The organism is Methanoculleus chikugoensis (assembly GCF_019669965.1).
Classification (GTDB): domain Archaea; phylum Halobacteriota; class Methanomicrobia; order Methanomicrobiales; family Methanoculleaceae; genus Methanoculleus; species Methanoculleus chikugoensis.
The window spans coordinates 442,019-662,113 of record NZ_AP019781.1 but is presented as its reverse complement, the minus strand read 5'-3'; the positions used below and the strand labels follow the sequence as shown (position 1 = coordinate 662,113).

Annotated in this window: 224 protein-coding genes and 7 tRNA genes (2 of these 231 only partly in view); 107 read left to right on the top strand and 124 right to left on the bottom strand. The window is 63.6% G+C overall.

The window, feature by feature from the left end:
- The 3 genes from MchiMG62_RS03470 to MchiMG62_RS03460 form a co-directional block, all read right to left on the bottom strand.
- A protein-coding gene (locus MchiMG62_RS03470; protein ID WP_221057898.1) for a VWA domain-containing protein crosses the window boundary here: on the bottom strand, window positions 1-430 show its beginning. 2,750 nt of this gene lie to the left of the window's left edge; 430 of the gene's 3,180 nt are visible here — the first part of the coding sequence; it begins with the start codon at window positions 428-430; its stop codon lies beyond the left edge, outside the window.
- A gap of 263 nt (window positions 431-693) precedes the next feature.
- Complete coding sequence (locus MchiMG62_RS03465; RefSeq protein ID WP_221057897.1) at window positions 694-2,088, bottom strand: carboxypeptidase regulatory-like domain-containing protein; 1,395 nt, start codon at window positions 2,086-2,088, stop codon at window positions 694-696.
- A 40-nt stretch (window positions 2,089-2,128) separates the two neighbouring features.
- Window positions 2,129-3,652 carry an AMP phosphorylase gene (locus MchiMG62_RS03460; RefSeq protein WP_221057896.1) on the bottom strand — a complete coding sequence of 508 codons (1,524 nt, stop codon included), beginning with the start codon at window positions 3,650-3,652 and terminating at the stop codon, window positions 2,129-2,131.
- 73 nt (window positions 3,653-3,725) lie between these two features.
- On the opposite strand from MchiMG62_RS03460, the gene MchiMG62_RS03455 reads away from it, so the two are divergent.
- Window positions 3,726-4,298 (top strand): type II toxin-antitoxin system HicB family antitoxin, encoded by a 573-nt coding sequence (locus MchiMG62_RS03455; protein WP_221057895.1) that lies wholly within the window; start codon window positions 3,726-3,728, stop codon window positions 4,296-4,298.
- Window positions 4,299-4,365: 67 nt separating this feature from the next.
- On the opposite strand, the gene MchiMG62_RS13360 is transcribed toward MchiMG62_RS03455, so the two are convergent.
- The 5 genes from MchiMG62_RS13360 to MchiMG62_RS03435 all read right to left on the bottom strand — a co-directional run bounded on the left by MchiMG62_RS13360 (window position 4,366) and on the right by MchiMG62_RS03435 (window position 8,364).
- A complete protein-coding gene (locus MchiMG62_RS13360; protein WP_342367223.1) occupies window positions 4,366-4,554 on the bottom strand; it encodes a hypothetical protein in 189 nt (62 codons plus the stop codon).
- The gene (locus MchiMG62_RS13355) at window positions 4,487-4,657 is read right to left on the bottom strand and encodes a nucleotidyltransferase family protein (protein ID WP_342367222.1); all 171 of its coding nucleotides are present in this window, start codon (window positions 4,655-4,657) and stop codon (window positions 4,487-4,489) included. Before MchiMG62_RS13355 ends, MchiMG62_RS13360 begins: the two co-directional genes overlap by 68 nt.
- A gap of 273 nt (window positions 4,658-4,930) precedes the next feature.
- The gene (locus tag MchiMG62_RS03445; protein WP_221057894.1) at window positions 4,931-5,596 is read right to left on the bottom strand and encodes an acylphosphatase; all 666 of its coding nucleotides are present in this window, start codon (window positions 5,594-5,596) and stop codon (window positions 4,931-4,933) included.
- Window positions 5,593-5,835 (bottom strand): hypothetical protein, encoded by a 243-nt coding sequence (locus MchiMG62_RS03440; protein WP_221057893.1) that lies wholly within the window; start codon window positions 5,833-5,835, stop codon window positions 5,593-5,595. The genes MchiMG62_RS03445 and MchiMG62_RS03440 overlap by 4 nt, the downstream gene beginning before the upstream one ends.
- 171 nt (window positions 5,836-6,006) lie before the next feature.
- Window positions 6,007-8,364: an MEMAR_RS02690 family S-layer glycoprotein gene (locus tag MchiMG62_RS03435; protein ID WP_221057892.1), complete on the bottom strand. Its 2,358-nt coding sequence runs from the start codon at window positions 8,362-8,364 to the stop codon at window positions 6,007-6,009.
- A 482-nt stretch (window positions 8,365-8,846) separates the two neighbouring features.
- Between MchiMG62_RS03435 and MchiMG62_RS03430 the strand changes: the two genes are divergently transcribed.
- From MchiMG62_RS03430 to MchiMG62_RS03410, 5 genes are all read left to right on the top strand, one after another.
- Entirely contained in the window at window positions 8,847-9,572 is a 726-nt protein-coding gene (locus MchiMG62_RS03430) for a thymidylate synthase (protein WP_221057891.1), read from the top strand.
- Window positions 9,573-9,624: 52 nt separating this feature from the next.
- Window positions 9,625-9,697: transfer RNA gene (locus tag MchiMG62_RS03425), tRNA-Gln, on the top strand.
- A 48-nt stretch (window positions 9,698-9,745) separates the two neighbouring features.
- The gene (locus MchiMG62_RS03420) at window positions 9,746-10,573 is read left to right on the top strand and encodes a TIM barrel protein (protein ID WP_221057890.1); all 828 of its coding nucleotides are present in this window, start codon (window positions 9,746-9,748) and stop codon (window positions 10,571-10,573) included.
- Between the two features lie 119 nt (window positions 10,574-10,692).
- Window positions 10,693-10,953 carry a type II toxin-antitoxin system HicB family antitoxin gene (locus tag MchiMG62_RS03415; RefSeq protein ID WP_221057889.1) on the top strand — a complete coding sequence of 87 codons (261 nt, stop codon included), beginning with the start codon at window positions 10,693-10,695 and terminating at the stop codon, window positions 10,951-10,953.
- Window positions 10,940-11,152 carry a type II toxin-antitoxin system HicA family toxin gene (locus MchiMG62_RS03410; protein WP_221057888.1) on the top strand — a complete coding sequence of 71 codons (213 nt, stop codon included), beginning with the start codon at window positions 10,940-10,942 and terminating at the stop codon, window positions 11,150-11,152. The genes MchiMG62_RS03415 and MchiMG62_RS03410 overlap by 14 nt, the downstream gene beginning before the upstream one ends.
- Window positions 11,153-11,350: 198 nt before the next feature.
- Here the strand turns inward: MchiMG62_RS03410 and MchiMG62_RS03405 are convergent, their stop codons facing one another.
- Genes MchiMG62_RS03405 through MchiMG62_RS03390 form a run of 4 tightly spaced genes read right to left on the bottom strand, consistent with a single transcriptional unit; the run spans window position 11,351 to window position 14,822 of the window.
- Entirely contained in the window at window positions 11,351-12,085 is a 735-nt protein-coding gene (locus MchiMG62_RS03405; RefSeq protein ID WP_221057887.1) for a DUF1614 domain-containing protein, read from the bottom strand.
- A gap of 31 nt (window positions 12,086-12,116) precedes the next feature.
- Window positions 12,117-12,719, bottom strand: a complete 603-nt coding sequence (locus tag MchiMG62_RS03400; RefSeq protein ID WP_221057886.1) for a fibrillarin-like rRNA/tRNA 2'-O-methyltransferase — start codon at window positions 12,717-12,719, stop codon at window positions 12,117-12,119.
- Window positions 12,716-13,576, bottom strand: a complete 861-nt coding sequence (locus MchiMG62_RS03395) for an NOP5/NOP56 family protein (protein ID WP_221057885.1) — start codon at window positions 13,574-13,576, stop codon at window positions 12,716-12,718. The genes MchiMG62_RS03400 and MchiMG62_RS03395 overlap by 4 nt, the downstream gene beginning before the upstream one ends.
- A 34-nt stretch (window positions 13,577-13,610) precedes the next feature.
- Window positions 13,611-14,822 carry a tripartite tricarboxylate transporter permease gene (locus MchiMG62_RS03390; RefSeq protein WP_221057884.1) on the bottom strand — a complete coding sequence of 404 codons (1,212 nt, stop codon included), beginning with the start codon at window positions 14,820-14,822 and terminating at the stop codon, window positions 13,611-13,613.
- Between the two features lie 89 nt (window positions 14,823-14,911).
- Here MchiMG62_RS03390 and MchiMG62_RS03385 point away from each other — a divergent pair, with 89 nt between their 5' ends.
- The 6 genes from MchiMG62_RS03385 to MchiMG62_RS03360 all read left to right on the top strand — a co-directional run bounded on the left by MchiMG62_RS03385 (window position 14,912) and on the right by MchiMG62_RS03360 (window position 18,062).
- Window positions 14,912-15,592 (top strand): uroporphyrinogen-III synthase, encoded by a 681-nt coding sequence (locus tag MchiMG62_RS03385; protein ID WP_221057883.1) that lies wholly within the window; start codon window positions 14,912-14,914, stop codon window positions 15,590-15,592.
- A gap of 5 nt (window positions 15,593-15,597) precedes the next feature.
- Complete coding sequence (locus MchiMG62_RS03380) at window positions 15,598-16,506, top strand: RNA-guided pseudouridylation complex pseudouridine synthase subunit Cbf5 (protein WP_221058621.1); 909 nt, start codon at window positions 15,598-15,600, stop codon at window positions 16,504-16,506.
- A 37-nt stretch (window positions 16,507-16,543) separates the two neighbouring features.
- Window positions 16,544-16,630: transfer RNA gene (locus MchiMG62_RS03375), tRNA-Ser, on the top strand.
- 171 nt (window positions 16,631-16,801) lie between these two features.
- Window positions 16,802-17,458, top strand: coding sequence for a CDGSH iron-sulfur domain-containing protein (locus MchiMG62_RS03370; protein ID WP_221057882.1), 657 nt, complete (start codon window positions 16,802-16,804; stop codon window positions 17,456-17,458).
- Between the two features lie 101 nt (window positions 17,459-17,559).
- The gene (locus MchiMG62_RS03365) at window positions 17,560-17,805 is read left to right on the top strand and encodes a DUF7557 family protein (RefSeq protein ID WP_074370701.1); all 246 of its coding nucleotides are present in this window, start codon (window positions 17,560-17,562) and stop codon (window positions 17,803-17,805) included.
- The gene (locus tag MchiMG62_RS03360; RefSeq protein ID WP_054848561.1) at window positions 17,790-18,062 is read left to right on the top strand and encodes a type II toxin-antitoxin system RelE family toxin; all 273 of its coding nucleotides are present in this window, start codon (window positions 17,790-17,792) and stop codon (window positions 18,060-18,062) included. The genes MchiMG62_RS03365 and MchiMG62_RS03360 overlap by 16 nt, the downstream gene beginning before the upstream one ends.
- 28 nt (window positions 18,063-18,090) lie before the next feature.
- On the opposite strand, the gene MchiMG62_RS03355 is transcribed toward MchiMG62_RS03360, so the two are convergent.
- The 3 genes from MchiMG62_RS03355 to MchiMG62_RS03345 all read right to left on the bottom strand — a co-directional run bounded on the left by MchiMG62_RS03355 (window position 18,091) and on the right by MchiMG62_RS03345 (window position 21,448).
- Entirely contained in the window at window positions 18,091-19,239 is a 1,149-nt protein-coding gene (locus tag MchiMG62_RS03355; RefSeq protein ID WP_221057881.1) for a CPBP family intramembrane glutamic endopeptidase, read from the bottom strand.
- Window positions 19,240-19,302: 63 nt separating this feature from the next.
- On the bottom strand, window positions 19,303-20,505 hold the full coding sequence (locus MchiMG62_RS03350) for an MFS transporter (RefSeq protein ID WP_221057880.1): 1,203 nt from the start codon (window positions 20,503-20,505) through the stop codon (window positions 19,303-19,305).
- Between the two features lie 94 nt (window positions 20,506-20,599).
- Window positions 20,600-21,448 (bottom strand): aldo/keto reductase, encoded by an 849-nt coding sequence (locus MchiMG62_RS03345; protein ID WP_221057879.1) that lies wholly within the window; start codon window positions 21,446-21,448, stop codon window positions 20,600-20,602.
- A gap of 362 nt (window positions 21,449-21,810) precedes the next feature.
- Here MchiMG62_RS03345 and MchiMG62_RS03340 point away from each other — a divergent pair, with 362 nt between their 5' ends.
- Entirely contained in the window at window positions 21,811-22,431 is a 621-nt protein-coding gene (locus MchiMG62_RS03340) for a cupredoxin domain-containing protein (protein WP_244987783.1), read from the top strand.
- A gap of 40 nt (window positions 22,432-22,471) precedes the next feature.
- Here MchiMG62_RS03340 and MchiMG62_RS03335 read toward each other — a convergent pair whose 3' ends face one another.
- Window positions 22,472-23,803 carry a cobyrinic acid a,c-diamide synthase CobB gene (locus MchiMG62_RS03335; RefSeq protein WP_221057878.1) on the bottom strand — a complete coding sequence of 444 codons (1,332 nt, stop codon included), beginning with the start codon at window positions 23,801-23,803 and terminating at the stop codon, window positions 22,472-22,474.
- 132 nt (window positions 23,804-23,935) lie between these two features.
- On the opposite strand from MchiMG62_RS03335, the gene MchiMG62_RS03330 reads away from it, so the two are divergent.
- From MchiMG62_RS03330 to MchiMG62_RS03305, 6 genes are all read left to right on the top strand, one after another.
- Window positions 23,936-24,628 (top strand): energy-coupling factor ABC transporter permease, encoded by a 693-nt coding sequence (locus MchiMG62_RS03330; protein WP_221057877.1) that lies wholly within the window; start codon window positions 23,936-23,938, stop codon window positions 24,626-24,628.
- Window positions 24,625-24,915: an energy-coupling factor ABC transporter substrate-binding protein gene (locus MchiMG62_RS03325; protein WP_221057876.1), complete on the top strand. Its 291-nt coding sequence runs from the start codon at window positions 24,625-24,627 to the stop codon at window positions 24,913-24,915. Before MchiMG62_RS03330 ends, MchiMG62_RS03325 begins: the two co-directional genes overlap by 4 nt.
- Before the next feature lie 37 nt (window positions 24,916-24,952).
- A complete protein-coding gene (cbiQ, locus tag MchiMG62_RS03320; RefSeq protein ID WP_221057875.1) occupies window positions 24,953-25,729 on the top strand; it encodes a cobalt ECF transporter T component CbiQ in 777 nt (258 codons plus the stop codon).
- On the top strand, window positions 25,726-26,934 hold the full coding sequence (locus MchiMG62_RS03315) for an energy-coupling factor ABC transporter ATP-binding protein (RefSeq protein ID WP_221057874.1): 1,209 nt from the start codon (window positions 25,726-25,728) through the stop codon (window positions 26,932-26,934). The genes cbiQ and MchiMG62_RS03315 overlap by 4 nt, the downstream gene beginning before the upstream one ends.
- 91 nt (window positions 26,935-27,025) lie before the next feature.
- Window positions 27,026-28,525, top strand: coding sequence for a pyruvate kinase (gene pyk / locus MchiMG62_RS03310; protein ID WP_221057873.1), 1,500 nt, complete (start codon window positions 27,026-27,028; stop codon window positions 28,523-28,525).
- A gap of 78 nt (window positions 28,526-28,603) precedes the next feature.
- Window positions 28,604-29,602, top strand: coding sequence for a cation diffusion facilitator family transporter (locus MchiMG62_RS03305; RefSeq protein ID WP_244987782.1), 999 nt, complete (start codon window positions 28,604-28,606; stop codon window positions 29,600-29,602).
- A gap of 12 nt (window positions 29,603-29,614) precedes the next feature.
- Here MchiMG62_RS03305 and MchiMG62_RS03300 read toward each other — a convergent pair whose 3' ends face one another.
- A complete protein-coding gene (locus MchiMG62_RS03300; protein ID WP_221057872.1) occupies window positions 29,615-30,235 on the bottom strand; it encodes a hypothetical protein in 621 nt (206 codons plus the stop codon).
- Window positions 30,236-30,309: 74 nt separating this feature from the next.
- Entirely contained in the window at window positions 30,310-30,858 is a 549-nt protein-coding gene (locus MchiMG62_RS03295) for a diacylglycerol/polyprenol kinase family protein (RefSeq protein ID WP_221057871.1), read from the bottom strand.
- A gap of 102 nt (window positions 30,859-30,960) precedes the next feature.
- On the opposite strand from MchiMG62_RS03295, the gene MchiMG62_RS03290 reads away from it, so the two are divergent.
- On the top strand, window positions 30,961-32,226 hold the full coding sequence (locus MchiMG62_RS03290; protein WP_221057870.1) for a hypothetical protein: 1,266 nt from the start codon (window positions 30,961-30,963) through the stop codon (window positions 32,224-32,226).
- Here the strand turns inward: MchiMG62_RS03290 and MchiMG62_RS03285 are convergent.
- Window positions 32,201-32,467 carry a hypothetical protein gene (locus MchiMG62_RS03285; RefSeq protein WP_074370716.1) on the bottom strand — a complete coding sequence of 89 codons (267 nt, stop codon included), beginning with the start codon at window positions 32,465-32,467 and terminating at the stop codon, window positions 32,201-32,203. The genes MchiMG62_RS03290 and MchiMG62_RS03285 overlap by 26 nt on opposite strands.
- Before the next feature lie 111 nt (window positions 32,468-32,578).
- Here MchiMG62_RS03285 and MchiMG62_RS03280 point away from each other — a divergent pair, with 111 nt between their 5' ends.
- Together MchiMG62_RS03280 and MchiMG62_RS03275 are read left to right on the top strand one after the other, a co-directional pair.
- On the top strand, window positions 32,579-33,295 hold the full coding sequence (locus MchiMG62_RS03280) for a small multi-drug export protein (RefSeq protein ID WP_221057869.1): 717 nt from the start codon (window positions 32,579-32,581) through the stop codon (window positions 33,293-33,295).
- 77 nt (window positions 33,296-33,372) lie between these two features.
- Window positions 33,373-34,215, top strand: coding sequence for a cache domain-containing protein (locus tag MchiMG62_RS03275; RefSeq protein ID WP_221057868.1), 843 nt, complete (start codon window positions 33,373-33,375; stop codon window positions 34,213-34,215).
- Window positions 34,216-34,383: 168 nt separating this feature from the next.
- Here MchiMG62_RS03275 and MchiMG62_RS03270 read toward each other — a convergent pair whose 3' ends face one another.
- The gene (locus tag MchiMG62_RS03270; protein ID WP_221057867.1) at window positions 34,384-36,669 is read right to left on the bottom strand and encodes a PAS domain-containing protein; all 2,286 of its coding nucleotides are present in this window, start codon (window positions 36,667-36,669) and stop codon (window positions 34,384-34,386) included.
- Between the two features lie 229 nt (window positions 36,670-36,898).
- Between MchiMG62_RS03270 and MchiMG62_RS03265 the strand changes: the two genes are divergently transcribed.
- From MchiMG62_RS03265 to MchiMG62_RS03255, 3 genes are all read left to right on the top strand, one after another.
- Complete coding sequence (locus MchiMG62_RS03265) at window positions 36,899-37,879, top strand: DNA-methyltransferase (protein ID WP_221057866.1); 981 nt, start codon at window positions 36,899-36,901, stop codon at window positions 37,877-37,879.
- 311 nt (window positions 37,880-38,190) lie between these two features.
- A complete protein-coding gene (locus tag MchiMG62_RS03260) occupies window positions 38,191-39,114 on the top strand; it encodes a DNA adenine methylase (protein ID WP_221057865.1) in 924 nt (307 codons plus the stop codon).
- Between the two features lie 51 nt (window positions 39,115-39,165).
- Window positions 39,166-39,480, top strand: coding sequence for a transposase (locus MchiMG62_RS03255; protein WP_221057864.1), 315 nt, complete (start codon window positions 39,166-39,168; stop codon window positions 39,478-39,480).
- A gap of 402 nt (window positions 39,481-39,882) precedes the next feature.
- Here MchiMG62_RS03255 and MchiMG62_RS03250 read toward each other — a convergent pair whose 3' ends face one another.
- From MchiMG62_RS03250 to cbiT, 8 genes are read right to left on the bottom strand one after another with little or no spacing between them, the layout of a single operon-like run.
- The gene (locus MchiMG62_RS03250; protein WP_221057863.1) at window positions 39,883-40,455 is read right to left on the bottom strand and encodes a cobalt-precorrin-7 (C(5))-methyltransferase; all 573 of its coding nucleotides are present in this window, start codon (window positions 40,453-40,455) and stop codon (window positions 39,883-39,885) included.
- The gene (locus MchiMG62_RS03245; RefSeq protein ID WP_221058614.1) at window positions 40,452-41,465 is read right to left on the bottom strand and encodes a cobalt-precorrin-5B (C(1))-methyltransferase; all 1,014 of its coding nucleotides are present in this window, start codon (window positions 41,463-41,465) and stop codon (window positions 40,452-40,454) included. The genes MchiMG62_RS03250 and MchiMG62_RS03245 overlap by 4 nt, the downstream gene beginning before the upstream one ends.
- The gene (locus tag MchiMG62_RS03240) at window positions 41,446-42,126 is read right to left on the bottom strand and encodes a precorrin-8X methylmutase (protein ID WP_425331902.1); all 681 of its coding nucleotides are present in this window, start codon (window positions 42,124-42,126) and stop codon (window positions 41,446-41,448) included. Before MchiMG62_RS03240 ends, MchiMG62_RS03245 begins: the two co-directional genes overlap by 20 nt.
- Window positions 42,074-42,868 (bottom strand): precorrin-3B C(17)-methyltransferase, encoded by a 795-nt coding sequence (gene cobJ, locus MchiMG62_RS03235; RefSeq protein ID WP_221057862.1) that lies wholly within the window; start codon window positions 42,866-42,868, stop codon window positions 42,074-42,076. The genes MchiMG62_RS03240 and cobJ overlap by 53 nt, the downstream gene beginning before the upstream one ends.
- Window positions 42,837-43,709, bottom strand: a complete 873-nt coding sequence (cbiG, locus tag MchiMG62_RS03230; protein WP_221057861.1) for a cobalt-precorrin 5A hydrolase — start codon at window positions 43,707-43,709, stop codon at window positions 42,837-42,839. The genes cobJ and cbiG overlap by 32 nt, the downstream gene beginning before the upstream one ends.
- Complete coding sequence (locus MchiMG62_RS03225; protein ID WP_221057860.1) at window positions 43,706-44,422, bottom strand: cobalt-precorrin-4/precorrin-4 C(11)-methyltransferase; 717 nt, start codon at window positions 44,420-44,422, stop codon at window positions 43,706-43,708. Before MchiMG62_RS03225 ends, cbiG begins: the two co-directional genes overlap by 4 nt.
- Window positions 44,415-45,032, bottom strand: a complete 618-nt coding sequence (locus tag MchiMG62_RS03220; RefSeq protein WP_221057859.1) for a cobalt-factor II C(20)-methyltransferase — start codon at window positions 45,030-45,032, stop codon at window positions 44,415-44,417. Before MchiMG62_RS03220 ends, MchiMG62_RS03225 begins: the two co-directional genes overlap by 8 nt.
- On the bottom strand, window positions 45,023-45,553 hold the full coding sequence (gene cbiT / locus MchiMG62_RS03215) for a precorrin-6Y C5,15-methyltransferase (decarboxylating) subunit CbiT (protein WP_244987781.1): 531 nt from the start codon (window positions 45,551-45,553) through the stop codon (window positions 45,023-45,025). Before cbiT ends, MchiMG62_RS03220 begins: the two co-directional genes overlap by 10 nt.
- A 183-nt stretch (window positions 45,554-45,736) precedes the next feature.
- Between cbiT and MchiMG62_RS03210 the strand changes: the two genes are divergently transcribed.
- On the top strand, window positions 45,737-45,913 hold the full coding sequence (locus MchiMG62_RS03210; RefSeq protein WP_048104707.1) for a 4Fe-4S binding protein: 177 nt from the start codon (window positions 45,737-45,739) through the stop codon (window positions 45,911-45,913).
- Window positions 45,903-47,099 carry an NAD(P)/FAD-dependent oxidoreductase gene (locus MchiMG62_RS03205; protein WP_221057857.1) on the top strand — a complete coding sequence of 399 codons (1,197 nt, stop codon included), beginning with the start codon at window positions 45,903-45,905 and terminating at the stop codon, window positions 47,097-47,099. Before MchiMG62_RS03210 ends, MchiMG62_RS03205 begins: the two co-directional genes overlap by 11 nt.
- On the opposite strand, the gene MchiMG62_RS03200 is transcribed toward MchiMG62_RS03205, so the two are convergent.
- Window positions 47,091-47,756: a potassium channel family protein gene (locus MchiMG62_RS03200; RefSeq protein ID WP_074369834.1), complete on the bottom strand. Its 666-nt coding sequence runs from the start codon at window positions 47,754-47,756 to the stop codon at window positions 47,091-47,093. The genes MchiMG62_RS03205 and MchiMG62_RS03200 overlap by 9 nt on opposite strands.
- 53 nt (window positions 47,757-47,809) lie before the next feature.
- On the opposite strand from MchiMG62_RS03200, the gene rnhB reads away from it, so the two are divergent.
- Together rnhB and MchiMG62_RS03190 are read left to right on the top strand one after the other, a co-directional pair.
- A complete protein-coding gene (rnhB, locus tag MchiMG62_RS03195) occupies window positions 47,810-48,439 on the top strand; it encodes a ribonuclease HII (RefSeq protein ID WP_221057856.1) in 630 nt (209 codons plus the stop codon).
- 37 nt (window positions 48,440-48,476) lie between these two features.
- Window positions 48,477-49,808 (top strand): site-2 protease family protein, encoded by a 1,332-nt coding sequence (locus tag MchiMG62_RS03190; protein ID WP_221057855.1) that lies wholly within the window; start codon window positions 48,477-48,479, stop codon window positions 49,806-49,808.
- Window positions 49,809-50,045: 237 nt separating this feature from the next.
- Here MchiMG62_RS03190 and MchiMG62_RS03185 read toward each other — a convergent pair whose 3' ends face one another.
- From MchiMG62_RS03185 to MchiMG62_RS03135, 11 genes are all read right to left on the bottom strand, one after another.
- Entirely contained in the window at window positions 50,046-51,305 is a 1,260-nt protein-coding gene (locus tag MchiMG62_RS03185; protein ID WP_221057854.1) for an ABC transporter substrate-binding protein, read from the bottom strand.
- Window positions 51,306-51,497: 192 nt separating this feature from the next.
- Window positions 51,498-52,589, bottom strand: coding sequence for an SPFH domain-containing protein (locus MchiMG62_RS03180; RefSeq protein ID WP_221057853.1), 1,092 nt, complete (start codon window positions 52,587-52,589; stop codon window positions 51,498-51,500).
- A gap of 1 nt (window position 52,590) precedes the next feature.
- Window positions 52,591-53,049: an NfeD family protein gene (locus MchiMG62_RS03175; protein WP_221057852.1), complete on the bottom strand. Its 459-nt coding sequence runs from the start codon at window positions 53,047-53,049 to the stop codon at window positions 52,591-52,593.
- A gap of 238 nt (window positions 53,050-53,287) precedes the next feature.
- Window positions 53,288-54,253 carry a phosphatase PAP2 family protein gene (locus MchiMG62_RS03170; protein WP_221057851.1) on the bottom strand — a complete coding sequence of 322 codons (966 nt, stop codon included), beginning with the start codon at window positions 54,251-54,253 and terminating at the stop codon, window positions 53,288-53,290.
- Window positions 54,250-54,906, bottom strand: coding sequence for a MarC family protein (locus MchiMG62_RS03165; RefSeq protein ID WP_054848462.1), 657 nt, complete (start codon window positions 54,904-54,906; stop codon window positions 54,250-54,252). Before MchiMG62_RS03165 ends, MchiMG62_RS03170 begins: the two co-directional genes overlap by 4 nt.
- A 58-nt stretch (window positions 54,907-54,964) precedes the next feature.
- Window positions 54,965-56,143 (bottom strand): hypothetical protein, encoded by a 1,179-nt coding sequence (locus MchiMG62_RS03160; protein WP_221057850.1) that lies wholly within the window; start codon window positions 56,141-56,143, stop codon window positions 54,965-54,967.
- A gap of 246 nt (window positions 56,144-56,389) precedes the next feature.
- Window positions 56,390-56,644, bottom strand: a complete 255-nt coding sequence (locus MchiMG62_RS03155) for a DUF3303 domain-containing protein (protein WP_221058613.1) — start codon at window positions 56,642-56,644, stop codon at window positions 56,390-56,392.
- An 81-nt stretch (window positions 56,645-56,725) separates the two neighbouring features.
- On the bottom strand, window positions 56,726-57,919 hold the full coding sequence (locus MchiMG62_RS03150) for an ABC transporter permease (protein ID WP_221057849.1): 1,194 nt from the start codon (window positions 57,917-57,919) through the stop codon (window positions 56,726-56,728).
- Window positions 57,920-57,931: 12 nt separating this feature from the next.
- Window positions 57,932-59,131 (bottom strand): ABC transporter permease, encoded by a 1,200-nt coding sequence (locus MchiMG62_RS03145; protein WP_221057848.1) that lies wholly within the window; start codon window positions 59,129-59,131, stop codon window positions 57,932-57,934.
- Window positions 59,131-59,805 carry an ABC transporter ATP-binding protein gene (locus MchiMG62_RS03140; RefSeq protein WP_221057847.1) on the bottom strand — a complete coding sequence of 225 codons (675 nt, stop codon included), beginning with the start codon at window positions 59,803-59,805 and terminating at the stop codon, window positions 59,131-59,133. Before MchiMG62_RS03140 ends, MchiMG62_RS03145 begins: the two co-directional genes overlap by 1 nt.
- A complete protein-coding gene (locus tag MchiMG62_RS03135; protein WP_221057846.1) occupies window positions 59,802-60,932 on the bottom strand; it encodes a COG1361 S-layer family protein in 1,131 nt (376 codons plus the stop codon). The genes MchiMG62_RS03140 and MchiMG62_RS03135 overlap by 4 nt, the downstream gene beginning before the upstream one ends.
- 130 nt (window positions 60,933-61,062) lie before the next feature.
- Between MchiMG62_RS03135 and MchiMG62_RS03130 the strand changes: the two genes are divergently transcribed.
- Entirely contained in the window at window positions 61,063-62,685 is a 1,623-nt protein-coding gene (locus tag MchiMG62_RS03130) for a putative manganese-dependent inorganic diphosphatase (protein WP_221057845.1), read from the top strand.
- 177 nt (window positions 62,686-62,862) lie between these two features.
- Here the strand turns inward: MchiMG62_RS03130 and MchiMG62_RS03125 are convergent, their stop codons facing one another.
- Together MchiMG62_RS03125 and MchiMG62_RS03120 are read right to left on the bottom strand one after the other, a co-directional pair.
- On the bottom strand, window positions 62,863-64,182 hold the full coding sequence (locus MchiMG62_RS03125; RefSeq protein ID WP_221057844.1) for a dihydrolipoyl dehydrogenase family protein: 1,320 nt from the start codon (window positions 64,180-64,182) through the stop codon (window positions 62,863-62,865).
- Window positions 64,183-64,191: 9 nt separating this feature from the next.
- Window positions 64,192-65,157, bottom strand: coding sequence for a hypothetical protein (locus tag MchiMG62_RS03120; RefSeq protein WP_221057843.1), 966 nt, complete (start codon window positions 65,155-65,157; stop codon window positions 64,192-64,194).
- A 201-nt stretch (window positions 65,158-65,358) separates the two neighbouring features.
- On the opposite strand from MchiMG62_RS03120, the gene MchiMG62_RS03115 reads away from it, so the two are divergent.
- Window positions 65,359-66,105, top strand: a complete 747-nt coding sequence (locus MchiMG62_RS03115; protein WP_221058611.1) for a DUF128 domain-containing protein — start codon at window positions 65,359-65,361, stop codon at window positions 66,103-66,105.
- On the opposite strand, the gene MchiMG62_RS03110 is transcribed toward MchiMG62_RS03115, so the two are convergent.
- A complete protein-coding gene (locus MchiMG62_RS03110; protein ID WP_221057842.1) occupies window positions 66,099-66,890 on the bottom strand; it encodes a TrmB family transcriptional regulator in 792 nt (263 codons plus the stop codon). The genes MchiMG62_RS03115 and MchiMG62_RS03110 overlap by 7 nt on opposite strands.
- Before the next feature lie 64 nt (window positions 66,891-66,954).
- On the opposite strand from MchiMG62_RS03110, the gene MchiMG62_RS03105 reads away from it, so the two are divergent.
- Window positions 66,955-68,238 (top strand): COG1361 S-layer family protein, encoded by a 1,284-nt coding sequence (locus MchiMG62_RS03105; RefSeq protein ID WP_221057841.1) that lies wholly within the window; start codon window positions 66,955-66,957, stop codon window positions 68,236-68,238.
- Window positions 68,235-68,957, top strand: a complete 723-nt coding sequence (locus MchiMG62_RS03100) for a glucose-6-phosphate isomerase family protein (RefSeq protein WP_221057840.1) — start codon at window positions 68,235-68,237, stop codon at window positions 68,955-68,957. The genes MchiMG62_RS03105 and MchiMG62_RS03100 overlap by 4 nt, the downstream gene beginning before the upstream one ends.
- A 444-nt stretch (window positions 68,958-69,401) precedes the next feature.
- Here the strand turns inward: MchiMG62_RS03100 and MchiMG62_RS03095 are convergent, their stop codons facing one another.
- A complete protein-coding gene (locus MchiMG62_RS03095; RefSeq protein ID WP_221057839.1) occupies window positions 69,402-70,295 on the bottom strand; it encodes a TIGR00269 family protein in 894 nt (297 codons plus the stop codon).
- A 49-nt stretch (window positions 70,296-70,344) separates the two neighbouring features.
- On the opposite strand from MchiMG62_RS03095, the gene MchiMG62_RS03090 reads away from it, so the two are divergent.
- The 3 genes from MchiMG62_RS03090 to thiL are packed head-to-tail and all read left to right on the top strand — an operon-like array spanning window position 70,345 to window position 74,010.
- Window positions 70,345-71,202 (top strand): RIO1 family regulatory kinase/ATPase domain-containing protein, encoded by an 858-nt coding sequence (locus tag MchiMG62_RS03090; RefSeq protein ID WP_221057838.1) that lies wholly within the window; start codon window positions 70,345-70,347, stop codon window positions 71,200-71,202.
- The gene (locus tag MchiMG62_RS03085; RefSeq protein WP_221057837.1) at window positions 71,199-73,151 is read left to right on the top strand and encodes a DUF460 domain-containing protein; all 1,953 of its coding nucleotides are present in this window, start codon (window positions 71,199-71,201) and stop codon (window positions 73,149-73,151) included. Before MchiMG62_RS03090 ends, MchiMG62_RS03085 begins: the two co-directional genes overlap by 4 nt.
- Window positions 73,144-74,010, top strand: coding sequence for a thiamine-phosphate kinase (gene thiL / locus MchiMG62_RS03080; RefSeq protein WP_221057836.1), 867 nt, complete (start codon window positions 73,144-73,146; stop codon window positions 74,008-74,010). The genes MchiMG62_RS03085 and thiL overlap by 8 nt, the downstream gene beginning before the upstream one ends.
- 256 nt (window positions 74,011-74,266) lie before the next feature.
- On the opposite strand, the gene MchiMG62_RS03075 is transcribed toward thiL, so the two are convergent.
- Window positions 74,267-75,052 carry a YhfC family intramembrane metalloprotease gene (locus MchiMG62_RS03075; RefSeq protein ID WP_221057835.1) on the bottom strand — a complete coding sequence of 262 codons (786 nt, stop codon included), beginning with the start codon at window positions 75,050-75,052 and terminating at the stop codon, window positions 74,267-74,269.
- Between the two features lie 68 nt (window positions 75,053-75,120).
- Here MchiMG62_RS03075 and MchiMG62_RS03070 point away from each other — a divergent pair, with 68 nt between their 5' ends.
- Entirely contained in the window at window positions 75,121-76,227 is a 1,107-nt protein-coding gene (locus MchiMG62_RS03070; protein ID WP_221057834.1) for an acyltransferase family protein, read from the top strand.
- Here MchiMG62_RS03070 and MchiMG62_RS03065 read toward each other — a convergent pair.
- The gene (locus tag MchiMG62_RS03065; protein ID WP_221057833.1) at window positions 76,199-76,669 is read right to left on the bottom strand and encodes a C-GCAxxG-C-C family protein; all 471 of its coding nucleotides are present in this window, start codon (window positions 76,667-76,669) and stop codon (window positions 76,199-76,201) included. The two genes, MchiMG62_RS03070 and MchiMG62_RS03065, sit on opposite strands and share 29 nt — an antisense overlap.
- A 127-nt stretch (window positions 76,670-76,796) precedes the next feature.
- On the opposite strand from MchiMG62_RS03065, the gene MchiMG62_RS03060 reads away from it, so the two are divergent.
- Complete coding sequence (locus MchiMG62_RS03060) at window positions 76,797-77,975, top strand: WD40 repeat domain-containing protein (RefSeq protein WP_221057832.1); 1,179 nt, start codon at window positions 76,797-76,799, stop codon at window positions 77,973-77,975.
- A gap of 676 nt (window positions 77,976-78,651) precedes the next feature.
- Here MchiMG62_RS03060 and MchiMG62_RS03055 read toward each other — a convergent pair.
- The 4 genes from MchiMG62_RS03055 to MchiMG62_RS03040 all read right to left on the bottom strand — a co-directional run bounded on the left by MchiMG62_RS03055 (window position 78,652) and on the right by MchiMG62_RS03040 (window position 81,020).
- Window positions 78,652-78,723 (bottom strand) — tRNA-Ala (locus MchiMG62_RS03055).
- Window positions 78,724-78,745: 22 nt separating this feature from the next.
- Window positions 78,746-79,759, bottom strand: coding sequence for a transcription initiation factor IIB (locus tag MchiMG62_RS03050; RefSeq protein ID WP_074369806.1), 1,014 nt, complete (start codon window positions 79,757-79,759; stop codon window positions 78,746-78,748).
- A 338-nt stretch (window positions 79,760-80,097) separates the two neighbouring features.
- Window positions 80,098-80,742 carry a histidinol phosphate phosphatase domain-containing protein gene (locus tag MchiMG62_RS03045; RefSeq protein WP_221057831.1) on the bottom strand — a complete coding sequence of 215 codons (645 nt, stop codon included), beginning with the start codon at window positions 80,740-80,742 and terminating at the stop codon, window positions 80,098-80,100.
- Between the two features lie 5 nt (window positions 80,743-80,747).
- Window positions 80,748-81,020 (bottom strand): signal recognition particle subunit SRP19/SEC65 family protein, encoded by a 273-nt coding sequence (locus MchiMG62_RS03040; protein ID WP_221057830.1) that lies wholly within the window; start codon window positions 81,018-81,020, stop codon window positions 80,748-80,750.
- Between the two features lie 55 nt (window positions 81,021-81,075).
- Here MchiMG62_RS03040 and hypB point away from each other — a divergent pair, with 55 nt between their 5' ends.
- Window positions 81,076-81,723, top strand: coding sequence for a hydrogenase nickel incorporation protein HypB (hypB, locus tag MchiMG62_RS03035; RefSeq protein WP_221057829.1), 648 nt, complete (start codon window positions 81,076-81,078; stop codon window positions 81,721-81,723).
- Window positions 81,724-81,828: 105 nt separating this feature from the next.
- Window positions 81,829-82,206, top strand: coding sequence for a 30S ribosomal protein S8e (locus tag MchiMG62_RS03030; RefSeq protein WP_221057828.1), 378 nt, complete (start codon window positions 81,829-81,831; stop codon window positions 82,204-82,206).
- Between the two features lie 10 nt (window positions 82,207-82,216).
- Here the strand turns inward: MchiMG62_RS03030 and MchiMG62_RS03025 are convergent, their stop codons facing one another.
- Window positions 82,217-82,552, bottom strand: coding sequence for a DsrE family protein (locus MchiMG62_RS03025; protein ID WP_221057827.1), 336 nt, complete (start codon window positions 82,550-82,552; stop codon window positions 82,217-82,219).
- Window positions 82,549-83,988, bottom strand: coding sequence for a bifunctional metallophosphatase/5'-nucleotidase (locus tag MchiMG62_RS03020; RefSeq protein WP_221057826.1), 1,440 nt, complete (start codon window positions 83,986-83,988; stop codon window positions 82,549-82,551). Before MchiMG62_RS03020 ends, MchiMG62_RS03025 begins: the two co-directional genes overlap by 4 nt.
- Before the next feature lie 89 nt (window positions 83,989-84,077).
- On the opposite strand from MchiMG62_RS03020, the gene MchiMG62_RS03015 reads away from it, so the two are divergent.
- From MchiMG62_RS03015 to MchiMG62_RS03005, 3 genes are all read left to right on the top strand, one after another.
- Window positions 84,078-84,500, top strand: coding sequence for a hypothetical protein (locus MchiMG62_RS03015; RefSeq protein WP_221057825.1), 423 nt, complete (start codon window positions 84,078-84,080; stop codon window positions 84,498-84,500).
- Window positions 84,497-84,964 (top strand): DUF2240 family protein, encoded by a 468-nt coding sequence (locus MchiMG62_RS03010; RefSeq protein ID WP_221057824.1) that lies wholly within the window; start codon window positions 84,497-84,499, stop codon window positions 84,962-84,964. The genes MchiMG62_RS03015 and MchiMG62_RS03010 overlap by 4 nt, the downstream gene beginning before the upstream one ends.
- A 110-nt stretch (window positions 84,965-85,074) precedes the next feature.
- Window positions 85,075-86,073 (top strand): radical SAM protein, encoded by a 999-nt coding sequence (locus MchiMG62_RS03005; RefSeq protein WP_221057823.1) that lies wholly within the window; start codon window positions 85,075-85,077, stop codon window positions 86,071-86,073.
- Window positions 86,074-86,137: 64 nt separating this feature from the next.
- On the opposite strand, the gene MchiMG62_RS03000 is transcribed toward MchiMG62_RS03005, so the two are convergent.
- Window positions 86,138-86,536 (bottom strand): 30S ribosomal protein S6e, encoded by a 399-nt coding sequence (locus MchiMG62_RS03000; RefSeq protein WP_221057822.1) that lies wholly within the window; start codon window positions 86,534-86,536, stop codon window positions 86,138-86,140.
- Window positions 86,537-86,652: 116 nt separating this feature from the next.
- Window positions 86,653-88,434, bottom strand: coding sequence for a translation initiation factor IF-2 (gene infB / locus MchiMG62_RS02995; RefSeq protein ID WP_221057821.1), 1,782 nt, complete (start codon window positions 88,432-88,434; stop codon window positions 86,653-86,655).
- A 363-nt stretch (window positions 88,435-88,797) separates the two neighbouring features.
- Between infB and MchiMG62_RS02990 the strand changes: the two genes are divergently transcribed.
- Window positions 88,798-88,870 (top strand) — tRNA-His (locus MchiMG62_RS02990).
- Window positions 88,871-89,160: 290 nt separating this feature from the next.
- Here MchiMG62_RS02990 and MchiMG62_RS02985 read toward each other — a convergent pair.
- Window positions 89,161-89,583 carry a pyridoxamine 5'-phosphate oxidase family protein gene (locus MchiMG62_RS02985; RefSeq protein ID WP_221057820.1) on the bottom strand — a complete coding sequence of 141 codons (423 nt, stop codon included), beginning with the start codon at window positions 89,581-89,583 and terminating at the stop codon, window positions 89,161-89,163.
- A 124-nt stretch (window positions 89,584-89,707) separates the two neighbouring features.
- Window positions 89,708-90,376 (bottom strand): flavodoxin family protein, encoded by a 669-nt coding sequence (locus MchiMG62_RS02980; RefSeq protein ID WP_221057819.1) that lies wholly within the window; start codon window positions 90,374-90,376, stop codon window positions 89,708-89,710.
- Between the two features lie 281 nt (window positions 90,377-90,657).
- On the opposite strand from MchiMG62_RS02980, the gene MchiMG62_RS02975 reads away from it, so the two are divergent.
- A complete protein-coding gene (locus MchiMG62_RS02975) occupies window positions 90,658-91,962 on the top strand; it encodes a serpin family protein (protein WP_221057818.1) in 1,305 nt (434 codons plus the stop codon).
- A 39-nt stretch (window positions 91,963-92,001) separates the two neighbouring features.
- On the opposite strand, the gene MchiMG62_RS02970 is transcribed toward MchiMG62_RS02975, so the two are convergent.
- Window positions 92,002-92,754 carry a TrmB family transcriptional regulator gene (locus MchiMG62_RS02970; RefSeq protein WP_221057817.1) on the bottom strand — a complete coding sequence of 251 codons (753 nt, stop codon included), beginning with the start codon at window positions 92,752-92,754 and terminating at the stop codon, window positions 92,002-92,004.
- Window positions 92,755-93,334: 580 nt separating this feature from the next.
- Here MchiMG62_RS02970 and MchiMG62_RS13185 point away from each other — a divergent pair.
- The 5 genes from MchiMG62_RS13185 (at window position 93,335) to MchiMG62_RS02950 (ending at window position 99,819) form a co-directional block, all read left to right on the top strand.
- Window positions 93,335-93,667 (top strand): hypothetical protein, encoded by a 333-nt coding sequence (locus tag MchiMG62_RS13185; RefSeq protein ID WP_244987780.1) that lies wholly within the window; start codon window positions 93,335-93,337, stop codon window positions 93,665-93,667.
- A gap of 85 nt (window positions 93,668-93,752) precedes the next feature.
- Window positions 93,753-93,980 (top strand): hypothetical protein, encoded by a 228-nt coding sequence (locus MchiMG62_RS13180; RefSeq protein WP_244987779.1) that lies wholly within the window; start codon window positions 93,753-93,755, stop codon window positions 93,978-93,980.
- Complete coding sequence (locus tag MchiMG62_RS02960) at window positions 93,977-96,241, top strand: efflux RND transporter permease subunit (protein ID WP_221057816.1); 2,265 nt, start codon at window positions 93,977-93,979, stop codon at window positions 96,239-96,241. The genes MchiMG62_RS13180 and MchiMG62_RS02960 overlap by 4 nt, the downstream gene beginning before the upstream one ends.
- A gap of 401 nt (window positions 96,242-96,642) precedes the next feature.
- Window positions 96,643-98,901 (top strand): efflux RND transporter permease subunit, encoded by a 2,259-nt coding sequence (locus MchiMG62_RS02955; RefSeq protein ID WP_221058610.1) that lies wholly within the window; start codon window positions 96,643-96,645, stop codon window positions 98,899-98,901.
- 219 nt (window positions 98,902-99,120) lie between these two features.
- Window positions 99,121-99,819 carry a mechanosensitive ion channel family protein gene (locus tag MchiMG62_RS02950; RefSeq protein WP_221057815.1) on the top strand — a complete coding sequence of 233 codons (699 nt, stop codon included), beginning with the start codon at window positions 99,121-99,123 and terminating at the stop codon, window positions 99,817-99,819.
- Window positions 99,820-99,835: 16 nt separating this feature from the next.
- On the opposite strand, the gene MchiMG62_RS02945 is transcribed toward MchiMG62_RS02950, so the two are convergent.
- Entirely contained in the window at window positions 99,836-100,627 is a 792-nt protein-coding gene (locus MchiMG62_RS02945) for a 4Fe-4S binding protein (RefSeq protein ID WP_221057814.1), read from the bottom strand.
- 157 nt (window positions 100,628-100,784) lie between these two features.
- On the bottom strand, window positions 100,785-101,354 hold the full coding sequence (locus MchiMG62_RS02940) for a hypothetical protein (protein ID WP_221057813.1): 570 nt from the start codon (window positions 101,352-101,354) through the stop codon (window positions 100,785-100,787).
- Between the two features lie 108 nt (window positions 101,355-101,462).
- Between MchiMG62_RS02940 and MchiMG62_RS02935 the strand changes: the two genes are divergently transcribed.
- Window positions 101,463-101,753: a hypothetical protein gene (locus MchiMG62_RS02935; protein WP_221057812.1), complete on the top strand. Its 291-nt coding sequence runs from the start codon at window positions 101,463-101,465 to the stop codon at window positions 101,751-101,753.
- On the opposite strand, the gene MchiMG62_RS02930 is transcribed toward MchiMG62_RS02935, so the two are convergent.
- The 3 genes from MchiMG62_RS02930 to MchiMG62_RS02920 all read right to left on the bottom strand — a co-directional run bounded on the left by MchiMG62_RS02930 (window position 101,707) and on the right by MchiMG62_RS02920 (window position 104,433).
- A complete protein-coding gene (locus MchiMG62_RS02930) occupies window positions 101,707-102,534 on the bottom strand; it encodes an esterase/lipase family protein (RefSeq protein ID WP_221057811.1) in 828 nt (275 codons plus the stop codon). The genes MchiMG62_RS02935 and MchiMG62_RS02930 overlap by 47 nt on opposite strands.
- 216 nt (window positions 102,535-102,750) lie before the next feature.
- On the bottom strand, window positions 102,751-103,092 hold the full coding sequence (locus tag MchiMG62_RS02925) for a hypothetical protein (protein ID WP_221057810.1): 342 nt from the start codon (window positions 103,090-103,092) through the stop codon (window positions 102,751-102,753).
- Window positions 103,093-103,227: 135 nt separating this feature from the next.
- Window positions 103,228-104,433, bottom strand: coding sequence for a deoxyguanosinetriphosphate triphosphohydrolase family protein (locus MchiMG62_RS02920; RefSeq protein ID WP_221057809.1), 1,206 nt, complete (start codon window positions 104,431-104,433; stop codon window positions 103,228-103,230).
- Window positions 104,434-104,555: 122 nt separating this feature from the next.
- Between MchiMG62_RS02920 and MchiMG62_RS02915 the strand changes: the two genes are divergently transcribed.
- Window positions 104,556-105,221 carry a dihydrofolate reductase family protein gene (locus MchiMG62_RS02915; protein WP_221057808.1) on the top strand — a complete coding sequence of 222 codons (666 nt, stop codon included), beginning with the start codon at window positions 104,556-104,558 and terminating at the stop codon, window positions 105,219-105,221.
- An 11-nt stretch (window positions 105,222-105,232) separates the two neighbouring features.
- On the opposite strand, the gene MchiMG62_RS13285 is transcribed toward MchiMG62_RS02915, so the two are convergent.
- The gene (locus tag MchiMG62_RS13285; protein WP_280636171.1) at window positions 105,233-105,367 is read right to left on the bottom strand and encodes a hypothetical protein; all 135 of its coding nucleotides are present in this window, start codon (window positions 105,365-105,367) and stop codon (window positions 105,233-105,235) included.
- Window positions 105,368-105,770: 403 nt separating this feature from the next.
- On the opposite strand from MchiMG62_RS13285, the gene MchiMG62_RS02910 reads away from it, so the two are divergent.
- The 3 genes from MchiMG62_RS02910 (at window position 105,771) to MchiMG62_RS02900 (ending at window position 107,613) form a co-directional block, all read left to right on the top strand.
- Window positions 105,771-106,379 carry a hypothetical protein gene (locus MchiMG62_RS02910; RefSeq protein WP_221057807.1) on the top strand — a complete coding sequence of 203 codons (609 nt, stop codon included), beginning with the start codon at window positions 105,771-105,773 and terminating at the stop codon, window positions 106,377-106,379.
- A gap of 174 nt (window positions 106,380-106,553) precedes the next feature.
- Window positions 106,554-106,754, top strand: coding sequence for a RelB antitoxin-like protein (locus MchiMG62_RS02905; protein WP_054847631.1), 201 nt, complete (start codon window positions 106,554-106,556; stop codon window positions 106,752-106,754).
- A gap of 469 nt (window positions 106,755-107,223) precedes the next feature.
- Window positions 107,224-107,613 carry a type II toxin-antitoxin system death-on-curing family toxin gene (locus tag MchiMG62_RS02900; protein WP_221057806.1) on the top strand — a complete coding sequence of 130 codons (390 nt, stop codon included), beginning with the start codon at window positions 107,224-107,226 and terminating at the stop codon, window positions 107,611-107,613.
- A gap of 1 nt (window position 107,614) precedes the next feature.
- On the opposite strand, the gene MchiMG62_RS02895 is transcribed toward MchiMG62_RS02900, so the two are convergent.
- The 5 genes from MchiMG62_RS02895 to MchiMG62_RS02875 all read right to left on the bottom strand — a co-directional run bounded on the left by MchiMG62_RS02895 (window position 107,615) and on the right by MchiMG62_RS02875 (window position 110,127).
- Window positions 107,615-107,878, bottom strand: coding sequence for a hypothetical protein (locus MchiMG62_RS02895; protein ID WP_221057805.1), 264 nt, complete (start codon window positions 107,876-107,878; stop codon window positions 107,615-107,617).
- An 18-nt stretch (window positions 107,879-107,896) separates the two neighbouring features.
- Entirely contained in the window at window positions 107,897-109,003 is a 1,107-nt protein-coding gene (locus MchiMG62_RS02890) for an SDH family Clp fold serine proteinase (protein WP_221057804.1), read from the bottom strand.
- 139 nt (window positions 109,004-109,142) lie between these two features.
- On the bottom strand, window positions 109,143-109,424 hold the full coding sequence (locus MchiMG62_RS02885) for a hypothetical protein (RefSeq protein WP_221057803.1): 282 nt from the start codon (window positions 109,422-109,424) through the stop codon (window positions 109,143-109,145).
- 261 nt (window positions 109,425-109,685) lie between these two features.
- Window positions 109,686-109,757, bottom strand: a tRNA-Thr gene (locus tag MchiMG62_RS02880).
- A gap of 73 nt (window positions 109,758-109,830) precedes the next feature.
- Complete coding sequence (locus MchiMG62_RS02875) at window positions 109,831-110,127, bottom strand: DUF3467 domain-containing protein (protein WP_074369791.1); 297 nt, start codon at window positions 110,125-110,127, stop codon at window positions 109,831-109,833.
- A 119-nt stretch (window positions 110,128-110,246) separates the two neighbouring features.
- Between MchiMG62_RS02875 and MchiMG62_RS02870 the strand changes: the two genes are divergently transcribed.
- Entirely contained in the window at window positions 110,247-110,909 is a 663-nt protein-coding gene (locus MchiMG62_RS02870) for a CRISPR-associated protein Cas4 (protein WP_221057802.1), read from the top strand.
- 263 nt (window positions 110,910-111,172) lie between these two features.
- On the opposite strand, the gene MchiMG62_RS02865 is transcribed toward MchiMG62_RS02870, so the two are convergent.
- The 4 genes from MchiMG62_RS02865 to MchiMG62_RS02850 all read right to left on the bottom strand — a co-directional run bounded on the left by MchiMG62_RS02865 (window position 111,173) and on the right by MchiMG62_RS02850 (window position 114,518).
- Window positions 111,173-112,102, bottom strand: coding sequence for a DNA polymerase subunit beta (locus MchiMG62_RS02865; RefSeq protein WP_221057801.1), 930 nt, complete (start codon window positions 112,100-112,102; stop codon window positions 111,173-111,175).
- 3 nt (window positions 112,103-112,105) lie between these two features.
- Entirely contained in the window at window positions 112,106-112,681 is a 576-nt protein-coding gene (locus tag MchiMG62_RS02860) for an L-threonylcarbamoyladenylate synthase (protein WP_221057800.1), read from the bottom strand.
- On the bottom strand, window positions 112,681-113,358 hold the full coding sequence (locus MchiMG62_RS02855) for a DUF5612 domain-containing protein (protein ID WP_221057799.1): 678 nt from the start codon (window positions 113,356-113,358) through the stop codon (window positions 112,681-112,683). The genes MchiMG62_RS02860 and MchiMG62_RS02855 overlap by 1 nt, the downstream gene beginning before the upstream one ends.
- A 101-nt stretch (window positions 113,359-113,459) precedes the next feature.
- The gene (locus MchiMG62_RS02850; RefSeq protein WP_221057798.1) at window positions 113,460-114,518 is read right to left on the bottom strand and encodes a lysylphosphatidylglycerol synthase transmembrane domain-containing protein; all 1,059 of its coding nucleotides are present in this window, start codon (window positions 114,516-114,518) and stop codon (window positions 113,460-113,462) included.
- Between the two features lie 199 nt (window positions 114,519-114,717).
- Between MchiMG62_RS02850 and MchiMG62_RS02845 the strand changes: the two genes are divergently transcribed.
- The gene (locus MchiMG62_RS02845; RefSeq protein ID WP_221057797.1) at window positions 114,718-115,887 is read left to right on the top strand and encodes an MFS transporter; all 1,170 of its coding nucleotides are present in this window, start codon (window positions 114,718-114,720) and stop codon (window positions 115,885-115,887) included.
- A 69-nt stretch (window positions 115,888-115,956) separates the two neighbouring features.
- Here the strand turns inward: MchiMG62_RS02845 and MchiMG62_RS02840 are convergent, their stop codons facing one another.
- Entirely contained in the window at window positions 115,957-117,171 is a 1,215-nt protein-coding gene (locus MchiMG62_RS02840) for an FprA family A-type flavoprotein (protein WP_221058608.1), read from the bottom strand.
- Between the two features lie 81 nt (window positions 117,172-117,252).
- On the opposite strand from MchiMG62_RS02840, the gene msvR reads away from it, so the two are divergent.
- Window positions 117,253-118,083 carry a transcriptional factor MsvR gene (gene msvR, locus MchiMG62_RS02835; protein WP_221057796.1) on the top strand — a complete coding sequence of 277 codons (831 nt, stop codon included), beginning with the start codon at window positions 117,253-117,255 and terminating at the stop codon, window positions 118,081-118,083.
- Between the two features lie 22 nt (window positions 118,084-118,105).
- Here the strand turns inward: msvR and MchiMG62_RS02830 are convergent.
- Window positions 118,106-118,176, bottom strand: a tRNA-Gly gene (locus MchiMG62_RS02830).
- A 33-nt stretch (window positions 118,177-118,209) separates the two neighbouring features.
- Window positions 118,210-120,435 (bottom strand): PAS domain S-box protein, encoded by a 2,226-nt coding sequence (locus MchiMG62_RS02825; RefSeq protein ID WP_221057795.1) that lies wholly within the window; start codon window positions 120,433-120,435, stop codon window positions 118,210-118,212.
- Between the two features lie 246 nt (window positions 120,436-120,681).
- Between MchiMG62_RS02825 and MchiMG62_RS02820 the strand changes: the two genes are divergently transcribed.
- The 10 genes from MchiMG62_RS02820 (at window position 120,682) to MchiMG62_RS02775 (ending at window position 129,499) form a co-directional block, all read left to right on the top strand.
- Window positions 120,682-121,140, top strand: a complete 459-nt coding sequence (locus MchiMG62_RS02820; protein ID WP_221057794.1) for a 30S ribosomal protein S15 — start codon at window positions 120,682-120,684, stop codon at window positions 121,138-121,140.
- A 6-nt stretch (window positions 121,141-121,146) separates the two neighbouring features.
- Complete coding sequence (locus tag MchiMG62_RS02815) at window positions 121,147-122,364, top strand: DHHA1 domain-containing protein (protein WP_221057793.1); 1,218 nt, start codon at window positions 121,147-121,149, stop codon at window positions 122,362-122,364.
- Complete coding sequence (locus tag MchiMG62_RS02810; RefSeq protein WP_221057792.1) at window positions 122,361-122,648, top strand: KEOPS complex subunit Pcc1; 288 nt, start codon at window positions 122,361-122,363, stop codon at window positions 122,646-122,648. Before MchiMG62_RS02815 ends, MchiMG62_RS02810 begins: the two co-directional genes overlap by 4 nt.
- Window positions 122,649-122,666: 18 nt before the next feature.
- A complete protein-coding gene (locus MchiMG62_RS02805; RefSeq protein WP_221057791.1) occupies window positions 122,667-123,260 on the top strand; it encodes a 30S ribosomal protein S3ae in 594 nt (197 codons plus the stop codon).
- A gap of 133 nt (window positions 123,261-123,393) precedes the next feature.
- Window positions 123,394-123,858, top strand: a complete 465-nt coding sequence (locus tag MchiMG62_RS02800) for a hypothetical protein (protein ID WP_221057790.1) — start codon at window positions 123,394-123,396, stop codon at window positions 123,856-123,858.
- 27 nt (window positions 123,859-123,885) lie between these two features.
- On the top strand, window positions 123,886-125,121 hold the full coding sequence (locus tag MchiMG62_RS02795; RefSeq protein ID WP_221057789.1) for a 2,3-bisphosphoglycerate-independent phosphoglycerate mutase: 1,236 nt from the start codon (window positions 123,886-123,888) through the stop codon (window positions 125,119-125,121).
- Window positions 125,122-125,137: 16 nt separating this feature from the next.
- Window positions 125,138-125,989: a polymer-forming cytoskeletal protein gene (locus MchiMG62_RS02790; RefSeq protein ID WP_221057788.1), complete on the top strand. Its 852-nt coding sequence runs from the start codon at window positions 125,138-125,140 to the stop codon at window positions 125,987-125,989.
- Entirely contained in the window at window positions 125,986-126,822 is an 837-nt protein-coding gene (locus MchiMG62_RS02785; RefSeq protein WP_221057787.1) for a class I SAM-dependent methyltransferase, read from the top strand. Before MchiMG62_RS02790 ends, MchiMG62_RS02785 begins: the two co-directional genes overlap by 4 nt.
- 172 nt (window positions 126,823-126,994) lie before the next feature.
- On the top strand, window positions 126,995-128,134 hold the full coding sequence (locus MchiMG62_RS02780) for an MFS transporter (RefSeq protein ID WP_244987778.1): 1,140 nt from the start codon (window positions 126,995-126,997) through the stop codon (window positions 128,132-128,134).
- Window positions 128,135-128,482: 348 nt separating this feature from the next.
- Complete coding sequence (locus MchiMG62_RS02775; RefSeq protein ID WP_244987777.1) at window positions 128,483-129,499, top strand: PAS domain S-box protein; 1,017 nt, start codon at window positions 128,483-128,485, stop codon at window positions 129,497-129,499.
- 426 nt (window positions 129,500-129,925) lie between these two features.
- Here MchiMG62_RS02775 and MchiMG62_RS02770 read toward each other — a convergent pair whose 3' ends face one another.
- From MchiMG62_RS02770 to MchiMG62_RS02760, 3 genes are read right to left on the bottom strand one after another with little or no spacing between them, the layout of a single operon-like run.
- Window positions 129,926-131,935 carry a DEAD/DEAH box helicase gene (locus MchiMG62_RS02770; RefSeq protein WP_221057784.1) on the bottom strand — a complete coding sequence of 670 codons (2,010 nt, stop codon included), beginning with the start codon at window positions 131,933-131,935 and terminating at the stop codon, window positions 129,926-129,928.
- Complete coding sequence (locus MchiMG62_RS02765) at window positions 131,932-132,741, bottom strand: DUF7839 domain-containing protein (protein ID WP_221057783.1); 810 nt, start codon at window positions 132,739-132,741, stop codon at window positions 131,932-131,934. The genes MchiMG62_RS02770 and MchiMG62_RS02765 overlap by 4 nt, the downstream gene beginning before the upstream one ends.
- The gene (locus MchiMG62_RS02760; protein WP_221057782.1) at window positions 132,725-133,237 is read right to left on the bottom strand and encodes an ArsR family transcriptional regulator; all 513 of its coding nucleotides are present in this window, start codon (window positions 133,235-133,237) and stop codon (window positions 132,725-132,727) included. Before MchiMG62_RS02760 ends, MchiMG62_RS02765 begins: the two co-directional genes overlap by 17 nt.
- A gap of 57 nt (window positions 133,238-133,294) precedes the next feature.
- Between MchiMG62_RS02760 and hypF the strand changes: the two genes are divergently transcribed.
- A complete protein-coding gene (gene hypF, locus MchiMG62_RS02755) occupies window positions 133,295-135,502 on the top strand; it encodes a carbamoyltransferase HypF (RefSeq protein WP_221057781.1) in 2,208 nt (735 codons plus the stop codon).
- Between the two features lie 258 nt (window positions 135,503-135,760).
- Here the strand turns inward: hypF and rpl12p are convergent, their stop codons facing one another.
- From rpl12p to MchiMG62_RS02715, 8 genes are all read right to left on the bottom strand, one after another.
- Window positions 135,761-136,078: a 50S ribosomal protein P1 gene (rpl12p, locus tag MchiMG62_RS02750; protein WP_221057780.1), complete on the bottom strand. Its 318-nt coding sequence runs from the start codon at window positions 136,076-136,078 to the stop codon at window positions 135,761-135,763.
- Window positions 136,079-136,106: 28 nt separating this feature from the next.
- Window positions 136,107-137,135 carry a 50S ribosomal protein L10 gene (locus MchiMG62_RS02745; RefSeq protein WP_221057779.1) on the bottom strand — a complete coding sequence of 343 codons (1,029 nt, stop codon included), beginning with the start codon at window positions 137,133-137,135 and terminating at the stop codon, window positions 136,107-136,109.
- Complete coding sequence (locus tag MchiMG62_RS02740) at window positions 137,135-137,776, bottom strand: 50S ribosomal protein L1 (protein ID WP_221057778.1); 642 nt, start codon at window positions 137,774-137,776, stop codon at window positions 137,135-137,137. The genes MchiMG62_RS02745 and MchiMG62_RS02740 overlap by 1 nt, the downstream gene beginning before the upstream one ends.
- Before the next feature lie 51 nt (window positions 137,777-137,827).
- Complete coding sequence (locus MchiMG62_RS02735) at window positions 137,828-138,304, bottom strand: 50S ribosomal protein L11 (protein WP_221057777.1); 477 nt, start codon at window positions 138,302-138,304, stop codon at window positions 137,828-137,830.
- A 191-nt stretch (window positions 138,305-138,495) separates the two neighbouring features.
- Window positions 138,496-138,969, bottom strand: a complete 474-nt coding sequence (locus tag MchiMG62_RS02730; RefSeq protein WP_221057776.1) for a transcription elongation factor Spt5 — start codon at window positions 138,967-138,969, stop codon at window positions 138,496-138,498.
- A gap of 5 nt (window positions 138,970-138,974) precedes the next feature.
- A complete protein-coding gene (locus tag MchiMG62_RS02725) occupies window positions 138,975-139,184 on the bottom strand; it encodes a protein translocase SEC61 complex subunit gamma (protein WP_054848295.1) in 210 nt (69 codons plus the stop codon).
- Between the two features lie 6 nt (window positions 139,185-139,190).
- Complete coding sequence (gene ftsZ / locus MchiMG62_RS02720; protein WP_221057775.1) at window positions 139,191-140,288, bottom strand: cell division protein FtsZ; 1,098 nt, start codon at window positions 140,286-140,288, stop codon at window positions 139,191-139,193.
- Window positions 140,285-141,598, bottom strand: coding sequence for a D-aminoacyl-tRNA deacylase (locus tag MchiMG62_RS02715; RefSeq protein ID WP_221057774.1), 1,314 nt, complete (start codon window positions 141,596-141,598; stop codon window positions 140,285-140,287). Before MchiMG62_RS02715 ends, ftsZ begins: the two co-directional genes overlap by 4 nt.
- 93 nt (window positions 141,599-141,691) lie before the next feature.
- On the opposite strand from MchiMG62_RS02715, the gene MchiMG62_RS02710 reads away from it, so the two are divergent.
- From MchiMG62_RS02710 to MchiMG62_RS02700, 3 genes are read left to right on the top strand one after another with little or no spacing between them, the layout of a single operon-like run.
- Window positions 141,692-141,874 (top strand): hypothetical protein, encoded by a 183-nt coding sequence (locus MchiMG62_RS02710; RefSeq protein WP_054848296.1) that lies wholly within the window; start codon window positions 141,692-141,694, stop codon window positions 141,872-141,874.
- Complete coding sequence (locus MchiMG62_RS02705) at window positions 141,871-143,073, top strand: molybdopterin molybdotransferase MoeA (protein ID WP_221057773.1); 1,203 nt, start codon at window positions 141,871-141,873, stop codon at window positions 143,071-143,073. Before MchiMG62_RS02710 ends, MchiMG62_RS02705 begins: the two co-directional genes overlap by 4 nt.
- Complete coding sequence (locus MchiMG62_RS02700) at window positions 143,067-144,977, top strand: molybdopterin biosynthesis protein (protein ID WP_221057772.1); 1,911 nt, start codon at window positions 143,067-143,069, stop codon at window positions 144,975-144,977. The genes MchiMG62_RS02705 and MchiMG62_RS02700 overlap by 7 nt, the downstream gene beginning before the upstream one ends.
- Here MchiMG62_RS02700 and MchiMG62_RS02695 read toward each other — a convergent pair.
- Window positions 144,904-145,386, bottom strand: coding sequence for a TIGR00725 family protein (locus MchiMG62_RS02695; RefSeq protein WP_221057771.1), 483 nt, complete (start codon window positions 145,384-145,386; stop codon window positions 144,904-144,906). The genes MchiMG62_RS02700 and MchiMG62_RS02695 overlap by 74 nt on opposite strands.
- 553 nt (window positions 145,387-145,939) lie before the next feature.
- Here MchiMG62_RS02695 and ileS point away from each other — a divergent pair.
- A complete protein-coding gene (gene ileS, locus MchiMG62_RS02690) occupies window positions 145,940-149,116 on the top strand; it encodes an isoleucine--tRNA ligase (protein ID WP_221057770.1) in 3,177 nt (1,058 codons plus the stop codon).
- Here ileS and MchiMG62_RS02685 read toward each other — a convergent pair.
- Both MchiMG62_RS02685 and MchiMG62_RS02680 read right to left on the bottom strand, forming a co-directional pair.
- On the bottom strand, window positions 149,099-149,833 hold the full coding sequence (locus MchiMG62_RS02685; protein ID WP_221057769.1) for a tRNA(His) guanylyltransferase Thg1 family protein: 735 nt from the start codon (window positions 149,831-149,833) through the stop codon (window positions 149,099-149,101). The two genes, ileS and MchiMG62_RS02685, sit on opposite strands and share 18 nt — an antisense overlap.
- A 32-nt stretch (window positions 149,834-149,865) precedes the next feature.
- Window positions 149,866-150,129, bottom strand: a complete 264-nt coding sequence (locus MchiMG62_RS02680) for a PRC-barrel domain-containing protein (protein ID WP_221057768.1) — start codon at window positions 150,127-150,129, stop codon at window positions 149,866-149,868.
- Between the two features lie 52 nt (window positions 150,130-150,181).
- On the opposite strand from MchiMG62_RS02680, the gene MchiMG62_RS02675 reads away from it, so the two are divergent.
- A complete protein-coding gene (locus MchiMG62_RS02675) occupies window positions 150,182-151,318 on the top strand; it encodes a CBS domain-containing protein (protein ID WP_221057767.1) in 1,137 nt (378 codons plus the stop codon).
- Window positions 151,319-151,487: 169 nt separating this feature from the next.
- Here MchiMG62_RS02675 and MchiMG62_RS02670 read toward each other — a convergent pair whose 3' ends face one another.
- The 3 genes from MchiMG62_RS02670 to MchiMG62_RS02660 all read right to left on the bottom strand — a co-directional run bounded on the left by MchiMG62_RS02670 (window position 151,488) and on the right by MchiMG62_RS02660 (window position 155,354).
- Window positions 151,488-153,137, bottom strand: a complete 1,650-nt coding sequence (locus MchiMG62_RS02670; protein WP_221057766.1) for a radical SAM protein — start codon at window positions 153,135-153,137, stop codon at window positions 151,488-151,490.
- A gap of 136 nt (window positions 153,138-153,273) precedes the next feature.
- Window positions 153,274-153,897, bottom strand: coding sequence for a 6-hydroxymethylpterin diphosphokinase MptE-like protein (locus MchiMG62_RS02665; protein WP_221057765.1), 624 nt, complete (start codon window positions 153,895-153,897; stop codon window positions 153,274-153,276).
- Window positions 153,894-155,354, bottom strand: coding sequence for a DHH family phosphoesterase (locus tag MchiMG62_RS02660; RefSeq protein WP_244987776.1), 1,461 nt, complete (start codon window positions 155,352-155,354; stop codon window positions 153,894-153,896). Before MchiMG62_RS02660 ends, MchiMG62_RS02665 begins: the two co-directional genes overlap by 4 nt.
- Before the next feature lie 113 nt (window positions 155,355-155,467).
- On the opposite strand from MchiMG62_RS02660, the gene MchiMG62_RS02655 reads away from it, so the two are divergent.
- Window positions 155,468-155,541, top strand: a tRNA-Lys gene (locus tag MchiMG62_RS02655).
- Window positions 155,542-155,928: 387 nt separating this feature from the next.
- On the opposite strand, the gene MchiMG62_RS02650 is transcribed toward MchiMG62_RS02655, so the two are convergent.
- Both MchiMG62_RS02650 and MchiMG62_RS02645 read right to left on the bottom strand, forming a co-directional pair.
- Window positions 155,929-156,420 carry a chemotaxis protein CheW gene (locus MchiMG62_RS02650; protein WP_221057763.1) on the bottom strand — a complete coding sequence of 164 codons (492 nt, stop codon included), beginning with the start codon at window positions 156,418-156,420 and terminating at the stop codon, window positions 155,929-155,931.
- 9 nt (window positions 156,421-156,429) lie between these two features.
- Window positions 156,430-158,283 carry a methyl-accepting chemotaxis protein gene (locus tag MchiMG62_RS02645; protein ID WP_221057762.1) on the bottom strand — a complete coding sequence of 618 codons (1,854 nt, stop codon included), beginning with the start codon at window positions 158,281-158,283 and terminating at the stop codon, window positions 156,430-156,432.
- Between the two features lie 229 nt (window positions 158,284-158,512).
- Between MchiMG62_RS02645 and MchiMG62_RS02640 the strand changes: the two genes are divergently transcribed.
- Window positions 158,513-160,396, top strand: coding sequence for a PAS domain S-box protein (locus MchiMG62_RS02640; RefSeq protein WP_221057761.1), 1,884 nt, complete (start codon window positions 158,513-158,515; stop codon window positions 160,394-160,396).
- A gap of 45 nt (window positions 160,397-160,441) precedes the next feature.
- Here the strand turns inward: MchiMG62_RS02640 and MchiMG62_RS02635 are convergent, their stop codons facing one another.
- Window positions 160,442-161,329: an ABC transporter ATP-binding protein gene (locus MchiMG62_RS02635; RefSeq protein WP_221057760.1), complete on the bottom strand. Its 888-nt coding sequence runs from the start codon at window positions 161,327-161,329 to the stop codon at window positions 160,442-160,444.
- Between the two features lie 80 nt (window positions 161,330-161,409).
- Here MchiMG62_RS02635 and MchiMG62_RS02630 point away from each other — a divergent pair, with 80 nt between their 5' ends.
- From MchiMG62_RS02630 to MchiMG62_RS02590, 6 genes are all read left to right on the top strand, one after another.
- Window positions 161,410-163,215 carry a PrsW family intramembrane metalloprotease gene (locus MchiMG62_RS02630; RefSeq protein WP_221057759.1) on the top strand — a complete coding sequence of 602 codons (1,806 nt, stop codon included), beginning with the start codon at window positions 161,410-161,412 and terminating at the stop codon, window positions 163,213-163,215.
- Window positions 163,212-164,288 carry an ABC transporter permease gene (locus tag MchiMG62_RS02625; protein ID WP_221057758.1) on the top strand — a complete coding sequence of 359 codons (1,077 nt, stop codon included), beginning with the start codon at window positions 163,212-163,214 and terminating at the stop codon, window positions 164,286-164,288. The genes MchiMG62_RS02630 and MchiMG62_RS02625 overlap by 4 nt, the downstream gene beginning before the upstream one ends.
- A gap of 66 nt (window positions 164,289-164,354) precedes the next feature.
- Window positions 164,355-165,032, top strand: a complete 678-nt coding sequence (locus MchiMG62_RS02620) for a DUF2225 domain-containing protein (protein WP_221057757.1) — start codon at window positions 164,355-164,357, stop codon at window positions 165,030-165,032.
- 46 nt (window positions 165,033-165,078) lie between these two features.
- Window positions 165,079-166,386: a methyl-coenzyme M reductase glutamine C-methyltransferase gene (locus MchiMG62_RS02615; protein WP_221057756.1), complete on the top strand. Its 1,308-nt coding sequence runs from the start codon at window positions 165,079-165,081 to the stop codon at window positions 166,384-166,386.
- Between the two features lie 150 nt (window positions 166,387-166,536).
- Window positions 166,537-168,141 carry a DUF2795 domain-containing protein gene (locus MchiMG62_RS13175; protein ID WP_244987775.1) on the top strand — a complete coding sequence of 535 codons (1,605 nt, stop codon included), beginning with the start codon at window positions 166,537-166,539 and terminating at the stop codon, window positions 168,139-168,141.
- A gap of 194 nt (window positions 168,142-168,335) precedes the next feature.
- A complete protein-coding gene (locus tag MchiMG62_RS02590) occupies window positions 168,336-169,247 on the top strand; it encodes a DUF2795 domain-containing protein (RefSeq protein ID WP_244987774.1) in 912 nt (303 codons plus the stop codon).
- Between the two features lie 26 nt (window positions 169,248-169,273).
- On the opposite strand, the gene MchiMG62_RS02585 is transcribed toward MchiMG62_RS02590, so the two are convergent.
- Window positions 169,274-170,476, bottom strand: a complete 1,203-nt coding sequence (locus tag MchiMG62_RS02585; protein ID WP_221057754.1) for a radical SAM protein — start codon at window positions 170,474-170,476, stop codon at window positions 169,274-169,276.
- Window positions 170,477-170,777: 301 nt separating this feature from the next.
- Here MchiMG62_RS02585 and ablB point away from each other — a divergent pair, with 301 nt between their 5' ends.
- The 3 genes from ablB to MchiMG62_RS02570 all read left to right on the top strand — a co-directional run bounded on the left by ablB (window position 170,778) and on the right by MchiMG62_RS02570 (window position 174,400).
- On the top strand, window positions 170,778-171,656 hold the full coding sequence (gene ablB, locus MchiMG62_RS02580) for a putative beta-lysine N-acetyltransferase (protein ID WP_221057753.1): 879 nt from the start codon (window positions 170,778-170,780) through the stop codon (window positions 171,654-171,656).
- A 32-nt stretch (window positions 171,657-171,688) separates the two neighbouring features.
- Entirely contained in the window at window positions 171,689-172,903 is a 1,215-nt protein-coding gene (locus tag MchiMG62_RS02575) for an NAD(P)/FAD-dependent oxidoreductase (RefSeq protein WP_221057752.1), read from the top strand.
- Window positions 172,904-172,969: 66 nt separating this feature from the next.
- Entirely contained in the window at window positions 172,970-174,400 is a 1,431-nt protein-coding gene (locus MchiMG62_RS02570; protein ID WP_221057751.1) for an alpha-amylase family glycosyl hydrolase, read from the top strand.
- Window positions 174,401-174,405: 5 nt separating this feature from the next.
- Here MchiMG62_RS02570 and MchiMG62_RS02565 read toward each other — a convergent pair whose 3' ends face one another.
- The 10 genes from MchiMG62_RS02565 to mcrB all read right to left on the bottom strand — a co-directional run bounded on the left by MchiMG62_RS02565 (window position 174,406) and on the right by mcrB (window position 184,318).
- Entirely contained in the window at window positions 174,406-175,260 is an 855-nt protein-coding gene (locus MchiMG62_RS02565) for a MerR family transcriptional regulator (protein WP_221057750.1), read from the bottom strand.
- Between the two features lie 131 nt (window positions 175,261-175,391).
- Complete coding sequence (locus MchiMG62_RS02560) at window positions 175,392-176,240, bottom strand: tetratricopeptide repeat protein (RefSeq protein ID WP_244987773.1); 849 nt, start codon at window positions 176,238-176,240, stop codon at window positions 175,392-175,394.
- Between the two features lie 100 nt (window positions 176,241-176,340).
- The gene (locus MchiMG62_RS02555) at window positions 176,341-176,772 is read right to left on the bottom strand and encodes an HNH endonuclease (protein ID WP_221057749.1); all 432 of its coding nucleotides are present in this window, start codon (window positions 176,770-176,772) and stop codon (window positions 176,341-176,343) included.
- Between the two features lie 61 nt (window positions 176,773-176,833).
- A complete protein-coding gene (locus tag MchiMG62_RS02550) occupies window positions 176,834-177,262 on the bottom strand; it encodes a hypothetical protein (RefSeq protein WP_221057748.1) in 429 nt (142 codons plus the stop codon).
- A 101-nt stretch (window positions 177,263-177,363) separates the two neighbouring features.
- Window positions 177,364-178,194: an SDH family Clp fold serine proteinase gene (locus MchiMG62_RS02545; RefSeq protein WP_221057747.1), complete on the bottom strand. Its 831-nt coding sequence runs from the start codon at window positions 178,192-178,194 to the stop codon at window positions 177,364-177,366.
- A gap of 159 nt (window positions 178,195-178,353) precedes the next feature.
- Window positions 178,354-179,439, bottom strand: a complete 1,086-nt coding sequence (gene dinB / locus MchiMG62_RS02540) for a DNA polymerase IV (RefSeq protein WP_221057746.1) — start codon at window positions 179,437-179,439, stop codon at window positions 178,354-178,356.
- Window positions 179,440-179,959: 520 nt separating this feature from the next.
- Window positions 179,960-181,666: a coenzyme-B sulfoethylthiotransferase subunit alpha gene (mcrA, locus tag MchiMG62_RS02535; RefSeq protein WP_221057745.1), complete on the bottom strand. Its 1,707-nt coding sequence runs from the start codon at window positions 181,664-181,666 to the stop codon at window positions 179,960-179,962.
- Between the two features lie 5 nt (window positions 181,667-181,671).
- Window positions 181,672-182,436 (bottom strand): coenzyme-B sulfoethylthiotransferase subunit gamma, encoded by a 765-nt coding sequence (gene mcrG / locus MchiMG62_RS02530; protein WP_221057744.1) that lies wholly within the window; start codon window positions 182,434-182,436, stop codon window positions 181,672-181,674.
- Between the two features lie 90 nt (window positions 182,437-182,526).
- A complete protein-coding gene (gene mcrD / locus MchiMG62_RS02525) occupies window positions 182,527-182,997 on the bottom strand; it encodes a methyl-coenzyme M reductase operon protein D (RefSeq protein ID WP_221057743.1) in 471 nt (156 codons plus the stop codon).
- A 16-nt stretch (window positions 182,998-183,013) separates the two neighbouring features.
- Window positions 183,014-184,318, bottom strand: coding sequence for a coenzyme-B sulfoethylthiotransferase subunit beta (gene mcrB, locus MchiMG62_RS02520; protein WP_221057742.1), 1,305 nt, complete (start codon window positions 184,316-184,318; stop codon window positions 183,014-183,016).
- Between the two features lie 960 nt (window positions 184,319-185,278).
- Here mcrB and MchiMG62_RS02515 point away from each other — a divergent pair.
- Genes MchiMG62_RS02515 through MchiMG62_RS02495 form a run of 5 tightly spaced genes read left to right on the top strand, consistent with a single transcriptional unit; the run spans window position 185,279 to window position 190,905 of the window.
- Window positions 185,279-185,692, top strand: coding sequence for a molybdopterin dinucleotide binding domain-containing protein (locus MchiMG62_RS02515; RefSeq protein ID WP_074369710.1), 414 nt, complete (start codon window positions 185,279-185,281; stop codon window positions 185,690-185,692).
- Complete coding sequence (locus tag MchiMG62_RS02510) at window positions 185,692-187,062, top strand: formylmethanofuran dehydrogenase subunit B (protein ID WP_221057741.1); 1,371 nt, start codon at window positions 185,692-185,694, stop codon at window positions 187,060-187,062. The genes MchiMG62_RS02515 and MchiMG62_RS02510 overlap by 1 nt, the downstream gene beginning before the upstream one ends.
- Before the next feature lie 3 nt (window positions 187,063-187,065).
- Window positions 187,066-188,778 carry a formylmethanofuran dehydrogenase subunit A gene (locus MchiMG62_RS02505; protein ID WP_221057740.1) on the top strand — a complete coding sequence of 571 codons (1,713 nt, stop codon included), beginning with the start codon at window positions 187,066-187,068 and terminating at the stop codon, window positions 188,776-188,778.
- A gap of 10 nt (window positions 188,779-188,788) precedes the next feature.
- Window positions 188,789-189,589: a formylmethanofuran dehydrogenase subunit C gene (locus MchiMG62_RS02500; protein WP_221057739.1), complete on the top strand. Its 801-nt coding sequence runs from the start codon at window positions 188,789-188,791 to the stop codon at window positions 189,587-189,589.
- Window positions 189,590-189,648: 59 nt separating this feature from the next.
- Window positions 189,649-190,905 (top strand): molybdopterin-binding protein, encoded by a 1,257-nt coding sequence (locus MchiMG62_RS02495; RefSeq protein ID WP_221057738.1) that lies wholly within the window; start codon window positions 189,649-189,651, stop codon window positions 190,903-190,905.
- Window positions 190,906-190,919: 14 nt separating this feature from the next.
- Here the strand turns inward: MchiMG62_RS02495 and MchiMG62_RS02490 are convergent, their stop codons facing one another.
- The gene (locus MchiMG62_RS02490; protein ID WP_221057737.1) at window positions 190,920-191,732 is read right to left on the bottom strand and encodes a hypothetical protein; all 813 of its coding nucleotides are present in this window, start codon (window positions 191,730-191,732) and stop codon (window positions 190,920-190,922) included.
- Between the two features lie 78 nt (window positions 191,733-191,810).
- On the opposite strand from MchiMG62_RS02490, the gene MchiMG62_RS02485 reads away from it, so the two are divergent.
- From MchiMG62_RS02485 to MchiMG62_RS02440, 10 genes are all read left to right on the top strand, one after another.
- Window positions 191,811-192,638: a ribonuclease III family protein gene (locus tag MchiMG62_RS02485; RefSeq protein WP_244987772.1), complete on the top strand. Its 828-nt coding sequence runs from the start codon at window positions 191,811-191,813 to the stop codon at window positions 192,636-192,638.
- 1 nt (window position 192,639) lies between these two features.
- Window positions 192,640-193,818 carry a DUF362 domain-containing protein gene (locus MchiMG62_RS02480; protein ID WP_221057736.1) on the top strand — a complete coding sequence of 393 codons (1,179 nt, stop codon included), beginning with the start codon at window positions 192,640-192,642 and terminating at the stop codon, window positions 193,816-193,818.
- Between the two features lie 231 nt (window positions 193,819-194,049).
- Window positions 194,050-194,415 carry an HIT family protein gene (locus tag MchiMG62_RS02475; RefSeq protein ID WP_244987771.1) on the top strand — a complete coding sequence of 122 codons (366 nt, stop codon included), beginning with the start codon at window positions 194,050-194,052 and terminating at the stop codon, window positions 194,413-194,415.
- 156 nt (window positions 194,416-194,571) lie between these two features.
- Entirely contained in the window at window positions 194,572-196,476 is a 1,905-nt protein-coding gene (locus MchiMG62_RS02470; RefSeq protein WP_221057734.1) for an NADH-quinone oxidoreductase subunit 5 family protein, read from the top strand.
- Complete coding sequence (locus MchiMG62_RS02465; RefSeq protein ID WP_221057733.1) at window positions 196,473-197,333, top strand: respiratory chain complex I subunit 1 family protein; 861 nt, start codon at window positions 196,473-196,475, stop codon at window positions 197,331-197,333. The genes MchiMG62_RS02470 and MchiMG62_RS02465 overlap by 4 nt, the downstream gene beginning before the upstream one ends.
- A gap of 5 nt (window positions 197,334-197,338) precedes the next feature.
- Entirely contained in the window at window positions 197,339-197,815 is a 477-nt protein-coding gene (locus tag MchiMG62_RS02460) for an NADH-quinone oxidoreductase subunit B family protein (protein WP_221057732.1), read from the top strand.
- Window positions 197,812-198,192 carry an NADH-quinone oxidoreductase subunit C gene (locus MchiMG62_RS02455; RefSeq protein WP_221057731.1) on the top strand — a complete coding sequence of 127 codons (381 nt, stop codon included), beginning with the start codon at window positions 197,812-197,814 and terminating at the stop codon, window positions 198,190-198,192. Before MchiMG62_RS02460 ends, MchiMG62_RS02455 begins: the two co-directional genes overlap by 4 nt.
- Complete coding sequence (locus tag MchiMG62_RS02450; protein ID WP_221057730.1) at window positions 198,177-199,256, top strand: hydrogenase large subunit; 1,080 nt, start codon at window positions 198,177-198,179, stop codon at window positions 199,254-199,256. Before MchiMG62_RS02455 ends, MchiMG62_RS02450 begins: the two co-directional genes overlap by 16 nt.
- A gap of 7 nt (window positions 199,257-199,263) precedes the next feature.
- Window positions 199,264-199,683 carry a 4Fe-4S dicluster domain-containing protein gene (locus MchiMG62_RS02445; protein WP_221057729.1) on the top strand — a complete coding sequence of 140 codons (420 nt, stop codon included), beginning with the start codon at window positions 199,264-199,266 and terminating at the stop codon, window positions 199,681-199,683.
- Between the two features lie 466 nt (window positions 199,684-200,149).
- Window positions 200,150-200,602, top strand: coding sequence for a hypothetical protein (locus MchiMG62_RS02440; RefSeq protein WP_221057728.1), 453 nt, complete (start codon window positions 200,150-200,152; stop codon window positions 200,600-200,602).
- A 131-nt stretch (window positions 200,603-200,733) separates the two neighbouring features.
- Here the strand turns inward: MchiMG62_RS02440 and MchiMG62_RS02435 are convergent, their stop codons facing one another.
- The 4 genes from MchiMG62_RS02435 to MchiMG62_RS02420 form a co-directional block, all read right to left on the bottom strand.
- Entirely contained in the window at window positions 200,734-202,104 is a 1,371-nt protein-coding gene (locus MchiMG62_RS02435; protein WP_221057727.1) for a dihydrolipoyl dehydrogenase family protein, read from the bottom strand.
- Between the two features lie 57 nt (window positions 202,105-202,161).
- Window positions 202,162-202,542: an SLC13 family permease gene (locus tag MchiMG62_RS02430; protein WP_221057726.1), complete on the bottom strand. Its 381-nt coding sequence runs from the start codon at window positions 202,540-202,542 to the stop codon at window positions 202,162-202,164.
- Between the two features lie 28 nt (window positions 202,543-202,570).
- Complete coding sequence (locus tag MchiMG62_RS02425; protein WP_221057725.1) at window positions 202,571-202,741, bottom strand: hypothetical protein; 171 nt, start codon at window positions 202,739-202,741, stop codon at window positions 202,571-202,573.
- Between the two features lie 67 nt (window positions 202,742-202,808).
- Window positions 202,809-203,492, bottom strand: a complete 684-nt coding sequence (locus MchiMG62_RS02420; protein WP_221058601.1) for a YkgJ family cysteine cluster protein — start codon at window positions 203,490-203,492, stop codon at window positions 202,809-202,811.
- Between the two features lie 360 nt (window positions 203,493-203,852).
- On the opposite strand from MchiMG62_RS02420, the gene MchiMG62_RS02415 reads away from it, so the two are divergent.
- Window positions 203,853-204,788, top strand: coding sequence for a calcium/sodium antiporter (locus MchiMG62_RS02415; protein ID WP_221057724.1), 936 nt, complete (start codon window positions 203,853-203,855; stop codon window positions 204,786-204,788).
- Window positions 204,789-205,451: 663 nt separating this feature from the next.
- The gene (locus MchiMG62_RS02410) at window positions 205,452-207,377 is read left to right on the top strand and encodes a beta-propeller domain-containing protein (protein ID WP_221057723.1); all 1,926 of its coding nucleotides are present in this window, start codon (window positions 205,452-205,454) and stop codon (window positions 207,375-207,377) included.
- On the opposite strand, the gene MchiMG62_RS13170 is transcribed toward MchiMG62_RS02410, so the two are convergent.
- Genes MchiMG62_RS13170 through MchiMG62_RS02395 form a run of 4 tightly spaced genes read right to left on the bottom strand, consistent with a single transcriptional unit; the run spans window position 207,350 to window position 211,736 of the window.
- On the bottom strand, window positions 207,350-208,609 hold the full coding sequence (locus MchiMG62_RS13170) for a cation-translocating P-type ATPase (protein ID WP_244987770.1): 1,260 nt from the start codon (window positions 208,607-208,609) through the stop codon (window positions 207,350-207,352). The genes MchiMG62_RS02410 and MchiMG62_RS13170 overlap by 28 nt on opposite strands.
- Window positions 208,513-209,397, bottom strand: coding sequence for a P-type ATPase actuator domain-containing protein (locus tag MchiMG62_RS13165; protein ID WP_244987769.1), 885 nt, complete (start codon window positions 209,395-209,397; stop codon window positions 208,513-208,515). The genes MchiMG62_RS13170 and MchiMG62_RS13165 overlap by 97 nt, the downstream gene beginning before the upstream one ends.
- A 39-nt stretch (window positions 209,398-209,436) precedes the next feature.
- Window positions 209,437-211,347 (bottom strand): glycoside hydrolase family 15 protein, encoded by a 1,911-nt coding sequence (locus MchiMG62_RS02400; RefSeq protein WP_221057722.1) that lies wholly within the window; start codon window positions 211,345-211,347, stop codon window positions 209,437-209,439.
- A gap of 56 nt (window positions 211,348-211,403) precedes the next feature.
- The gene (locus MchiMG62_RS02395) at window positions 211,404-211,736 is read right to left on the bottom strand and encodes a cupin domain-containing protein (RefSeq protein WP_221057721.1); all 333 of its coding nucleotides are present in this window, start codon (window positions 211,734-211,736) and stop codon (window positions 211,404-211,406) included.
- Window positions 211,737-211,918: 182 nt separating this feature from the next.
- On the opposite strand from MchiMG62_RS02395, the gene MchiMG62_RS02390 reads away from it, so the two are divergent.
- The 3 genes from MchiMG62_RS02390 (at window position 211,919) to MchiMG62_RS02380 (ending at window position 213,634) form a co-directional block, all read left to right on the top strand.
- Window positions 211,919-212,155 (top strand): type II toxin-antitoxin system HicB family antitoxin, encoded by a 237-nt coding sequence (locus MchiMG62_RS02390; RefSeq protein ID WP_221057720.1) that lies wholly within the window; start codon window positions 211,919-211,921, stop codon window positions 212,153-212,155.
- Window positions 212,152-212,385 carry a type II toxin-antitoxin system HicA family toxin gene (locus MchiMG62_RS02385; RefSeq protein WP_221057719.1) on the top strand — a complete coding sequence of 78 codons (234 nt, stop codon included), beginning with the start codon at window positions 212,152-212,154 and terminating at the stop codon, window positions 212,383-212,385. Before MchiMG62_RS02390 ends, MchiMG62_RS02385 begins: the two co-directional genes overlap by 4 nt.
- 130 nt (window positions 212,386-212,515) lie before the next feature.
- Entirely contained in the window at window positions 212,516-213,634 is a 1,119-nt protein-coding gene (locus MchiMG62_RS02380) for a TIGR04084 family radical SAM/SPASM domain-containing protein (protein ID WP_221057718.1), read from the top strand.
- Window positions 213,635-213,855: 221 nt separating this feature from the next.
- On the opposite strand, the gene MchiMG62_RS02375 is transcribed toward MchiMG62_RS02380, so the two are convergent.
- Window positions 213,856-214,653, bottom strand: coding sequence for a hypothetical protein (locus MchiMG62_RS02375; RefSeq protein WP_221057717.1), 798 nt, complete (start codon window positions 214,651-214,653; stop codon window positions 213,856-213,858).
- 158 nt (window positions 214,654-214,811) lie between these two features.
- Here MchiMG62_RS02375 and MchiMG62_RS02370 point away from each other — a divergent pair, with 158 nt between their 5' ends.
- Entirely contained in the window at window positions 214,812-214,976 is a 165-nt protein-coding gene (locus MchiMG62_RS02370; protein ID WP_221057716.1) for a hypothetical protein, read from the top strand.
- Window positions 214,977-214,980: 4 nt separating this feature from the next.
- Here MchiMG62_RS02370 and MchiMG62_RS02365 read toward each other — a convergent pair whose 3' ends face one another.
- From MchiMG62_RS02365 to MchiMG62_RS13280, 4 genes are all read right to left on the bottom strand, one after another.
- Window positions 214,981-216,417, bottom strand: coding sequence for an ATP-binding response regulator (locus tag MchiMG62_RS02365; protein WP_221057715.1), 1,437 nt, complete (start codon window positions 216,415-216,417; stop codon window positions 214,981-214,983).
- A 299-nt stretch (window positions 216,418-216,716) separates the two neighbouring features.
- A complete protein-coding gene (locus MchiMG62_RS02360) occupies window positions 216,717-217,292 on the bottom strand; it encodes a flavin reductase family protein (RefSeq protein WP_221057714.1) in 576 nt (191 codons plus the stop codon).
- A gap of 89 nt (window positions 217,293-217,381) precedes the next feature.
- Window positions 217,382-217,540: a hypothetical protein gene (locus MchiMG62_RS13160; RefSeq protein WP_244987768.1), complete on the bottom strand. Its 159-nt coding sequence runs from the start codon at window positions 217,538-217,540 to the stop codon at window positions 217,382-217,384.
- A 144-nt stretch (window positions 217,541-217,684) separates the two neighbouring features.
- The gene (locus MchiMG62_RS13280) at window positions 217,685-217,810 is read right to left on the bottom strand and encodes a hypothetical protein (protein ID WP_280636170.1); all 126 of its coding nucleotides are present in this window, start codon (window positions 217,808-217,810) and stop codon (window positions 217,685-217,687) included.
- Between the two features lie 121 nt (window positions 217,811-217,931).
- Between MchiMG62_RS13280 and MchiMG62_RS02350 the strand changes: the two genes are divergently transcribed.
- Complete coding sequence (locus tag MchiMG62_RS02350; RefSeq protein ID WP_221057713.1) at window positions 217,932-218,384, top strand: CBS domain-containing protein; 453 nt, start codon at window positions 217,932-217,934, stop codon at window positions 218,382-218,384.
- A 43-nt stretch (window positions 218,385-218,427) separates the two neighbouring features.
- On the opposite strand, the gene MchiMG62_RS02345 is transcribed toward MchiMG62_RS02350, so the two are convergent.
- The 4 genes from MchiMG62_RS02345 to MchiMG62_RS02330 form a co-directional block, all read right to left on the bottom strand.
- A complete protein-coding gene (locus MchiMG62_RS02345) occupies window positions 218,428-218,886 on the bottom strand; it encodes a YbhB/YbcL family Raf kinase inhibitor-like protein (protein WP_221057712.1) in 459 nt (152 codons plus the stop codon).
- 56 nt (window positions 218,887-218,942) lie between these two features.
- Complete coding sequence (locus tag MchiMG62_RS02340; protein WP_221057711.1) at window positions 218,943-219,410, bottom strand: YbhB/YbcL family Raf kinase inhibitor-like protein; 468 nt, start codon at window positions 219,408-219,410, stop codon at window positions 218,943-218,945.
- Window positions 219,411-219,462: 52 nt separating this feature from the next.
- Complete coding sequence (locus MchiMG62_RS02335; protein ID WP_221057710.1) at window positions 219,463-219,951, bottom strand: YbhB/YbcL family Raf kinase inhibitor-like protein; 489 nt, start codon at window positions 219,949-219,951, stop codon at window positions 219,463-219,465.
- A 75-nt stretch (window positions 219,952-220,026) separates the two neighbouring features.
- A protein-coding gene (locus MchiMG62_RS02330; RefSeq protein ID WP_221057709.1) for a YbhB/YbcL family Raf kinase inhibitor-like protein crosses the window boundary here: on the bottom strand, window positions 220,027-220,095 show its 3' portion. It continues 408 nt past the right edge of the window; 69 of the gene's 477 nt are visible here — the last part of the coding sequence; the start codon falls outside the window, past its right edge; it ends in the stop codon at window positions 220,027-220,029.

The following is a 220,095-nucleotide window of genomic DNA, read 5'->3' as shown; positions in this document are numbered from 1 at the left end:
CGGTCACCTCAGAATCATACCAGAGATTAACGATCCGGTGCGCCGTCGCGTGGTCTACCTTCTGCACGACGTTATTCACCAGAGGCAGGTCCAGTTCCTCATGCGATACCGTCGCTATGATGACCGTGTCCCCGCTCCGGGTTCCCGGTTTGAAGATCGCCGTCGCCTTTCCATCAATGCCCGTCACCGCCTGCGCGGGCGAGATGGTCCCATCAAGGTTATCCATCGAGAAAAGAACGGTGACCCCGGGAAGCGGGCTGCTGCCGTTTTTGACCAGTGCCGTGATGGTCGAGGTCTCCCCGCTCCCCGCCGTCACCCACTCTTGCCCTGTATCAAGCATCTCAATATCATCAGGTATCCGCGCCGCCCCGGCCGGGGCCGCCAGCAGAAGCAGCCCTACCACCAGGCATGCATACGTCCATCCGTTCATACGTCACCGTATGTCTTCCTGACACGCCATTCCATATAAACCTTGTTAGTTAAAGAGACGTCTAAGAAAGCCCCTTTTTCTAATCAGGCAATAGTATCCGCTCAAATCAAACATATTTCCCACACGCCCCCCGGGGTCTGAATGAACCAGTGTTGAGCCCCCGGAACAGAGAACGATCTTTCCTCAAGGAGCCGATCCGGTCGTCGGGCCCGGGAACAAGATACCGCCAGAAACCCGGCCCCATAAAGAAAAAGAGATAGAGGTTACAGGCTATCCGGACGGCGCGGCCCGCCCCGGTTCCGCCCCGCCCGCCTGTGCCGCACGACCATGACCGCCGCAAGGAGAAGCACGGCAACAACACCGACGCCGGCCACGAGCACCCAGACGTTGAAATCCTTCTCCATGACCAGCGGGATGGTGAGTTCGGTTATGCCGAGCGGGATATCGGCATCGACCGAGATGTTCCGGTAACCCTCACAGGCCGCGGTGACGGCATGCACCTTGTTCGTGACGAGCGGCATCTTGAGGTGTCCCAGGCTGTCGGTCACCCCGGCGACCTGGCCGTCGATGACGACGACCGCGCCTACAACCGGGTTCCTGTCGGGGTCTTCTGCGCGGACGGTCACGCTCGCCCGGTCGTAACCGAGTTCTGCGACGATATCCTCGCCCTGCCCGGTGATCTGGCGCGTCTCGCTCCAGGCCGCGTAACCGGGCGCCCGCACCACAATCTCGTAGGCACCTGCATGGATGTTGGAGAGCGTGAACCTGCCATACTGGCTGGTCTTGCCCTGCAACGTCCCGTTGAGATAGATTTCAGCCCCTTCAACCGGCTTCGTCGCCTCGTTGAAGACCGTTATCGAGACGGGGTATGCCGACTTCGAGAGACGTACCGGGAGGAAGACGTCGTCCACCTCGAGGTAGCGGCTCTCCTGGTAGGGCTGGTAATCGGGCGCCGTCACCCTGAAAGAGTACCGCTTCGCCCGTTCCAGGTGGAGCTGCAGCCTGCCGTCGGCATCGGTCTCCCCGGCGCGCGTGTTGTCAATGTACACCTCCGCGCCCTTGAGCGGGGCAGAGGTCTCGGCATCCAGCACCTGGACGCCCAGGATGTTATTGGAGAAGAGCAGGCACTGGACTGTTCTGCCGCTGCTCTCCATCTGCACCGTCTTTGAGAGGTCATGGTATCCCGACGCGCGGATCTCGGCGTTGTACAACTCATTCGCCTTCACCGGGAAGTTCACGCTCCCGCTACTGCCGGTGACTTCAGAATCGGAGTAGTCGTTACCCGTAACGCGCACCACGCCGCCTACGATCGGTTTCAGGGTTCCCGCATCGTAGAGCTCGAACGTGAGGGTCGCGTCCTCCCGGATCATATCGACACTGACGCGGGTCGCGTCGTAATCGACGTACTCCACCCAGTTCCGGTAGCCTTTCCGGACAACCTTCAGGTAGAGGTCCTTCTTCCCGGAATGGACGTAGGAATAGGTTCCATCCGAGCTGGTGCTCCCCACGTAATCCCCATCGACGTATATCGAGGCATCGGCAAGCGCGTTATCGGTCTTATCGTCGACCACGTTGATGCGCAGGGTGACCGCCTGCGCCGTGCAGCAGAGGAGGGCGCAGGAGATCAGAAGGGCTATGACGAGACGACTTTTCTTCATGAAGGAGTATTATTGCGGCAAAAAATTTGAGTGCATCGGTTTACACCCAGCGGTCATGTGGGATACGTTCAAGTACCATACCTTCCACAACCACCGGCATCAGCGTCCGGCCGACCTCGATCGCACGTTCGAGCCGCCATTCCCGCTCGGCGTAGATGGTGAAGATGGGGTCGCCCTTCTTGACCCGGGTCCCCTTCTTTGCGTGGATATCGAGCCCCGCGCCGTGATCGTAGGGGGAGCCCGCGAGCCGGGCGAGCGTGACGAGCGCGCTGTTGTTCAGTTCGATGACGTAGCCGTCCTGCGGCGCCCGGACATCGAACCGGTACTCTCCCGGAACGATATCCTCGGCCTTCACGGTCGGATCGCCGCCCTGGATCTCGATGATCTGCCGCATCTTATCGAGCGCCTTCCCGCTCCGGAGGAGATCCGCAGCTGCCTGGTACCCCTGCCCCTGTGCGGCCTTCCCCGCCATCTCGAGCGCAATCCCGGAGAGCGAGAGGCTCTTCTGGACCAGGGAACTCGGTTCGGTCGCGCCTTCGAGGACGGCGAGGGCTTCACGCACCTCGAGGTTGGGGCCGATGGTGTGGCCGACGAGCGACTCCCCATAACTGAGCGCGCACTCGACCCGCATGCCGAGCCGTTCCCCGATCTCGATGAACTCCCGGGCGAGTTTCCGGCCCTCCTGGGGGTCCGGGATCTTGGTGTTGCGACCGACCGGGATGTCGATGACCACGAGGTCGGCGCCGACGGCAAACTTCTTCGCCATGACGCTCGCGATCATCTGGCCCCGGGCGTCGATCCGGAGCGGGTACTCGTAGGTGATGATTTTGTCGTCAGCGGGGGCGATGTTCGTGGCGCCGCCCCAGACGATGACGCCGCCGACCTTCTCGGTCATCTGCTGCACCTCGGTCGCCGTGAATGAGACCGGCGCGAGAACTTCCATGAGGTCGGCGGTCCCGCCGGCGCCGGTGATGGCGCGGGAACTGGTCTTCGGGATCAAAAGGCCGCTCGCGGCGATGATCGGCGCGATCAGGAGGGTGATCTTGTTCCCGGGCACGCCCCCGATGGAGTGCTTGTCGACGATGGGGTGCCGGGTGAAGTGGAGGCGCTCCCCGGTCTCGACCGTGGCCCTCGTCAGGTACTCCACCTCGTCCATGTCGAGGCCGTTGATGTACGACGCGGTGACGTAGGCGGTGATCTCGCCGGGCGAGAGGATGTCGTCGACGATATCCCTGACGATATCCACGGTCTCGTCCTTGGTGAACCGGCCGCCGTCCATCTTCTTCTTGATGTGCCGGAGGGATGCCGGCCGCTCGGCACTCCGGACAATGACAACGGTCCCTTCATCGACGGCAAGCGTCGCGTTCAGCGGGCGGTAGACCCCGATGACACCCGGCTCGATGAGCGACCCGGTGGTGTCGACGTGAGCCTGGGCGGTCTTTCCCGTCGCCTCGTCGGCGACCTGAACGCGGTCGCCGTCGCGGACCCGCATGCTTCGTGCGTCGGTGCTGTGGAGGAGAACCCCCCGGTTTGCGATGTCGAGCAGCTTCACGGTCAACTTCATCTGCGTAATCCCATCCTGATTGAAATTGAGGTTTTGTACTACTTAAGGACGGCTGATCGGGGGAGCGACGGGGGTGGAAAAAACCGGGATGATAGAGCCGGTCGTCGCTCACAGCGGCACGGCCTCCCGGCAGCGAAACGAATATCCTGCAGTGGGGCCACCACTGAATGGGGGCATGGTGTGGGAAGACTCCGGGGAATCAAAGAAAGGTCACGAGGCGGTGCGGGCCTTTGTGCGGGCCGGCGGCGTGATGCGGCAGGGAAAAGGCGATCATGTCAACATCAAAATGCCGTCCGGAGCGATTATAACTCTGCCCTGGTCGAAGGAGTTGAAGATCGGGCTTCTTACGGCGGCAATAAAGAAAGCTGGTTTAACTGAGGAAGAGTTTCTCGCATTAACTTTAAACGGGGTGCTAAAAATGGAGTTTACTGTTGTGATCCAGAAGGCTGAGGAAGGAGGGTTCTGGGCAGAAGTCCCGGCGCTTCCCGGGTGCTACTCCCAGGGAGAAACAGTCGAGGAGACATTGGAGAACATCAGGGAAGCGATCGAAGGGCACGTGGAAGCGTTGCGGCAGGAGGGGCAGGGAGTTCCCCCGGAGGAGGACCTGATCATCGGCAGGGTCCGGGTCTCCGAAGGCGTGGCGTGAGCGGGCGACAGGGAGGCTTTCTGCTTGCATACGTTGTAAATATGGATGAGGTAGAGCCGATCGTCACTCACAGCGGCACGGCCTCCCGGCAGACGCGGTCCCTGACGTACCAGTGCAGCCCCTTCGCGGTTACTACATCGACCTCGCGGCCGAGCAGGTCTTTTAGATCTTGAGCAAGGGCGATGTGGTCAAGGAGACTCCTTTCCAGGCTCGAACTCGACGAGGAGGTCGATGTCGCTTGCCGGAGTCTCTTCATCCCGAACCACCGATCCGAAGACCCTGACCCTGCGGGCACCATGTCTGGCTGCGATCTCAAGGATCTCATCTTTTCGTTCGAGCAGTTCCGCACACAGACTCATTCAATCTCTCTTGCATCGATCTTATGGAGCAGGGGATATAAGGATTCTCCCGGGCGGATTATTTTCATCTCATGTTTCAACGTGGCATCCCATCGACTCACGTGAGTTGCGACGGGCCGAGGGTGCGACTTCCGGAACGGTGCGAGACGGACAATGTCCGGAGCTTGAGAAGCCGTTAGGCTTCGAGCAGGAACTTGAGAAGGGCAAAGGTCTTCGAGCCGGATGGATGCACCAGATGAGAGAAGTGGCAGTCACCGGAGAAAAAATATGGGGCTAGACCTGGATACCAGCCCGGGCAAGGGCACCCTTGATAGAGGCAAGCTCCTTTTTGATCTCCTTGAATTCGTCGTCAAGGTACTTCCCGGTGTCTTTTCGGAGTCCGGTAATCTCTTCTTTTGTCTCAATCCCAATCTGAAGACTCTGATCCTGCTTCTCCAGCATCATGTGCTGTAACTGGAGGCTCTGATCCTGTTTGTCAAGCATCCGGTCCTGCTTCTCCAGCATCTGATCCTGCTTGTCGAGCATTGTATGCTGTAACTTGAGGCTCTGATCCTGCTTGCCGAGCATTGCATGCTGTAACTGGAGGCTCTGATCCAGCTTCATGTCCATGCTGTGCAACACCTTTCCGGCGTAATCCATCCGTTCGAATGTCTCTTCCTGGAGATCTCCCCGGATGATCTCGAAGTCGGCATACTCCCCTGTTGCCTCCCCCCACTGAACGGTGAACGATTTGACGGCAATGGGCCTTCGTACGATATTGATTTTGCTTATAAAATCCAAGAGTTCCTGCTCGCCCCCCTCTGCAACGATCTCGACCTCACCAGTTTCGAGGTTCTTTACGTACCCGGAGATATCCCGCTCAAACGTCTCGTTATATATATGATCCCGATAGCCAACCCGCTGGACACGTCCTCGCGCAGTGGCTACAAATCGCTTCATCTATTTTCACTCTGTATGGTAGAGATAAATAGTTTCTTCCGGTCTGCTCTTCGCCCGGCAGACGGTGTTCCATTCCACTCCTCCCCGGTCCTGTTCCCGACTTCCGGCTCCACCACATCAGCCCCCTCCTCCGCCCCGACAGTCGCAACAGTCGCACCGCCCTCCTCGAGCACTATCGCAAAGACGGAGAATCCCGGCGTCGCCGCTTCGCGGCGGACCGCTGCACCCGGATAGTTCACACGATGTTGCCGCGAGACCGTGAGATTTCCCTGCACCTGGGGAGGGAGACTATCAAATACATACATCGCCCGGCAGGCAATCCCGGAGATCCCGCGGCCCGCAGCACCGTCCCGTACCCAAGAAGCCTCAACAAAAACAGCGCAAAACAAAAAATTAGGGTTGGTTAGGGTTTAGTCCCGCCGCAGGACCAGGAAGGCAACCGCACCAAGGCCGGCAAGAGCAAGAAGTGCTCCGAATCCGGGGGACTGGGTGGGGGTAGCCTCAGTGGTCGCGGTAGCGGTCGGGGTGACCTCGCCGGTCGCGGTCGTGGTCGGGGTAGCCTGAGTCGTCGGGACTGCCTCGACTACGTTGAAGGTCGCGGTAGAGGTCGTGCTGGTCTCAATGGACTCAACCTTGACGATGTACTGGTCGGGCTTGAAGCTCGCACCGTCAACCTCGAACGACCAGGTGTTCGCGCCGTCGCCCTGCTTGACTTCCGTAGTGCCAGCAACCGAGCCGAAGCCGGAGGCCTCGCTCTTGCTGGTCGGCTGGAACGCAGCGGAGGTGACCTCAATGTTCAGCGTGTCGCCGACAGCGAGGTTGGTCGTGCCGGTGATCGTGAACTTGCTGCCTGCAGCCTTGTCGCCGATCGCGTCGATCCAGATGTTCGGCTCTTCGACGACGAAGGTGAGCTTCACGTAGGTGTCGTCGATGTTCGGGGAGTCGAGGGCGTTGATCAGCGCGGTCGCTGCATCGGAGGCCTGGAGCCCGGAGATCTTTACTTTGTTAAACCCAGACTCATTTGTTCCGACGATCCAGCCAGCATCGAGACCAGTCCCGGCATCAACGTCGAATTCCTTGTTCATCATCGGATGCTGGATGACCACAAAGTACTGGCCTGCGGCGAGCCCGCTGGTATCGCCGCTCTTGAGTTCAAACTCGAAGCTGCCGTCATCCTCAACAGTTGCGCTCTTGTCAGTCATCTGCTTGTTCTTGCCGAAGATCCAGACCTTGACAGTGCCGGGGTCGCCCTGTGCCATTCCGGTGAGCGTCAGGTCGTCACCTTTCGCGACGACTGCACCGCTCGAGGCCGCGGTGATGAAACCGGACCGGAGCTGGACGGAGGCCGTGGCGTACTGGGCAGTGGAAAGACGGCTCTTGTCCACAGGCTGCGAGACGGCGTAGATCGTGTAGCCGCCGGCATCAAGTGCGCCTCCTTTTAGTGCAATATCGCCGGTGTTCCACTTGAGCGACCAGGTGTCGTCGGCCTTAACATCCGCTGTGTTGAACGCATCGGTTTCACCAGGAATAACAACGGTCGATACAGGGAGCAGGCTCAAGAGGTTGACGCCGTCCGAGGATTTGAGGTTCGGACCGGTCATGAAGAGGTGAACCTTTGTGTCGTTGTCGGTGCAGGTACCGGAGAGGGTGACTTCCTCACCGATGTAGTAGGTACCGGTGCCGGACGCCGTGATGGTGACGCTTCCCTTCTCGACCTTTACCTTGACCTCGTCGTAGGTGGTGCTGCTCTGGGAACCATGCGCCTCAACGCGGATGGTGTACGTCCGGTCTTCGGTGTTTGAGCCGGTGTCGAACTGGACAGTCCTCGTTCCGCTGGCGGTAGTGTTAAAGGTTGCATTGATCGTGCTGGCATTAGCGGCAGCGCTTGCACCGGGGAACAGGGGATTAAATCCCTTCTGGCCGGCCCGGATACTGGGATACTTGTTAGGCGCAAGATTACTCACGTCCTTGACGTACAGATCATACGGCGTGATGGACTCACCGGTGATCGTCACGGTGAAACTGTTGCCGCGAACGACGCTGTCCTTGTCGGACGTGATGGCAAGCGACTTGCTGAGGACCTCGAAAGCTCCGGTGTTGGAGTCAAAGCCCTTGCCGTAGAAGTCAGACGTATCAGGCCATTTCGCCTGAACGGTGTAGGTGCCTGCTGCGGCATCCGTCAGTTTGACGGGCTCGTACTGGGTTGTACCGTTCGCAACAATGCCCTTCAGATTGTCTGTTGTAACACCGCTACCGAACCGGGTCACAACACCGCCACCGGGCAGGGTGACCTCGATGTTCATCTTAACGTCCCCTGTTCCGGTTTTGTTCATCCCGGAGATCAGGTTGTTTGAAAGCTTGAAGGCCACCTCAGTATCCCGGGTGACGGACTTGCCAACCACGGATTCCTTCGGAGATTTGTTCAGCACAACATCGACCGTTACTTCGGGCACCCGGACGTTGAGGTACGCAGATTTGTTTCCCTCTACGTAGTAGTTCCCGGTCTTTATGCCCTTCTTCACCTCGGTGATGAGGCCGCTGCCCGTCACCTGGATCTCATCGTCGATCGCCTCGCCCACTGCGCCACTGTAGTGAACGAGCCGTGTAAAGTCCGCCGACGCAGTGCCATTAAGCGCATTGACGTCGAGGTCCTCTTCGCCAACATAGATGGCGGTACCGGCACTAGGCGCCCGCGCAGCAGCCGGTGCAACGACCAGCGCAGCCGCGAGGATCATGGCGACCACCATCAATTTTGTCATACTCTTCATACTATACCTCCATTTGTGATGACATGAGGGAATGTGAACGCGAGGTACTCGACAGACGTCGAATACGGGTTCACCACGCTCTATACTCCGATTCACGGAATATGTCACAATATTTGTGGAACACTTAATATATCCTTTGTGGTCGACCGGGTGTCCGACGCCCCCGAAAGGCACCGCAATACTGGAAAAGGCCCCAAATGCGTCAGGATCACGCTTCATTCCCGGATCACCGGAGTCCATAGATACGCGAGGATAAAAATCTTACTCCGCAGATTGGCGGGGACTCCCGGCCCCGGCGACACTCCCTGCGCGACCTCGCCCCAGATCCCTCCGCGGGGCCGCACCCGCACCGCGCCGTCCGGGTGGCCGCCCCACCCCTCACCGGGGGCAGCCGCCGGGGCGGGAGGCACCACCGGAGCACGTATATATAAGACCGCTCCCAGTGGGGAGCCTTTTCTACCCCGGCCTGCAAACAACTCTCTATGCGGATCATTCGGGCGCCTACGCTCGCACGGGCACACGAACTGGCGGTCAGGACCGTCCTCGAGAAAGGATGGGTGCTGGATACCGAGAACGACGAGGCGACGATCGAGTGCGATGAACTCGCGCTGGAGGTGGAGTCGCCGGAGAGCGAGCCGATGGCAAGCCCCGCCTCCCGGTTCCAGCAGCGGTTCCTGGACGTCTACGCCGAGAACCTCCTCAAGGGTTCCGACGCGAAGTTCGAGTACGACTACCACCGGCGGCTCTTCGACTGGGGCGAAACCCTCACGGTGAACGGCGAGGACGTCCACGTCGACCAGATCGACTACATCGCCCGGAAACTCGCCGCCGCACCGAACTCCCGGCGGGCGGTCGCGATCACCTGGAACCCCGTCGTCGACGAGAACCTGGACGACTGCCCCTGCCTCCAGCTCGTCCAGTGCCTGTTGCGGGACGGGAAACTCCAGATGAAGGTCGTCTTCCGGAGCAACGATATCCTCTCCGCCGCCGGCTCCAACATGTATGCGCTCGTCCGCCTCCAGAAGATGATCGCGGACCGGCTTGGCGTGCCCTGCGGGCGCTACACGCATATCGCGCTCGTCCCCCACGTATACTACCGCCGGGATCTCAACGATATCGAGCCTTTTTGCAAATCAGGCGCCGAAATCAGGCCTGTTGCCGAGGTCTGCCGGGCCTGCGGGAAGTGCCCGCGCTCGTCCGGGGCATAACCCCCGGCCGTCACTTTAATTAAGATTCACAGACAACATTTTAGAGCCCAATAGCCCGGTAGTGTAGCGGTCAATCATGCAAGGCTCTGGACCTTGCGACAGCAGTTCGAATCTGCTCCGGGCTACTCAATCTTTTTCTCCGTCTGCAAACGGCATACACCGGAGGGTGGTATATGATTGATCACAATCTCGGCGGCACCGTGCGCCTCGACGACGAAGGGACGCTTGCCCTGCTCGCGGGCCTCTACGACGACGGCGCAATCCGGCACATCCAGGTGCAGGCCGTCCCCCTGTCCCGGCAGTTCTTCCTCGAACGCCTCGACCGGATCGCCGCGACCGGCATCCCGGTTGTCATCCACGCGCCCCACCACAACCACGGCGTCAACCCCTGCGCCCCGGCAGCCTACGACGACCGCCCTCCTGCGATGATCGAAGCGCATATCGAGGAGGAGATGAACCGGACGTATGAGGCCGCCGACGCCCTCGGCGCGGAGACGATCGTCCTCCACGCGGGCCGATACGAACCGGGCGGGAGGCTCGCCGCCGTTGAAGAGTTCGCCGGGTTCCTCGACCGCCACGCCGATCCCCGCTTCGTCCTCGAGAACCTCCCCGCCGTCTACGCCGGCTACCCCCTCCTCGGGAACACCGCCGGAGAACTCGCGGCGCTTGCGGGCACCAGGATCACCCGGTTCTGCCTCGACTTCCCCCACCTCGCCTGCACTGCAAACTACCGCCGTCTCTCGTTTGCGGCTGAACTGGAACGGTTCGAAGACCTTGACGTGGCCCTCCACCACCTCTCGAACATCCGCCGGAACTCGATCACCGACGAGCACCTCGCACTCGACCACCCTGACGGCGGCCTCGATCTCTCAGCGGTCTTCGCCCGGCTGCGGCGGCACCCCGCCGTCCCGACGACCCTCGAGTACAAGGAGGACTCGGCGGATGTCTACGCCCGGCAGGTGCGGGTCTTTGCCGGGCTCTGGGACCGTGCCGTGGAGTGAATCGCGCCCGTATGTCATCGGGGCCGCCCTGAAGAATTGACCAGCAGCAGCAGTCGTGATCCCGCTCGACCAGGGAAAGCAAAACCCTATATGCGCGGGAAATCCGATTGACGTGTGCAATGATCCTTGAATATATCACCGCGGCACTCGAACACGCCCGCTACGAGATCATCGAGGACGATGAACCGTATTACGGAGAGATCCCGGAACTTCCCGGGGTCTTTGCAACCGGCAGGACGCTGGAAGAGTGCAGGAGAAACCTTGCCGGCGTCATCGACGAATGGTTGATCATACGGCTCCGGCGCGGCCTCCCGATGCCCCCTGTCGCCGGCCGCACAGTGGGCGAGATCGTCAGGGTTGATACGGGTGCCGGAGCATAGGATCAGACCCGTCTCATGGAACCAGTTGGTGAAGAACCTTCAGACCCTGGGATTCGAGGGACCGTGCCGGGGAGGCAGACACCCATTCATGGTGAAAGGAGATCTCGTTCTGACCATCCCAAACCCACACGGGAGAGAGATCAGCGTCGACCTGCTCGTGCGCATCCTCCGGCAGGCGGGCATCTCCCGTGAGGAATAGAATCAGCTCGCCGGGTAGCGGCTTATTTAACCTTATTTGTGGTCGTGAGGGGCGACTGCCCCGACTCAAGTCAGGGACTCCTCGGCCCATGATTCTGGACGATTGCCCGAGGACCCCGGATGATATTGATCTTGCGGGGGGAGTAGGACAGGCGACCGGCCCAATCCGGTCCCTCATTGCGATCGGTCGGTTGTCCCCTCACGCCAGAAGCGCCGCGATGATCCCGGTTAAAAAGATCCCGTCGAACGTTCCCGCCCCGCCGATGCTCGCCGTCGGCGCCCCCAGTTCCGCAATGTGGTGGAGGTTCAAGAGATCCGCACCGATCAGGGTGCCGAGCGTCCCGCTCACGTAGGCGATGATCACCGTCGCGGCCGGGACGCCGCCCGCAAAGAGCGAGAGGATCAGCGCCGCAAAGAGCGCCGCGAGCGGCGGGATAAAGAACGGTGTCGCGATCCCGAGGCCCGGCACCGGGCGGGCGACGAGCTTCGTTGTGATCGTCACGATCGCGACCCCGGCGAGCGCGAGTGCGAAGAGCAGGTAGCCGCCGCTGAGAATGACCGAGTCATAGAGCAGGTAGAGCGATATCAGGACGGGGATTACGGCGCCGCCGACGTTGACCGCGAGGACCGTCCGCGGCGCCTGCTGCGGAATCCGGTAGAGCCGCCCGTACATCACGGCGTAGCGGTCGTAGGCCGGCGCCCCCGGCCGACCCTCGAGCGTCTTCACCGGGATATTGATGAAACTCCCGATAAGCGTCAGGAGCAGGATGAAGAGCGCCTGCCACCAGGTGAACCCGAGCCGCGTGAACGTCGCCCCGATCGCCGAGAGAAAGAGGATCGGAAAGACGATGACGGCGAGGAGAAAGAGAGCGAGCAGTCCGAAGAAGAAGAGGAGCATCAGCGGGGAGAAGGGGTTGAAGACTACCCGGTCCATGTCAAGGAGTCGCCCTCCCCTCTAATATATACTACTCCCGGAGGGTGCAGACGATCGCGGCGTGGTCGTGGTGGTAGGGATCGAGCCACCGGGCGTCCACGACATCAAGGCGCTGCTCAAGCCCGGCCCGCGCCCCGGCGAGCACCTCCGCCGGTTCCTGCCGGACGTCCACGCTCCGGGTCTTGAGCATCAGGATTAGGTGGCCTCCCGGTTTGAGGAAGACCAGGTTCCGCTCCGCGATCTCGACCTGGTTCGGCTGCGCCACGTCCTGGTAGACCAGATCGACCGCCTCCATGAACGGGGCATACTCATCCGGCCTCCCTGCATCGGCCATGATCGGGACGATGTTCTTCCTCCGGCGGGCCACCTCGAGGAGATCCTGCATCGGCCGGGGCGCAAACTCCACCGCGTAGACCGTCTCGACATAGTCGGCGACGTGCGAGACCGTGGTTCCGTTCGCCGCACCGAGGTAGAGCACCCTCATCTCGGGGGTGAGTTCCACCCCGCCGCCGAGGGTGTAGAGCGCCGCCAGCTTGCTCCGGTAGGGGTCCCAGACCCGGTAACCGTCGAGCGTCCGCTCCCCGTAGACCCCGCCCTCGCCGGGCGAGACCAGCATGTTCCCGAGCCGGATCATGCCTCGACCCCCGCCTCGTCGATCCGTGCCTGGGCGCCCTCGAGGAACTCCGGCACCGCCTCGCCCCGGTAGTAGTCGAGCCGGGCGGCGATGGCGAGTTTCGCCGCAAGCACCCTGGCCACCCGGCCCCGCACATCCTTCGGGGCGTTGTGGACCCGGCGGTGCTGGAAGATGATCCCGTGCTTCGGCGGCGGCGACCCGCCCCGGAGATGCGAGAAGAGCGCCCGCTCCGAGCCGAGAACCTGGATGGTGCTCCCAGGCATCCTCGCGAGTGTGGCAAGCCCCCCCGCACGGGAGAGGAGACGGGCCGCGACCAGCCCGCCGATGAGTGCGCTCGTATTCGGCATCACCTCGTCGGCCCGGGCCGAGACCTCCCGCATCAGGCGGCTTCGCGCCCCGGCGAGCCGCTCGATCTCGTCGGCGACGTCCGATAGGCCGCCTTTCGCTCCTTTCCGGACGATGGTGAGCATCTTCTTCGCCGGGAGACTGCGGTACTTCCGGGAGAACGAGGGGTTCGTGACCTGGTACCACTCCGCCGCACGCTCCGAGAGGAGGTTGATGACGTTGTCGAGCTCGTCGAGCATCCTGACCATCTGGAGGAGTTCGACGTCCCGGCCCTGGTATGCCCGGGCGATCTTCTTCCGGGCAAGGACGGTGCAGACGGAACGGAGCAGGTCGATGTACTCCTCCCGTGTCCGGACGACCCCGCAGTCCCGGGCAGCCTCCCAGTCGATGGGGACGAATGAATCCATACCGGTGCGGAGCGCGGCCGCCCGCTCAGCGAGCGCGGCCGGATCGGTGCCGGCCCCCCGGCACCCCTCCTCGTCGACGTCCCCGAACCAGTAGCGCTGTAGCATGGTACGGTATTGGGAGGCAGTCGATATAAGAGCGTCAGGCAAGACCGAAGGAGTAGACCATCACCGGGACCATGATCGCGCCCATGCAGTAGACCCGGCGGATGTTGACGAGAGACGGCACATAGCCGACGGCGGTTGCGAGCAGGAGGATGAGCCCCCCGAACGGGCCGCAGAGGAAGAGGGAGAGGACGGCGACGAAGACGATGACGGCGTGGTTGAGTCTCGTGATGTTCACGCCGGAGAACCACGCGGCCATCGACGAGAGGCGGATCGTCAGGAGATAGGCGCCGACCGCGGCCAGCGCACCCGCAAGAAGGATGGCGGTCGCCGGCGGGATCTCCGAAAGTGCCCCGATCGCCGCCATCACCCCGCTTCGCGTCCGGGATATGGCGTAGAAGGCCGCAAGCCCGAGGAAGGCGTTCACGGTGTTTGCGGCGCTCGTTGCAAGGATGTACTCCCGGGGGTTGGAGTCGTAGCCGACGACCGAGGTGAGAAGTGCGTTCGCCGTGGCGCTCGAGAGGCCCGGAAGCCAGCCGACGAGAGCGCCGGCGGCCGAGCCGAGGAGGGAACCCCGGGAAAGAGCGCCTGCGGGAAGATCGATCCCCGAGAAGTGCTGTTCGGGCATCACCCCGTGCGATGCCTGGAGGAGGACCGCGATCCCGAAGAGACCGGAGAGGAGGGGCATCAGCACCCCGGACTCGCCGCCCGTCGGCCAGGCGAGGAAGGAGTAGCCGAGCGAGAAGAGCCCGAGGATACCCGAGACCGAAAAGACCGCGAGCGCCCACCCCGGGGATTCGGAGACGACGATGAGGTAGCCGGCGACGGCGAGGATGACGAGACCAATCCCCCAGTCGATCGCCGGCTGGAGCGCGGGGAGCACCAGGACGAAGGCCAGCGCGAGCGGGAGGGAGAAGGCGACGCCTGCGGCGCTCCCGAGAGCCGATATCCTGACGGCCTCCTCTCCCCGGCCTTCGAGGCAGAGGGCATGCGCGGGGAGGACCGCAAGCGAGGTATCGGCGTCGGGGATGCCGAGGAAGGTGCCCGGGACGTTGTCGAGGAACGTGTGCGTAACGAGCGTGGAGAACATGGCCGAGGCGATGAAGACCGGATCGAACCAGGCGAGCAGGAGCGCCTGGAGGGAGAGGAGAACGCCCGCCACGGTGTTTGCATGGATCCCGGGAACGAGGCCGCTCACGGCGCCGCAACCGATGCCGACCGCGGTCCCGAGCACGATACTCGCGAGCACGTTAACTAACGGTCGGAGCAGGCGGGGATAAATCAACCGAATTGCGTTCCCCGATACAGTCATATTCCACCGGGGCGAAGGTTGTAGCGATGAAGATCGCCATCACCCGGCTCGAAAATAAGGCGGCGGGAGACCGCGCCCTCTGCGCCTCCTACGGCCACGATTGCTACACGGTCTCCCCGCTACGGGCGGAACTCCGGCCCGAGCGGGTCGATGCGTTCGTCGAGGCCGTCCACCGCGGGGAGTTCGACTGCCTCTTCTTCTCAAGCGCCCTCCCCGCCGCGGTCGTCGGGCCGAAACTCGAACGGTGGCCCCGGGTGATCGCCATCGGGCCGAAGACCGCCGAAGTCCTCCGGGAGTTCGGGATCGAGGCGGAGGTCCTCCCCACGTTCTACTCCCGGGACTTCGTCCCCTACCTCGGGGAGTGGCTCCGGGGCCGGACGGTCGGGATCCCGCGGGCAGACGTCCCGAACCCGGGCCTCCTCGGGGCGATCGCCGCGGCCGGGGGAACTGTCCGGGAGGAGCGGGTCTACGCCCTCGTCCCCACGGGTGCCGAACTCACACTTGACGCCGCCGACGCCGTCCTCTTCACGAGCGCCATGTCCTACCGGGAAGCCCGCTGGCAGCCCCGCGACGACCTCCTCCTCGTCGCCATCGGCGAGATCACCGCCGATGCCATGCGGGCCGGCGGGCATCCCCCGGCGGTCGTCGGGGACGGGTCGCTCGCGGGAACCCTTGAAGCGCTGAACCGCTACGCGGAAGGCAGGTGAGACGGTTGACCGGCCAGGACAGTTCCGTCCCGGAATCCGGGATCGTCGTCGTCGACAAGCCGCGGGGGCCGAGCAGCCACCAGGTGACCGCCTGGGTCGGAGATATCCTCGGGCGGCGGGTCGGCCACGCCGGGACGCTCGACCCGCAGGTCTCCGGGGTGCTCATCGTCATGTTCGGCGGCGCCGTCCGGCTCGCCCCGGTTCTCCTCTCGCACAACAAGGAGTATGTCTGCCTGATGCGTCTCCACGGCGACGCCTCCCGGGAGGCCGTGGAGCAGGCGGCAGCGGAGTTCGTCGGCCGGATCTACCAGCGGCCGCCGAGAAAGAGCGCGGTGAAAAGGAACCTCCGGATCAGGAAGATCCAGGAGATCGAGATTCTGGACATAGACGGCCGACTCGTCCTCTTCCGGGTCAGGTGCGACGCCGGGACTTACATCCGGACGCTCTGCATCCATATGGGCTACGCGATTGGAACCTGCGCCCACATGGAGGAACTCCGGAGGATACGCTCGGGATCGTTCGACGAGACCGCCGCCGTCACGCTCCACGAACTCGCGGATACCGCTGCGGCCGCACGGGAGGGCGATCCCGAACCCCTGCGGAGGATGATCCTCCCCGCGGCGGCCGCCGTCGCCGATCTCCCGAAGGTCGTCATCCGCGACACCGCCGTCGACGCCGTCTGCCACGGTGCGGTGCTCGCCGGGGTGGGGGTCGTCGGGAAGGAGGGCGGGTTTGCGAAAGGCGAGACGGTCGCGATCGTGACCGGGCGCGGCGAACTCGTCGGGCTCGGAAAGGGGCTCGTCAATTCGTCGGCGCTGAAGCCCGGGGAACCGGGGTTCGTCGTCGCGCCCTCCACCGTCCTGATGCGGGCCGGCACCTATCCCCGCGGCTGGAAGGCGCACGCCGGGAGCTAATATTAATAGAATATCCCGCCAACTAATGATGCACATTGCTGAGGTAGTCTAGACCGGTAGGGCGCGGGCCTGGAAAGCCCGTGGGGCGTTGAGCCCCTCGGGAGTTCAAATCTCCCCCTCAGCGTTTTAGCATACGATTGATTCTTTTGTCGGATCTTTCACGGAGGCTGCCCTGCAAGTTCCGATCGTAATTCTCCGGCTGTGCCGTGTTCTTTGCCCTTTAGCGTGAGAACTCCCCGGTTCGGCCCCCTTCACCCATAGATTAACATGCAGAAGAGCTACCGAGGGCGATGTCATGAAGATCCGGGTGAGCACGAATGGCCCGTACATCGTGACCGGGGGTGTCCCGCTCATGGTGATGGAGATCGCCAACGATGACAGGGGCGACTGCCGTTCATGGCAAAAGGTACGGGAGTATCCCCTGCGGGAAGAATATGCCTTATGCCGTTGCGGGCATTCGAAGAACAGACCCTTTTGCGACGGGACGCACGCGAAGGTTCACTTTAACGGTATCGAAACTGCCGGAGATGAACCATATCTTGAGAACCCCACCGTTATCAGCGGGCCGGAACTGGAACTGGCCGATTATGAAGGGCTCTGTGCGCACGCACGGTTCTGCCTGCGGGCCGGGGGAATCTGGAACCTCACGGAGCGGTCCGATATCCCGGACGCCCGGGACACGGCGATAGATGAAGCGTGCAACTGCCCCTCCGGTCGGCTCGCTCTCCGTGATCGAAAGAGCGGTGAGGCGATCGAGCCTGTTTTTGAAAAATCCATTGTCGTGATCGAAAACCCCGCCAGGGGTGAACATGGACCGCTCTGGGTCCGCGGCGGGATCCCTGTCGAGTCCGCCGACGGGAGAACCTACACGATCAGAAACCGGGTTACCCTCTGCGGGTGCGGGAGATCGCGGAATAAGCCGTTCTGCGACGGGATCCACATCGGGCGGTAAACGATTCGATCCCCGTCTTTACGGCGCAAGAGATAGCATCGCATAGAAGTGTCGAGGATGATCGCAACGATGATATTCAATAGCCCACTATAGATCATAGTATGTCTCAGACCACAGTGTGGGTATCCCGGGAGACGAAGGAGCGGCTGGCAGGGATGAAGCGGTACCCTCGCGAGACCTTTGACGATGTTATCAGGCGGCTCATGAATACCGCCGAGGACGAAGAGCCCCTGAGCGCCGAGGCTATCCGGGGAATCGAGGAGTCGCTCGAAGATATCAAGGCAGGCCGCCTGTATACCCTGGAAGAAGCGCGCGCCGAGTTGCAGGCGGTATGGGATACAGAGTAAGACTCACGGCGGCGGTGGTGCGGAACCTCGCGAAGATGCCCGCGAGTGTCGGAACCCGGATCCTCGACGAGGTGGAGGCGCTCGCTCAGGAACCGGATCCCACCCGGCACGTGAAGAAACTGAAAGGAGGAGGCCAGAACCCTTTCTATTCACTGCGGGTCGGAAAGTACCGTGCTATTTTGAATATCTGTGATGATGTCCTTCTGATCGTCGTGGTGGAAGTAGATCATCGGTCGAGAGTATACCGGAAGCACTGATTTCTTTCGGAAAAAAGGGTTTCACCCCTCAGATCGATATTCCGACCAGCATCATCGAGAAGAGCACCAGGTCGTAGACCGTATGCGTGATCGCCGACGTCGTCGTGTTCGTATACTGCCGGATATAGGCAAAGACGATCCCCGCAAGGAAGACCGAGATGAGGCCGTCCCAGCTGTACTGGAACGCATGGAGCGACGCAAAGAGGAGTGCCGGGAGGAGGATGCCGAACCGGGGCTGGAGCAGGCCGCGGATGCTCACCTCCTCGCCGAACCCCGCTGCGACGGATGCCATGATGACCCCGGGGAGCGTGAGCGCTCCGGCAAAGAGCAGGTTGACGGCCTCCATGTCGGTGACCGGAAGGCCGAGCCAGCCCGCCAGCGCGGCGAGCGCCGGGTCGACGAAGTGGAAGACGGCAACGAGCACGAGACCCGCACCGACGGCAAAAGCGACCTCTTTCCCCGTCGGGCGGACGAGTCCAAGACGTTTGAGGGTCTCGCGCCCCGTCCGCCGGACGAATGCTCCGGCGATGAAGAACGAGCCGACGAGTGTCCAGAAGAGCGTGTAGGCGTTCAGCGTGACCGATTCCGCGAAGAGGTCTCCGGACTCAAGCAGGAGGTCGAGGAACGGCGCCGAGAGGAGGGGCGGAACCCCCGCGACAAGGAGCGGTACGGGAGGGATGAGGATCATGGCGAGGATGACCACGAGCGCGACCGTATGGAGAAGCGAGTCCGGGTCGAACGGGAGATACCCCGCGAGCCATCCCCTGAACCGGCGGGAGAGCCCGACGAGGCTTGCAAGCCCCGCAACAAGGACGCCGAGGAGGAGAAGCGCAACCTGTGCGGCCAGGGCAAGGTCGACCGTCTCTGGATCGATCTCCTCGGCCTCGAGCATCCCGGCCGGCAGGATCGCTATGGCGCCGAACCCCGTCGCAATAGCCGCAAGCCCGGCCACCACGACCAGGAGCCAGAGGACGGCGATCCACCGGAACAGAGGGTGCCGGGTTCTGGCGAGATAAACAAGCATGGCAAGGATGACGAAGGGCGCCACATCGAGCGCCGAGGTGAGGAACGCTCCCGCTTCCCCGCCGATCTCCCCGAAGGCCGCAACCAGGAAGATGAGGCCGAAGAAAGCGATCAGCAGTTCGGGTGCGTGGCGGTGGAAATATTCACGTGACATGATGGGTCCCGGTCTGAAGCGGGGTACCTGTTCACGCGCGGCCGCAATGAAGGTAACGCAGGCTCATCGCCGTCCGGCCCTCCCGGCGGCAAGCCAGCCCGCAGCCCCCGTGATCGCGAGGGCTCCGGCCTGCAGCAGGAAGAGCGCCGGCAGCGGCACCCGGCCGATAAGGGCGGCGCCCGCAAACGGTCCGGCCGCAAGACCCAGGGAGTAGAAGGTGTTGTAGATGCCGTAAGCAGCGCCCTGCGAACCGTGGTCGCGGTAGATGCCGGCGAGGATCGGCATCACCGGGACGATGGCGCAACTCAGGGCGAGCCCCAGCACGAAGACGGCGGCGGTGGCGAGGGGGAGGGCGGGAGCCTGCACGGCAGCGACGATTGCGGCTGCCGAGAGGAGAAGGCCGCCGCCGATGAGGTGGCGGCTCCCCCCGTGGCGGTCGAAGATCCTCCCTGCGGCCGGCTGGGCGAGGATGGCCGCGATCGCAAGGACTGCGAAGACAAGCCCGATCGTTGCCGGGGACGCCGAGAAGGCGGCGTGCAGGTGGACCGGGAGATAGGGATCCACGATGCCGTAGGTCGCGGCCACCGCGACGACCACGACCGCACAGGCGGCAAGCAGGCGCCGGTTCTTGCCGGGCAGCATCGTCGACCGATCGTTCTGCCTGCAGGTGCGCACCGGGACGGCGAGGACCACAAGACCGACCGCAGCCACGAGCACCGCCGGGACGAGGAAGGTCGCGGTGTAACCCAGGTACTCAAAGAGCAGCCCCCCGAGGACCGGGCCGATGACCGTCCCGAACCCGACCGCCGAGAGGGCGATCCCCATCCTCTCGCCGAGCCGTGCCGGGTCGCAGGTCTCGGCGATGAGGGCAAGCCCCGCCGACCAGGTGGCGGCAGCGGATATCCCCTGGACCGCCCGGGCAACGATCAGGTGGGTGACCGTGGCAGAGAAGCCGAAGAGTGCCGTCGCGAGAGCGAGGAGGAGCATCCCGGCAACGATGAGCGGCCGGCGCCCCACCCGGTCGGAGAGGAGGCCCATCGGGATGGAGAAGAGGAGGAGCATCGCGGCGTAGAGCCCGAAGATAATCCCGACGAACGACTCGTCCACCCCGAGCCGGGGGGCATACTCCGGGAAGACCGGGATGAGGAGGCCGTAGATCGCCATATCCATGAATATGACAAGTGCGACCAGGACGAGGATAGCGTCCGGCGATGCGGCGATGCGGTTCCGGAAGGCACGGAGCCGATGCGGGTTTCCGGTCGTCATGCTGATTCATCTCCATAGAGAGAACTGCTCATCCCCCGTAGGTTGGCGCCGCCGGGTTATATCGGTTGCAGAAGAAGGTTTTGCCGGGGCCGCCTCACTGGAATCCGCGGTAGTAGGCGAACTCGCGGGCATGAGGCCGGAACGCTTCGACGAGCGCCGCCGCCTCGTCGTCGGGCAGAGGGCCGCTCCGGCCGGCGGCGGCAAGCGCCCGCACCTCCGCGGCCGTCGAGCATCCGACGATCGCAACGGAGACCTCCCGAGAAAGGGCGTAGCGGACGAGGACTTCGGGCGTCACCCCGGCATCGGGGGCGAGGTAGTTCGACCCGCCGAGCACCTTCATCCCGATGACCGCGACCCCCTGCTCCCGTGCGACGGGGAGCGTCGTGTCCAGGAACCCCCCGAGCGCCTCCTCGACCGGGTTCACGGGCAGCATCACGGCATCGACCGGCCAGGTCTCCACCGCGTGCGAGAGGACGTCCGGGTCGTGGTGCCCCGTCACCCCGATCTGCCGGACGATGCCGGACTCCCGCGCCTCGACGAACGCCTCAAGGGCACCGGATGGCCCCTCGACCTCCCGGATATCGGTAAACGTCCTGACATCGTGGATCTGCCAGAGGTCGAGGGTCTCGATGCCCATCCTCTGGAGAGTCTCCGTAAGATCCGTCTCGGCGTCCGCATGCGCCCTGCTCGCCGACTTGCTTGCCTGGAAGACCGGTTCCCTGAGATCGGGGCGGTTCCTCCAGACCTCGCCGTAGTAGTCCTCGCTCCCCGCGTAGGCCTTCGCCGAGTCGAAGTAGGCAATCCCCTGATCGAGTGCTTCCATGATGACGGCGTTTGCTTCGGCATGCCGTCCGTACGTCCTGAGGATGCCCTCTCCCCCAAGGCCCACGGCGGTGACCATCCGTCCGGTCTTCCCGAACCTGCGCCTGTCCAGTGCCCCCATAGAACCCCCTATCCGTACCCGGCTATAAATACCTTATAGCCGGGCGGAAGGGAAGAATGAACGCCCCGCGGTGCGGCCCCCCTCTCTCCGAACCTCAGAGGAGTTCGGAGGCGGGAACTCCACCCCGCTCCGGTGCCGGCCGGACGGGATCGGGCGTCCCGGCGGCGCACCGAAACAGGGGCACAGTGCCACTGATTCAGCCCAATGGGGTGTTTGATGAACACAACAGGCTAACGAGCCCATGAGGAAATCCCAATACCCCGGCGGCCGGACATGGTGCTGCTGCGACGGATTTAAACCACGGATTTCAGTTTTCATGCGAGGGGTAAAGTTTATTTACGCCAAGAAGCATCGTCCACCACATGAAGAGGATGTTTGGTATCCTTGCTCTCATGGTGATCGCGAGCATCATGATCGCAGGGTGTGTGCAGCCATCGGGCAACAAGACGGTGACACCCGGCACGACACCGGGACTCACCGAGACCCCGATGGAGACAGGAACGCCAGCAATAACAGAGACACCGATGGAGACGGGAACGCCGGCGGCAACCGCAACCACGATGATAACAGGAACGGAGACACCAATGGAGACAGGAACGCCGGCGGCAACCGCAACCACGATGATAACAGGAACGGAGACACCGATGGAGACCGGGGCGGCAGCAACGACCGTTGCCGCGAACGCAACGGAGACCCCGCCGGGAACCCCGGCGGCGGCGGCCGTCGTCGCTGACGAGACCGTCTCCATCACCGAGAGCGGGTACGTCCCGGACACGCTCACCGTTCCGACCGGAACTACGGTGGGCTGGACCAACGACGCTTCCACGAACCAGACCGTATCGGCGACCGGGGCAACGGGGTTCTTCGACTCCGGCATGCTTGCGCCGGGCGACTCCTATACTTACACCTTCAACGCCGCAGGCAACTACACCTACCAGTCACAGACAACCGGGATCAACGGGACGATCATCGTCACCGCCTGACACTTTTTTGCGCCGGCGGTCGTTGGGGGGCAACGTCCCCTTACGTCCGCCGGTATGCTCCGGCCGCCTCGACCAGTCGTTCGGCGAACCCCTCCGGGAAGTAGGCGTGGGTGTACTGTCCGACCGCGTTCTGCGCGGTAAGCCCGTCCCGGCCCCCGTCGATACCCCGCCCGCGGAGGAGTTCCAGGGCGAACCGGGCGTCACGGGCACAGTCAAGCCGGGAATAGTGGTACTCGTGGCCCCGGAAGGCCGAGCCCGGGGCAAGGATCGGTGCTGTCCCGACAACCCGGGCCTCGACGTACCCGAGGGCCTGGATGCGGCCCGTCATCTCCGCCGCCGCCGGGAGGACGCCGGCCATCGGGTAATCCCCCTCGTCGGTCGCAAGGCGTTCGGTGAGGTAGATGAGCCCGCCGCACTCGGCATAGACGGGCATCCCGTCATCGGCCGCCCGGCGGAGATCTTCCCGGCACCGGGATGAGGAGAGCGCCTCCGCGTGGAGCTCCGGGTAGCCGCCCCCGAGGTAGAGAGCGTCCACGTCCGGGAGCCGGTCGGTCATCGGCGAGAAGAAGATCAGTTCCGCCCCGGCCCGCACGAGCCGGTCGATGTTGTCCACGTAGTAAAAACAGAACGCCGCATCGTTCGCGACGCCGATGCGCACCCCGGATTCCGGCCGGGCGGGGGCCTCCGCCGGTGCCGGGAGGGGCGGGGCCGACCGGGCGAGGTCGATGAGCCCGGGGAGATCGCACGTCTCCTCGACCACCGCGCCGAACCGCGCCATCATCCCCGTCTCGGCCGCCATCGCGAGTCCGAGGTGCCGGCTTTCGACCACAAGATCCGTTCGCCGCGGGATCCCCCCGTAGATCGGGAGGCTCTTCGTCTCCTCGATCATGGCAAGGTGGCGGGGGCTCCCGATCCGGTTGAAGATGGCTCCGGCGACCCGGACGGCCGAATCAAACCCCGCGTAGCCCCGGATCATGGCATGGACGCTCCGCGACGCGCCCCCCGCGTCAACCACGAGAAGAACCGGGGCGTCGAGAATCTTTGCGACATGCGCCGTGCTCGCGGTATCGGTTCCTTCGAGCCCGTCGAAGAGCCCCATCGCACCCTCGACGACGGCGATATCGGCCCCGGCAGAGGCACGGACGAACGTCTCCCGCACCCCCGCCTCCCCCATCATGAACGGGTCGAGGTTGCGGGACGTCCGGCCGCAGATAGCCGAATGGTGCGTGGGGTCGATGAAATCCGGGCCCACCTTGAAGGGCTGAACGGCAAGTCCCCGGGCGGCGAGCGCCGCCATCAGGCCGCTTGCAAGCGTGGTCTTGCCGCAGCCGCTGTGGGTTCCCGCAACGACAATCACTGGAATATGGCGCATAACGTTCCTCTAGTGTTGAATACCGCAGAAGATAAATATGACCGGAGATAACCAGATCATATCAAATAGATTTGCCTTAGGTAAAATAAATTTGTTCTGCTTGCCTTCACGGCGGCAGCCACTGGTGGTATCATGCACATCATGGAAGGATTCTTGCCGAGCCCCTGGTGGGAGATCTGGATTCTTATCTCCCTGCCCTTCATCGTCATCGGACTGTACCAGCTGAACAAACTTGTGCAGGAGAAGCGGGACGCCCTGCCGCTCCTCGCGGTCGCAGGCGCCTTCGTCTTCGTCCTCTCCTCGCTCAAACTTCCCTCGTTCAACGGGAGCTGCTCCCATCCCACGGGGACGGGGCTCGGGGGCATCCTCTTCGGCCCCTGCATCGCCGCCGTCCTCGGGCTGATTGTCCTGGTCTTCCAGGCGGTCTTCCTCGCGCACGGCGGGATCACCACCCTCGGGGCAAACGTCTTCTCGATGGGGATCGCAGGACCCGCCGTCGCCTACCTCATCTATAAGGCCGGAACCCGGGCGGGCGCAAACACCTACGCGACGGTCTTTATCGCCGCAGCCCTCGCGGATCTGGTCACCTACGTCGTCACCTCGGTCCAGCTCGCGCTCGCCTTCCCCGGGACCACCGGGTTCTTCGGGGCGTTCTCGGCATTCGCCGCGATCTTCGCCGTCACCCAGGTGCCGCTCGCCATCATCGAGGGCGCGATCATCATGCTCGTCTTCAAGTACATCGTCCAGCTCAAACCCGAGATCCTCACGCGCTTAAACCTGCTCTCCGAGAGCGGCGTCAACAAACTCCGGGAGGCCGCAGCATGAAGTATGCCATGGAGATCGCGGTCGCCGCGCTCATCATCGTCTTCGCCGCCGTCTTCCTCGTCCAGAACGCCGCGATACAGGCCTCCGGGCAGGAAGCCTGGGGCGGGGCCGACGGCGAGGCCGCCGGGCTCATCGAAGCAACCGGCTACGAGCCCTGGATCGAGCCCTTCTGGGAGCCCCCGAGCGGTGAGATCGAGTCGCTCCTCTTTGCCCTGCAGGCCGCCATCGGCGCCGTGATCATCGGTTACATCTTCGGCTACTGGCAGGCCGGCAGGAAGGCCGCCTGATCTTTCCGGCACTCCTGCAAAAAGATAGGGGAATGCAATGTACGAGGTGCTTGAAGACTTTGCCCAGACCAACAACCTCCGGGAGACGAGCCCGGGGCTCAAACTCTTCATCGGGCTTGCAAGCATCCTGCTCTCGGTCTCGTCGCCGGGTCCCGTCGCCCCCCTGCTCGTCGCGGCCTCGATGAGCGCCGCCGTCCTCGTCCTTGCAAAGATCCCGGCACGGTTCTACGCAAAACTCCTCCTCGTCCCGGTCTCATTTGCAGCGATGAGCATCGTCGTGATCCTCTTCATCACCGGCGGCGGGGCGGTGCTCCTCGAGGTCCCCGGCCTCCCCCTCGCAGTCACGGCGGACGGCGCGAACCTCGCCCTTCTCCTCCTCACGCGGGTCTTCGGGGGCATGTGCTCGCTCTACTTCATCGCGCTCACGACGCCGATGACCGAGATCTTCGACCTCCTCCGGAAACTCAGGGTTCCCGCCGTCCTCATCGATCTCGCCATGCTCACCTACCGGTTCATCTTCATCCTCATCGAGGAAGCAGGCCAGATCTACCGCTCGCAGGTGATGCGGCTCGGCTACAGGAGGTTCCGGGAGTCGGTGCATTCCTTCGGGATGCTCGCCGGAGCGCTCTTCATCAGAACCTGGGAGAGCGGCGAATCTCTGGTTCTTGCGATGGACGCACGCTGCTACGACGGCAGGCTCGGCATCCCCGGCGAAACACGGCCGGTCTCGGTTCACGCACTCGCGGGCGGCCTCCTCTACCTCTCGGCAGTCCTCGGTGTCTCGCTCTCCACCGGGGGGGTGGTGCTCGTATGACGGAACCGCTACTTGAAGCCGAGAACGTCGCCTACGCCTACCCGAACGGCCCCGCCGCCCTTGCCGGGGTGAGCGTCCGGATCGAGGCCGGTTCGAAGACCGCCATCGTCGGGCCGAACGGCGCCGGGAAATCGACGCTTCTCCTGATGCTCAACGGCATGCTCCGGCCGGCCTCGGGCGTGATCCGGTTCGACGGACGACCGCTCGCCTACGACAACCGGAGCCTCCGCGAACTCCGGCGGCGGGTCGGGTTCGTCTTCCAGAACCCCGACGTCCAGATAGTCGCCCCGACCGTCGAAGCGGACGTGGCCTTCGGGCCGGTGAATCTCGGCCTCTCCCCCGACGCCGTCCGGCGGGCGGTGCGGGACGCGCTCGGCTACGTCGGGCTCCGGGGCTACGAGAAGCGGCCGCCCCATCACCTCTCCGGCGGCGAGAAGAAACGGGTCGCCATCGCAGGCATCCTCGCGATGGAACCGGCGGTCCTCGTCTTCGACGAACCGACGAACACCCTCGACCCCGCAAGTTCCGAGGAGGTGATGGAACTCCTCGACGAACTCGCCTCTTCCGGCCGGACGGTGCTCGTATCCACCCACGACGTCGAACTCGCCTACCGCTGGGCCGACTCGGTCGTGCTCATGGAACGGGGGAGCGTCCTCGCCCGGGGGCCGCCGGAAGCGGTCTTCTCCGACCACGCCCTCCTCGCGTCCGCCAGGCTGAAACCTCCCGCCCTCCTCGACCTCTACAACGAACTTGGTCTCCGGGGCGTCATCGACCGGGACGCTCCTCCAAAGAGCGTGCTCGAGTTCACCGACCGGATCGAGCGGGCGATGCACGGCCACACACCGGCACGGGACGGGGGCGGGAGGATCTACCTCTGCAACGCCGACCTGACCGGGGGCAACGAGGTGCGGCGGCTCATCGAGCAAGGGACGGTCGACCACGTCGGGGCGATGGGCACCCGCGCGAAGGAGTTCGCCAACCGGGAACGGATCCTCCTCGACTACACCTACGGCGTCATCGACAAATGCATTCTTAAAGCCCTCATCGGGGAGAACTCGCTTATCATCACCACCGGGGGCATGGTCGAGCACGTCCATCGCCGTATCGGGGAGTACAGCGCCGAGAGCGGACGGGCGCTCGCGGTGATCCCGGTCCGGGAGCCGGAGGATACCTCCCCCGCGAAAGGCGAGCGCATCCCCACCTGACCGGCGTTCCGGCGCCCAACGCTCGTTTTTCCGGTGACCGACCATCCCCGGGGAGAAGGTTAATCCGGTGACGGTACCCGAAGAGTACTCTATGATGCTCGAAGAGGTGCTGCACCGGATATCCGAGCAGGCGAAACGGAAGCGGATGAGCCTGCCCGACCATAAAACAAAGATTGTCTGTACCATCGGGCCCGCATCGCGATCCCGGGAAGTGCTCTCCCGGATGCTCCTCGCCGGCATGAATGTCGCACGGCTCAACCTCTCCCACGGATCGTTCGACGAGCACCGGGAGAACATCCGGAACATCCGGACCGCCGCGGAGGATACGGGCCGCCCGGTCACGATCCTGCTCGACCTGCCGGGGCCGAAGATCCGGATCGGCGATCTCGCACACGAGCCCCTGGAACTCCACAAAGGCGAGACCGTCACTCTCACGACCGCCCCGGCGTCGAGCGATCCATCCCGGATCCCCGTCGACTTCGAGCAGTTCCCGCAGCTGGTCTCGGAGGGGAGCACCATCTTCCTCAACGACGGGTTCCTCCAGCTCCGGGTCGATGAGGTTGCCGAGAACGAGGTCCGGGCGACGGTGGTCATCGGCGGCCCCCTCCTCTCGCGCAAGGGGATGAGCCTCGTCGGCGGCGGGGGGATCGTCGCCCTCAGCGCCGTGACCGACCGGGACCTCGAGTGCATCGAGTTCGGGCTCGCCGAAGGGCTCGACACCTTCAGCATCTCCTTCATCGAGCGGGCGGAGGATATCCTGAAGGCACGGGAGTATGCCGCCCGGTCCGGAAAGTCCATCCGGGTGATAGCCAAGATCGAGCGGCAGGAGGCGCTCGCAAACCTCGACGGGATCCTCCGGGAGACCGACGGGGTCATGATCGCCCGGGGCGACCTCGGGGTCCAGACGCCGATCGAGGACGTCCCCACGGTGCAGAAGCAGATCATCCAGAAGGCTAACATCCTCGGCCGCCCGGTGATCACCGCCACCCAGATGCTGATGTCGATGACCGACAACATCCGGCCCACCCGGGCGGAGGTGACTGACGTCGCAAACGCCATCCTCGACGGGACGGATGCGGTCATGCTCTCCGAGGAGACGTCCATCGGGAAGTATCCGGTCGAGACGGTCGCGATGATGGCAAAGATTGCCCGGTCGACCGAGGAGAAGCGACCCGGCATCGGGGCGGGGTGCAGCCCGCTTGCCTACTTCCGGCAGGGGAAGGGCAGGGAGAAGATCACCGTCAACGATGTCGTCTCGCTGAACGTCATCGAGGCGATAGATGCGCTCGGCATCCGGCTCGTGCTGACGCCCACCCGTTCCGGGAGCACCCCCCGGAACATCTCCCGGTTCAAGCCCGAGGCCTGGATCCTCGCATTCACCCGGAACCCGAGCACCTTGAAGTTCCTGGCGTTCTCCTACGGGGTCTGCCCGTTCTTGATCCGGAGCGAGAAGGAGTACTGGCATGGGGCGATCCTCGACTCGATCCGGGACTCTGGATTGATCAGGCCCGGCGAGCGCGTGATCCTCACCGAAGGGGTCTCCCCCGGACGCGAAGGGACCGACTCGCTCATCATCCTCACGGTGGACTGAGCGGCGGCCGGCAAGACTACCCCCCCTTCCTCCGGCACGACAAAACCTATCCCGGCAGAGGGCGAACACTCATCAATCATGGGAATGGTTGCTCAGAGGGAGCAGGAGATCCGGGAGAGGGACAGCGCGCTCAAAGAGAAGACCGCACGCCTCTCGGTCGCATCGAACTCGCTCCTTGTGGTGGCGAAACTCGCCGTCGGATTTGCCATCGGATCGGTCGGCATCATATCCGAGGCAATCCACTCCGCCATCGACCTCGTCGCCGCGACAATCGCCTACGTTTCGGTTCGCCAGTCGGCCCGGCCGCCCGACGAGTGCCACACCTTCGGACACGGGAAGTACGAGAGTATATCCGGGCTCCTCGAGGCGGTCCTGATCCTCGTGGCGGCCGTTCTGATCGTCAACGAGGCGTTGAAGAACCTCCTCGGCGGCGAGGAGACGCTGAACGTCGATGGGCTCGGGCTCGGTATCGCCGTCATGCTGCTCTCGGCTGGGGTGAACGTGTACGTCTCTTCCCGGTTGATGACGGTGGCAAAGAAGACCGAGTCAATCGCGCTTGAGAGCGACGCCTGGCACCTCCGGACGGACGTCTACACATCCGCCGGGGTCGTCGTCGGGCTCATCCTGATCCGGCTGACCGGTCTTGTGGTGCTCGATGCGCTCATCGCGCTCGCGGTCGCCGGGATCATCCTCCGGGCGGCCTTCGATCTCATCCGGCGCTCGTTCGAGGATCTCGTCGACAGGAGCCTTCCCCCCGACGAGGAGGACCGGATCCGGGAGATCATCAAGGAGCACTGCACAGATGCCATCGGGTTCCACCGGCTCCGGACCCGCCGATCGGGACCGAACCGGTTCGTGGACCTTCACCTGGTCGTCCCGCGGGCCGCAACCCTCGAAGAGGCGTACGCCATCGTGAAACAGGTGGAAGACGACGTCCGGCGGGAGTTCCCCCGGACGAGCGTCACGATCCGGGTCCAGCCCTGCACCGGCGAAGACTGCTCCGGCTGCGGGATCTTCACCACCTGCCCGGAGTGCGATCGGCTCGCGCTCTGCGATAGGCCAAAAGAAGAGGATTAAAAGGCCGGGGTTCTACCGCCAGGAAAAAAGGCCGCGAACCTGCATCTCCTCGCTCGCAATGGTTCTCAGCCGGTCCTGCTCCTGCTCGATCGTCCGGACCTGCTCCCGGAGCATCGTCCGGGTCGCGTCATCGCAGGTGCAGTTCCCGATCAGGCACCGGAGTTCCGTGGCCCGCTCCCGGTTCCGCTGCGTCTCTTCCTCGATCAGCCGGGCGGCTTCCGTATCGCCCCCGAAGAGGGACCGTATAAAGCCATGCCGGGCGCGGATCTGCTCCTCGGCCTCGAAGGTCTTCTGGACCGAGTTGTTGACCTCACGGGCGATGGCGGAGATGTTCTGTCCTATGCCGCCGGACCGGTTCTCAGCGCCGAGCAGGGCGTGGACTGCGAGCCGGACCTGGTTACGGTCAGGGGCGAATTCTCCCTCCCGGGGGGTCGCATTCTCCGCGGCCCGCACCCGGTCCCCGGACGCCTCGTTCTCCTCCGCCCTCAACCGCTGCTCTTCCCCCGGCACCGTGTTCGTCTCGCCGTTCCCGACCTGCTCTCCTCCCGGGCTGCCGTAGTTCCCCGGAGCGGCGGCCGCGAATCCCGGGAAGAGGAGGAAGACAATCATGATCGCTGTAATGATGCGTTTCATCGATCCTCACCTCTGGTAAAAGAGAGATCGGGATGGGCCATTATACATTAATCGAACCGGACGGTTCAACGCACTCAGAGCAGCAGCGCAAGAACGAGGCAGGCCACGACCGGGACGACGAGGTTGTCGTCCACGGGGCTCGCCAGTTCGGCGACGGCCGCGGCAACCGCTGTCGCGAGGGCTACCCCGGGCGGGACGAGGAGAGCGAGCACGATCGCCGTCGCCGCGAACCCGGCGAGTGTGCCTTCGAGCGATTTGTGGTTGTATATCCGGGTTCTGCCGAACCGGAGACCGGCAAGGGTGGTGACGCTGTCGAGGAGCGCGAGCACCAGGAGCCCCATGAAGGCGACCTCTTTTGCAAAGAAGACGATGCAGAAGAGGGCTCCGAGCGCAAAGAAGAGCGCTCCTTTCCCGGGGGCGGCGTCGCGCCGCTCGAGGCCCGCGATGATCGGCGAGACGACCGGGATGATATAGCCCCGGGAGATGGCGTCGGAGAGGATGAACCCCGCAAAGAGAGCAAGCACGAGGATGGAGAGGACGAGATCGCGGTCGAAGAGGAGGACGAACCCTGCGATCCCGAGACCGAAGATGAGGTGGACGACCTGCCGGAGCGACTCGTGCATCACCCCGGAAGTAGGCGCAGAACCGGTTAAACCCTCTGTCGGCGGATGCGGATCACGGCGGTTAAGTAGCCGGAGGGCGCATAATTCAGCAGGAGGTGACAGATGGAGCCCTCAACGTACACCGGAGAGAACGCTGCCGAAACCAGGGATATGGACGCCGTGGCGCGATTTTATGTCAAATGCGCACTCTGGCTCGGGGTGCACGATCCGGTCTTCGTGGATGCCTATTTCGGCCCGGCGGCGGTGCAGGATGAGGCACTCACGGTTACGGTCCCGCCGGACCGGATCGCCGGGTACGCCGCCGACCTCCTTGCCACCCTGGACGGGATCGATCCCGACCACCTGGAGGAAGCCGGGCGCATGCGCCACACCCACCTCCGGGAGATGATCCGGGCGCTCAAGATCCGTGCCGGAATCCTCGCGGGGGAGAACCTCACCTTCGATGCCGAGACCGAGGCGCTCTACGGGGTCGCGGCGACGGAGGACGACCCTGCCTGGTACAGCGAACTCCATGCAGCGCTCGATGCCCGTCTCCCGGGAGACGGCGACCTTTCCGTCCGCTACCGGGCGTTCATGGACTCGTTCGTCGTCCCGCCCGACCGGCTGGAATCGGTCTTTGCGGCAGCATTTGCCGAAAGTCGTCGCAAAACGGCCGAACGCCTGCCGCTCCCGGCAGGGGAGCGGCTTGAGATCGGCTACGCCGCCGGGGAGCCATGGGAGGCGTTCATCCGCTACCTCGGGAATGGGACGAGCCTCGTCCGGGTGAACGCCGATCTGCCGGTCACCGTCGACCGGGCACTCGCCTACGCCTGTCACGAGGGCTACCCCGGCCGACACACGATGCGGACGATCCGGGAGGCGGCGCTCGTCCGTGCCCGGGGCTGGATCGAGTACTCGGTCGTCACCCTCGCATCGCCGCTCGCGACGGTCGCCGAAGGGGCCGCCGTGCTCGGGGAGGAGATGATCTTTCCCGGCCCCGAGCGCGCGCGGTTCTTCGAGGAGGTTCTCTTCCCCCTGGCCGGGTTCGAGCAGGCGGATGCCGATCTCTTCGATGCCGTCGTTACCGCGTCCACGGCCCTGAACCTCACGGGAAACGCCCGGGTAGCCCGCGGGCATCTCGGCGGCGCCCTGTCGCGGGAGGAGGCGTGCCGGCTCCTCCAGGATGTTCTGCTCCTTGAGGCGGAGGCCGCACAGGTGCGTCTCCGGCTCATCGAGGAGCTCCGGGCGTACCCGGTGGCTCTCGCTCAGGGCTACCGGATCGTCCGGGATTACGTCGGGGGCGGTGCGGACCGGTGGGAACGCTTCGTCCACGCCCTCACCGAACCGGTGCTGCCCGGCGACCTCACCTCGAACGGCAGTCCCGAATGAACGACCGGGCCTCTTCGTCGGTGATCGCGTAGGTCGCCTGGGCGTCGAGCGCGACGACGCGGAGGACCACCGCGACGTCGTCGAGACGCCGCTTGTGGTCGCCGCGAACGTGCTTCCTCACCTCGCGCAGGGTCTCGAGTGCAGTCGCGACGTTCGCAATCGTGCAGAGCGCGCTTTCCCGGGTGCCGGCATCGACAACAGGGAGGGAGCGGGGCGGCCGGGTAACGGGAACAGGGGTCATGCTACCTATCCTTGCGCTCCATGAACTTGAATCTGCTGGAATCTCTGCAGATAACGTATTAACCCCTAAACCCCAATCTGAACTGAGTATCTCCCTGCCGGAGATCGACCCATGAGCGCAGACGATATGACCGATACACCCGGACCGGAGAGCTACAAAGACCTTCTCGCAAACCCCTACCTTGCCGGCTCCATAAAGTTCGTTCTCCCGCTTGCCATCATCCCGGCCGTTTTTGCGGCGCTCTACCTGATCGAGCCCTACCAGCGATTCCTCATCATCTCGGGGCTAATCGTTGCCTACTTTGTCCCCCCTGCCGGGAAGGAGACGATCATCCCGCTCGCGATCCTGGCGGGCTACCCCTGGTGGCTCATCACGGCCGTGATCTTCCTCCTCGACGTGGCCGTCTCACTCTTCGTCGTCTGGAACTTCGACCTGGCGCTGAAGATCCCGCTCATCGGCCGGCTCCTCGAGAGCGGGATGACGATCGGCAGGAACTACACCGAGAGCCAGCCCTGGCTCCGGAAGTTCTCGACGATCGGGCTCATTCTCTTTGTCTTCTTCCCGCTCCAGGGGACCGGGGCGATGAACGGATCGATTCTCGGCCGGCTGCTCGGGCTGGAGAAGGGCAGGGTCTTTGCCTGCGTCTGCACCGGGTCGCTCACCTCCTGCCTCGCCTTTGCCCTCGGCTCCGACATGCTCCTGGACGTCTACCAGCAGAACCCCGCGCTCGGGATCGGCATCCTGGCCGCGATCGTCGTCGCCGTTCTGGCCGGCGTCGTGGGATGGCGGGTGCATAAAAAGCGGCTCCGGGGCAGGACACCCCGGTGACGGCATAGCCAACAACGAAAGTAGTTTCACAGACCTTAAATTTTCCACGATCCTTTTTTCTGTACCGAGTGGTTTTGATGAATTCTCAATCATATCCGTGGATCGTTGCCGCTCTGGCGGTCCTGGTCGCCGTCGGCACCGGTTTTGCTGCGCTGAACCAGCCGACGCCGCCGCCTGTCTCCGTGGCCGAGGAGGATGCCGCGACGCTCCTCATCCACCTGCAGTCCGACATCACGGCGGCGCTCGAGGCCCTGGACAACCGCCTGGCGCATGCCGCGTTCGAACTCGGAAAGACCAATCTCTCCGACGCCGACGCTCACGGAATCCTCGCGAACCTCTCCGCCACCGACCCGTCGATCGTCGACTGCACGGTCAGCGACGCAGAAGGCACGATTCTCGCCGCCGAACCGGCGGCGTACCGCGATATCAAGGGTGCGGAGATCGGTGGCCAGGCCCATATCCGGCACATCCTCGCGACGAAGCGGCCCATCATGAGCGAGGTGATCACGGTCGCGGAAAACATTCCGGCGACGGTCATCGTGGCACCCATCTTCACGAACGAAGGGCTTTTTGCCGGGTTCGCCTCCGTCGTCTTCCGGCCGGAGGCCCTGGTTGCAGGCATCGCCGAACCAGCGGCGAACGGCACCCCGTACCAGGTGATGGTCATCCAGACGGACGGACGGGTGATCTACGACACCGACCCGGCCCAGATCGGGAGGATGACGTTTGAAGACCCGCTCTTCGCCGATTACCCGGACCTGCTCGACGTGGCCCGCCGGGTCGCCGGCGAGCGTTACGGAACTGCGGTCTACGGGTTTGTCGCCGACGGCGGCGAGGCGGTGCAGAAGGAGATTGCCTGGACGACAGCCGGGCTCCACGGGGTAGAGTGGAGAACGGCGGTGATCCGGGAAACCGGGTAAGACGGGCATCGACCGGCTCATCTCATTTCGTGTCCGAGAGAGCGTGCGGCTCCGGGCAGGATCTCGCCTGATTCTCCCGCGCACGCATGACTTCCCCTGCCCCCCCACCGACGCCGCCAGCCGGGCGAGGTTCCGCCGGAACGGAGAACGAGACGAAGACGTGAACGCTCAACGGCCGGAAGGACGGACGGCATCTGTCTCCCGGAGCAAGAAGGAGAATGCCGCTCCCTCTTCCGGATGCCCCGGCACCCGGTCTTCGACCCAGATCCTCCCCCCGTATCGGTCGATGAGGATCTGCACGAGGTACAGCCCGAGCCCCTCGCCCACGCCCCGTTGCTTTCTCTCGTAGCGGTGAAAAATCTCCTCTTTCTGGTCGTCCGGGACGCCCCGACCGGTATCCGCGACCGTCACCAGCACCTCGCCGTTCTGCTCTTCGACCCGGACGGTTACGGCGACGCCGGGGCCGCCGTGCTTGACGGCGTTGCCGATCAGGTTCGTGAAGACCTCGCAGAGGAGACCGTCGGCAACGACCTTGCACGATGCACCCTCGTAACTGATGGGGACGGCCGGGAAGTGGTCGATCTCGGTCCGGATGACCGCATCGAGGTCGGTCGGCCGGAGCGTGGGCGGCCCTGCATGAATCTGCCGGATCTTTGAGACGATGCCGAGGATCTCGATGCTCTTCGTTATGCTCCGCTTCAGGTTCGCCGCGTACCCGGCCGCCTGGCCCTCCACGGAGTCGACAAGCAGTTCAGCATAGAGGTCCGAGACGTTCTCCGTGTTCCCGATATCGTGGGTCAGGATATCGAGGTAGAGGTTCGCCTCCCGGTGAGCGGACCGGAGATCCCGGTGTACCCGGGCGAGCTCCGCCTCGGCCTCCTTTCGTCCGGTGACGTCGCGGACGATGCCGCCCCGGTAGAGCGGCCGGCCGCCGGGATCACGGATCACCATGAGGTGGTCTTCAAGCCAGCGGTACTCCCCGCTTTTCGCCAGAAACCGGTATACGAGGAGACCTCTCGCTGAGGCGGCAGCGGCGTCCAGTTCCGCCTCGACCGACCGCCGGTCGTCGGGATGGATCCGCTCCATGACCTCCTCAAGGCTCATCGCAGCCATCTCCTCCGGGGTGAAGCCAAGGATCTCCCGGATAACCGGACTCATGTAATCGTAGCGGTCGGCCCGGAGGTTGCGCCGGTAGGCCGCGTCGAGCGAGTTCTCGAGAACCGCCCGGAACCGCTCCTCGCTCTCGCGCAGGGCTTCCTCCGCCCGTTTGCGCTCGGAGTCGTCGTAGACGTAACCCTGGGTCTCCAGGAGTTCGCCGTCCGCGTTGAAGCGTCCGACCACGTTCTCTACGACATGGATGCGTGCCCCGTCCCGGCGCTTCCGGACCCTCCCCTCGTTCTCGACCTTCCCGTCCCTCTGCAGGCGTGCGAGGAGCATGCCCCGATCACGGGGATCTTCATAGAGATCCAGAATGTTGGTGTCCAGTGCATCATCTACGGAATCAAACCCGAACATCCTGACGAACGCCGGGTTGCAGGCGATTATCCGGCCATCCGCGACGGTGAGGAAGTCCCCGGTGAGATCGTCTTCGAAGAGCCGCCGGTAACGCTCCTCGCTCTCCCGGAGAGCCTCCTCCACCCGTTTGCGCTCGGTGATGTCGGTGAAGAAGGTTGTAAATCGTCCCCGTTGATGTGAAAACGCGGTGACCTCGAACCATTTCGCAAGAGTCGGCACAGGGTACTGAAACGCCGTAGATTCTCCCGTCAGCGCTACGTTCCCGTAGATTGCAATGATTCCGGCAGCCTCATCCAGGTGGAGAACTTCAGTCACCCGACGATTCGCGACCTCTTCCCATCTAAGCCCGGTAAAGAGTTCAAACGCCCGGTTGACCTCCAGGTAAATGTAGTCAACGGGCTTTCCGGCAGCATCGACAACGACCTCGCAGTGAGCGTAGCCGATGAGCGGGTTGTCGAGCGCCTGGCGGTACCACTCCATGCTCTCCCGGAGAGCCTCCTCCGCCCGTTTGCGCTCCGAATCGTCGTAGATGTAGCCCTGGATCTCGAGTAACTCGCCGCCGGGGCCAAAACGCCCGACCACATTCTCTACGATATGGATGCGGGTTCCGTCCCGGCGCCTCCGTGTCCGACCCACGTTCTCTATCTTTCCTTCCTTCCGGAGGCTTGCGACGACCCGGTCCAGGTCACCAGGATCCTCGAAGAGATCCCGGATATCGGTACCCGGGGCCTCTCCCCTCGAGGCAAAACCGAATATCCTTGCGAACGCCGGGTTGCAGGAGAGTATCCGACCGTCCGGGGCGGCGACAACATCCCCGGTGAGGTCGGCCTCGAAGAGGCGCCGGTAACGCTCCTCGCTCTCCCGGAGCGCGTCCTTTACGGACTGCAGCGCGGCGTTCTCGCGCCGGAGTGTCTCGTTCTCGGCCATGATGGCTGCCATGCGTTCGTGAACCCCCCGATCCGGCGCTACGGTGCGTAACGCACTCTCTGAGTCCTCTGAATGTGCCACGATCCAAACTCCCGGGGCTGCTATATTCCTGGTAGCCAGTTTTTCGTTCGTGTGAACCGTCTTAATGCTACCTCCCGGCAACAGGGAGAGAGACGGGGCCATAACGAGTATCTTATGCTCGCACGACCAACGTGAATACGTTGTAGCCTGCGGGGAAAACATGAGATTCGAGGAGATCAACGGCAACGTCTTCTACAACGGCGACTGCATCGCGGGGACAAGAGCGCATATCCCCGACGACTCGGTCGACCTGATCGTCACCGACCCCCCTTACGGCATCAACGGCGACCGGTTGCACCAGCACTACAACCGTGACGAGGCGTTCGTCGTCGACGGCTACATCGAGGTTCCCGCATCCGATTACGGGGAGTTCAGCAATAACTGGATACGGGAAGCCGAACGGATACTAAGGCCGGGCGGGTCGATCTACATCGTCTCGGGCTACACGAACCTCTACCACATCCTCCACGCACTGCGCGGGACGCACCTTCGCGAGGTCAACCATATCATATGGCGCTACAACTTCGGCGTCTACACGAGCAGAAAGTACGTCTCCTCCCACTACCACATCCTCTTCTACGAAAAACCGGGCGGCGAGCGGACGTTCAACCTGGAGTCGCGCTACGGGGCCGGGGAGAAGGGGCCGGAGAACGGGTCGCTGAACTACCGCGACCGCGAAGACGTCTGGTGCATCAACCGCGAGTACAAACCGGGGCAGGCGAAGAACAAGAACGAACTACCGACGGAGCTGCTCGTAAAGATACTCCAGTACAGCAGCAACGAGGGCGATCTCGTCTGCGACATGTTCCTCGGCGGATTTACGACGGCAAAGGCGGCCGTCGGCCTCAACCGCCGGGCAACCGGGTTCGAGGCCTCAAAGCAGGTCTTCGACCTGAAGATCGCGGAACTGCGGGATGTCACGCCGGGCAGTCTGCTCCCCACGCTCCGGACACCGCGAACCGGGGAGCCGGCGAACCGGGGCAAACCCTGGACGGACGCCGACCGCGAGACCCTCGTCTCCCGGTTCACCGCGCTCATCGAGTCCGGCGAGACGAAGAAGAGGGCGGTCGAGATCCTGGGAGGAGAACTCGGCCGGGGCCGGTGGGCGATCGAAAAGATGCTGAAAAAACAGCGCGGTTGAAATGCTTTCCACAATCTCTGGATACTACCCGATTTCCAATAGAAGTCAGTGATGTGGCCTCACGCGAAGACGCGAAGAACGCGAAGGAGTCCATCAGTACCCATCCAGACTTCGCGTTCTTCGCGTGAATCGGTGATGCATAGATAATCTGGAGGTGATTCGTCCTCTGAGGGAGAGGTTCAACAAAGCCCAAAAGCAGGGCGTTCGGACGGGCGGTAAGTAGCGGCTGAAACCGATGCGCGAGACGGACAACGCTAATGCCCTTCGAGGCCAACCTCTCTTCCAGCATTCATCCCGATGAGAAGAGACCGATGGCGACAACCACCGCACGACCGTTCCTCAAGTGGGCAGGCGGCAAGACGCAACTGCTCGATGCGTTCACCGCGAGAGTTCCGCGGGAACTCGCCGAGGGAACCCTTCCGGTCTTCGTCGAACCGTTCATGGGCGGCGGGGCGGTCTACTTTCACTTCAACAGCACCTTTGCGTTCAGGGAGTGCCACCTCTTCGACATCAACGAGGACCTCGTCCTCGCCTATACCGTCGTGAAGAACGACGTCTCCGCTCTCATCGACTACCTCCGCGGCGTCGAGGACGAGTTTCTCTCGAAAGACGATGCCGGGCGGAGAGATTACTACTACGCTGTCAGGGAGGCGTTCAACCGCGAGAAGAAGGAGATCGACTTTGCCGGGTACGGCGACGCGTGGGTCGAACGGGCGGGACGGTTCATCTTCCTCAACAGGACGTGCTTCAACGGCCTCTACCGGGTGAACTCCCGGGGCGGATTCAACGTCCCGTTCGGCAGGTACAAAACGCCGAAGATCCTGCACGAAGAGGTTCTTCTGACCGACTCGCTCGCGTTCCGGAACACGACCATCCATCTCGGCGACTTCACGCAGGCGGAGCCGTATATCTCAAAAGACTCCTTCGTCTACTTCGATCCGCCCTACCGGCCGCTGAACCAAACGTCGTCGTTCACGCAGTACTCGAAGAACAGGTTCTCCGACGAGGAGCAGAGGCGCCTGGGGGCATTCTACGCACGCTGCGACGCAAAGGGGGCGAGACTGATGCTGAGCAACTCCGATCCGAGAAACGCCGACCCGGATGACGCATTCTTCGACGATCTCTACGCCGGGTACCGTATCGACCGGGTTCCGGCAAGGAGGGCGATCAACTGCGACGGGTCGAAACGGGGAGAGGTCCGCGAGATCATCGTCATGAACTACGAATCCGCGTGAGCCCTTGAGGCGTCCCAAAACTATAAGGCTTCGCCGGGGTATGCGGCGCTCATGACATTTCGGGAGATCGACGACGACCTCTGGGAGATCGTCAAAAGACACCTCCCGCCCCAGAAACCTCATATCGGGAGACCAAGGCGCGATCCCCGGAACCTCTTCAACGGGATTCTCTACGTTCTCACCACCGGGTGCGCCTGGAGCGACGTCCCGGCGAGGTACGGGACGAAATCGACGGTGCACCGCTACCACCTCGAACTCTGCAGGCGGGGGGCGTACCAGGCGATCCTTCTCGATCTCCTCCGCTCGGGCTACGAGTTCCGGAAGAAAGAGAGCGCCGCGGCGGATCTCGCGGCTCCCACAGTGTAGATCATGTAGTTCCAGCCACCCGCGGAATAGCGTGACGTTCAGTATTCCACCGATCTCTTCGCATTCTTCGCGGCTCGAAGCCTGATGGCTTCTCACGCTCCTGCCTTTCGGCCTGTCGTCCTTCGCGGCTTCGCGCTCTTCGCGTGAGATCTCGCCACTGCGCCTACCGTCACCTCACACGAAGAACGACTTCCCCCGCTGGGGAAGGAGTTGGAGCACCGAAGGTGCGAGCCGCGAAGAACGCGAACTCCGGTGGCCGGGTGTTATCAACTCCTCGGTACCGAATTGTACGAAGCCGCATTGCTCAGTGTCGGGCACCGAAATTAGCGAATTACTGAGACTTCAAATCCGGAAGGGGATGCATCCCCTATCCTCTGGTGATGTATCCGGATCGGACGCCTTCTAAAACTCCCCCGCCACCACCACGAAGAGATCGCCCCGCGGCACCGGGGGCTCTGCTGCCGTCCCGACGGCGATCCGTTCAGTTGGGTAGCCGAGATCCTCGCAGACGGCAAGCCGGGTCTCCGGCGGGAGGGCTGCCGCGAGCGCCCCGACGTCGAAGGCCGGGTCGGCGACGAGGAAGACGACCCGGCCCCGGGCGACCTCCTCCCGCGCCTCCGCTATCGCCCGGGCGTGATCCTTCCCGTGGGCGGAGACGACCGCGGCCCGCGCCAGCGGAACCTTCAGGCGGGCGAACGCGACCTGGAGCGAGGAGATCCCGGGGACGACCTCGCCCGGAAGGTAGCCGAGCCCTGCAAGCATCGGATCCCCGGTCGAGAGGACGACAGCATGGGCCGGGAGGGAGCGGAGGCTCCGGTAATCCTCGATCTCGTGCACCTCAGATCCCGGCGCGATGGCGTCGCGGGCAAGGGCGATCGCCCGGGCCGAGCCGTAAACGAGCGATGCGCCCGCGATGACGGTCGCTGCCTCCGGGGTCAGCATACCGGGGCCGCAGCCCACCCCGACGATCTTCACGGCGACTCCCCGATGATCCGGCCGTCGCGGTCGACGATCACGACCCGGACGCGGGGGTAGCGGGACTGGAAGGCCACAAGCTCCCGGCGAACCGTCTCCTCCCAGAGCGGGGTCGCCGAGAGTTCCTCCACCGTCGCGCACCCTGTGCCCTCGAGGACATCGGGGTTGATGAACTTCAGGATCAGGCCGGGCAGCCCGCAGATCACGGTATCGTCACCGGCCGCCCGGAGCGCCTCCTCAAGGTTGTTCCCGGCCAGGATCGCCTCGTGCTCCGGGAAGAGGAGACGGGAGTAACGCAGGCCGAGCCTGCCGGTCGTCAGCACGACCGCTCCGGGAGCGTGGGCGATCCGGTCGACCACCCCCTCCGTCACGTGATCGTCCCAGGGCTCCACGAACCCGGTCGTCCCGAGGACGGATATCCCCGCATGTACCCCTACCCGGGGATTCAGCGTCTTCTGCGCCACCTCCGCCCCCCGGGGGATGGTGAGGATGACCGTGACCCCGCCGAGATCCGCCTCCTCCACCGCCTCGTCGATGGAGCGCCGGATGCAGTCGAGCGCCGGAGCGCTTATCGCGGCCGTCCCCTGCCGGTGGCGGGGTGTGTCGCGGGAGAAACTCCCGATGCCCTCGCCGGGGACGAACTGAACTCCGCCCGAGAGGGAGGGGGCCGCCATCGCCACGAACTCAAGTCCCCCTGTTACGTCGGTGGCGTAGTCCCCGGCGTCCTTCAGGCAGGACGCCCGCCCGCGGTAGCCGTCGACCGGGAGCCGGACCGCGATGCCGCAGGGGAGGGTGACGTCCACCTCTCGAACGGTCTCGCAGGCGAGCGAGAGGATCGCAGCCTTGCAGGCCGCGGCTGCCGTCGTCCCGGTCGTGAACCCCCGGCGGAGAACCGATCCGGACGCGGTCAGGACCGCAACGCCCCGCCGGACGTCGTCGAGAAGGTCCGGGGAGCGGCAGGCCGCCACCCATGCCGCGGGGTATTCGAAGTCAGTAACCGGGTCCCGCATGACCTCCACGCTCAGCATGAATCGTGATGATCTCGTTTGTCGCCGCCACCGCGACCGGCGTCCCGCCCCGGGTACCGGCGTTCGAGACCGACGGCACGTCAAGGGCGCGGAGCGCTTCCTTCGATTCCGCGGCGTTCACGAACCCCACCGGGGTCCCGACGACCAGCGCCGGCCGGACTCCTTCCCGGATCATCTCGCAGACGACGAGAAGCGCCGAAGGAGCGTTCCCGATCACTACGATCGCCCCATCCAGCCGGTCGCGCAGGGCGAGAAATCCCGCCGACGTCCGGGTGATCCCGCGCTCGCGGGCGATATCCTCGCCGTAGTCGAGGGCGCAGACGATCTCACTTGCGTGCCCGCGTTTCAGGATGCCCGCCTGCACCATCCGGATATCGACGACGATCGGTGCCCGGCAGGCAAGCGCGGCAACCCCGGACTCGACCGGGTCGCCGGCAAAGCGCATGAGATCGGCCATCGCAAAGTCGCCGACCGCGACCGAGCACCGTTGCCGGATCCGGTCTTCGAGGGTGACGTTCCCCACCCGCTCCCGGGCCAGGTTCCGGCTCGCGCTCGCTATCGCGTAGGCCTCCGGCGTGACCGCCGCAAGGTCAGTATACGTACTTCCGGTGATATCCCCGGGGCGTGATGATTCCTCTCGCACCATGCTCATCCCTCCAGATCCTCGTCTCTTCTCCGCCGATAAAAACGATCGAATGCATGTCCACGAAGGCGAAGTGGTCGTCAAACTCCCCAAGCGCCGTGATCAGCCGTTCCTCTCCTTTCCGGTAGGCGTTTTTGATCACCCCGACCGGCGTCGTCTCCGGGAGGTGGCGCCGGGCGATCGCGACCGCCGCATCAAGGTTGTGCGGCCTCCCCCGTGATCTCGGGTTATAGAGGACGACTGGTACCCGCATCCGGAACGCGAGATCGAGCCTCCGCTCGATCTCCTCCCAGGGGGTCAGGAGATCCGAGAGGCTCATCGTGACGTAGTCGCCCGAGAGCGGTGAACCGAGCCGTGCCGCCGCCGAGACCGCGGCCGTAATCCCGGGGACGACCTCGACCGCGACCGTCGAGCCCGACCGTTCCGCCACCTCGAGCACGATGCTCGCCATCCCGTAGACCCCGGCGTCCCCGCCGCTCACCATCGCGACGACACGGTCGCGTGCGAGGTCGAGCGCGCGTGAAGCCCGGTCGACCTCCTTGCCCATGCTGCTCCGGACGACCTCTTTTCCGGCGAGCATCGGCTCGACGAGATCGAGGTAGAACCCGTTTCCGATGACGCAGTCTGCCTCGCCGAGGGCTTTTAAGGCGCGGGGCGTCATCTGCAGCAGGTCGCCGGGACCGGTGCCGACGATGTAGAGTCTTCCTCCGCTATCGTGCGATTGCAACCGTGACACCACCATACGTCTGTTTGACAAGAACCAGTTCTTTTCGCTTCGCGATCGCGAGAGCCGCGGGTTCCGCGACCCCGGCGAGCCCTATGAGGGAGGCACGCGAGGGCGACGGCGCCTCCTCTGCGTTCAACGTAGCATCATCTAAGAAGACAAGGTTGCCGCCGAGATCCGCGACGGCATCGATGAGCCCCGCTTCCGTGCGCTTCTTTGCGGTCGTCGCGTAGACGAGCACCTCACCGGGCGCGATCCCCGCAACTCCGAGCGCCTGCCGGACGGCAGCCGTCACCCCGGCCGCGCCGATGCCCCTCCGGCACCCGACGCCGACGACGTACTCGCCCTTCCGGACGAGGAGGGAGACACCCGGGCCCGCGACGACGATCCCGGGGCCGGTGACGGCGTAGAGGGGCACGTCGGCGTCAAGCATCGCGGCGTTCACCGCCCGGGTGGAGTCGCGGTTCACGACATCGCAGCCAGTGCGGACGGCGATCCCCTCGACCGACTCCCGACCCCGGGTCTCGGTCGCGGTTGTGATCACTGGCTCGATCCCGAGAGCGGCAAGTTCCCGGGCAAGGTCGTTTCCGCCGTGGTGTCCGCCGACGACCGGGACGGCGTAGCGGAGATCCGGCCCGACCACCACCACCGCCGGGTCGCGCCACTTATCGGTGAGGAGGGGCGCGATCCCCCGGACGGCGATCCCGGCCGACATCAGGGCGACGATCCGGTCGTAGCCGGAAAACGCCGCCCGGAAAGCGTCCGGGCCGAAAGGAAGGACTTCGGCACCAAGAGCGTCCGCGATCCGGCGGGCTTCGGGGAGGAACCGCTCGAGGGCGATCACGACAGTCCCGGTCATGAGTAGAGGACCGACCTCCCGTAACCCGATGCCGCCCCTTCGACGGCCTTCCCGATGACGATCAGCGCCGTCCTCTCGATCCCGGCAGCTCGGGCCTTCGCCGCGATATCGGCCACCGTCCCCCGGACGACCTTCTGGTCGGGCCAGGAGGCGTGGTAGACGACCGCCGCCGGGGTCTCGGGCGGGCACTCCACCCGGGCGAGGACCTCCTCCATCCGCTCGGTCCCGAGGAAGACCACCATCGTCTGCCCGAGACGGGAGAACTCGGGGATCAGGTCGGTCTCAAGCGTCGCCCCCGCCGGACGGGTAACGACCAGGCTCTCGGAGACGTCACGGAGGGTGAACTGGGTCTTCAAGGCCGCCGCGGCCGCAAAGAGCGACGAGACTCCCGGGACGATCTCGGCCTCGATCCCGCGTCGTTCGAGTTCCGCCATCTGCTCGACGATCGCGCCGTAAAGCGCCGGGTCGCCGGAGTGGAGCCGGACGACGAGTTTTCCGGCCCGGACGTGCTCCTCGACGGCGTCCACGATCTCGGGGAGCGTCATCCCCCAGCTGTCGAGTTTCACACCCGCGCCCGACTCCGCAACAAGCGCCGGGTTCACGAGCGAACCCGCGTAGATGAGGACGTCCGCCCGCCGGAGAAGATCCATCCCCCGGACAGTGATGAGATCGGGCGCCCCCGGCCCCGCGCCAACGATGTAGAACTTATGCATGCGGCCGCCTCGCGAAGAGGATCGAGAAGTAGTCGCTCTTCTCGGGAAGTTCGTCCCCCTGGTAAACCCGCTGCTCCGGCATGAACATCCGCTCGACGAGGACGAACTCCGAGTAGCCCTCCTTCGAGAGGGAGGCCGCGAGCGCCGCCGGCCGCCGGACCTTCATGAAGATCCGCGACTCCGGCCCGTTCCCGTCCGAGACAAGAAACCCGCCGGCCACCGGGACGTTCGCTACCGACGCGAACGCGGTGATGGAGCTGATCCCGGGCTCGGTTGCGAACGTAATCTCGGGATACCGCGTTGCAATCACCTCGCAGAGCCGTGAAAAGGTCGAGTAGAAGTTCGGGTCGCCGATGATCCCGAATACCGCAAGACCGTCTTTCGCGTGCGGCGCAATCCGGTCGGCGTTCTCCCCCATGCACGTTCGGATGTAGTCCTCGTCGTTCGTCATCGGGAAGTTGAGGACGACAGCATCGGGGCGGTAGAGTTTTACCAAGTCGTAGGCAAGGTTTCCGGGGACAAAGACCGCCGACGCCTCCCCGAGAAGTCTGACCGCCCGCAGGGTCAGGAGTTCCGGGTCGCCGGGGCCGAGCCCCACGCCTACGAGCATCCGGCACCCCCGACAACGATGTAGACGGGATTGATGGGTTTGAACATCACTCCGCCGGCGATCCCGGCCGACCGCGAGACCTGGAGGTGGACGGCCTCGACGAAGATCCCGAGGCGCTGCATGCTTGCTATCGCCTCCCAAAGCGTCCCAACCATCACCGCATTCACGACGATCCTCCCCCGAACCTGATCGGCGAGGAGATCGAGAACCTCCGGCAGGCGGCGGGACCCCCCAACGAAGGCGGCGTCGAGTCGCCCCAGCCCCGAGAGGAGATCCGCCGCGTCTCCCTCGAAGAACTCGATGTTGCCTCTGCCGGAGCGAGCCGCCTCGGCCCGGGCATACGCGACCGCCTCCGATCGGCGGTCGATCGCGTAGACCCGCTCCGCCGTCTCCGATAGAGCGACAGCGATCTTTCCCGTCCCGCATCCGACATCAACCACCCGGTCGCCCGGACGGATGCCGAGTTTTGCGAGCGAGACGGCCATGACCTCGTCCTGTGTCGGCCCACCCTTCAATCCCATAACGTTCACGTTATCCAGATAAATTTGTGTTAACATCTATTAAATAGCGTAGTGACCGCCGCACCGCCCGGGGCGGGCCGGGACGACGGGGCACCGATCCGGCATCAGGAGCAGAGATTCAGGTACTGCAACTTGTACGAGGAGCATAAAGGTTTTTGCGGGACAGACGACAATATGAGTACAATGCTCAGGATAAACCGAGACAAGTGTGGATACTGCGGCACCTGCGTCGCAGTCTGTCCCGAGGATGCGCTCGAGCTGATCGACGCGTATCTCAGCCTTGAGCGGGAGTGCATCGCCTGCGGTATCTGCGCACGGGCGTGCCCGCTCGGAGCACTGGAGGTCGTCCATGAAGAGTAACTACGATATCCTCGTCATCGGGGGCGGGCCTGCCGGCGCTCTTGCGGCGAAGACGGCAGCAGAAGCCGGAAACTCGGTCTGCCTCATCGAGAAGCGCTCCGCCATCGGCACGCCCGTCCGGTGTGCAGAGGGGATCGGCAAAGAACTCTTAAAAGAGTTCGTCAAGCCCGACCCGCGCTGGATAGCCGCCGATATCGAGCGGGCACGACTCATTGCGCCGAACGGCACCACCATCAGCCTCGAACAGGATAAGGCAGGAAACGAGGTCGGCTACGTCCTCGACAGGAAGGTCTTCGACCGGGAACTCGTCTGGCAGGCGGCCGAGGCCGGGGCGGACGTGGTCGTCAAGACCCGGGCGACCGAGCCGATCATGGAGAACGGGGCGGTCCGGGGCGCAAAGGTGCTCTCGGCAGGCATGCCCGCCGATATCCGGGCCGAAGTGGTCATCGCCGCCGACGGCACGGAAGCGCAGTTCGCCCGCCGGGCCGGGCTCGATACCGTCGTCCCTCTCCGGGAGATGATGAGCTGCGCCCAGTACCTGATGACCGATATCGATATCGACGCAGGCTCGACGGATTTCTACCTGGGCAACGATATTGCGCCCGAAGGCTACCTCTGGGTCTTCCCGAAGGGCGACCGGACGGCAAACGTCGGGATCGGCATCTCCGGCCGCAAAAGCCGGGACGGATCCCGGGCGAAGGACTACCTGGATCGGTTTGTCGCAAAGAACTTCCCGAACGGTAAGACGATCGAGGCGATCGCGGGCGGTGTCCCGGTCTGCCGGCCGCTCGCCTGCACGGTCGCCGATGGGCTCATGGTCGCCGGGGACGCGGCGAGGGTCGTCGATCCCATCACCGGCGGCGGGATAGGGAACGCCATGTATACCGGACGGCTCGCCGCTCAGGTTGCCTTAAGATGCATCGAAGCGGGCAACTGCTCGAAGGAGGCGCTGATGCCTTACGATGCGGAGTGGCGGGCATCAAAAATGGGCGCAGGCATCGAGCGGAACTACAAGGTCAAGGAGTACTTCGTCACCCTCGACGATGCGAAACTCAACACCCTCGCGGAATCGATCGCCAATATCAGCCTCAAAGAGTTCTCGGTCCGAGCTCTCATCATGGAACTGATCACGCGGAACCCGAAGCTGCTCCTCGAACTCAAAGCACTGAAAGATGCGCTATCCTGAGCGTATTAGCTGCTTGTTGAGGGTCTTTAAGGTCTCTGCTTCCGCTTCTTTTTTCGTGAAGACCGTGATGACGTCGCCCGGCCGGATACGGACGGTGCCGCTCGGGATGATCAGGTCGCCTCCCGCACGCCGGATGGCGATGAAGACAAAGTCCCGGACCTCGAGTTCGCGGATCTCGTGATCGACGATCGGTGCACCCTCGTCGGCGACGATCTCGAAGATGGTGCCGCCGGGGATCGAGGCGACCTGCTGGAGGTTCGGGCTCTTCGTCCAGTAGTAGAGACGGGTCGCCACCAGCTCGTCGGGATTCTCGCTGATCCGGACGCCGACCTCGTTGAAGAGATCGGAGTGCTCCTTCTGGTTGACGATCGAGACGACGTTGCCGACGTCGTAACGTTTCGCGAGCCAGCAGGTCATCAGGTTCACCGCATCGTCGCTCGTCGTGGCGACCAGGGCATCGGCCCGGTCGATCCCCGCGTCCTCGAGCACCGATTTGTCGGTCGCGTTTCCGGTGATGGCGAGAACGTCGTAGTGCTCCAGGATATCGCTCGCACGTTCCTCGTCCTGGTCGATCACCACCACGGAGTCGCCGGCATTCACGGCGATCGCAGTCAGATTCCGGCCGATTCCGCCAAGGCCGACGATGATGGTGTACATCCATCTGGATTCAACCGCCAGCATTGAAATACCTTGCGAATAAACCACCTTATGTGATCTGCGGGGTGGACGAAGCGGGGAAAGGCTCGGTTCTCGGCCCAATGGTCGTCGCCGCCGTCGGGTGCCGCGAGATCGAGGATCTTGCGGATCTTCCCATCCGGGACTCGAAGGCGCTCCGGCCGAAGCAGCGCGAGGCGCTCTACGAGATCCTCTTCCGCGATTTTTCGATAGCGATCGTCACCATCGATGCCTCCGGGATCGACGATGCCCGGAGCAGGATGAGCATGAACACCTGCGTCGCCGAACTTCACGCCGAAGCGATCAGGGGGCTCCAGCCGGAGTACGCCTATGTGGACGCCTGCGATGTAAACGCGGAACGCTACGGGCAGACGGTCGCGGGGCTTCTCGACTTTCCCTGCAGGATCGTCGCCGAACACCGCGCCGATGCCCGGCACAAGATCGTCGGCGCGGCGAGCGTCGTCGCGAAAGTCACCCGTGACCGGGCGATCCGGGAACTCGAGCAGCAGTACGGAACGATCGGGAGCGGTTACCCCTCCGACACCGTGACCATCGAGTTCCTCCGGGGCTACATCCGGGATCACGGGAGCCCGCCGCCCTGCGCCCGCCGGAGCTGGAAGACGGTCACGAACCTCTGTCAGACAACAATGCAGGATTTTGCCTGACCAAGAATTTATGCCTCCCGCGCCCTAACCGTGAGTGATGAACTGGCTCCAGATACTCCTTCTCCTCGTCGCGGCATACCTCCTGATAGCCTACTACATCCGTGAACGAGGGCTGTTCAAGGATCACGTCATGTTCTTCGGCCCGATCCTCGCCATCAAGACCGAGCGGGTCGGCTTCTTCGACTGGTTCCAGAAGTTCCGGCGCCCGCTCCGGGCCTACGCAACGCTCGGGGTCCTGCTGGTCGTCGTGGTCTCCGCCTTCATGACCCTCGCCCTGCTCCTTGCAGTTCCCCAGTATCTGGTGCACACACCGGAGCCGACCGGGATCTACGACCCGAGAAACCTCCTCGCGATACCGGGCGTCAACCAGGCGATCCCGATCACCGCGGCCGTCGTCCTCGGCCTCCTCCTCACGATCGTCATCCACGAGTTCGGCCATGCCATCCTCGCCCGGGTCGAAGATATGCGGGTGAAGAGCATGGGCCTCCTCATCGCCGTCGTCCCGATAGGGGCGTTCGTCGAGCCAGAAGAGGAGGATGTGGAAGCGGCGAAGGGGATGCCGAAGATCCGGATGTTCGGCGCCGGGATCACGAACAACATCGTATTCGGGCTCGCGTGCTTTGCGGCGATGTTCCTCCTCGTGGGGATGGCGACGCCCCTTGCGGTTCCGCTCGTCCAGGGGGTCTACCAGGACTACCCCGCGGCCGACGCGGGGCTTCCCGGCTACTCGGTCATCACGAGCATAAACGGTGTTCCCGTGGCAAGCCAGGAGGAGGTGGCGGCGATCATGGACGGGACGCGGCCGGGGGAGACGGTCACGCTGACGGCCGCAAAGGACGGGGTCGAGAGCACCTACACCCTCACCCTGGATGAATGGCCGGAGGCGCTCGACGGCGACCGGGACTCCGGGTTCATGGGGGTCTACTACTACAATGCTCCCGCGGTGAAGGAGCATATCGGGAATATCGCGGATCTCGGGCTTCTCGCGCCTCTCTACCTGACGATAGCCCCGATCGACGCCTTCATCCAGAGCAACTCCCAGCAACTCGGGATCCTGCTCACCGACACCCCCGAGCAGATCGCCTGGGAGGAGCCGTTCCCCCTCTTCTGGGGCACGGTTCACCTTCTCTTCTGGACGGGATGGTTCAACCTGCTGGTCGGGATGTTCAACGCCATACCGATCGTCCCGCTCGACGGCGGCTACATGATGAAGGAAGGCGTTGAACGGTTCTTCGAGCGCCGGGGCTGGTCTCAATACGCGCAGCGGGTCGTCGCCTCGATCAGCGGGTTCGTGACGGTGATGCTGATCCTCCTCATCACGATGCCGATGATCGTCGCGGCGGTGCGGTTCGTGCTGACGATGGGGTAAGACTCGCCGCAATGGTTTCAATCCATCCACGCGTAGAGTTTTACCCCCGGTGCCTGAACTCCCCCGCACCTTACGATGCTCAAACTCCGGCCGCTCGCTACGCTCCCGCCTGGCGCACTTAGGGTGAGGCTACACCACCGACCTCTATTGGTAACCGGGCGTTCTCTAGAGGATGTGTGAAGCCTTTCAACAGGGCTCTTTTTCAAAAAAGAAGTGTGAGGGCCAGTGCCCCGACACTCAGGCGCCGACCCACTCGAGTTCCGGGGTGGCGCCTGCCGACGCGATGCCGTACTGGACGACCGGCACCCACCGGCAGGCGGCGCCGTCGGCACTCACCGTCCAGAAGGTGTAGTGCGCGCTCGACAGGTCGCCGGCTCCGTTCAGGTGCGCCGGCCCGAAGAGGGGGCCGCCGGACTCCTCTGCGGTTCTCTCAAGTGCGGTCTTCAGCATGGCGACGTCCGCAGTATCGGCCTCTGTCCGCGCCATGGCGACGATCCAGAGCGCATCGTAGGTCGCGAGGCCGTAACCGTCGGGATGCCGCCCGAGGAGTTCCCGCATCTTCTGGATGGTGGCCGTGTTCGACGCGACACCCTCCTGGTTCCAGAGCGCCGGGCAGGTGAACTTCGTCTGCTCCGCAAAGCGGGCGGGCTCGCCTGAAGCGAGCGAATCGAGGAGGACGCTGCCGTCGCACCCGTACCACCGGACCTTCGGCAGGTTCTCTGTCGCCATAGCCGCCCCCATGATCCTGTCCGCCTCGTCGAGGCTGACCAGGTAGACGGCGACCTTCTCTCTCCCGTGCGCCGCGATCGCCCGGGCCACCCGGGCATCGAGATCCGCCGCTATCGCGCCATATACCTGATCAGGCGTGTACCGGACGCCGTCGAGGACCTTCCCGCCGCCTCTCACAAGCGCCGCAGCCGTCAGCTTCTCCAGTTCGTCGCCCCAGACGTCACCGCGCCAGACCGGTACGATCGCGGTTACTCCCTGCTCTCTCAGGTAGTATGCCATGACGTCGGCCTGGTAGGTATCCGGCGGCACGAGCCGGTAGACGTTGTCGCCCGCAATCGCAAGCGACGGCGCCGTGCTCATGGTGCTGATCAGGATGAACCCGTGCTCGTCTGCATACGTCCTGACCGCCTCAAGCTCGGCGCTGGTGCCGGGCCCGATGACGATCCGGACGTCCTGCCCTTCAAGCGCCTGGAGTTTCGCGAGCGCTGTGGCGGGATCGGCCTTTGTGTCCTCAATGATGATCCCGACACGCCGGTCCGACCCGATCGAGGCAAAGTAGTCGTTGATATCCCCGGCCGCCACCTCGAGAGCGACCCGGCTCGCCTCTCCGCCCCCGGCGTACTCGCCGGAACGCGGCAGGAGGGCGCCGACGACGATATCCTGAACGGCCTCCGGCCCTGCGGGGGGCGTATCCGCCCCCATACACCCGCAGGCAAGGACTGCCGCTGCAAGGAGAAGAAGTACGAATGCTGCTGAAACAGTTCGCATAGGATTTACTTTATGAGATGAAAAATAATCATTTCGTTTTGAACCGGGGAAGCACGGCAGATTAAAGCAAAAAATGGCACTACTGGAAACATTTTACCCGAAGACATCGAAGACCGCTCACGCCGGGCGCGTGCCCCGCCGGCGCAGATTGTACCGGGATATGGCCGTGTCCGGAAACAGGGAGAGACGGGCCTACAGCCCCTCGTCCCCACCCTGTCGCATCAGGTCGGTCGACTTCTTCTGTATCTCTACGTCGATGTCGGTCTCGATGCTCTTCGCCGCCTCTTCCGCGGCCCGGAGCGCCTCCGGGCCCGGGATCTCCCCGAGAATATCCTCCGACGGCAGTTCCGTCCCTTCCGGAACCTCTGCGGCCTCGGCGGTGGCGCCGAGGTACTCCGCGGCCTGCTTGACGACGCTCGAGAGTTCGAACGGGAATATGATCTTCGTCGCCTGACCCCCGGCCATCTGCTTTAGAGCGTCGAGCGAGAGAACCGTGATCGCCCGCTTATCAAGCGGCCGGGCGCCGACCGAGAGGATGCGCAGCCCCTGCGCCTCGCCCTGCGCCTGCAGGATCCGTGACAGCCGCTCGCCCTCCGCCCGCAGAATCTTGCTCTGCCGCTCGCCCTCGGCTTCCAGGATGATGCTCTGCCGGTTCCCCTCCGCCCGCAGGATCGCCGCACGCTTCTCGCCGTCCGCACGGAGGATCGCCGCACGCCGCTCACGCTCGGCCGCAGTCTGCTCGGTCATCGCCTGCTTGACCGCGCCCACCGGGTCGACCTCCTTGATCTCCACCCGCTCGACCTTCACGCCCCAGGCATCGGTCTCCCGGTCCAGGATATCCCGGAGGCGGGCGTTGATGACGTCCCGGTTGTAGAGGACCTCGTCGAGCTCCATGTCGCCGATGATCCCCCGGAGACTCGTCTGCGCCAGCGCCACAGTCGCCGACCGGTAGTTCATCACCTCGAAGTAGGCCTTCTCGGGGTCGATCACCCGGACGTAGACGATAGCGTCGACGTTCGTCGGGGAGTTGTCCTTCGTGATCACCTCCTGCCGCGGGACGTCCATCACCTCTGTCCGGAGGTCGAGTTTCTTGACCACCGTGATCAGCGGGACCACCCACCGGAAACCGGGGTTCATCCTCCCGATGTACCGCCCCAGGCGGATCTGGAGCCCCTGTTCGTACGGCTGGACGATCACCACGCCACGAGCGAAGATGATGATGATGACGATGATGAGAAAGACCGTGATGAGTCCGGTCCATGGAACCTCTCCGGTTAAAAGCACTTTATATGACCTCCTTTACGACGACGTGCACCCCTTCGGAGCGAACGACGATAACTTTTCTCCCGACCGGGATCCCTCCCGACTCGGAACGAGCGCTCCACTCCATGCTCCCGAGCCGCACCTTCCCCGCGAGCGTCTCCGGATCGACCGGGGCGACCACCGTCCCCTCGAGACCGACGAGCGAGTCCCGGGAGAGCGTCTTCGGCGGTTCGTGACCGGGCGTGAGGCGGCTGTAGAACCATACGGTGACCGAGGCCGCCACGATCGCCGCGAGAACCCCGACGACGAGGCCCCAGGGGGACGTGAGGATGTCGACGCCGAGGAGGAGGAGGACTCCGAGGATGATCAGGACCGTCGCAGGGACGGCGATGAAATACCCGGGCTGGTAGACCTCCACTAGTAGCAGCACCGCCCCGAGCACGATCAGAATCCAGCCGAGAGCGATCCCCTCTGCAAGCATAGGGAATGAGTCGGCTTTGGGCTATAAAACCCTGCTGAAAGATGCCGTTATCCGAGATCCGTCACCGGCGTAATTCGGGGCGGCACGGCCCGCTCGACCATGAACGGGACGCCGCCGGGCGTAAACGGCCGGGAGGGATAGATGACCGGGTCGAGCCTTTCTCCGGGGCTCGAGGAGGGTGTCGTCGTCCCCCGAATCCATACGGTCTCCGCGCCTTGCAGCGGATAATACTCCCGCGTTATGCGCCCGGGCCGTACCGGGCAAAGAACGCCGGAGCACCGAACGAGACCCAGGCACCGGCGACGGCAGCCCGGAGGTACTGGAAGAGGTAGGCGGCGGGAACGGCATCCTGCGGGGCAAAAAGCCCGAGCCCGTACCAGATCGCCCCGGCCACGGCGATCCCGAAGGCGTAGCGGAACAACCGGACGGATCCCTTCCCTGTGGCGCACATGCTCCCGGGCTGACGGTCTGCCGCCGCACCGGCCGCGAATCCGAAGAAGAGGCCCGAGGTCGTGACTGCGTCCAGGAGGGCGAGCGGGTGGATCGCTTCCCCGGACCGTTCAAGCGCCCCCGCTGCCCAGGAGGCGGGAACCTCCCAGTCCCCGAGGGCCGCGAGAGCGGCAAACGAGGCTACGGCCAGGGCAAGCGAGCCTGCGAATGCGGCAAGCACCTGCCCTGAGAGGGGAAGGGCGGCGATCCGGCGGCCCACCGGTTCCTCGAGAGCAAGGAACCCGAGGAGGACGGCGGCGCCGAGCGCCCAGCCCGCGAGGACGTCGGTCGGGAAGTGAACCCCGAGGAAGACCCTCGATATGCCGATGAGAACGATCGTCCCGGCCGTGAACGCCCAGATCCACCTGCTCCGGGCATCGGCGGCGATCAGCCCCCAGAGCGCCGCCGACCCCTGAGCGTGCGCCGACGGCAGCCCGAACGAGGGGCTGCTCCCGAGCGCCCTGACCTCCGGGCTGACCCAGTAGGGGCGGGGGAGGTGGAACGCAACCTTGAGGGCCTGGTTGAGCCCGCCCGTGATCCCCATCAGGATGGCCAGGCGGAGCCCGAGGCGCGTGTCCCAGCACCAGTAGAGGAGCGCGATGACGAGCAGGTAGAACTCCGCGTTCCCGAGGAACGAGAAGAAGAGCATCGGCGCTTCGAGCCACGACGCATGGACCTGAAGCGCCTGGATGAGAGCGATCTGGATATCGGTCATATCACCCCGGAAAGGTCAAGGTTTGCGAGCAACTGCGGCATGGCCGCTGCAATCCCGTTGATGATGAACTGGATGGCGATGGCAAGGACGATGACCGCCATCAGCTTCGGGACGACCCGGAGCCCGGCCTCTCCAATGAGGGAGAAGATACGCGGTCCATACAGCATCCCGACGTAGGAGATGGCGAGCGCCACGATGATTCCCGTAAATACGGCGACGAGGCCCATGATACCCTCCGGGCCCGAGGCGAGCAGGATCACCGTCGTGATCGTCCCCGGACCGCACGAGAGCGGGAAGGCTAGCGGGACGATGGCGATGTTCTCAAGATCAGCAGCCGTGTAGGCCTCGTCCCGCGTGCTGAGCATCCCGGTCGCCACGCTGATGAGAAGGATACCGCCGGCGATCTGGAATGCCGGGATGGTGATGTTGAAGATCGAGAAGATCAACTGTCCGGTGAGGGCGAAGAAGGCAAGCACAATGAAGGCTATCTTCATCGAGGTATCGATGACCTTCCTTGCTTCGCTCCTGCTCATCCCTTTGGTGACCGCCGTGTAAACGGCGATCGTGGAGGCAGGGTTCATCACAGCGACGATCGATGCGATCGCAACCAGGCTGAACCCCGCAAACCCGACGATCTCTGCAATCAGGTCCATCTCTGAAGATCACACCCCGACGTCATGGGAATGTATGCGCCCGGGTTTCATACGTATCTTACGGTTCTCCGGTCGCTGCAGCTGCGGGAGCATGGATCGCGGGGAGCGCGTCGAGGAGTTCTCGCGTCAGTTCGGCCCCGAGCGACGGCTGGACAGACTCGAGCCAGAGGAAGAACCCCGCCATATGGGGCGTCCGCCGGCTCTCGAACTTGAACCCGCCCGTCTTGCTCGGCACCATCTTGAGGTACTCCTTCTTGTTCCGGGTCCGCAGATAGATGATCGGCCGGTACTCCGGGATGTTCACGGCGAGGACGACCTTCGAGAACTGTTTCTGGACCGTATCCGGGTCGTAGGTCTTCCCCTTGATGCGGATGGGGTATCGGGCATCGAGCATCCGGATAGCAGAGGGGTAGAGCCCCCCGAAGATGACTTTCTTCACGATCGGCGGGATCTCGTCCGGGGTGCCGAGTTCCCCGACGCCTTTCTTCGAGGTGACGGCGGCGATGATGCTCTGCATCCGTTCGTCGTGCAGTTTCTTATAGTCGAACGGCCGGCGGGGCGGGATGTCCTTGATGGATATCAGCTTTTCGTGTTTTATCCGGCGGGTAGGACTTCGCTTCAGGTCCCGCTGCCGGATAAGGCCTTTCAGATCCTCGCAGGTCGGGGTGGTGAGGAGGACGTTGTCGGGTTCCTTGAGGAGGCGGCGGACGACGGCCGTCCGGGAGATATCGACCGAAGAGATGAGGAGGAACGGCACGGTCGGCTGCCCGTAGAGATAGCCGAAGAGCTGTTTTTTGTAGCGGATCTCCGCCTCGAACTCTTTCAAGTCGGCAGGAGACGTGATGATCTCGCCGAACGTCAGCGCTCCGGTATGGTCGACGAGCACGAGATCGACTTCGGCGAGATCCTGGCCGTTTCCCCGGACCTTGATATCCCCGATGTTCGAGTAGAAGAGCCCGTTCTGACCGAGCTGCGCACGCCGTACCTTCGCGGGCCCGTCGGCCCCCCGGGCCACGACGGAGAGGATAAGGTCGGTCTGCAGCGAGAGGTCGAGGATCATCTCGTAGACGATCGCCTCGAACCACCGCCCTTCGGCGGTTCGCATCTCGGGGATGTCTTCTGAGAAGAGCTTTTTTCGATCCGCGGGGCGCAGGTGGCGCAGCGCTCTCATGATGATCGCCCGCGTCGGCTGGAGCGAGCTGAAGTTCTTGTCGAGCCACGTAGTCATCTGTAACATTCGTTTCACACAGCCGGGTATTGTTATCGTATTGGGGACCGGATGAGGGTCAGAGCACTTCCTGACAGGGAAGTCTATCATCCTATAAGTGCTCATAGAGTTTCCGGTCTCCATGGCTATGAAATTACGCATGGCCCAACCCCCGCGAGGGGCTTCCCCGCGCCCGGCCTCGCAGCGGACTCCGGGAGGGGGTGGCCCGACCAGGGAGAGAAAAAGAGAGGGGTTTCGGTGCCGTGCAGCCCCGGATCAGACTGCCTTGATCGCTTCTTCGAGCGGCATCGCCGGCGCAACGTGTGCAACCCCGTACGAACTGAACGGCGCGGTGATCTTCAAGAGAGAGCGCTCGTCCGGCGCCTCGAAGATGGCAACCGACATGTGCCTCCCGACGAGGAGGTAGCGCTGGAGGACGTTCACATCCGAGGGGAACTTGAAGTGCTTCCAGAGTTCCAGAACCTGGTGGGCATGCTCCGGTTCGAACTGGTACCACAGGACAAACAACATCGTCTTCACCGGCTCCCCCATACCACCTCAGGTATAAAAATCCTGTACCGGGGGCGGCTTCCCGCCCTCCCCGGTGAGCCGTCACTCGTAGCGGAGCGCTTCGATGGGGTTCAGCTGCGCCGCCTTCCACGCGGGGTAGAATCCGGCGACGACACTTGTCCCGATGCCGAAGGCCATCGCAAAGGCGACATAACCGATCACCACGGAGATGGGGATGCCGGCTTCTCCCGAGACGGAGAAATCTGCGAAGAGATCGCTTATGGAGGCAGAGGCAGAGAAGGCGACCGCCGTGCTCGCGATGCCGCCGATGATGCTCCCGATGACCCCGAGGAACAGGCTCTCGTAGAGGAACATTCGGAGGACCTCCCGTTTTCGCGCCCCGATACTCCGCATCAGCCCGATCTCCGCCGTCCGCTCCGTGACCGATATGATCATGACGTTCAAGATGCTCACGCTCGCGACGAGGAGCGACACCCCGCCGATACCGAGGAGGAAGATGTTGATGGCGTCGATGGTCTCGTAGTAGAGTTCCAGGATCTCGCGTGAGTCCAGGATGTCCACAACCTCGCTCCTGCGGTTGATCTGCTGGTCGATGGCGGCCTTAACGTCCTCGATTGCGGAGAGATCGCCGACCTTCACGACGACCCGGCTGTAGTCCTGCGGTCCGTGCCGTTCCGTGTACCAGTCTTCCGTGACGATGATGGCGTAGTCGGGGTTGATGTCGATGCCCATCCCCCGCTCCGCCGCGATCCCCAGAACACGGACGCTCTCACCCCCGACCTCAATTCGGCTCCCGGGGTGGAGGTCGAATTCGTCGGCAAGGAGCGAGCCCACCATCACCCCCGAAGACCTTCCCTGGGGATAGAGGCCCGCCTCCCGCTCGAGCAGGAACGGGATATCGGCTGCGGGCATGGCGTATATCGTCGCGTAACCGCTCGTCTCCCGCACCCGCAGTCGATCCGATGCGACAAACATGGGGACGGCACGGTGTTCTCCCGCGGCCTTCTCTATCAGCCCCACGTTCTTCGTGGAGATGCTCGCCGCGAGGGCGCTTCGAGGATCGAACGGATCGCCGCTCGATGCCGCAAGATGGGGGGTGATGAGCACGGTGTCGCTCACGTCCGAGACCATGCCCCCGACAAGCGTCGAGAGGCTGCTGCCCATGATGCCGAGAGAGGCGATGGCGACGACACCGATGACGATGCCGACCGTTGCGAGGATCGAACGGACTTTGTGCCGCCTGAGGTTGCGCACCGCGAGATCGATGAAGATCATGCCCTGCCACCCCTATTTCTGCCTCATTGCATCGACCGGGGCGAGGTGCGAAGCTCGCCACGCGGGGTAGAACCCGGCGGCGATACTCGTCCCGATACCGAACGCCATCCCGAAGACGATGAACCCGACCGCGCTCTGGTCGAAGACCGTGAAGTTCTCGCCGAAGGTCGTCCCGGCCGTGGCGACCTCGATCGCGGCGACGCTGATCAGGTAACCGAAGGCGGTGCTCAGAACGCCGCCGACGACGCTTCCGATGACCCCGAGGATCATCGCCTCGTACAGGAACATCCCGAGGATCTCCCGGCGCAACGCCCCAATGCTCCGCATGACGCCGATCTCTTTGATCCGCTCGGTCACCGAGATGTACATGACGTTTAAGATGTTGACGGCGGCGACGACAAGAGCAATCCCGCCGATACCAAGGAGAAACAGCGTGATCTGATCGTAGATCTCCTCGTACTGCCCGAGCATCTCGCGCGAGTCGGATACGTCGACCACCTCCTCGCGCCGGTTGATCCGGCTCTCGATAGCATCCTTTACGGCGTCGATCGCATCGGGATTGCCGACCCGGACGATGACCATCGGATAGGAGTCCTTCGCCCCGAAGTGGCTCTCGTACCAGCCGTCGGAGACGACGACCGCGTAGTCCGGGTTGATATCAAACCCCATCCCCCGCTCCGCAAGCACGCCCGCCACCCGGACGTCCTCACCCCCGATCGCGATCCTCGAACCGGGGCTTATGCCGTACTCCCGGGCGAGGTGGATGCCGACGAGCGCGCCCGCCTGGTTCTGCCGGAGGTGCTGCCCCTCTGCGATGTTCAGAAGAACGGGGATATCCCCCGGTGCGAGCCCGATGATCCGGGCATACCCGCTCTCGCCGCGGCCGAACTCGACCTCGTCCGCCCCCTGGAGCACCGGGATCGTCCGGTGCGGGTTTGCCGCCCGCCGGATCTCCTCGACCTCGCGGGCGGGGATGGCGGCATCCACCACCGTCCGCGGGTCTCCGGCGAAGGTCCCGCCGATCGCGGTGTGCGGCGTGACCACGACGGTATCGCCGACGTCGGTGATGATGTTCGCGGCGAGGAGGTTGATGCTGTTGCCCATGACGCCGAGGGAGGCGATGGCGACGACGCCGATGACGATCCCGATGATCGAGAGGCCTGAGCGTACCCAGTGCCTCCGCAGGTTCCTCGCCGCGAACGAGAAGAACACTAAGCCACCCTCCCGTCGACGATCCGGATCGTGCGCCGCGCGTATGCGGCGACCCCTGGATCATGGGTGACCATGACGACGGTCTTGCCCTCCCGGTTCTCTGCCGCGAGGAGGTCCATGATCGCCGACCCGGTCTTCGTGTCCAGGTTGCCGGTCGGCTCGTCGCAGAGGAGGAGGTCGGGGTCGTTCACGAGCGCCCGGGCGATCGCGACCCGCTGCTGCTGCCCGCCGGAGAGTTCGGCCGGCTTATGGGCGAAGTGGGTCTCGGCGATCCCGACGGCCGTGAGAACCTCGACCGCCCGGCGCCGGCTTTCCTCCCGGCCGGTGGTGAGGACGATGGGAAACTCGACGTTCTCGACCGCCGAGAGGAGCGGGATGAGGTTGAACTGCTGGAAGACGAACCCGATATGGTCGCGCCGGAGCCGGGTGAGGTCGTCGTCGCTCATCCCCGAGATCTCCTGGCCGGAGAGGAAGATCTCCCCGCGGGTCGGGACGTCGAGGCAGCCCATCAGGTTCAGGAGCGTCGATTTTCCGGAGCCGGAAGGCCCCATCACGGCGATGAACTCGCCCGGCTCGACGGTGAGGGTGACGCGGTCGAGCGCCACGACGTCGCCTGCAGGAAGGGAATAGATCTTGCTGACCTCCTCGAACCGGAGGAGGGGCTCGCCGCTCACCGCCGCCTCCGGACGTACCAGAGGGCCGCCAGGCCGGCGGCGATGACGACCAGGGCCACGGCGGCAACGGCCGGAGCAGGTAGCCCGGCACCGGCGGCCTCCTCTGCGGTGCGGTTCTCAAGCGAGATCGGCCGCTCGACGGAGTAGGGGTTGCCGTCGTCGTCCCGGTACTCGATGACGAGCGGGATCTCCTCCACGCCGGCACCGGCACGGAACGTCACCTCGAACGCCGAGATGTCGTCGGGATCGAGCGTCCCGACGACGTAGACCCGGAAGGGGTCGGTGGGCGTCGCGGGGGCGCCTGGGGAGATGACGACCGATCGGGCGGGTTCGAGCCCCGCGTTCATAACATCGCCCGTCGCCCGGCAGAGATCTCCCTCCATGACGACTTCGACGTTGGTGATGACGGGATCAGCCCGCTTCTTGTCCTCGCCGAACGCGACCGGCAGGACGAGGTCGGCGGTGTGCGTGTTGATCCCGTTGCGCCAGACCACCTGGAACGTGACGTTCGTCTCCGCCGCCGGTGTCAGGTTGAAGGCAACGGTTCCGGACGCATCGGGTTTGAGGGTGCCGATGAATGCGCTCTCTGGCGTGACGGTAAAGCCGCTCCCCTGCGGGATCACCTGGACACCGGAGGCGGCGTTCGATCGCGGGTTCGCCACCCAGACGGCGACGGTTGCTGTCCGGGACTCGGAAAAGGTCTCGGGCCTTCGCGCTATCGACGCCTCAAGCGGGGTGCCGTCGACCCTGACCGGAACCGGGTGGGTGAGGGTTCCGTTCTCCCGGAGATCGAGGGAGAACCGCGGGTAGTATGTCCCGTTCGGCGCATCCGCCCGGACAGCAAAGGTGAACGTCCGGTTGAGACCGGCCCCGAGAGCCCCGACCGAGGGGTAGGGCTCGGAGATCGGGACGACGCCGTCCTCGTAGAGGCGGGCGCCGCCGAGCGGGAGGGTGGAGGAGCCGGTGTTCTGCACGGCAACCGTCACAAAGCCCGTATCACCCGGCATCAGGATCTCCGGCTCGACAGAAACGGACGTCACCGTCATGTTGCCCTGTCCCCCCGCGACCGGGGAGACGAGAAGGCATACCAGGATGAGCAGGATGGGGAGGGGACGACCAGATTCCACACGGGAGAATGGAGAGAGCCTCTACTTCAACGTTATCCCCGCACCATCCGGGGGCCGGCATAAAACCTTTGACGGCAGAGGGCGATACCTCTTGGAACAATCTTCACCCCGCCGGGGTTCCGAGGAGAATATGGGACTGAACAAGATCTACATCATCGGCCACAAGCAGCCCGACACCGACAGCATCTGCAGCGTCATCGGCTACGCCGAGCTCCTGAACCGCGCCGAGCCCGGGAAGTACATCCCCGCCCGGTGCGGGGAGGTGAGCCCGGAGACACGGTTTGCGCTCGAGACGTTCAACGCCGAGGCGCCGGTCTACGTAGCGAGCGTCGAACCCACCGTATCGGACATGCCGCTCGATACCCGGAGCGTTCGCCAGGACGTCCCGACGGTCGACGTCGCCGCCCTGATGGACACCTACGACATGCGGAATATGCCAATCACGGACGGGGACGAGACCCTGGTCGGCCTCGTCAGCGAATACGGCCTCGCCCGGGCCTACGTCCGGAAGAATCCCCGGGAGCAGCTCTCGCTCGTCCCGATGCCGCTCGAAACCCTCGCCCGCATCCTGGACGCCCGGATAGTCGTCCCGTCGCGCGAGACGCTCGGGGAAGGTCGGGTCTACACCGTCATCGACGCCCTGCACGTCACCCTCTCGCGGATGACGCCCAACGACATCGCGATCGTCGGGGACAACGAACCCGCCCAGCTCGCGCTGATATCGGCGGGGGTCGCCGCGCTCATCATCGCCGAAGGGGCGCCGGTGGGCGAGCGGGTGATCGATGCCGCGCGGACGAGGGGCGCCTCGGTGCTCGCGACGACGCTTGACGCGTTCAGCGTCGGCAAGATGATCAGCCTCTCTCTCCCCGCGCGCATGATCATGGAGACCGACATCCCCACGGTACGGCTGGAAGACTCGCTCGAGTATGCAAAAGGGGTCGTCTCGAACTCCAAGTTCAGGACAGCCTGCGTCGTCGGCGACGAAAGGCAGCACATCGGGCTTGTTTCCCGGACGACGCTGATGCAGGACGTTCAGAAATCGGTGATCCTCCTCGACCACAACGAGTACTCCCAGGCCGTGGACGGGATCGAGCAGGCGGACATCCTCGAGATCATCGACCACCACCGCCTCGGCGCGATCTCTACCTTAAAGCCGGTGAGGTTCCTCAACGACCCCGTGGGGTCGACCTCGACGATCGTGGCGAACAAGTTCATCGAGGCCTGTGTGGAGCCCACGCCATCGACCGCCGGGCTCCTTCTCTCGGGGATCCTCTCGGATACGATGGTGATGAAACTCTCGACGACCACCCCGGCAGATATCCGGGCGGCCGACCACCTCGCGGGGATCGCCGGGGTCGACCTGGCCGAGTTCGGGGCGGAGCTGATCCGGAAGGGCATGGACCTCGATGCGCTCCCGAAGGATGAACTCCTCACCCGGGATATGAAGCGGTATAACCTCTTTGGCCGGAGCATCATGGTCTCACAGGTGATGGCGTCGTCGTTTGAGTTCGCAGAGACCCATGCCGCTGAGATCCGCAAGGAGATCGAGCACCTCCGGACAACAATGGGCGTCGACTGCTTCTTCGCCCTCTTTACGAACGTCTTTGCAAACGCAAGCGACCTCTTCGCCGCCGGGGACGAGGCCTACATCGCCAAGCTGGATCTCCGCGACCAGCCCGTCCGGCTCGAAGGCGTCATGTCCCGCAAAAAAGATTTCATCCCGAAGTTCGGGCAGATGTTCCGGCAGCTCTAGCATCAAGCCACTTCCCTTCGCGGCTTCGCGTTCTTCGCGTGAGGCTAGGGCGCGTAGATGTTGATAGGGTCTCACGCGAAGAACGACTTCCCCTTTGGGGAAGGAGTTTGGGAAGCCGTAGGCTTCGAGGCTTCGCGCTCTTCGCGTGAGACTCTAGCGTTACCCTCTGCTATCAGATCACTCGTTCTTCTTCTTGAGCATCCCGGCAGCGTAGCGGGCGAGCCCGTAGACGCCGTCGGTCGAGGGGTGGACCTCGACGATCTCGTCGAAGTCGTCGACGGTGATGCCCCGCTTCATCAGGTAGCCGATGTAGGAGAGGAGGAGCGACGCCCCGGGTACGGCGGCGGCCGCCCCGAGGAGCCGGCCGCTTTCGGGATCGACCCGGATCTGGGCAAGCCCCGCCCAGCCGCCCGCCACGTCCCAGAACGAACCGGGGCCCGCGGGCGCGGGGGCCGAGAGGGTGATACCTCCGTCGGCGGTCGCGGCGAAGGCGTAATCGTAGCGGAGACTCATCGCCTGCGGAATACCCTCGTAGTCCATGACGGTCTCGCGGCCGAGGATGTTCTCGGCCGCCACCACGCCCTCCCTCCGGGCCGCGGGGGTGAGGTAGGGCGGGCCGATGACGTCTCCGGCGGCGTAGACGCCCGGAACACTCGTGCGCATCCGCCGGTCGACGACGACGGCACCGTCCGGACGCTTCTCAAGCCCCTGGAGCATCTCTGAGTTGGGGACGAGACCGGTTGCGAGCAGCACGGCATCGGCCTCGATCTCCTCGCCGCCGGCGAGAATGACCGAGCGGACCCTTCCGCAGCCTTCGATGCTCGCAACGGGGGTCCTTTCGCGGATGCCGACCCCGGCAAGGTCGCGCAACGCGGCGGCGCGCATCTTCTCGTCGAGATCCCGGAGCAGCCCGTGCCGGGCGATCATCTCGACCTCGACCCCGAAGGCGTGGAAGATATGGGCAAACTCCGCCGCCACCACTCCGCCGCCGATGACGGCCATGCGGCGGGGGAGATCGGGCATGGCGGGGAGCGTCCGGTAGGTATGGACGCCGGAGAGGTCGGTGCCGGGGATATCGGGGATTGCTGGCCGCGACCCGGTGGCCGCGAGGACCGCGTCGGCCCGGACCTCCTCGTCGTCGATGAAGACCCGGTCACCCTCCAGCCGGCCCTCGGCTCCGTAGACGATCTCGACCCCCGCCCGGCGGGTCTCCGCATCGAGAACCGAGGAGAGTTTATTCTGGACTTCGCAGATTCGCTTCCGGATCGCCGGGTATGAGACAGTCGGCACCGAGTCGAGGATCCCGAGATCCTTCTGGGTTCTGGCAGACTCGATGAGCCGCGCAATGTCGTTCAAGGCACAGATCGTCATGCACCGCTCGTGAAGGCACTGTCCCCCGATGCTGCGCTGCTCGACGAGCCGGACATCCTTCCCCGCCTGCGCGAGGTGGATCGCTCCGAGCCTCCCCGCGGGCCCGCCGCCGATGACGATGATCATGATCTCTTCCTACAGCAGTTCGACGCCTTCGTCCATCGGCATCGAGAGGATCTCGCCGGTGAACCCGTTGACCTCGACGATCTTGCTCCCGCCCCGCACCTGCCAGACCGGCACGTAGACGGCCTCGATATCGACGGTGATGTTGCTCCGGTCGGGTTTGAGGGTCTTTTCCTCGTAGAAGATGGCGTCGCCCTTCTCGTAGCGGAACCGCACCTTCTGGGTGAGACGGTCGATGATGTCCCGCACGAGCTGCTCCTCCACGTCCTCCCGCACGAGCCGGGTGGCGACGATCTCGGAACCGAACGGAACCGGGCCCCGCTCGATCTCGCCGGGATTGATCTCCATCTTCAGGCCGTTGATGGCGTTGATTGCCCCGGCACCCTCGGCGTCGAAGGAGACCAGCCGGTCTTTCACCTCGCGCTCGCCGGTGCTCACGTAGCGGTAGTTCCAGTAGGGGATGAACCGGCACTTCGCCGTCCCCTGCAGCCCGGCGATGCCGCAGGCACGTTTCTCGGAGATCTTCACCGGGAGGTGGGGCAACTCCGGCCCATCCTGCAACTCTTCCTTCATCGGCGCAGGGGAAGCCTCGATCCGCCCCCGCCGAACCGTCCGGGCCGGCAGGGGGAGATCCAGGATCAGGTTCTGTCCGAGCACCTCCGCAAGCGCGGCTCTGCCTGCGTAGCGGACGAACTCATCGGGCCCCCACCGGATGCAGTCCTCCGTCTGCACCTCCGGATCGAGGGTGAAGAGCAGTTTCCTGCAGACCCAGTCGTCCTCACCGGTGCGCAGGCGGTAGATCATCGAATCGAAACTCCCAATCGTCTCCGGATCGTCCGAGCAGAGAACCACCAGGGCATCCTCGCTCCCGATCACGGAGAGATCCAGCGGGTCGCCGACCTCCTCGACGTCGTAGGAGGCCGCGGCAAGGATCCGCTTCAGCACGTTCCGGGCTTTTTCCCGAGTCCCACTCTCCATTCATCTAACAATACCACAGGGAGATAGAATTAGTTTTCCCTTCGAGAGGGGGGCAGTGGATGGTAACGGGGCGGGCAAAAAAGCATGACGCCGGGATGCGCGGGGCGGCGAAAGGCCGGCGCCGCACCGTGCTTCTGTCTGCCGAATCCGGCGAATCCGGAAGACAACACTTTTTTCTCCTGCAGGGCAAGAAATCTAATGATGCACGCTCCCCTGAAGTTCACCAACCACCGCATCGAGGAGTACGCGCTCAAGGTGACCTACCGCCCGGAGGACGACACGGGGAAGATCATCTACAACCTCTCGCTCATCGAGAGCCCCGACCTCGAGTTCGCGCTCTCCATCATGAAAGAGGCGCACAAACGGGGCATCACCATCAGCGACCGGCTTCTGGTCGCCGGGCCGGGGGAGCAGGTCGGCGGCTACACCGTGCCGGACGGCCGGCACGCCATCTGCACGGTGTGCAGTATCACGCTCGACGCCCTTCTTCTCCAGCGCGGCATCCCGGCGAGCCCGATCGGGGGCGGGATCGTCGAGGTCGACGAGAGGGTTGCGCAACGGTTCACGAGCTTGATCCTCTACCGCGACACCACGCTCGATCCCCTCGAGGTTCTCATCTCCCAGGAGGCCACGTCGATCCTCGACGTTATGAGCCATGGAAAGGGCAACATCCTCGCCAACATCAGGGAGTGCCACATGGAGGCCGAACATCTCCTGGGCGCGGTGCTCGACGAACTTACGGGTATAGGGTTCTCCGGCATCCTCGACGTCGGCGCCCCGAACGTCCCCCTGCTCGGGGTCCCGGTGAGCCCGCAGTACGTGGGCGTGGCGATGGTCGGGGGCACAAACGCGATGGCGGCCTTTGGAGAGACCGGGCGGCCGGTCGTGACCCGGGCGCTCAAAGGGCTGATTGATATCCGGGAGATGGGCTACCTGGACGATTACTGAACCGCAGCCTTCGTCCATTCCATGACGGTGGCGATATGCCGCCGCACGAAGAGCGCGAGCCCCGCAGACTCCGAATAGAGGGCGGAGGGCTGACCGTCGGCGCCTTCCATCCAGAGCAGCGCCCGGGTATCGTCCACCAGGAAGACGCCGGATCTCTCGTACGGCAGCAGTTTCTCCGCGAGAATAGGGGTTTTGCAGAGAGCGGCGAGCGGGAGGACATGGAGACGGAACCGGGAAGGCTGCTCGCCTGTCCAGCAGTCGGTGACGATCTCGACCGGCACGGAGCCGGGAACGGGATCGAGCAGCGAGAGTACGCTCCGCTGGAGGAGATCCCCCGTCGCGAGCAACTCCACGCTCCGCTCCGCACTCTTAAACATTCCTGCAAGGCGGGTTCTGATATTCTCTTCGCCGTAGATCGTCCAGACCAGTTCCTGGTCGCCCCGGCCTTCCAGTTCCTTCTCCCGGTAAAAGACGTCGAGGCCCGCCCGGGCGCTCTCTGCGTCGCTCTCGATCCGGCGCATCAGGTTCTCGACGCCCTGGTCGGGAGGAACCGCGTCGAAGCGCTTGGGTGTCGTGTGCGAGACACTGACCAGTTCTTTCTGGACGAGCCGATCGAGGACCGGGTAGACGGATGCGCGCGGCACGCCGGAGATCTCGTGGACTTCCGTTGCAGTCGCGCCCGCCGTTCTGAGAAGCCCGATATATACGAGGGCCTCGTACTTCGTAAGTCCCAGCGATTTGAGAGATTCGAGGAGGGGAGTTGGGACGTCCCGGAGAGCCTTCATTCCATCATGTATATATACTGTTTAGCAATAAATGTTGTTGCTAATATAACAACAAGGTGAAGAGATGCGTTGGCAATACCTACCCGTACTGATGCTCCTGCTGGCACTCCTGGCTGCGCCGGGGGCGGCGCAGGGCGTCAAGTACCTCTATGGAAGCCCCGATCTGTCGGCAACAATTTCCGGCACCAACCAGTTCGCACCGGGTGCCGAGACCCAGCTCGGGGTCATCATATCCAACAGCGGCCTGAATACCCACAAGATGGTCGGTTCGACCATCGTCACGCCCGACGACCAGCCGAACACCGCAAAACTGGTCACCGTGACGCTCAAGAGCAGCGACGCGCCGTTCACCGTCAAGACGGACCCCCAGTTCGTGAGAGACATCGCGGGCGGCGGCGCCGCGAACGCCGTCTTCAACGTGAAGGTGGCGGATTCTGCCGAGCCGGGCACATACACGCTGCCGCTCGAGGTGACCTACACCTACCTGCAGGACGCTGAAGATTACGGCGACGTTCTCCGCTACAACTACCAGAAGAAGACCCTGACCCTGCCGCTCACCGTGCAGGTCACGCCCGACCTTCAGGTCGAGGTTCTTGACATCCGCTCCGAGTCGCTGAACGTCGGCACGGAAGGCTACGTCTACATGACCCTGAAGAACGTCGGCCACGACACGGCGAGTAAGGCAATCGCGATGGTCACGAGAAGCGGCGCGAGCCCGCTCATCCCCACCGACGGCAACGCATACATCGGGACGTTCGAACCGGGCGAGACGGTGGACGTGAAGTTCAAGGTCTCGGTCGCGAACACCGCAGAGCCCCAGTCCTACCCGCTGGACGTCGCGGTCACCTACGAGGACTACGAGGGCAAGACGGTGACCTCCCGGCCGACGACGATCGGCCTTCCCGTAGGCGGCAAGATCGCCTTCGAGGTCGTCTCACCCCCGTCGACGCTCTACCTGGGCCAGAAGAGCATCCTTGAAGTCGTGTATAAGAACTCAGGAGCGGCAACGGTCTACAATGCTCAGGCACGGATCAGCGCCGTCGACCCCTTCACCAGCAACGACGACACCGCCTTCCTCGGCGACCTCGCTCCGGGCGAGACCGCGACGGCACGGTTCGAGGTGAACGTCGACGGTGCCGGCACCGCGAAGGAGTACGGGATCGACTCCGAGATCCGCTACCGCGACAACCTCGACAACAGCAAGATATCGGACACCATGAAAGTGCGGGTCGCGCTCGAACAGAGGCAGGGCACGCTCTTCACCAATCCGGTCTTCCTCATCGCCGTTCTGGCTGTGATCATCGGAGCAGGGTATTATATATTCGTGTACCGTAAGAAACAGAGATGAACGGGTACTGGGACGGACCCAAAGCGGAGCCGCAGATAAGGACAATCGAGGAGATGCGAGAGGTTCTCGCAGATCCCCGCTGCACCTCCGATCAGCCCCTCTATTTTATGTACCGGGATCTCGCGAAGAGCGAGAGGGACCGGGAATGGCTCCGGCAGCACCACATTCGCTACGATATCACCGTTATCCCCGCCCGGACGCTCTGCGGAGAGTACGTCAAGACGAAAGGCCACTACCACACCAAGAACCCGGCAGGAGAACTCTACCCGGAGATCTACGAGGTGCTCGAGGGGACGGGGCACTACCTCCTCCAGACCCGCGATGCCGACGACGTGGTGATGATCGAGGGCACCGCCGGCGACAAGATCCTGATCCCGCCGGGATACGGCCACGTGACCATCAACCCCGGAAGGGAGGAACTCGTGATGGCGAACCTCGTCTCGTCGGAGTTCTCAAGCAACTACGCCCCCTACGCAGACCTGAAAGGAGCCGCCTACTACGAGATGGAGGGCGGGGCGCTGGTGAAGAACCCGCGCTACCCCGATGCCCCGCCGGTGCGCTACTGCAACCCGGTGGAAGTCCCGGAACTCGGGATCGAGAGAGGGGTCGGGCTCTACGATCTGGTCGGGCGGCCGCGATCGGTCGCGTTCCTGAACCACCCGGAGCAGTTCATGGAGATATTCGCCGCAATTACCGGCGGGTGTCTCACGATGCGGTAGGGGTCGAGGGGCTGTTGCAGAGAGGGGCAAGCGCGGTTCCCCTCTACCGCCTGCCATTCTTTAGAACTTCACATATCCTGTACGCGGATTTCCATCGGATATCGCCACGCGGGGGAGGGGCTGACGGGGAGGGGGGAGCATCCCCCCCTCCCCTGTCTCTGTCGCATAAGGGGACGCTGTAACCCCCACCCCACCCGGCCTTCGGCCTCCTCATTCGCACCTGCGGTACTTAAACTCCTGCTGTTCCAGCAGTCGTTCCCCGCCCCTCGGGGCGGGGGCAGTGCGTGGCGACATCCAAGAAATATCGGTTGACGGGGTTAAGCGAGTAGAACAGAATTGCCCCGGGATTTACCCCAAAAACAGAATGCTTCCGGAAACGTCCTTATTTGACGCTTCACCCTCGCGGTCGGTAGACACACCTATCCGCTATCAGGCTCCTTTCGCTCAATCTCCCCGTCGCATCTCATCCAGGATCTGGCACGTCCGGCAGATCCTCCCGCACGGCTCTCCGCACCTCTCGCATATCCGAAACCCCTCCGCCTCGGGTCTCTCCGGTTCCCGGAGGGCCTCGCCGAGGTTCACGAGCGAATACTTCGTCGCCGGGTGGCGGTAGGTGTAATCGTCGAGGATGCCCCGGACGTCGCCCCGGAGAGCGTCGCCCGCATAGGGGCAGCCCGCGAGGTCGAACCCCTCGACGTGGAGGAAGGCATACAGCGCCACCTCGCGCTCCGGGATGTACATGAACGGCTTGATCCGGGGAACCATCCCCTCAACCTCCCGCATGGGGCGGGTGAGCCGGTCGGCATCCCCCCGGAGAGCGTTCATCAGGACCGACTGCGCCTCGTCGTCCAGGTTGAACCCGTAAGCAAACTTCGTGACGCCATGCTCGCGGGCAATCCGGTTCATCAGCGCCCGGCGGAGCACGCCGCAGTAGGAGCAGGAGAGGCCCGTTCCCTTCCTGCCCACGATCTCATCGAGCGTGATCCCGTATTCGTCGGCAAACGTTGCCGTCACCCAGGGGACGCCCATGCTCTCGGTGATCGCCCGGGCCTGGGCCGGGTCGCGGTAGCCGGATATCCCCTCGTCCACCGTGATCGCCATCAGCCGGACGTCACGGCGCTCGCCGAGGAGCCGGTGGAGGAAGAAGAGGACGGCGCTCGAATCCTTGCCCCCCGAGAGCGCCACCGCCACCGTATCCCCCGACTCGATCCAGCGGTGCTCCCGGATCGCCCGCTTCGCCTTCGCCTCGAAATCCCGGTTGAAATGCTGCTCGCAGAGGTGCAGCCCGGAGTATCGCTGGAAAAGAATCGCGTCGCGGCGGCACTTGCTGCACTTCATGCTTTCTCGATCATCCTTTTATCACCGCGCTACATAAATGGTGTAGAAGATGCCCGTTCCTGCAGAATACGTGCGATCCCTGCACACCTACGAACTCCAGATCCTGCTCGCCCTCGAACGTCTCATGCGCCGGTACCGGTGGGTGCCGCTCGAGGTGCTCAAGTCGGCCACCCGGTTCTCGGAGTCCGAGCTCTCCTACCGTCTGGGCAGGCTGATGGCCATGGATATGGTCAGGTACGAGAAGACCCCCTACGAGGGTTACGCGCTCGTCTTCAACGGCTACGACACCCTGGCCCTCCACACCCTCACCCGCCGGGGCACCGTTCAGGCGCTCGGGACGCTGATCGGCGTCGGGAAGGAGTCAGAGGTCTACGAGGCGATGGGCCTCGGCGTCGTCGTGCTGAAGTTCCACCGGGTCGGACAGCGGTCGTTCCAGTCCGCCCGCGTAAAGCGCGGCTACATGCCGGAGACCGGGCACTGCCCCTGGATATTCGCTTCGAGCAACTCGGCGAAGATGGAGTACGACGCTCTAAAGATCCTCCACCCCGCCGTCTCGGTTCCGCTCCCGATCGACCAGAACCGGCACGTCGTGGCGATGTCGTTTGTCCCCGGGGTCAACCTCTCGCGGGCCGACCTCGAAGAGCCCGGACCGATTCTCGACGAGATCCTCGAGAACATCGGGGAGGCCTACCGCCTCGGGATCGTCCACGGCGACCTGAGCGAGTTCAACGTCATGGTCGACGATGAGCAGTGCTGGCTGATCGACTGGCCGCAGTGGGTGGAGACCGCCCACCCGAACGCCGGCGAGATCCTCAACCGCGACATCGAGAACATCCTCCAGTACTTCAAACGGAAATACGGCCTCGAATACGCCTTCGACGAAGCACTGGCAAGGGTGGTCGGGTGAAGGTCTTCGGGATCGACATCATCAAAGGTTCGGTTCGTTCCCGTACCCGGCGACCGGTCTACGCCCTCGCCCGGGTGGAGGACGGCGATGTTCAGGGCGTCGAGGAGGTGACCGGGTTCCGGCTCCAGCGCCTCCTCGCCGCCGAGCAGCCCGACATCCTCGCGGTGGACAGCCTCCAGGAGATCGCCGCCGACCAGCGCGAACTCCACGCCTTCCTGCAGTCGCTCCCGCCCGCAACGAAACTCGTCCAGGTGACCGGCGGCGAGCGCACCGAGAGCCTCGGGAAGGTCGCCACCCGCTACAACATCAGTTTCAACAAGTTCGACCCCTACGCCGAGGCACGGACCACCGCCCGGGTGGCCGCGCTCGGGGCGGGCGTCGAGGTGATCGCGTTCGAGAACACCACCGACATCACGGTGAGCAGGCACCGTTCGCCGGGGCGGGGCGGGTGGAGCCAGAACCGCTATGCCCGGAAGATCCACGGCGGCGTGCTGCAGAAGGCCCGGGAGATCGAGGGACGGCTCCGCGGCGCCGGGCTCGACTACGAGAAGAAGGAGACGAAGGCCTTCGGCGGCTACTCAAGGGTCGCCTTCCGGGTCAGGGCCCCCCGGGAGATGGTGCCGGTCCACTCCTCCCGGGGCGCCGATGTCCAGGTCAGGGTGGCAGGAAGGCAACTCGACCGGATACGGTTCGAACCCCTCGCCGGCCGCCCCCGCTACCTGATCGTCGGGCTCGATCCCGGGACGACCACCGGCATCGCCGCCGTGGACCTCGACGGGAACCTGGTTCTCCTCTCGAGCTCGCGACAGATGACGATGTCCGATATCGTCGAGGAACTCTACCGTGCGGGAAAACCGCTCATCGTCGCCTCCGACGTCCGCGAGATGCCCTACTCGGTCGAGAAGATCCGGCGGGCGTTCAACGCCATCCCCTATACCCCGAAGCAGTCGCTCTCGGTGGAGGCGAAATACGACCTGACCGCCCCGTTCTCCTACACGAACGACCACGAGCGCGACGCCCTCTCGGCGGCGCTGGACGCCTACCGGAGCCTCCAGAACAAGTTCAGGAACATCGCGAAGAGGGTGGGGCCGGGCTACGACCTCGACGAGGTGCGGGCGCGGGTGCTCCGGGGCCAGCCGCTCGATGCCGTTCTGGCGGACCTGCAGGGGGTTCCGGCGGCGAAGAAGGAGGAGGTTGCCGCGGCGGAGGCCGAGCCGGAGCGGCCGGTCGAGGACGAGCGGGTGATGGCGCTCGACGGGATGGTGAAAAGGCTCCGGAGTTACGTGCAGGAACTCCAGGAGGAACTCCGGGAGCGCGACCGCGATCTGGAGCGGCTGCGGCAGAACGTGAGCCGGGCACGCTCCGCGACCGAGCGCAAGATCCGCCGGGACGCGGAACTTGCGGCGAAGGACGCGGTCATCGAGAGCCTGCGCGAGCAGCTCCGGGGCGAGCGGCGGCGGTCCCGGCGACTGAAGAAACGCCTGGAGCGGATCCAGAAGGTCGCGAAACTCGAGGTCTCGGAGGACTACACTCCGCTCAAGGTGCTCGACTCCCTCACCCGCGAAGCGGTGCGGGCTCTCCAGGAGGAGATCGGCATCGCCGGAGGAGACGTCCTCTACGTCCCGCAGACGCACGGCTGGGGCCGCGGCGTGGTGAAGGACCTTGCCGGGACGGGGGTGCGGGCACTGGTCGTCGGCGGGGAGCCGCCCGACCCGCACCTGATCCGGATCGCACGGGAGGCCGACCTCCCCCTCCTCCGGGAAGAGGCCGTCGGGCCGGATATCCGCGGCAGGACCGGGGCGGCGCTGACCGGCGCCCTCGAAGGGGCGATCGCGGAATGGGAGGAGGAGCAGAAGGAGTTCCGGCGCGAGCAGGAAGCCGAGCGGGTCGAGTATCTCTTCAAGGAGTACCGGAGCGAGCGGGAGAAGGAGGTGCGCCGCGGTGGATGAACGGGGCCTGCACCGGCTGATCGGGACGATCATCGACCCGGAGCGGCTCGCGGACGACTGCGCCGTCATCCCCTGCGGCGACCGCCTCATGGTCGCAAGCACCGATATGCTCCACGAGACGACCGACTTTCCGGCCGGGATGACCGACTGGCAGGTAGGCTGGATGTCGACGGCGGTCACGCTCTCGGATATCGCGAGCATGGGCGCGGCGCCGGGGCAGGTGCTCCTCGCGGTCGGCCTCGACCGTCCGGAACGCCTTTCCGGGATCATGGAGGGTGCACGGGACTGCTGCACCGTGTTCGGCGCAGAACTCGTTGGCGGCGACCTCGACGCTCACCGGGAACTGACGATCGTGAGCACGGGACTCGGGACTGTCGCCCCGGAGTATCTCGTCCGGAGGCGGGGTGCGCGGCCGGGCGACGTCATTGCGGTCACCGGGCTGCTCGGAGAAGCGCAGGCCGCCCTGAACGGCTATGATCGGCACACGAAGGAACTCCTCGAACCGCAGCCCCGGGTCCGGGAGGGGCAGGTGCTCGGCCGTGCCGGGGTCTCGGCGATGATGGACATCTCCGACGGCCTTGCACTCTCGCTCTACGATCTTCTTGCCGTGAACGACTGCGGGTTTGCCGTCGATACCGCCCGTCTCCCGCTCCCGGCAGGCGTTCCGGGGGAGGAGGGGCGGGAACTCGCGCTCTACGGCGGGGGGGACTTCGAACTCCTCTTTACCGCTCCTGCCGGTATCCTTCCGGTTCCGGGGGTCACTGCGCACGTCATCGGGGAGGTCATAGCAGAGCGAACGGTCCTCGTGGACGGAAAGCCGCTCGAACGCCGGGGTTACCTGCACGAGTGGAGCGGGTAGTGCCCGCGGTATCCAGTATCTCCAGGCCAACGGTCGACCCCATGAGAAGCCATGGGTTTCAAGGCACGACTCGCGAAAAACACGAAATTCAGCGCACATTATAGATGAGCGCTCCCCTTCGCACCTGACGGCGCTTGAACTCCTTTCCCTTCGGGAAAGTCGTCCTTCGCGTTTTTCGCGACTTTGCGTGAGACCTTGCTATCGTCTTCCAATCTGCTCACGCGAAGAACGCGGAGCCACGAAGGGAGGTGTGAAGTCAGGTTGCTGCTCTTACCCCCATCCACCGCCACTCCCAGAGGATATACGCGAGGGCGATGACCGCAAAGACAAAGATAACCGCCTCGGTCACGAGAATCCCGTACGTCTGCACGAGGTAGACGGCGGCGGCGTCCACGGCGGCGTGCCAGAGGACGGCAAGGGCGAGGAGCGCTTTTCTCCCGTAAACGACGGCGGCGAGCACCATCAGCGACCAGGCGATGTGCAGGGTGATCGTCATCATCCGTTCGGCAAGCCCGGGGAGGATATCGAGCGGCGTGAGAGCACGGAGAGCGTCGACCTGCACCTGGACGGCAGGGTCGTCGGGGAGGGGGATCGCTCCCCCGTCGCCGGTGAGAAGAATGTAGGAGACCATGCCCGCAAGGACGATCAGCGCGACGAACATGCTCTCGACGCCCCCCCACCCGGTTCCGAAGAGGAGGCCGTTCTCCCGGGTGGGGGCGATCTCCCGGCGCCGGAAGTAGTAGCGGTAGACAAGATAGCGGCCAATCTCCTCGAAGAGCCCGGCCATGAGGCCGAGGTAGACGGCGAGGACCGCGAGGGCCGCCGTCGTGCCGAACGGGAGGACGGCGAGGTAGAGTGGGGTCTGCGTCAAGATGACGAGCGGCGCGTGGACGACCTGCACGACGATGAAGAAGAGGGCGCCGAGCCCGAAGACACGCCATGAGAGATCGAACCTTTTGACGATCCAGTAGCCGAGCGCGAGCGGAACGGCGATCTCAAGCAGGGCGACGACGGCGAACGTGGCGACAACGAGCGGATCCATCGGAGAGAATATTTTGACTAAATATATAACGATTGTCACTGTACAGAGAGGAAAGGATCCCGATAGCCATGAAAACAGAGCGCCAGGGGGCGGTCACCGAAGGCGGGAGCATTCCGGGGGGCCGGTTCTCGAACAACTTCGACTTCCTGCGGTTCGCGGCGGCGGCGATGATCGTCTTCGCGCACGCCTACGCCCTCAGGCTCGGCTACGTCGGGATAGAGATGTACGACCCGGTCATACTCGTGGCGCAGGCAGGGCTCGCCGCTCTCCTCGTCACCAGCGGCTACCTGATTGCGATGAGCTGGGAATCGACCGCATCGCCGCTCCGGTTCGCCTGGAAACGGCTCCTCCGGGTGATCCCGGCCCTCGTTATCGCGATCCTCGTCACGCTCTTCGTCATCGGCCCGTTGCTGACGTCGCTTCCCCCGGGGGATTACTTCGCCGCCCTCTTATCTCCGGCAGCACTCTTTACCGCTCCCTACTTTGAAGACGGATCGGTGATAGGTCTCTTCCAGGACAACCCGTGGACCTACGTCAACGGTTCGCTCTGGACGATACCCGTCGAGGTCATGATGTACGGGGTCGTCGCGGCCCTCGGGATCGCCGGACTCCTGCACCGGTTGGGTGCCATCGCCGTCCTCGCCGCCGTAAACATCCTGGCCTGGATGTACTGGTTCGACGACCCCCGGATGGCGAAGGTCCGGTTCACCCTCTACTTCCTCGTCGGGGCTTTCCTCTACCTCCACCGCCACCGCATCGCCTACCGGCCGGTCGTCGCCGGGGCGCTGCTCCTGCTGCTCGGGTTCTCGGCTATGACGCCTTACCTGACCGTCGCCGGGGTGATCGCCATCCCCTACCTCACCATCTACGCCGCTTACCTCCCGATCCCATACCTGAGCACCTTCGGGAGAGCGGGGGACTTCTCCTACGGCATCTACATCTATCACTACCCGGTTCAGCAGGCACTGATCCAGGTCACGACAAACACGCTCCTTCTTCCGGCGCTCTTCGGGCTCTCGTTTGCGGTGACGTTCGCTCTCGCGTACCTCTCCTGGCACGCCGTCGAGAAGCGGGCTCTCGCGGCAAAGAGCCTCGGCGCCGACGACCTGCGGCGGAGACTCAGGCTCCCGTCCCTTCCGGAGTCCCTCACCGCCTGGTCGATTGCCCGGAAGTGACGGGCGCGAGAACCTCTTCGAGGATCTCGACTGCATCTTTGACGTAGCAGGGGCAGAGCGTCCGGGTGAGGTTCTCTTCACGCGCCCGGGCAAGCCCTTCGCCGGTCGAGAGATCGCATCCAAGAAGTTCGGTGCAGGAGACGGTGCCGTTCTTCTCGACAAAACGGGCGACGAACTCCCGGGTGAGGCCGTAGGTCAGGTCTTTCGCCGTTTTCTCGCCGGGACCGGTGCTCCCGAACAGGAGCCCGAGGGCGAGAACCGCGCCCGAGACCGCTCCGCACGTGCCGCCGGTGTGCCCCACTCCGCCGCCGAACCCGGTGGCCGCACAGAGGATGACCTCTTCGGGTACCCCGACATCGTCCGCAAAGACCGAACTGACCGCCTGTGCACAGTTGTAGCCCCGCATGAAGCGGGAGACCGCCTCGTCCGCCCTATTTTCCATATGATTCGGAGATTGCGCGTCGGAGGGCTTCAAACTTCCGTGGCAGGGCCCGATGCCGGAATGGTTTAAGAACCCACCCGAGAAAGTAGACGTATTCCGGGAACCCTTTCCCGGGCAGGGGCTAACCATGAAAAAAACTGCACTGATCATCGCCCTGATCGTCGCCCTGGTTCCGGCGGCGGCCGGGGCGGAGGCCACCTACCACGGCGTATCGACGGGGAGCATCGTCAGCGACGTTGCGATAACCGCCGACGGGAGGTATATGGTCGCGGGGACGGGCGGCGGGGAGATCGTCTGCCTGCACCGGGACGGCACCGTCGCATGGAACGTGAGCGCGCCGGGTACGGTGACCGCGGTTGCCGTCGCCGGTTCCGGGGACTACGTCGCCGCCGGAACCGTGGGGGGCGACGTGCTCCTCTTCGACGGCAACGGCGGCCGCTACTGGACGAAGAGCGTCGCGGGATCCGTTCGCGATCTTGCTTTCGCGGGTGACGGCCGGTCGCTCGCGGCGGCGGGCGATCGCATCGTCCTCTTCACCAACCTCGGGAAGGAGGAGTGGACCCGGGCCGTGCAGACGGGCACCCGCTCCGGGGAGACCCCGCCGCACGCAACGTCCGTCGCGTTCACCAGCGACGGCAAATTCATCGCCGCCGGGAGCAGCAACGGCGCCATCCTCTTCATGAACCGGGCGGGAAACCTGATCTGGGAGGGGCTCGCCCGGGGGGCCGTCACCGCGGTCGATGCCTCCCGTGACGGGTCGGTCGTCGCCGCCGGGGGCCGGGATCGCGCCCTCCAGGTTTACGGCCGGTCGGGGGGCCTCCCCTGGGCGCTACCCACCGGAGCGCCGATCCTCGCGCTCGCGCTCTCGGGTGACGGGCGGTTCGTGGTCATCGGCAAGGAGGGCGGCGACGTGGAGTGCTACCGGCCGAACGACGCCCTCCTCTGGACGAACCGGACGGGAAGCACCGTCCTCGCCGTGGACGTCTCCCGGCGGGGCGAGGCGGTCGCGGCCGGGAACGCAGGCGGGACTGTGTACCTCTGGAACGGCAACGGCAACCCGCGCTGGACGTTCGACGCCGGCGCCCCCGTTAGCGCGGTCGCCCTCTCGGAGAACGGCGACTACCTCGCGGCGGGCGCGGGTGAGCGGGCCTTCATCTTCCGGACGGCCGATGTGCCGGTGACGGCAGCGGAGGGAGAGACGGCGAAGACCACGACGGAGCCGACCGAGGCCGGAGGGGCGGGTGCGCTCATCGGGCTCCTCGCCGTTGCTGCCGCCGGTGCTGCAGGCCGTCTCCGGCGGCGGTGACCCGGTGGGTGGGGAGCATCCCCGCCACCGTCAGGCTTCTACGTCTTCGACCCTGAGCCCTGCGGGGCGGTTCCGGCGGCATGGGCGCGGGGCCGTCCGGGAGCGAGACCGCTGGCAGAGAGGCCGAAGAGGCGGAGGGACGACCGGTCGCCCGAGGAGTTCCCGTTCGAGGGGAAGGGGGACGGTATCGACTACAGCCCGGTCCCATCCGAACCCGGCGACGAGGGCCATGAGAAGAGCCGCCCGCCCGGGGCACCCGAGACCCCGACCCCGCGGGAGGAGCATGAGATCTCGAAGAAGGGCGAGGAGCGGATTGCACGGCAGCAGGTGGAGGGCGACGAGTGAGGTCGCCCGGGCACGGTGAGTTTCGTAAGAACAAGTTTTGAAAGAAACAGAGGATAGATCCGCCGGGATCCGAACCCGCGGCCTCTCTGTCCCAACTGAAGGGGCTGCGCCCCGCTCAAAACCCCCGATGACCTGTAGTCACCTCGAAACGCAGAGAATACCGTACAAAGGTTGAGGCACAAAACAGAAGAATGGACCCGGCGGGATTTGAACCCGCGGCCTCCCTGTCCCAACCGAAGGGGCTGCGCCCCTTTCGAAACCCCCGGCGACCTGCGGTCGCCCAAGAACCTATGAAATACTCATGCAAAGGTAAATACACAAAACAGAAAAATGGACCCGGCGGGATTTGAACCCGCGGCCTCTGCGTTGCGAACGCAGCGATCTACCCCTGATCTACGAGCCCAAGGGTGTGAAATGATATGAGATCAGAGTATGATCTCGATATCTAATTTTTCTGCCAGTTCCTTATATCTGTTCCTGATCGTGACCTCGGTCACGCCCGCAACCTCGGCAACTTCGCGCTGGGTGCGCCGCTCTCCGCCGAGGATCGACGAGATGTAAATGGCGGCCGCAGCGACGCCCGTCGGGCCTCTGCCGCTCGTAAGTTCGCGCTCTCCGGCCTGCCGGAGGATCTCGACCGCCCGGCTCTGGACCTCACCCTTCAGGTTCAGGCCCGAGCAGAAGCGCGGTACGTAGTCGATCGGGGACGTCGGCAGGAGCTTTAACCCGAGCTCGCGCGAGATGAACCGGTAGGTGCGGCCGATCTCCTTACGGGATACACGGGACACCTCGGCAATCTCGTCGAGCGTCCGGGGGACACTGCACTGCCGGCACGCCGCATACAGCGCGGCCGCGGCAACCCCCTCGATACTCCGGCCGCGGATCAGGTTCTTGTCCACCGCGTCGCGGTAGACGACCGCGGCGGTCTCGCGCACGTTCCGGGGCAGGCCGAGCGCGGAGGCCATCCGGTCCAGTTCCGAGAGCGCGAACGCCAGGTTCCGCTCGGTCGCGTTCGAGACACGGATACGCCGCTGCCACTTCCGGAGCCGGTAGAGCTGGGCGCGGTTCTTGCTCGAGATCGCGCGGCCGTAGGAGTCACGGTTCCGCCAGTCGATCATCGTCGAGAGACCCTTGTCGTGGATCGTGAACGTCATCGGTGCGCCGACACGGGAGCGCTTCATGCGCTGGTCGTGGTCGAATGCACGCCACTCGGGACCGCGGTCGATGAACTCCTCGTCGAGGACGAGACCGCAGCTCTGGCATACGAGCTCGGCACGCTCGTAGTCGTGGACGAGCTGGCGGCTGCCGCACTCGGGGCAGACGGACTGAACGCTCTCTTCGGTGCGCTTCTTCTCCGTCTCCTTGACCTTCTGCTCCCCCCTCTTCTTCAGGGCCTCGCGCTGCAACTGCAGCTGTTTTAACTTCTCTACTTCAGCCATCGATTATACACCTATTTTGCAAAGATCTTCTCGCCAACCTGCACGGCGCAGCCGTTGTAGCAGAGGACTACGGCATAAGGCGATGATATATTCCCAAATATGTCGACTACCTTCCCTACGGGTTTTAACCGACGATCCACAGCCTCACCGTAGAGGCGGGGCAACTGTGCAGCATCGCATCGCAAGATTAACAAGCGATTGCCGCAAACACTTACAGAACGACCGATTAACCGCAAACTGCAACCTCTAGGGGACACTATATCCGGGCGTATTTAGTAACGTATATATATTGTCCGCGTGAGTATAAAAACCTTTTGCTAAAATATAAATACCACATCTCACTTCTGAAGAAGCCGATCAATATCCTGTGAGAGAGCCTCACGGGATTCCGCCTCCGTCAGCCCCGCGCCGAGCGCGACCGCCCGCCGTGCCTCCTTTGAGATCAGATCGGACGGAGCGTGCGTATCGGAATCGATCACAAGCCGGCACCCGGCCTCCCGCGCCATCCGCGCCACGTGGCCGTTGGTGCGGTTATGCCCCCCGCGCGAGGTGATCTCGAGCGCCACCCCGTGCTCCGCGGCTGCGCGCGCATCCTCGACCGCGATGAGTCCCGGGTGACCGAGCACGTCAACGTACTCACACGTGCAGGCGGCGCGGTTGGTTCCCGGGGCGACCGGCTCCACTACCGTCTCGCCGTGGACCACGACGACATCGGCGCCGAACCGCTTTGCGTCGCGTGCGAACGCCGGGATCAGGGACGGCGGAACGTGGGTGAGTTCCACCCCGACGAGCAGGGTCAACCCATAGCACCGCGCCGATTCCCGGACGCTCTCCGCCGCCTCCACCAGGTGCCGGAGGTTCGAGGCGTCCGCGTGGTCGGTGATCGCGAGCGTCTCGTAGCCGAGCACGGCAGCCCGGCGGATCAGCTCGGTCGGGAGGAGTTCGCCGTCGGAGAGGAGGGTATGGGTGTGCAGATCGTACATCGCGATCACTTCCGGCCGGCAAGACCGCTCGCAACCTTCCGGATCAGGTCTTCCTTGCTTCCCGCCCATTCCACCACGATCCGGCCTTCGTGCTCCGCCCACCGGGCGGGGTGATGGTGCTCCTCCACCCGGTGCGGGACCTTCATCTTCCGCAGGACCGCCTCGATGGCAGGGAGTTCCGGGGACTTCACGCCGAAATTTTTAGCAACGCGACGCCCCTCCCGCCGCTCGAGCGTGGCGTCGAAGTAACAGGGGTACAGGATGCGTTCAGCGCTCATAGGTGTATGATCTGGGTGGTTAACCTATAAACAGATCATGATCACAGTACATACCATGCATCATATCGACGTCCACGTGGAGAAGGACATCTACGATGTTAACAACCGCCTGGCAGATGCCAACGCAGCCCACCTCAAAGACCACGGCATCCGGGCGTTCGACCTTCTCGGCGCCATCGGGTCGGGAAAGACCGCCACGATCGAGCGGCTCGTGCCGCTTATCCAAAAGCGGGGCCTCCGCGCCGGTGCCATCGCCGGGGACGTCTACGGCGACGACGACTTCAAGCGGATCGTCGCCCTCAACGTCCCGGCCTACAACGCGAACACCGGGAAGGAGTGCCACCTCGACGCCCACCTCGTCGAGCACGCCATCGATCACCTCCCGCTCGATGAGATTGATATCCTCTTCATCGAGAACGTCGGCAACATGGTCTGTCCGACCGACTTCCGGCTGGGCGCCGAGAAGAGGATCGTCGTCATCAGCTCGACGGAAGGAGACGACGTGGTGAACAAGCACCCGATGATGTTTAGAAGCAGCAACATCGGCGTCATCAACAAGGTCGACCTCGCCGGGTTCGTCGGCGCCGACCTCGACCGGATGGAGGCGGATATGCGCCGCTACAACCCGGAGATGAAGATCTTCAGGACGAACATGAAGACCGGGGAAGGGCTTGAGGCGCTGCTGGACGCGATCCTCGCGTGATCAGCAGAGTTAAATATCCCGGTCTCGAATAGTTATAGCACTTTAACGAGAGATTGCTACCCCCTGAAGGGTATTGCGTCCTCAGCAGAGTATTTCGGTGGTCACATGCAGTGGCAAGGAAGATCAGTACGGAAGCCGTCGGGCGGACGCTACCACACCTCCCAGGGCAAGAAGAGAACGGAGATCGGAAGAGCTCCGGCAGAGACGCATATCGGTGAAGAACGCAGGAGAATTGTCCGCACCTTCGGCGGCAACCAGAAGGTCCGGGCACTCCGGGTGGAGTATGCGACGGTTTCAAACCCCGCGACCGGCGAGACCAAAAGGGCGAAGATCGAGACGGTCGAGGCTAACAGCGCCGACCCGAACTACGTCCGGCGGAAACTCCTCACAAAGGGCGCCATCATCAAGACCGAGATGGGGCTCGCGCGGATTGTCAGCAGACCGAGCCAGGACGGCGTCGTCAACGCCGTCCTGCTCGCATAATACTCTTTTTTCACGGCCTCAGGTAACACCAGCCTTCGGCCTGCCTGACAACCAGTTCCACGATCGCGGACGGGACGATCCCGATATACCCGGGAAAATCGCCGCGCGGGATGCCCCGGGAGCGGAGAGTGTTCTCGCAGACGATGAGCCGGACCCCCCGGTTCGCGAGCTCTTCCATGAGCGCCGCGTGAGAGGTGCCGGTGCGGAGCCCCTCCACCCCGCCGGCATGGGCGACCACCTCGACCTCGACGCCTTCGAGTTCGTCGATGAGGTTCTTCACGTTCTTTAAGACGAGAGGCGTCTTCTCGCGCTCGTCCAGGTGGACGACGACCTTCGGCGGCGTCATATCGCCGTCACGCTCCCGCGGAGTTCGGCGCTCACGGGACCCTCCGAGAGGTAGCGTTCGAGCGCCTCGATCGCGTGGACGTTCAGGTTCTCCCGGTTCTTTCCGTACTTCGGCGGCACACCCTGGCCGGTGACGAACGCCGCGCGGTAGACGGCATCCGGGTCGAGCCTTCTGCCGGCCGCAAAGAACTCCTGGATCCGGAGCCCTGCCGGATTCTCTATCTTGCAGTAGAGGTCGACTCCCATGCACCGCTTCACGTAGCCGCCCATCTGCTGGTAGGGGTCGCGCGAAAAGGTCCGCTCCAGGTTTTCCTCCATCATCGCCTTGAGATCCCGGCCGGTGATCTCGACCGTCGAGACCGGGGGATTCACCGGGATGATGTCCCAGAGGTCGTTCATCATGACCGGGCCGGGCGGCACCGGGGCGCCGTAACGCCACCCGTTCGAGAAGGCCATCTCCGCACCCGTGACGTCGATGAGCGCCTGCAGGAGAAGGTTGTCCATCGTGGCCTCGAGAACCGTGTTCCGGTTGAGACCCGTCCGGGTCTCCCCGACGACCCGGGAGAGGTACTCGCGGTGGGGCTCCATGACCGCCTCGACCATCTCCTCGACCTCAGGATGAGGCCGGATATCCTCGCCGACGACGATCAGTTCGTGGTCGAACCCCTTCACCCGCCGGTTCTCGACGAAGAGATCGAGCCGCCCGAGGAAAGAGCCGTGGCAGCCCGACTGGATGATGACGGTATCGTTCACGACCGCCGGTTCGAAGAGGCGGTTGTGGGTGTGCCCCGAGAGGAGGACGTCGATCCCGTCCGTCTCGCGGGCGAGCCTCACCTCCTGCGGAAACCCGAGGTGCGATATCACCACGACGAGGTCCACCCCCTCCTCTTCGCGGAGGTGGGCGATATGGCCGGGGAGTTCAGCGTTGCCGAGCGAGAAGTGGATCCCCTTCGAGAATGAGTCCGGCATCACCTTGTCGACGATCGTGGCGGCGATGCCGATGACGCCTACCGCGAGGTCGTCGGTCTCGCAGACGGTGTACGGGGGAAAGACCAGGTCGCCGGTCGCGTCGTCGTAGCAGTTGTCGGCGAGGACGGGGTAGTCGAGTTTCCCGGCCACCTTCCGGAACTGCTCCGGGCCGTAGGCGAACTCCCAGTGGGCGGTCATGGCATCGAAGGCGAGAGCGTTCAGGACCGGGACGAGCGCTTCGCCCTCCGATTGGACGGCGGGGTAGGTCCCGTGGATGGTGTCGCCGCAGTCGAACGCGAGCACCCGGCCCGGCCGCTCGTCGCGGGCATCCTCGAGGAGCGTGGCAATCCGGGCATATCCGCCTGCCGTCCGGTACACCGGCGGCCCACCGGCATAGAAGAGTTCCTGGTGCGGTTCCAGGTACCCGTGCGAGTCGTTCATCTGCAGGAGCGTGAGGTGGTCGGTCATGGGTGCAGGGAGGGCAGGATGTGGAGAAAACGTTTGCGCCTCCGGCGGGATCACATTCTTTTTACGTTCCGCAGACCTCAATTCTAGTGATGCGCAGGATTTACCATCGTTTCCCTCAATCCGTCGACCTTGACTTCGAGCTCAGCCGGCCGTTCCGGGACGTCCTTGCCTGTATAGCCCGGATGCACGACACCCATACCACCGCACGGGGTGCCGACGGGCTCGTCAAGGAGCGGATGCTCGTCCAGGTCGCGGACGGGCGGATACAGTTCGTCGACCTGAGCGATCTCGCGCCGCTCGCCGAGAATGTCACGGAGGTGGCGGACTTCCGGGTCGATCTGCAGAGGACGCTGCTTACCCCCGAAAAGAGGCTCCCGGTCTCGGAGAACATCTTCTTCCTCCGGATCGTCGATAAAGGCGCGGTGACGGAGTGCTACGTCGCGAAGGAGGGGCGGCTCGGGGATCTGGACGCGATGGACCTGCGAACGATGCTCAAGGGTGCCTGCGAGTGAGTGTCAGGATAGCGGTTGCCGCGCCGTTCAAGCACATGCGGAAAGATCGGCTGCAGAAGAGTGAGTTCGTCTTCTACATCGCCATCGACCGGAAGTGGATGAACAAGGAGCAGGTAAACCAGCTCCTGGAGCGGGCGAAGGCGGAGGGGCTCATCGAGGTGGACGGAGGAGCCATCCGGCCGCTCTTCGATCTCGCCGACGTCTCGATACCGCTCGGGTTCAAGCCCACCTCCGACATCCTCGCAACGGCGGAGAGCCCCTACGAGGAGTTGATCGGGCGGATCGCCGCCGCGACGGGGAAGCCGCCCCAGGAGGTCGTCGCGGAACTCCACCGGATCGTCGCCGACAACTTCGACGGCAACATCCGGGTGGAGGCGGCGGTGGTCATCCTCGCGAAGACGTACGGGGTGGCGTTCGACGACAAACTGCCGGCCCTGGAGCGATCGGTCGCGAAAAAGCGGTAGAAGATCCTCCTTTTTCTCCTTCCTTCAGAAAAGATTCACGCCTGCCGCTCGCTCACCCCCATTGTGTCAGCGTCCTAAAGGCTATCGTGCATGCATGCACCAGGGATGGCATGGAAGATCTCGACTCCTGCCGGCTCTGCGAGTGGAGGTGCGGTGCCGACCGGCTCCGGGGAGAGCGGGGGGTGTGCCGCGTCGGCCGGGCGGAGGTGGCGGCAACGATGTGTTCGGGCACTCTCGCGAGTTACATCGTCACCCTGCTCGGGTGCTGCTACCGTTGCCTCCACTGCAACGCCTACCGGATATCCCAGTACCCCGATCCGGGCTGGCACTACGCCGGGTATGTGCCTGCGGCGGTGCTGGTTGCCGATGCCCGGGAGCGGATTGCCGCTTACGGCGGCCGGCGTATCCGGACGATCACCTTTACGGGCGGCGACCCGATCATCCACCTCCCCTACATCGAAGAGGTGGCGGGCGAGGTGACGCGCCAGGGCCTCGATCTCGGGATTGGGATATCGACCGGCGGCTTTGCGACGGAGGCGACGATGGCGCGGATCGTCGACCTCTGCCGGACGATCACCCTCGAGATCAAGGCGCGGTCGGATCCGATCCACCGTGCCCTCACAGGAGCGCCGGTGGGCCCGGTGCTCAGGAACGCAGAGTACCTCGTCCACGAGGGACGAGACCGCATCAGGGTCTTTCGGACGGTGGTGATCCCCGGCATGACCGATTCCGAGGTTGGGGCTATCGCTGCGTTCATCGCCGCGCTCGATCCGACGGTGCCCTACCGGCTCATCGGGTTTCGGCCGAACAACGTCCTCTACTATCACCCGGGGCCGTCGAAGGAGCAGATGGAGCATCTCTGCGCAGTCTGCCGTGAGGCCGGGCTCGAAGACGTCGCCTGGAGCGGTTACTATCCCGAAGCGGTGCCGGACGAGGTCGCCGCCGAGGCGGCACGGCTCACCGCTGCATACGAGGGAGACCTTGGAGCGGCGCTCACCGCCGCGTACGCCGCGGCGTGCGGGTGCCCGACCCACCCCCGCGACTGCGGGGCGTGCCCCCTCCGCGACAGGTGCCCCGCCACGCTCAGGGAGCCCTGGCACGGCCGGTAGAACAATGAGGATACGGGCGGATCGGCCCGGGAAAATAACGCTTGAGAAAAGATTGGGGGCTGATTTATTCAGCCGCCGCCTCGGGCTGGCTGAAGTATTCTGCCAGGGGTTTTGCACCGCTCTGCTTCACGGCGGCGTTGATCTGAACGGTGTCGGCGCTGATCTCGTTGCCCCGCACCGACTTCCGGCGGCGCTCCCCGTCCATGACGGGGTGGAACCCGACGCCCCTGGAGAGGAGGAGCCTTCGGCGGGACGGACCGGGAAGGTCGCGGCGCGAGGGAATACCGGTCTTGTCCGTTGCGCCGGTTATCCGGATCGTGTAGCCCGCAAAGCCAAGGACGTTCCCGTCGATCTCGCCGCCGATGCGCTTGCCGATGAACGCTCCGGCGGTGGGGCCGGTCGCATCGATCTTATATGAACGCCCGGTCTCCGGGTCTGATAGGATGATTTTGAAATCTGCCATGTTGACGACTCCTTCGAAAGTACCTATACAATTTGAGAATATGGTATTAAAAGACTACCTCTGCAGGGTTGGAGGGGAGCGGCGGCCGGGAGAGGAGGCCGCGTTCCACGAACGGGTCACTTCCCCCAGAAGGGGTCTTCCCGGCGCTTGAGGGTGGTGAACTCCTCCAGGGTCTCGCGCAGGCTCGGGCTTAAGTGATCGATCATCTCCCGCTCGATCACCTTTACGTGCCGCTCCGGGATATCCACGTAGAGGTCGTCGTCGACGTTGATCTGGCGGCCGACCGTCGGCCCCTCGATCGAGATCGCCACCTCCTTGCCCGCCTCCGCTTCCTGGACCGACTCGTTCTTCGCCTGGATCTGCTTGATGCGGCCGACCTTCCTGCCGTTCGGGAGGGCGAGGTCAACCCCGCTCTGGAGTTTCCCCCCGAGGATCCTGACGCCGACCACCGCCGGGTTGCTCTGCCGGAAGACGCAGTTGGGGAGGATCCGGATCTTGGCGGGCATGATCAGCTTCTCGAACTTCTGCCGTTCGAGTTCCTGCTTCTTTTCGTCGCGCCACTCGACGTAGTCGTCGATGAGCTGGTAGATGACCCCGCCCTCGAATATGCTGACGTGGGACATCGACGTATCCACGAGGGCGTCGATCGCGTCCGGCAGGACGGGGGTGTTGAAGGCGATGATCGCGCTGTAGAGGGGATCCTTGATCGTCCCCGCCTCGATGACGTCGTGGCGGGTGACCGGCCCCACGGTCGCCCGCATCACCTGGATCTGGTGGCCCTCGAGTTCCTTCGAGAGCGCTTCGAGGGCGCCGATGGTGTCCGCCCGGATGATGACGCCGACATCGGAGAGGTTCACCTCGATATCCTGGACCTCATGGCGGACGCGCTCGATCACCTCGTCCCGGTTGCCGCCGCGGACGGCCTGGAGAGGGGAGCCCGCGATGACCCCGTCGAGTTTCGGGGCGGCGACCTTGATACCCGCAGCGGCGGTGACGGACTTGACCCGCTCGAACCGCTCCTCGATCAGGATCTCGCTCATCGGACGGGGCTTTAAGAGGGAGCGCACTTTCGTCTCGATGATCTGGTCGTTTCCGGCGACCACGATCTCATCCCCGACCTTGAGATTCCCGTCGTAGAGGATCACGTCAAGCGTCATCCCGAGCCCCCGCTCCTCCTTCACCTCGAGCACGGTTCCGGCGCCGGGACCCTCGGCGCTGACCTTGAGGCTCTCGGTCATGTAACGCTGGGCAAGCCCGATCAGCACCATCAGGATGTCGGGAAGACCTTCCCCGGTGAGGGCGCTCGTCGGGACGATGCAGATGTTCCGCGCGAAGTCCGAGACCCGGTCGAACCGCTCAGAGTTGAACCCGAGGTCGGAGAGTTTGCCGACGAGTTCATAGACCTTCGTCTCGAGCATACCCTGGACGCGTTCGTTCTGCTGTGCGAACGTCTTCAAGAACGGCTGGTTCCCCTGGACACGCCAGCCGGGGATGCGATCGATCTTGTTCGCCGCGATGACGAACGGCGTCTTGTAGTTGCGCAGGATCTGGAGCGCCTCGATCGTCTGGGGGCGGAAGCCCTCGTTGATGTCCACCACGACGATCGCCATGTCGGCGAGCGCCCCGCCGCGCGCACGCAGCGTGGTGAAGGCGTGGTGTCCGGGGGTGTCGATGAAGAGGAGGCCCGGGACGTTGACGCTGACCTTGCTCAGGGCTCCGCCCATGCGGGTGATCGCGTCGATGGGAACAAGCGTGGCACCGATATGCTGTGTGATCGCGCCTTCTTCGGTGGATACCACGGAAGAGCCCCGGATCCGATCCAGGAGCGATGTCTTGCCGTGATCTACGTGGCCCATCACGCAGACGATGGGGGTCCTGATCGTTGATTGCTTTGCCATGATAATCACTTTCGGTATATCGGTATGAACGAATAGATCCGAAAAATCCTGAGATATTGACCGCTTTTTTCCGAATCACGCCGGATTCAGGGCGATTCCCCTACCCCCGGGGCGTCGCTCGGCGCCCGGAGCACTGGTACGTTATTGAACATGGCATCTATTAATAATTCGCCCCGCTGCTTATTCCTGCGAGCGGAGGCGGCCGAATGGGGTGGTACGGCAGCCGGGTTCCCGGCTGCCATCGCGGCACCGCTCACGAGTCCCGGCCGGATGTGCGTCGGCGGCACCCCGCGAGGCATCTAACACGGGCACGCCGGAGAGATACCTTAATCAAATCCGACTGCCAATTATTGTGAGTACCTTGCCAGGGTGGGGTAGTCGGTTATCCTAAGGGACTGTGGATCCCTCGACCCGGGTTCGAATCTCGGCCCTGGCCTTCCTATTTCTGTTCCGATTCTCTATCTAATACCGTTACATAATCTCGTCTGCACGGGAGAGGCGTTCACGGCACCAACCCGGGGATCGCGGTCGTTGCAACTCGCCGGACAGGAGGTATGTCGGCGCACCGATCCGGCATGGGATCGCCGAGAAACGGCTTACCAAAGATGATACCGCACACATCCGGATATATCGGCAGGATGCACTTTGGTGGCAGGAAACCAGAACCCGAAGATTGGAGAGTAACCCATCCTCGTCCGAGAGCGCGGGGTGGTTCACCCATAAGATCTACGCAACTCGCTTTCCTGCTGCCTCAAGCCGGGGAGTCTGGTCGTAAATCTCTTCGACCGTGAGGACGACCGCTGCCATCCCTTCAATGCGAGCCGCGAACTCCCCGGTGTGCCCGGCCCAGACGCTTCTGTCAAGCGCCGCTGTTACCTCGTCATGCCTGTGGATCACGACCCGCCCCTTCACCTTGTACGCGGTAAACGGCGGGGTCCATTCCCAGACGCAGAGCGACGCAACAGGATGCCGCAAGAGGTTCTCGTGGGTCTGCATGAAATAGAGTTCGCCCCAGATGATGGTCTCGGGATCCCTGACCATAACCGACTTGGCTGCAACATTGGGCACCCCATCGGCTCCGGTGGTCGCGACGGGGACGGAATGCCAGTCTTTCAGGAGCGCAATGAGGGCATCGGGCATTATCACCATGGATCATCACATCGGAAACGACTGCATCCTGGCGGTGCCAGGACTATGAGCAATCCCGGGGCTGTTTCCCGGGCATGCTCATAGGTGTGATTGAAGTGCTGCGGTGACGGACCATATACGAGTTTCACCATAGCCACGCCTGCTGTACCCAGTAATCGTAGTCAAGAGGCCATTCGGGCTTCTCTCCAGACAGGACATCCTCAAACCTTTTCCGGTACCGCTGGTGAAACTCCTCCAGGGCGGGGTCTTTTCGCCGGGTCTGGATGGAAAAAGCCAGGGTTTTTCCCAGTTCACGGGCCTCACCTTCTGCCTTCTCTATAGCATGGCTATCCCTTCCCAGGGCCACACCCACCCCTCCCACTGGATTGGCCCCCAGCATCTGGAGGAAGTGATTCAGATAGGTGACCACCGATCCCTCCGCATGATCGCCCGATGTAGCAACCGCACATCCGTATTTTCCGGAAAGCGATTGGCACTGGATCCCATCTGCCATCCGATCGATGAGCATCTTCATCTGGGCGGTGACGAGATCGATATATACTGGCGATCCGAGAACGATGCCGTCTGCCTCCTTGATCTTTGCATAGACCCGAGGGAAGTCGTCCAGGAATACGCACTTCTCCTGTTGAAGACAGATGCTGCAGGCATTCCGGAATTTAAAATCATAGTATATAAGGTGGATCGTCTCAACGTCTGCACCGGCCTCCTGTGCGCCGTTCAGGACGGCATCGATGAGACGCTTTGTCTGGCTATTCTCGCCCCGGGGGCTCCCGTTGATCCCAATAACCTTCATTGTTCTCGCTCCTGACCCGCGGCCTACTCATGATCATGGCTGATATATACTATTGCACCATGAGAGGTTACCCGGAAACACCGCCATGGGAGGGAGATACCCGTTCATCCTGCCGTATACGGGCACGGCTCTTTACCAGACAACCCTTCGATGGTACCCCCGGCGGGCAGCGAGATCCTCAGAGAGGTGCTGCATTGAGGTGATGAACCGTCCTTGCGAGGCTCCGAAAACCTTCGTCGTTAACGCCAGGTATAATTATCCGGGATACCATATCGCACTCCATGAACAGAAAGGTCATCAGCCTGCTGCTTCTCGCAGGGCTTGTCGTGCTCGGCTGCGTCGCCGCGGGATGCACCGATATGTCGCGAACGACATCCGGGCAGTCGGCTCCTCCCGCCGGGCAGGAGACGTCGGACCCGGCCGCAGAAGGCGCAGGCAACGTCTCGGCGGGGAACAACCGGTTCGCGGCCGATCTCTACCGGCAGATTGCGGACGACCCGGCGTATGCGGGCAAAAACATCTTCTTCTCGCCCTACAGCATCTCCTCGGCCCTCGCGATCACCTACGAGGGCGCCCGGGGCACGACCGCCGACGAGATCGGGTCGGTGCTCCACCTCCCGGTGAACGAGACCCTCCGGAGAGCCGGGTTTGCCGGGCTCGATGCCGCCCTGAACAACGGGGACGAGAACTACACTCTCCGCACCGCAAATGCCCTCTGGGCGGAGGAGACCTACTCGTTCCTCCCGGAGTACGTCGATACGGCCGCACGGTGGTATGCGGCAAACGTCACAAACCTCGACTTCGCCAACGACGCTGAACCGTCGCGGCAGACGATCAACCGCTGGGTGGAGGAGAAGACCGAAGATAAGATCCGCGATCTCCTCCCGGCGGGATCGATCGACGCCATGACCCGGCTCGTGATCACGAACGCAGTCTACTTCAAGGGCACCTGGGTCAAGCAGTTCGACCCCGCCGAGACGACCGAAGAGGAGTTCCGGGTCGCCCCGGGCGAGACGGTCCGGGTTCCGATGATGCACCGCACGGACGAGGATGCGATCTACGGGTATGCCGAGACCGGGACCCTCCAGGTGCTCAGGATGCCGTATGCGCACGCCGACGGAACCGAACTCTCGATGCTCGTCCTCCTTCCGCGGGAGGAGAACCTGACGGCGGCGGAAGAGGCTCTCGCCCCCGAAAAACTCGACGAACTCCGGGACTCGTTGACCGACCGGCGCGTCAGGGTCGTCTTCCCGAAGTTCACGCTGGAGACGGAGTACAGCCTCAGCCCGGTGCTCGCAGCGATGGGGATGCCGACGGCGTTCTCCGACGATGCCGACTTCTCGGGGATGGACGGGACAGACATGCTCTTCATCAACGAGGTCTTTCACAAGGCGTTTGTCGACGTGAACGAGGAGGGCACCGAGGCCGCGGCGGCGACCGGAGTCGTCATGAACATAAAGAGTGCGCCCGGGGAGGATACCACGCCCGTCTTCCGGGCGGACCACCCGTTCGTCTTCCTCATCGTCGAGGAGGATTCCGGCACGGTCCTCTTTGCAGGGAGGGTCGTCAACCCGGAGAGCGCGTAAGGGGCGGTCGGGGAGAGACGGCGGCAACCGGCCGCCGTCTCACGATCTGGTGAGCCGCTCGACGATCGTCTTCTGCAGATACCCGATGATCGGCATATCCGACCCGATCACCGCGTGCCGCCCGGAGCCTGCAGCGGCGATGACGAGGAAGTCCCGGCCGTCGACCAGTATCGTACACACATCCTTCCTCAGGCCAATCACGGACTCGTTCATAGGCGAAGATTCAAGAAGATCGAGCACGGTTCCTCTGGCCTCGTAGATCGGAAGCCTGATGTCGACATAATCTTCCTTCTTCCGTACGACCACGTAGAGGTCGATCTTGCGCTCGAGCGGCTTGATGGCCGCATAGTGCTTCCGGAGGAAACCGGGGTCGTAGCAGAGGATCACCATGCTCTTCTTTACCCGGCGAAAGAGCGAGGAGATATGGTTCTCGATTGCCCAGCCGCTCCTGAGAATGAAGAACGAATCGGGAGGAAGACGCGGTTTGACCGAGAGGCTCTTCAACGTCTCGCGGGTCTCGTCGAGGGTGCGGGTGTAGTCTTCTTTGAGCCGGTCGAAGACCACGTCGATGTCGAGCACGTAGTAAGAGGTGGGGGATCCCTCCTCGACCGCGATGAACCCCCGTCGGGTCAGATCATTTAAGATCTCGTAGATCCGTCCCCGGGGTACCCCGCTCACCTCGTGGATGTCCCGTGCGGTCGCTTTCTGCAGCCCGACAAGTGTAGAGTAGACGCTTGCCGCATATTCGTTCATCCCGAGAGCCCGGAGCCCGGGAACAATCTCAGCAGTCATTGCACCTTCATTTGGTTGCAACAAACTTATGAGTTCCGAAGAGAGATGGATGTCAGCGAGAGAGGGTTCGACTCTCCTCGCAAGACTGCCCTTCACCGGAGCAGTCTCCTGTCAGAGGCCGGATCCACACCGTCAGTGAGCCGGTTCCCTGCAAAACGTGCTGGAGAGCCTGATCGGGCATACCCACCTTCGAAGAAGGCTGTTCCAGCAAGAGCGAACGGGAGCAGCATAGAAGAGCGATACCACCTGAACAGATGCTCGGATGTATCCACCCTCCGAAAGCCGGGAGAGCCATCATCGGCATGCCCTGGAGCGTATCCAGCGGCAGCGGCCGGCCGGGGATCGGGCGTGACGGAACCGTCGCCCGGACCGCCCGCCTCCCGATACGCCTCTCGGGCAGCGGCCGCCCCTCGCCCCGGCACAGGCACTCATCGCGACGGTCTTGCCGGCGCCCGACTTTTCTGCGAGATGCCGGTCGTGATCGTTCGGGGATACCCGTAGCGCTTTGCCGCAAGTAAAAGATCTCTGCCTCCGGGTGAGAGCCGAGAGCGGCCCGTTCCCGGAAAAGGTTGCCTCCTTGATGATGACATGGCGGACCTCGCCGCAGGTGAATGGCTCCTGCACGACAACCTCTGTATATGCGGGCGAATCTCGAACTCCCGGGTTCTCCGGCACCGACCGGTTGCAGGAAACCCTGCCGGGAACCAGAGTCCGGTTCCAGTCCTCGCCCGAGTTGCAGCAGGTTGATATTCTGTCTCTCAAAAATATAACCTCCAGCAGAAGAGCTATTTATTACGAGGAGAGACGTGAACTGCGCAACCACCTGCAATACCGGATCCTGCCGGGGTTCCAGAGAATCTCCGTGCAGAAGGCCGGTTTATCGCAAAATATCCTGCAAAGAACAGCATATTGAGGAGACAGACCAGGTCTGGATCGAAGCGGGATTTGTCCCCCCGCCGGACTGCCGGCGGGCTGTAGCCCTGCTGCACCGTCTCGCCATGGACGAAGAGCCGGCAACATCTCTGCTCTCGTCCGTTCTCACGATAACGGTTAAATCCGGGGAGGGCGGCCGCGGCTACCGGATACTCGACCCCGCAAGACTCCGGGTCATGGCAAACGATTACGGGATCGAGCACGGCGGCAGGAGCGATGGCGAGATCGCTCACGAGGTGACCATGGCGATCATCGGCGAGTACGGGGAAAAGGCGGCGGAGGAACACGCATGAAGAACCCCTACGAGCGGCTCGCAGACGCCGTCAACAACCACACCTGGATCGTCGCCGGGGTCGCGGTGGCCGTCTTCCTCCTGGCATGCTTCGGCCTCACGATGGTGACGATGCAGACCGGCGACGACACCTACATCGACAAAGACACCCCCCGGGGCGCGCTCCTCGCTCATTACAAGGACACCTACGGCTCCGACGCGATCATGCTCATCTACGAGGCGGACAGTGTCCGAAATCCCGAGATCCTCGGGTATATCGACCATCTCCAGGAAGACCTCAGGAACGAACGCTACGTCGATGGGGTCTCCGGCGTCGTCGACCTCGTGAAGCAGGCAAATGGCGGCACCCTGCCGTCGTCCACGGCGGAGATCAACGCCATCATCAGAGAGGCTCCCCCCGAGCTCGTTGAGCGGATGCTGCCTTCGGACCTGATGACGATCAGCATCATCAACCTTGAACCGGGCGTCGGCCTGGATGTCCAGAAGCAGATCCTTGGAAACATCGAGACGATCATCAGCATATCGGAGCCTCCGGCGGGTGTCTCGGTCACCGTCTCCGGAAACCCGGCGTTCTCGAAAGAGATGGGCGAGGCGATGGGGGCGGAGATGGGCACGCTGATCCTTGTAGCCATGGTCTTCATGACCATCGCAGTGATGCTCCTCTTCTCCCACGTCCGCTACCGCCTCCTTCCCATCGGGGTCGTGACCGTCGGGCTCATCCTGACCTTCGGGCTCATGGGCCTCTTCGGGATCCCGGTCAGCATGGTAGTGGTTGCGGCGTTCCCGGTGCTGATCGGGGTCGGAATCGACTACGCGATTCAGTTCCACGCACGGTTCGACGAGGAGGCACGGCACTCCCCCCTCCCAAAGGCCGTATGGACCACCATCACGCAGATGGGGCCGGCGATCCTGATCGCAATGACGGCGACGGCCCTCGGGTTCATCGCGATGTTCTTTGCCCCGGTGCCGATGATAGCCGACTTCGGGAAGGTCTGCGCCATAGGAGTTGCCTCCTGTTACGTTGCGGCGCTCGTCATCATCCCGGTCTTCGGACTCATCACGAACTACCGGCCGAAGAACGAGACGCAGACGGTCAACCCCGCCCCGGGGACCGGGCATTCCCTCGTCGAGCGGTATGAGCACCTCATCGGGAAGATGGCGCATACCGTTGCAAAACACCCGCTTCCCGTTCTCCTGATCTTCGGCGTCGTTGCGGTAGGCGGGTACTATCTCGACGAGAAGGTTCCCATCAGCGCAGATGAGAAGACGTTCGTTCCCGACACGATGCCCGCCCTCCAGGACATGGAGAAGATAACCCGGACGATGGGGTCGACGACCTCCGTCCCGATCATCGTGGCCGGGGACGATGTCCTCTCCCTGGAGATGCTCGAATGGATAGATCGGTTCGGGACGTATGAACTCGAGCACAACGACAAGATGACCGGTGTGACAAGCGTCGCAACCCTGATCCGGGACTACAATGGAGGTGTCCTGCCCGCAACGAGCGCGGAGGTTGACGCCGTCGTCGCCCGGATCCCGGAGGCGACCCTGAAGGGTTACCTCAACGGGAGGATGGAGACGGCCCTCAAGTTCTCGACGGTCGCGATGGAGATGGACGCCCAGAAGTCTTTCATCGAGGGGATCCGGAGCGACATAGCCTGGAACGACCCCCCTGCCGGCGCGACGGTGACGATCACCGGTAGCGGGGAGATGTTCACCGCCCTCATGGACGATATCGCCGAATCCAAGACGTTCATGACCCTGCTCGGGTTCGCCTTCATCCTCGGGTTCCTGCTCCTCGTCTACCGGAGGATCGGGGCCGTATCGCCGCTCATCCCGATCGCTTTCGTCGTAGGCTGGTGCGGGGCGATCATGTACTTCCTCGGCCTCGACTACACCCCGCTGACCGCCGTACTCGGGTCGATGAGCATCGGCGTGGCCTCGGAGTACACCATCGTGATCATGGAGCGGTGTGAGGAGGAACTGGCAAAAGGCGTCGGCTACCTCGAAGCCATCCAGACCGCCGTCCAGAAGATCGGGATGGCGATCACGGTCTCAGGGGCGGCGACGATCTCCGGGTTTGCGGCGCTCACCGTATCGACCTTCAACATCATCTCTAACTTCGGGATCGTGACGGTCATCACCATCGGGTTCTCGCTCGTGGGCGCGATCATCGCATTGCCGGCGGTGCTCTCGATCATGTACCGCTACGCGGGGAGCACCCGGGTCACGGCTCCGGCGGGGACCGGGGTCACGGACTGATACCCTTATTTTTCCGGCGGACAATACCGCCCGCCCTCCTTGCACGCGTGCTCCGGGCGCGGTGGCGTCATCATCGGCTCCACAAGAACTATACCCTGAAAACGAGCTATATCTAGCGAAGAGGGCCGTGAGCTGCGCAACCAACCTGCAGCCCCGGAACCTGCCGGGACTCCAGCGAACCCCAGGCTGGAGGTCTGTACGTCAAAAGATACCATCTGGGGGACCGTTCCCGGAGACGGATCCACGGTGGGTTCCTCCCGCGGGCCGGAGTTCCGCTCCTTCATATCCCCATGGACAAGGAACTCGCAGCGTCCGGCCGGCAGAATGACGACAAGGGTGCTCGTGCGGTGACCCCGGCGATCATCGCGGAGCACGGGGGAGAAGACGCCGGAGGAACATGCATGAAGAACCCCTACGAGTGGCTCGCCGCCGCCATCAACAACCACACCTGGACCGTCGCCGGGGTTGCCGCCGCCATCTTCGTCCTGGCGCTCTTCGGGCTCTCGATGGTGACGATGCAGACCGGCGACGACACCTACATCGATAAGAACACCCCCCGGGGCGCGCTCCTCGATCATTACGCCGAGACCTACGGCTCCGACGCGATCATGCTCATCTACGAGACGGACAGCGTCCGGAGCCCCGATGTCCTCAGGTATATCGACCATATCCAGGAAGACCTCAGGAACGAGCGCTACGTCGCCGGGGTCTCCGGCGTCGTCGATCTCCTGAAACAGGCGAACGGCGGCACCCTGCCGTCGTCCAAAGCGGAGATCGACGGGATCATCGGGCAGGCCCCGCCGGAGATGGTTGAGAGGATGCTGCCCTCGGACCTGATGACGATCAGCGTCATCGCCCTTGAGCCCGGCCTCACCATGGAGGCCCAGATGCGGGTTGTCGAGAACATCCAGTCCGCCGTGAGCACATCGGAGCCCCCGCCGGGCCTCGCGGTCACGGTCTCAGGAAATCCGGCGTTCTCGAAAGAGATGGAGGAGGAGATGGGAGGGCAGATGGGCATGCTGATCCTTGCGGCCATGCTTCTCATGGTCCTCGCGGTGATGCTCCTCTTCTCCCACGTCCGCTACAGCCTCCTCCCCGTCGGGATCGTGGCCGTCGGGGTGATCATGACCTTCGGGTTCATGGGTCTATTCGGTATCCCCATCAGTATGGTGGTGATAGGGGCGTTCCCGGTGCTGATCGGGATCGGGATCGACTACGCGATCCAGTTCCAGGCCCGATTCGACGAGGAGATCCGGCGCGGCACGATCCCGGAGGCCATACGGGCCACCATCACCCAGATGGGGCCCTCGGTCCTGATCGCGATGTCGGCGACGGCGCTCGGGTTCATCGCGATGTTCTTCGCCCCGGTGCCGATGGTCGCCGACTTCGGGATCGTCTGCACCATCGGGGTCATCTCCTGTTACATTGCGGCGCTCGTCATCGTCCCGATCTTTGCGATCGTCACCCGTTACCGGCCGAAGAGGGAGGCCCCTGTCGCTGGAACCAAACCGGCGACCGGGGAACCCATCATGGAGCGGTATGACCGGTTCCTCGGTCGGCTGGCTTATGCGGTCGCAAAACATCCGCTCCCGGTCATCCTGCTCTTTGCGGTGGTCGCGGCAGGGGGTTTTTACCTCGACGAGAAGGTTCCCATCAGTTCGGACGAGAAGACCTTCGTTCCCGGCGACATGCCTGCCCTCCTCTCCCTCGAAAAGATCACCCGGACGATGGGGTCGACGAGCACCATCCCGGTCGTCGTGATCGCGGACGACGTCCGGAGCCCGGAGACGCTCGCGTGGATCGATCGGTTCGGGGTCTACGAGCAGGAGCACAACGACAAGATCATCGGAGTGACGAGCATTGCGACCCTGATCCGGGAGTACAACGACGGGGTGCTGCCCTCGACCGAGAGGGAGGTCGACAACGTCACTGCCCGGATCCCGGAGGAGACCCTGAAACGCTACCTCAACGGAAACATGGAGGCGGTGCTTGAGTTCTCGACGGTCGATATGGAGATGAGCGTCGCACGCGACCTCGTCGGGAGGATGCAGGGCGATGTTGCGTGGAGCAATCCGCCGGCGGGCGTGACGGTCAAGATCACCGGCCAGCTGGAGATGTTCGCCGCTCTCATGGACGACATCGCCGATTCCAAGACATTCATGACCCTGCTCGGGTTCGCCTTCATCCTCGGGTTCATGATCCTCGTCTACCGGAAGTTCTCGGCCATCTCGCCGGTCATCCCGATCGTCTTCATCGTGGGGTGGAACGGCGCGATCATGTACCTTCTCGGCCTCGACTACACGCCGCTGACGGCAGTCCTCGGTTCGATGACGATCGGGGTCGCGTCCGAGTACACCATCCTGATCATGGAGCGGTGCGAGGAGGAACTCGCCCGGGGCGTGGAGTTCCTCGACGCCATCCAGATCGCCGTTCAGAAGATCGGGACGGCCATCACGGCATCGGGGATGACGACGGTCTTCGGGTTCGCGGCGCTCACCATCTCGTCGTTCAACATCATCAGCAACTTCGGGATCGTGACGGTCATCACCGTCGGGTTCTCGCTCGTGGGCGCAATCGTCGTCATGCCGGCGGTCCTCGCGCTGATGTACCGCTTCGGCGGCCGCTCCCGGGTCGTAGCGGCAGCCGGGGTCCCGGAGTAAACCCCTCCGTAACCCCGTCGAAACCCTTCGGGTTTCTCGTGCTCCGTTCCTTGAAGCCTGCGGCTTCTCAAGCTCCGGACGCTGTCCATCGCATCCTGCGGACGGTCGTTCCTGCCGGAATATCGCACTTTCCGGCAACAGAGTCCCCGCGATCGGGAGGGCGGCAGGTGCATCAAGATTTATATAGTACCTACCATATCCTTCCCCCGGTGGTATACCGTGGCAACTGGAGACCTCGCGGCGCAGGTATTGGCGCCATTTGAGCCGGTTCAAGAACTGGCCCGTAACGTCATTCTATTTCTGCCGAATCTCATTGCAGCAATCATTATCCTCATTATCGGCTGGATCCTCGGGCGCATCCTCGGGAGGGTCGTTGCCGAAGTCCTCGACAGGTTCGGTGTCGACGACGCACTCCGGAAGACATCGGCCGGCCAGCAGATCGAACGATCCACGATGAACATAAGCCGCCTCTTCGACCTTATCGTCCGCTGGTTCATCTACCTCATCGCAATCCTCACGGCGGTCAGCGTCCTGCAAATCCCGGCCCTGACAGCGGCGGTCGCGGCCATCCTGGCTTACATCCCAAACATCGTCGCGTTCATCCTGATCCTCGTCATCGGGATCATCCTGATCGACTGGCTGATAGACATCTTCCAGAACATTGGGGAGGTGCAGAGTATCCAGGGCTTCGGGCTGATCGCGATGCTGCTGCGGGCGTTCCTCTACTTCGTCGTCGCCATCCTCGCGCTCCAGCAGCTCCTGCTCGACCTCTCGATCATCTACGTCTTCGTCGTCCCGATAGCCTGGGGCGTTGGGCTCGGCATCGGTGCGGCGATCGCCATCATCGTCGGGCTCGGCCTGCGCGACCGGGCGCCGGAGTTAATGGACCAGTTGATGGGCAGAGTGAGAAGAGAATAACCCTTTTTTGGCGGGCTTACAGCCCGCCGTATTTCCGCACGTGTTCCACGGCGCGCCGGTAGCGCGGATCCTCGTCGCCTGCAGGGGCGTTGCGGCCGAAATGCCGCCGGTCTTCCCCCACCGGGCAGACCTTGATGCAGATGCCGCAGGGGGAGATGTGGCGGCGGGCGAGGTCGGCGCTGTTTCGCGCGCAGGCCGCCTTGTCGGTGAGGCCCTCGGGATAATCTTCCTCATTGAGCGCGCTCACGGGGCAGGCACGGACGCAGAGCATGCACCGGGTGCAGAGGTCCCCCGCTAGCAGCGGGTCGGGCGGGAGGTCCGCGGCGGTGAAGACCGAACCGAACCTGACCCGGGGCCCGTACTCCGGGGTGAGGAGGGTGTTGTTCACGCCGAATGTCCCGAGCCCCGCGAGGAGGGCGGCGTGGCGGTGCGAGAAGAAGGCGACTGGGTTCTTCTGGAGCACCTCGATGCTCCCGTAGCCGTCGCGGGGGACGAAGACCGAGGGGAAACCCTCGTCGTTGAGGAATGAGGCGAGCCGGTAGGTGTACTGGTCGAGCAGGGTGTTGACGGTCTTGTAGAGCTCGTGGTAGTAGATCGAGGGGGAGGTCTCGAGCACCGGGAGGTGGACCGGGAGACCGATGACGATCACCGACCGGGCTTCGGGGAAGATCGACTGCGGGTAGAACTCCTCCGGCATCCAGGGCTGGAACGGGGGGTTCTCCCACCGTTCCGTGCTCGCGACCCCGGCAAGCGGGATCTCCATCCTCCGGCACCGCTCGAGGACGGCCGCCTTCAGGTCATCGTTCATGGCTATCGATCTCTGGCGGGCTGCCCGGAAAAGTGTTTGGTGTCCTCCCGGGGGTGGCGGTGTCGACGATCACGCGGCACATGAAATGCCTCGAACGTGACCGCCTCGTCTCTGTGGATCGGGACGGGAGATGACAGCCTGCTGGTGCAAAACAAACCTAGAAGACCAGGCGAACGAGCCCCATCGTCGCCGCCATGACCACGATGACCGCGATCATCCATCCGGCAAGCATGCAGAGGAGGGAGATCGCCCGCGGGTACTGGAAGATCCACGCGACGACGGGGGTTCCGTAGAGGGCAATCCCGGGGATCCAGATGACCGGGATGAGCATCAGGGCGCCGTAGCGTTTCAGGTAATCGATACTCCCGGTCTTTACATCGATCTTCGACAAAAGTCTCTGGATCGTCCGGGAGCGTTCTGCGAACAGGTCGCAGACCTCGAGGATGCCAATCAGGACGGCGGCGGCCACCGACGTCAGGAAGAGGAGGACGACCACCGGGTGCAGCCCGAGCGAGAGGCCGACGACGGCCGCGGCCGCCTGGAGGAGAAGGGTCGAACCGATAAGGGCAAAGACCGCCGCGGGGGAGACGCCGAAGGCGAAACCGAGAAGGAGCGGTACCGCCAGGAGGAAGAGGAGCACGAACGCAACGGCCCGTGCAACCCGGAACCGGCAGGTGCCCGGTGAGAGAGCCTGCATGCATGCCTCGACGGCGGCAACCCGGACCATATCGCACCTGTAGTCCCCCGGGTAAATGAACCTGCGCATCCCCCGGAGGGAGGCATGGCGGTGCAGAAAAGCCAGGTTTTTATCCCGGGCTGACCTACACCCTCGCATATGAGCGAGACTGAAGGTCGCTTTGAAAAGGGGCGGTGGGTCGTCGACCCCGCTCCCGAACCGGAGGAGGAACCGGCACCGGCCACCCCCACCATCGAGAAGCGGATGCAGGAGGCATCGGAGTCGGTCAGGAAGGCGGTCAACGACGTGGTGAGTACAGGCCAGCACCTCTTCGGGACGCCCGAAGGACACGAGCATATCCAGCAGGCGGCACGGAAGGCCGGCGAGGATCTCGAACGGGCGATCAACTCCTGGGCGGAGTCCGCACGGCGGGCCCTGCAGAGAGAGTAAGGTAGTCCCTGACGCGGGCGACGACCTCGGGGTTTCTCGGCAGCATGGTGTGACAGTAGAGCTCCGGGTTCCGGGCGAGGTTCGCCGGGGCCGCGGGGAGGACGTCCACCTCCGCACCCGGGAGGTGCGAGTCGGAGTGGGGGACGATGCCGTCGCCGGCATATGTTGTCCGCCACCCGCCGTCCGGGGCTAACTCCCAGGTTCTGCCGCCGAATGCCGGGAAGAACGCCGGGTCCGCGGTGAGGTTCGCGCCGAGGACGATCCGGTAGGCGATGTCGTCGCGGGTTCCGGCACGGCGGAGCGCCGCAATCGTCCTGCTCCGGGGGCGGAATTCCTGGACGATGGTGTCCTCCCCGGGGTCGTAGTCCTCCGGCACGAAGACCCCGATAAGTCGCCGGATCACTTCGGAGCCCCGCTCGGGATCGTTGAAGAGTTCAGCCATGGCCGAGCCGTTGTTCGGGGGGCCGATCCCGACGAGCTGTCGGACCTGCTCCTCCCGTGCATCGCCGTCGAGAACCTCGAGGAGGTAGCGGGCGATGCACGTCCCCATGGAGTGGCAGACGATGTCGACCGGGCCGGCGTAGCCGGTCTCATCACGCTTTTTGTGGATGTAGTCCCGGAGAGCAAGGGCGATCGTCTCCGTTCCGGCGCCCTGCATCGCGGTGTGGTCGAAGTTCCAGAGGGGCACCGCGGCGTCCGAGAGCGCGGGAGCGAGACGGTTCCAGATACCGGGATGGCTCCGCCAGCCGTGGACCAGGATGGCCGGGCAGCACGAGTTCATTCATTCATGATCCGACGCCGCTCGCGATGTAGGTTTCGGCGGGGCCAGCAGGCACGTATCGAGGCCGGGCCCGCACGCCTCCCCCTGCCGCATGCCCGTTGACGCCTACCCAGCAGCACCATGCGAGCGGTGCCGAACTCGAAAAAAGGGTTGTTCGCGAGGCTGTCCCGAGACTCCCGCCGGGAGGGGAGATCCCCTCGCGGCGGGCGGGGCGGATCAGTTCAGTTCAATCCTGTAATCGTAATCCCGGCCGATGTCCCCGTCCAGCGTGAGGCTGACCTTCTTTGTCTCCCCTGAGGGGATGGAGATCACTGTCGATGCCTCGTCCCGGACAAAACCCTTCTCCTCATCGATCAGTTTCATCGTCACGGTGACGTCGCCGTCGCCCCCGTCGTTCTGTATCACCGCGTTCACGGCATATCCGAGCCCTTTGGAGAGGCTGATATCCGTGACCATGGAGTCCTCCACGACCTTGGGGTTGGGACCGCCAAGCCCCATGCAACCGGCTGTCAGGACGAGCACTGCAGCCAGACCGAGAATAAGGATTCGCTTATGCATAGCATGCATTGCTCAGGGCGATATAAGAATACGTAGGAACCATCGGGTTATATTCATGGGTTTTAAGCAGAATTTCAGACAAATACAGCGATAATGGGCAGATGAAACCCCACTTCAACCGCCGGCCACGGTGGTTCACCATCCCCGGTACCTCGACCGCACTCTCTCCGGGAGGATGCTTTGCTGGAAGACCCACTCGAAGTAGCGATCGGTCATCCCGGCGATGAAGTCCCTCGCGAGTTCCTCCGGCGCCGCGGCACCGACATACGCACGGGACGCCCACGGGGCGTTGACGAGATCTTCATAGACCGGCGAATCCCTCCGGCCGTTCTCGATATCCTCTAACGTGCGGCCGAAGAGGTAGCGGAACATGAACCGGATCTTCTTCCGGTTCTTTATAAGCCTCTCGTTATTGTAGATGTGCTGCATGTTGAACTCTTTGAAGGCCGCGACGCACGCCGACGTTTCGGCGGAGAAGGCCATGCAGTCGGCATCGTAACTCCCGGTGATGATGTCGCGGATCAGGACGTCGAGCACTTTTCGGTTGATATCGGAAAATGCCTCCTTTTTGTGTCCGGCGATACCGAAGAGGTGCATACAGTTCTCGGGGAAGTCCTCGAGATCATCCTCGCCGATAACCTCGACCTCGAGGGCATCCGCCAGATCGCGGCCGAGGTAGGAGACGCTGTCGGCGCACCGGACGACGCATCCCTCGGCGGTGAGGGGGAGCGCGTCGCCTCCGGCCTCGATCCTCTCCAGTTTCCCCGCGAACGAGTCCCAGTCGGCCTCGCCCTCGACGGTGAGGCTCCGGTCATGGACCTCGCCGTTGTGGCAGAGGATCCCGTCCAGCACCTGCAGCGTGAGGTCGCAGTCCTCGACGACGTCGAGGAACCGGACGCTCTGGACGTTGTGCCGGAACCCCCCGAGCCCGTGTTCGACGCAGAGCTCGTCGAGGAACGTCTCCCCGAGGTGGCCGTAGGGCACGTGGCCGATGTCGTGGCCGAGGGCGATCGCCTCGATCAGGTCCTCGTTCAGGCCGAGGGCTCTTCCGATCGTCCGTGCGATCTTCGAGACCAGCTGGACGTGGAGGACGCGGTGGGTGATGTGGTCGTTCTCGACGAGGTAGAAGACCTGGGTCTTGTCGATGTAGCGCGAGTAGGCCTTCGAGTGGACGATCCGGTCGGCGTCCCGGAAGAACGGCGGCCGGATGACCGGATCCTCGGGTTTGCGGCCGGATCGCCTGAGGTAGTCATCGTTCCGGGTCGCCCGGGGCGAGAGGAGGGATTCGCGGTCGGCCATGCTTCCTGCCATACGGTCAAAGATACTCTTCGGGATCTCCATCGGGCGTCCTCCGACAAGGAGTTCTCGGCAGGGAGAGGGATAGGGTTTTCTCTTCCGGTCAGGTCGTGGCCGGCCGGGAAGGATTCGCGCGTGTTATATCCCGAACAGACGTATCTCCTCGCATGTATCCTGAAATCATCATCCACAACAGCGTGAGCCTGGATCACGCAGTGAGGGGCTTCGAGGTCGATCTCGGGCTGCACTACGGCGCGCTCCTGGCCTTCGAGCCGGGGGCGGTCCTCGCGGGTTCGGCCACGGCAAAGACCGGGATCGAACTCTTCATGGACATCAACGAGACTGAAACGGAGACGGACCGGCACCGGCCCGCGGTCCTGCCGGACGATCCGCGCCCCATCTCTGTCATCGTCGACAGCAGAGGCATACTAAAAGATCTGCTCCACTTCTACCGGAACATGGAGCACACGAAGGACGTCGTCGTCCTCGTCTCGGAGGCGACGCCGGAGGACTACCTCGACTACCTCCGCGAACGGGAGTACCCGTTCATCCGGTGCGGCAAGGACCGGGTTGACCTTAAGGGGGCTCTCCGGGAACTCGGGGAGCGGTTCGGGATCACGCGGGTGGTTTCCGATACCGGCCCGGACTTGAACGACGTCCTGATCCGGGAGGGGATTGCGGATACGATCAGCCTGATCGTTCATCCGGTCATCGTCGGCGAGGGAGAGAAGAAGCTCTTCGGCCGGGCAGGGGGGCGGACGGCGCTCGAACTCCGGAAGGCCGTGCCGATGGAGCAGGGGACGATACATCTGGTCTACGCCGTGAAGAAGTGAGGGGTCGGCCTTCACTCCCTCCTTGCAGTGGCAAACCCGGCGAGAAGCACCCCGAGGACGCAGATTATCAGGCCGAGCGTCCCGGTGCCGAACTCCGTCGGTGCCGATCCGATGAAGTAGTAAGGTGCCGCCGGGAGGTGCGGCACGAACGCGATGCCGAGGAGAGAGGGGGATGGCCACCGTACCGGTTTCGTTTGTCATGGATATCAGATCAGGAGTGGGATGTAGCATCTGTTTTTTTGCCGGCCTGTCGGTAGAGGTTGAATCCTGCCGGACCTGATACGGCAGATAACCAATTACAGAACCGATGGGGGGCAAAGAAGTTCCAGAACATATATATCCAATTAATCGACCATTTTACATGGTCTGACGATGTCAAAACGGTGCCTGCTTTTCTTCGGCGGAGGTATCGATTCCGCCGCTTGTTTACACGATTTTTTCTCAGCAGGGTTTGCCGTTACGCCCCAATATGCTAATTCCGGATAGAGCGCTCCTGAAGCAATCCAAACCGCATTCGTCGACGATTAATTGCAACTGCGAGGAACTCCAATGAGCGGGAAAACCGTAGAAGACTGCATCAACGAGGTTAATAATTTAGCGGACAAGGCCGGTCTGTCCAGGGAGATCTGTGCGTACCAGTATAGAAAGTACAAATGGATCTCAACCAGCCTGTCATTAGCCATTCTACTGTTCTCGGCATCCATTGCGTTCTTGAGTATCGTAGATCCGGACATCCTGATTTCACTGTCGCTTCCCTTCCACGACCAGCAGGACACGAGAAACGTGATTGCATTCCTGGGTTTTCTGATATTTGTGATCTCATTCTCCGATAAGATACTGAACCTGACTGCGACCCTGAACAGGAACGAGCAGGGAGTGAAGATCTTCACGGACTTCATACGGGACTGTCATACGTTCAGGGATGTGGGATCGAAAGACTGCGACGAGATTTCGGCCGGCCTGAAGTTGGAATCGATAAAGGAGCAGTACAGCTACCTCAACCAGGTGATGTCCTCCAACACGCTCTTCAGCAAGACGTTCCTGAAGGTTAAGAAATCGTATAAGATGAAGATGCGGGTGAGCCGGATGCTCGATGGGGATCCCAATATCAGTATCAATAAGTATTACCGGATGAGGATCTGGGAGTGGCTGTTCTGAAAAGCCCGGTATGATGTGTAGAAAGGCAAAGTTCTCATTTTGAACAGGAATCGGCGTCACCCTCCCTCGCCCCGTCCGGCCGGATGCGGCAGAGCACCGGAACACCTCGACAGTTATCGTTCAACTCCCCCAGGACACCCGTATAGGCGAGAGAACGGCAGGAGGTGGCAAGCGGTGATCAATATCAAGCGGCAATACATCGTAACCGACAACGACAGGAAGATCGGGGTCGTTCTTGACATTGAAGCCTTCGAGAAGATCGAGGAACTCCTCGAAGACTGCGGGCTCGCGCTCTCAATGGAAGAGGTCGAGGAGGAAGAAACCCACTCGCTCAATGGGGCGCAACGGTGCTATGCGCAGATGAAGAAGCGATAGCATGGTCCATTGCCGATATAAGAAGACTTTTTTGAAGGATCTGGCAGAATAACAGAGCCTGCTCACCATCCCATCGCCGGGAACGGCCGGAGAACAGCGGTTTCGCTCCTGGCTTCGCGGTGGCAAAGCCGGTGGAGAGCACCCGAGGGCGCAGAGGAGCAGGCCGAGCGTCCCGGTGCCGAACCCTGTGAGTGCCGATCCAATGAAGAAGTAGCGTGCTGCCGGGAGGTGCGGGACAAACACGATGCCGGGAGGAGGGGCAGGGGGCCGGTGTTGCTTGCCATGGTTTCGGGTCAGAGGTAACTTGGCAGTCAACCTGGAAGATATCTTCGCCGATGTCACTGGGATCTTATCTACAGATATCGATATTTACGGTACACCAATCAACAACCTTTTTTCACGAGTACCGTTAACATTTCACTATTCTTTCTGGCGCAGCGCTCGGATAGAGGCATAGCAGGAGAACCTGATGGAAGAGTTCACGGTCGAGGAGATTATCGGCTATCATATTGAGATCATCCTGGCGAGCGATCGCGAGGAGGATCGGGGAATGGAAGGTAAATTGCTCACTCCCGGGAATCTCTACTTTGTCATTGAATTCAGTAGTGGTTACTCTGATCCATTTGAGAGAGCGGCATTTATTCTACACGGTCTTGCGACAGGGCATGCCTTCATCGAGGGAAATAAACGGATAGCGTTTCAACTCGCCTCACTTGTCCTGCTCCGAACCCCTGAACGATACGAGACCGTGAGTTCTCATGAGGAGAATGACCGCTTCGTAAGAGCCATTGCAGAGGGCAAAAAGACAATGGAAGAAGTCGAGACTTGGCTACGCTCTGTCACGAAAAAAGGTTGTTGATCTATTTTGCTAGAAGCTCAAGGGTTTTCTTATTTTTCTTCATGAGCATTCTGAAGTCTTCCTGTTTTGAAGGCTTTGGTGCCTTTTCCCGCGCCTCTGGTATAGGGTACTGAAGGGGAGAGACAATGGTAATCGTCCCAATCGGGCCGAACGAACCAGAACTCTGCACTGAGGCGATTGAATTTCCAGAGGAGTGGAAGCGGTATGGGCCCATGGATTTAATAATACTCTCGTTGCTGTCCGATTTCCTAATCCTCGAGTACATCTTCCCTACCTCCTTTTCTTAGTCAAGTGTTTTCCAGCCTTGTGAAATTGGTGTTACATTGATATTAATGTTCAGGTCCGACATACGTACTGCGCTTATTTTAAGCTTTGTTTTAAACTCGCTTCTCATGCGGGTACTTTCCACTGTTGCCTGAAATAGGTCATACTCGATCTGTGCAACACCTAAAGGTTGAACCCCTTGGATCATCGGCGAGAAAGACTGCCCTGAGGGATGCGGAGGGCCAACCGGTGGCACCTGTATTTGTTGGGTGGGTTCTGGCTGTTGAGAAAACGATGGCTCCTGCATTACAACTGTATGCGGCTGAAACGGCTCTCTGCATTTCATTTCCGCTTCAATGTCTTCCCAAACTGCCCACATAAGTTTTTCGAGCTCTTCAGGTGCATCAAGGATTTCAAGCCCGATCTCTTTCGCTTCCTTCCGTCCTACCGGATACCCGTGATGATAGAATGATTTATTGAGTGCTTCCGATATCGCCTTCACTTTAGTGTGGTCACCCATATGCAGTCGAAGAAGTTTTTCTCCGAGTGAGAGCGCTAGGTTCGAGCTTCGCTTTGCAATTCCTATCGGGATCGAACCAACTTCCTGACACACGAGTTCAAAAGCCCGTTCCAGTTGCTCTTGATCGGAGATACCAACATCTTTCCTGACGAAGTCGAGAAAGTGTGAAAGGTCCTCGGCGCCAAAGCGGACCTCTTCTTGCTGACCTGGTAACCCCGGAACCTTCTTAGTTCCATGCAGCTGCGGATCTACAGGCCCTAAATTAGAGAACGGGTGCATTACAATTTCATCCGCTCCGAGTGCAAGAAGTGTCGCGGCACTGTAGGCTTCATAGGGTATAAGGACGTTTACACTCTCAAACCGTTCTCTAAGCAGGCTGACGATTCGCCAAGAGACAATTGGGTCGCCCCCTCGACTTACAACGAGGAGATCAATCTCCTTTTTATCAGGGGGTATTTTGAGGATTTGCCGGCAGATTTCAGGAATAACATCGGAAGCAATTATTCCTTCGGCATTCGGTCTTGAACTGGTAACGTATGTAATAAGCGGCCGTTCACGCTCTTCCTCAATCTGCTTGTAGAGATCGACCCTCTCGGCGTAGGTCATGAGAGAACCTTGGATAAAACGGTATATTAAGATGGTGGATTTATTCTGCACTATACGTCCTGAACTATGTCAAATCGCAAAACCGATGAGGCGAGTACTTAAGAAATCACCATTAACTGCGGTTATTCGCTTGGGCTCCTTAACGAATTCGGAATGCATCTAATATGAGTGAAAAGACTGCTCCAATCAATGCGAGTATGAGAAGCGCGATGCCTAGTTCCAGGAGAGGCGGCACCAGACCAAGCAACGCAGACAGGAGTTTTCCAAATCCATGAATCCCCAATTTCTCAAAGAATGTATCAACAGCACTGAAGAATACTTCGGCAAGACCCCCACGCATAGACGATAAAAGGTAGATAATAGGCACAGCAACTATTGCACCGAGAATTAAGAGAATTTTATCACGATTTTCGTTGTACACATCCCATCACTTACTTATTACCTTGAATATCTGTTTATTTCCAGTTTCTTTAATGCCTTGGTGTATGCCTTTCAAATATATCCCAGAGAAACGCAATCTCTCAATTCTTACAGGGACCGCAGGGGGAACACCCCACCCCTTCACATCGTTTGTCGCAGTGCGTTTCTTGTATCGATTATTGGTACGACTAAGTTCAGCACACATTGTGATCGGAAAAAACCATATATGGATTGCCCGAAGGAATTAAACGTGAATAATAGAAGCCGCTGGAGGGATTCGAACCCCCGGCCTGCTGATTACGAATCAGCCGCTATACCACTAAGCCACAGCGGCAACTGCCTTAGAATGTTGCACCTCCGCAATTAAAAAGGTATCACCTGCCGGGGGCCCGCCGGCACGGTCCCGCTCAGGAGTACCCCCGGATGGTGACGTTGCTCTCCTGCTGCGCAGCGGCCTCCGGGGAGGTGATCTTGCCGAACTTCTGCTCGTAGTCGGCGACGCTCTTCGCGAGCACCTCCACCAGGTTCTTCGCGTGCCGGGGGCTGATCGAGACGATTGCCTTCCCCCGCGCCTGGTTCATGCCGGGGATCTCGTGCAGGAAGAGGAACGTGAACTCGTCCTCCTTGTAGGCAATCTGGATGCGGTTGGAGTAGACCGGGTCGAGATTGCCGGGGATGTTGACCGATATCTCGCGGTTTGCCATACCCATCATCTGTGACCCGCTCCGGCATAAGAGTTGGTCTTGGCCGGGTCGCCACCGGTGCGGAGCATACCCCGCTAAATAGCGGGAGGGCGTAATTCCTGTCAAACGGAACCCTGTGCATGACCGACTACATCCCGGTATCCGGCGTCGTCGCCTGCCACACCTGTCCCCGGCGCTATTACTTCGAGCGTTCTGAAGAGCACCCGGAGTCGCCCCGCTACACCGTCTGCAAACAGGTCTCGACGCACCTCGGGGAGCTCCTGGAGCCGGAGCAGATATGGCAGGAGATCCTCTGCGTCCTCCCCGAAGCAGCGGAGGACGTCCGGGAACTCTTCGACGAGTGCATCGCCGCCTGCAGCGCGACCGCGTGGCAGCGGCCCGTCCAGGTCGACCTCGCCGTCGAGTCCGACACCCTCGGCATCCGGGGAAGAGTCGATAAGGTCTTCGAGGACGGTACGTTCGCCGTCGCCCGGTCGAGCGCCGCGCCGAAAGCCGGGGTCTACACCACCGACCGGCTCCGGGTCGCGTGCTATATAGCCTGCCTCAACGAAACCCTCGGCCGCCCCGTCGCCGGCGGCTATGTCGAGTACGTCGCGAGCGGCGTCTGCCGCTACGTCGAACCGCAGCCCCGGGACCGGCGGGAGATGATCAAGGCGATCCGGGCGGCAAAACGGGTGGTCGCGGGCGAACTCCCGCCCCGGCCCCTCAGGGCTCCCTGCGAGGGCTGCCCGCACCTTGAGCGGTGCACCGCCGGGCCGCGGCGGCTCTCCGACCTCTTCTGAAAATAGCCAAACTTCGAAGGGTGCAAAGACAGAGACTTTGGAGTTCTGATCCTGATATCTTCTCACGCGAAGGCGCGAAGGGGAGTTGCCATACCTATCTGCCGAACTTCGCGTTTTTCGCGCCTTCGCGTGAGATGGCAGGGCTGAGCAACGATACGACCTCACGCAAAAGACGCGAAGCCGCGAAGGGGAACGCCAATAGCCACATGCGCCTCACGTTCTTCGCGTGAGTCAGCGGTGCCCGGTCAGGCAGGAGCGTATCACTACCCGGCGTTCTCGAGCAGCGTCTTCGAGACGATGTACTCGCCCTTCGCCTCGCGGGTCGTCCCGACGATCAGCCACCGCTCGTCGCCGTGCTCCTCCACGACACCCTTCGCCTCGATGACCTCCCCCGCGAGCGCCTGGCCCGAGTAGGTGTGGGTGAAGGAGAGCACCCGGGAGATCTCGTCGTGGTCCACCGCGTAGACCGCCGGGCTGTCGAAGGAGAGCGACGCGTCCGTGACCGTCGCCTCGATCGTCGCCCGGCCGACCACCTTCCCCACGCCGGCCGGAACCGCGTCCAGGTTCCCGTAGGCGCGGGTGTAGAGGAGGTCGAAGTAGGTTCCCTCGAACTCGCCCCGGTTCCACTTCCGCTGCTCGTGCAGGACGAAGGCGTCGAACGATATCTCGGGCACCCTTTTATCGTAGACCTTCCGCCACATCGCGGTGCTCATCGAGGGGATCACACCCCTCCCCACGAGGTCGCGGAGCCGGCGCTGCGCGACGAACCAGGCGTCGCCGTAGACCACCAGGTCGATATCCGACGCTTCGTTCTCGAGGCCGCAGAGGAGCGAACCCGTGCACCCGAACGAGCCCGCCGGGAGGGAGAGGCGAGCGAGGAGCCGCGCCACCCGGACGTTCCGGGCCGCCACACCGGCGACCTCCTCCTCGGGCTTATAGACCCGGACCACGTCGCAGCAGGGCACCCGGTGGACAGTGTCCAGGTAATCCGGCCTGTGTGCCCGGATCCAGTCGAAAGACTCGACAAAATCGTATTTGTGATACCGCCGGCCGGCACGGTTCGTCCGCTCCCCGGCCGCGTCGGGGACATAGCGGAGGATGCACCCGATCCGCCCGGCGTTGTCGTAGTTCGAGACCGCATAGAGGCATCCCTCGCGGTCCTCGATGAAGTCACGGAGTCGTACCGATTGCATGAATCACCCCAGGGTCTCCAGGAACGCTTCAACCGCTTCCCATTCCGCGCCCTTGCGCAGGATGCGCCGGGCGGTGAGATCCACCACCGTGCTCGGCGTCCCCGAGAGTTCCCCGCCGTCGACCAGGTAGTCGTGGGGGACGGAGACCTCCTCGGGGCGGGTCGGCGGGATGTCGTCGGAGATGTTCGCGCTGGTGGACGTGATCGGCGTATCGAGCCGCGAGATGATAGCAAGGGCGATCTCGTGGTCGGGCCACCGAACCCCGATAAGCCCGGTTCCCCCCGTGAGAATCTCCGGGAGGCAGGACTTCGCCGGGAGGACCACCGTCACCGGGCCGGGCAGGAACCGCTCGATGAACGCCCGGGCGGCGTCGTCCACCACCGCAACGGCGTCGAGCATCTCCATATCCGAGACCGCGACCGATATCGGTTTACTCACCGGCCGGTTCTTGGCCTCGTACACCCGCATCACCGCGTCCTCCGAGAGGGCGTCCGCCCCGAGACCGTAGACCGTCTCGGTGGGGTAGACGACGAGCCCGTCGCGCGAGAGCACCCGGACGGCCATATCGATCGGGTCCATCAGAACTCGCGCCCCCGCACACGGTTGATATCGAAGACGGCCTTGCCGCTGACGTGCATCACGGCGAAGACCCCGGCCTGGATCGGGTCGGTCACGATCAGGTCGGCATGCGCAGGAACGCTCCCTGCCATCTTGAGGGCGATCACCGGGATGCCCGCCGCCTTGACCCGATCCACCGCCCGCGAGACCTCGCCGCCCATCAGCGACCCGGCGAGCACCAGGATCGACGCCCGGGGGAGCCGCGCCACCGCGTCGACGGCGAGCGCCAGGTTCTGCTCTCCGACGAGCGGGATCGTGTCCACCGATATCCGCTCGCCGCGGATATTGTGCCGATCCGCCTCGTTCACGGCGCCCATCGCCACCTGAGCCACCTGCGCGCCGCCGCCGATGATGATCACCCTTGACCCGAATATCCGGGAGAACGGCGGGTAGATGGTGACGTCGGCGACGGACGGCACCCGTGCCAGGTCGGCGACGAGCTCGGGGCGGTTCCCGCACTCCTCGAACTCGAAGTAGAGGTAGGCCTTCCCGGCGTTCGGGCCGGTGGCGATGATCGACTGCTGGATCATCTGGATGTTTGCCCGGTAATCCGCCATCACCGTGGCCACGTCGCGCAGCACGCCGGCCCGGTTCTCGGTGATGATCGAGAGGGCATACATTTCGGTATCGGTGGTCATGACCCTCCCCGGCAGGAGATCGAAACGTCCTCCGATCGTTTCACGAACAGGGTATTTTTCGTCATATCCGCGTTAAAGGATAGATTTTGGTCTCCTAAGGGTTATAGGTTTTCGGTGCGGCGGGGGTCCGCCTTCTCCCTCGCCGCAAGAGCCGCCGCAAGGAGACCGAGGGGAATATTGAGGAAGTAGAGGATCAGCCGCCAGAGAACGACGAAGAGGCCGAGGAGGTAGGTGGGCACGATCCGGCTGTACAGCGTGGCGGCGCCGAGCTCCGCGATCCCGGCCGCGCCGGGGATGAGCGGGACGGCCGCGATCATCTGGAGGATGCCCTGGAAGAGGAACGACTCGGGAAAAGACGGCGGGAGATCGAGAGCGACGAGCAGCGCCGACGCCGTGGAGAAGAGCAAGACCCAGTCGAGGATGCTCGCCAGGATCGCGCCGCCGAGCGCCCGGGGATCAGCTCTCGCAAACCGGGAAGAACTCGCGGCAAAGATCTCGGTCTCACGGGAAATCCGCTCCGCGAGCCTCTCCGCACCGTCTGAGCCCGGACAGAATCGGAGCCAGTGCCGGCTCCGGCCGCACCGGTCGAGCACCCGGACGGCAACGCCGCCGATAACCCGGTTCGCGAGGGACGGGCGACGGATCAGGACGACGAGCGCGAGCAGAAGAACGAGGACAAGGACGAGGAAGACCGCCACCGGGTAGAGGACGGTCGCGGCGAGGTAACCCCAGAGATGCCGGACGGCAAGAAAGGATGCGAAGGTGAGGGAGGCAAAGACCGTGAGGTCGAGCACCCGTTCCACGACGACGACGGTGACGGCGTCCCCGACGGCGAGCCCGGCACGCGAGAGCCGGTGGATCCGGACGGGTTCGCCGCCCACCTGGCCGGGGGTGAACGAGCCGGCGAAGAACGAGAGGCTCTGGGTGATCGCGAGGCTCGATAACGGCACGGTGTAGTCGAGGCCGCGGCAGATGACCCCGATCCGGACCACCCGGCACAAGATCGATCCGGCCCGGAGCGCGAAGGCGAGGAGGAGGGCGACGCCGCCGACCTCCCCGAGGTAGGCCCTTGTTGCCGGGGTGAAGGTCGCTGCGAGCAGCCCGATGAGAGCCGCGCTGCTGAGGAGGAGCGAGAGCACGATCCAGCGCAGGTTCTTCATGCCGGTCCCCCTCCCCGGCGGCTCCTTATCCAGTGGTGCACCACAAGAGAGGGTAGGTGGCGGGAGGCCGTGATTATGGTTCCCCCGGGGTCTTGGATCCGGCAGCTCCTCCTCCGGGCCGGTAACAGTCGGGGGCGAGAGGAGGACACCCCAGGCCGTCGGAGAGGATTTATGGGCGATAAGCGACAGATTACCATCGATGGACGGCAGACACCGTGCAGCCTACACCGTGATCGTCCTCTTCGGCATCGTAAGCCTCTTTGGGGATGTCATCTACGAAGGGGCACGGAGCGTCTCCGGACCCTACCTCTACATCCTCGGTGCCGGCGCTCTCGCCGTCGGGGTGGTCGCGGGGCTCGGTGAGTTCCTTGGCTACGCCCTGCGCCTGGTCTCCGGGTACCTGGCCGACACCACGCGGCACTACTGGGCGATCACGTTCATCGGCTACGGGATGCTCGCCGCGGTCCCGCTCCTCGCGCTTGCCGGGTCCTGGGAGGCCGCCGCGCTTCTCCTCATCCTCGAACGGGTGGGGAAGGGTATCAGGGTGCCGGCACGGGACGCCATCCTTGCGAATGCCACGGCGACGGTCGGCCGGGGTTGGGGATTTGCCGTGCATGAGGCCCTCGACCAGGTCGGGGCGGTCATCGGACCCCTAATCTTTACCGCCATCATCCTTGCGCAGGGAGACTACCGGAGCGGGTTCGCCATCCTCGCCGTCCCGTTCGTGCTGATGATCCTCGCCCTCCTCTTCGCCCGGCGTCGGGCGCCTGAACCGGTTTTGCTTGAGGTTGGCGGCCCCGATTCCCGCGGAACCAGCCTCCCGGGGTCCCTGCTCCCCTACGGCGTCTTCACCGCGCTCACCATGGCCGGATTTGCGGCGTTCCCGGTCATCGCCTACCACTTCGCCGTCACCGGCATGGTCTCAGAAGCAGAGATCCCGCTCTTCTACGCCGTCGCCATGGGCGTCGATGCCATCGCAGCCCTCACGATCGGGCGGGCATACGACCGGTTCGGGCTTGTCACCCTCCTCTCCGTGCCGCTCCTTGCCATCGGCATCCCCTTCCTCGCCTTCGGGACGAGTTACGCCCTCGCGCTTGCCGCCGTGGTGCTCTGGGGCGCGGCGATGGGTGCGCAGGAGACGATCCTCAGGGCCGCCGTCGCCGACTACACCCATATCAGCAAGCGCGGGACGGCATACGGGATATTCAACACCGTCTACGGGGCTGCCTGGTTTGCCGGGAGCGCCGTCATCGGGTGGGCCTACACAGTCGCCGTCCCGCTCGTCGTCGGGTTCATGGTCGTGATGCAGGTCGGGGCGCTCGCAGCATTCGCCTGGATGAGACGCGGGTTTGCCGCACCGGCGGGCTGAAAAAAAAAGAGGTGGCGGGACGATCTGTCCGGCATAATATTGCTGAGGGATGGCGCACGAACCCCGGCACTACCGGGCGCGGATCTCCCGCGCCACCGTCCGGCCGAGTTCATACGCCCGGGCAATCTCGTCGGCGTCCGGCCGGTAGTTCACGTGGAACCCGCCGTCGATCACCTCGATCCCGGCCGCCTTCAGGGCCGCCTCCGCCTGAGCAACCGCGCCGCCCATGCCACCGTGGGACCCGAACGCGCACCCGATCTTCTTTGCGGTAAGGCGGCCCGGCCGTAACCCGCGGAGGTAGCTGAGGAACCCGGCCACCGTGGGGAGGACCTCGTCCTGGAGTGTCGGCGACCCGACGAGAACCGCCTTCGAGTCGAGGATCTCCGTGACGATGTCGCTCCTGTGCGTTCCTTCGTAGCGCCCGTCCCGCAGCAGGCAGACCCGGACATCGGCGCCTTCGGCCATGACCCCCTCGGCGATCGCCTTCGCCATCATCGTGGTCGAGCCGTGCATGGTGTCGTAGACGATCGTGACCTTATCCTTTGCAACGCCCCGGCTCCAGTCGACGTAGGCCTTGAGGATATCGCCGGCGTGCGACCGCCATATGATGCCGTGGCTCGGGGCGATCATCCTGATATCGATCCCGAGACCTCCGACCTCGTCGAGTTTCTTCAGGACTTTAGGCGCGAGCGGTATGATCAGGTTCGCGAAGAACTTCTGCGCGTGGGCCATCGCCGCGCCGTGCCCGAGTTCGTCGTCGAACCGGGCGGCGCTTGCGACGTGCTGTCCGAACGCGTCGTTCGGGAAGAGAATGGCATCCTCCGCGAGGTAGGTGAACATCGAGTCGGGCCAGTGGAGCATCGGCGCTTCGAGGAAAGTGAGCGTCTTCCCGCCGAGGTCGAGGGTATCGCCGCTCTTGACGACCCGGATCTTCCATCCCGTGATGTCATAGTGGCGGGCGAGACCGGCACGGGCCCGCTCCGTGCAGTAGATCGGGGTGTCGGGCAGTTTCTTCACGAGCGCGGGCAGGGTGCCGGAGTGGTCCATCTCAATGTGGTTCACGACGATGTAGTCGATCGTCTCCGGGTCGCAGACGGACCCGATGCGGCCGAGAACCTCTCCCTCGAAACCGTGGTAGGCGCCGTCGATGAGCGCCGTCTTCTCACCCCGGACGAGGTAGGCGTTGTAGGTCGTTCCCGGGAGGGTGTAGCCATGATACTCCCGGAGATTCCAGTCTATTGCCCCGACCCAGTGGACGCCGGGGGCAAGTTCCGTAGCCATCATTGTCATCATACCTTGTTCGATACAATACGAACATTCCAGTATATCCGAACAATTGATATATCACCCTTTCGATCTGTACCTATGGATCAGGGGATGACCGGCGGGGGGAGGGCCGGCCGGCCGAGACCGGGGCGTGACATAGACCTCTATTCGACCCCCACGGGCACGCGGGCGGTCGGGAACCCGGTGCGACGTAGTATCCTCGCAGCACTCAGGGAGCGAGAGTATACGTTCGAGGAACTCGTCGTCCTCGCGGGACGGGCGAAATCAACGGTCTCGGTGCACCTCCAGGACCTCGCGACGGCGGGCGTGATCGGGTCGCGGCCCGACCCGGAGGACTCCCGGAGGAAGATCTTCTTCCTCACCGGCGACCTTGTCGCAAGCGTCTCGCCGGAGGAGCGGGTGGTCGACGACCTCGCCGCCTATGCCGGGATGTACCGACCCGGGTCGGGCGACCCCAACGCGTTCTACCGGCTCGCGTTCCGGACGATCCGGGTGGCGCTCATGCAGGAGGGAGTCCTCCTCGATCCGCTCCTCTCCCGGGCCGGGGAGCGGATCGGCGAAGAACTCTATCCGGCGGTTGCCGACCCGGATACAGGGGCGTTCTGCGCGAACATCGCCCGGTTCTGGGAGGAGCACCGCCTGGGAAGGATCGAGGTCGCGGAGACGGAGCCGCTCGTCCTCCTCGTCTACGACTGCTTCGAATGCGTCGACCTGCCGGTGACGGGGAAGCCTGCGTGCGCGTTCGACTCAGGCATCCTCCGGGCGCTTTTCTCCCGCCACTACCACCGGCCGGCAGAAGCGGTCGAGACCCGGTGCTACTCGATGGGGTCCGATCACTGCCGGTTCGAGATCGTCGTCGAAGGCGGCGGAGAACCGTGTGACGGCACAGGGATGCTGGAAGGGAAATAGCAAACAACAGGAAAAAACGTCATGCGATAGCCGGGGATCGAACCCGGGCTAGAGGCTTGGGAAGCCCCTGTCCTACCGCTAGACTACTATCGCACCGGTACCAGTACATGTTGACCCAGGAGAAGATTAAACATTCGCCTCACCCGTAGCCGCAACAGGGCGGTAACGGGGCAGGGTGAACACGAAAGCCGCCCCCTCCCGGGGATGGCCGGGGATCCGGTCGCCGACGAGGATGCTCCCCCCATAGCGCTCGACGAGCATCCAGACAATGTAGAGGCCAAGACCCTTCCCGCTCTTCTTCGTCTCTCCGCGCTGGTAGCGCTCAAAGATGCGCGACTTGAGGTCGTCGGGGATCCCGGGACCGGTATCGGCAACCGTGACCATGACCGCATCCCCTTCCTCCCGGACGCTGATGACGATCTCCACATCCGGCCCCCCGAACTTCACGGCGTTGCCGATAAGGTTCGTGAAGATCTCGCCGATGAGGTCGTCGGCGAGAACCGTTGCGTCCACTCCGTTGCAGGCGATGCGGGCGCTCGTATGGTAACTGCAGATCCCCCGGATCACGGGTCCAAGCGGGACCGGGCTGAGTTCCACGGGACCGGCCTTGAGTCTGCGGAGCGTCGATACGTTCCGGATGATCTCGTTGCTCTGGTGAACGGCCGCAAGCGACTTTTCGACCATCGCCCCGTCCGACCCGGCAGCGAAATCGAGGTACATCTGCAGGTAGCCCATCGCCGCCGTGTTCGCGTTGTTGATGTCGTGGGTGAGGATATCCACGTAGAGATTGACCTCCGAGAGCGCCGTTTCCAGTTCCTCGTAGAGCATCCCCTTCACGACCACGTTGCCGAGTTCCTTCCCGATATCGAGAAGAATGTCGCGCTCGGTCTCCGGGGCGGTCTTGCGTGCCCTGCTTCCGAGCGCGATCCACCCCACCAGCCCGTCGTCGCCGGGAATGGGCACCATGACAGGTGCCCGTATTCCGGAGCCGGGATACCGTCCCTGGAGCCCCTCGATGCAGTAGACCTCGCCTGCCGGGACAGAAGTCTCGCAGAAGAGATCATCGAGGCGGACCGTCTGCGGCAGAACCGGGTCCGTCCCTTCCCGGGCATGGAGAACCGCCGTATCGCTCCCCGGGGGTATCAGGTAGACCGCCCCCTCGTCGAACTCGAGCAGGTCGACGATCTTCGCGAGCGAATCCCCAAGAAGGCTGTCCAGACGGCGGGACGCAGTCGCGGCGGCGACCACCTCGTTGACGATCGAGAGGCGACGGTTCTCTTCCCGCATCCTCTTCGCCACCCGATGCCGTTCGGTAACGTCCCGGATGGAGAGGACCAGCCGCTCCGGAGCGTCGCCATCCCTCGGGAGGTGAGTGGCCGAGACCTCCCCGGGCCATTCACTGCCGTCAAGCCTGCAGAAGGCACACTCAGCCGGCGCAGGCGTCTCCCCGGAGAGGACCCGCTCCCGGTAGACCCGGGCAGCCTCGCGAGATCCCGCTGCGATCAGGTCTTCAGGGTTCCGCCCGATCAGGTCTTCCGGACCGGCCCCACCGAAGAGCCGGACCGCGGCCGTATTCGTCTCCACGATCCTTCTCCCGGGGTCGGTGAGGAGAACCCCGACATCGGCGGTGTTGAGGATGACCCGGTAGGTCTCCTCCGAACGCCGGAGCCGGTTCTCCGCCCGCTTCTGCTCTGCCATCCCGGTGACCGCCACGCAGACCAGATCCCGGTCGGGGAGCGGGTTCGCCGAAAGGAGAACCGGGCAGGCTTTCCCGTCCCGTCCGGTGAGGGTGCAGTCCAGGTTCTCAATCCTGTTCACCCCCGGAGCCCCGGCATACCCGGGCCAGACCGCAGCCGCATCCAGGGGCAGGGCAGCGTCCCCGGGATACCCGAGCATCTCGGCGCACCCGCGGTTCATCTCCTCGATCTTCCCGGTCGCGGGCGAGAAGAGGAAGAGCCCCGCACCGGACGTCTCGAATATCCCCCGGTACCGGCTCTCCCGTGCCTGCAGGCGGGCAGAGAGTTGCGACACGACGGCGGCAACGGCAAGGAAGAGCGCGGTTCTGAGCAGGGCATTCACGACCTCGAACCCGCTGCCCGGGGAGAACGTGATGACCTCCGCGAGGTACCCGGCGGCAAGCAGACCGGCGAACGCGATGCCCCGGTCGGGACAGCGATAGGACGCAAGTATGATCGGGACGTAGAAGAGATGGGAACAGACCACAAATATCCCTGCAGAGAGACAATATGCGGTAATGGCGAACGCAAGCAGGGTGGAGACGATGATCCCGTAGGTGAACAGATGCTCCTTTGCGGAAGCATTCGCGAGATGGTAGCCCGGATGAACTCCCATTATCATAGAATTCGCTCTAAACCATGATAAAACCCCAGGAAATGCATTTCCTGGGAAACAGGGCGCGCCTCCGATATCCTTAAGACGTCCTGTAGCGAACGATATTGCAGCACGATCACGTGCTGGCTATGGTAAGTCCGACGTGCTCCCGGAAGCACTGCCCGCAAGGGCTCGGGATTACAGAGATTAGTCAGTTAAAGGACTCTTTTCTGGACTTAACATAGTATATCTATCGGAGGTGCATGAATGGCAAGAATGTACGCTCGGCGTCGCGGAACCAGCGGTTCCGTCCGGCCCTACCGGAAGGAGGCACCCGAGTGGTCCAACACGGACGCAACAGAGATCGAGAAGATCGTCGTCGATCTTCGTAAAGACGGCATGTCGACCAGCCAGATCGGCCTTGCGCTGCGGGATCGATACGCCGTACCCGACGTCAAACTCGCTACGGGCAAGCGCATAAGCGAGATCCTCCGCGAGAAGGGGCTTGAATCCGAGATCCCCGAGGATCTCCGGAACCTGATGCAGAAAGCGCTCGGGATCAGGAAACACCTGGCGGAGAACAAGAAAGACGTCCACAACGTGCGGCAGCTGCAGATCGCCGAATCCAAGGTGCGCAGACTGGTCAAGTACTACGTCAAGTCCGGACGGATGCCGGAAGGCTGGACCTACAAACCGGAGACCGCGGAGATCCTGCTCACCCGCTGATGATCCATGTCGCTTGACGCCGCTGCTGCAAGCCTGGCCGACCGCCTGCTCGAGCAGGAGTTCGTGGAGGTGCTGGCGCACCACGATGCCGACGGTATAGCCGCCGCATCCATCCTCTGCCACGCCATGTTCCGCGAGGGCGGACGGTTCCGGCTGAGGATCCGCCCCGGCATCGCCACGGCCGACCTCCCGGGCGACGGCAGCGTGCTGCTCTGCGACTTCGGATCGGCACTCACGGACCTCCCCGGCGACGTCATGGTGGTGGATCACCACCTGCCCCGCTTCGAGGGAGACTATCACGTCAACCCGCACCTTGCCGGAATCGACGGCGACCGGGATCTCTCGGCGGCCGGCGCGGCTTACCTCGTCGCCCAGCGCATGGGAGACAACCGGGATCTCGCGGGGCTCGCGCTTCTCGGGATCATCGGGGACGGCCAGGCACTCGACGGCCCGAACAGGGAGATCGTGAACGAAGGCATCGCAAACGGGTTCATAACGCCCCGTCGCGGCCTCCGCCTCCCGGGACGAGGGCTCGCCGAGCAGCTCTCGCTCGCCGTCGACCCCTACCTCCCCGGGTTCTCCGGCGAGCCCGACGCCGCCCGAACGCTGGTTGCAGAGATCACCGACGAGGACGACATGGATATCGAGTCGCTCCTCACCCGGCTCGTCCTCACCACCGCCCCGAACGCCTCGGTCTCCGCACTCTGCGGGATCTGGGGCACCACCTACAGCCTCGGCCGGGAGGTGATCGACGAGGCCCTGAATCTCGCCGCCGTCGTCGACGCCTGCGGCAAGGCCGGGAACGGGGATATCGGCGCATCGCTCTGTCTTCGTTCGAGTCACGCGCTCCAGGAAGCCTGGGAGATCACCGCCCGCTACCGGCAGGCGGTCGTCGCCGGCATCCGCGGGGCACGCCGCCTCGACGAGCGCGTCGCCATCTTTGAGGTGGGCGACGGAGGGGTTGCAAGCGACGTCGCGGACGCGCTCGCAAACGACTTCGTCCGGACCGGCCCCGTCTTCGTCATCGGCATGAGCGGCGACCACTGCTCCGTCTCGGCACGCTGCCCACCGGGCATCGACCTCGACCTCGAGGCGCTGATGCGAACGATCGCGGAAGCGTGCGGCGGCCGGGGCGGCGGACACCGCTTGAGAGCCGGAGCCCGGATCGGCGCCGACCAGGCCGACCGGTTCAGGCAGGCACTCCTGGAGGCGGTTCCCGCATGATCCGGATCGAGGGCACGATCGAGACGCCGCACAGCCTCCCCGGCTGCGTGGCCGCGGCACTCGAACCCGACAACCTCACCCTGATCAGGACATTCCCGATCGAGGGCGGGGTGCGGGCCGAGATCGACGGAACCAGGCTCCGGTCGATCATCGCCTCGGTGGACGACTACCTCATGAACCTGGCGATAGCGGAGGACGTGTGCACTGCCGCCTCAATGCGGCGGCAGAGCGGATCAGGGAGTTCCGGAGTGAAATCAGGATCAAATGGGTTGAAAAATCGATAATCAGAGAGAAGTGATACCATGGCAAAGAAGAAACAGGTTGGAAGAAGGTTGGAAGGCTGGAAGGCCAAGAAGTGGTACCGTGTCTACGTACCCGACGCCTTCGGTAAAGCCGAGATCGGCGACGCCATCTCCGCCGACCCCGAGAACATGGTCGGCCGCATCATGACCGCAACGCTCGGCGAAGTCGTGCAGGACTACTCCAAGTCTCACATCAAGATGAGGTTCAAGATCAACAACGTCGCAGGCGACGCCGCGTACACCGAGTTCGTCGGGCACGAAGTGACCCGCGACTACCTCCGGTCGATGGTCAAGCGGCGGGCATCCCGCATCGACACCATCCACCCGGTCGTCAGCAAGGACAAGAAACTCCTGCGGGTGACGGTCGTCTGTCTCACCCTCTCGCGGGCCGAGCAGAGCCAGGTCCACGCCGTGCGGCAGGCAATCTCGCAGGCTCTCGCCGCCAGGGCGGCCGAGAGCGACTTCGAGACCCTGGTCAAGGATATCGTCTCCGGCGACATGGCCCGGGACATCTTCAAGGTCGTCAAGACGATCTACCCGATCCGCCGGGTCGAGATCACCAAGTCCAAACTGGAACAGGTTGCGGCCGTATAAGGCCCTTCCCTTCGTTTTTTTAAGAATCCCGTACCTTTCACGCCCCCTCGCTCACTCGACGGGAACGGCGCGAAGGGTATATGCCCCATGACGGGGTATACCTCCCCTGGAAAACGAGAGGGAGGTGACGGCAATGATGATCGAAGGACGGCATGCAAGGCTCCGGCGGATAAACGGGGTCGCGCTCGAAGATCGGGGCCTCGACGAGCGACAGACGATGGCACGGGGGATCGTCATGAGGGTGATTGTCCGGTTCCACCGGGAGTGGGACGAACTCAGAGAGCAGGAGAGCGGCAGCGCCCGGGTTCTCGCCTCGAACGCGATGCTTGAGCGGTGCTCGCACCAGCTCTACAACACCGCGTGCGACATGAGAGCACTCCTCGGCGAAGAACTCGCCGGAGAACTCCGGTGCCTCTCGGCCGACATCATCAAGACGGCCAACATCCTCATCATGCTCGGGTGCGGGGAGGAGTGCCGCGAGGAGAGCGAAACCCTCGCGAAGGAGGCGCTTCTCCGGATCGAGCGGTGCCTGGCACTCGTCCAGAAGGCGAAGAGCTGCCCGGCAACCCGGATCTCCGCCGCTCACCGGGAAGAGTAATCAGGTTCTGGATCTCACCTGTTCTCGATGATTGCTGAGAAAGTTCTCTTCCTGGTACTGGACGGGATCTCCGACCGCCCCTGCGAAGCGCTGGATGGATTGACCCCGCTCGCCGCCGCACGAACCCCGGTTCTCGACCAGATCGCCGCCGAAGGCATATGCGGGATCATGGACTCCGTCGCGCCCGGGATACGGCCCGGGTCCGACACCTCCCACCTCGCCCTGCTCGGCTACCCGCCGCAGGAGTACTACACCGGCCGCGGCCCGCTCGAGGCCGAAGGAACCGGCATCCATATGACCGCCGGGATGATCGGCTTCCGGTGCAACTTCGCCACCGTGGACGCGGACGGCCTCGTCACCGACCGCCGGGCCGGCCGGATCTCCGGGACGGAACCGCTTGCAGAGGCCATCCGGGACGGCGTCGACCTCTCGGCGCTCGGCGTCGAGATCCGGTTCGAGGCGGGCGCCGGTCACCGGGCAGCCCTCGCCCTCGTCGGGGAAGGGCTCGGCGATAAGGTCTCCTCGAACGACCCGAAGAAAGAGGGAGCACGACCGCTCACGATCCGGCCCTGCACCGACGACCCGGCGGATGCAAAGACCGCCCGCGCCTGCAACGAGTTCATCCGCCAGTCCGGCGAGATCCTCTACAACCACCCGGTGAACGTCCGGCGGATGGAGGAAGGACTGCCGCCCGCAAACCTCCTCCTGATCCGGGGCGCCGGAAAGATGGGCGCGTTCCCGCAGTTCTCCGAGCGTTACGGGCTCTCCGGGAGCGTCATCTCGGCGGCCACCCTCATCTCCGGGATCGGAAAGGTCGTGGGGCTCGAGCACATCCCGGTTCCGGGGACGACCGGGTCGGTCGACTCCGATCTCGACGCCAAGGTGCGGGCGGCGATAGAGGAACTCGGCCGGAAAGACTTCGTGCTGATGAACATCAAGGGTGCGGACGAGGCGGGCCACGACGGCAAAGGCATCCAGAAGCGCGACTTCATCGAGGTGATCGATGAGGCGCTCGCGCCGCTGCTCGATCTCAAGGAGACCCTGATCGTCGTCTGCGCCGACCACAGCACGCCCTGCTCGGTCAAAGACCACAGCGCCGACCCGGTTCCGGTCGTCATCAGGGGGCCCGGCGTCCGGGTCGACCGGACGAACCAGTTCGACGAGGTTTCGTGCGCGGAGGGCGGGCTTCACCGGATCCGCGGCCGCGATCTCATGCCGATCACCCTGGATCTAATTAATAAGAGTCATAAGTATGGCGCATGAAGATTATACCAGGTAAATGGAACCGACAGGAGACCACGACTGGATCAAGGGCTGCACCCTCCCGGACCATACCGAGCTCCAGGAGAGGACGCTCAAGACCGATCAGGACATCGTCATCGGCGAGCGGTGCCGGATTGATTACGGCCTCCTCGGTAACGACGTCGTGGTCTGTGAATTCAGCAAGATCAACGGCAACATCGTTGCGAGCGGCGACGCCAGGATAGACAACTGGTGCGAGATCAACGGGGACGTCGTCGTCGAGGAGGACGCCTACCTCGGCGAAGGGGTGAAGATCCAGGGCAAGCTGGTCGTCAGGGGCGACCTCGATATCGGGGACAACGTCCAGATCGAGCGCGGGTTTGAGGCGAAAGGCTGGATCTCCATCCGAAACCCTATGCCGGTCATCATCTACATCGTGATGTACCTGGTGGCCGTTCTCGGGATCGAGAAAGAGGAAGAACTGAGTTCCGTCCTCGAAAAACTCTTCGGCGACGACGAGACCGCCCCCACCGCCACGCCACTGATGATCCCGGGCGGCGCCGTCCTCAACATGCAGACGTTCTCCGTCCCGGAGAAGATGGCCGTCGGGTCAGGGTGCCGGCTGCACGGGAACATCCGTGCCGGCTCGATCGCCGTCCGGGAGGAGACGACGATCTTCGGGAGCCTTCATGCGCGCGAAGGTGCGAGTGTCGCCAGAGGAACAACCGTTCACGGCGACGTCCAGAGCGAGGGCGACGTGACGATCGAGCAGGAAGCCCATATTCTCGGGAACGTCTCCTGCAAGCGTCTCACCCTGCACGAGGACGCACGCGTGGACGGGGTCATCCGGGCGCCGGGCGGCATGAAGATCGAGAGGCGGACGGCATGAAGGTTGCAGAGATCCTCGAGGTCGAGAGGTGCCGGCTGGTCGAACCGTCGTTTTCGGAACTGGCGGTGGATGCATGCACGCTCCTGCTGCTCCAGATTGCGCCTGACGAGGCACGTCTCCTGGTCGACGAGAAGGAGGAGCCGATCGCGCTTGCCCTCCACGACGGCGAGGAGTGGCACGCCGCCTCGTTCCTCTTCCGGGAGCCGACGCTCGCCGCCATCGAGTGCTTCGAGGCGGTCGGCGGCGACATCTACCAGGAGAGCCGGGAGGCATGGCTCTCGGCGGTCCGCGAGTATTATAGTGCGGAACTCTCGAAGACCACCATCCCCTCCCTCGAAGACCTGCGCCCCGACCGGGAGGGAAAGATCCGCGACCTCCTCGACGAGGTCTGGGGCGACCGTACGGGGACCCCCTGCCTCGACTGCTGCTGCGGGTCGGGGGTCGGCACCGCGGCTCTCCGGGCGGGAGGGGTGCGGGCGCTCGCCTACGACAACGACCCAGGCCTTCTCGCACTCGGCCTCTCGAAAGGGCGTCTCGTGCCCTCCGACACCATGTGCATCGACGCGCGGAAGGCGTCCCACTATATCGACCCGGTGCCCCTCGGCGCGGCCTTCATGGTCGGGGAGATCTACTCCTACAATACGGCCCTCTGGAGATCGATCATCGCGAACCTCCTCGCCCTCACCGATGAGACGCTGATCACCGTCGGGACAGAGAAGGAGGCGGCAAGGGTGGAGGAGTGGTGCACGCGGGAGGGGAGAACGACCGAGGTCTTCGAAAACCGGCGCGATCCGCTCTACGATCGGTGGTGCTGCGTCGCGCAACGGACGTGATTGCGGCCTGCCACCCAATATATAGTGCGCAGTACCACCAACTCTTTTCCCCGCAACAGGAGAATAACCCACCACGGACCTGATTCGCGGACCGGACCTTCATTCGAGTGTAATCGGCATGAATACCGCTAAACGAATCTATAACGTCTTATTCATATCCGTCTTCGCCACCATGCTCGGGCTCGGCATCGTCAGCCCGCTGCTGCCCATCTACGCGGAGAACCTGGGCGCGACCGGCATCTGGCTCGGCATCATCTTCTCAGCCTTCGCGCTCTCCCGGTCGGTCTTCATGCCCATCATCGGCAGGATATCGGATCGCCGGGGGAGGAAATGGATCATCCTCATCGGCATGCTCGCGTACGCGGTTCTGTCGCTTGCGTATATCATCGCCGACAGCGTTTACTCGCTCACGGCAGTCCGCTTCGCCCACGGCCTCGCATCGGCCATGGTCGTCCCGATAGCCATGGCCTACGTCGCCGACCTCTCGGAGAAGGGGAGAGAGGGGAGCCATATGGGGAACTTCTCCATCTCGATGTTCCTCGGCATGGGGGTGGGGCCGCTGCTCGGCGGGTTCCTGAACGATGCGTTCGGGATGGAATCGGTCTTCTACGTCATGGCCGCCCTCTCGGCGTTCGCCACGCTCCTCGTCGGCATCTCCCTCCCGGAAGCGAAACGCAGCACGTTCACGGCTCCGGAAGGGGACGCTATCCCGCTCCGGGAGAGCTTCAGGCTCCCGGTCATGCGGGGGGTCATGGTCTTCTCCTTCATCAGCGCCCTCGGGCGGGGAGGCATGATGGTCTTCATCCCGATCTTCGGTCCGCTGATCGCGATCACCCCCTTCGAGGTGGGCATCGTCCTCTCCGCGAACACCTTCCTGATGGCGCTCCTCCAGGTGCCGGTGGGGAGAGTCACCGATACCGGGAACAAGGTCGTCCTGATCGTCGTCGGTTCGGCAATAACAGCGCTGGCGATCGCTGCGATTCCTATATCGGGGTCGTTTTGGCCCCTGCTCGCGATCACCTCCTTCGTCGGTATCGGGGGGGCCATCCAGCAGCCGGCCATCATGGCCCTGACGGTCGATGCTGGCCGGACTATCGGGATGGGAACCTCGATGGGCGCCTACAACACGGTCTTTGGGATCGGCATGATCATCGCGCCGCTGATGGGGGGCGTCTTCATGGACTACATCGGCATCGACGCCGTCTTCTACGTAGGCGGTGCGATAAGCCTCCTCGGAACCGTGATATTCGCGGTGATGATGCAGAGGAGCGCCCGAGCAGCCGATACGAACGATATTCCCGGGTCCGGGTAGACCTCCTCCGGTCCCCGGTTCCGTCAGCCAAAAGACCGACATAATTCTCCTGGTGCCCCGTAACACCCCTCAGACGGGATAAAAAGTAGAATTTACGCTGTAAACTTCTCCCCCGCATGGGAAATATTTATATACTAAATTCGCCATCATGGGATACGAAGGCGCGCGGACGAAAACGCGCCTGAACCGCCACGGTAACTACCTGCAGGGCGACCGGACGACCGCCCCACGGCTCCGCCCCGCAGGCCCCGGGCAGGAATCTCCCCGCCATATGCGACTTGGTATAACGGTATGATCTCCCGCAACGATCAACCTCTGTTCCCGGCGTTTCCTCCTCCAGCCCACCGCATGCCCCGACCCTGCCATCAGGCACTCCTCGCGCTCATTCTTCCGTTCGAGTTCTCCGGGGAGGTCCTGACCTCTCCCGGTGTCCTGCTCATCGAACTCCTCGTCATCTGCATCGCCTTCGGGCTGATCGGCGTCTGGTTCAAGGAGCGGGAGGTGGCTACCCGCATCGCCGGCATGGATGCAAGCATCGAGGGCATCAGGTCAACGAACAGTGTCCCGCCCCGCCTCCCTTCAGTCAGGGGCGACCCGGTCTCGCGGTTTGTCGAGGAGGTCAACCTGGTGCTCGGGGAACTGGAGCGCTCCCGGCGGGATCTCCAGGAGAGCCGGGACCGATACCGTCTCCTCTTTGAGAGCGGGAACGACTTTCTGCTGGTCTGCGCCGTCGGGAGGGAAGGGACGCCCTACCGGATACTGGATGCGAACGCGCTCGCCTGCCGGTGTCTCGGGTATACCCGGGACGAGCTCTTCGCCCTCACTCCCGGATCGGTCATCCTCATCCGGAGCGACTTCAAGAAGGGCGACCAACGCCTGCACTCCGCCGACCTGATCCCCCGGGAGGGCAACCGGATCCCCGTCGAGGCGAGCATCCACCGCATCACCCTCGGGGGCACCCCGGCCATCCTGATCATCGCCCGGGACGTGACGGAGAGGCGACGGACCGAGAAGGAGCTGATGGACTACCGCTACCGCCTTGAGGAACTGGTGACGCAGCGGACGGATGAGCTCCGGGCGGCGAACGAGAGCCTCAGGCGCGAGATGGGAGAGCGGGAGAGGATCGAGCGGGAGAGAATGGAGGCATACCGACAGATCGAGAGAAACATCGAGCAGTTCGCGGTCCTGACCGACCACATCAGAAACCCCCTCCAGGTCGTCCAGGGGATGGCCGACCTCATCGACGATCCGCGGGCGGAGAAGATCCGCGAGCAGGTCAGGCAGATCAAGGCAATCCTCAAGCAGCTCGACGAAGGCTGGGTGGAGTCGGAGAAGGTGCGGGAGTATCTGGAGCGGTATCGGTAGGGAGAGGGGTTTTGGGTTGCACCAGGCCGGGATGTGAGGAGCCAGTGAACCTGCAGTGATGGTTGAGAATACTGCAGTGCTGTTGATCGCCAATAGACCTGTTGAGACAAGAGAGTCCCAATACAGTGGACCGTGGTGGCTATCGCCACGCGGGGGTGGGGCTGACGGGGAGGGGGGAGCATCCCCCCCCTGTCTCCACGTCGGAATGAATGCCTGTAACCCCCACCCCGCCCGGCCTCCGGCCTCCTCCCCCGCCCCGAGGGGCGGGGACAGTGCGTGGCGATATCCGGTGGAAATCCGTACATGGGCTTTGCGATGTCACGAAACGCGAAACCAGGGGACAAGGAATCTTGAAGAACACAAATAAATGTGGTTTTTTGGAGGGGAGTTTCCAGGCGAGTTCCCCGAAAATCCTGAGAAAAAACCCTACGGCGTCGTCTCCTCGGCGCACTCGAGTTCCGCGACGATCTCGGCGGCATCGTCCATGCGCCGGACGAGATCCTTGATCTCCATCAACCGCTCGGCGCCGATGAAGTGCTCGGCCATCACCCGGGCCATATCGGCGAGTTCGATACGCCCGCCCCGCCGCCGGACCAGCCCGTAGTCGAGGAGCGTGGGGAGGGCGGGCTCCAGCGTCCCGACCATCGCCCGGTTCATCTTGATGATCTGCTGCTCGTCGCCGTTCGAGACCACGGCGTTCGCCACGAACTCCTCCGTGCTCTGCTCCATGTCGTACTCGGGCGCGACCTCCTCCATCTCGCCCCGCAGGAGGCCGACGGCGACCTCCTCCTCGGTCTTCCCGGACGTCCGGGAGTACGACCCCCCGGGCTCCGCCAGGATGACCACCCGGCCGAGGTCGTGGAAGTCCGGCCGGCCCGCCCTGCCCATCATCTGGTGGAACTCCTGGACGGTGAGCCACTGGATGCCCATCGCAAGCGCGTCGAAGATCACCTGGGATGCCGGGAAATCGACGCCAGCAGCAAGAGCCGCCGTGGTCACGACAGTAGAGATCTCCCCGTTCGCAAACCACCGCTCGACGTCCCGGCGTTCCTGCGCGGACAGTCCCGCGTGGTAGGGAGCGGCCTTCCTGCCGAGGGCGTCGGCGATGACGTGGCAGCGGGCGCGGGAGTTCGTGAAGACGATCGTCTGACCGCGGTAGCCCTTCGACGACCGTATCTTGTACTCCTCGGCGGCCATCTGCTTGATGAAGTTGATCTTCTTCGCCCGCTCGACGAAGATGAGGTGGCGCTCGAGCGGGACCGGCCGGTCCGCGTAGCGGACAAGGTTTGCCCGGAGTTTCTCCGCAAGCAGCCCGGGAGCACCGATCGTGGCCGAGAGGTAGAGGAACTGCGCCTCGGGAGCAATGTGCTTGAGCCGGGCGATCAGCCCGTCGAGACGGTGGCCGCGCTCCGGGTCCTCGAGCATCTGCACCTCGTCGATGACGACGGTTCCGATGTCCTTCAAGGGTCGCCCCGTCCGGAGAGCGTGATCGATCCCCTCGTAGGTTCCGACCACCATAGGGGCGTTGACGTCCCGATCCCCTGCGGGCCGGGTCTCGGGGAGGTTGAGACGGCTCACCCCGGTCTGGAGGGTGACCCGGACGAGGTGGCCGTAGCGGTCGCGGAACCGCTGGTACTTCTGGTTCGCGAGCGCGACCAGCGGAACCAGGAAGAGCATCCTTCCTTTGCCTTCGAGGAAGTTCTTCATCCCGGCCATCTCCCCGATGAAGGTCTTGCCGCTCGCGGTGGCCGAGACGACCAGGAGGTGCTGCCCCTCGAGGAGGCCGTTCTGGACGGCAAGCTGCTGGACGGGCATCAGATACTCGACCCCGGCGGCCTTCGAGAACGCGGGAGGGAGCGGGAGTTCAGTGATATGGGCGGTCTTCTGAACCTCGTGCGCCTCGAGCCGGTCAAAGAGCGTCCGCTTCCGGTCGGGGCGCTCGGGCCCCACCGACGCCAGCACCCGGTCGAGGTCGCGGACCTGGGCAAGGAGTTTCTCCAGGTGGACGAGCACCGAGCCGCCGAACTTCCCCAGGTAACCGAGCTCCCGGCGCATCTCGCGTTTTGCACACTCCATGCAGATCCACTCGCCGCCGTACCGGACGCCGGTAGCCCTGTCGACCGGCACGAACCGGTCCTCGAGCTGACAGAATCGGCAGATGTTGATCCGTGACGCCGGAATCTGGAGATCGGCAAGGAACGACTCGAACTCAGGGCTCTTCGCCGCAAGGAGCACCGAAGAACGGCGCAGCAGGGCGATGAGGTCCCGGGTCGGGGTTGGCTTGAGCTGTTTGCCGCGCCGGCGCATCTTGAAGTTCTTGGGGCGTTGACCCTTCGGCGTCGCGGTCAGATCGACGAACCCGGAACCCTCAACGCGGCCGCCTTCGACGAACAACAGTTTATACGTGCCTTTCTGAGGCTGGACAATGACGTTCATGACGGGATCAGGTCGTGGATCGTGTAGGCGAGCCCCACCGTCTCCAGACGTTTGAGGAAATCAGTAAACTCCTCATCGACGATAAAAATTGCGCACTCTCGACCGTGAAACGCCGCTTCGACGACACCTTCCCGCGAACCAAAGAACATATCCGGCTCGATGTCCGCCTTCCTGAGGGCCACGTAGGATTCGAGGCCGACGGCGCCCACCATCTCCACACCCCGAACGACCTCCCGGAGAAGATCCGTGCTGACCTGCCGGGACCCGCCCCGCTCCACCCGCGGCACCTTGCAGACGTGAATGAGCCCCTCCTCGTGCTGGATGATACCGTTCAACCGGGCGACGCCGAGATCTTCTCCCGGTGCCGCGTCCATGGTCGCAAGGCCGGTGGCGCTCTGCTCTTCTTTCGTCGCATAGAGCCACCCGTCCTGCATCAAGACACCGACCGTATCCCCCTTCCGGATATCGTCCCGGGCGATAGCCGTCCAGACCGCCACCTGCTGGATGATGTCCCGGTTGATGTGGCGGGCATAAGCCTCGAGGGCCTCGGCGTGACGCAGAACCCATTCGATCCCGCTCTTCGTCACCTCGTAGCGACCCCGGCCGTGAGCGGTGACCAGTCCTTCGTCCACCAGCTCCCGGATGTACTCGGAGACGGCCTGAGGCGTCACGCCGAGTTTCGCGGCGATCTCCTGCTGGCGGACGGCCGGCTGGTGTTCGGCGATCTCGACGAGGATCTGGAACCGGGTGGCCTCCCGTTTGCTGCGCAGGATGACGTAAAGAGGGTCGTCACTGAAGTCGGTCAAGCAGCACCATTCCCTGCCCTTTCACGTCGAGGCCGGGGATCCTCTTCGCCAGGCCCTTGATGAAGATAGGGCTGACCCCGTATTTTCGGGAGATGTCTCCGATGGAGGTGGTCCCGGCCACGATCTCCTGCTCGACCGAGTCCACGATCGTGCGGAGACCCTCGTCGTTCGAGACGGCGATGTGCAGCAGGTCTCCGATATCGCCCATGGAACACTGGAAACTGGCCCGGAACTTGCTGTATGTCGCCCGGTACTCCTTCGTCGGCTTTTCTCCGGGCTTCGGCATCCGCCACTGCTCTTCGATCAGGTTTCCCTTCTTGAGGATAGAGAGGCACTCGGTCACGGTCGAGGGGGCGGCATACGCCACAAGGTCTTCTTCGGTCAGCCAGGCCTTGTTTAAGAATTCGTAGATCTTTTTATAGTCGGCATTATTGAACGTTATGAGAAGAGGAACCAGCTCTACTGGATCGTTAAGAATTTTAATATGTCCCGTCACTGCGATACCCTATTATTATATGGTGGTATAACTCCATAAATTTTTGCTGAAATCTCAATGCGTACCAGTGGCACAATCATCATCCGGGGCATCGTCCAGGGAGTCGGGTTTCGTCCCTTCGTCTATGCAAAAGCGCAGGAATTCGGGATCACTGGGACGGTCAAAAACCTCGGGAGCGAGGTCGAGATTCACGCGTCCGGCGAGCGCTTCGAGGAATTCCTGGACGCCGTTTCCAGAGGAACGCCACTATCTCAAATAGATTCCGTAGATGTCCAGAATCTGCGCGGCAGGCAGACCGGAGAGTTTACCATCCTCGAGAGCAATTCCGGGAGCCTCTCGGGGTTCATCCCGACCGACGTCGCCATCTGCGACGACTGCATCGCCGATATTTTCGAACAGGGCGGCCGATATGAAGGTTATTGGGCAACGTCCTGCGTCAACTGCGGGCCCCGGTACAGCATCATCAATACCATCCCCTACGACCGGGAGCGGACGTCGATGGCGGAGTTCCCGGTCTGCCCCGCCTGCAAGAGCGAGTACACCGACCCGTCGTGCCGCCGCCACCACGCCCAGACGATCGCCTGCACGGCCTGCGGGCCGGGTCTCGCCCTCCTCCGGGCCGACGGAACGCCGGTGGCGGGGGACCCCGTCCGGGAGGCGGCGGCCCTCCTCGACGCAGGCTCGATCGTCGCCATCCGCGGGATCGGGGGATTTCATATCGCCTGCACCGAAGAGGCGGCGGGGGTTCTGAAACGCCGCCTCGGCCGGACGGAGCAGCCGCTCGCGGTGATGGCGACCCCGGAGGAGGTGGAACGGATCGCGCTCGTCCCGGACGAAGAGCGGCGGATCCTCCACTCCCGGGCACGCCCGATCGTGGTGCTCGAAAAGCGCGATCCCGCGTCCCACCCGGCGATATCGGACCTCCACACCATCGGGTGCATGCTCCCCTACACCGGGCTGCACCACCTCCTCTTCGCGAACCTCGCCCACCCGCTCCTCGTCATGACGAGCGCGAACCTGCCGGGCTACCCGATGATCACCGATCTCGGAATCGCTCTCGAGCGGCTTCCGGGGCAGGTGGACTACATCCTCACCCACGATCGCCGGATCGTCAACCGGTGCGACGACTCCGTCGTCCGGGACGGTTACATCATCCGGCTCTCCCGCGGCCTCGCCCCGAAGCGGGAGGCGATCGACCTCGGCAAGGGATGCATCCTCGGCGTCGGCCCGGAACTGAACGCAAACATCTCCATCTATAAAGGCGGCTTCTGCATCACCTCCCCCCATGTCGGAAACGTCAGGAACCCCCAGACCCTTGCCTACCTGCAGGAGACGGCAGAACGGCTCGGCGGCCTCACCGGCGCACGATACGACCGGATCGTCCACGACCTCCACCCGCAGTTCCTCTCGACCCGCTACGCGAGGGAGGTTGCCGAAGCGACAGGGGCTGAGCTCCTCGCCGTCCAGCACCACCGGGCGCACATCGCCGCCGCAACCCGGGAGGAGTGCGTCGGGATCGCGATCGACGGGGTGGGCTACGGCGACGACGCCACGATCTGGGGCGGCGAGGTATTCGCCGGACAGGTCCCCTACCTCGATCGGGTCGCCCACCTTGAGGTCGTCCCGATGCCGGGCGGCGACCTCGCCACCCGGTTCCCGGAGCGGATGCTCTACGGCATCCTCCCCACCCCCGAAGTCCGGGACCTGCTCGCATCGCGGGGCTGGAGCGATATCGAGCTCGCCGTCCTCGTCAGGCAGGTGGAGCGGGGCCTGAACGTCGCCGCGACATCGAGCACCGGCCGGGTGCTGGACGCCGCCGCAGCCCTCCTCGGGATCTGCCGGGAACGGACCTACGACGGGGAGCCGGCGATGAAACTCGAGACGGCGGCGCACGCCGGGAAGCCCTCGGCCTGGGAGATCGAATACCAGCTGGACAGCGGCTGCGAGGTCCTCTCGACCAGGTCGCTCCTCGCAGAGGCCTACCGGCGGTCCGCCGCCGGGGAGCGTGCCGAAGATCTCGCCGCATCGATCCAGTACAACCTCGCCCGGGGCGTCGCCGCGATGGCCGTCCGGGCGGCAGAAGAGCGGGGGATCCCCCGGGTGGCGCTCTCGGGCGGCGTGGCCTACAACCGGGCGATCCGGGAGACGATCAGAACCGAGATCCGCACCGCCGGGCTCGAGTTCATCATGAATAAGGGCTACCCGCTCGGCGACGGCTGCATCAGCTTCGGGCAGGTGGTCTACGGGGGGAGCGTGGAGGAGTGAGAGCCCCCGTATTCACCGGGCCGTAGCCGGACAGGCATCCCTTTTCTTCGCAGAACACCGGCGACCGCTGGTTCGTAACTGTTTTTGATCCAGCCGTTCGGCGCCCCGTGATTCGCAACGATGCGATGCCGCGACGTAGATAGTAAAAGAATCTTGAGAACGATACGGGGGGCTTTGACGCGGAGACGGCGTCGCGTCCCGGAATTCCTGAAAATAACCGGTCGATCCGGTTCGTTGAACGCGAAAGAAAAAAAAGGTTTAGCCGAAGAGGGCGCCGAGACCGGCCATGCCGCTCTCTTCTTCCTCTTCCTTCTTGGACTCTTCCTCGGCCTCTTCCTCGGCTGCGGGCGCGGCGGCGGCTGCAGGGGCAGCAGCTGCAGGGGCAGCGGCGACGGGCGCGACGGCGGCCTTGCTGATGGCCTCCTCGATGTTCACGTCCTCGAGTGCGGCGACGAGCGCCTTCACGCGGGCATCCTGGACCTCGACACCGGCCGCGTTCAGGACAGCAGTCACATTCTCTTCAGTTACATCCTTGCCTGCGTTGTGCAGGAGCAGTGCAGCGTAGATATACTCCATAGTTCATTCACCTCTTGTTGAAATGATATTAGCCGAAGAGGGCACCGAGACCGGCCATGCCGCTCTCCTCCTCTTCTTCCTTCTTTTCCTCTTCAGACTCTTCTTCCTCGGGCTTCTCCTCGGCTGCCGCCGGGGCTGCTGCCGCGGGTGCCGCAACGGTCGCAGCCGATGCGGCTTTCAGGGTCGCCTCATCGAGCTCGAACCCACGGCCCTGTGCCGCGAGCGCGACGGCCAGCATCTCGCGCTGGGCCCGCCCGATGATCAGGTCGACGATATCCTTCTCGTAGATGCTCGCCTCGACGCCCACGTTCCGGGCCTCGCGAACCGCCTTGCCGATGATGGCCGCGACGGTAAGCCGGGTCGGGATGACGGCGTTGACCGAGAGGTTGAACGCCTGCTGGGCCGCGAGCACGATGTTGTTCGCGTAGGCTTCCTCATCGATAGCAAGCAGGTCCGGCGTGAAGATGGTATTCCGGTAGTATGCGGCCTGCAGGATGAGACCGACATCCATCGGCTTGACGCCGAGCTTCACGAGAGCGTCGGCAACCTTCTTGCTGATGACCTCGCCCTTCTTCACGACCGTCTTCGTCTCGCGGATCTTGACCTTTCCGCCCTCAATGGCTGCGGGAATGCCCACCTGCTGGAGCTCGCCCACAATCGGGCCGGGCTTGAAGCTGGTCGGACCCTTCGGGATGACGATATCCTCGGGAGCTGTCTCGCCGGGCTTCGCCGCCATCTTCGTCTTGGTCTTCTCGAGCAGTTTGAAGAGCTTGAAAGGATTCTCGTTCGTGAAGATCAGGGCGCTCTGGCCTTCGGCGTGGTCGTTTAAGGACGCAACGCTGCCGCCGAGCTCGTTTAAGGCGTGCTCGATCAGCGTGTTGCGGGCCATCTTCACCCTCGCCGTGCCGCGGAGGTTCCGCCGGATCTGCTGGACCTGCGAGGCGGGAATGCCGTACATGTCCACGACGCCGACGAGCGAGTGCTCCTCGATACCGCGCCTGATCTCCTCTACTTCTTCCTTCTTCCACCGGGGCAGGTGCTGCGTATAGAGCGCCATCAGATCACCCTCACTGCCGGCCCCATGGTCGTCTTCACGTAGACCGAGTGGATATTCATCGCGCCGCTCTCGAGGACGGACTCGACCCTCCGGAGAACCGTATCGATGTTCTCGGCGATCTGCTCGGAATCCATCCCGGAAGTTCCGACCTTTGCGTGGAAGACCTTCTTGTCCTTCGTCCGGACCTTCACGGAGCTCCGGAGACGCTGAACGATGGGCCGGATATCCATTCCCTGCGGAACCGGCATCGGCATCCGTCCGCGTGGACCGAGCCTGACACCGAGATACCGACCGACGAGCGGCATCATTGCCGTCTCGGCAAGGAAGAACCGGTACTCATCCGCCACCTTGCGCGCTTCGCGGGGCTCTCCCCCGAGCCGCTCGATCTCCTCAGGTCCGATGATGAGGTCCACGTTCACCTCTTTTGCCTGCGTGGTGATATCGCCCTTCCCGAGAACTGCGATCTTGACGTTGTCAAAACCGTGCGGGAGGTGAATCGTCTCATCAATACGATTCTTGGGCTGGGACATGTCGATATTCCTGAGGTTGACGGTGATATCCACGCTCTCCTTGAACTTCCGTTCCGGAGCCTTCTCCAGTGCCGTTACAACGGCTTTCTGTATACTGGTTTTATCAACCATCCTTTGCCTCCATAGTACACGACCTCACGATCTTCTATGGTTGTCTGACATCTATGCGACGAGTACGCCGTCGTACTCCCCGTCATTGATGGCCTGGATCATCTCGCGGGGTTTTCTCCCCTCGATGGTGACGCCGACGCTTACGCACGTTCCGAGGACCTCTTTGACCGCGGACTTCAGATCGTACGAGAGCATGCCATCAAACTTCATACGGGCAATACGGACGGCGGCCTCCAGCGGCAGATTGCCTGCCACCTGAGCACCCGGCTCTGCCGAACCTTTCGCAATACCGGCCTCTTTCATGACGAGCGCCGTCGTGGGCGGGATGCCCACCTCAATCGTGAAGTTCTTCTTATCGTCGACCGTGACCGTCACCGGCACCTGCATGCCGTTGAATTCGGCTGTTTTCTTGTTGATCTCGTCGACGACAGCCTTCACGTTGATACCGAGAGGTCCGAGCGCGGGCCCCAGAGGCGGGCCTGCTGTTGCCTTGCCGCCGGGTACCAATACCTCGACCGTTTCTGCCATACAAGTTCACCAGCTATTATTCCTCAGGGGAATAGTTGCCTGGGTTATCTAAGGTCTACGTGAGAGGATTTAAAGTACAGTACCCGGGTAGCACATGCAGACGTCGCGCGTGCGTGACACCCGGTCGCCGGGGGTTCTATCGCCGCCGGTATAGCGGGACGCGGCGGGAAAAAAGAAGATGAGGATATTCTTCAGGACATCTCGTCCGACCGCTCCACGACGCGAACGGAGTCGCCGCGGACCGTAATCGGGATCGGAATCATACTCTCGTAGAGTTCGACCGTGATCTCTTCCTTTCCGGTGTCGACGCGCTTGACGACCGCCTTCTCGCTCTTGAACGGGCCGGCGATGATCTCGACGATGGTGCCCTCGGTGATGCCGGTGACCGCCTTCTTCGGCACCAGGAAATGCTCCACCTCGGAGAGAGCCGTCGAACCCTGCACCACCGCACGCGCGTGGGGGATCAGCTCCACCAACTGCTCTATACGGGCGATGGAGTCAGGGCTCTCCACGAGGACGTAGCCTTTCAGTTCTTCGGGAACCATAACGGCCACCACATGGATGTCCTTCTGCTCGCGGGTCACCTTCTCGATGTTGTCGGCTACCGTCCGCTCCTGTTTTGCGGTCGTCTTTATCGCGTATATCCTGTTTGCGCTCTCAGCCATATCCATCATTTGGGCAGTACCAGCATGATCTCGTATATGATAAAGCCGACAAGGCCGATGAGCATGATCCCGGCCGCCGCCACAATGGCGATCTTGGAGAACTCGTCGCGGGTCGGCGTCCGTGCCAGTTTCAGCACCCGCCAGTACTTTTTGAAGAGTTCCTCCTCGATCTTGAACGACTTTACTTCCTTCAACGTCTCTTTATAATCCATCATCTTGGCTCACTTCAGGAAGTCGATCTCAAACTGTTTCATCATGCGTGGCATACTCTTTTCGTTTCTCCCATATATTTGTGGTGACCGGACGCCGGTGACCACAAGCAGCGTCCGCATCTTGCCCTGCATATCGGGGTCGACCTGGGCACCCCAGATGATGCGGGCGTCGGGATCGATGCGGTCGTAGACCTCCTGGATGACGCCTTCCGCCTCGGACATGGTCATATCGGGCCCGCCGACCACGTTGACGAGGGCTGCGGTCGCCCCGGAGATGTCGACATCGAGCAGCGGGGAGCGCAGCGCCTTCTTGACCGAGTCGGCGGCTTTGTCCTCGCTGTCGCTCTCGCCCATCCCGATCATCGCGACGCCTCCGCGCTCCATGACCGTCCGGACATCGGCGAAGTCGAGGTTCACGAGACCGGGCATCGTGATGAGCTCGGTGATGCCCTTGACCGCCCGCATCAGCACCTCGTCCGAGACCTTGAACGCGGCGTGGAGCGGAAGCCGGGGCACGACCTCGAGCAGCCGGTCGTTCGGGACGACGATGACGGTATCCGCAACCTCACGGAGCCGCTCGAGGCCGGCCTCAGCGTTCTGGCCCCGGATAGCGCCTTCCACCGTGAACGGCAGGGTGACCACCGCAATGGTCAGTGCGCCCTCCTCCCGGGCAGCTTTCGCGACCACGGGTGCGGAGCCGGTACCGGTGCCGCCCCCAAGCCCGGTGGTGATGAATACCATGTCGCACCCCTCGACGGCCCGCTTGATCTCGTCTTCGGTCTCGATGGCCGCCTCTTCGCCAACCTGAGGGATCGAGCCGGCGCCGAGACCGCGGGTCCTCTGTCTCCCGATGAGGATCCGGGTATCCGCCCGTGTTCTGACCAGGTGCTGCGCGTCGGTGTTGAGAGCGATCAGCCGCGCCCCGTTGATCCCTTCCTCCGTCATCCGGGTCACCGTGTTCGAACCGCCCCCCCCGCACCCGACGACTGCAATCTCAGTCCGGAGTTCCATAAGGAGCTCTTCAAGCTCTTTGTCGACCTCCGTGGGCTCAGCAAAGCGCTGGTCCTCTCGCGCCCGTGAAAGTGCCTCTTCTACGATGGATTTCATATGTATTTCTCCAATCCCGGGATATGTATCCGCTTCACGCTGGTTGTCTGCACTGCATCGGGTGTGATCCTTCGGCCCTCGAACTCGACCGCCTTTCCGCCGGCAAGCATGGCGAAGAGCGGCCCTTTCGGCACCCCGTGTCTGCGCGCCTTCTCGGGGTCGAACCGCACCTTCCGGAGGACGAGGTGATCACCGTCGATAACAGCATTTTCACAGATAAGTAAGAGTTTTACGCACAGGGTAGTTATATCTCTTGCGAGTCGGGACGATGCGCTTTCAAAGCCGATAAACGTCGATAATACCTCTGTAGACCCTGAGGAGAGATGGGCGACGGGCAACAGGTCGAGACCGTTGAGAAAATCCGATCTGTCGGATTTAATCGTTTCTTCAATCAGATCGGGCACAATCCTGACCACAGCGGGATTCCCCTCTCCCACAAGATCGTGGATGCGAACGCGTGACCCGGGAGCAATCTCTTCGGCGAGAGACCTGACCCGGAGGTAGGTGGTCCACGCAAGACCGGACGCCTCCCGGATCTCCGACTCGGAGAGGAGGAGGAGCCCGGCATCGTCGAGCATCCGCTCGACCCGCCCGGCTTCGTCCTTCGAGAGCGATTTCCTGTCGATGTAGGCCGCCACGGCGCCGCTCGCCTCCTGCATCACCCGGAGGAGATCGGGATCGATAGCGCCGATCTGCCGCGTCGGGACGATGTGTCCGAAGGCTCCCCGGGAAGAGAGAGCAATCCCGGTCTGCCGCACGGCGTAGTGGGTGCCGCCGAAACCGAGGAGGTTGATCGTCTCCTGCGGCTCCGCGGCAAGGATGCTCTCCGCAACCGCTCGCCCGGCGGCCGGATCGGCCCATTCGGTCGCGGTCGACCCGATCTCGACGAAGAGCGAGGGCGTCGAGAGCTCCGTCGGGCCGTGGTGCGTCACCTCGTAGGAGACACGGTAGCCCTCCGGGGCACGGGCGGCGAGGTTGCCGAGGATTGCGTGCATCCACGCGGGAGCTGCCGGAGCGAGTCTCCCCGGCTCCCCGCCGAGATCGGCGGCCTCGTAGTTGCCGGTGACGTGCACCGTCAGGGCGGGCGTCGGGTGTACGCTCGCATGCCGGGATATGAAAAGGATGAGATCGGCATCGACCTCCCGGTCGATCCGGTCCTGATGGATCAGCCTTCCTGCGACCTCGCAGAACGTCAGTTCATGCCGTTCGGCAAGCGGCCACCGCCCGCCCGCCACGAGCAGGGTCTCGAGGTGGTGTCTGATGGTTACCCCTGCAGTGTCCTGTTTTGAATTGATCAGCGCGATCCGCATCGGGTACCATGTGGACCGCGAGGCTGCTAAATGGTAGTGCTTGACCGGCGCGATAGCAAATCCTATCTTCCTTCAGGCATACCATGTTGTACTATGGACGAGGATAAGATACGGAAAGCCTTCGAGGCATACGGCATAGAAGACGAGCTAACCTGCCCGCAGGCCTTCGAGATATCGGAGAAGTACAGCATCCCGAAGATGGATATCGCCCGGTACTGCAACCAGCGCGAACCGAGAATAAAGATCCGCAGCTGTCAGCTGGGCTGCTTCAGATGAGCCTTTTTCTCGAGGTCGTATCCGTCGCCGAGGCCGTGGAGGCGGTGCGGAGGATCGCGCCGCCGCTTGGGTACGAGGACGTGCCGCTCGAAGACGCCCTGCACCGGGTTCTCGCGAGGGACGTCCATGCCGATATCGACATCCCGGGGTTCGACCGCTCGACGGTCGACGGCTACGCTGTCGCCGCGGCCGAGACCACCGGGGCGTCCGAGGCCATCCCGGCGATGCTCCAGTGCCGGGGCCGGGTCGGGATGGGGAGCGCGGATGCCGGGAGCATCTCCCCCGGATCGTGTCGCTACGTCCCCACCGGCGGAGCTCTCCCTGCGGGCGCGGACGCGGTGGTGATGATCGAGCACGCCGAGCAGATCGGGGACGATATCCTGGTCCACCGCCCGGTGGCGCCGGGGGAGAACGTGGTCTTCTGCGGCGAAGACTTCAGGGGGGGGAAGGCGGCTCTGGAACGGGGGCGCGTGCTGACCCCCCGCGAGATCGGCGTTGCCGCGGCGATCGGCGCCGACCGGGTCAGCGTGGTGCAGGTGCCGAAGATCGGGATCATCTCGACGGGGAACGAACTTGTCCCTGTCGTCGAGACCCCCGGGCCGGGCGAGGTGCGGGACGCGAACTCCTACCTCGCCGGCGCCTTCGTGACCGAACGGGGCTGCCATCCGGTCTACTTCGGGATCGTCAGGGACGAACGGGCGGTGCTGAAACGGGCGGTCTCTTCTGCGCTTGAGCGGTGCGACGCGGTTCTGGTCTCGGGAGGCTCGTCGAAGGACGAGCGGGACAACACCGCCGCGGTCGTCGCGGAACTCGGCGAGGTGCTGGTGCACGGGATCGCCATCGCCCCCGGAAAACCCACCATCATCGGGACGGCACGGGGCAAACCGGTCATCGGGCTCCCCGGGCACCCGGCCTCGGCCTTCGTCGTGCTCGTCGCCGTCGTCGATCATCTCCTCGCGGCGATGCGGCAGACCGCCGTCTCCCGGCGAACCGTCCGCGCACGGCTGACCCAGAACATCCCCTCCACCCGCGGGCGGGAGGACTATGTCCGGGTCCGTCTCGGCGACGGGGAGGCGACACCGGTCTTCGGGAAGTCGGGACTCCTCAACACCCTGGTACAGAGCGAGGGGCTGGTGCGGATCCCGGCATCGAGCGAGGGGTTCGAGGTCGACGAAGAGGTCGAGGTGATCCTGTGGTGAAACGCTACCTCTCGGTGATATCGCTCGCGGAGGCGCGGGCGCTTGTAGAATCCTCTTTTTCGGCGGTTCCGGGAGTCGTCCGCGTTCCGGTGAATCCCGGGGCGGTGGGGAGGATCACCGCGGAGCCCATATTCGCCCGGTTCTCGGTCCCCGCCATCCATCTCTCGGCGATGGACGGGATCGCAGTCAGGAGTGCCAATACCGTCGGCGCGAACGAGCAGAACCCGGTGACCCTCCCGGACGCGGCGCGGGTCAATACGGGGAACATCGTCCCGCCCGGCTACGACGCGGTGATCATGATCGAGGACGTCTGGGTCGGGTCGAAGTCTGACGACTTCTCCCGCTCCGCTCCCGTGGAACGTCGCGACGGCGAGACCTACACCGTCCGAAAGCCGGTCAGCCCCTGGCAGCACGTCCGCCCGGTCGGCGAGGACATCGGCGAGTCGGAGATGATCCTCCCGAGGGGGCACCGGATCCGGCCGCACGACCTCGGGGCGCTCGCAAACTACGGCGTCACGGAGGTTGCGGTCATCAGTCTCCGGGCGGGCCTGATCCCCACCGGGAGCGAACTCGTGCCGGCGGGTGAGATGCCTCCGCCCGGGAAGGTGGTGGAGAGCAACACCCTGATGGCCGCGTCCGTCCTCGCGGAGGCGGGCGTGGAGGCGCACCGCTACGGGATCGTCCCGGACGACTACAATATGATCCGGGAGGCGGTCAGGCGCGGCGTCGCGGAGAACGACGTCCTGCTCGTCTCGGCGGGATCGTCCGCCGGAACGCGGGACTACACCGCCGATATCATCCGCGATCTCGGCGAGGTGCTGGCGCACGGGGTCGCCATCAAACCCGGAAAGCCGGTGATCATCGGCAGGATCGAGGGGAAACCGGTGATCGGGCTCCCGGGCTATCCCCTTGCAGCGGCGACGGTGCTCCGCGAGATCGTCATGCCCCTCGTCGCCCGCTACGGTATGCCCGTCCGCGAGCCCGAACATGTTGCCGCCCGGCTGACCACAAGCCTCCACTCCGATATCGGAACCGACGAGTTCGTCCTCCTCTCGGCAGGAAGGATCGGCGAACGCTGGGTGGCGGTGCCCCAGTCACGGGGCGCGGGCGTCCAGATGAGCGCGGTGCGGGCGAACGGCTACATGCAGATCCCGTCGCAGAAGGAAGGGGCCGAGGCGGGGGAGGCCGTGGACGTCCGGCTCACCGTCCCCCACGCAGAGGCGGAGGAGGCGGTGCTCGTCACCGGCAGCCACGACCCCGCCCTCGACCACCTGGCCGACCTGGTGCGGCCGCGCGGCGTCGACGTCCACTCCACCCATGTCGGGAGCATGGGCGGGGTGATTGCACTGAAGAAGCAGGAGTGCCACGCGGCTCCGATGCACCTCCTCGCCCCCGACGGCACCTATAACACCCATTACCTGGAGCGCTACCTGCCGGGCGCCGACCTCGTCCTCCTCTGCGTGGCGGAGCGCCAGCAGGGCGTCATCTCCCGCGACGGCCTCGGATTTGAGGACCTGCCCGGCCGGACGTTCGTCAACCGGCAGAGGGGGTCGGGGACAAGGATGCTCCTTGACCACCATCTCGCGGAGCGCGGGATCGAACCGGCCTCCATCAGTGGCTACGAACGCGAGGTGACGACGCACCTTGCGGTGGCGCTTGCCGTCCGGACCGGCGAGGTCGACGCGGGAATGGGGGTCTACAGCGCCGCAAAAGCGCTCGATCTCGCGTTCGTCCCGGTGGCGACGGAGCGCTACGAGCTCGCTATGCACCGCGAGATGCTCGACGACCCGCGGATCGCGGCTCTCATCGAGACCGTCTCCTCGGAGGCGTTCAAGAAGGTTCTCCGGGATCTCGGGGGCTACGAGACGGCCGAGACAGGCGTGCTGCGCGAACTGCGAGGATGACCGCCTCCTCGGGCGTGGCGCAGACAAACACCCCCTCTATCTTCCAGGTAGAGAGGCCGAAGACGGGCTTGTCCGTCTTGAGGCTGACTGCGATCTCCGAGAGCGTGCCGTAGCCTCCTCCGACGGCGATCACCGCGTCGGCCGAGTGAACGAGGACGACGTTCCTCGCGTGGCCCATCCCGGTGCGGATGACGATATCGAGGTAGGGGTTCCCCTCCCCGGTCTCCGGGAGGATGCCCACGGTCGTCCCGCCGGCCTCTTTTGCACCCCTGCAGGCGGCCTCCATCACCCCGCCGAGGCCGCCGCAGCAGACGGTCTCGTGATTCCCGGCGATGAGGTAGCCGATAGTCTCAGCCGCTTCATACTCCTCAGCGGAGCAGTCCTCCCTCCCGATGACTGCGATCTGCATGGGGGAGAGGTCGGGGAGCAGGGGATAAAAGGGGTGGGGTGAAGCGAACATGCCTTCGCGGCATCATGTCTCTCGCGTGAGGCTCCATCGCCCCGTACTGAAAACTCACGCGAAGCCACGAAGAACGCGAAGGGAAGTCGAGGGTTTGACCTCCCGGGGATAGTCTCAAAAATGATAGTGAAGTACCGGACCCATTTCAATCCCCATATACGGATTTCAGGGGATATCGCCACGGACTGCCCCCGCCCCTGAGGGGCGGGGGAGGAGCGCGAAGCGCGGGCGGGGTGGGGTGACGAATGGTATGGAACCCCGCGAGCCGCCTCCCCAAATGGCGATACCCCCACGGTCCAGTGTACTGGGTTCTTCCCCTCGCTTCGCTTACTTCGTCCCCCAACAAGTTCCCCACTTGACCATCCCCCCTCGGGATCGCACGCGGTCACGAGTCGCGCCCTTTCACGGCTTCGCATGAGTCTGCACCACTCCCCATAGTACGAAACACTTTGTCCCCCAACAACAAACGGTACACCACAGTGCTGAATATGAGGGATACGAGGTGAAAGAAGTCACCGGCAGTTATAACCCGCGCGAACTTGAGGCGGGAGTCCAGGACTACTGGAAACGGGAGAATACCTATGCACGCGTCCAGGAGGTGCGGGAGGATGGAAAAGCGTTCTTTTTTGTCGACGGGCCGCCGTACACCACCGGCCACATCCATCTCGGCACCGCCTGGAACAAGATCATAAAAGACTCCATCCTCCGCTACCACCGGATGCGGGGGAGAAACGTCATCGAGCGGGCCGGCTACGACATGCACGGCCTCCCTATCGAGGTGAAGGTCGAGCACCAGCTCGGGTTCACCTCCAAGAAGGATATCGAGGATTACGGGATCGCCGCGTTCATCGAGCAGTGCCGGACGTTCGCCGTGACGCACATGGAGATCATGAGCGACCAGTTCCGGCAGCTCGCCATCTGGCTCGACTTCGACGACCCCTACCAGACGATCAAGAAGGAATACATCGAGTCCGCGTGGTGGGCGGTCCAGCGGGCGGAAGAGCGCGGGCTCCTCGAACGCGGCCACCGGGTCGTGAACTGGTGCCCCCGGTGCGAGACGGCGATCGCCGACTCGGAGGTGGAGTACTGGGACGAGACCGACCCTTCCATCTTCGTCAAGTTCCCCATCACCGGGCGCGAGAACGAGTTCCTGGTGATCTGGACGACCACGCCGTGGACGCTTCCGGCAAACGTCGCGGTTGCGGTCAACCCCGCGTTCACCTACGCGCGGGTAGCGGCAAAGAAGGACGGCCGCGAAGAGATCCTCTGGATCGCCGACGAACTCGTCGAGTCCGTCCTGAAGATGGGGCGCTACCAGGACTACACCGTCCTTGAGAAGGCCAGCGGCAGCGACCTCGTCGGGACGGAGTACACGTCGCCGCTCGCCGGCCAGGTTCCGCACCAGGCGGAGATCCGGCACCGGATCGTCGCGGCCGACTACGTCGAGCTCGAGAACACCGGTCTCGTCCACATCGCTCCCGGGCACGGGTGGGACGACTACCTGATCGGCACCCGGGAAGGGCTCGAGGTCTTCTGCCCGGTCGACGCCGGCGGGTGTTTCACCCGGGAGGCCGGGACGTTCGTGGACATGTACGTCCGGGACGCAAACGATCTCGTCATCGACGCGCTCGGTGATTACCTCCTCGCCCGGCGGACGATCACCCACCGCTACGGCCACTGCTGGCGGTGCAAGACCCCCATCATCTACCGGGCGACGGCACAGTGGTTCCTGAAAGCCACCGAGATCCGCGAACCGATGCTTGAGGAGATCGCGAAGGTGAAGTGGTACCCCGATTGGGCGGGAAGCGCCCGGTTCCACGACTTCGTCAGGGACTCCCGCGACTGGTGCATCTCCCGGCAGCGCTACTGGGGCATCCCCATCCCCATCTGGCAGTGCGAGCAGTGCGGCGAGCGAACCGTCATCGGCACCATCGCCGAACTCGAGGAGCGGTCGGGCGTGAAAGTTCCCGACCCGCACCGCCCCTACGTGGACGAAGTCGTCATCCCGTGCTCCTGCGGCGGGGAGATGCGCCGGGTCGCCGATATCTTCGACGTCTGGTTCGACTCGGCGGTCGCGTCGTGGGCGACCCTTGGGTTCCCCGGAAAACGCGAGGCCTTCGACCGCCTCTGGCCGGCGGACTTCATCACCGAAGGGCAGGATCAGACCCGGGGCTGGTTCTACTCCCAGCTCGGGGCGAGCACCGTGGCGTTCGGCCGCGCCCCCTACAAGAGCGTCCTGATGCACGGGTTCGCTCTCGACGCCGACGGGCGCAAGATGAGCAAGAGTTTCGGCAACGTGGTGACGCCCGAGGAGGTGATGAACCAGTTCGGCGTCGACGTTCTGCGGTTCTATGTCCTCTGGGCAAACGCTCCCTGGGACGACCTGAAGTTCAACTGGGACAGCGTCAAGACCATTCACCGGACGCTCAACATCCTCTGGAACGTCTACCGGTTCCCGCTCCCGTATATGGTTCTCGACTCGTTTGAACCGGCATCGGGGGCCGGTGGCCTCTGGGACGACTCGTTCGTCCGGACGCATGTCAGGGATATGCCGGAAGAAGACCGCTGGATAATCTCCCGGGTGAACTCGCTCGCGCGGACCACGGCTGCGGACATGCAGGAGTATTACCTCCACAAAGTGACGCGGGCGCTCGCCGCCTTCATCCTCGAGGATCTCTCCCGGTGGTACGTCCAGCTCGTCCGGCCGAGGATGTGGCTCGAGGAGGATTCACCGGAGAAGCGGTACGCCTACGAGACCGTATATTACGTCATGCGCCGCCTGATCGCGCTCCTTGCGCCGTTCACCCCCCATATCGCCGAGGAGATCTACCGGAACCTGCGCCTTGCAGGCGACCCGGAGAGCATCCATATGCTCGACTGGCCGGAGGCGGACGACTCCCTTATCGACTCGCGCCTCGAGGCCGATATGGCGATCATCCAGTCGTTCGACGACGCGGTCGCCACCGCCCGGCAGAACGGGAGACGGAAACTCCGCTGGCCGGTCTCCGAGACCGTTGTGGTCACCGGGAGCAACGAGGTGAAGGCGGCTCTCGAAGGCTTGAACGATCTCGCCCTGAACCGGGCGAACGCCCGGACGGTCGGGGTTGTCACCGGAAGATGGGACCGGATCCTCTGGCAGGCCGAACCGGTGATGCGGGCGATCGGCCCGGAGTTCGGCAAAGAGGGGCCGAAGGTCAAAGCGCTGATAGAGAGCGCGGACGGCACCGCCCTGAAGGCCGCGATCGAGCGGGACGGAAAGACCCAAATCGACGGCTATGAGATCGCGGCGCGCCACGTCACCTTCGCGGAAGCCCTCCCCGAGGGTGTCTTTGCCGCGCCCATGAAGGACGCGACGGTCTACGTCGACGTCACTCTCACGCCGGCGCTGGAGGCCGAGGGGTACGCCCGCGAGGTGATCCGGCGGATCCAGGAGATGCGCCGCCAGCTCGACCTGAACGTCGACGACTTCATCGTCGCGGCCGTGGATGTCGCCGACGAACGGGTGGCCTCGCTCATCGCAGAAGAGGAGTGGCAGAAGGAGATCGCCGGGGAGGTGCGGGCGGCAGCCCTCACCGTCCGCCGCAACGGGGAGAAGCCGGCGGAGCCCTTTGCGCTCGAGAAGGATTGGGATGTGGAAGGCGTGCAGATGCAGATCGGCATCTCACGCGCCGGTGAGTGACCGGATCAGGGCCGCGCCCTCCTCCGTCGAGAAGAGAGGCGTCTCCTCCGGTTCCCGGATACAGGTCCTTACGGCCTCGACGGTCTCCCCCGTCAGGGGGTTATACCCCTTTTTTATGCACTCTTCCCGGTAAAGGAGCGTCCCCCGCCGTTGCCAGGCCGGCGTCTCCGCCAGGTTGACGCCCCGCTCAAACATCATCTCGTGCATCGCCCCGGACTGCATCCCACGGAGGGCAGCGGCGGCCTGACGGGAGGTCATTCCCTCATCAACGAGCGCGCTCTGGCAGTAGGCGTTGACGTGGTTGCGCCATGCCTCGTTCTGGCGCGAGACCAGGTACTCGACCGCAAACCCTCCCGCCGCGGGGATCGTCCGGGCATCGAACGCAAGCGGTTCGGTACACCCGAGTTCGATCGTGAGCTTGCTCGCCGCAACCGCAGCGGTCACGGAGTCGAGTTTCTCCACCCGCCCCGAGAACGGCAGCGTCGAGAAGTAGAGGCTGATCTCGTCGGAGAAGGTGTAGGCGAACGCGGGGGATAGGCCGCTCCCGGTGAGGAAGTAACGGCAGACCGACCGCATGCTCTCGTTGAAGGCGGGGTCGAACGGTTTTTTCAGGTGAAGCGCACGTGCCAGACGGTGGAAGGCGCGACCGTCGAGCCGGACAAAAACGGGGGGGAAGATCGTGAGGTTCGAGAAGATCTCACGATCTCCGGTATCCATATTGTATCGGAAGGGAGCCCCGGACATCGCGGTCAGTCTTCTTTTGCCGGGGATTTGAAGAGCCCGGGGATGTGCCGGACGATGACGATATCTCCGACACTCTTTACGATGCGGAAGGGGATCTGCAGCCCGGTATAGCCTTTTACCTCCCCGATCTCGGGGTTGAGCTCGCCGACCGCAAGGGCATCGATCTTCTTCTGGTCCACATCAAGCACGACATCGTCAACATTCCCGATAAAGACAGCTCTGTCGGTATAGACGCGTAATCCGAACATCTCTGTGATCTGGGTTCTCATCGATATCCTCTGAAGGTATATTACTATAAATGATAAAAAGATACTCCTTTCCATGGAAGCGTCGCTACAGATCGGAAACCTGGCCGGGATTCCGGTCAAACTGCACTGGAGTTTCCTCCTGGTGATCCCCCTCTTCGCCTGGATCATCGGGAGCCAGATCGTGCTCACGACCGAGTTGATCCAGGCTCTCTTCGGCGTTCCGATCGATATGACGCTGATCACGGAGGGGCTCAATCCCTACATCCTCGGAACCGTCGTGGCGCTCGGTCTCTTCTTCGGCGTCTTCATCCATGAGATGGCCCACTCACTCATCGCGAAAGCAAAGGGGATCAAGATCCACAGCATCACGCTCCTCATCCTCGGGGGAGTCTCCCAGATGGAGGAGACGATGCCGGACCCCAAGATCGAACTCCCCATGGCGCTCGCGGGCCCGCTGACGAGCCTTGCGGTCGGCATTGTCTCCAGCGCCCTCGTCTACGTCGTTGCGGCGGTCGTCCCGGACCCGGGGGTCGCCGGCGTCCTGATCTTCACCTTCGGCTACCTGGGGCTCCTGAACGTCCTGCTCTTCGGGTTCAACCTCCTCCCGGCGTTCCCCATGGACGGCGGGCGCGTGCTGCGGGCATGGCTCGCCCGCCGGATGCCGCTCTCCCGGGCGACCCGGATCGCCGCCGACGTCGGGAAAGGGTTCGCCGTCCTCTTCGGGATCGTCGGGTTCCTGCTCTTAAACCCCATCCTGATCCTCATCGCCTTCTTCATCTACATCGGGGCGAACCAGGAGGCCACGTTCCTCCGCTACAACATCCTGCTGCAGGACGTCACGGTCGCCGACGCCATGAGCAGCCCCGTCGTCACCGTGGAACCGACGATGCCGCTCTCGCAGGTGGTGGACATGATGTACGAGACGAAGCACCTCGGCTTTCCCGTGGTGGACCGGGGATCGCTCGTCGGGATCGTCGCCCTCGCCGACATCCACAAGATCTCGCCGATCGACCGGGAGGCGATGCAGGTGCGCGACATCATGACCCGGAACCCGACCGCCCTCCCGCCGTCGGCACCGCTCATCGACGCGCTCCGGATCATAACCGGCCAGGAGATCGGGAGGATTCCCGTCGTCGAGGGCGACGCCCTGGTCGGGATCGTGACCCGGACGGACGTTCTGCGGGTGATGGAACTGCGGGAGGAGGAGTAGCATAGGAGACGTGAAGGGAGAATCAGCCTTACGCGAAGTACGAGCCACCAAGGGGAAGTCGTCAGCACCCGTCTACCGAACTTCGCGTTCTTCGCGGCTTCGCGTGAGGGATCGGCCACTCATACGCTGCTAACTCGCGCGAAGCCGCGAAGGCCGCGAAGAGAGCACTCTAAAACACTATCACGTCCTCGATCCCCGTCTCCCCGGCGACCTCCCGGAACTCATCAAGACCACTAAAAGGCCGGCGGGCGGCGATGGTCGCCGCTCTCTTCTTGCCCACCCCCGGGATCCACCGGAGCGCCGCTACCGGCAGGGTGTTGACCTCCACCGGGCAGGGGAGGGCCGTCACCGACCGCATCCCCCAGTCGACCACGACGGCGTCGAGCACCGTCCGTGCCGGGAGTTCGAGGGGGATCCCGACGAGGATGGGGTAGGAGCCCATCTGCCGCCCGAACGACGGTTTTCCGGGAACTTCGACGACGACCTCCGGGAGAACAGTGCCGACCGGGAAGACCCGGCGGAGCATCGGTTCGTCGAACTCCTTCCGCGTCCACTCCTTGAAGGAGCGGAACCGGGCATCGTGCTTCCCGAGGGTGTTCTCCTCGTAGGCCTTTGTTCCCTCGAACGGCATCACCTGCCGGATATTCACCCGTCGGACGAGATGACCGGCATCGAGCACCCGACGGAGGAACGCCTCGTTTGCGTCGAACGTCGCCGGCGTCTCCCCCGCGAGGCCGACGATGAAGTTCAGGCCCGGCAGGAGCTCGGGGATGCCCCCCGTCCGCATCCCCCCGACCTCGTTCACGACCTCGATCGCGCGGAAGACGTCGTCCGGCAGGGCTTTGAGGTTGTTTGCCGCCACAACCGCCGGATCGGCGGTCTCCATACCGAAGGCCGCGGTGTCGCCGGGGGTGTGGCCGGCGACGATCGCCTCGAGCGCCGCCCGTGCCGCGTCCTCGTGCCGGGCGATGGTGCCGGGGTTGATGTTGTCGATGTGCAGGGTTTTCAAGTCCGGCGCGTTCTCCCGGACGGCCAAGAAGAGTTCGGCGAGCGCCTCGGGGCGGGGGACCGGGAACTCCCCGCCGCCGCTCTTGTAGGCGAGGAGATCCGGCTGCCGGCCGAGCCTGAAGTGGCGGGCTCCCGCCGCATGGAGCGCAGCCACCTCCTTCGCGATCCCCTCGATGCTCCGGTAGCGCGGGAGCCCGTAGAACGGCTCGGTGCAGAACGAGCATCCCCCGACCGTCGCCCGCGAGCACCCGGTCGCGGTCTCGAGCTCGCAGATCACGTAAGGGAACGCCGGGTGCTGCGCCACGATCCCGGCGCCCGCCGTGCACCAGGGGTCGGTCAGGGAGTAATCCCCCGCGCCGGCAGGCTCCCCGCCCGAGAGCCAGGAATCCAGCGCAACCGCGGGCGACCCCGAGAGCGTGACGTCGAACCCGGCGATCGCCTGCCGGATCGCCTTCTTCCCGCCACCGGGAGCGTAGCCGAAGGCGATCGGCCCGCCGATCGCGGTGGTCGGCTGCCGGAGCAGGATTCCGAGCTGCTGGATCTCTGTCAGGGTCGCGGGTTTCCCCCCGATGTATGCTCCCGGCACGGTCAGCCCGGCGATCATCACCACGAGATCGCCGCGGCCGGGGCGGGCAACAAGAGAAGGATCGGCCCGGACCTGGTCGATGGTGACGTAGCGGGCCGCGTAGCCGTGCCCGGCGAGGACCCCGGCGACCTCGCGGATGTACGGGGAGACGTAGGGCGCGACGCCGAGGCACGCGGGCTCGTCGACGTAGCCGTCGATGATGAGGGCGCTAGTTGACTCCGGCATGTGCTAACTCAATCCTCCTGGTAGACTCGCGCGAAGCCGCGAAGAGCGCGAAGTCCAATGTCGGGGGACTGGAAACTCCCTTCGCGGCTTCGCGATCTTCGCGTGAGGCAACGTCACAAATGTTAGATGCAATGGTTTACTGGAGGTCATACCCGATCAGGCGGAGGAGTTCCCCCGCCCAGTAGAGTTTCCCCCGCTTGAGGGGATCGACGTTTTTGTCGGCGAGATCGAACCCGACGATCCGGACGCTCGCCGCCCCGAGTTCGTCGGCGGCAAAGACCGCCCGGTCGCCGTCGGTGAATCCGCCGAAGTTGTGAACGTGGGGAAGCGGTGCCGCCTGCGTGGTGGCGACGAGCGGGCCGGGGATACGCGGAACCCAGTGGCGGAGGAGCGGGACGTTGTCGCCGTGGGCGTGCACGACCATCACCGTCCCCTGCTCCGAGAGCTCGATGAAAACGTCCGTCGCCCCGTCGAGGTCGGTGAAGACCGCGTCCGGCCGGATACCGTGATCCGCGAGCACCTCCGCCGCCGCATCGGCGGCAAGCACCGTCCCCTCGATCCGGTCGAGCTCCCCGGAAAGGCAGGGGGCGTTCCCGCAGACCGTCACCTGCCTCCCCCGGATGAACGCTTCAAGCAGCCCGACGTCGTCGCGACCGGCAAGATCCGCGAGAGTCCGGGCAGCCGCCTCGTCCGCCTCGCGCTCGAACCCGAAATAATCCAGAATTGCAGTGTAGTGAGGCTCCCAGTCCGAAAACCTCATTGTCCATCCTCGTCGTCCAGACCGACGATGCTCGAGAACCTCTTCAGGATCGGATCGATGATGAGATCGAGCAGATCCTCCTTCTCCTTCGCCATGGAGAAGTAACTGAGCGGTATCAGGGCCGCCGCCATCGTGGCGTGGCCACCGGCCTCACCGATAGGGCCGAACGCCTCGGCCATAACGTTGCCGAGATGGAGCCTGATATCCTTGTTCCGCGCCGAGATGATGATGTTCTGGTCGCTGATGCCGTAGACCAGCGCCGTGTTCACGCCCTCGAGGTGGATCAGCATATCGGCCGCCTGCGGGAGAGCGTCGCGGTTCCTGATGTAGCCGACGTTCGAGAAGAGGTAGCCGCTCTTGAGCCGGCGGTTCCGGATGGCGTTCCCGATGATCTCCACTGTCTCAAGCGACATTGAGGGGGAGGTGATCTTATCGAGGAGATCCGAGTCGGTCAGGGGAAGGAGGAACGCCGCGTAGTTGAGGTCCTGGGGAGTGACGTTCCGCTTGAAGTCGCGGGTGTCGGCCCGGATACCGTACAGGAGCGCGGTGGCCACCGACTTGTTCACCGGGATATCGAGCTCCATCAGGTACTGGGTCATGATGCTCGCCGTGGCGCCGACCCCCGGCCTGATGTCGATGAAGTCGGCGACCGTGGACGGATGCTCGCCGTTCTTGTGGTGGTCGATGATGATGTTGACCCGGGTCGATCTGGGGAGCTCGTTGTTCACGCCGGGCCCGGACGAGTCGACCAGGGCGATGTAGTTGCACTCCTCGAGGGTCTGGGGGGTGAGCCGATCCAACTTGATATCGAGGAGGTTGATGAATGCCCGGTTCTCCTGGTGCCCGATATCCCCTTCGTAGACGATGCGGCAGTTGAGTTTGTTGCGGCTCGCGTGCCGCGCGATCATCGAGAGCGCCATGGCGCTCGATATCGAGTCAGGGTCGGGATTCAGGTGGGTGACGATACAGAGCGTCCCCTCCCAGGAGGCGAGCATGTCGTAGAGCCGCAGGGCGAGCCTTGAAGAGTGCAGTTTCCGGATGTGGTGGATGGCGGTTTTCGCAACCACCTCCTGCGGGTAGAGGACGATATCGGCGCCTTCCTGCTGGAGGAGGTCGACGCTGACCGGGTCGGTAGCCCGTGCGATGACGTAGGTCGCCGGGTACCGGTTTTTGACGGTCTGGAGCGCCGTCAGGTTGGCCTCCCGGTCGTTCGCGAGGATGAACGCGACCTCCGGCACGGGCAGCCCTTCCATGAAGTTCGGGTTCCGGAGGTCGCGAACGATCGCTTCGTACTTCTGATCGCGAAGATCTTCCACCCGCTTTTCGTCCTTATCGACGATGATGAGATCTTCGTTCTCCTGCTCAAGCTCCTCGGCGACGTTATAGCCGGTGCTCCCGCAGCCAAGAATGATGTATTTGATACGTTCCTTTGAAACGTTCTGGACCGCCTCAGGCATGCGTACAATGGTGTAACTTCTCATGGTATTAAGGGATTCCATTTCGGCGATTTTCAGGGAGGTTCCATAAAGTTTATACGGTTTCCCATGCAACACTGTTAGGTCAGACGCATGGGCCTGTAGCTTAGTTCGGCAGAGCGACGGACTCTTAATCCGTAGGCCAAGGGTTCAAATCCCTTCAGGCCCGTCGAACACCCGATTCTTTTCATCCTTTGCACCCGAGATCGATTCTTTGATTCAGGCTGCGAACGTTCGGTTCGCGCGACATTGTTCCGCAGAGTGGGTTCTCCATTGCGGGCGGGGCGCACGGCCGCCCGGTCAACCCCCGCCGGTCTTCGCCCGCACCGGGGCTTCTTGCGGGAGGCCGCTTGATGCGACGGAAACGGAATTGCGAAGGCACATATATGCCGCTGCTATATAAATCCTGCCCCGGCCAAAAACCCGCAAGAGCGTTGCATGGGGAGGAGTAAACCGGAGACTTCCCTTTCCCCACCCTCTCACGCAGGTACGGCGACAGAGCTAAAAAAAGAGGTTTGCGGATACGCCACATTTTGCAGCGCAATCGACCGGGCGACTATACCTGACTCTTCTGGACGAGGTCGTCGAGGATCTTCTTGATGTCGATCCAGAGGATGAGCCCGGACCCACGCTGCGACCTGGCATCGCCCGGTTTCCGGTCGTCCTCATCCTTCGTGAGTTTGATGATCCCCTTGACGAAGGCGTGAACCCCGGAAGAGATCCCCTCGTCCATCAACTCGATATCCTCCTCGGCCACCTGGATGACGCTGTGCACGTCGTCCACGATTATGCCGAGGTTCGACCCCCCGGCCGCCTCGGCGACCAGGACGATGATCTTCTGGCTGCTCCCCGGTTCTCCCGGGATCCGGATCAATCGTTTCAGGTCGACAACAGTGGTGATCTCGCCCCGGAGATTCATGATCCCGGCAATGTAGTCCTGTGCCCGGGGGATGTGGGTGATGGGCATCATCTCCACGATCTCCCGGGCGAGCTGGATGTCCATCGCGTACAGTTCCTGCCCCAGCTCGAACTCGACGACGTCGATCATGCTCCGGCCTCACTGGAACCTGAACTGTGCAACCCTCTCGCGAAGTTGCTGGGCCATCTGCCGGATATCGGTCGAGGCACTGGCAACCTCCTCAGTTGAGGCGGACGACTCTTCGGCGAGTGCAGCGAGGCTTTCGGTGCCCCGTTCGCCCTCCTGAATCAGGGCAAAGACCTCTTCGACGCTGGTCGTGACCCCGTTCGCCGCGGCGGCCTGATTCTCGGTCGCACGGGAGATGTCGGCGATGCCGCTGACGGACCCGTTGACGTCGGCAACCATCTTGTTTAAGGCCGCAATGGTCTCGTTCACGCTCTCGATCCCGCTGAGGATCTCCGTGTGAGCCCCCCGCATCGCTTCGGCGGTCTTTCCACTGCTTGCAGTGACGCCGCCGATCACCTCTTCGATCTGCCGGGTCGCGCTCTTCGACTCCCCGGCAAGGTTTCGGACCTCACCCGCGACGACCGCGAACCCGCGGCCGTGCTCACCGGCACGGGCCGCCTCGATCGCGGCGTTGAGCGCGAGGAGGTTGGTCTGGTTCGCGATATCGGTGATCAGCTTCACGATATGGCCGATATCCTGCATCTTCACGTTCAGGTTGGTGATCTCCTCGACGGCCTGCTCGGAGATCCGTTGCACCGCCTGCATCTTCGTGCTCGCCTCGTTCCCGAGTCCGACGGCGGACTCTCCGGCTTTTGCAACGTTTGTCGAGAGGTTCCTGACCTCCTGGGCCGTGCTTGCAATCTCTTCCACCGCTGCGGAGAGATCGCCGATCTCCTTGGTGACCCGGTCGAGCTGCTGGATCTGCTCCTTCGCACCGTCCGATGTCTTCTGAGCGGTGTTCGCCACCTGCTGGGAGGCACGGGCGATCTCGTCGGCACCCTTCCCGACATCGACGATCGCGTGCTCGAGTGCGTCCGCCTGTTCGAGAGTCTGCCGGAAAAACTTCTGCAGGCTGTCGAGCGCCTTGTTCAGGTCTTTCTTGATCTCGTCGAGCGGATCGTCCGCATAGGTGGGTACCGGGCGGGTCAGGTCGCCGCCGGCGATCGCGTTGAGACTTCCTGCGAGCTCCCCGATGCTCTTGTGAAGCCGCTCCTCGAGGGTCCGCGACTCCGTGATGTCGTTGTAGACGGTGAGCACGCTCGCGACGTCGCCTTTCTTATCGAAGAGGGGGATGTTGTAGCGCTCGATGATACGGATGCCGGCCGGAAACTCGAGGGTGGCTTCACCCTTGCTGGGTTTCCGGCTCTTCAGCGTATCCGCAACACCTTCCCCGGACTGGTTGAGGTACTTGAAGTCACGCACGGAGAGACGTGCGGCCTGCCCCTCGGAAAAACCGCTCAGTTCGCAGAACGCCCTGTTGACCAGCCGTATGGTCAGGTCGGTGCTCCAGAGGAGGATGGGCATCGGGTTCTCCTGGACAATCGCGTCGGCCTGCTGCTGGAGTACCTCCATCTGCTCCACCTGCCGTTTCTGCTCGGTGATGTCCTTGTAGACGCTCATCACGCTCTCGACGTTGCCGGCCCCGTCGGGGAGCGGGACGTTGTAGCGGACAAACGAGAAGGTGCCGGTCGGGACTGTAACCCTTATCTCGCCGGATACCGTCCGATTCGTCCTGAAGACCTCCATAAGTTCCTTGCCCGACCTGTCACCGTCGAGCTCGAAGTCCCTGATCGTCATGGACTCGGCTTTCTTTCGTTCGTAGCCGGTCATCTGCAGGAACGCTTTGTTTACCGTCGTTACGTGCAGGTTCCCATCCCAGATGATGGTAGGCATCGGGTTCTCCTGCAGGATGGTCTCCGCCTGCCGCCGGGCCTCCTCCGCCGCGATGGAGACGGGGCTGCCTGCTTCCAGTTCACCGTTAATCATAGGTCTTACCTCCTGTGCGACACCATACTCGCTGCAGCATCCGCCTGGCCGGCGAGGGACGCTCGGGGTGTCGTGCCGGCCCCTCACCGTACAGCGGATCAGATCCGCCAATTTTCGTCGCTAATGGAAGGCTATCCTTTCTTTATCCCTTAAAATGACTCTTATGCCATGCACACTTGCTATGCATTTACGTAATATTTATATATTACTTATTGTATGACCATACATCATGGTCACCTCCCAGGTCGACAGACAGACAGAGAATAACCTTGCAGGGATACTCGGGATTTTACAGGAGCACCCGGGCGGGCTGAGCATCAGCGATATCGCAACCCTCCTCACGATGAACCGGAACTCCGTCTCGAAATACCTCGCGATCCTGCAGCGGCAGGGATCGGTCGACATGCGGCTGGTCGGCGCGGCAAAGATTTACTGCCCGACCCGTCGCCTGCCTATCGCGGCCGTCCGCCGGTTCTGCTCCCCAAACCTCATCGTCGTCGATCACAACCTGGAGGTCCTGGAGGTATCCGGCACGCTCGCGGGCATCCTCGGGGCTACGCCCGAGGCCCTCATCGGCCATCCGGTCCTGCCACTGTTTCCGGGCATCTCCTCTTCCGATGATGTAGCTTCTCTGCTCAGGAGGGCGCTCTGGGGAGAAGAGGGGACCTTCCGGTGGAGCCCCGGCTCTCGCAGGGGTGCCGCCTCCTACCGGGTCTCCCTGATACCCACCGTACTCGAGACCGGCCGGCCCGCGGTCTCGCTCGTCCTGGAGAAGGTCCTGGAGGATGGCGATCCCGGAGAAGAGCGCCTGTTTGAGGCGTCGCGGCAGGAGGCGCTCCGGGAAGACCGGGCCGAAGGGATCGTCCGTGTCTCGCCGGACGGGCGTGCTGGGTGGGCCGATGATGTCTACTGCCGGATGACCGGGACGAGACGGGACGACCTCATCGGGCGGCAGTTCCGCCCGCCGCTTGTCGAGGAGGAGCGAACGGCGTGGAGGAACTTTGTCCGGGGCCTCACACCGAAGAACCCGGCAGCGACGATCGACTGCAGGATGGTCATGCCGGACGGGAGCACCCGTTACTACCGCTGGAGGGGTCGGGCACTCTGCAGTCCTGACGGAACAATACTCGAGTACCAGTACCTCTGTTCCGATAGCCACGAGTTCAGGGTGATCGAGGAGACCCTGCGCCGGCAACTACAGGCCCTTGAGCAGGAGGCACACGACCGGGAGGGCGCGCTCAGGGAGAGTGAAGAGCGGTTCAGGAGAATATTCGAGGATTCCCCCACCGGGATCGCGGTCTGCGATAGCGCCGGGGCACTGCTCCATGCCAACCGTGCCTGCCTCGAACTCTTTGGGATCGCCCGTCTCAACGATGTACGGGGGATCAACCTCCTGCAGGTCTGCAGGGCGCTCGATGCCTGCGAGATGCAGGCACCAGGAGATGCGGTGACCCCGCTGGAGTGCCGGTTCGACTTTGACAGGGTTCGCAGCCGGGATCTCCTCCCGACGACACGAACCGGGATCATCCACGTTGGGGGTGTCGTCAGCCCGCTCAGGTCGCCGGACGACGGGGATCCGGATGGCTGCCTCATCCAGGTACACGATGTCACCGGCCGTGTTCTCGCGGAGGGAGCGCTCCGGGAGTCCCATGACCGGCTGGCCGGCATCGTACGACACCTGCCCGACGCCATGTTTGCAATCGACCGCGGGGGAGTCGTCACTGCCTGGAACCTGGCAATGGAGGAGTTGACCGGGATCACCGCAGAGGAGATCCTCGGCAAAGGAGATCATGAGTACACCCTCCCGTTTTACGGGAAGAGGACAGCCATGCTCGTGGATAAGGTCCTGAACCCTGATGTTGCGCTCCGGAACCGGTACCGCTTCATCACCTACGCCGAGGGGGGTGAGATCATCGCAGAGGCTGTCATCCCGCCGTCGGGCGGCGGTTTTCCATGGATCTGGTGGGTGAAGGCGGGTCCCCTCTACGACAACCGGGGGGAGATCGTCGGCGCCATCGAGTCGATCCGGGATATCACCGGAGAGCGGCGGGCGGAGAGATTCCAGAAGTGGGAGAGGATATTTATGGATGAGACCGGCGAAACCCCCCGATGAGGCGCTTCCGGGCGCACTACGGCCGGAGGGGGGCCGACCCCACCCTTACCGCCCGATCTTCAGGAGCATCTCCTCAAGCGTCGGGTAATGCGACTCGATCCGCTCGATCGTCGCTCCGTCGGCCGCAAGCGCCGCTGTCGTCCGGTTCAGTTCCTCGACGGAACGCGCCTCGGCAAGGAATCGGCCGTTGGAGGCCGAGTAACTGACCGATGTCGCGAAGGCCGCCGGGTCGGGCACCCGGAAGAAGACCTGGTAGGTGAGCGAACCGAAGGTCTCCCGGAGTTCGGGCATGGTGCCTTTCGCCACCACCTTCCCCCGGCGCAGGATCAGGACGAGGTCGCAGGCCTCCTCCACCTGGAAGAGGTTGTGGGCGGAGAAGATCACCGTCTTGCCCCGGTCCCGGAGACCCTTGACATAATCGAGCACCGACCGCGAGGTCATGGGGTCGAGGCCGGAGGTGGGCTCGTCGTAGATGAGCAGCCCGGGGTCGTGCATCAGCGACCGCGCAATCGCGACCTTCCGCTTCATCCCCTTCGAGAGTTCCCCGATCTTCTTTTTGTCCGCCTCGAGCGCGAGCGAATCGAGGAGTTCGTCGCGCCGCTCCCGGATGGCCGGTTTTGAGAGACCGTAGATCTCCCCGAAAAACGCGAGATACGCATCCGTGGTCATCGTCTCGTAGAGCCGCGACTCTTCGGGAAGATACCCCAGGTTCTGTTTCAGGTCGAGCGGCCTCCTGACAACGTCGATCCCGTCGACGACGAGGCTTCCCGCCGTCGGCGAGACAAGGCCGGCCATGATCTTCAAAAGCGTCGTCTTCCCGGCGCCGTTATGCCCGATAACCCCGAGTATCCGTGCATCGTCGAGATCGAAGGTAACGTCGTCGAGGGCCGGGAAGTCGCCGTAATGCTTGACGAGGGAGCGGGCCGTGATCATCCGGTACCCCTTATGTCTCCGATGCCTACTAATAGGTTGCTGCACAGAGATATGGTTCTCTAGCGCCGCCTGGGATTACCATGAGCCTTGCCTCCTCCATCCGGACGATTGCCGTCTGGGAGATGAACCGGTCGATGACCACGATGGGGAGAAGCGTCCTCCCGCTTGCGGCGGGGCTTCTCGTCCTCCTGGTGCTGGTAACGGCATTTGCCGCCCAGAGCGGCGTCCATATGCAGGACGGCATGTATCGCATCGGCATCGACGACCCCGAGATCGCCCGGATCGTCGCTCCCGACAGCCGTTTTACCCCCTACCTCGACAGCGGGGCGGCCCTCTGGGAGAACCGGTTCGCGTACGACATCGTCATCCTGCAGGGCGAGGTCTACGCCGCCGATACGGACAAAGGGCGGGCGGCCTTAAAGACCCTCGAACGCGACTACGAGGGTTACGTCTCCTACGTGGCCGCCGGAGAACCCGACCTCTTCGCCGCCTACCCGCTCTGGATCGATCTCGAGTACGTCAAGAGCGAGATCGACTTCCTGGCGACCCAGAGCGGGCAGCAGGTCGGCGCCCCGGCGGAGGCCGGAAGACCGCCCGTCCCCTCGGGGCCGGTCGAAGCGGTGACGCCGCCGGCGTCGGCAATGCCCGTCTCCGAGGAGACCCTCCGGGAGCATCTCGCGGATACGGGGAGCAGTCATGCCCTCGAACGCTACACCGGCGTCATCTCGGGCGGCTCCACCATGGAGCAGTTCCGGACGCCCTCGGAACTCTCGGCGCCGCTTCCGTTCGATGCAATCATCCTGGTCTTCGTCTTCATCTTCCCGCTCTACTTCACCTCGCAGTTCTTCATGATGAGCGTGATGAACGAGCGGGTGGGACGGGCCGGGGAAGCCCTCCTCTCTACCCCCGTCCGGCCTGCCGCGATCGTCGTCGGCAAAGCGCTCCCCTACTTCACGATCATGATCCTCATCGCCGCCGCGATCACCCTCTTTGCCGGGGCGCCGATGACCATCCTCCTCCCGCTCGTCCCGGTCATCCTCTTCTTCCTCGCAAACGCCCTGATCATCGGAATGACCTCCCGGAGTTTCAAGGAACTCTCGTTTGTCTCGATCTTCTTCTCGACCCTCGCCACGTCGTACCTCTTCTTCCCGACGGTCTTTGCGAACACCCACGTCATCAGCATCATCTCGCCCCTCACCCTGGTCGTCCTCGATATCCAGGGCGACGGGTTCACCGCCATGGAGTACGTCTACTCGACCGTGCTCTTCTTTGCAACGAGCATCATCCTCTTCTACGTCGGCATCACGAACTTCCGTGAGGAGCGCCTCTTCTCGCAGAAGCCGCTCGCTTCAAGGCTCGCGGACTTCATCTCGGCCGGAATCGGCCGGGATCACCCGCACCTCTCGCTCTTCCTGCTCGCGGGCTTCACGATACCGTTCGTCTTCATGGCCCAGATGCTGACGCTCGTCCTCTTCTTCAACATCCCGATGCCGCTCTCCCTCGTTCTCCTGACCGTCTCTGCGGCGTTCATCGAGGAGTTCGCGAAGTCGATCGGGCTTTACGCGGTGGCGCGGGAGCGGCCGGGGTTCCTGACACCGAAGAACCTGCTCCTCGGGGCGGTCGCGATCGGGTTCGGGTTCCTTGCCGGTGAAAAACTCCTCCTCTTCGCCACGCTCGCCCAGATCACCGAGTCGATCTTCGGGAGCGTTCTCTTCCTCTCCCTCCAGGTGCTCTGGATGCCGCTCCTCCTCCACATCGCGGGCGTGCTCATCACCGGCGGCTTCCTCCTGCTCTGGGGGCGCCGCGCCTACCTGTCCGGCCTCGTCGTCGCGAGCGTGGTGCACAGCCTCTACAACCTCTACTTCCTGATGGGGGCGCTCCTGTGAAGAGACGAAATATCGGCCTTATCGCGAAGAAAGAGCTCCTCGGGCTCTCGTCGGAGAAGACGATCGTCTTTGCGATCCTCCTGCAGGTCTTCATCGCGATGTTCTCGTCGTTCCTGATGGTGGGGCTCACCGCCATGTACGACCCGGAGGCGATCGAGGGCTACTCGACGATCGCTTACGGCGTCGGCTACGCCGGAGCGGACTCAGCCCTCATCGACGAATTCGAGAAGCAAGACGACCTCATCCTCCACCGGATGGATCTCAGCCAGGCGCTTGCGGCGCTCCGCGAACGGCGGGTCTCGGCGGTGGTCTACGTTCCGGACACCCCGCCCGACGCAGAGGAGCCGGTCATGGTCACGCTCTACCTCATCCAGAACGACCTGCAGTCGAGCGTCATCAACGTCAAGGTAAAAGAGGTGCTCCAGGGCTACGAGAAGGAACTGCGGGAGGTCCGGGCCGGGCGGATGACCACCTTCCCGGTCTCGCTGAACTTCCCCGAGTCCGGCGGCGGCGAAAACTTCTTCGAGTTCGTCTACGGCCTCCTGATCCCGCTGCTCGTTCTCCTCCCGGCGATCGTCTCGGCAGCCCTGATCATCGACCTCATCACCGAGGAGTACCAGCGCCGGACGCTCGAGACGCTGATGTCGACGCCGGTCACGTTCGCGGAGATGGTCTGGGGGAAGGTGGCCGCCTGCGAGATTCTGGTTCCGGTTCAGGCCGGGGCCTGGCTCCTCCTCCTCGGGTTCAACGGCATCGCGGTCGATAACGCCGCCGCCATCCTCCTCCACGCCTCGGCAGGCGGGCTCTTCCTCATCCTGCTCGGGGCTCTCGTGGCACTCCACTACCGCGAACGGACGAGCGCCCAGTTCATCTTCTCGACCGCGCTCGTCGTGGTCTTCCTCCTCGTCATGGCCATCCCCTACAATCCGTTAAACCTCATGGTCAGGCTCGCGGTGGACACCGCCGGCCCCGTCCACTGGCCGATTCTCGCGCTGGTCGCGGGAGTAGCAGCCCTCCTCGGATGGGCCGTAACGGCCTACGCCCGCCGGGTCGGGGAAGGGGTTACAGCGTAGCCGTCGTCTCGCGGCATTCCATCGTGGGCAAAATATATATCGGCAGGTATGCCATTCAGCCCATCGATGACCCACCTCCGTCACCTCAGTACCACCTGTGCAGTCTGCGGCGAGGCCTGCCGGTTCACCATCCCCGAGGCCGCGGGCAGCGTCGGGTCGCGAGACCTCGACACCCGCCCCGCGGAACCCCTGCGCTCCACCATCTACGCGTGGGTGAAACGGTGCCCGTCCTGCGGTTACTGTGCGCCCGACCCGGGCAAGGCACCGGAAGGAGCGGCCGACGTGGTGAAACTCCCGCGCTACCGCTGGCAACTCGACGCCCGGAAGTTCCCTGGAATAGCAAACACCTTCCTCTGCTGGTCGATCATCCAGGAAGATCTCGGTTTCCCGGCCCAGGCAGCGTGGGCGTCCCTCCATGCCGCCTGGGTCTGCGACGACGAGGGGGCGGATGTGCCCGCCCGGATCTGCCGGAAACGTGCCGCCGATCTCCTGCGGCGGGGATGGGAGAAAGGCGAGCGGCTGGCCGCCCTGGAGGGAGCGGACGAGGCCGTCCTCGCGGATCTGCTCCGCCGGGCGGGGAGGTTCCGGGAGGCCCGGGCCGTTGTCGCGGAGGCGCTGGAGAAGAGACCGCAACCCATCATCGCCGACATCATGCGGCTCCAGGCACGGTTGATCGCCGCATCGGATCGGGGCGTCCATACCGTCGCCGAGGCCCGGCGGTTCAGGCAGCCCGCATCGCTCTGACCGGCAGATCCCCACCTTTTGTATACTGTTCCGGCGATATTGTATCATGGAGATCACGATCCTCTCCCCCGGCATCTACACCTACGGCGCCATGTTGATCGGCGGTGTCCTCCGCGACGCGGGCCATCAGGTGACCCTCACCCGGACGCCTGCCGCTCCGGGCGATTCAGTCCTGCTCGCGAGCCTCTTCTCGACCCAGCACCTCCTCGACCCCGCGATCCGCGACCTGATCCGGGCACACCGCGAGCGCGGAGGGGTGGTCTACGTCGGGGGGCCGGTCTCGGCCGCGCCGGAGATGGTGCTCGGGGAACTCGCCCCCGACGCGGTGGTCGTCGGCGAGGGCGAGGAGACGGTGGTCCGGCTCGTCGAGGAGGGGGTGTCGCCCGACCTTTCGGGGATTGCGTTCCTCGACGCCGGCCGGCCGGTCGTGACGCCGCCCGCACCGCCGGCGTCGATCGACCGGCCGCTCCCCCTGATCCCGGACGACATCGGGAGCCAGAGCGTCCGGGGAGCGAGCGCCTACATCGAGACTCACCGGGGGTGCATCGGGGGATGCACCTTCTGCCAGGTGCCCCGGTTCTTCGGGAGGGCGATCCGGAGCCGGCCGCTCGGAAGCATCGTCGAGGAGGTGAAGGCCTTTGCGGCGCACGGAGCGACACGGCTCTCGGTCTCCGGAGGGACCGGGTCGCTCTACGGCTCCACCGACGGGGAGATGAACCCGGAAGCCTTCATCGCCCTCCTCCGCGGTATGGCAGAGGTGATGGGGCCGCGAAACGTCTCTTCCCCGGACATCCGCGTGGACTGTATCACCGACGAGGTTCTGGACGCCGTCCGGCGATACACCATCGGGTGGGTCTTCTTCGGGATCGAGTCGGGGAGCGACCGGGTGCTCCGGATGATGGGCAAGGGCGCGACCGTCCGGCAGGTCGAGGAGGCGGTGGAGCGGTGCCGGGAGCACGGTCTCCGGGTTGCGGGGAGTTTTATCGTCGGCTACCCCGGGGAGACGGAACGGGACTACGAGGCGACGAAGGATCTCATCGCCGCACTCTCCCTCGACGACGTCTTCGTGAGCAGCGCCGAACCCATCCCGGCGACACCGCTCGCCGACCTCGCGATCAGGACGCCCCGCGACAAAAACCCGGCATTCATCCCGCATACCGGAGAATACCGGGCGCTCAACCTGACCGAGAGCGAAGCACGGTGCTTCGACCTGATGATGCACGCCGATCTCTTCCGCCCGCAACTGCGGCTCGTGACCGACGAGGTCTACACCACCTATCTCACCGAGGCACGGAAGCAGGGGCGGGATATCAGGGCGGCGACCGAACTCATCCTCCGCTACGCCCGACCGTAAGGTTCGGGCCGGCATCCGCTCCCATTCTTCGTTCTCCCTGCTGAAACAGCCCGGCTTGCCAGAGCCGGAAACTCTTAAGTATCCTCGAACATCTACTCCCCCGCCTTGAAGGGATACCTCTTCGAGAAGAACAAGCTGGAGGGAGATACGATGGCTGAACAACAGGCAGGATCGATGCTGGAGACCCGGCCGGGGCGGGGAGAGACGGTGAACCTGATGCGTGCGCACGACATCCGGGACGTCAAGGTGCGAAACCCGGAAGGAGAGAACCTCGGCGATATCAGCGATGTCGCGATAGACCGGGACAGCGGCTGCATCGCGTACGCCGTGCTCTCCTACGGCGGGATCCTCGGGTTCGGCGAGAAACATTTCGCCATCCCCTGGGAGGCGGTTCGCACCCGTCCGGGGGAGAGGAGTGCTACCGTTGACGCGGACAGGCAGACGCTGGATAGCTCTTCGGGGTTTTCCCGTGACAGGATGCCTCGTGAGGCCGACTGGAGCCTGGTCCGGACGCCGCCCCGGGCACATGCAGCAGCGGTGCCCACGGCCCCGGTGACGGAGAGGGAGGTTCCGCCTTCACAGGGGGTGGGCGCGGCTGCAGCAGCGGCCACCGGAGCAGCAGTGGCAGGCGCAACGAAGCCGGCGGAGACCACGTCTCCTGCCGGAGAGCGGATCGTTCCGACACCACCGCCCGTCCAGACGGTCGCAGCCGGATGGGGAGGGCAGCCGACAACGCAGCGTGTCGAGGAGCGGCCGGTGATGACGGAGGGGCCGCCACCCACGGGGACCGGCGTCAGGGAGGTCCACAGGGAGCGGATAGTCGAGACGCCGCCCCGCGAGACCGTCGCCGAGGAGGTCAGGAGAGAGCCGGCAGGCGCGATGGAGGCCCGGCCGGCAACGGAGGCCGAGCGATCGCTCATGACCCCGGGACCTTCCGCCGGTCGCCTCTCGGCCGCCGGGCTGCAGACTTACCTTGCGGGCATGAACTACCCGGCGGGAAGACAGGATCTCGTGAGCCATGCACGGCAGCATGACGCACCGCAGAGCGTGGTCTCGGTGCTTGAGAACTTCAACGACCGTACATACCGGTCGGCCGCAGACGTGAGCGCGGAGTTCGGCAGCGAGGCCCGCACCCGGCAGCCGACCGGAATCGAGACGCCTGCGAGGGGGGTTCGCGAGACTCCCGTGGAGGAGGTCCGTGAAGAAGCACCGGCGGCCAGGACGGTACCACCCCGCGCCCGTCTCTCCGCTGCGGACCTGCAGGTCTACCTCAAGGGCATGGACTACCCGGCAGGGAGGCAGGATCTCGTAACCCACGCCCGGCAGCATGACGCGCCACAGAACGTGATCACGGTAATCGAGGGGTTCTCCGACCGGACGTACCAGTCGGCCGCCGATGTGAGCACGGAGTTCGGGAGGGAGGTCCGCGGGGAGCACCCGGCCGCGATGGAAACGCGGCGGGAGCCCGGGATCACTGCGGAGGAGGTCAGGAGAGAGGAGACGGTCCGACCTGAAACCCCCGCCGTGGAGGCCCCCGCGGCACGGAGGACAGTACCGTCCCTCACCCATCTCTCGGCCGCCGACCTGCAGGTCTACCTCAAGGGCATGGACTACCCCGCGGGCAAACAAGAGATCGTCGCCCAGGCCCGGAAGAACAACGCTCCTCAGGACGTGATAACCGCGATCGAGGGGTTCTCCGACCGGACATACCGGTCGGCCGCAGACGTGAGCACGGAGTTCGGAAAGGTCAGGTGACGGGGAGGACCGGCCGCTACGGGCGGCAGCCGGGAAACATCCCTCCCAACCTCCCCGGCAAGCCGATTCTATGGCGGAGAACTCTTCGCCGGTAGCCCGATACCGGAACCGGGGAACTGTTAAATAGTCGCAACACGCATCGCCCGCTCTGCGCGAAGGTGATGATCGCCTTCGAACAGGGTATGGTGGTTGCAATGGCTGAGACGATTCTGGAGCAGCAGGTGAGGAGGACGGAGGGGCAGGAGTTCCTCTCATCCGAAGATGTTGTGGGGAAGCGGGTGAAGAACCCGGAGGGCTATGATCTCGGCGAGATCTCGAGCCTGCGGGTCGGCCTGCCCACGGGAAGGGTGGCGTATGCGGTGCTCAGGACCGGCGGCATGTTCGGCCTTGGAGCGAAGCATTTCGCCATCCCCATCGAGGCCATGGTCTACCGGACGGGGGACGATGTCTTCGTGGCGAACATCAGCAAGTATCGGCTCGACAACGAACCCGGGTTCTCGGAGGGGGATTGGCCGAGAGAAGCGAACTGGAGCCTGATCGAGTCGAAACGCCCCATGGGCCCCCCAAGCCAGGAGGAGGCCCGGGCCGTGACCCGGACAGAGCCGCCGCCCCGCGAGGTCGTCACGACGGAGCGGGTGGAGGTGCGGGAGCGGGCACCCCGGGAGGAGATGCCGATACGGGCCGAGGAGGTGGAAGAGACCCGGGCCCGGACGACGGTGCCCGTGACGGAGGCCCCTCCCCGCGAGACCGTCGTCGAGGAGGCGGAGACCCGGCCGGTGACGGAGGCGCACGCTCCGACGCTCGAGTCCATGATGAAGGCCGAGGACGTGGAGAAGGGCAGGGTCACGACGATGCCCGTTACCGAGACCGCGCCCCCGGAGACCGAACGGCCCACGACGGCGGGACCCGCTCCCGGGCGCCTCTCAGCCGCCGACCTGCAGGTCTACCTCAAGGGAATGGACTACCCGGGGGGCAGGCAGGATCTCATAGCCCAGGCCCGGAAGAACGCTGCACCGCAGGACGTGATCGCGGCGCTCGAGCGGTTCGAGGAGAGGGATTACCGGTCGGCCGCAGACGTGAGCACGGAGTTCGGGAAGGTCAGATAACCCAATTTTTTCGGAAGGAGCGGCAGTTACGAGAAGAGTTTCGTCTGGATGGCATCCCGGCCGCCGAATACGAGATGGCGCCCGGCGGCCTTCCCCCGGATACCGGCACGCGCAAGGTCGGCCGGACCGGTGAACGGCCGCACCCTCCGAAGGCTGAGGATCCGGTCCGCGGCCTTCGGCCCGATCCCGGGGACGCGGAGGAGGTCGCGGCGCGGGGCGAGGTTGACGTCCACCGGCGCGTTCCCGGCGGCAAGAACCGCTTTCGGGTCGCGGTCTGCAAAGAACCCCTCCTCGTCGAGAGCAGCCCGGAGTTCGTCGGCCGTGATGCCGTAGTCCCGGAGCAGGTAGTCGGCCTGGTACCACCGCCGTGTCCGCCATGCCGGGGTGTCGGGGTGCGGCGCGAGGGGAGTCCCCGGAAGGGCGTGGAACGCCGAGAAGTAGACCCGTGACGGCCGGACCCGCCGGTACTGGTCGGCGAGGCAGGAGAGGATCTCCGCATCGGTCTCGTCCGCGGCCCCGACGACGAACTGGGTGGTGTGGCCGCCGGGCTTCTCCTCCGCCACCCAGGACTGGCGCTTCAGGATATCCTGCCGATAATCCTTCACCCCGGCGATGCCCCCGAGGCGGTCGGGCGACGTCGTCTCCAGGTTGATGCTGATCCGGTCGGCCACGCGGGCGGCGTCGTGGATATCCGCCCGGGTTGCGCCGGGAAGGATCTTCAGGTGAAGGTAGCCGTCGTAGCCCCGGCGGCGCAGGATCTCCCCCGTCTCCACGAGATCGTGCATCACATAATCGACGTCCCGGGGGATGCCGGAACTGAGGAAGAGTCCCTCGACGAGTCCGTCCCGCCAGAGGCGAAAGAAGGTATCGGCGAACTCCCCGGGGGAGAAACTCACCGGCTCTCGCCGGGTACGGACGGGGCAGTAGGCGCAGTCGTAGGAGCAGGTGCCGTTGAGGAGCATTTTGAGCATCCGCCCGCACCCGCCGGTCCGGCGGTTGTAGGAGATGTAGGGAGCGATCACGGTTCGCACATTCGGGTCTTCGAGACCGCCGAGGGCTTCCTGAGATGTACGATGGGTATCGAGCGGGACAGGCAGGATTTCCGGCGCTTGAGAGATCCTTCGGGCTTCGACTGCGACCGGGAGGAGTTGAAGGCACTCGCCCGGGCTGCAGATGTCGAACCGCCCGGCAGCGGTGAGGTAGGTGAGTTTCTGCTCCGCAACGGACATACCGGAAGCATCGGCCCGTCGAGGGAAGAACCGATGCCGGGCGCGGGGCGAAAGTGTAAGGGAGGGCTATTGTGAAAACCGCAAAACTCAATATTAGAACCTATTATGTATTGTGAGAACCATAGTATCCCTGGAAACAATGGTTCGTTTTTTACAAGATCAGAAAAATCAGAACGTCCATCGATCACACACCGGTGCCGGGAACACCACAACCCTGCATCCGGCAAAGAACAGTCCGCCTCAACGCCAGGGGCAGACAGGATCTCGCCCATACCGGGGTGCCTACGCCGACACCGTCGCAATGCTCGGAGGGAGCCTGGTCCACCACGGCCCGTTCAACGACCGGGCCTACCTCTTCCGCCTGGATCCGACGGACTTCCCGGGGATCACCGACCAGCTCCTCGCTTTTGCACGAGGCCGGGGCTACTCACGGATCTTCGCACGAATCCCTGCCCCGGCATGCGGCCACTTCATATCGTCCGGTTACCGGCCCAGGGCACGGATTCCCGGGCTTTACCGGGGAGAGGTGGACGGCTATTACATGGCAGCCTACCGTGACCCCCTCCAGAGCGGCTGGCAGGACGGGATCGACGACGTCCTTGCCGTTGCAGAAGAGAAGGGGCGGAGGAGCGCCGCGAGCCCGACACTCGAGCCCGGCTTCACCTGCACCCCCGCCACGCCGGCGGACGCCCCGGCGCTCGCGGCCATCTACCGGAAGGTGTTCGTGACCTATCCGGTCCCCGTCCATGACCCGGCCTATCTCGTGCGGGAGATGCACCACAACCTGCACTGCTTCTGCATCCGCGACGGCAAAAAGATCGCCGCGATCGCCTCTGCTGCCGTTGACCCGGAGGGGCAATTTGCGGAGATGACCGGGTTCGCGACGTTACCGGAGTACCGGGGCCGCGGGTTTTCGGGCCGCCTCCTGCGGTGGATGGAGACGAAGATGCGCTCAATCGGGATAAAGACCGCATTCGCCATCGTCCGGGCCCGTTCATACCCGGCAAACATCACCTTTGCCCGGGCCGGCTACACCCACGCGGGGACGGTTCCCGGCTGCGTCAACATATGCGGCTCCTTTGAGGATATGAGCGTCTGGTACAGACTGCTCGACGATAGAATGGCAGCACTCCCACGGGGCATCTCCGGGCCGGCCGGAGACGCCCGGGGAAAAGAATAAGCAAAGTCCCGGATCCATACTACCACCCAAACATGGACACGGATAATTTACCGGCTTATGACGCGGTTGTTGTCGGGGGCGGGCCCGCCGGGAGCACCGCCGCCTACCTGCTCGCGGGGTTCGGATACCGGGTGGCACTCCTGGAGAGGGAGAGGTATCCACGGGACAAAGTCTGCGCCGGCTGTCTCAGCCAGAAGTCCATCCGGTTCCTCGACCGGGTCTTTGACCTGCCCGTCCCCGCCCTCAGGGAGGAAGGGCTGCTCGACTTCGCCGGGACCGACTACGCACTCTATGTCGGGAGCAACCGCGTTCTCGCCGGGGATCTCGCCGAACCGTTCTATTTCACTCAACGGGAGCGTTACGACGCCTGCCTTGCCCGGAAGGCGGTGGATGCCGGGACGGAGGTCCGTGAGGGCGTGGAAGTCACCGCAGTCGACCATGCCGGCCGGACCGTCACGACTTCGGATGGGGACCGTTACACCGGCCGGGTCATCATCGGGGCCGACGGGATTCACAGCGGAGTCCGCCGCTCCCTCCCGGAGAGCGTCTTCGAGCATGACCGGTGGCGTGAGAACCTCGGATGGGCCATGGAACTTGCAATCCCCCGCAAGGAGGCTCAGGCGCTCAGGAACGGGGACGGGGCGATCCGGCTGGATGCCGAACTCGCGACACCGCACCTTGTCCTTGACGCCTGCCGGTGGGGCTACGGGTGGGTCTTCCCGAACCGGGAAGCGATCATCGTCGGGCTCGGGGGGCTGCTGCAGAAGAACCGGAAAGCCCTCCCCGAGCGCTTCAGGGAGTTCCTGAACACCATCGGCCTTGCAGCGTTTGCCGACCGGAAACCGGCAGCATACCCGTTGCCGTTTGGCAATTATATCCCCTCCCCGGTTCACGAGGGGACGGTCCTCGTCGGCGATGCGGGCGGGTTTGCAAGCCCCATCCTCGGCGAAGGGATCTTCTATGCTCACCGGACCGCAGAACTCGCCGCCCACGCCGTCGACCGCCACCTCACGTCCGGTGCGCCGCTCGGCGAGACCTATACCACCCTCCTCAACCGCCGCCTCATCCCCGAACTGCGAGCAGAGAAGACGTTGCGAAACTTTCTCTACAACTGCCTGGATGCCCGGATACATCTGCCTCTCGAAGCCATGATGCGGGCGACGAACGGCCGGGTCATCGATGCAGTCCAGGGACACCGGTCATTCCGGGGGTTCCAGCGGGACGACGACCTGCATTCCGCTGTCTGATGAAGGCAACGAGTGTGACACCTCACCGGGGATACCTCTATCCGCATCGGGATCCGGGGAGATGCCATGAACGTCCACACCCCACGCCACCCCTCTCTTTACGAGGTCAACGCCCGCGTCCTGCTCCGCCGCCTCGCGAGGAAGGCCGGGCGCCGCCTCACGCTCGACGACATCCCCGACTCCCGGCTCGCGAGGCTTGCCGGATGCGGCTTCTCCTGGGTCTACCTGATGGGGGCCTGGGAGACCGGGGAGGCCGGGCGGCGGGTCTCGGGCTCGAACGAGCAGTGGCTCCGCGGCTACCGGGACGTGCTCCCCGACCTCCAGGAGGAGGACATCTGCGGCTCTCCTTTTGCCGTCTGTGGCTATTCGCTCCACCCCGACCTCGGGGATCCGGAGGCACTCGTGCGGTTCCGCGAACGCCTGCACAAAGAGGGGCTCCTCCTCATGCTCGACTTCGTCCCGAACCATACCGCACCCGACCACCCCTGGGTGCGCGACCATCCCGACTACTACATCCGCGACACCGACAGGAACCTCGCCCACGGCCGGGACCCCTACTCCGGCGGTTGGCCCGACACCCTGCAGCTCGATTACGGCAGTCCTGCTTTGCAGGACGCGATGATCGTCGAACTCCAGACGATTGCAGGGCAGTGCGACGGCCTCCGGTGCGATATGGCGATGCTCGTCCTCCCGGAGGTCTTCCGCCGGACCTGGGGGCGGGAGATGGAGCCCTTCTGGCCCCGAGCGATCGACAGCGTCCGGAACGAGCACCCGGGTTTCCTCTTCATGGCAGAGGTCTACTGGGATCTTGAGTGGACGCTGCAAGAGCAGGGGTTCGACTACACCTACGACAAACGGCTCTACGACCGGCTCCGGAACGGAACAGCACGGCCGGTGCGGGACCATCTCCGGGCGGATTCCGAATACCAGGATAAGTCCGCCCGGTTCCTCGAGAACCACGACGAGGACCGGGCCGCGGCGGTCTTTCCGCCGGAACAGCACCGGGCCGCCGCCGTCCTCGCCTTCCTCGCCCCGGGTCTGCGGTTCTTTCACGAAGGGCAGTTCTCCGGGCGGCAGAAGAAGACCCCCGTCCACCTCTGCCGGGAACCGGAGGAGCCGGCCGACCCGGCCATAGAAGAGTTCTACCGGCAGCTTGTTGCCTGCCTGCGCCTGCCGCCGTTCCGGGGCGGCGAGTGGCGACTCCTCGACTGCAACCCCGCATGGGAGGGGAACCCCTCCCACGACGGGTATATCGCCTTCGCCCGGGAGAGGGAGGGAGAGCGCTACATCGTCGCCGTCAACTACGCCCCCGACCGGGGCCAGTGTTACGTCCCGCTCCCCTGGGCGGACCTCGCGGGGAAGGCTGTCCGGCTCCGGGATCTCATCGGGCAGGCGGCGTGCGAGCGGGACGGTGAGGGGCTCCTCTCCCCCGGGCTCTACCTCGACATCCCCGGGTGGGGCCGCCACGTCTTCGAGGTCGCCGCAGAGGAGGGGTGACCCCTTCAGGGAGACAGGGGAAGGTCCTCCACCGGGAACTGGACCTCGGTCAGGAGTTCGTCCTCCGGCACTTCCGCCGGGTCGTTGAGGTAGAGTTCCCGCGAGGGGCCGGCCGGCACGAGGCGGTGCTCGTTCATGTAGGCGAAGAGCCGCTCGTACGCCTTCCCCACGCCGGGATAGGGGCCCGTGTGGAGCACCGAGGCGAACCGGCCGGCCGGAAGGGTCACGACCCCGATGGCGGTTCCGTCGAGGTTGACGGACCCGGCGATCGGGAGCGCGACCTCGATATCTGCGTCCGTCTCCCGGTACTCCTCGTCGTGGCAGATGAACATGATCGGCCCGGTCACCTTTGCAGCGGGCTGCCGCCCGTCGGCAGGATAGACATAAGCGCAGATTTCCCCGATCATTCTCGGAATCGCCTCCTGGTAAACACCCCGTTCCCGGCGGGAAAGCGCCCGCGTGGCGGGGATATCCTTGATAACAGGTTCGGTAATCGACATACGGAATCCTCCGTTCAGCGGGTCCTGCGTCCGCAGGACCTCTGCAATCGCATGCAGCCGCCCGATCTCCCGCTCGGTTTCAGCGAGACGCCGTGCGAAGTGTTCCCGGATCGTCCCGGCATCGCCGCGCTCCCGCGCCTCCAGGATGGCTTCCACCTCGGAGAGACCGAACCCGAGCCAGAGCAGGTGCCGGATACGGATGCCCCGCTCGACCTGGGCGAACGTGTAGTAGCGGTACCCCGTGCAGATGTCTCTTGCCGCGGGGACGAGGAGTCCTCGTTCGTCATAGAGGCGGAGCGCTTTCTGCGAGAGGTGCGTGATTCGCGAGAACGTGCCTATAGGGATCTGATCGACCGGCATGGACTACATCAACCTGTTGGCGCCGCCGGGTAATAGACGGTCGGAGTCTCCCCGGGGGGAGAGTTCCCGGCGCAGTGGTTCGCGGTTGGACGGCCGGAGGCGTCAACCTTCCTAAAAGATCCGGGGGCCCCTCACCACTTCTGGATAAGAGAGAGGAGCATCTTTCTGACCTGTGCGGTCAACTCGCAGGAGGGGTTTATCTCGAGCGCCTTGTCGGCGCACGCAAGCGCGTGCCGGTACATACCGAGGTGGTAGAGGACGCTGCACTTCATGCTCCACCCGGCGGCGTACTTCGGGTCGATCGAGAGCACTTTATCAAAGCACTCGAGCGCTTTGCGGTACTCGCCGAGCGCGTACAGGGCGCCGCCCTTCAGGCTCCAGACCCGGACACTCCCGGGATCGTCGGCAATGGCGCGGTCGTAGCAGGCGATTGCCTCCTCATGCCGGTGCTGGAGGAAGTGGGCGTAGCCGAGATCCGCCCAGGCCGCCACGAAGTGGGGATCGATCGCGAGAACCCGCTCGTAACAGGCGATCGCATCGTCCAGACGGTGCATCGCGACGAAGACGCCGCTCCGGTTGTACCAGGCGACCGCGGAGTCCGGGTTGAGCTCCACGGCCCGGTCGTAGCAGGCGAGCGCCTCATCGAGCCGGTTGCGGCGCCGGTGCAGCATCCCCCGGGAGACCCAGGCGGGAGCAAAATCCGGGTCAATCGAGAGCGCCTTCCCCCAGCAGTCCAGTGCATCCTGGTCCCGTCCCAGGAGATCGAGAAAGACCCCTTTGTTGTTCCACATCTTCACGTTTGCCGGATCATCCTTGAGCACCCGGTCGAAACAGTCGATCGCCTCGCCGAACCGCCCTTGCTGCGCAAGGGAGACGGCTTTCCTGCTCACTGTGGTATCGGTGCAGGCGTCTTCCCGGCCCTCGGGTTCGCTCCTGCCGAAGAGTCTCTCGGTGATGCTCACGCCGGACATTCCCCCCATGGTCAGGCAACTGGTAGCGCGCATATCATATAACCGTTACCCCCGGAGCAGGACCCGGCAGGTAGACCTGCCGGCTTTCGGGGAAGTCCTGCCGGGTGCGTCACCTCAAACGACGCCGTGCTGCCGGAAGCACCCGCGCCACCCTCCCTGCCCCTCCCTCGCGGCGGAGTTCGGTATGCACCCGGGCATGACAGATGCCGCAGAGCGTGATGAGGTTCTCCAGGTCGTCGTTCGTGGGGTTGTGGTCGATGTGGTGGATGTGGAGGTCCTCTCCCCCGCCGCAGACAGAGCATCGCTGCCCGTCGCGTTCAAGCACGGCGCTCCGAATCTCCTTCCACCCCGGGAGGCCGTACTTCTCCCGCGCCCGGATGGGGGTCTCGAATCGTTCGCAGTAGATGAGGGGCCTGCCCCTCACGGCAAACGGGCAGCGGCAGCAGAGCCGGCGAAAACCGTTCCGGACGGGATCGTCCCCGCAAAGAGAGGGGCGCGAACGATCAAACGCGTCCAGGCAGAGTTGAATGTCGGTGCTCACGATCTAAAGAAGGTGGGTTGCGGGACGGGATAAGTGGTGGGTTTGTCCCCCATTCCGCGGATCACGGCGGTATCGGGACGGGCGTCGCGGGGGCTACGGACGTCCGGCTCCGGTGCAGGACGTCGCCTGCGGCGTTCCGGATCTCGATATCAAGTGCTACGCGGCCCAGGGGGGCCTCGCGCGGGACCACGATCTCGATGGGGCTGGCACGAGATATATCCTCGTATCGCACGTTCTCCCGGGTCTCGGTCGTCGTGCCCCACGAGACGTCCCGCTCGAGCGTATAGATAGCGCTGTAGGTTCCCGGTTCATCGGAGTTCGGGACGAACCGGAACTCCACACGATCGTCGTAACCGGAGGTCTCGCTCCGGAACTCCGTGGCCGCCTGCCCCGTAAAAGGCTCCTCTTCTCCGGTGCACCCGGCGGAGAGGAGCGCCGCCGCGATAAACAGGCACGCGAAAACCGAACGCATTGTCGTTGTAGTCGTCATTAACTGCCTCCTGTCCGGCACAGCCGCGGGCGTGCAGCGCGGACAGAGAAGTGTTGGCATCGGGGCATAGAAATTGCTTTTGCGGGAGTTGCGGCAAAACGTCACTCCTTCTTCTCTTCCCGGTAGGGGATCGGGACGTAGGCGACCGACGGCCGGCGGGGCATCGCCTGAGGGAAGAGATCCATCAGCCGGTAGATCCCGACAGGCATGCCTGATGTGACGGGGAGTCCGAGTTCCCGGGCCTGTTCGAAGGTTATCGGGTAGTCGTGCGTCCACGTCCCTTCGGAGAGCAGGCGTGCGAGACGGTCGGCCCGCCCGGCTTCCATCCGCTCCCGGAGGAGAACGGTCACGAACTCCCGCATCTGGGTCTGGGCCTTCGCCGCGATGTCGACCAGAATGAACGTCTCGTCATCGATCTCCTCCGGGGGTTTTAAGCGCGGAACCCGCAGGAGCGATGCCGCCGGGTACTCCCCGATCCGGGGGTCGACCGGGCCGAGCACGGCGTTCTCGTCCATCGCCACCTCGTCGGCGGCGAGGCAGAGGAGCGTCCCGCCCGACATGGCATAATGGGGAACGAAGATCGTCACTTTCCCCTTATGGCGCCGGAGCGCCATCGCGATCTGCTCCGACGAGAGAACCAGGCCGCCGGGGGTGTGGACGATGAAGTCGATCGGCATCTCCGGGGCGGTGAGCCGTATCGCCCGGAGGACCTCCTCGGAGTCGTTGATGTCGATGTAGCGGAAGAGCGGGATGCCGAGAAAACCTATCCGCTCCTGCCGGTGGATGAGGGCGATGACCCGGGTGTGCCGCTCGGCTTCGAGATCCCGGATCGCCCGCAGGCGACGAGCCCGGGTCACCTGCTGCTGGACGACCGGCACCGCGAAGAGGAGGAGGATGACGGCGGCGAGGAGCAGGGTCCAGAGGTCGGGCATGCCGGCACCATGGTGGGCACCGCACGTAAAGAAGGTTCGCCCCACGGCACTGTAAAAATCTTCTTCTCCCCATTAACAGATTACCGTCCAGGGCTGAATGAAGCAGTTTTCCATGATCAGCAGGTCGCTATCCGTGCAGAACCCGCCCCGCGTGACCTGTCAGGGGGAGAAAAACTCGTCGATCGACGCCTGCCGGGTGCGCCCGCCCTCGAGCGTCGAGAGCCTGACCCCGAGGAGCCGGACCGGCTCGCCGTTGAGGAACGGGGCGAGCAGCCCGGACGCGGCCTGCCGGATCGCCGCGGGGTCGGCGGTGAACCGCGGGAGCGTCCGGGACCGGGTATGCGTCTGAAAGCCGCGGTACCTGACCTTGACCGTGACGGTGCGGCACCGGAGGTTCTCGGCACGGAGCGTCCCGGCGACGTCGTCCGCAAGTTCGGCGAGGGTCCCCGCGAGGAGCGACGGGTCGGCGGTATCCGCTTCGAACGTCGTCTCCCGGGAGATGGATTTGCACCCCTCCCTCCCCTGCACCTCGCCGTCGTCGATGCCCCGGGCGAGGCGGTGCACCCGGACGCCGGATCTCCCCAGCCGGGCGACGATCCCCTGGACGTCGCGGCGTGCAAGGTCGCCGATGGTCAGGATGCCCATCTGCCGGAGATCCTCGCCGGTCTTCTTCCCGATCCCGGGGATCTTCCCTACCGGCAGGGGAGCGAGGAATCCGGCGACCTCGTCCGGGCGGACGACCGTCAGTCCGTCGGGCTTCTGGTAGTCGGAGGCGATCTTCGCCACGGCCTTGCCCGGAGCGACTCCCACCGAGCAGGTGAGCCCCGTCTCTTCCCGGACCTCCCGCTTGATCGCGGCGGCAAGCGCTCCCGCCTCCGCGAAACTCCCGGCATCGCTGACATCGAGGTAGGCCTCGTCGATGCTCATCTGCTCGATGCGCCCGGCGTGCCGGGAGAGGATCGCCATGATCCCTTCCGAGACTCCGGTGTAAAAGGCGTGATCCACCGGAAGATAGACGCCGTGCGGGCAGAGGTCGAATGCCCGGGAGATCGGCATGCCGGAGTGCACCCCGTAGCGGCGGGCCTCGTAGGAGCAGGTGCTCACGACCCCGCGGCCCGCCCCTCCCTTCGGGTCGGCACCCACGATCACCGGCTTCCCGGCAAGGGACGGATTGCGGCGGACCTCGACCGAGGCGAAGAAACTGTCCATATCCACGTGCAGGACGATCCTGCCGCCGGTTGTCATGTTATGAACTCCTCCTCCGGGTTTCTCTTACGGGAGTGTTGGAGGTCCGGCGATATAGGGGGTTTGGTGGGGATGAGAAGGGATTGCAGGGGAGTCGTCACTTCGCACCTGACGGTGCTCACGCTCCTGACTCTAAACCCTTCGGGTTTCTCAATCTCCGGGCGTCCGTCCGTCGCACCCTTCGGCCAGTCACACTTCGCGGCTTCGCGTTCTTCGCGTGAGGCTGTATCATTAACTGCACCCGTTAACTCACGCGAAGCCGCGAAGGACGCGAAGAGCGGCAAATGGGTGTACAACCCCCGCGCGCCTCACGGTGACCGGGGCGGGCTCTTTACGGACGGAGAAGCCGGAAGATGCGACGCTTCGCCATTAAAACAGCATATATTGTGATACAAACGTTTAACCTCATAATACGTGGGCGAGTGAGAACCACTCGCTCCACCTTCTCCAGCTGATCGGCAGGAATGTTTGCGATCGCGGATTATGAGGACGTGCAAATAAAAAGGGGTTATGGAGTTGTTTACCGCGCCGGGATGATGAGGGAGCGCTCGCCGGCGGGCATGAACTCGCGGATGGCACCCTTCGCGAACTCGCGGCGGGGCTCGGCGAAGTCGAACCTCAGGGCCGGGTCGGCGAAGCAGACCTTCACGAGCGGGCTGTAGCAGAACGCGTCGCTGCGGCCGTAGTGGGAACTGGCGACGATAGCGGCGTACTCGCCCTGGTGGCCGACGTTCATCGCGTAGTTCGGGTAGTTCGGACCACGCAGTTCTCCCATCAGACCGCGGTCGGACTCCATGGAGAGGGAGTTCGCGGACCCGCACTGGTCCTGGAGGTCGTAGCCGAAGAAGCCGAGACGCGACCATCCGTCCTTGTGCAGGAGCATGGAGAGGTACCAGGCGTTCAGGCCGGCGTTCGAGTTTCCGGTCGCGATGGCGGTCGTCAGACCGGACGCGGCGGCGATGACACCGGCACGCTGGGAACCGCCGAAGTGGTCCTCCATCATGGTCGGGTACTGCTCGTACTGCTCCATGGCGTTGAGGGTGACCTCGGTTGCCATGTCGTTGACGATATCCTGGGTCGGCTTGATCTTGTCCTTGGGGCTCGGGTTCTTCCAGTCGACCTTGTACTTGTCCTTGATGTAGTCCATACCGTAGTAGGTGAACTCGTCGAGGATGTTGTCGGTGTAGGCCGCGGTTGCGTACTGGGTGAATCCGACACCGCCGGACATGTAGGAGCCGAGCCAGATCTGGTCGTAGAGCATGGTTCCGGCGCCGACAACCTCAAGGGCAGCCTTTGCGGGGTCGTTGGGGTACTTGCGGTTCGCCTGGATGATATCGGCGAAGAGGCCGAACTTGATGCCACCGGGCTCGTTCGGGCCACGGGCACGCCGGGCGGGCAGGATCGAGCCCATCTGGACGACGCCTGCGTGCTTTGCAGCGTAGGAGAGGTCGGCGACGGCCGCTTCACCGGCGCACATCCGGTAGGCGGCGATGAAGGACATACCGATCTGCATCGCAGACCACCGGGAGGTCGTTCCACCGTCGCAGGTCCTCGAGACCGCGGTCGGGATGTGGATCGCCTGATACATGCTCTTGCCGACCTCGGCCTTGAGTTCCTCGGCCTGCTTGGCGGGGAAGAGCTTCTCGATGTTCAGCAGGAACTGGGGCTCGATGTCGTCGGCGAGTTCCTGGTCGCCGGTGAAGACCTTGACGTAACAGTCGTCGACAAGGCCGGGGTGGGTCTCGACCATGTGCTCCTGGACGACTGCGCCGCCGGGCATCGCGTGGTTCAGGATGTGGAGGTACTCGTTGATCGTCTCGGGGGTGACTTCCTTACCGAGACGCTTCTGCAGCGTCTGGTGGGCGAGGTCCATCCCGACGATAACGGTCCGGCGGATGTCGTCCCACATCTGCTGCATCGCGGAGTTGTTGACGAAGTGCAGGTCGTCGCCCTCCACGAAGACACCGGTGCCGGAGACCTCGTAGGTCATCAGCTGGCGCTGGCCCATCGGGATACCGCCAAGGTGGCAGCGCTCGGGGTCGTACATGGAGATACCGCGATCCATCTCGACGGCGCGGCTCGCCTTCATGAACTCCATCTTACGGGGGGACTGCCGGACGCCGTTGAACTTGTAGAACTCAGCGGTCTCGGACTCGACGTCCTGGCCCTGGAACTTCTCCTTGAGTGCCTTCAGGAACAGTTTCTGGGATCTCTCAATCTTTGCCATTGTAATCACTCCTCTTTCGGCATGAAGCCGTATTTCGTGCGCAGCGAGTGGATGCGCTGGACATATTCGACGTACTCGGCGTCGTCACGGTAGGCGGTTCCGACGAGCGAGTGGAAGATCGTCGTGTGGGCCTTGAGCCACTTCTCGTCCATGGGCTTGCCGACGGCAACCGCGCGGTCGAGGGGCTCGCCGATCTGGTTCTTGACGTACTTGACGATGCCGTCCTCACCGAGGACGTTCCTCTGGAGCATGTCGAACATCATGCCGTCTTCAGCGAGACGGAGCGAGTGGCCGTGCACGGTCGCACCGCGGATGCCGACGAGAGCGGGGTCGAACATCTCGGTCTCGATGAGATCCTTCGAGTACTTCTCGAGGTCACGCTCGCGGCACTCGACGATCTGACGGCCGGAGAGCGTACCGGGGTCAATACCGCGGAAGCGGTACATCTCGGTGTAAGTCCGCTGGTAGGGCTGCGAGGGGGCGTTGAACATCGAGTCTGCAAACTGGATGTAGCGGACGCGGTCGCCGGCCTTCGCACCGTCGGTAGGCTTGACGAGCTTGCGCATGGGGCAGTTGGGCTCCTGCTGCTCGGCGAGCGGCGGGTGAGCCGTCGGGTATGCCGATCCAGGAGCGCGGTGGCCGAGGATCAGCACGATGTCCTCATCTGTTACGGAACGAACCTTCTCAAGCTTCTGGTTGGGGTTCATCTGTTTGCGCCGGTTCTCGGCGACAACCGATGTCCCGGGACCGTACTGGGGCTTGTATGCCATTTTTCCATTCACCTCAAAGTGATTGATATCTTATCCATTTCCTGTCTTGAATGAGTTTCAGCCATATTTCCGGAATTTATGCGCCTCATGTCACTGTTCCGTCCGAAGAATCACCGGGCTCTCCCTGTTCCGGGGGTCCGTGAGACCGACGAGCGATGTATCGGCGTCCGGCCCATACTTCGCGTAGTCCACGAGCGTCGGGGAGGTCTTCATGAACTTGCCTTCCTGGAGCAGATAGGGGAACTCCACAAAGAAATCGTCGCAGAGCGACCGGATCTCCTCGATAACGGAAGCGTCCTCGACCTCCAGGATGACCGTACCCACCTGGACGCGCAGTGCAATCTCGGCATCGGCGATGCGGATTGCTTTGCGGTCGGAGTGAGGGTTCGGGCTTCCTCGTGCCGGCCCGTAAGGGACTGTCTTCGGCAGGCCGGGCCCATGGATCATCATCCGGCGGATGCCGGCAGTGCCGGCAAGCATATTGAGCAGGCGTTCTGCGGTCGCGGGCTTGAGCATCCGTATGGGCACAATCCGGACCTGCGGAAATTCGGCGTTCGTCATTCGAATCTCTGCTCGCTCAGGCTCCGTTGGCGATCTGGTCGATCGGCTTGTTGAAGACGTCGATCTTACCGTAGGTGTCGGCGAAGAGCTTGGAGGTGCTCTCGGGCGAGAACATCTGGGTTCCGGCGTCGAGTGCCGCTGCGGCGACCACGCACGGGATAGCCACACCGTTTGCGTGCCGGGTCACGACGTGGTTGCCGTTGAAGATACCGGGGCCGCCACCACCGTAGATCGAGTGGCTGAAGAACGAAAATCCGACGGCGGTACCCATGACACGACCGTAGTCGGTGCTCGGGAGACCGGTCTCGTGCTCGAGCAGGTCGTTGAAGTAGAGGAGCGTCGCGGAGACTGCCTGGGCGAACCGTCCGGCACCACAGTTGACGATGGTGGCTGCCATGGTTCCTGCGGCGGCGTAGGCGTTCCAGAGCATGGGGTCCTTCGTGTCGTAGAACTGGAAGTACCCGCCCTTCTTGCCGGGGACGATGACCTTGTCCTCGATGGCGCGCTCGACCAGGCTCTGGACGACGGTACCGACGGTTCCGGTCTGGCCGTTCGCCTTGACGAGGTCGTAGACCATGTTGTTCGCGTTCAGGCCCTGGTAAGCGTAGGCGAGCAGCTGGGCGCGCTCGAACGGCCCGACGGCGGATCCCATCTCAAAGATACCGGCGGTCTCGAGGGTGGATGCGAGTGCTGCACCCTGCAGGGCGTTCCTGCCGGTCATCATGACCGTGTGGTTGACCGGGATGTTCCGGAGAGCGTAGCCGATACCCTCGTTGTTCTGGGGGATCGTCAGGATCGACGTGACAAGCGCGCCTTCCATGTCCTGCGTGTGGGGGTAGCTGCCCCAGCAGGCCGCCTTGACGGTGGATGCATTGAAGGCGTCGACGTTGAACTGGTCAACGATCGAGAAGGTGGTCGCGGCTGCAACCGAGGTGATCGCGGCGTCATAGGTGGACGCGTTGACCAGGCGCTTCGTCGGAACCTGGACGAGCAGGAGCTTGCCGCCGTTGAACTCCAGGATCTCGGTGTCGTCGCCCTCGGTGACCTGGATCATCTCCTTGATCTTGGCGACGATCGCGTCCTTGTTCTCCATGATCGGGAGGTCGAGTTCTCTTCCCTTGATCTTGCCCTTTCCAAGCTTGCCGACCTTGAGCGCGTCCTGGATGCCGCCAAGGTTTACGCTGATCGTTCTCTTGGTCAGGTCGATGATCTTACCTGTGGCCGGGTTAACCAGCGGGCTGATCCTGTCGAGGGTGACGCCGCTCTTGAGCAGCTTCCCGTCATCAGAATAGAGATCGATTGTTTCCGTGTATTTAGCCATAGTATTTCATCCTTTTACCCTTGTTCAATACGTTCCGTTCATGCAAGGGATCATGACAGTCATCTGTTCTAGATCCCTGAAGGCCGCTACTGCACGTCCCAAAAGGGACTATAAGAGTAGAAGGAGAGTTGTTAATAAAATTTGCGAAACAAGACGGGCTTTTTTGCAAAAAATAATATTAATATCAAATATATTCCCAATTGGATATTTTAAAATCGGGATGCGATTGATCGAATAATTGAACCCGCTCCTTAAAAAGGATTTCTCAACGCCGCCTATCAGGCGTTATCGCCCGGGAGGGAAGGCAGGCAAAGGGGACATATTAAATATTACGTGGGACAACATTAATAATAATAATTAAAATTGTTTCACCAGGAAAGTACCCAAATGTACCTGGATATCTAGGTTGGTCATAAAGATATATAATCCTACCCTCCCGAGGGAGGGTTTTCCCGGGAACCTGAGATCCAGACCCCCTTTTTCAAATACTTCTGACAACAGCCGGAAGTAAAAAGAATGTAATTATATAACACTTCTACAATCCGGCCTATCCCGGGCGACGAGCACGACAGATCCTGCTACCGCCACTCCACAGCCCCCGTTCTGCAACTATCCTGCAATACATAACAGATCATTCCGCCAGGTAAAAAATAACCGGTTTCAAACACCCAGAAATAAATCCCGTAACCTTTAGTTGATTACAAATCCGGAATGGTTAAATACAAAACATTACAAGTTATGACAAAACGATCCGCCCGGTGCTCCGCCCGGATGTTTCGTTTCCCCGGGTGAGCAGGGCCCCCATGCCGGAAGGTTCTGCTTGCCGGGTACGGAGAATCCCGGCAGATCCTCCCAGAACGGAGTACCTGATAATGGGCGTTGCCGGGGTTACCGCACCCCATCCGGCCGACCTCCCGGTGTTCGGGAGGCCGGCCATACCAACTACATCGAGGCAAAACCATGGCGAACAGGATTACATTGAACATGATCACCCAGCGCTCCATCGAAGAAGGCGTTGCGATGGAAAAGGGCAAAACGACCCCGGAATACTTCGAGGCCTGCTCGATCATCGAGATGCACGACGACGACGTCAAAGCGCTCGGTCTGGTTCCGAACCAGCTGGTACGGGTGACGAGTGAATGCGGAAGCGTGGTCGTCAAGGTCGTCAAGGGGCGCCAGTCGCTCTACCCCGGCCTTGCATTCATCCCGCAGGGTGTCTGGGCAAACCAGGTGGTGCCCCCCCGGACCCAGGCGACCGGGGAACCACAGTACAGCGGTTTTCCCGTGACGGTCGAACCGGCGAACGGTGAGCGGCGCAAGAGCGCGCTCGAGCTCGTTCAGGGGGCCGTCGGGATGTGGAGAGGTGATCAATAATGCCAAAGAAGATTGAGAACGTCGGATGCCCATACTGCGGCGTCTGCTGCGACGACCTTGTCGTGACCGTATCGGACGACGGAAAGAAGATCCTCGAGGTGGAGAACGCCTGCGCTATCGGCAACCAGATCTTCCACCACGCGACGGGCGGCGAGAGAGTCAAGCTGCCCCGTCTCCGCCAGCCGGACGGCACCTACAAGGATATCTCCTACGACGAGGCAGTCGACTACGCGGCGAAAGTCCTCTACAACGCGAAGAAACCCCTGATCTACGGGTTCGGGTCGACCAACTGCGAGGGCATGGCCGCCGCGGCCAAGGTCGCCGAGAGGGCAGGGGCCGTGCTCGATAACTGCGCGTCCATCTGCCACGGAAGTTCGTTCCTCGCGATATTCGACAACGGCTACCCGAGCTGCACCCTCGGCGAGACGAAGAACCGGGCGGACGTCATCGTCTACTGGGGCGCAAACCCGGCCCACGCCCACCCGCGGCACATGTCCCGCTACTCGATCTTCCCCCGCGGGTTCTTCACCGGCAAGGGCCACAAGAGCCGCAAGATCATCGTCATCGACCCCCGCCACACCGACACCGCTCAGGTGGCGGACATCTACCTGCGGGTGAAGCAGGGGCACGACTATGATCTCTTCAACGCGTTCCGCGCCGTCGTCCGCGGCCACGAGATCCCCGAGGAGGTCGCCGGGATCAAGCGCGAGCAGATCCTCGAGGTCGCCGAGATCATGAAGAAGGCCCGGTTCGGCACCATCTTCTACGGAATGGGGCTCTGCCACTCCGACGGCCGGAACCACAACGTGGACATCGCCATCAGCCTGACCCGCGACCTGAACGACTTCACCAAGTGGACGATCATGGCGATGCGGGGCCACTACAACATCACCGGACCGGGCGCGGTCTGGTCATGGCAGTACGGGTTCCCCTACTGTCTCGACCTGACGAAGAAGGACATCGCCCACATGAACCCCGGCGAGACGAGTTCCGTCGACCTTGCGATGCGGGACGAGGTGGATGCCTTCGTCAACATAGGGACGGATGCGGGCGCCCACTTCCCGATCGAGGCGGTCAAGCATCTCCGGAAGCACCCCTGGATCACCATCGACCCGAACATCTGCATGGCGAGCGAGATCTCCGACCTCCATATCCCGGTAGGGATCGTCGGGGTCGAGGTTCCGGGCATCGTCTATCGGATGGACAACGTCCCGATCCAGTACCGCAAGGTCATCGACCCGCCCGAAGGCGTCATCAGCGACGAGGAGCTCTTCGAGCGGATCTTCAAGCGGCTCGGCGAACTGGAAGCGGAAGAGGCTGCGAAGGGGCCTGCGAAGGTCGCCCCGGTCGGCGTCCGCGCGGAGGAGTGAAGCATGAGCGAACTACTGATCAAGAACGGGTTCGTCTTCGACCCCCTGCAGGGGATCAAGGGCGACCGCATGGATATCGGAGTCAAGGACGGCAAGATCGTCGAACCGGGCACTCTCTCGAGCCCGAAGACGATCGACGCCGCCGGCATGACCGTGATGGCGGGCGGCGTGGATGTCCACTCCCACGTCGTCGGGCCGAAGGTGAACGTCGGCCGGCTCTTCCGGCCTGAGGACAAGCTCTTCAAGAGCCCCCACAAATCCCCTACGTGCAGCCGCATGGAGATGGGCTTCTCCGTCCCCTCGACGTTCAAGACCGGCTACGACTACGCGCGGATGGGCTACGTCTTCGTCAACGAGGCGGCGATGCCCCCGCTCCACTCCCCACACGTCCACGAGGAGATCCGCGATACCCCGATCATCGATAACGCCGCGATGCCGGTCTTCGGAAACAACTGGTTCACCCTCGAGTACCTGAAGAACAACGAGATCGAGAACAACGCCGCGTACACCGCCTGGCTTCTCCGGGCAACCCGCGGGTTCGGCATCAAGGTCGTCAACCCCGGCGGCTCCGAGGCATGGGGATGGGGACTGAACTGTGTCAACATCCACGACCCGGTTCCCTACTTCGACATCACCCCGGCGGAGATCGTGAAGGGTCTCATCGAGACGAACGAATACCTCGGCCTCCCGCACTCGGTGCACCTGCACTGCAACAACCTCGGGAACCCGGGCAACTACGTCGACACGCTTGAGTCGCTCAAACTCGCAGAGGGCTACACCCCGAAGAACGAGTTCGGCCGCGAGCAGGTGCTGCACCTCACGCACCTCCAGTTCCACTCCTACGGCGGCGACTCCTGGGGGAACTTCGAGTCCCGGGCAAAAGACGTGATGGACTACGTGAACGCCCACGACAACCTCACCATCGATATGGGCCAGGTGACCCTCGACGAGACCACCACGATGACCGCCGACGGGCCGTTCGAGCACCACCTCTGTTCCCTCAACCACCTGAAGTGGGCGAACACAGACGTCGAACTTGAGACCGCTGCGGGCGTCGTCCCCTACATCTACAGCCCGAACGTCAAGGTCTGCACCATCCAGTGGGCCGTCGGCCTGGAGCTGGCCCTCTTCTCGAAGGACCTGATGCGGACGTTCATCACCACCGACCACCCGAACGCCGGGCCGTTCACCCGCTATCCGCGGGTCATCGCCTGGCTGATGAGCAGGGCCGCGCGTGACGAGACGATGAAGACGTTCAAGTGGCTCGAGCGGACGATCGACGCCACCTCCATCGACGGTATCGACCGCGAGCTCACGCTCTATGAGATCGCACAGATGACCCGTGCAGGGCCGGCAAAGGCGCTCGGCGTCAGCAACACCTACGGCGGGCTTGCCCCCGGCATGGATGCGGATATCGCCGTCTACGCCCTCAACCCCGAGGATATGCCCTCGAACCCGGCGGAGATCGAGAAGGCCTTCTCCCGGTGCGCCTGGCTCGTCAAAGACGGCATCGTGACCGTCCAGGACGGAGAAGTCATCGCGGAACCCGCGAAGCGGACGGTCTGGGTCGACGTGAAGGTCCCGGAGAACGCACAGGTGCAGAGAGACATCTACGAGCACTTCCTCCGGCACTACAGTGTGAAACTTGACAACTACTCGCTCTTTGAGGAGCACCTCCACAACCCGCGGGTGATCGAGGTCGATACGACAGAATGAGGCGATGAACATGAAGACAGTAACCCTCACCCTGACCAATCCCCCCGAGCTCATGCTCGAGGGGCAGAATATCACTCCGGACAACTTCGCAGGCAAGAAAGCCGCCGAGATAGCCACTCTCGACGTCTGGGAAGGCAAACAGAAGAGCCCGCTCGGGAAATACTTCACCGTTGAAGGCGACGGCGGAGCGACGGCGGAAGAGACGAAGATCGTCCTCCGGGGAGACTGCACCCGCGTCAAGAGGATCGGACAGCAGATGACCGCCGGCGAGATCGTCATCGAAGGCAACGCCGATATGTACATCGGCGGCTGGATGAAGGGCGGAAAGATCCGCGTGAAAGGAAACGTCGACTCGTTCTGCGGCATCGGGATGGAAGGCGGCGAGCTCGTCGTCGACGGAGACGCCGCACATCACCTGGGATCGTCCCCCCGCGGAGAGTGGCGCGGCATGCAGGGCGGAGTGATCCGGGTCGCCGGAAACGCCGGCAACGATACCGCCACGTTCATCAACGGCGGGACGATCATCATCGGCGGCGACGCGGACATCCACATCTCCACCCACGGCGAAGGCGGCACCGTCATCGTCAAGGGCAACGCCAAGGGCCGTGTCGGCGGACAGATGGTGAAAGGCGATATCTACGTCTTCGGGACGATCGAGAACCCGCTCCCGGGATTCCAGATGGTCGGCGAGGTGGAGCAGGAGGTCGACGGTGAGAAGGGGCGCTTCGCCCACTACATCGGCGACCTCGGCGAGCGCCACCCGGTCTCCAAGGGCAAGCCGGTGTATGCGAACCTCTATACCCGAACCTAACTTTTTTGTGCGAAAGCGGCCGGGCCGCCGGGAACAGGCGATGATATGGGCATGACGTTATGGTGAGAGCGCGCTTCGATGCGAAACCGCTCGCGGAAGTCCGGGCGATGATGCGCTCAGCCTTCCCGTGCCCCGACCGGATCGTCACCCGTCCGGTTGCCGGGGCGGCCGGACGGGTGACGGCAGGGCCCGTATACTCGTCCCTGACGATCCCGGCAACGGATATCGCGGCACGAGACGGATTTGCCGTCGTAAGCGGCGAGATCCTCCGGGCGGGTGACGGGAGCCCCGTCCCGCTCAGGAACCCCTGCCGGGTGAACACGGGGAACGCGATCCCTCCCGGCTACGATGCGGTCGTCATGATCGAGGACGTCATCGGAAGAGACGGCGCCTGGTATACCGAAAATCCGGTACTCCCCGGAGAACATATCCATCCGGCCGGCTCCGAGATCCGCCGGGGCGACCTGATCCTCCCGGCCGGGCACCGGATACGCCCCTGCGATATCGGGGCGCTCCTCTCCTGCGGGATCGTCGCGGTGGATGTCCGGGAGGTGAAGGTCGGCCTCATCCCGACGGGGAGTGAACTTGTTCCGGCAGGCAACCTCCCGGGGCCGGGAGGGGCTGTCGAGAGCAACACCGCCGTTGCCGCGGCACTGCTCGGCGAGGCCGGCGCCACCTGCACCCGCTACGGGATCGTCCGCGACGATCCCGTGCTGCTCCGACAGGCCATCAAGAACGGCATCCGCGAAAACGACCTCCTCCTGATCTCCGCCGGCTCATCGGCAGGCACACGCGACTTCACCGCCGCCGTCATCAGCGACCTCGGCGAGGTGCTCGTCCACGGCATCGCGATGAAACCGGGTGCACCGGCGATCGTCGGCCGGATAGACGGCAAACCAGTCATCGGGGTCCCGGGTTACCCGATCGCCGCCCTGACGGCCGCACGGGAACTCGCCCTCCCGCTGCTCGCGGCATGGGGATTCTCTCCCCCGCCGGCGGAGCGCCTCCGCGCCCGGCTCGCCGGGACGGTCACGGCGAACCCCGGCTACGACGAGTTCGTCCTCCTCACCGTCTCGCGGACAGGCGATGGGTATACCGCGATTCCCCTGCCACGGGGGGCCGGGCCGCAGATAGCGCTGGTCCGTGCAAACGCCTACCTGCACGTCCCCGCAGGCACCGGGGGCATCGGCGAAGGTACCGAGGTCGAGATCCTGCCGACCGGGCAGTGCCGGGAGCAGGACGAAGTCTGCAAACCCACGCCGGAACAGCCGGTGCAGGATCAAAAAGAGACGTTTCCCGTGAAGGACAGCACCTGACGGAATTTCCGCGCTCAGGTTCCCGCCGTACCGTCGGCCGCACTCCCGGTCGAACCCTTCCGGCAGCCTCCCTCCTCGCCGTCGCTCTCGCAGGTCTCCATCAGGGGGCGGATGCGCTCCTCAAGATGCGGGAGTCTCTCCCGGAACTCGCGTGCGAGCAGGAACGTCCGGACGGCGTCGCCCATCCCGCGGTGGGCGGCGAGGAGATGGCGGCACTCCTGCGGGACGGGATACCTGAAGTGCGTCGAGGCGACGGTTGAATCGTCGGCGGAGAAATCGATGAGCCGGGCGAGGCGATCAAGGGAGAGAACCTGTTTCATCCTGAAGTGCCGCCGGATCTCCCGCTGGAGGTCGACAAGCATGCACCCGTCGAGCGAGAAGCCCGCGGCACGGAAGGCCCGCTTCTCCATGCTCGCAGCAAAGACGACGATTGCCGGGACGTCCCCGGCCGAGACGATCGACTCCATGAAGAGGCGGAGATCGGCAAACGCATTCCGGGCCGTCGCCCTTGCCGCGGGCATCCCGCCGCCCGGGATCCGGTAGGAGTGATCGTAGGGCATCCCGTACTCGCCGCGCCCCATGTTCGCCACGGTCGTCGCGACGCCGGCGGTTCTGCCGCACTCGTCGGTCACCTTCTTCCATATCTCGACATCGACGTCATAGCGGAACTGCTCGCCCAGGTAGCGGATGCTGTCGTCCTGTGGCCGATGGACAACCGCGCCGATCTCGATCGGCATCATGACCGCCCGGCAGGTGCCGTAGACGTAACCGAACTCGATGTCCAGGTAGACCCGCCTGCCCGCCTCGCCCGCTTCCGGCTGAACCACGAGTAAGTATCTCTTCGGCGGCAACGAAAAGGTTTCCCGGATGCACCGTATCCGGCAAAGGTTTATCCAGCAGGACATATGCCATCTTATAGAGAAAAACGGCAGGACGCCCTGCATCCGACGGACATGAAGTTCTCCACCATCTGGACCAGAATAAATATCGCCGGCCTTTTCGGGAAGAGGCTCTCTCGGCGCCGCCCGGAGCCCATCGCTCTCGACCGGGAAGCGGAGGTGCGTGCGCTCCTCGCCCGCTCCCCGTTCGGGATCACCGATGTCGCCGACTCCGCCCTCCCCCTCTACGACCGGGCGCTGACCCACCGGTCGTACGCAAACCACGGCGAGTACCCAGCGGTGACGTTCGAGGACAACGAACGGCTCGAGTTCCTGGGGAACTACGTCCTCGACTTCGTCATAGCCGACCACCTTTACGGCGAGTACGACCTCCCGCCGGGCGAGATGAACCGGAGACTCCAGGTGACCAGGAACACGAAACTCGCCGAGATCGTGCGGCGGCAGGGCCTCGGCATCGATGCCGCCATCAGGGGTTACGGGCAGGCGCCGACCGACTCGATCGTCGCCGATGCCTTCGAGGCCCTGATCGGCGCGATCTACCTCGATCGAGGCCTCAGCGTGGCGCGGGATGTGGTGCTCGCGATATTCGAGGAAGAGATCGCGGAGTGCGATACCCACAGGAACTACCGCGGGAGGCTCCAGGAGTACGTCGCCCGGGAGAGCCTCGGCGAACTCGAGTATGCCTTCCGCCAGACCGGGCCCGGGAACTGCCCGGTCTGGGCCGCACGGGTGACCGTCGGGGGTGTTCCGTTCGGAGAGGGGAGAGCAAAGACCAAACAGGGCGCGGCGATGCTCGCGGCAAAAGAGGCGCTCGGACGTTTCGGGGAGGGGTGAGGTGCGGACGGACAGCCGGGACGCGACCGTCGCGGTCGTCCGGTGCGACGATTACGTGCCGGAGACGGTCGATGCGGCCGTCCGCCGCGCAGTCGAACTCGTCGGCGGTATCAGGAGGTTTGTCGCGCCGGGAGAGAGCATCCTCCTCAAACCGAACCTCCTGCAGGGGCAGGAGCCGGAACGGTGCGTCACCACCCATCCGACGGTCGTCGCTGCCGTCGCACGGCTCCTCGTGGAGCACGGGTGCCGGGTCGTCATCGGCGACAGCCCCGGCGCCGGGATCGTCTACAGCGAGGCGAACCTGCGGCGGGCGTATTCGCGGAGCGGGTTTGCCGCGGCGGCCGAAAAGGCCGGCGCTGTCCTGAACTACGATACCGGCTCCGAGACCGTCTCGTTCCCGGAAGGCGAGGTGATGAAACAGTTCTCCATCATCACCCCGGCCGTCCGGGCCGACGCGATCGTGGTCGTCTCGAAGGCGAAGACCCACATGTGGACGCGGATGACCGGCGCCGCAAAGAACCTCTTCGGGCTGATTCCGGGACTGGAAAAACCGGTCCACCACTTCCGGTTCCAGGACGAGTACGCCTTCGGCAGGATGCTCGTCGATCTCAACGAGTGTATGAAACCCCGGCTCCAGATCGTGGACGCGGTCGTCGGGATGGAGGGGGACGGCCCCCAGTCGGGGAACCCGCGGAAGATCGGGGTCATCCTCGCCGGAAGCGATTACGCGGCCGTGGACACCGTCCTCGCGCGGCTCATCGGCATCGACCCGCTCGAGATCGGGAGCACGAGAAGCGCGGCCGAGCGCGGGCTGTTCGATCCGGAGGACGTCCGGACGGTCGGCGACGACCCGGCAACGTTCACGGTCCCGGACTTCCGGAAACCCTCGACCTACGCCAGCGGCCGGACAGGTGTCTGGCGGCGGGTCGTCCAGGCCGTCGTCCGGCGGTTCGGGCGGACGTACGCTCCCCGGCCCGGCGTGATCGCTTCTTCCTGCATCGGCTGTGGGAAGTGCGAGCGGATCTGCCCCGTACACGCGATAACCGTCACCGAAGGCAGAGCGACGATCGACCTCTCACGCTGCATCCGGTGTTACTGCTGCCACGAGATCTGCACCGAGCACGCCATCGGCCTCTCGCGGAGCCTCCCCGGACGGCTCCTCGCCCGCCTGCTCGGGTGAGAATACAGCTGGCAACACCCCGGACACCAGCTTCTTTTCGCGGCTTCGCGCTCTTCGCACCTGCGGTGCTCATGCTCCGGATGCCCCATCCATCGCTCTTCGCGTGAGACTGTATCACTATCAGCAATCGATATCGCACGCGAAGCCGCGAAGAACGCGAAGATCGGATTATATGAGATCAGCGAAGTACTGGCCAAAACACTCATGAGAGAGCAGAGAACAGCAGGGGCCATGCCATGTCCGTTCTGCAACCCGGCCCCCGAAGACATCGTTGCCGCAAACGATCTCTGCTACGCCCGCTACGACATCCACCCGGTCAGCCCCGGCCACCTGCTGGTGATCCCGTTCCGGCACGTCGAGAGTTACTTTGATATGACCGATGAAGAGAGGACGGCCCTCGCCCGGCTCATCGACGACTGTAAGGCGCTCACCGACCGCGACCGCCACCCCGACGGCTACAACATCGGCGTCAACGTCGGGGAGGCCGCGGGGCAGAACGTCATGCACGTCCACATCCACTTCATCCCGCGCTACCGGGGAGATGCCGGAGAACACGGAGGAGGTGTTCGGGGCGTGTTCCCGTGCGAACCGGAGTAACGGTGAACGTTGATATTTGAGCACAATTCCCGGGTTTCTCACCGTGCCGCCGCGCCCGGCAGAGCGGCGGCAGGCATGCACCAGCCGATCCCCCGGGTGCTCATTTGGAATGATTAATTATGAAGGTAAGGCATAGGTACCCTACGAGGGACAATAGTGCAGACGCTGCTCTTCCTAATAGTGTTTCCCATCCTCGTCGCATGTCTTTTGTTGTTCGTAAAACGAACGACGTTGCGCTACGCGGTGGTCGCCCTCTCGGCTCTTGCCATCGGTGGGGCATCGATATACCTGCTCATCCGGTATGCATTCGAGGGCGCGGTCTACTTCGCCGCGCCTTCGGGTGCGATCGACCTCGCTATGGTGGCCATCGAGATGGGGCTCGCGCTCTTCATCATCTACATGGGCGCAAAGTTCAAGAACTACCTGGCAATCGTGCTGGCCGTCGTTCAGGCGGCGCTGGTGGTCTACCTCGAGATGACGTTCTCGGGGAGCCTTCATGCGGTCAACAACCTCTTCATTGACCAGTTCTCCATCATCATGGCCCTGATCATCGGGATCATCGGGAGCCTTATAGCCGTATACGCGGTCAGGTACATGGAGACCTATCACCACCACCACCCGGAGGTGCGCGACCGGCAGACGTTCTTCTTCTTCGTCATCTTCGTCTTCCTCGCCGCGATGTTCGGCCTGGTCTTCTCCAACAACCTCATGTGGCTCTTCTTCTTCTGGGAGATCACCACCATCAGCTCATTCTTGCTGATCGGCTACTCGGAGACCGGGGAAGCAACGAAGAACGCCTTCCGCGCCCTGGTGATGAACCTTCTCGGCGGGGTCGCCTTCGTCGTGGCGCTCATCCTCCTCGCCGCAACCGAGCCGACAAGCGGGGGTATCGAACTCTCCCGGGTGCTCGCGTCACCTGACGCCGCTGTCGTCCTGATACCGGCCGTCCTGATCGGGTTTGCCGGTATCACGAAGGCCGCGCTGATGCCCTTCTCCTCCTGGCTCCTCGGGGCGATGGTGGCCCCGACCCCGGTCTCGGCCCTGCTTCACTCGAGCACCATGGTCAAGGCCGGCGTCTATATCCTGGTCAGGTTCTCGCCGGTCTTCGCCGGGACGTTCGCCGGACTCTCCATCGGCCTCGTCGGCGGAGTGACCTTCCTGGTTGCGTCCGCGATAGCGATATCGCAGAGCGACGCGAAGTCGGTCCTCGCCTACTCGACGATAGCAAACCTCGGGTTGATAGCCGCCTGTGCGGGTGTCGGAACCTACATGCTCGTCTGGGCGGCAATCCTCCTGATCGTCTTCCACGCCGTCGCAAAGTCGCTCCTCTTCCTCGGAACCGGAGCGATCGAGCACCGGACCGGAAGCCGCGACATCGAGGACATGGAAGGCCTGATCGTCCGGATGCCGAAGATGGCGGTGATGATGTTCATCGGGATCGCCGGTATGTTCCTTGCGCCGTTCGGCATGCTGATCTCCAAGTGGGCGGCGATCGAGGCGTTCGTCCAGGTCCCCTTCGGCCTGATCTTCATCGCCATCCTCGCCTACGGGAGCGCCGTCACGGTCTTCTTCTGGGCGAAGTGGATGGGCAAACTCGTCACGGTCACCCGGAACACGGAACGGGTCGAAAAAGGGTTCTTCGAGGAATCCTGGGCCCCGCTCTATATCATCACCGGCCTCGTGATAGCGGCCGTCCTCCTCTTCCCGGTCATCTCCTCGATACTGATTGAGCCCTACGTCCTCGCTATCTACGGGGTTACGGCACACCTCGCAGATGCGAACGTCGCCATCATGCTCCTGATGATAGCCCTGCTCCTGGTCCTCCCCGTCTCGTTCCTCCTCTTCAAGAGGACCGCGAGACACCTCCCGGCCTACATGGGCGGGAGGCCCGCGACGCCGGACCTGCATTTCGCAGGCTCCCTCGGCATGACCCGGGAAGCCCAGACGCGGAACTACTACCTCACCGAGTACTTCGGTGAGGCGAAACTCTTCCGACCGGGTGCGACGGTCTGCATCGTCCTGATCCTGGTTTCCTGGGCCCTTGCGGGGGTGGCGTTATGAACTGGCTCATCGGCGCAGTCCTCTTCCTCATCCTCGCGCCCATAGCCGGCGGCCTCATCGCCGGTATCGACCGGAAGATCACCGCGCGGATGCAGGGGAGAGTCGGGCCGCCGCTCCTGCAGCCCTTCTACGACGTCGGCAAACTCTTCGAGAAGGAGCGGGCCGTCGTCACCACGGCGCAGAACTTCTACGTCCTCGCGTACCTGATCTTCATAGCCCTCTCCGGCGCGCTCTTCTTCGCGGGAGGGGACCTCTTACTGACCGTCTTCGCCTTCACGCTCGCCCACGTCTTCCTGGTGCTCGGGGCCTACGCGGTCCACTCGCCCTACAGCCACATCGGGGCGGAGCGGGAACTGATCCAGGTGATGGCCTACGAACCGATGATCATCCTCGCAGCCGTCGGGCTCTACATGGTCAGCGGGAGTTTCTACGTCACGGAGATCGCCGCCACGACCGTGCCGGCGATCCTCTACCTCCCCGGCGTCTTCCTGGGCTTTGCGGTCATTCTGACCATCAAACTCAGGAAGTCGCCCTTCGACATATCGACGTCCCACCACGCGCATCAGGAGATCGTCAAGGGGATCACGACGGAGTTCTCGGGCTCGACGCTCGCGCAGGTCGAGATCGCCCACTGGTACGAAAACGTCTTCCTCCTCGGGTTCGTGTTCCTCTTCTTCGCCTGGAACCCCGTGATCGGGATCGTTGCGGTCGCAATCACCTACCTCGCCGAGATCTTCGTCGATAACGTCACCGCACGGGCGCGGTGGCAGGCGGCGCTGAAGAGCGGGTGGCTTGCAACGCTTCTCGGGATCGTGAACCTGGCGATCCTCTCCTATATGATGCTCGGAGGTGCATGAGTACCATGGCATTTCTGAAGCGATCACCCTGGATCCTTCACTATGATGCATCCAGCTGCAACGGGTGCGACATCGAGGTGCTCGCGTGCCTGACCCCGCTCTACGACGTGGAACGGTTCGGCATCATCAACACGGGAAACCCGAAGCACGCAGATATCCTGATGATCACCGGCGGGATCAACGAGTTGAACCGGGCGGTGGTCAGGAACCTCTACGAGCAGATGCCGGAGCCGAAGGTTGTCGTCGCGATAGGCATCTGCGCCGCAACCGGCGGCATATTCCGGGAGTGCTACAACATCACGGGCGGCGTCGACAAGGTTATCCCCGTCGATGTCTATGTTCCGGGATGCGCGGCGCGGCCGGAGATGATCATCGACGGCGTCGTTGCGGCGCTCTCGATCCTCGAGGAGAAACGGGCGAAGATGACCGGGGCGGCGCAGGCAAAAGAAGATGCGCGGCATGCGGCAGGTGAGAGCACATGACGGTTAACGAAGAGCAGACTACTATCGGCGTCGCGCTGGAGGACCTCACGCGTGAGGTCGAAGGGCTCCAGGCCGGCGGATACCGCCTGGTCCAGATCGGGTGCACGGACATCGGCGGGGCTTACGAGGTCAACTACTCGTTCGACAAGGACTACCAGTACCGGAACCTCCGCCTGACGGTGGGGCCGGAGACGGAAGTCCCGAGCATCTCCGGGATCTACTGGGGAGCATTCGTCTACGAGAACGAGATGCACGACCTCTTCGGGATCCCGGTCACCGGGATCAACATCGATTTCAAAGGGACGTTCATCAAGACGGCGGAGAAGTATCCGTTCAGCGTCACGAGAAGGGGGGGTGACCAATGCCGGAACGCATAGTCGTCCCGTTCGGGCCGCAGCACCCGGTGCTGCCGGAACCGATCCACCTTGACCTCGTCCTCGAGGACGAGACGGTGGTGGAGGCGATCCCCTCCATCGGCTACATTCACCGGGGGCTTGAGCGGCTGATCGAGAAGCGCGAGTATACCGAGTACGTCTACGTGGCGGAGAGGATCTGTGGGATCTGCAGTTTCATGCACGCGCTCTGCTACAGTCAGGGTATCGAGGAGATCATGAAGATCGAGGTCCCCGACCGGGCACGCTGCCTCCGGACGATCTGGTCAGAGTGTTCGCGTCTCCACTCTCACCTCCTCTGGCTCGGCCTCTTTGCGGACGGGATGGGCTTTGAGAACCTCTTCATGCGGTCCTGGCAGCTCCGGGAGAGCGTGCTCGACGTGCTTGAGGACACCACGGGCGGCCGGGTCATCCAGGGCACCTGCAAGGTCGGCGGGGTCAGGCGCGACATAGGGGCGGAGAAACTCGCGGAGATGCACCGCGCGCTCGACCCCTTCGAGGCACAGTGCCGGGACCTCGGCGACGTCTTCTTGAACGACGATACGGTGAAGTACCGCCTTCAGGACCTTGGTGTCATCTCGAAGGACGAGGCCTACGCCCTCGGGGCCGTCGGCCCGACCGCGAGGGCAAGCGGGGTCGCGATCGACCACCGCGAGACCGGCTACGCCGCCTACGGGGATCTCGGGTTCAAGCCGGTCGTGGAGACCGCCGGGGACTGCTACGCCCGGTGCGCCGTCCGGGTCAAGGAGGTCTACGCCTCCATCGACCTGATCCGGCGCGCAATCGACCAGATGCCCGAGGGTCCCCTCGATGTCAAGGTGAAGGGAGCGCCCGACGGCGAGTACTTCTCCCGCGTGGAGCAGCCGCGGGGCGAGGTCGTCCACTACCTGCGGGGCAACGGCACGAAGCACCTTGCCCGGGCCCGGATCAGGACGCCGACGCTCGCGAACATCCCGCCGCTCGTGAAGATGCTCCCGGGAGCCCAGCTCGCGGACGTCCCGGTCGTCGTCCTCTCGATCGACCCCTGTATCAGCTGCACGGAGAGGTGAAGAGAACATGGGAATATTTCAGATGACGAAGACGGTTCTCCGGAACCTTGCAGGGGGGCCTGCCACCCGGCGGTACCCGGCGGTCCCGGCGCGGACATCCTCCCTCACCCGGGGGCACGTCGTCTTCGACCCGGCCACCTGCCGCTCCTGCAGCCTCTGCTCGAAGCGGTGCCCGTGCGAGGCGATCCGTCTCGACAAGGAGGCGAAGGTCTGGGAGATCGACCGCATGCGGTGCATCGCCTGCGGCGACTGCGTCGAAGGGTGCCCGTTCGGGAGCCTCACGATGGAACCGGAGTACTTCGCGCCGGTGGTGGAGCACGTGGCGGAGCGCTACACCATCACCTACGTGAAGCCCGAGAAGCCCGCGAAAAATCCGGCTGAAGAGAGCGCGGGCGCAAAGGAAGAAGGCGCCGGCGAGAGCGCGTGAAACAGGGGCGAGGCCCCGACTGGATCTTTTTTCGATCCTGTGCTATTTCAACCGTTTTGTAAGATGATGAAGATCTAACATCATAGAACCAAGCATAGCTCCTACCGAACAGTCTCTCGGTCATCCCCGCATTTCATGCTTTGCGGAGGGAAGGATCGCACACAAGAGATATATTATACCCGAAACTCTCAAAAAACTCACAGCAAACGTGCTCATTGCAGCGATCAATTGTTTAGAATAGTCCTTTGCAGTTTTTCAGACGATACTTTATATACTACAACCCCCCGCATATAAGCATTGGGGTGTTGCGCAAAAGAATGACATTACAAGATTTAGCGATATGGGTGTAAATAACACCCCCAGCTAAATAAAGAAAGATGACTTGACTTTATTGCAAGAAGTTCTTGTTATCCTTTCTATTTAGCGCTTGCTATAGGTGTTGAATACTATAAAGGAAAGTAATACCATGAGTTACAGAACACAAACAAAAGAAAGAAACGATTTACCCAACATAATTAAGGGTGCAACCGAGGGGTTTGTTGTCCCTCTTGTATTGGCATTGACCTCCTGCTTGTTCACCATGTTTTTATCGATTGACCAAGCATTAGATCCATTGAAATCAGCAAATCCACAATGGAGTGGGGGATTTAATCTTGGTCTCTTCTTGGGTCTCTTTGCAATAGCGAATTTCGCTGAAAGTTTGGCAATTGGATTTGGCGACACCGAGTATGCAGTTGGTTACATTTTGGGAGCAATATGTGGACTGTTTGTTTTCGCTGAGATCTTAACGAAATTATTCCCTGATTTGACTTTGGGAGTGATTGGAGTTGTGGTAGTTGTCGCTATCGGGGTAGTTCTCAAAATAATTATTATGGTAAAGAGGTCTCAAGCAGACCATGATTACTACCGAAGGTGGTAGTCAGAGAGGGGATGGGGGAGGGGATCTCGCCCCCTCCCCATCAGCCCCACCACTCATGGCGATACCCAATGGAAATCCGTGGGCGGGCTGCACGAGGTCACATCACAGAACCATCCTCCTTCCCCTATTTCTCACTTCCTCGCCAGCGGATGCACCATGTGGATGATATCGTAGGTGTTGCTCGGGTAAGCCCAGGGGATCGCGTCGAGCGTCAGATCGTCCACCGTCAGACCGTGCTTGATCGCGAGGGCGAAGATGTTGATCACCTCCTCGACGTGCGGCCCGATGAGGTGGGCGCCGAGGATCCGGCGGGAGTCCTCGTCGACCAGGATCTTGTAGCCGGCGTGCTTCTGGCCGATGCTCCGGTTGGTGAACCGCCCGGAGAGATCGCCGGCGTTGGCGACGTAGGGGATTCCCTTCTCCTTCGCCTTCTCCTCCGTGAGCCCGACGGACGCGATGGGCGGATTCGTGAAGACGGCGCTCGGGACGACGGAGTAGTCCGCGACGCGGCCGTCGCCGCCCAGGATGTTGTCGACGACGATGTGGGCGTCCATCACCGCCACCGGGGTCAGTTGCGGACTCTTCGCGTTTGCATCCCCGACGACGTAGACCGCCGGGTTCGAGACGCTCTGGAGGTACTCATTGACCGCGATCCCCCGGCGGTCGGTCTCGACCCCACCGGCGGCAAGGTCGAGGCCCTCAAGCGCAGAGACCCTGCCCGCGCCGTGGACCGCCATATCGGCACCGAAAGTCTTCTCCTCCCCCTTCCTCCCGGCCCGGACCCGGAGGCCACTGCCGTCCCTCTCGATCGAGACGAGCGGCATATTCATCTGCACGTCGATCCCGGCCTCAACTGAGGCCAGCAGCAGGCGGTCGACGATATCGGGGTCGAACCCCGAGAGAACCCGACCGCTTCGCTGCAGGATGGTCACCGCCGACCCGGCAGCGGCGGCGACATGGGCGAACTCAAACGAGATGTAGCCCCCGCCGATGAAGACGATCCGTTCGGGGAGCGCCGGAAGGGAGAAGAAGTCGTCGCTCGACGTCATCAGGTCCTCGCCCGGGACGCCGAGCGCCCGGGCATGCGCACCGGCGGCGACCACGATGTACCGGGCGATGAGCATATCGCCGCCGACCGCCACCCTATCCGGCCCGGCAAAGCGGGCAACCCCGTGATAGGTATGGATCCCCGCCCCCCGGAAGCCCTCCTCCTTCCGCCGCGGAATGGGATCGGTGAAGGTCCGTTCGAAGGCAACGAGCTCTGGCCAGTCGATCGAGACCGCTCCCCGGATGCCGTTCCCCTGCTGGCCACGGACACGGGAAACCAGCTCGGCGGCACCGGCGAGCACTTTTTTAGGGACACAGCCCCGCAGGCCGCACGTCCCCCCGTAGTCCCCGGAATCAACGATCGCTACCCGCATCCCGGCCTTCCTGCAGTGCCAGGCGACGTCGGAACCGGCGACCCCCGTCCCGATAACGACGAGATCGTACTCCCGCTCCATAATGAGGCTACGGTTGCTGCAGAGCGCCATAAAGGTTTACCCCGGTTGGTGTGCCGGTCAGAAGTAGAGGAGGGAGACAATGCCGACGGCGATGAGGATGAAGACGACCGTCATGATGCTCCCGGGGACGATGTAATCCCGGGTCCGGTAGCCTCCGGGCCCCATCAGGAGGGCGTTCACCGGGTGCGTCGGGAGGAGGAATGAGTTGGAGGTACATATCCCGACGAGGAGCGCGAGGCCGCGGGGGTCGAGCCCGGGCGAACCCGCCATCACGAGCGCGAGCGGGACCAGGAGGACGGTGGCGGCGATGTTCGAGATCACGAACGAAAAGGCGGTCGCGAGAACCGCTACCGCGATGAGGATGAGGAGCGTCGGGTACCCGGCGACCAGACCGGCCGTCTGATCCGCGATGAATCGGGCGGCCCCGCTCGTCTCCATGGCGATGCCCAGGGGAGGAGGGCGGCAATCAGCGTGAGCATCCGCAGTCGATAGGCCGATAGACCTCGTCGACCGGGACGACCCGGAGGAGGATCATCGCGAGCACTCCCGAGAGAAGGCTTGTCGCGATCGAAAGCCCCGTGTAGATAAGACCGACGGCGGCAACCACCAGCAGGGCGAGGAGGAACTCGGCCTCCATCGGGCACCCGGGGGTGAGCGGAGCAGAAAAAAAGTATGGGCAAACGGTCTCGAAATCGGCCGGAGCGTTACTGCCCGTACACGTCGCGGGTGACCCGGTGCGGCTCAAACCGCCCCCGGTGGAAGACCCGAACCTCGACCTCGGCGCCCTTCCTGAAGTCCCGCATCAGGAGGTCGTAGGTCCTCCGGACGTAGCGCAGCCCTTCCCGGTCGAAGAGGTCGCGGAGAGCCTGCCGGAACCGGATCTCCTGTTCAAGAAACGCCGCCTCATAAGCCCGGGTTTCCCGGGCAATCCGGACGCATTCGGCATCGTCGATCGGGTTGTTGTAGGACCCATGCTGGTTCAGACCGCCGATCTGCCGCCAGTCGACGGCGCCCGTCTCGTCGGCCTCCCGGTGAAGCATGTAGGGGTAGACCCGGCAGATGGCGAACCGACGGTCGTAGATGCTGCACCTGCCGTCTTCGAGGAATATGCAGGAGCCGTCCGGTTTCGTCCGGAGGGCGTAGCCCGATACGTAGAACCTCCCCTCCTGATCGCAGGCGTCGAACGCGGGCGCCGGGATGACGGCGTCCGGCAGGAGCGAGCGGACGGTGTCGGTATCCTCCCCCAGCAGAAAGACGTGATCGTTGAACTCCCGGGTGCAGCACCGCCCGCAGCAGTCGCAGGAGAACCCCACCTCCCGGATGATCGCGATGAACTCCTCTTCCGGGAAACGGAGAAGTCTCTCCCGTTCCGCCTCAAGGGCAGCAATCTGTTCGTCGAACGTGAACGTAACCCGTAGCCTCCGTAGGTTTTCCCGGCACGAATGCCTGGACTTCTTACCCCAGGTGTTGGATGGGGGGAGGGATATGCCCTTTGGCACCGCCGCTTCAGGGCTTTTTCCCGACGGTAGCAACGTAGATCAGGAACCGGCGTTCGCCGTCGATGCCGAGAAGCCGGTTCATCGCCCCATCGTCGAAGGCGGCGATCGCACAGGCCCTGAACACCACGCGTACAACCGATCTTCAACCCTGCAGGCTCCCCATCGGGCGGTCGGCTGCCCCGGGCAAAGGTTCGGAAACGTATTAGGAGAACTCCACCCAACTATAACCACCATACCCGGGGCATTCTCATGATCGTGACCGCCATTATGTTCATCGTCGGCCTGGCCCTCCTCGTCAAAGGAGCCGATCTCTTTGTGAGCGGGGGGAGCGGCCTCGCCCTCCGCCACAGCATCTCACCGGCCCTGATCGGGTCAACGATCATCGCGTTCGGCACGTCGCTTCCGGAACTCGTCGTCAGCACGGACGCCGCGGCAACCGGCAACACCGGTATTGCTCTCGGGAACGTCCTCGGGAGCAACATTGCAAACATCGCCCTTATTCTCGCGCTCTGCACCCTCATCCGCCCGGGTATGGCCGCCGCCTCCGGAGCAGCGCGCTCAGCGCTCATCCGGCATGCCGCGCTGATGCTCGTTGCGACGGTAGCGTTTGCGCTGCTCGCCGCGAGAGGTACGCTCGACGCCCTCGCCGGAGCGGTGCTCCTCACCCTCTTCGTGGCGATCCTCGTCATCCTCCTGCGGGAGGGGCGCGAGGAGAGGGACGTCGATATCAAGTCCCACGGACGGGCCGACATTCTCTACATCGGCCTTGGCCTTGCGGCCGTCATCATCGGGGCGCAGCTCGTCGTCGACGGCGCTGTTACGCTCGCAGAGGCGTTCGGAATCCCGGCCTTCGTCATCGGCGTCTCGGTCGTCGCCGTCGGGACGTCGCTTCCGGAGCTCGCGACCTCGCTCGTGGCCGCCGTGAGAGATGAGGGCTCCATCTCCGTCGGCAACATCCTCGGGAGCAACATCTTCAACCTCCTCCTGGTTCTCGGGGTAAGCCTCCTCCTCGCACCGGTCACCATCGGGTCCGCGTTCGACGTCGTCGCAGTCGTCCTCTTCTCGGTCGCGATCCTCCCCCTGCTCTTTGCCCGCCCCTCCGTCGTCCGGGGCTGGTCGGTCGTCCTGATCCTCGGCTACGCTGCATACATCGCCTGGAACTTCGGGGCGATTCCGATCGGGTGAGAAGGTGATCAGAACCGTCGTTCTTCGCGTGAATCGGCAGGAGAGGGTAACGATCGAGCCTCACGCGAAGGACGCGAAGCCGCGAAGGACGACTTTCCCGAAGGGAAAGGAGTTCGAGCACCGGAGGTGCGGAGTGCGACGGTTCGTAGAACCGGAGCATGAGCACCGTCAGGTGCGAAGTGCGACGTTCCGTAGGAACGGAGCTTGAGAAACCCGAAGGGTTTCGAAGTGCGACCTCCTGTGGGGAGGGAGCATGAGCACCGCCAGGTGCGAAAGACGACGGCCTTTTGGGCCGGAGTTCGAGCACCGAAAGGTGCGAAGTGCGAGTGTAGCGAGCATGAGAAGCCATCAGGCTTCGAAGGAGAGTTTCCGGTAACCCATCACCGATCTTCGCGTTCTTCGCAGATCGCACCTACGGCGCTCCAACTCCGCTCCGCAGGAGCGTCGTTCTTCGCGTGAACTAACAGTTTATAAGCGGTGATACGACCTCACGCGAAGCCTAAGGCTTCGGGAACGTCGTTATTCGCACCTGACGGTGCTCGAACTCCTTTCCCTTCGGAAAAGTCGTTCTCCGCACCGCCGGAAGACTTCGAAAATATTCGTAGGTTACACAAACCTGATGCGTCGGCACGTGCATCTCCCTCTATCGGAAGGTGAACGGATATGGAGAAGTGGAGTCCGGTGCTGGTGGTCGTCCTCGGGAGCCTGGTGATCGCCGCGATCATCGGGACCGCCCTCGCGTCGGAGGACGCCGGGAACGAGACCCTGGGGGATTTAAAGAAGTTTTCGTCGAAAGAAGAGATCGAGGCGTTCCTGAAGGAACACGCACAGGGAACGAAGGGCAGTAACGGCTATCCGTGGATGACGGGGACCGGCGGACAGGAGACCGCCATGGACGCACCTGCACCGACGAGCGCACCGCCCGCCCCAACGGCCGCACACGACTACTCTACCACGAACGTGCAGGTAGAGGGTGTGGATGAGGCCGACTTCCTGAAGAACGACGGGAGGTACATCTACGTCATATCGGGCGAGTCACTTGCGATCCTCGAAGCGTTCCCGGCAGAGAATGCGAAGATCGTATCCGAGACCCGGATCGAAGGGATCCCGACGGCGCTCTTCCTCGCCGGCGATCGCCTGGTGGTCTTTGCCACCGGAACGGAAGAGAGTATGACCACCGTGAAAGGGAGTATAGCGCCCGTCCCCGTCCAGCGGGTGGTGACGCACGCATACATCTACGATATCGGCGACCGGAGCGATCCCGACCTTGTCCGGACGCAGACCTTCACCGGCAGTTACTACGACGCCCGGATGATCGGCGACAACGTCTACGTCATCACGCGGGAGGCTCCCGTCTGGATCCGGGACGAGATCGCCCTCCCCGAGGTGCGGACGGACGGCGGCGAGGCCATCATGCCCGACGTCTACCGCCCCGGAACCCCGCTGCAGAACTACGTCTTCTACACCGCAAGCGCCTTTTCCGTCAAGAACGACGGGGGCACTCCCGACGCCGAGACGTTCCTCCTCGGCTACGACACCACCCTCTTTGCGTCGCAGAAGAACCTCTACATCGGCTACCGCTACGTGGGGGCCGCGGGCTCCGGCCCGAGCGCCGCAACGATGCCCGCCTACGCCGGCAGCCGAGAGGAGACGATCGTCCACCGGTTCGCGATCGATGACGGGAAGATCGACTACAAGGCCATGGGCAGGGTTCCCGGACACCTCCTGAACCAGTTCTCGCTCGACGAGTACGGCGGGAACCTCCGGGTGGCGACGACCGTCGAGGGCTGGACGCGTGAGGGATCCTTCCAGTACAATAACGTCTACGTCCTCAACCCCGCTATGGAGACGATCGGGACGCTCGAACATATCGCGCCGGACGAGCGGATCTACGCCGCCCGGTTCGCCGGCGACCGACTGTATCTCGTGACGTTCAAGCGGATCGATCCCCTCTTCGTCATCGATCTCTCGGACCCGAAACACCCCGGCATCCTCGGGAAACTCAAGATCCCGGGCTACTCGGATTACCTCCACCCCTATGATCCCGACCACATCATCGGGATCGGCAAAGAGACGAGCGAGAATACCTGGGGCGGCGTCTCGGTGGAAGGGCTCAAGATCGCGCTCTTCGACGTCTCGGACGTGAACAACCCGATACAGGTCGATACCGTCGTGATCGGGGAGCCCGGGACCGACTCGGAGGCCCTTCGCGACCACAAGGCCTTCCTCTTTGTGAAAGAGAAGAACCTCCTCGTCATCCCGGTGAGTGAGATTAAGCGGGTCGAAAACCCCGAATCCAGGTATCCCGGCTCCTACGGCACCAAGACCTGGCAGGGGGCTTACGTCTACTCGGTGAAACCGGCAGACGGGTTCATTCTACTGGGCACGGTCGCCCACGCGGAGAAGGGATCCCCCTACACCTGGGACTCGCCCGACGCGGTGCGGCGGTCGCTCTTCATGGACGACACCCTTTACACCGTCTCGGCGAGAAGCGTCGTCATGACCGATCTCGCCGACGGCAGCCGGGTGAACGAGGTCTACCTCCCCTACCGGTGGGAGACCTACCCGACCCCGTACCCGGTCTGGTGATCCAGAGGGCGGTGCTTCCGGACCGCCTTGAAGATCTCCATCACGACCACGACCGAGGAGGCGAGAACGAGCAGCGTGATCCACTCGACCAGGGAGACGGGCTGCACCTGGAGGACGTCCTGGAAGAAGGGGATGTAGAGTGCGGCGATATGCAAGCCCTGCGCGGCGATGACGGCGGCGATCAGGATGTAGTTGTTGCTGATAGGGACGCGGAATGCGGAGATGTACTCAGAACGGCAGTTGAAGAGATGGAAGTTCTCGAAGAGCACCATCAGCAGGAAGAGCAGGTTCCTGGCGGCGAACTCATCCCATCCATTTGAGAGGAGCCAGTACCAGGCGCCGAGTGTGACAAGCCCGATGACCGTCCCGGAGAGGAGCACCTGCTCGATCATCAGCCGGTTGAAGAACCCCTCTTCCGTCCTTCGCGGCGGCCGGTTCATGATGCCGGGCTCACCCTTCTCAAACGCCAGCGCCGTGTCTTGGATGCCGTTCGTCACCAGGTTCAGCCAGAGGAGCTGGACGGCGACGAGGGGCAGCGGCAGACCGATAAGGAGGGCAAGCATGAAGAGGAGGACTTCGGCAAACCCGGTCGTGATCAGGAGATAGACGACCTTCCGAACGTTGTCGTAGGCGTACCGTCCTTCCTCGATCCCGGCGACGATCGAGGCGAAGTCGTCGTCGGTGACGATCAACGACGCCGTATCCTTGGCGACGTCGGTCCCGGAACCCATCGCGACCCCGATGTTCGCGCTCCGGAGCGCCGGCGCGTCGTTGACCCCGTCCCCGGTGACCGCGACGAACTCCCCGCTCTTCCGGTAGGCCTCGACGATCCGGAGTTTCTGCAGCGGGGTCACCCGGGCAAAGACCCGGCCCTTCTTCACCCGATCGATGAATTCGGAGAGTGTCGCCACCTCCGGGTCGCCCAGTTTCACGCCGGTGACGACCTCGTCGGGAGAGTCCGTAATCTCAAGCTCCCGTGCGATGGCGAGAGCCGTTGCAGGGTGGTCCCCGGTCACCATCACCACATCGACTCCAGCGCTGCGGCACCGGCGTATGGCATCCGGGACGTCGGGCCGGATCGGGTCGATGAACCCGACAAGGCCCAGGAGCTCAAGCGGCGGCAACTCCGGGTTCTCTACAGAGAATGAGCCTTCGACGCGACCGTGAGCCACCACAAGAACCCGAAAGCCCCGGGAGGTGAGGTTATCGTGCTCCTCCTGCACGCGGTCCATGTCGAGGGGGACACTCTGATCCGGCCCGGCGGCCATGGTGCGATGCGGATGACGAGCGGCGGCTTGCCCGCCTCCGATGTCGTGACCGTCTCGGCGATCTGCCCGATCTCGGTATGCTGGCCGGTCGCGACCACGATCCCGGTACTGCGACCGCTCATGATGGTGCTGCCGGCGTAGAGCAAATTCAGGCGGTCGGCCGGGGGCAGGGAGGCATCGACGGTATCCGGGCTCTTTCCGACCGCATGCGACTCCCCGGTCAGGAGCGACTCGTCGACGGCGAGTGACTGCGCCGTGAGGATGCGGATGTCGGCGGGGACACGGTCACCCGACTCCAGAGCGACACGGTCCCCGGGGACCAGATCTTCGGCCGGGACGGTCGCCTCGCGGTTATCCCGCCACACCCGTGAAGAGGACTCGAGCATCCGCTGCAGGGCTGCTGCACTCCTCCCCGCCTTCACCTCCTGGAAGGTTCCGACGACGGCGTTCGTCAGGACGACGATGAAGATGAAGATCGCGTCGGTGAGGTCGGAGAAGAGGATGGCTATGATCCCCGCGGCAAGGAGGACGTAGATGAGCGGGCTCATGAACTGGCGGAGGAAGACCTCAATCACCGTCGGAGGCCGCCTCTTGGGGAGGGCGTTCTCCCCGAAGATATCCCGGCGACGGGCGACCTCGGCGTCGGAAAGCCCCTCCTCCGGCGATCCGAGCTGCCCGGCTACGTTGTCCGCCGGAAGAGCGTGCCATGCCGCCGTCCGTGACCTGTCTGGGGTGAGGGGGAGAGCCGTCATCGCTGGATCGTCCTGTGCCTTCAGTAATCGCTACTCACGTCACCGCACCCCTTCCCGGGGGATGCCCACCGGCGCGTGTTCGGGGACCCACCGGCCTTCGGCATGCGCGAGGTAGAGAGCGCTGTTGACGAGGCCGATATGGGTGTAGGCCTGGGGGAAGTTCCCGAGGTACTCGCCGGTCCCGGGATCGAATTCTTCCGGCAGGAGACCCACGCTGTTCATCCGGGCGACAATCTCGGTAAAGATCTCCTTCGCCTCCTCCACCCTCCCCGAGAGGGCCAGGACGTCCACCAGCCAGAAGGTGCAGAGGCCGAACGCTCCCTCCCCGCCGGGGAGGCCGTCGTCGGTGAGGTAACGATAGACGAGCCCGTTCTTCGTCAGGTGCTCGATCGTCGCATCGATCGTCCCCTGCACCCGCTCGTCATCGAAGGGGAGAAACTCCACGAGCGGGATGCGGAGGTTTGCCGCGTCCAGGGCCTTCGACCCGAACGCCTGCACGAAGGAGCCCATCTCGGGGTCGTAGCCCTCGGTGAGCACCCGTTCCCGGATGGTCTCCCGGGTCCGGCGCCACCGGTCGACGTCGCCGGGAAGGCCGTGGTTCTCCGCGAGGTAGATCGCCCGGTCGAGAGCAACCCAGACCATCACCTTCGAGTAGACGAAGTGCCGCGGCTCACCGCGGACCTCCCAGATGCCGTGATCGGGCTCCGTCCACCTGCTGCAGGCGTAGTCCGCGACGGCGGTAAGAAACCTGCGCCCCCCCGGGCTCGGTTCCACGCCCCGGCGGATGAGTTCGTAGCCGGTCGAGATGAGTTCTCCGAAGAGCTCGAGTTGTAACTGGTTGGCGGCGCCGTTCCCGATCCGGACCGGGCGAGAGCCGCGGTAGCCCTCGAGATGCGTGAGTTCGACCTCCGTAAGGTCGGCCGTCGAATCGTGCAACGCGAAGAGCACCTGCGGCTGACGTGCTCCGGAGTGCGCCTCGGCCGTCCGCTCCATCCACTGAAGGAACTCGATCGCCTCCCGGGGGTGGCCGAGGGAGACCAGGGCCTGCGCCGTCATCGAGGCGTCACGGACCCATGCGTAGCGGTAATCCCAGTTCCGGACCCCGCCGATCTCCTCGGGGAGGGAGGTCGTGGGAGCGGCGGCGATCGCCCCCGAATCGGCCATGGTCAGGAGTTTCAGAGTCAGTTCGGCCCGGGTGACGTAAGGGAGCCACTCACCGGCCCACCGGGGCGTCTCGGCCAGGTCTTCATAGTGCGCCCAGGTCCGCCAGACCCGGATCGTCTCGTCGAACGCCGCCCCGGCGCGGGCGGGGTCGCAGGTCCTGTCCTCAAGACCCCAGCGGGTCTGAAGAACTCTCCGCTCGCCCTCCCGCATCGTAAACCAGGCGCGAAGGACGGCATCGCGTCCGGTTGCGTCGATCGCGGCGCTCTCAGGACCGCAGAGAAACAACGCCTCACCGCCGCCGGTGGCAAGCCACCCGCCCGGAACCTCTTCTATCTGCGTCCGGATCCGGGCGTAGTCGAACCGCGGCGACCACTCGACCGCCACCTCTACGATACCCTCCTCGCAGTCGAGGAACCGGAGGATCACCGGCGGCGCATGCGACCCCCCGCGACCGGCGATCTCCCCGGAGAGGGGCATCAGGTCGGTCACCGCAAGCCTTCCGGCGTCTGTTGCGAACCGGGTGACGAGGACGTTCGTATCCTCGATGTAGTCCTGGTCGCCGGACCCGCCACCCGCGACCGAGACCGAGAAGCGCCCGCCCCGCCCGGCGTCGAGGATGGCTGCAAAGACGCTCGGGCTGTCGAGGTAGGGGAAACAGCACCAGTCGATCGAGCCGTTCCGACCGACGAGCGCCGCCGTCCGGAGGTTGCCGATGATCCCGTAGTCCGAGATGGGCAGGTAGCCGCCCGGGCCGGACCCACGTCCTGCAGGGGCTGGAGTACGCATGGGGGGAGACCGGTCGCCAACCTATAAAAACCTGCAGGCAGTGGTCCACGAGGGAACTAAGCGTGGATCATCGTCAGCATCATCTTGAACCGCGTGACGGCGTGGACGGCGTGGGGGATCTTCGCCGGCATGATGATCAGGTCGCCCGTCTTCATCGGATACTCCTTGTCCGCGATGGTGACGAGGGCCTCCCCGTCGAGGACCTGGAGGACGGCGTCGTAGGGCGCGGTGTGCTCCGAAAGGCCTTCGTCTGCGTCGAATGCGAAGACCGTGATGGTCCCGGCCTTCGTGTAGACGAGCATCCGGCTGACGATCGAGCCGGGCTGGTAGGCGACGAGGTCGCGGGGGTCGATGACCTCTTCGGCGAGGTTCTCCTTTGCTTCAGGCATACGGGTCGGCTTCTCCTGCTGGGTATTCATTTTTGCGGCCGGAGGCAACGATCTGACGTACAGTGATTTTACCCGGAGATAACCAGGAGATAGAATCTGCTTGATCTGCTTGCCGCCCGGATTTCTGTGAGAAGAATAATATAAAGAGCAAATGAACTGTTAACTTATTGAAGGTGGCATGATTGACAAAGGTACGGTTAACCATCCTGATATGGGAAGAAGAAGGGGTGTATGTCTCCAGGTGCCAGGAGCTTGAGGTCGCCAGCTGCGGCGATACGCCGGAGGAAGCTCTGGACAACATCCGTGAAGCGATCGAACTCTACCTTGAGAATGCGAAAGAACTCGGGATATTGCAGGACCTTGAGCCGATATTGAAATCACCCCGTAAGTTCACCTCGGTCATCGAGGTTGAGGCATGACAAAACTGCCTCTGATCTCTTCCGATGATGTCATAAAGAAACTGAAGGCAGCCAGGTTCGATTACGCTCCCCACCGAGGAAAAGGGAGTCATGTAGCTCTCTATAAGATTGGGGAAGACGGAAACAAGCTGCTTGTTATTGTTCCCCGACGTGACCCTATCCCGCGAGGGACACTCATCTCAATCCTGAAGCAGGCCCACCTTACGAAAGAAGAGTTTCTCGATCTGTGAAGACCCACGAGCGCCGGGTTGTCCTCAAACGTCGAGTATACCACCCTGGTAGAGTAAGCCGGAAAGCAATGGAAAGGGCCCTCTATCCTACCTTTTTTTCACCCGGGGCCCAAATATTACAAGACCATCCGTGTACTACCACCTCATCCTGACCGACAACTGCAACCTCTGCTGCACCTACTGCCGGGGAAAGGCATTCACCGTCGAACCGCCGGAACAGCCCGATATCGTCATCGACGAAGACCTCCCGGTCGACCTCGATATCGACCTTGCCGACCTCTACCGGTTCCTCGCAAAGGATCCCGACGCCGTGCTGACCTTCTACGGCGGGGAGCCCCTGCTCGCTGTCGACCGCGTCCGCGAGATCGCCCGCGACGCCCCGGTCTCGGCGCTGATCCTCCACACGAACGGCACCCTCCTCGACCGCCTCGAACCCGGAACAGCGAACCGGTTTGACACGATCCTGGTCTCGATCGATGGGCCCGAGGAACTCACCGACGCTCACCGCGGGGAGGGGACGTTTCGCCGGATCACAAAAAACCTCAACGGCCTCGTGGCAGGCGGGTTTACGGGCGAACTGATCGCCCGGATGACCGTGACCGAAGACACCGATATCGTGGAGGCCGTCCGCTACCTCACGGCAAACGACCGGTTCTCCTTTCCGGCCGTCCACTGGCAGATGGACGCGAACTTCTGGAACGACTACTCCTTGCGCGACTACACCGCGTGGGTGAAGGAGTGTTACAACCCCGGCATCCGGTCGCTCGCCGAGTACTGGGTCGAGACGATGCGCGACGAGGGACGGGTGCTCCGGTGGTATCCCTTCATCGACCCGGTGGAGGATATGCTGTTATCGCGGCCGAGCATGCTCCGGTGCGGGTGCGGCCACGCGAACTACAGCGTCATGACCGACGGGCACATCGCCCCCTGCCCGATCATGGTCGGGATGAAGGACTACTACGCCGGGCATATCGCCACCGCCGATCCCCGCCGCCTCCCGGTGACGACCGTGGGGAGCCCCTGCACGGAATGCGGGCTCCTTGACTTCTGCGGCGGGAGGTGCCTCTACTCGAACATCACCCGCCCCTGGCCGGAGGAAGGGCGGCGGATCGTCTGCGGGACGGTGAAGAACCTCCACTCGGCGCTCTCGGCGGCGCTCCCCGAGATCCGGGCCCTCATCCGCGACGGGAGAATCCGGATGGAGGATTTCGCTCACCGGAAGTACAACAGCTGCGAGATCATACCCTGAAAAACCCTATCTTTCCCGGATTGGCTCACGCGAAGCCGCGAAGAGCGCGAAGTGCAGGTCAGAAACAGGAAATCTTCGCGGCTTCGTGACTTCGCGTGAGGTAACGCACAGAGACACCTGAGTATTCCACGCGAAGCCCGATTGATGGATGCAGGTTTATCCACTTCGCGCCAAACCCTGAAAAAAAGGATACTATGACAGGTGCCGGTCTCCTCCGGCCCCTACTCGTCCCCGGCGTTCTCCAGGACGTCCCGGGCGCCGTCCACCATCGCCCGGGCGGCTTTCGTCTTCGCCTTCACGATGGCGTGGTTGCCCTCTTCGAGGGCCGCTTCCGCCTCCAGGTAGAGGGTCTCGGCCCGGTCGGTCCGCGCCCGGGACTTCCTGACGTCCTGCCCCTCGGCGGCCGCAAGCTCGACCTCTTCCTGGACGGCGAGGAGATCGCCGTAGAGTTCCTCCAGGAGCTCGCGCAACTCCTCCGTCCGGGCGAGGTCTTCCTCCCGCTTCTGCCGGCCGCGCTCGCGGAGAGCCTCGCGCGCCTCCTCCTGTCCCTCGATGATCGACTGGAGTTCGTCCTCGACGTCCCTGACCGCCTGCGCGAGCACTTCCGCAAACGCCGTCCTCTCCTCGCGGGAAGACTCGTAGCCGTCATAGGCGCCGTACGCCCCGCCGGCCGCCGCGCCCCCGATGGCTCCGCCGACGATGTCGCCGACGTCCCGGTCGCCTCGGAGTATGCCGCCGAGGAGACCCCCGATGCCCGCCCCGGTGATGGCTCCCGCGATACCCTTCTTGACCTCTTTACGCTCCCGGTTGACGGTGTAACTCACCCGGACGTTCTCGCGGTCGACCGTGATCTCCATGCGTCCCTCTTCGCCGATATGCCGGACATCCATCCGTGAAGACGCATCCCCGATCTCCTGGTGCGTGATCTCCGTGCCCCTGAGCGCGAGCTGCGACATCAGCCGTTCCACGAAATCGCGGTAAAGAGACGAAACTCCCTGCCCGTAGTAAATAAACGCCATAGGATCATCCGTTACGGTTCTCGATGGTAGAAGATACTGCTGTATCCGATAAAAAACCTTCCCGGACGTCCCCGGAAGAAATGTCGGCAGAGGATCGGCCCTTCGCAGGAGAAGCCAACATTCATCCGTCCGGACGAAAGATCAGCTTATAGACACCCATGACAGCCATCGGACAGATCCTCTGCAGAATAGGGCTCCACAGGTGGGGCAGGAAGCGGGGATACGACCAGTACTCCTCAAACGTCATCGAGTGGGAGCAGCGGTGCGAACGGTGCGGGAAGCGAAAACGGTGGGTCGAGGCGAAGCGGGACCGGCAACGGTGACGGCTCAGGCGCCGGCATCGAGGACCCGCCAGCCGCCTTGCGGGACCAGTATCTCGAACCGCGCACCCCGTCCGGGGTCTCCGGTCTCCCGAATGCCGATCCCGGTGGTCGAGAGGATTTCCCGCACCATAAAGAGGCCGAGGCCGGTGTTCCTGCCGAAACCACGTATGAATATCCTCTCTTTCTCGTGTGCCGGTATCCCGGGACCGTTGTCCTCTACGACGATGACAAGGCTCTCCCCCCGGCGCCGGCACCCGACCCTGACCTCCGGAGCCGGCCCGGCATACCTGACCGAATTCTCGAAGAGGTTATAGAATACCTTCTCCAGCATCGGGTCGGCGTAGATCTCAAATCTTCCGGATTCGGTAAGGAGAGTGAGATCCCGGGCGTCGAGGTCCGCCGCCGCATGTGCCACGCATTCCCGAAGTCCCCGGTAATCCGGGGCCCGGACCCCGAGGTCCTGATAGTCCTGGGTGAACGCAATCTGGCGGCTGATGAACCCAAGGGCCTGCTGCTGCCTGTCCATGTAACCAAGGAGAACCGGATCGGTTATCCGCTCTCTCATGAACTCCAGGTTGCCCTGAAGGACGGTCAGCTGGTTGAGGATGTCGTGCCGGGTGATGCCGGAGAGCAGGTGCATCTTCCGGTTCGCGGCTATCAACGCGGCTTCCGTCTGCTTTCGCGCGGTGACGTCCCGGACGATGGCCTGAAGCTGGCGCGGGCCTTTCACGTCCAGCCGGCTCACACTCATCTCCGTATCGTAACGCTTCCCGCTCGGTGCGGTGATCCGCCACTCGAAGAACTGCGGCTGCCCGGAGTACGCCGCCTGCATCTTCTCGACAGCGCTCGCAAGCGCCGGAACACCGTCCGGCTGAACGGGGCTTGAGAGATCCCAGGGGGTCTTCCTGATGAGAAACTCCCGGGTGCACCGAAAGGTCTCGAGGGCCTTTGAGTTGCAGTCGGCGAACCGATCCTCCTCGAAGATGAATATAGGATCGTTCGCCCCCTCGAAGAGAGCGCGGTAGCGCTTTTCGGAGTCACGTAGCGCCAGAATGGCGCGTCGGCGCTCCACCGCCCGCACGACCCGGTGCTCAAGCTCGGCAAACTGCGAGTGGGGGTCGCCTCCTTTCTGGATATAGCCGTCCGCACCGTGATTGAGCGCCTCCACGACGACCTCCTCACGGCCGCGCCCGGTGAAGAGGATGAACGAGATATCCTCGAAGTGCTGCCGCACCTCCTTCAGGAGTTCGATGCCGTCCATCTCCGGCATCTGGTAGTCGGCGACGACGGCATCGCAGCGCTGTTCTCCGAGCAGGTTCAGGGCTTCCCGGGCGGAGGAGACAGTCTCTATGGCGAGGGCACCCGAGCGCTCGAGAAATAACTTACCGATTTCGAGAAGGACTGGTTCATCATCGACGTAGAGTACGGAATACCGAACCATCTGCAAGGCTTCCAGTTCCCAATAATACCCGAGCGACTACATAATAACTTATCGGAATAACACAACGGCGTTAAAATGCATTTTTCAGAAGTTAGATGCGAATATTGCATTTTTGTCGATAAACGATGCTTTAGGAACCTATCTGCACACCCTGCATTATACGAAGCCATTCCCTGCGCAGGCGGCAGCCGCTCCGGTGTCGCTGCCGTTCCAACCTGCTCCCGGGAAGCCCGGAAAAGAACGGCTGCTCCCTGTAGCATCCGGATGAGCCGGAGGTATCGCTTGAGGCAAAAAAGGAGTTATTTCTTGAGTTCCTTCCCTGCCGAGAAGGCCTTCGCGAGCACCTTCCCGAACCCGTAGTACTCCTGCCGCATCGAGTCGTAGGCGAACGGCCGGATCTTCTCGATATCGGGCCTGCCGTCCTCCCCGAGGACGCTCTCTTCCACCTTCACGTCCAGGATCTCCCCGATGAACTGGGTGTGCACGCCGATCTCGACCGTCTGGAGGAGACGGCACTCGAGGACGACCGGGAACTCACCGACATAGGGAGCGTTCACGAGATCGCTCTTCACCGGCGTGAGCCCCGTCGCGGCGAACTTCTCCTCGTCCCGGCCGGAGACGATGCCGAAGTAGTCGGCCTCCCTGACGTAGTCCGTCGAGGGGATGCTGATCGTGAACTCGCGCTGCTCGACCAGGTTCGCGTAGGTCTGCCGGGTCTTCTGTACCGAGACCGCCACCGACGGGGGACGGGACGAGCAGATGCCGCCCCACGCCGCAGCCATGGCATCCGGACGGCCGGAAGCATCGTAGGTTCCGATGATCAGGTCGGGATGGGGGTAGAGAAGGGTTCGCGGACCGATGGAACGTTTTGTCATGGCCCAATGGTTCGTCGCCATATCCGGATAATCTTTTCGAACCCGACGCCCGGCACGAAGGGAGGACGGCGGGGGCCTGCAGGCCCCGGTCACGCGGCGCCGGCGGCACCCTTCTTCTGCTCATGCACCGAGCGGTAGAGGAAGTAGCCGACGATGGCGAACGTCGCCACCGGCGAGAGCCAGGCCGGGATAGGGAGCCCGAAACTGTCCGCGAGCATGATCGTTCCGAGCACCAGGATGGAGTACATCGCCCCGGTGACCGCGGGATCGCTTGAGAACGTCGCAAGGGGCGCCCCTACGGGCCCGAGCGACGGGGTCGTCGCCCATACGATCGGCCACGGCAGGAGCCCGCGGACGACGAAGACTGCAACAATCAGGCCCCAGAGGAGGAATCACCTGTGGGCTTTCTCCCCCATCGTCGCGAGAACGTCGGCATTGATGATGGCGTTGTCGATGCTTGAGACGATCCCGAAGACCGAGAGACCCGCCACGATGAGAGCGATCAATAACCAGTCCATTTCTGTGCGATACGATCTGTCCTCGATTGTATATAAGGAAAGGAGACCCCGCCGGCGGATACGGGTTACGTTCATATACCATACCGGCATGAGTCAGTCGTCGTCAACGGAGGAAACGTATATGGGAATTGTGAAGTGCTGCCGTGAGCAGGTCGTCGCTGTCTCGCCGGACACACCGGCGGTGGAAGTGGCGAGGATCATGGGGGAGAAGAACGTCGGAAGCGTCGTCGTCGTAACCGGCGACAACCGGCCTACCGGCATAGTCACCGACCGCGATCTCGCGATCAGGGTCACGGCGCAGGAGAGGAATCCGGGCGAGGTCCGGGTGAGCGATATCCTGACCCGGGGCGTGATCACCTTCCGGGACAGCATGGGGATCTACGAGGCCATCCAGAAGATGACCGCCGAGGGCATCAGACGGATGCCGATCGTCGACGACGGCGGGAAACTGATCGGGATCATCACGATGGACGATATCGTCCGGATGCTCGGGGAGGAGATGGCCGCTATTGCAAAGAACATCGAGAAACAAAGCCCCCCCATGCCGGAAGCAGCCGCCCCCATACCCATGTAGAGGGCCGGCACCCTCTTTTTGGCGCGGGGCGCCGGTTCGGCCCCTACCCCATGGCGAAGACCACAGCCTCCCCGGACTGGTTTATCGATCCATTCATCGCCCGGACCATCTCCTCCCAGGTCGCCCCGGGCGCGAGTGCAAGATCGATATCGAGCGCGTAGACACGGAAGAGGTAGGCTTCGGCCGCTTCGGCCTCCGGGCAGGGTCCCCGGTAACCGAGGGTTTCGAAATCGTTTGTGCCCTGTACGGCGTGGAGCGGCGACTCCACCGTCCCCCCTTCCGGGAACCCTTCGGGGATCAGTGGAACGGCGGGGAGGTTCCAGAGAACCCACGCCACCTTTGACGGCCCTTCCTCGGGGCTCGTCGTCGCAAGGATCGCGAGCGACTTGATGTTCGGGAGAATCCCTTCGATCCGGATAGAGGGCGAGCGGTTCGCTCCCCGGCAGGTGTACTCCGGTGGGAACTCTTCAAAATCCAGGCTTACTACCAGTTTTTGCGCCATATCAGACTCCTTCGATACTCACTTTCCAGAACATGGTATAAAAATGGTGCGTGCGGTCACCGGGAGTACATGGCGGCGGTCTCGCCGAACCCGAGGACGTGGCCCCGCATCGCGTCGATGAGGTCGTGCTTGCCTGCGCCGGGCGCGAGATCGAGCATGGCGTCGAGCCCGTAGACCTTGAAGAGACAGCGGTGCGTCTCGCCCGGGGGAGGACAGGGACCGCGCCACCCGACGCTCCCGTAGTCGTTCGTCCCCTGGACGGCATTCACCGGAGCCGTGACGACGCCCTGCGGCGGGATGCCCTCCGGGATCAGGGGCGACGGCGAGAGGTTCCAGGCGATCCAGGTCGTGAAGGAGCATCCGGGTTCGAAGGGGTTCAGCGCAAAGACCGCCATCGATCGCATCTCATCCGATAGACCGCGGATTCTCAGTTCCGGAGAGAGATCGGGGCCGTCACAGGTGTTCCAGATGGGAAGTTCCGCCGAACGGAGGGAGACAGACAGGCTGATGACGTTTGAGCCCATGCAGGGCTTTTTCACGAAGAACGGCAAAAAGGTTGCGGGGCCGGAGACTCCTTCAGGTCCGGGTCCCGGCTCCGGGCGTGGATGCGAAAACCTTCCTGCGCTCGTAGGTCGCCATCGTCTCCCCGTAGCCGGTGGCGGCGGCCGCGAGCGCGTCCTCAAGTGCGGCACGGCCCGAGCCGGGGGGAATATCGAGCTCCCGCTCCACGCTCCAGACCCGTAGGAAAAAGCGGTGCGATGCCCCTTTCGGGGGGCAGGGGCCGGCGTAGCCGATCCTCCGAAAATCGTTCGTCCCCTGGACGGCCGCAACAGGGCGGGAGACCCGGGGCTCCGGCGGGATGCCTTCGGGGATCTCGGTCGACGGGATGTTCCAGACGAGCCAGTGAGTGAACGTGCCCCGCGGCGCATCCGGGTCGTCCACGATGACCGCAAGGTAGGGTGCGTCTGACCCGCGAACCCGTATCGCCGGGGAGATGTTCTCCCCGTCACAGGTATGCTCCGGGGGAAACCGGTCGAAATCGACCTCGATGCTCAGGTTCCGCATGCGTGTTCCTCCTCCGGCACTTCCATGGGGGTTGCCGTATATACCCGTTGCGACCGGATGGGGGGCAGGCCGGGCCTAGCACCGGGACGGCGCCACTTCGGCCGCTCTTCCGTATGCCGCCACCGCCTCGCCGTACTCCCGGAT

Excerpts from the sequence above, each read along its gene's own strand:
- MchiMG62_RS02980 (WP_221057819.1), bottom strand. The coding sequence starts at position 90,376 with ATGAAGGTTATTGGGATCAACGGGAGCCCCCGGGGCGAGAATAGCCAG.
- MchiMG62_RS03040 (WP_221057830.1), bottom strand. The coding sequence starts at position 81,020 with ATGAGCGCTGAACGCATCCTGTACCCCTGTTACTTCGACGCCACGCTC.
- MchiMG62_RS02745 (WP_221057779.1), bottom strand. The coding sequence starts at position 137,135 with ATGGCGCTCTATACGCAGCACCTGCCCCGGTGGAAGAAGGAAGAAGTA.
- MchiMG62_RS03190 (WP_221057855.1), top strand. The coding sequence starts at position 48,477 with ATGAACTGGCTCCAGATACTCCTTCTCCTCGTCGCGGCATACCTCCTG.
- MchiMG62_RS03360 (WP_054848561.1), top strand. The coding sequence starts at position 17,790 with ATGGGATACAGAGTAAGACTCACGGCGGCGGTGGTGCGGAACCTCGCG.
- MchiMG62_RS03345 (WP_221057879.1), bottom strand. The coding sequence starts at position 21,448 with ATGGGGGCACTGGACAGGCGCAGGTTCGGGAAGACCGGACGGATGGTC.
- MchiMG62_RS03150 (WP_221057849.1), bottom strand. The coding sequence starts at position 57,919 with ATGATCTTCATCGATCTCGCGGTGCGCAACCTCAGGCGGCACAAAGTC.
- MchiMG62_RS03275 (WP_221057868.1), top strand. The coding sequence starts at position 33,373 with ATGAATTCTCAATCATATCCGTGGATCGTTGCCGCTCTGGCGGTCCTG.
- MchiMG62_RS02770 (WP_221057784.1), bottom strand. The coding sequence starts at position 131,935 with ATGAACGTCATTGTCCAGCCTCAGAAAGGCACGTATAAACTGTTGTTC.
- MchiMG62_RS02360 (WP_221057714.1), bottom strand. The coding sequence starts at position 217,292 with ATGACAAAACGTTCCATCGGTCCGCGAACCCTTCTCTACCCCCATCCC.
- MchiMG62_RS03210 (WP_048104707.1), top strand. The coding sequence starts at position 45,737 with ATGCTCAGGATAAACCGAGACAAGTGTGGATACTGCGGCACCTGCGTC.
- MchiMG62_RS03370 (WP_221057882.1), top strand. The coding sequence starts at position 16,802 with ATGAAGATCCGGGTGAGCACGAATGGCCCGTACATCGTGACCGGGGGT.
- MchiMG62_RS02410 (WP_221057723.1), top strand. The coding sequence starts at position 205,452 with ATGGAGAAGTGGAGTCCGGTGCTGGTGGTCGTCCTCGGGAGCCTGGTG.
- MchiMG62_RS02590 (WP_244987774.1), top strand. The coding sequence starts at position 168,336 with ATGGCTGAGACGATTCTGGAGCAGCAGGTGAGGAGGACGGAGGGGCAG.
- MchiMG62_RS03090 (WP_221057838.1), top strand. The coding sequence starts at position 70,345 with ATGCCCGTTCCTGCAGAATACGTGCGATCCCTGCACACCTACGAACTC.
- MchiMG62_RS03420 (WP_221057890.1), top strand. The coding sequence starts at position 9,746 with ATGATTGATCACAATCTCGGCGGCACCGTGCGCCTCGACGACGAAGGG.
- hypB (WP_221057829.1), top strand. The coding sequence starts at position 81,076 with ATGCATCATATCGACGTCCACGTGGAGAAGGACATCTACGATGTTAAC.
- MchiMG62_RS02705 (WP_221057773.1), top strand. The coding sequence starts at position 141,871 with ATGAGCCTTTTTCTCGAGGTCGTATCCGTCGCCGAGGCCGTGGAGGCG.
- MchiMG62_RS02345 (WP_221057712.1), bottom strand. The coding sequence starts at position 218,886 with ATGGCGCAAAAACTGGTAGTAAGCCTGGATTTTGAAGAGTTCCCACCG.
- MchiMG62_RS02960 (WP_221057816.1), top strand. The coding sequence starts at position 93,977 with ATGAAGAACCCCTACGAGCGGCTCGCAGACGCCGTCAACAACCACACC.
- MchiMG62_RS02395 (WP_221057721.1), bottom strand. The coding sequence starts at position 211,736 with ATGCCTGAAGCAAAGGAGAACCTCGCCGAAGAGGTCATCGACCCCCGC.
- MchiMG62_RS03115 (WP_221058611.1), top strand. The coding sequence starts at position 65,359 with ATGCACGCTCCCCTGAAGTTCACCAACCACCGCATCGAGGAGTACGCG.
- MchiMG62_RS02670 (WP_221057766.1), bottom strand. The coding sequence starts at position 153,137 with ATGCCGGAGTCAACTAGCGCCCTCATCATCGACGGCTACGTCGACGAG.
- MchiMG62_RS02780 (WP_244987778.1), top strand. The coding sequence starts at position 126,995 with ATGCTCGGGCTCGGCATCGTCAGCCCGCTGCTGCCCATCTACGCGGAG.
- MchiMG62_RS03260 (WP_221057865.1), top strand. The coding sequence starts at position 38,191 with ATGGCGACAACCACCGCACGACCGTTCCTCAAGTGGGCAGGCGGCAAG.
- MchiMG62_RS02570 (WP_221057751.1), top strand. The coding sequence starts at position 172,970 with ATGAACGTCCACACCCCACGCCACCCCTCTCTTTACGAGGTCAACGCC.
- MchiMG62_RS02680 (WP_221057768.1), bottom strand. The coding sequence starts at position 150,129 with ATGAGAACCCAGATCACAGAGATGTTCGGATTACGCGTCTATACCGAC.
- MchiMG62_RS02495 (WP_221057738.1), top strand. The coding sequence starts at position 189,649 with ATGGTGAGAGCGCGCTTCGATGCGAAACCGCTCGCGGAAGTCCGGGCG.
- MchiMG62_RS03325 (WP_221057876.1), top strand. The coding sequence starts at position 24,625 with ATGAAGTATGCCATGGAGATCGCGGTCGCCGCGCTCATCATCGTCTTC.
- MchiMG62_RS13170 (WP_244987770.1), bottom strand. The coding sequence starts at position 208,609 with ATGGACCGCGTGCAGGAGGAGCACGATAACCTCACCTCCCGGGGCTTT.
- MchiMG62_RS03255 (WP_221057864.1), top strand. The coding sequence starts at position 39,166 with ATGACATTTCGGGAGATCGACGACGACCTCTGGGAGATCGTCAAAAGA.
- MchiMG62_RS03155 (WP_221058613.1), bottom strand. The coding sequence starts at position 56,644 with ATGTTGTTTGTCCTGTGGTACCAGTTCGAACCGGAGCATGCCCACCAG.
- cbiT (WP_244987781.1), bottom strand. The coding sequence starts at position 45,553 with ATGGGATTGAAGGGTGGGCCGACACAGGACGAGGTCATGGCCGTCTCG.
- MchiMG62_RS02645 (WP_221057762.1), bottom strand. The coding sequence starts at position 158,283 with ATGATTAACGGTGAACTGGAAGCAGGCAGCCCCGTCTCCATCGCGGCG.
- MchiMG62_RS03280 (WP_221057869.1), top strand. The coding sequence starts at position 32,579 with ATGAGCGCAGACGATATGACCGATACACCCGGACCGGAGAGCTACAAA.
- MchiMG62_RS03415 (WP_221057889.1), top strand. The coding sequence starts at position 10,693 with ATGATCCTTGAATATATCACCGCGGCACTCGAACACGCCCGCTACGAG.
- MchiMG62_RS02660 (WP_244987776.1), bottom strand. The coding sequence starts at position 155,354 with ATGCCTGAGGCGGTCCAGAACGTTTCAAAGGAACGTATCAAATACATC.
- MchiMG62_RS03340 (WP_244987783.1), top strand. The coding sequence starts at position 21,811 with ATGAAGAGGATGTTTGGTATCCTTGCTCTCATGGTGATCGCGAGCATC.
- MchiMG62_RS02890 (WP_221057804.1), bottom strand. The coding sequence starts at position 109,003 with ATGACCTACGCCGAGAGGGTCGATCTCTACAAGCAGATTGAGGAAGAG.
- MchiMG62_RS02650 (WP_221057763.1), bottom strand. The coding sequence starts at position 156,420 with ATGATCGACGTCGTCGAGTTCGAGCTGGGGCAGGAACTGTACGCGATG.
- MchiMG62_RS02585 (WP_221057754.1), bottom strand. The coding sequence starts at position 170,476 with ATGTCCGTTGCGGAGCAGAAACTCACCTACCTCACCGCTGCCGGGCGG.
- MchiMG62_RS13180 (WP_244987779.1), top strand. The coding sequence starts at position 93,753 with ATGGACGAAGAGCCGGCAACATCTCTGCTCTCGTCCGTTCTCACGATA.
- MchiMG62_RS02935 (WP_221057812.1), top strand. The coding sequence starts at position 101,463 with ATGAGCGAGACTGAAGGTCGCTTTGAAAAGGGGCGGTGGGTCGTCGAC.
- MchiMG62_RS03400 (WP_221057886.1), bottom strand. The coding sequence starts at position 12,719 with ATGATCCGGCTCGGGAACATGCTGGTCTCGCCCGGCGAGGGCGGGGTC.
- MchiMG62_RS02430 (WP_221057726.1), bottom strand. The coding sequence starts at position 202,542 with ATGGAGACGAGCGGGGCCGCCCGATTCATCGCGGATCAGACGGCCGGT.
- infB (WP_221057821.1), bottom strand. The coding sequence starts at position 88,434 with ATGGCAAAGCAATCAACGATCAGGACCCCCATCGTCTGCGTGATGGGC.
- MchiMG62_RS02895 (WP_221057805.1), bottom strand. The coding sequence starts at position 107,878 with ATGTACTCGAGGATTAGGAAATCGGACAGCAACGAGAGTATTATTAAA.
- MchiMG62_RS02865 (WP_221057801.1), bottom strand. The coding sequence starts at position 112,102 with ATGCAATCGGTACGACTCCGTGACTTCATCGAGGACCGCGAGGGATGC.
- MchiMG62_RS02715 (WP_221057774.1), bottom strand. The coding sequence starts at position 141,598 with ATGCGGATCGCGCTGATCAATTCAAAACAGGACACTGCAGGGGTAACC.
- MchiMG62_RS02710 (WP_054848296.1), top strand. The coding sequence starts at position 141,692 with ATGGACGAGGATAAGATACGGAAAGCCTTCGAGGCATACGGCATAGAA.
- MchiMG62_RS03435 (WP_221057892.1), bottom strand. The coding sequence starts at position 8,364 with ATGAAGAGTATGACAAAATTGATGGTGGTCGCCATGATCCTCGCGGCT.
- MchiMG62_RS03385 (WP_221057883.1), top strand. The coding sequence starts at position 14,912 with ATGAAGATCGCCATCACCCGGCTCGAAAATAAGGCGGCGGGAGACCGC.
- MchiMG62_RS03350 (WP_221057880.1), bottom strand. The coding sequence starts at position 20,505 with ATGACGACCGGAAACCCGCATCGGCTCCGTGCCTTCCGGAACCGCATC.
- mcrB (WP_221057742.1), bottom strand. The coding sequence starts at position 184,318 with ATGGCTAAATACACGGAAACAATCGATCTCTATTCTGATGACGGGAAG.
- MchiMG62_RS03000 (WP_221057822.1), bottom strand. The coding sequence starts at position 86,536 with ATGGCAGATTTCAAAATCATCCTATCAGACCCGGAGACCGGGCGTTCA.
- MchiMG62_RS02900 (WP_221057806.1), top strand. The coding sequence starts at position 107,224 with ATGGAAGAGTTCACGGTCGAGGAGATTATCGGCTATCATATTGAGATC.
- MchiMG62_RS13185 (WP_244987780.1), top strand. The coding sequence starts at position 93,335 with ATGATGACATGGCGGACCTCGCCGCAGGTGAATGGCTCCTGCACGACA.
- MchiMG62_RS03395 (WP_221057885.1), bottom strand. The coding sequence starts at position 13,576 with ATGCTACAGCGCTACTGGTTCGGGGACGTCGACGAGGAGGGGTGCCGG.
- MchiMG62_RS03125 (WP_221057844.1), bottom strand. The coding sequence starts at position 64,182 with ATGATCATCGTCATCGGCGGCGGGCCCGCGGGGAGGCTCGGAGCGATC.
- MchiMG62_RS02440 (WP_221057728.1), top strand. The coding sequence starts at position 200,150 with ATGAGTTACAGAACACAAACAAAAGAAAGAAACGATTTACCCAACATA.
- MchiMG62_RS02970 (WP_221057817.1), bottom strand. The coding sequence starts at position 92,754 with ATGACTGCTGAGATTGTTCCCGGGCTCCGGGCTCTCGGGATGAACGAA.
- MchiMG62_RS03430 (WP_221057891.1), top strand. The coding sequence starts at position 8,847 with ATGCGGATCATTCGGGCGCCTACGCTCGCACGGGCACACGAACTGGCG.
- MchiMG62_RS13175 (WP_244987775.1), top strand. The coding sequence starts at position 166,537 with ATGGCTGAACAACAGGCAGGATCGATGCTGGAGACCCGGCCGGGGCGG.
- MchiMG62_RS03460 (WP_221057896.1), bottom strand. The coding sequence starts at position 3,652 with ATGAAGTTGACCGTGAAGCTGCTCGACATCGCAAACCGGGGGGTTCTC.
- MchiMG62_RS02465 (WP_221057733.1), top strand. The coding sequence starts at position 196,473 with ATGAACTGGCTCATCGGCGCAGTCCTCTTCCTCATCCTCGCGCCCATA.
- MchiMG62_RS02855 (WP_221057799.1), bottom strand. The coding sequence starts at position 113,358 with ATGACCACCGATACCGAAATGTATGCCCTCTCGATCATCACCGAGAAC.
- MchiMG62_RS02370 (WP_221057716.1), top strand. The coding sequence starts at position 214,812 with ATGACAGCCATCGGACAGATCCTCTGCAGAATAGGGCTCCACAGGTGG.
- MchiMG62_RS03335 (WP_221057878.1), bottom strand. The coding sequence starts at position 23,803 with ATGCGCCATATTCCAGTGATTGTCGTTGCGGGAACCCACAGCGGCTGC.
- MchiMG62_RS03030 (WP_221057828.1), top strand. The coding sequence starts at position 81,829 with ATGCAGTGGCAAGGAAGATCAGTACGGAAGCCGTCGGGCGGACGCTAC.
- MchiMG62_RS03225 (WP_221057860.1), bottom strand. The coding sequence starts at position 44,422 with ATGCATAAGTTCTACATCGTTGGCGCGGGGCCGGGGGCGCCCGATCTC.
- MchiMG62_RS02665 (WP_221057765.1), bottom strand. The coding sequence starts at position 153,897 with ATGAGGTTTTCGGACTGGGAGCCTCACTACACTGCAATTCTGGATTAT.
- MchiMG62_RS02450 (WP_221057730.1), top strand. The coding sequence starts at position 198,177 with ATGCCGGAACGCATAGTCGTCCCGTTCGGGCCGCAGCACCCGGTGCTG.
- MchiMG62_RS03070 (WP_221057834.1), top strand. The coding sequence starts at position 75,121 with ATGAAAACAGAGCGCCAGGGGGCGGTCACCGAAGGCGGGAGCATTCCG.
- MchiMG62_RS02445 (WP_221057729.1), top strand. The coding sequence starts at position 199,264 with ATGGGAATATTTCAGATGACGAAGACGGTTCTCCGGAACCTTGCAGGG.
- rpl12p (WP_221057780.1), bottom strand. The coding sequence starts at position 136,078 with ATGGAGTATATCTACGCTGCACTGCTCCTGCACAACGCAGGCAAGGAT.
- MchiMG62_RS02930 (WP_221057811.1), bottom strand. The coding sequence starts at position 102,534 with ATGAACTCGTGCTGCCCGGCCATCCTGGTCCACGGCTGGCGGAGCCAT.
- ablB (WP_221057753.1), top strand. The coding sequence starts at position 170,778 with ATGCTCGGAGGGAGCCTGGTCCACCACGGCCCGTTCAACGACCGGGCC.
- MchiMG62_RS03290 (WP_221057870.1), top strand. The coding sequence starts at position 30,961 with ATGGAGCCCTCAACGTACACCGGAGAGAACGCTGCCGAAACCAGGGAT.
- MchiMG62_RS03355 (WP_221057881.1), bottom strand. The coding sequence starts at position 19,239 with ATGTCACGTGAATATTTCCACCGCCACGCACCCGAACTGCTGATCGCT.
- msvR (WP_221057796.1), top strand. The coding sequence starts at position 117,253 with ATGGATCAGGGGATGACCGGCGGGGGGAGGGCCGGCCGGCCGAGACCG.
- MchiMG62_RS03265 (WP_221057866.1), top strand. The coding sequence starts at position 36,899 with ATGAGATTCGAGGAGATCAACGGCAACGTCTTCTACAACGGCGACTGC.
- MchiMG62_RS02815 (WP_221057793.1), top strand. The coding sequence starts at position 121,147 with ATGTCGCTTGACGCCGCTGCTGCAAGCCTGGCCGACCGCCTGCTCGAG.
- dinB (WP_221057746.1), bottom strand. The coding sequence starts at position 179,439 with ATGACAACCGGCGGCAGGATCGTCCTGCACGTGGATATGGACAGTTTC.
- MchiMG62_RS02505 (WP_221057740.1), top strand. The coding sequence starts at position 187,066 with ATGAGCGAACTACTGATCAAGAACGGGTTCGTCTTCGACCCCCTGCAG.
- MchiMG62_RS03015 (WP_221057825.1), top strand. The coding sequence starts at position 84,078 with ATGCGCAGGATTTACCATCGTTTCCCTCAATCCGTCGACCTTGACTTC.
- MchiMG62_RS02340 (WP_221057711.1), bottom strand. The coding sequence starts at position 219,410 with ATGGGCTCAAACGTCATCAGCCTGTCTGTCTCCCTCCGTTCGGCGGAA.
- cbiG (WP_221057861.1), bottom strand. The coding sequence starts at position 43,709 with ATGACCGGGACTGTCGTGATCGCCCTCGAGCGGTTCCTCCCCGAAGCC.
- MchiMG62_RS02385 (WP_221057719.1), top strand. The coding sequence starts at position 212,152 with ATGACAAAACTGCCTCTGATCTCTTCCGATGATGTCATAAAGAAACTG.
- MchiMG62_RS02365 (WP_221057715.1), bottom strand. The coding sequence starts at position 216,417 with ATGGTTCGGTATTCCGTACTCTACGTCGATGATGAACCAGTCCTTCTC.
- MchiMG62_RS02635 (WP_221057760.1), bottom strand. The coding sequence starts at position 161,329 with ATGATCACGGCCCGCTCCCTCGTCAAGCATTACGGCGACTTCCCGGCC.
- MchiMG62_RS02790 (WP_221057788.1), top strand. The coding sequence starts at position 125,138 with ATGGAACCGACAGGAGACCACGACTGGATCAAGGGCTGCACCCTCCCG.
- mcrG (WP_221057744.1), bottom strand. The coding sequence starts at position 182,436 with ATGGCATACAAGCCCCAGTACGGTCCCGGGACATCGGTTGTCGCCGAG.
- MchiMG62_RS03045 (WP_221057831.1), bottom strand. The coding sequence starts at position 80,742 with ATGTACGATCTGCACACCCATACCCTCCTCTCCGACGGCGAACTCCTC.
- MchiMG62_RS02630 (WP_221057759.1), top strand. The coding sequence starts at position 161,410 with ATGAGCCTTGCCTCCTCCATCCGGACGATTGCCGTCTGGGAGATGAAC.
- MchiMG62_RS03050 (WP_074369806.1), bottom strand. The coding sequence starts at position 79,759 with ATGGCTGAAGTAGAGAAGTTAAAACAGCTGCAGTTGCAGCGCGAGGCC.
- MchiMG62_RS02975 (WP_221057818.1), top strand. The coding sequence starts at position 90,658 with ATGAACAGAAAGGTCATCAGCCTGCTGCTTCTCGCAGGGCTTGTCGTG.
- MchiMG62_RS13355 (WP_342367222.1), bottom strand. The coding sequence starts at position 4,657 with ATGAGTCTGTGTGCGGAACTGCTCGAACGAAAAGATGAGATCCTTGAG.
- MchiMG62_RS02350 (WP_221057713.1), top strand. The coding sequence starts at position 217,932 with ATGGGAATTGTGAAGTGCTGCCGTGAGCAGGTCGTCGCTGTCTCGCCG.
- MchiMG62_RS02735 (WP_221057777.1), bottom strand. The coding sequence starts at position 138,304 with ATGGCAGAAACGGTCGAGGTATTGGTACCCGGCGGCAAGGCAACAGCA.
- MchiMG62_RS02560 (WP_244987773.1), bottom strand. The coding sequence starts at position 176,240 with ATGGGGGGAATGTCCGGCGTGAGCATCACCGAGAGACTCTTCGGCAGG.
- MchiMG62_RS02510 (WP_221057741.1), top strand. The coding sequence starts at position 185,692 with ATGCCAAAGAAGATTGAGAACGTCGGATGCCCATACTGCGGCGTCTGC.
- MchiMG62_RS03220 (WP_221057859.1), bottom strand. The coding sequence starts at position 45,032 with ATGCTCGTAGGCGTGGGGCTCGGCCCCGGCGACCCGGAACTCCTGACC.
- cobJ (WP_221057862.1), bottom strand. The coding sequence starts at position 42,868 with ATGGTGGTGTCACGGTTGCAATCGCACGATAGCGGAGGAAGACTCTAC.
- MchiMG62_RS03130 (WP_221057845.1), top strand. The coding sequence starts at position 61,063 with ATGGGACTGAACAAGATCTACATCATCGGCCACAAGCAGCCCGACACC.
- MchiMG62_RS02955 (WP_221058610.1), top strand. The coding sequence starts at position 96,643 with ATGAAGAACCCCTACGAGTGGCTCGCCGCCGCCATCAACAACCACACC.
- MchiMG62_RS03020 (WP_221057826.1), bottom strand. The coding sequence starts at position 83,988 with ATGACCGACCACCTCACGCTCCTGCAGATGAACGACTCGCACGGGTAC.
- MchiMG62_RS02725 (WP_054848295.1), bottom strand. The coding sequence starts at position 139,184 with ATGATGGATTATAAAGAGACGTTGAAGGAAGTAAAGTCGTTCAAGATC.
- MchiMG62_RS03185 (WP_221057854.1), bottom strand. The coding sequence starts at position 51,305 with ATGCGAACTGTTTCAGCAGCATTCGTACTTCTTCTCCTTGCAGCGGCA.
- MchiMG62_RS02825 (WP_221057795.1), bottom strand. The coding sequence starts at position 120,435 with ATGGGAGTTCATCCGGGCTACCATCTCGCGAATGCTTCCGCAAAGGAG.
- MchiMG62_RS02850 (WP_221057798.1), bottom strand. The coding sequence starts at position 114,518 with ATGAAGAACCTGCGCTGGATCGTGCTCTCGCTCCTCCTCAGCAGCGCG.
- MchiMG62_RS03445 (WP_221057894.1), bottom strand. The coding sequence starts at position 5,596 with ATGAAGCGATTTGTAGCCACTGCGCGAGGACGTGTCCAGCGGGTTGGC.
- ftsZ (WP_221057775.1), bottom strand. The coding sequence starts at position 140,288 with ATGAAATCCATCGTAGAAGAGGCACTTTCACGGGCGCGAGAGGACCAG.
- MchiMG62_RS02785 (WP_221057787.1), top strand. The coding sequence starts at position 125,986 with ATGAAGGTTGCAGAGATCCTCGAGGTCGAGAGGTGCCGGCTGGTCGAA.
- MchiMG62_RS02575 (WP_221057752.1), top strand. The coding sequence starts at position 171,689 with ATGGACACGGATAATTTACCGGCTTATGACGCGGTTGTTGTCGGGGGC.
- MchiMG62_RS03365 (WP_074370701.1), top strand. The coding sequence starts at position 17,560 with ATGTCTCAGACCACAGTGTGGGTATCCCGGGAGACGAAGGAGCGGCTG.
- MchiMG62_RS02400 (WP_221057722.1), bottom strand. The coding sequence starts at position 211,347 with ATGCGTACTCCAGCCCCTGCAGGACGTGGGTCCGGCCCGGGCGGCTAC.
- MchiMG62_RS03285 (WP_074370716.1), bottom strand. The coding sequence starts at position 32,467 with ATGACCCCTGTTCCCGTTACCCGGCCGCCCCGCTCCCTCCCTGTTGTC.
- MchiMG62_RS02640 (WP_221057761.1), top strand. The coding sequence starts at position 158,513 with ATGGTCACCTCCCAGGTCGACAGACAGACAGAGAATAACCTTGCAGGG.
- MchiMG62_RS02695 (WP_221057771.1), bottom strand. The coding sequence starts at position 145,386 with ATGCAGATCGCAGTCATCGGGAGGGAGGACTGCTCCGCTGAGGAGTAT.
- MchiMG62_RS02870 (WP_221057802.1), top strand. The coding sequence starts at position 110,247 with ATGACCGACTACATCCCGGTATCCGGCGTCGTCGCCTGCCACACCTGT.
- MchiMG62_RS02795 (WP_221057789.1), top strand. The coding sequence starts at position 123,886 with ATGATTGCTGAGAAAGTTCTCTTCCTGGTACTGGACGGGATCTCCGAC.
- MchiMG62_RS03200 (WP_074369834.1), bottom strand. The coding sequence starts at position 47,756 with ATGTACACCATCATCGTCGGCCTTGGCGGAATCGGCCGGAATCTGACT.
- MchiMG62_RS02500 (WP_221057739.1), top strand. The coding sequence starts at position 188,789 with ATGAAGACAGTAACCCTCACCCTGACCAATCCCCCCGAGCTCATGCTC.
- MchiMG62_RS02860 (WP_221057800.1), bottom strand. The coding sequence starts at position 112,681 with ATGGACCCGATCGATATGGCCGTCCGGGTGCTCTCGCGCGACGGGCTC.
- MchiMG62_RS03270 (WP_221057867.1), bottom strand. The coding sequence starts at position 36,669 with ATGGCAGCCATCATGGCCGAGAACGAGACACTCCGGCGCGAGAACGCC.
- MchiMG62_RS03065 (WP_221057833.1), bottom strand. The coding sequence starts at position 76,669 with ATGGAAAATAGGGCGGACGAGGCGGTCTCCCGCTTCATGCGGGGCTAC.
- MchiMG62_RS03305 (WP_244987782.1), top strand. The coding sequence starts at position 28,604 with ATGGGAATGGTTGCTCAGAGGGAGCAGGAGATCCGGGAGAGGGACAGC.
- MchiMG62_RS02425 (WP_221057725.1), bottom strand. The coding sequence starts at position 202,741 with ATGGAGGCCGAGTTCCTCCTCGCCCTGCTGGTGGTTGCCGCCGTCGGT.
- mcrD (WP_221057743.1), bottom strand. The coding sequence starts at position 182,997 with ATGACGAACGCCGAATTTCCGCAGGTCCGGATTGTGCCCATACGGATG.
- MchiMG62_RS02545 (WP_221057747.1), bottom strand. The coding sequence starts at position 178,194 with ATGCCCGACCTCTGGACCCTGCTCCTCGCCGCCGTCATCCTCCTCCTC.
- MchiMG62_RS03025 (WP_221057827.1), bottom strand. The coding sequence starts at position 82,552 with ATGACGCCGCCGAAGGTCGTCGTCCACCTGGACGAGCGCGAGAAGACG.
- MchiMG62_RS02685 (WP_221057769.1), bottom strand. The coding sequence starts at position 149,833 with ATGGATACCGGAGATCGTGAGATCTTCTCGAACCTCACGATCTTCCCC.
- MchiMG62_RS02730 (WP_221057776.1), bottom strand. The coding sequence starts at position 138,969 with ATGGCTGAGAGCGCAAACAGGATATACGCGATAAAGACGACCGCAAAA.
- MchiMG62_RS13165 (WP_244987769.1), bottom strand. The coding sequence starts at position 209,397 with ATGACGGCTCTCCCCCTCACCCCAGACAGGTCACGGACGGCGGCATGG.
- MchiMG62_RS03465 (WP_221057897.1), bottom strand. The coding sequence starts at position 2,088 with ATGAAGAAAAGTCGTCTCGTCATAGCCCTTCTGATCTCCTGCGCCCTC.
- MchiMG62_RS03300 (WP_221057872.1), bottom strand. The coding sequence starts at position 30,235 with ATGAAACGCATCATTACAGCGATCATGATTGTCTTCCTCCTCTTCCCG.
- MchiMG62_RS02615 (WP_221057756.1), top strand. The coding sequence starts at position 165,079 with ATGGAGATCACGATCCTCTCCCCCGGCATCTACACCTACGGCGCCATG.
- MchiMG62_RS02925 (WP_221057810.1), bottom strand. The coding sequence starts at position 103,092 with ATGCATAAGCGAATCCTTATTCTCGGTCTGGCTGCAGTGCTCGTCCTG.
- MchiMG62_RS02845 (WP_221057797.1), top strand. The coding sequence starts at position 114,718 with ATGGACGGCAGACACCGTGCAGCCTACACCGTGATCGTCCTCTTCGGC.
- mcrA (WP_221057745.1), bottom strand. The coding sequence starts at position 181,666 with ATGGCAAAGATTGAGAGATCCCAGAAACTGTTCCTGAAGGCACTCAAG.
- MchiMG62_RS03175 (WP_221057852.1), bottom strand. The coding sequence starts at position 53,049 with ATGCTTGCAGAGGGGATCGCTCTCGGCTGGATTCTGATCGTGCTCGGG.
- MchiMG62_RS02415 (WP_221057724.1), top strand. The coding sequence starts at position 203,853 with ATGATCGTGACCGCCATTATGTTCATCGTCGGCCTGGCCCTCCTCGTC.
- MchiMG62_RS02740 (WP_221057778.1), bottom strand. The coding sequence starts at position 137,776 with ATGGTTGATAAAACCAGTATACAGAAAGCCGTTGTAACGGCACTGGAG.
- MchiMG62_RS02840 (WP_221058608.1), bottom strand. The coding sequence starts at position 117,171 with ATGATGGCTACGGAACTTGCCCCCGGCGTCCACTGGGTCGGGGCAATA.
- MchiMG62_RS02620 (WP_221057757.1), top strand. The coding sequence starts at position 164,355 with ATGACCCACCTCCGTCACCTCAGTACCACCTGTGCAGTCTGCGGCGAG.
- MchiMG62_RS02565 (WP_221057750.1), bottom strand. The coding sequence starts at position 175,260 with ATGCCGGTCGATCAGATCCCTATAGGCACGTTCTCGCGAATCACGCAC.
- MchiMG62_RS02920 (WP_221057809.1), bottom strand. The coding sequence starts at position 104,433 with ATGGAGATCCCGAAGAGTATCTTTGACCGTATGGCAGGAAGCATGGCC.
- MchiMG62_RS02550 (WP_221057748.1), bottom strand. The coding sequence starts at position 177,262 with ATGACGACTACAACGACAATGCGTTCGGTTTTCGCGTGCCTGTTTATC.
- MchiMG62_RS02940 (WP_221057813.1), bottom strand. The coding sequence starts at position 101,354 with ATGGTCCGGGTTGCCGCCGTCGAGGCATGCATGCAGGCTCTCTCACCG.
- MchiMG62_RS03405 (WP_221057887.1), bottom strand. The coding sequence starts at position 12,085 with ATGGACCGGGTAGTCTTCAACCCCTTCTCCCCGCTGATGCTCCTCTTC.
- MchiMG62_RS03075 (WP_221057835.1), bottom strand. The coding sequence starts at position 75,052 with ATGGATCCGCTCGTTGTCGCCACGTTCGCCGTCGTCGCCCTGCTTGAG.
- pyk (WP_221057873.1), top strand. The coding sequence starts at position 27,026 with ATGATGCTCGAAGAGGTGCTGCACCGGATATCCGAGCAGGCGAAACGG.
- MchiMG62_RS03170 (WP_221057851.1), bottom strand. The coding sequence starts at position 54,253 with ATGACCGATATCCAGATCGCTCTCATCCAGGCGCTTCAGGTCCATGCG.
- MchiMG62_RS03245 (WP_221058614.1), bottom strand. The coding sequence starts at position 41,465 with ATGCGGGACCCGGTTACTGACTTCGAATACCCCGCGGCATGGGTGGCG.
- MchiMG62_RS02985 (WP_221057820.1), bottom strand. The coding sequence starts at position 89,583 with ATGGTGATAATGCCCGATGCCCTCATTGCGCTCCTGAAAGACTGGCAT.
- MchiMG62_RS02875 (WP_074369791.1), bottom strand. The coding sequence starts at position 110,127 with ATGGCAAACCGCGAGATATCGGTCAACATCCCCGGCAATCTCGACCCG.
- MchiMG62_RS02475 (WP_244987771.1), top strand. The coding sequence starts at position 194,050 with ATGCCATGTCCGTTCTGCAACCCGGCCCCCGAAGACATCGTTGCCGCA.
- MchiMG62_RS02375 (WP_221057717.1), bottom strand. The coding sequence starts at position 214,653 with ATGGCGTTTATTTACTACGGGCAGGGAGTTTCGTCTCTTTACCGCGAT.
- MchiMG62_RS02485 (WP_244987772.1), top strand. The coding sequence starts at position 191,811 with ATGCCATCTTATAGAGAAAAACGGCAGGACGCCCTGCATCCGACGGAC.
- MchiMG62_RS03160 (WP_221057850.1), bottom strand. The coding sequence starts at position 56,143 with ATGTTACAGATGACTACGTGGCTCGACAAGAACTTCAGCTCGCTCCAG.
- MchiMG62_RS02945 (WP_221057814.1), bottom strand. The coding sequence starts at position 100,627 with ATGAACGATGACCTGAAGGCGGCCGTCCTCGAGCGGTGCCGGAGGATG.
- MchiMG62_RS03005 (WP_221057823.1), top strand. The coding sequence starts at position 85,075 with ATGGAAGATCTCGACTCCTGCCGGCTCTGCGAGTGGAGGTGCGGTGCC.
- MchiMG62_RS03120 (WP_221057843.1), bottom strand. The coding sequence starts at position 65,157 with ATGGAGAGTGGGACTCGGGAAAAAGCCCGGAACGTGCTGAAGCGGATC.
- cbiQ (WP_221057875.1), top strand. The coding sequence starts at position 24,953 with ATGTACGAGGTGCTTGAAGACTTTGCCCAGACCAACAACCTCCGGGAG.
- MchiMG62_RS13160 (WP_244987768.1), bottom strand. The coding sequence starts at position 217,540 with ATGTACTCCATCCTGGTGCTCGGAACGATCATGCTCGCGGACAGTTTC.
- hypF (WP_221057781.1), top strand. The coding sequence starts at position 133,295 with ATGCGTACCAGTGGCACAATCATCATCCGGGGCATCGTCCAGGGAGTC.
- MchiMG62_RS03315 (WP_221057874.1), top strand. The coding sequence starts at position 25,726 with ATGACGGAACCGCTACTTGAAGCCGAGAACGTCGCCTACGCCTACCCG.
- MchiMG62_RS03165 (WP_054848462.1), bottom strand. The coding sequence starts at position 54,906 with ATGGACCTGATTGCAGAGATCGTCGGGTTTGCGGGGTTCAGCCTGGTT.
- MchiMG62_RS02810 (WP_221057792.1), top strand. The coding sequence starts at position 122,361 with ATGATCCGGATCGAGGGCACGATCGAGACGCCGCACAGCCTCCCCGGC.
- MchiMG62_RS03060 (WP_221057832.1), top strand. The coding sequence starts at position 76,797 with ATGAAAAAAACTGCACTGATCATCGCCCTGATCGTCGCCCTGGTTCCG.
- MchiMG62_RS02460 (WP_221057732.1), top strand. The coding sequence starts at position 197,339 with ATGGCATTTCTGAAGCGATCACCCTGGATCCTTCACTATGATGCATCC.
- MchiMG62_RS02335 (WP_221057710.1), bottom strand. The coding sequence starts at position 219,951 with ATGCGGAACCTGAGCATCGAGGTCGATTTCGACCGGTTTCCCCCGGAG.
- MchiMG62_RS13360 (WP_342367223.1), bottom strand. The coding sequence starts at position 4,554 with ATGAAGAGACTCCGGCAAGCGACATCGACCTCCTCGTCGAGTTCGAGC.
- MchiMG62_RS02805 (WP_221057791.1), top strand. The coding sequence starts at position 122,667 with ATGGCAAAGAAGAAACAGGTTGGAAGAAGGTTGGAAGGCTGGAAGGCC.
- MchiMG62_RS03205 (WP_221057857.1), top strand. The coding sequence starts at position 45,903 with ATGAAGAGTAACTACGATATCCTCGTCATCGGGGGCGGGCCTGCCGGC.
- MchiMG62_RS02675 (WP_221057767.1), top strand. The coding sequence starts at position 150,182 with ATGGAAGCGTCGCTACAGATCGGAAACCTGGCCGGGATTCCGGTCAAA.
- MchiMG62_RS02435 (WP_221057727.1), bottom strand. The coding sequence starts at position 202,104 with ATGGAGCGGGAGTACGATCTCGTCGTTATCGGGACGGGGGTCGCCGGT.
- MchiMG62_RS03100 (WP_221057840.1), top strand. The coding sequence starts at position 68,235 with ATGAACGGGTACTGGGACGGACCCAAAGCGGAGCCGCAGATAAGGACA.
- MchiMG62_RS02910 (WP_221057807.1), top strand. The coding sequence starts at position 105,771 with ATGAGCGGGAAAACCGTAGAAGACTGCATCAACGAGGTTAATAATTTA.
- MchiMG62_RS02775 (WP_244987777.1), top strand. The coding sequence starts at position 128,483 with ATGCCCCGACCCTGCCATCAGGCACTCCTCGCGCTCATTCTTCCGTTC.
- MchiMG62_RS02515 (WP_074369710.1), top strand. The coding sequence starts at position 185,279 with ATGGCGAACAGGATTACATTGAACATGATCACCCAGCGCTCCATCGAA.
- MchiMG62_RS03105 (WP_221057841.1), top strand. The coding sequence starts at position 66,955 with ATGCGTTGGCAATACCTACCCGTACTGATGCTCCTGCTGGCACTCCTG.
- MchiMG62_RS03295 (WP_221057871.1), bottom strand. The coding sequence starts at position 30,858 with ATGCACGAGTCGCTCCGGCAGGTCGTCCACCTCATCTTCGGTCTCGGG.
- MchiMG62_RS02915 (WP_221057808.1), top strand. The coding sequence starts at position 104,556 with ATGTATCCTGAAATCATCATCCACAACAGCGTGAGCCTGGATCACGCA.
- MchiMG62_RS03110 (WP_221057842.1), bottom strand. The coding sequence starts at position 66,890 with ATGAAGGCTCTCCGGGACGTCCCAACTCCCCTCCTCGAATCTCTCAAA.
- MchiMG62_RS02455 (WP_221057731.1), top strand. The coding sequence starts at position 197,812 with ATGACGGTTAACGAAGAGCAGACTACTATCGGCGTCGCGCTGGAGGAC.
- MchiMG62_RS02800 (WP_221057790.1), top strand. The coding sequence starts at position 123,394 with ATGATGATCGAAGGACGGCATGCAAGGCTCCGGCGGATAAACGGGGTC.
- MchiMG62_RS13280 (WP_280636170.1), bottom strand. The coding sequence starts at position 217,810 with ATGGACTGGTTATTGATCGCTCTCATCGTGGCGGGTCTCTCGGTCTTC.
- MchiMG62_RS02820 (WP_221057794.1), top strand. The coding sequence starts at position 120,682 with ATGGCAAGAATGTACGCTCGGCGTCGCGGAACCAGCGGTTCCGTCCGG.
- MchiMG62_RS03095 (WP_221057839.1), bottom strand. The coding sequence starts at position 70,295 with ATGAAGTGCAGCAAGTGCCGCCGCGACGCGATTCTTTTCCAGCGATAC.
- MchiMG62_RS03330 (WP_221057877.1), top strand. The coding sequence starts at position 23,936 with ATGCACATCATGGAAGGATTCTTGCCGAGCCCCTGGTGGGAGATCTGG.